213 protein-coding genes, 4 tRNA genes and 1 pseudogene (2 of these 218 running past the window's edge) are annotated in these 226,641 nt (G+C 60.6%); 102 read left to right on the top strand and 116 right to left on the bottom strand.

Annotated features, from left to right (window positions below; all coding sequences use genetic code 11):
* The 5 genes in view from pilB to yacG are tightly spaced (at most 2 nt apart) and all read left to right on the top strand, a layout consistent with a single transcriptional unit that may run on beyond the window.
* Window positions 1–110, top strand: the 3' end of a protein-coding gene (pilB, locus tag FBY12_RS26770; RefSeq protein ID WP_121732755.1) for a type IV-A pilus assembly ATPase PilB. Its footprint begins 1,591 nt before the window's first position; only the last 110 of its 1,701 coding nucleotides appear in the window; the start codon falls outside the window, past its left edge; it ends in the stop codon at window positions 108–110.
* Window positions 111–112: 2 nt separating this feature from the next.
* A complete protein-coding gene (locus FBY12_RS26765) occupies window positions 113–1,330 on the top strand; it encodes a type II secretion system F family protein (protein ID WP_145257362.1) in 1,218 nt (405 codons plus the stop codon).
* 1 nt (window position 1,331) lies between these two features.
* Window positions 1,332–2,204: an A24 family peptidase gene (locus FBY12_RS26760; protein ID WP_145257359.1), complete on the top strand. Its 873-nt coding sequence runs from the start codon at window positions 1,332–1,334 to the stop codon at window positions 2,202–2,204.
* Entirely contained in the window at window positions 2,201–2,824 is a 624-nt protein-coding gene (gene coaE, locus FBY12_RS26755; protein WP_145257357.1) for a dephospho-CoA kinase, read from the top strand. The genes FBY12_RS26760 and coaE overlap by 4 nt, the downstream gene beginning before the upstream one ends.
* A complete protein-coding gene (gene yacG, locus FBY12_RS26750; RefSeq protein WP_121732758.1) occupies window positions 2,821–3,021 on the top strand; it encodes a DNA gyrase inhibitor YacG in 201 nt (66 codons plus the stop codon). The genes coaE and yacG overlap by 4 nt, the downstream gene beginning before the upstream one ends.
* 9 nt (window positions 3,022–3,030) lie before the next feature.
* Here the strand turns inward: yacG and FBY12_RS26745 are convergent, their stop codons facing one another.
* Window positions 3,031–3,246, bottom strand: a complete 216-nt coding sequence (locus FBY12_RS26745) for a hypothetical protein (protein WP_092277875.1) — start codon at window positions 3,244–3,246, stop codon at window positions 3,031–3,033.
* Between the two features lie 63 nt (window positions 3,247–3,309).
* Complete coding sequence (locus FBY12_RS26740) at window positions 3,310–3,999, bottom strand: energy-coupling factor ABC transporter permease (RefSeq protein ID WP_121732759.1); 690 nt, start codon at window positions 3,997–3,999, stop codon at window positions 3,310–3,312.
* A 133-nt stretch (window positions 4,000–4,132) separates the two neighbouring features.
* Here FBY12_RS26740 and FBY12_RS26735 point away from each other — a divergent pair, with 133 nt between their 5' ends.
* From FBY12_RS26735 to FBY12_RS26710, 5 genes are all read left to right on the top strand, one after another.
* Entirely contained in the window at window positions 4,133–4,759 is a 627-nt protein-coding gene (locus tag FBY12_RS26735; protein WP_008154887.1) for a DUF1780 domain-containing protein, read from the top strand.
* Window positions 4,756–5,286 carry an MOSC domain-containing protein gene (locus tag FBY12_RS26730; protein WP_145257354.1) on the top strand — a complete coding sequence of 177 codons (531 nt, stop codon included), beginning with the start codon at window positions 4,756–4,758 and terminating at the stop codon, window positions 5,284–5,286. Before FBY12_RS26735 ends, FBY12_RS26730 begins: the two co-directional genes overlap by 4 nt.
* A gap of 54 nt (window positions 5,287–5,340) precedes the next feature.
* Window positions 5,341–5,514, top strand: a complete 174-nt coding sequence (locus tag FBY12_RS26725) for a DUF3094 family protein (RefSeq protein WP_092277868.1) — start codon at window positions 5,341–5,343, stop codon at window positions 5,512–5,514.
* A gap of 60 nt (window positions 5,515–5,574) precedes the next feature.
* A complete protein-coding gene (locus FBY12_RS26720) occupies window positions 5,575–6,873 on the top strand; it encodes an NAD(P)/FAD-dependent oxidoreductase (protein WP_092277866.1) in 1,299 nt (432 codons plus the stop codon).
* 320 nt (window positions 6,874–7,193) lie between these two features.
* Window positions 7,194–7,652, top strand: coding sequence for an EF-hand domain-containing protein (locus FBY12_RS26710; RefSeq protein WP_145257352.1), 459 nt, complete (start codon window positions 7,194–7,196; stop codon window positions 7,650–7,652).
* A gap of 141 nt (window positions 7,653–7,793) precedes the next feature.
* Here FBY12_RS26710 and FBY12_RS26705 read toward each other — a convergent pair.
* From FBY12_RS26705 to rluD, 7 genes are all read right to left on the bottom strand, one after another.
* Window positions 7,794–7,870, bottom strand: a tRNA-Pro gene (locus FBY12_RS26705).
* A 97-nt stretch (window positions 7,871–7,967) separates the two neighbouring features.
* Window positions 7,968–8,043: transfer RNA gene (locus FBY12_RS26700), tRNA-Lys, on the bottom strand.
* Window positions 8,044–8,048: 5 nt separating this feature from the next.
* Window positions 8,049–8,125, bottom strand: a tRNA-Pro gene (locus tag FBY12_RS26695).
* 9 nt (window positions 8,126–8,134) lie between these two features.
* A tRNA-Asn gene (locus FBY12_RS26690) sits at window positions 8,135–8,210 on the bottom strand.
* Window positions 8,211–8,510: 300 nt separating this feature from the next.
* Window positions 8,511–11,075 carry an ATP-dependent chaperone ClpB gene (gene clpB / locus FBY12_RS26685; RefSeq protein WP_092277862.1) on the bottom strand — a complete coding sequence of 855 codons (2,565 nt, stop codon included), beginning with the start codon at window positions 11,073–11,075 and terminating at the stop codon, window positions 8,511–8,513.
* Between the two features lie 131 nt (window positions 11,076–11,206).
* Window positions 11,207–11,932, bottom strand: a complete 726-nt coding sequence (gene pgeF, locus FBY12_RS26680; protein WP_145257349.1) for a peptidoglycan editing factor PgeF — start codon at window positions 11,930–11,932, stop codon at window positions 11,207–11,209.
* On the bottom strand, window positions 11,929–12,891 hold the full coding sequence (gene rluD / locus FBY12_RS26675; RefSeq protein WP_092277858.1) for a 23S rRNA pseudouridine(1911/1915/1917) synthase RluD: 963 nt from the start codon (window positions 12,889–12,891) through the stop codon (window positions 11,929–11,931). Before rluD ends, pgeF begins: the two co-directional genes overlap by 4 nt.
* A 151-nt stretch (window positions 12,892–13,042) precedes the next feature.
* Here rluD and FBY12_RS26670 point away from each other — a divergent pair, with 151 nt between their 5' ends.
* The 4 genes from FBY12_RS26670 (at window position 13,043) to FBY12_RS26655 (ending at window position 17,338) form a co-directional block, all read left to right on the top strand.
* Complete coding sequence (locus tag FBY12_RS26670) at window positions 13,043–14,059, top strand: outer membrane protein assembly factor BamD (protein WP_092277856.1); 1,017 nt, start codon at window positions 13,043–13,045, stop codon at window positions 14,057–14,059.
* 123 nt (window positions 14,060–14,182) lie between these two features.
* Entirely contained in the window at window positions 14,183–14,416 is a 234-nt protein-coding gene (locus tag FBY12_RS26665; RefSeq protein ID WP_121732763.1) for a PP0621 family protein, read from the top strand.
* Entirely contained in the window at window positions 14,406–15,995 is a 1,590-nt protein-coding gene (locus FBY12_RS26660) for a PAS domain-containing sensor histidine kinase (protein ID WP_145257345.1), read from the top strand. Before FBY12_RS26665 ends, FBY12_RS26660 begins: the two co-directional genes overlap by 11 nt.
* A gap of 2 nt (window positions 15,996–15,997) precedes the next feature.
* Window positions 15,998–17,338 carry a sigma-54 dependent transcriptional regulator gene (locus tag FBY12_RS26655; protein ID WP_145257342.1) on the top strand — a complete coding sequence of 447 codons (1,341 nt, stop codon included), beginning with the start codon at window positions 15,998–16,000 and terminating at the stop codon, window positions 17,336–17,338.
* A 130-nt stretch (window positions 17,339–17,468) separates the two neighbouring features.
* On the opposite strand, the gene thiO is transcribed toward FBY12_RS26655, so the two are convergent.
* From thiO to FBY12_RS26620, 7 genes are read right to left on the bottom strand one after another with little or no spacing between them, the layout of a single operon-like run.
* Window positions 17,469–18,569: a glycine oxidase ThiO gene (gene thiO, locus FBY12_RS26650; protein WP_145257340.1), complete on the bottom strand. Its 1,101-nt coding sequence runs from the start codon at window positions 18,567–18,569 to the stop codon at window positions 17,469–17,471.
* A 56-nt stretch (window positions 18,570–18,625) separates the two neighbouring features.
* Complete coding sequence (locus FBY12_RS26645; RefSeq protein ID WP_145257337.1) at window positions 18,626–19,021, bottom strand: type IV pilin protein; 396 nt, start codon at window positions 19,019–19,021, stop codon at window positions 18,626–18,628.
* Between the two features lie 14 nt (window positions 19,022–19,035).
* Window positions 19,036–22,143, bottom strand: a complete 3,108-nt coding sequence (locus tag FBY12_RS26640) for a pilus assembly protein (RefSeq protein WP_145257334.1) — start codon at window positions 22,141–22,143, stop codon at window positions 19,036–19,038.
* On the bottom strand, window positions 22,130–22,612 hold the full coding sequence (locus FBY12_RS26635; RefSeq protein ID WP_121732769.1) for a PilX N-terminal domain-containing pilus assembly protein: 483 nt from the start codon (window positions 22,610–22,612) through the stop codon (window positions 22,130–22,132). Before FBY12_RS26635 ends, FBY12_RS26640 begins: the two co-directional genes overlap by 14 nt.
* Window positions 22,613–22,637: 25 nt before the next feature.
* Entirely contained in the window at window positions 22,638–23,351 is a 714-nt protein-coding gene (locus FBY12_RS26630; RefSeq protein WP_145257331.1) for a PilW family protein, read from the bottom strand.
* A complete protein-coding gene (pilV, locus tag FBY12_RS26625; RefSeq protein WP_121732771.1) occupies window positions 23,348–23,797 on the bottom strand; it encodes a type IV pilus modification protein PilV in 450 nt (149 codons plus the stop codon). The genes FBY12_RS26630 and pilV overlap by 4 nt, the downstream gene beginning before the upstream one ends.
* Window positions 23,794–24,267 carry a GspH/FimT family pseudopilin gene (locus FBY12_RS26620; protein ID WP_101208657.1) on the bottom strand — a complete coding sequence of 158 codons (474 nt, stop codon included), beginning with the start codon at window positions 24,265–24,267 and terminating at the stop codon, window positions 23,794–23,796. Before FBY12_RS26620 ends, pilV begins: the two co-directional genes overlap by 4 nt.
* Before the next feature lie 129 nt (window positions 24,268–24,396).
* On the opposite strand from FBY12_RS26620, the gene FBY12_RS26615 reads away from it, so the two are divergent.
* Entirely contained in the window at window positions 24,397–24,969 is a 573-nt protein-coding gene (locus FBY12_RS26615) for a GspH/FimT family pseudopilin (RefSeq protein ID WP_101208656.1), read from the top strand.
* On the opposite strand, the gene ispH is transcribed toward FBY12_RS26615, so the two are convergent.
* The 6 genes from ispH to murJ all read right to left on the bottom strand — a co-directional run bounded on the left by ispH (window position 24,923) and on the right by murJ (window position 32,427).
* Window positions 24,923–25,870 carry a 4-hydroxy-3-methylbut-2-enyl diphosphate reductase gene (ispH, locus tag FBY12_RS26610; RefSeq protein ID WP_092277832.1) on the bottom strand — a complete coding sequence of 316 codons (948 nt, stop codon included), beginning with the start codon at window positions 25,868–25,870 and terminating at the stop codon, window positions 24,923–24,925. The two genes, FBY12_RS26615 and ispH, sit on opposite strands and share 47 nt — an antisense overlap.
* Before the next feature lie 156 nt (window positions 25,871–26,026).
* Window positions 26,027–26,464, bottom strand: a complete 438-nt coding sequence (gene fkpB, locus FBY12_RS26605) for an FKBP-type peptidyl-prolyl cis-trans isomerase (protein ID WP_178076596.1) — start codon at window positions 26,462–26,464, stop codon at window positions 26,027–26,029.
* A 7-nt stretch (window positions 26,465–26,471) separates the two neighbouring features.
* Window positions 26,472–26,984, bottom strand: coding sequence for a signal peptidase II (gene lspA / locus FBY12_RS26600; RefSeq protein WP_109503352.1), 513 nt, complete (start codon window positions 26,982–26,984; stop codon window positions 26,472–26,474).
* A complete protein-coding gene (ileS, locus tag FBY12_RS26595; RefSeq protein ID WP_121757341.1) occupies window positions 26,977–29,808 on the bottom strand; it encodes an isoleucine--tRNA ligase in 2,832 nt (943 codons plus the stop codon). Before ileS ends, lspA begins: the two co-directional genes overlap by 8 nt.
* The gene (ribF, locus tag FBY12_RS26590; RefSeq protein ID WP_145257328.1) at window positions 29,809–30,759 is read right to left on the bottom strand and encodes a bifunctional riboflavin kinase/FAD synthetase; all 951 of its coding nucleotides are present in this window, start codon (window positions 30,757–30,759) and stop codon (window positions 29,809–29,811) included. It abuts the gene before it with no gap.
* Between the two features lie 129 nt (window positions 30,760–30,888).
* A complete protein-coding gene (gene murJ, locus FBY12_RS26585; RefSeq protein WP_145257325.1) occupies window positions 30,889–32,427 on the bottom strand; it encodes a murein biosynthesis integral membrane protein MurJ in 1,539 nt (512 codons plus the stop codon).
* A gap of 252 nt (window positions 32,428–32,679) precedes the next feature.
* On the opposite strand from murJ, the gene rpsT reads away from it, so the two are divergent.
* Window positions 32,680–32,958 (top strand): 30S ribosomal protein S20, encoded by a 279-nt coding sequence (gene rpsT / locus FBY12_RS26575; protein WP_008154937.1) that lies wholly within the window; start codon window positions 32,680–32,682, stop codon window positions 32,956–32,958.
* A 186-nt stretch (window positions 32,959–33,144) separates the two neighbouring features.
* Here the strand turns inward: rpsT and FBY12_RS26570 are convergent, their stop codons facing one another.
* From FBY12_RS26570 to rplU, 5 genes are all read right to left on the bottom strand, one after another.
* Window positions 33,145–33,609: a CreA family protein gene (locus FBY12_RS26570; protein WP_145257322.1), complete on the bottom strand. Its 465-nt coding sequence runs from the start codon at window positions 33,607–33,609 to the stop codon at window positions 33,145–33,147.
* A gap of 11 nt (window positions 33,610–33,620) precedes the next feature.
* Window positions 33,621–34,739: a glutamate 5-kinase gene (proB, locus tag FBY12_RS26565; protein WP_109503353.1), complete on the bottom strand. Its 1,119-nt coding sequence runs from the start codon at window positions 34,737–34,739 to the stop codon at window positions 33,621–33,623.
* A 137-nt stretch (window positions 34,740–34,876) separates the two neighbouring features.
* Window positions 34,877–36,100, bottom strand: a complete 1,224-nt coding sequence (gene cgtA, locus FBY12_RS26560) for an Obg family GTPase CgtA (RefSeq protein ID WP_101208652.1) — start codon at window positions 36,098–36,100, stop codon at window positions 34,877–34,879.
* Window positions 36,101–36,293: 193 nt separating this feature from the next.
* On the bottom strand, window positions 36,294–36,551 hold the full coding sequence (rpmA, locus tag FBY12_RS26555) for a 50S ribosomal protein L27 (protein ID WP_003176049.1): 258 nt from the start codon (window positions 36,549–36,551) through the stop codon (window positions 36,294–36,296).
* Window positions 36,552–36,584: 33 nt separating this feature from the next.
* Window positions 36,585–36,899: a 50S ribosomal protein L21 gene (gene rplU / locus FBY12_RS26550; protein ID WP_003176051.1), complete on the bottom strand. Its 315-nt coding sequence runs from the start codon at window positions 36,897–36,899 to the stop codon at window positions 36,585–36,587.
* Window positions 36,900–37,139: 240 nt separating this feature from the next.
* Between rplU and FBY12_RS26545 the strand changes: the two genes are divergently transcribed.
* The 3 genes from FBY12_RS26545 (at window position 37,140) to FBY12_RS26535 (ending at window position 39,088) form a co-directional block, all read left to right on the top strand.
* Window positions 37,140–38,108 carry a polyprenyl synthetase family protein gene (locus FBY12_RS26545; RefSeq protein WP_092277814.1) on the top strand — a complete coding sequence of 323 codons (969 nt, stop codon included), beginning with the start codon at window positions 37,140–37,142 and terminating at the stop codon, window positions 38,106–38,108.
* A 176-nt stretch (window positions 38,109–38,284) separates the two neighbouring features.
* On the top strand, window positions 38,285–38,626 hold the full coding sequence (locus FBY12_RS26540) for a zinc ribbon domain-containing protein YjdM (protein ID WP_145257320.1): 342 nt from the start codon (window positions 38,285–38,287) through the stop codon (window positions 38,624–38,626).
* A gap of 204 nt (window positions 38,627–38,830) precedes the next feature.
* Window positions 38,831–39,088 (top strand): hypothetical protein, encoded by a 258-nt coding sequence (locus FBY12_RS26535; RefSeq protein ID WP_092277812.1) that lies wholly within the window; start codon window positions 38,831–38,833, stop codon window positions 39,086–39,088.
* A 120-nt stretch (window positions 39,089–39,208) separates the two neighbouring features.
* Here FBY12_RS26535 and FBY12_RS26530 read toward each other — a convergent pair whose 3' ends face one another.
* From FBY12_RS26530 to FBY12_RS26520, 3 genes are all read right to left on the bottom strand, one after another.
* A complete protein-coding gene (locus tag FBY12_RS26530; protein ID WP_054051384.1) occupies window positions 39,209–39,826 on the bottom strand; it encodes an FKBP-type peptidyl-prolyl cis-trans isomerase in 618 nt (205 codons plus the stop codon).
* 122 nt (window positions 39,827–39,948) lie between these two features.
* Window positions 39,949–40,260: a DUF6482 family protein gene (locus FBY12_RS26525; protein ID WP_121732781.1), complete on the bottom strand. Its 312-nt coding sequence runs from the start codon at window positions 40,258–40,260 to the stop codon at window positions 39,949–39,951.
* Window positions 40,261–40,491: 231 nt separating this feature from the next.
* Window positions 40,492–40,980, bottom strand: coding sequence for a TIGR00645 family protein (locus FBY12_RS26520; protein WP_092277806.1), 489 nt, complete (start codon window positions 40,978–40,980; stop codon window positions 40,492–40,494).
* Between the two features lie 171 nt (window positions 40,981–41,151).
* Here FBY12_RS26520 and FBY12_RS26515 point away from each other — a divergent pair, with 171 nt between their 5' ends.
* Window positions 41,152–42,981, top strand: coding sequence for a hypothetical protein (locus FBY12_RS26515; RefSeq protein ID WP_145257316.1), 1,830 nt, complete (start codon window positions 41,152–41,154; stop codon window positions 42,979–42,981).
* Between the two features lie 11 nt (window positions 42,982–42,992).
* Here the strand turns inward: FBY12_RS26515 and FBY12_RS26510 are convergent, their stop codons facing one another.
* Entirely contained in the window at window positions 42,993–43,334 is a 342-nt protein-coding gene (locus tag FBY12_RS26510; protein ID WP_145257314.1) for a hypothetical protein, read from the bottom strand.
* Window positions 43,335–43,658: 324 nt separating this feature from the next.
* The gene (locus FBY12_RS26505) at window positions 43,659–46,097 is read right to left on the bottom strand and encodes a Lon protease family protein (RefSeq protein ID WP_121732783.1); all 2,439 of its coding nucleotides are present in this window, start codon (window positions 46,095–46,097) and stop codon (window positions 43,659–43,661) included.
* A gap of 278 nt (window positions 46,098–46,375) precedes the next feature.
* On the opposite strand from FBY12_RS26505, the gene FBY12_RS26500 reads away from it, so the two are divergent.
* The 4 genes from FBY12_RS26500 (at window position 46,376) to FBY12_RS26485 (ending at window position 49,930) form a co-directional block, all read left to right on the top strand.
* Window positions 46,376–46,864, top strand: coding sequence for a DUF3015 domain-containing protein (locus FBY12_RS26500; RefSeq protein ID WP_092277798.1), 489 nt, complete (start codon window positions 46,376–46,378; stop codon window positions 46,862–46,864).
* A 90-nt stretch (window positions 46,865–46,954) separates the two neighbouring features.
* A complete protein-coding gene (locus FBY12_RS26495) occupies window positions 46,955–48,808 on the top strand; it encodes a DUF4105 domain-containing protein (protein WP_145257311.1) in 1,854 nt (617 codons plus the stop codon).
* A 201-nt stretch (window positions 48,809–49,009) separates the two neighbouring features.
* Window positions 49,010–49,366 (top strand): hypothetical protein, encoded by a 357-nt coding sequence (locus FBY12_RS26490; protein WP_092277794.1) that lies wholly within the window; start codon window positions 49,010–49,012, stop codon window positions 49,364–49,366.
* Between the two features lie 69 nt (window positions 49,367–49,435).
* Complete coding sequence (locus FBY12_RS26485) at window positions 49,436–49,930, top strand: GreA/GreB family elongation factor (protein ID WP_145257308.1); 495 nt, start codon at window positions 49,436–49,438, stop codon at window positions 49,928–49,930.
* Here the strand turns inward: FBY12_RS26485 and gdhA are convergent.
* Complete coding sequence (gdhA, locus tag FBY12_RS26480) at window positions 49,927–51,264, bottom strand: NADP-specific glutamate dehydrogenase (RefSeq protein ID WP_145257305.1); 1,338 nt, start codon at window positions 51,262–51,264, stop codon at window positions 49,927–49,929. The two genes, FBY12_RS26485 and gdhA, sit on opposite strands and share 4 nt — an antisense overlap.
* Before the next feature lie 348 nt (window positions 51,265–51,612).
* Window positions 51,613–53,277 (bottom strand): energy-dependent translational throttle protein EttA, encoded by a 1,665-nt coding sequence (gene ettA, locus FBY12_RS26475; protein ID WP_109503359.1) that lies wholly within the window; start codon window positions 53,275–53,277, stop codon window positions 51,613–51,615.
* Between the two features lie 286 nt (window positions 53,278–53,563).
* Between ettA and FBY12_RS26470 the strand changes: the two genes are divergently transcribed.
* From FBY12_RS26470 to FBY12_RS26445, 6 genes are all read left to right on the top strand, one after another.
* Window positions 53,564–57,424, top strand: a complete 3,861-nt coding sequence (locus FBY12_RS26470) for a bifunctional diguanylate cyclase/phosphodiesterase (RefSeq protein WP_145257302.1) — start codon at window positions 53,564–53,566, stop codon at window positions 57,422–57,424.
* Between the two features lie 245 nt (window positions 57,425–57,669).
* A complete protein-coding gene (glyA, locus tag FBY12_RS26465) occupies window positions 57,670–58,923 on the top strand; it encodes a serine hydroxymethyltransferase (RefSeq protein WP_145257299.1) in 1,254 nt (417 codons plus the stop codon).
* Window positions 58,924–59,177: 254 nt separating this feature from the next.
* Window positions 59,178–59,828: a hypothetical protein gene (locus tag FBY12_RS26460; protein ID WP_145257296.1), complete on the top strand. Its 651-nt coding sequence runs from the start codon at window positions 59,178–59,180 to the stop codon at window positions 59,826–59,828.
* Between the two features lie 238 nt (window positions 59,829–60,066).
* On the top strand, window positions 60,067–61,380 hold the full coding sequence (locus FBY12_RS26455) for a C4-dicarboxylate transporter DctA (protein WP_092277783.1): 1,314 nt from the start codon (window positions 60,067–60,069) through the stop codon (window positions 61,378–61,380).
* A gap of 55 nt (window positions 61,381–61,435) precedes the next feature.
* Window positions 61,436–62,140: a FadR/GntR family transcriptional regulator gene (locus FBY12_RS26450; protein WP_121732839.1), complete on the top strand. Its 705-nt coding sequence runs from the start codon at window positions 61,436–61,438 to the stop codon at window positions 62,138–62,140.
* Window positions 62,141–62,165: 25 nt separating this feature from the next.
* Window positions 62,166–62,849: a GntR family transcriptional regulator gene (locus tag FBY12_RS26445; protein ID WP_145257292.1), complete on the top strand. Its 684-nt coding sequence runs from the start codon at window positions 62,166–62,168 to the stop codon at window positions 62,847–62,849.
* A 235-nt stretch (window positions 62,850–63,084) separates the two neighbouring features.
* Here the strand turns inward: FBY12_RS26445 and yjiA are convergent, their stop codons facing one another.
* The 3 genes from yjiA to FBY12_RS26425 all read right to left on the bottom strand — a co-directional run bounded on the left by yjiA (window position 63,085) and on the right by FBY12_RS26425 (window position 66,907).
* Window positions 63,085–64,056, bottom strand: a complete 972-nt coding sequence (gene yjiA, locus FBY12_RS26440; RefSeq protein WP_145257289.1) for a GTPase — start codon at window positions 64,054–64,056, stop codon at window positions 63,085–63,087.
* Window positions 64,057–64,627: 571 nt separating this feature from the next.
* Window positions 64,628–64,825 (bottom strand): YbdD/YjiX family protein, encoded by a 198-nt coding sequence (locus tag FBY12_RS26430; RefSeq protein ID WP_092269411.1) that lies wholly within the window; start codon window positions 64,823–64,825, stop codon window positions 64,628–64,630.
* A gap of 15 nt (window positions 64,826–64,840) precedes the next feature.
* The gene (locus FBY12_RS26425) at window positions 64,841–66,907 is read right to left on the bottom strand and encodes a carbon starvation CstA family protein (protein ID WP_121732792.1); all 2,067 of its coding nucleotides are present in this window, start codon (window positions 66,905–66,907) and stop codon (window positions 64,841–64,843) included.
* A gap of 180 nt (window positions 66,908–67,087) precedes the next feature.
* Here FBY12_RS26425 and FBY12_RS26420 point away from each other — a divergent pair, with 180 nt between their 5' ends.
* Window positions 67,088–67,456, top strand: a complete 369-nt coding sequence (locus FBY12_RS26420) for a PilZ domain-containing protein (RefSeq protein WP_145257286.1) — start codon at window positions 67,088–67,090, stop codon at window positions 67,454–67,456.
* A gap of 173 nt (window positions 67,457–67,629) precedes the next feature.
* Here the strand turns inward: FBY12_RS26420 and radA are convergent, their stop codons facing one another.
* The 3 genes from radA to FBY12_RS26405 form a co-directional block, all read right to left on the bottom strand.
* The gene (radA, locus tag FBY12_RS26415; RefSeq protein ID WP_145257283.1) at window positions 67,630–68,997 is read right to left on the bottom strand and encodes a DNA repair protein RadA; all 1,368 of its coding nucleotides are present in this window, start codon (window positions 68,995–68,997) and stop codon (window positions 67,630–67,632) included.
* A gap of 45 nt (window positions 68,998–69,042) precedes the next feature.
* A complete protein-coding gene (locus FBY12_RS26410; protein ID WP_121732795.1) occupies window positions 69,043–69,597 on the bottom strand; it encodes an ankyrin repeat domain-containing protein in 555 nt (184 codons plus the stop codon).
* A 74-nt stretch (window positions 69,598–69,671) separates the two neighbouring features.
* Window positions 69,672–71,213 carry a catalase gene (locus FBY12_RS26405; protein ID WP_145257281.1) on the bottom strand — a complete coding sequence of 514 codons (1,542 nt, stop codon included), beginning with the start codon at window positions 71,211–71,213 and terminating at the stop codon, window positions 69,672–69,674.
* A gap of 286 nt (window positions 71,214–71,499) precedes the next feature.
* Between FBY12_RS26405 and mscL the strand changes: the two genes are divergently transcribed.
* Window positions 71,500–71,925, top strand: coding sequence for a large-conductance mechanosensitive channel protein MscL (mscL, locus tag FBY12_RS26400; RefSeq protein ID WP_092277765.1), 426 nt, complete (start codon window positions 71,500–71,502; stop codon window positions 71,923–71,925).
* Window positions 71,926–71,998: 73 nt separating this feature from the next.
* Here the strand turns inward: mscL and FBY12_RS26395 are convergent, their stop codons facing one another.
* A complete protein-coding gene (locus FBY12_RS26395) occupies window positions 71,999–72,775 on the bottom strand; it encodes a ferredoxin--NADP reductase (RefSeq protein WP_145257278.1) in 777 nt (258 codons plus the stop codon).
* A 333-nt stretch (window positions 72,776–73,108) separates the two neighbouring features.
* Between FBY12_RS26395 and FBY12_RS26390 the strand changes: the two genes are divergently transcribed.
* Both FBY12_RS26390 and FBY12_RS26385 read left to right on the top strand, forming a co-directional pair.
* Window positions 73,109–73,822, top strand: coding sequence for an autoinducer binding domain-containing protein (locus FBY12_RS26390; RefSeq protein ID WP_145257275.1), 714 nt, complete (start codon window positions 73,109–73,111; stop codon window positions 73,820–73,822).
* Window positions 73,823–73,998: 176 nt separating this feature from the next.
* Window positions 73,999–75,123, top strand: a complete 1,125-nt coding sequence (locus FBY12_RS26385) for a class I SAM-dependent methyltransferase (RefSeq protein WP_145257272.1) — start codon at window positions 73,999–74,001, stop codon at window positions 75,121–75,123.
* Between the two features lie 79 nt (window positions 75,124–75,202).
* Here FBY12_RS26385 and FBY12_RS26380 read toward each other — a convergent pair whose 3' ends face one another.
* From FBY12_RS26380 to FBY12_RS26370, 3 genes are all read right to left on the bottom strand, one after another.
* A complete protein-coding gene (locus tag FBY12_RS26380; RefSeq protein ID WP_092277757.1) occupies window positions 75,203–75,370 on the bottom strand; it encodes a DUF2474 domain-containing protein in 168 nt (55 codons plus the stop codon).
* Between the two features lie 83 nt (window positions 75,371–75,453).
* A complete protein-coding gene (gene cydB / locus FBY12_RS26375) occupies window positions 75,454–76,461 on the bottom strand; it encodes a cytochrome d ubiquinol oxidase subunit II (RefSeq protein WP_121732800.1) in 1,008 nt (335 codons plus the stop codon).
* Between the two features lie 3 nt (window positions 76,462–76,464).
* Window positions 76,465–77,901, bottom strand: coding sequence for a cytochrome ubiquinol oxidase subunit I (locus FBY12_RS26370; protein ID WP_121732801.1), 1,437 nt, complete (start codon window positions 77,899–77,901; stop codon window positions 76,465–76,467).
* 535 nt (window positions 77,902–78,436) lie between these two features.
* Between FBY12_RS26370 and FBY12_RS26365 the strand changes: the two genes are divergently transcribed.
* Entirely contained in the window at window positions 78,437–79,675 is a 1,239-nt protein-coding gene (locus FBY12_RS26365) for an MFS transporter (protein WP_092277751.1), read from the top strand.
* Window positions 79,676–79,695: 20 nt separating this feature from the next.
* On the opposite strand, the gene FBY12_RS26360 is transcribed toward FBY12_RS26365, so the two are convergent.
* From FBY12_RS26360 to FBY12_RS26350, 3 genes are read right to left on the bottom strand one after another with little or no spacing between them, the layout of a single operon-like run.
* On the bottom strand, window positions 79,696–81,897 hold the full coding sequence (locus tag FBY12_RS26360) for a xanthine dehydrogenase family protein molybdopterin-binding subunit (RefSeq protein WP_145257269.1): 2,202 nt from the start codon (window positions 81,895–81,897) through the stop codon (window positions 79,696–79,698).
* Window positions 81,897–82,883, bottom strand: coding sequence for a xanthine dehydrogenase family protein subunit M (locus FBY12_RS26355; protein WP_145257266.1), 987 nt, complete (start codon window positions 82,881–82,883; stop codon window positions 81,897–81,899). The genes FBY12_RS26360 and FBY12_RS26355 overlap by 1 nt, the downstream gene beginning before the upstream one ends.
* Window positions 82,880–83,413 (bottom strand): (2Fe-2S)-binding protein, encoded by a 534-nt coding sequence (locus tag FBY12_RS26350; RefSeq protein ID WP_145257263.1) that lies wholly within the window; start codon window positions 83,411–83,413, stop codon window positions 82,880–82,882. Before FBY12_RS26350 ends, FBY12_RS26355 begins: the two co-directional genes overlap by 4 nt.
* A gap of 194 nt (window positions 83,414–83,607) precedes the next feature.
* Here FBY12_RS26350 and FBY12_RS26345 point away from each other — a divergent pair, with 194 nt between their 5' ends.
* Complete coding sequence (locus FBY12_RS26345; protein ID WP_145257260.1) at window positions 83,608–83,886, top strand: type II toxin-antitoxin system RelE/ParE family toxin; 279 nt, start codon at window positions 83,608–83,610, stop codon at window positions 83,884–83,886.
* Between the two features lie 14 nt (window positions 83,887–83,900).
* Complete coding sequence (locus tag FBY12_RS26340) at window positions 83,901–84,188, top strand: HigA family addiction module antitoxin (RefSeq protein WP_178111816.1); 288 nt, start codon at window positions 83,901–83,903, stop codon at window positions 84,186–84,188.
* A gap of 6 nt (window positions 84,189–84,194) precedes the next feature.
* On the opposite strand, the gene FBY12_RS26335 is transcribed toward FBY12_RS26340, so the two are convergent.
* Together FBY12_RS26335 and FBY12_RS26330 are read right to left on the bottom strand one after the other, a co-directional pair.
* The gene (locus FBY12_RS26335; RefSeq protein WP_145257257.1) at window positions 84,195–84,746 is read right to left on the bottom strand and encodes a DJ-1 family glyoxalase III; all 552 of its coding nucleotides are present in this window, start codon (window positions 84,744–84,746) and stop codon (window positions 84,195–84,197) included.
* Window positions 84,747–84,835: 89 nt separating this feature from the next.
* On the bottom strand, window positions 84,836–85,291 hold the full coding sequence (locus FBY12_RS26330; RefSeq protein WP_145257254.1) for a DUF4879 domain-containing protein: 456 nt from the start codon (window positions 85,289–85,291) through the stop codon (window positions 84,836–84,838).
* A gap of 205 nt (window positions 85,292–85,496) precedes the next feature.
* On the opposite strand from FBY12_RS26330, the gene FBY12_RS26325 reads away from it, so the two are divergent.
* The gene (locus FBY12_RS26325) at window positions 85,497–86,792 is read left to right on the top strand and encodes an NCS2 family permease (RefSeq protein WP_092277738.1); all 1,296 of its coding nucleotides are present in this window, start codon (window positions 85,497–85,499) and stop codon (window positions 86,790–86,792) included.
* Window positions 86,789–87,868: a tRNA (uridine(54)-C5)-methyltransferase TrmA gene (trmA, locus tag FBY12_RS26320; RefSeq protein ID WP_145257251.1), complete on the top strand. Its 1,080-nt coding sequence runs from the start codon at window positions 86,789–86,791 to the stop codon at window positions 87,866–87,868. Before FBY12_RS26325 ends, trmA begins: the two co-directional genes overlap by 4 nt.
* A 19-nt stretch (window positions 87,869–87,887) precedes the next feature.
* Here trmA and FBY12_RS26315 read toward each other — a convergent pair whose 3' ends face one another.
* Window positions 87,888–88,253, bottom strand: a complete 366-nt coding sequence (locus FBY12_RS26315; protein ID WP_145257248.1) for a DUF2442 domain-containing protein — start codon at window positions 88,251–88,253, stop codon at window positions 87,888–87,890.
* 258 nt (window positions 88,254–88,511) lie between these two features.
* Here FBY12_RS26315 and FBY12_RS26310 point away from each other — a divergent pair, with 258 nt between their 5' ends.
* From FBY12_RS26310 to FBY12_RS26300, 3 genes are all read left to right on the top strand, one after another.
* Window positions 88,512–89,423, top strand: a complete 912-nt coding sequence (locus tag FBY12_RS26310; protein WP_145257245.1) for a LysR family transcriptional regulator — start codon at window positions 88,512–88,514, stop codon at window positions 89,421–89,423.
* A 161-nt stretch (window positions 89,424–89,584) separates the two neighbouring features.
* Window positions 89,585–90,034, top strand: coding sequence for a type II 3-dehydroquinate dehydratase (gene aroQ / locus FBY12_RS26305; protein ID WP_145257242.1), 450 nt, complete (start codon window positions 89,585–89,587; stop codon window positions 90,032–90,034).
* The gene (locus FBY12_RS26300) at window positions 90,031–90,885 is read left to right on the top strand and encodes a shikimate dehydrogenase (RefSeq protein ID WP_145257238.1); all 855 of its coding nucleotides are present in this window, start codon (window positions 90,031–90,033) and stop codon (window positions 90,883–90,885) included. Before aroQ ends, FBY12_RS26300 begins: the two co-directional genes overlap by 4 nt.
* A 66-nt stretch (window positions 90,886–90,951) precedes the next feature.
* On the opposite strand, the gene FBY12_RS26295 is transcribed toward FBY12_RS26300, so the two are convergent.
* Together FBY12_RS26295 and quiC are read right to left on the bottom strand one after the other, a co-directional pair.
* Window positions 90,952–91,629 carry a TetR/AcrR family transcriptional regulator gene (locus FBY12_RS26295; protein ID WP_145257236.1) on the bottom strand — a complete coding sequence of 226 codons (678 nt, stop codon included), beginning with the start codon at window positions 91,627–91,629 and terminating at the stop codon, window positions 90,952–90,954.
* Between the two features lie 102 nt (window positions 91,630–91,731).
* Window positions 91,732–93,633, bottom strand: a complete 1,902-nt coding sequence (quiC, locus tag FBY12_RS26290) for a 3-dehydroshikimate dehydratase QuiC (RefSeq protein WP_145257233.1) — start codon at window positions 93,631–93,633, stop codon at window positions 91,732–91,734.
* 352 nt (window positions 93,634–93,985) lie between these two features.
* Here quiC and FBY12_RS26285 point away from each other — a divergent pair, with 352 nt between their 5' ends.
* Entirely contained in the window at window positions 93,986–95,299 is a 1,314-nt protein-coding gene (locus FBY12_RS26285; RefSeq protein WP_256663362.1) for an MFS transporter, read from the top strand.
* 133 nt (window positions 95,300–95,432) lie between these two features.
* Here the strand turns inward: FBY12_RS26285 and FBY12_RS26275 are convergent, their stop codons facing one another.
* A complete protein-coding gene (locus FBY12_RS26275) occupies window positions 95,433–96,311 on the bottom strand; it encodes a DMT family transporter (RefSeq protein ID WP_092277718.1) in 879 nt (292 codons plus the stop codon).
* 237 nt (window positions 96,312–96,548) lie between these two features.
* A complete protein-coding gene (locus tag FBY12_RS26270) occupies window positions 96,549–97,325 on the bottom strand; it encodes an IclR family transcriptional regulator (RefSeq protein WP_145257228.1) in 777 nt (258 codons plus the stop codon).
* Between the two features lie 253 nt (window positions 97,326–97,578).
* Between FBY12_RS26270 and FBY12_RS26265 the strand changes: the two genes are divergently transcribed.
* Together FBY12_RS26265 and FBY12_RS26260 are read left to right on the top strand one after the other, a co-directional pair.
* A complete protein-coding gene (locus FBY12_RS26265; RefSeq protein ID WP_121732819.1) occupies window positions 97,579–98,472 on the top strand; it encodes a neutral zinc metallopeptidase in 894 nt (297 codons plus the stop codon).
* Complete coding sequence (locus tag FBY12_RS26260) at window positions 98,473–99,432, top strand: alpha/beta fold hydrolase (RefSeq protein WP_121732820.1); 960 nt, start codon at window positions 98,473–98,475, stop codon at window positions 99,430–99,432.
* A 118-nt stretch (window positions 99,433–99,550) separates the two neighbouring features.
* On the opposite strand, the gene FBY12_RS26255 is transcribed toward FBY12_RS26260, so the two are convergent.
* The 3 genes from FBY12_RS26255 to FBY12_RS26245 form a co-directional block, all read right to left on the bottom strand.
* On the bottom strand, window positions 99,551–100,144 hold the full coding sequence (locus FBY12_RS26255; protein ID WP_145257225.1) for an HAD family hydrolase: 594 nt from the start codon (window positions 100,142–100,144) through the stop codon (window positions 99,551–99,553).
* Window positions 100,141–101,010, bottom strand: coding sequence for an acyl-CoA thioesterase II (gene tesB / locus FBY12_RS26250; protein WP_121732822.1), 870 nt, complete (start codon window positions 101,008–101,010; stop codon window positions 100,141–100,143). The genes FBY12_RS26255 and tesB overlap by 4 nt, the downstream gene beginning before the upstream one ends.
* A gap of 106 nt (window positions 101,011–101,116) precedes the next feature.
* Window positions 101,117–101,686 (bottom strand): GNAT family N-acetyltransferase, encoded by a 570-nt coding sequence (locus tag FBY12_RS26245; RefSeq protein ID WP_145257222.1) that lies wholly within the window; start codon window positions 101,684–101,686, stop codon window positions 101,117–101,119.
* 87 nt (window positions 101,687–101,773) lie between these two features.
* Here FBY12_RS26245 and FBY12_RS26240 point away from each other — a divergent pair, with 87 nt between their 5' ends.
* Together FBY12_RS26240 and FBY12_RS26235 are read left to right on the top strand one after the other, a co-directional pair.
* Window positions 101,774–102,694, top strand: a complete 921-nt coding sequence (locus tag FBY12_RS26240) for a histone deacetylase (protein WP_145257219.1) — start codon at window positions 101,774–101,776, stop codon at window positions 102,692–102,694.
* 283 nt (window positions 102,695–102,977) lie between these two features.
* Complete coding sequence (locus tag FBY12_RS26235; protein ID WP_178111818.1) at window positions 102,978–104,219, top strand: TIGR03862 family flavoprotein; 1,242 nt, start codon at window positions 102,978–102,980, stop codon at window positions 104,217–104,219.
* A 182-nt stretch (window positions 104,220–104,401) separates the two neighbouring features.
* On the opposite strand, the gene FBY12_RS26225 is transcribed toward FBY12_RS26235, so the two are convergent.
* Together FBY12_RS26225 and yedA are read right to left on the bottom strand one after the other, a co-directional pair.
* On the bottom strand, window positions 104,402–105,736 hold the full coding sequence (locus FBY12_RS26225) for a DEAD/DEAH box helicase (protein WP_145257213.1): 1,335 nt from the start codon (window positions 105,734–105,736) through the stop codon (window positions 104,402–104,404).
* Between the two features lie 65 nt (window positions 105,737–105,801).
* A complete protein-coding gene (yedA, locus tag FBY12_RS26220; protein WP_121732827.1) occupies window positions 105,802–106,728 on the bottom strand; it encodes a drug/metabolite exporter YedA in 927 nt (308 codons plus the stop codon).
* A 162-nt stretch (window positions 106,729–106,890) separates the two neighbouring features.
* Between yedA and FBY12_RS26215 the strand changes: the two genes are divergently transcribed.
* The gene (locus tag FBY12_RS26215; RefSeq protein ID WP_092277696.1) at window positions 106,891–107,337 is read left to right on the top strand and encodes an Lrp/AsnC family transcriptional regulator; all 447 of its coding nucleotides are present in this window, start codon (window positions 106,891–106,893) and stop codon (window positions 107,335–107,337) included.
* Window positions 107,338–107,444: 107 nt separating this feature from the next.
* Here the strand turns inward: FBY12_RS26215 and FBY12_RS26210 are convergent, their stop codons facing one another.
* From FBY12_RS26210 to FBY12_RS26200, 3 genes are all read right to left on the bottom strand, one after another.
* Window positions 107,445–108,056, bottom strand: coding sequence for a PolC-type DNA polymerase III (locus tag FBY12_RS26210; protein WP_145257210.1), 612 nt, complete (start codon window positions 108,054–108,056; stop codon window positions 107,445–107,447).
* Window positions 108,057–108,078: 22 nt separating this feature from the next.
* Window positions 108,079–108,558: an NYN domain-containing protein gene (locus tag FBY12_RS26205; protein ID WP_054616703.1), complete on the bottom strand. Its 480-nt coding sequence runs from the start codon at window positions 108,556–108,558 to the stop codon at window positions 108,079–108,081.
* Between the two features lie 161 nt (window positions 108,559–108,719).
* Window positions 108,720–109,484, bottom strand: a complete 765-nt coding sequence (locus FBY12_RS26200) for a DUF2076 domain-containing protein (protein WP_145257208.1) — start codon at window positions 109,482–109,484, stop codon at window positions 108,720–108,722.
* Between the two features lie 177 nt (window positions 109,485–109,661).
* Between FBY12_RS26200 and FBY12_RS26195 the strand changes: the two genes are divergently transcribed.
* Both FBY12_RS26195 and FBY12_RS26190 read left to right on the top strand, forming a co-directional pair.
* On the top strand, window positions 109,662–110,336 hold the full coding sequence (locus FBY12_RS26195; protein ID WP_145257205.1) for a YciC family protein: 675 nt from the start codon (window positions 109,662–109,664) through the stop codon (window positions 110,334–110,336).
* 74 nt (window positions 110,337–110,410) lie between these two features.
* Window positions 110,411–111,490, top strand: a complete 1,080-nt coding sequence (locus tag FBY12_RS26190) for an endonuclease/exonuclease/phosphatase family protein (RefSeq protein WP_145257202.1) — start codon at window positions 110,411–110,413, stop codon at window positions 111,488–111,490.
* A 47-nt stretch (window positions 111,491–111,537) separates the two neighbouring features.
* Here the strand turns inward: FBY12_RS26190 and hrpB are convergent, their stop codons facing one another.
* A complete protein-coding gene (gene hrpB, locus FBY12_RS26185) occupies window positions 111,538–114,054 on the bottom strand; it encodes an ATP-dependent helicase HrpB (RefSeq protein WP_145257199.1) in 2,517 nt (838 codons plus the stop codon).
* Window positions 114,055–114,309: 255 nt separating this feature from the next.
* On the opposite strand from hrpB, the gene FBY12_RS26180 reads away from it, so the two are divergent.
* Window positions 114,310–114,729: a polyribonucleotide nucleotidyltransferase gene (locus FBY12_RS26180; RefSeq protein ID WP_092277683.1), complete on the top strand. Its 420-nt coding sequence runs from the start codon at window positions 114,310–114,312 to the stop codon at window positions 114,727–114,729.
* A 41-nt stretch (window positions 114,730–114,770) separates the two neighbouring features.
* Entirely contained in the window at window positions 114,771–115,676 is a 906-nt protein-coding gene (locus tag FBY12_RS26175; protein ID WP_121732832.1) for a cation diffusion facilitator family transporter, read from the top strand.
* Here FBY12_RS26175 and FBY12_RS26170 read toward each other — a convergent pair.
* A complete protein-coding gene (locus FBY12_RS26170; RefSeq protein ID WP_145257196.1) occupies window positions 115,661–116,722 on the bottom strand; it encodes a DUF6515 family protein in 1,062 nt (353 codons plus the stop codon). The genes FBY12_RS26175 and FBY12_RS26170 overlap by 16 nt on opposite strands.
* A 452-nt stretch (window positions 116,723–117,174) precedes the next feature.
* On the opposite strand from FBY12_RS26170, the gene FBY12_RS26165 reads away from it, so the two are divergent.
* A complete protein-coding gene (locus FBY12_RS26165) occupies window positions 117,175–117,654 on the top strand; it encodes an Lrp/AsnC family transcriptional regulator (RefSeq protein ID WP_007937367.1) in 480 nt (159 codons plus the stop codon).
* A 147-nt stretch (window positions 117,655–117,801) separates the two neighbouring features.
* Window positions 117,802–118,011 carry a DUF2788 domain-containing protein gene (locus FBY12_RS26160; RefSeq protein ID WP_092277677.1) on the top strand — a complete coding sequence of 70 codons (210 nt, stop codon included), beginning with the start codon at window positions 117,802–117,804 and terminating at the stop codon, window positions 118,009–118,011.
* Here the strand turns inward: FBY12_RS26160 and FBY12_RS26155 are convergent.
* The 4 genes from FBY12_RS26155 to FBY12_RS26140 form a co-directional block, all read right to left on the bottom strand.
* Window positions 118,006–118,641, bottom strand: a complete 636-nt coding sequence (locus FBY12_RS26155; RefSeq protein WP_145257193.1) for a pseudouridine synthase — start codon at window positions 118,639–118,641, stop codon at window positions 118,006–118,008. The genes FBY12_RS26160 and FBY12_RS26155 overlap by 6 nt on opposite strands.
* Window positions 118,642–118,728: 87 nt before the next feature.
* Window positions 118,729–120,228 (bottom strand): AMP nucleosidase, encoded by a 1,500-nt coding sequence (gene amn, locus FBY12_RS26150; protein ID WP_178111815.1) that lies wholly within the window; start codon window positions 120,226–120,228, stop codon window positions 118,729–118,731.
* Between the two features lie 177 nt (window positions 120,229–120,405).
* Entirely contained in the window at window positions 120,406–122,052 is a 1,647-nt protein-coding gene (locus FBY12_RS26145) for an acyl-CoA dehydrogenase family protein (protein ID WP_145257190.1), read from the bottom strand.
* A gap of 88 nt (window positions 122,053–122,140) precedes the next feature.
* Window positions 122,141–124,510 carry a hybrid sensor histidine kinase/response regulator gene (locus tag FBY12_RS26140; RefSeq protein WP_145257187.1) on the bottom strand — a complete coding sequence of 790 codons (2,370 nt, stop codon included), beginning with the start codon at window positions 124,508–124,510 and terminating at the stop codon, window positions 122,141–122,143.
* A 443-nt stretch (window positions 124,511–124,953) separates the two neighbouring features.
* Between FBY12_RS26140 and FBY12_RS26135 the strand changes: the two genes are divergently transcribed.
* The 4 genes from FBY12_RS26135 (at window position 124,954) to FBY12_RS26120 (ending at window position 128,541) form a co-directional block, all read left to right on the top strand.
* A complete protein-coding gene (locus FBY12_RS26135; RefSeq protein ID WP_101208835.1) occupies window positions 124,954–125,751 on the top strand; it encodes a hydroxymethylpyrimidine/phosphomethylpyrimidine kinase in 798 nt (265 codons plus the stop codon).
* A gap of 70 nt (window positions 125,752–125,821) precedes the next feature.
* A complete protein-coding gene (thiE, locus tag FBY12_RS26130) occupies window positions 125,822–126,445 on the top strand; it encodes a thiamine phosphate synthase (RefSeq protein WP_145257184.1) in 624 nt (207 codons plus the stop codon).
* A gap of 33 nt (window positions 126,446–126,478) precedes the next feature.
* Entirely contained in the window at window positions 126,479–127,762 is a 1,284-nt protein-coding gene (hemL, locus tag FBY12_RS26125; RefSeq protein WP_121732644.1) for a glutamate-1-semialdehyde 2,1-aminomutase, read from the top strand.
* A 224-nt stretch (window positions 127,763–127,986) separates the two neighbouring features.
* Window positions 127,987–128,541: a tetratricopeptide repeat protein gene (locus FBY12_RS26120; RefSeq protein WP_109520664.1), complete on the top strand. Its 555-nt coding sequence runs from the start codon at window positions 127,987–127,989 to the stop codon at window positions 128,539–128,541.
* 122 nt (window positions 128,542–128,663) lie between these two features.
* On the opposite strand, the gene FBY12_RS26115 is transcribed toward FBY12_RS26120, so the two are convergent.
* Window positions 128,664–128,993, bottom strand: coding sequence for a DUF1820 family protein (locus FBY12_RS26115; RefSeq protein ID WP_007894425.1), 330 nt, complete (start codon window positions 128,991–128,993; stop codon window positions 128,664–128,666).
* Window positions 128,994–129,127: 134 nt separating this feature from the next.
* Between FBY12_RS26115 and miaB the strand changes: the two genes are divergently transcribed.
* From miaB to lnt, 5 genes are all read left to right on the top strand, one after another.
* A complete protein-coding gene (gene miaB / locus FBY12_RS26110) occupies window positions 129,128–130,456 on the top strand; it encodes a tRNA (N6-isopentenyl adenosine(37)-C2)-methylthiotransferase MiaB (RefSeq protein WP_169372937.1) in 1,329 nt (442 codons plus the stop codon).
* A gap of 205 nt (window positions 130,457–130,661) precedes the next feature.
* Window positions 130,662–131,666 carry a PhoH family protein gene (locus FBY12_RS26105; protein ID WP_109520663.1) on the top strand — a complete coding sequence of 335 codons (1,005 nt, stop codon included), beginning with the start codon at window positions 130,662–130,664 and terminating at the stop codon, window positions 131,664–131,666.
* Complete coding sequence (gene ybeY / locus FBY12_RS26100; RefSeq protein WP_145257178.1) at window positions 131,659–132,153, top strand: rRNA maturation RNase YbeY; 495 nt, start codon at window positions 131,659–131,661, stop codon at window positions 132,151–132,153. Before FBY12_RS26105 ends, ybeY begins: the two co-directional genes overlap by 8 nt.
* A 5-nt stretch (window positions 132,154–132,158) precedes the next feature.
* Window positions 132,159–132,998 (top strand): HlyC/CorC family transporter, encoded by an 840-nt coding sequence (locus tag FBY12_RS26095; protein ID WP_045062079.1) that lies wholly within the window; start codon window positions 132,159–132,161, stop codon window positions 132,996–132,998.
* Window positions 132,999–133,013: 15 nt separating this feature from the next.
* Window positions 133,014–134,537 carry an apolipoprotein N-acyltransferase gene (gene lnt / locus FBY12_RS26090; RefSeq protein ID WP_145257175.1) on the top strand — a complete coding sequence of 508 codons (1,524 nt, stop codon included), beginning with the start codon at window positions 133,014–133,016 and terminating at the stop codon, window positions 134,535–134,537.
* Window positions 134,538–134,678: 141 nt separating this feature from the next.
* On the opposite strand, the gene FBY12_RS26085 is transcribed toward lnt, so the two are convergent.
* The gene (locus tag FBY12_RS26085; protein ID WP_145257173.1) at window positions 134,679–135,440 is read right to left on the bottom strand and encodes a YdcF family protein; all 762 of its coding nucleotides are present in this window, start codon (window positions 135,438–135,440) and stop codon (window positions 134,679–134,681) included.
* 88 nt (window positions 135,441–135,528) lie between these two features.
* Window positions 135,529–135,867: a hypothetical protein gene (locus tag FBY12_RS26080; protein WP_145257171.1), complete on the bottom strand. Its 339-nt coding sequence runs from the start codon at window positions 135,865–135,867 to the stop codon at window positions 135,529–135,531.
* Window positions 135,868–136,148: 281 nt separating this feature from the next.
* On the opposite strand from FBY12_RS26080, the gene leuS reads away from it, so the two are divergent.
* The 5 genes from leuS to FBY12_RS26055 all read left to right on the top strand — a co-directional run bounded on the left by leuS (window position 136,149) and on the right by FBY12_RS26055 (window position 142,284).
* A complete protein-coding gene (gene leuS / locus FBY12_RS26075; RefSeq protein WP_121732649.1) occupies window positions 136,149–138,755 on the top strand; it encodes a leucine--tRNA ligase in 2,607 nt (868 codons plus the stop codon).
* A gap of 87 nt (window positions 138,756–138,842) precedes the next feature.
* Entirely contained in the window at window positions 138,843–139,448 is a 606-nt protein-coding gene (gene lptE, locus FBY12_RS26070; RefSeq protein WP_092277647.1) for an LPS assembly lipoprotein LptE, read from the top strand.
* A 39-nt stretch (window positions 139,449–139,487) separates the two neighbouring features.
* On the top strand, window positions 139,488–140,525 hold the full coding sequence (holA, locus tag FBY12_RS26065; RefSeq protein WP_121732650.1) for a DNA polymerase III subunit delta: 1,038 nt from the start codon (window positions 139,488–139,490) through the stop codon (window positions 140,523–140,525).
* Between the two features lie 210 nt (window positions 140,526–140,735).
* The gene (gene arfA / locus FBY12_RS26060) at window positions 140,736–140,900 is read left to right on the top strand and encodes an alternative ribosome rescue factor ArfA (protein WP_145257168.1); all 165 of its coding nucleotides are present in this window, start codon (window positions 140,736–140,738) and stop codon (window positions 140,898–140,900) included.
* A 61-nt stretch (window positions 140,901–140,961) separates the two neighbouring features.
* Window positions 140,962–142,284 (top strand): lytic murein transglycosylase, encoded by a 1,323-nt coding sequence (locus tag FBY12_RS26055; RefSeq protein ID WP_145257165.1) that lies wholly within the window; start codon window positions 140,962–140,964, stop codon window positions 142,282–142,284.
* 89 nt (window positions 142,285–142,373) lie between these two features.
* Here FBY12_RS26055 and FBY12_RS26050 read toward each other — a convergent pair whose 3' ends face one another.
* From FBY12_RS26050 to FBY12_RS25990, 13 genes are all read right to left on the bottom strand, one after another.
* Window positions 142,374–143,324 (bottom strand): LD-carboxypeptidase, encoded by a 951-nt coding sequence (locus FBY12_RS26050; RefSeq protein ID WP_145257162.1) that lies wholly within the window; start codon window positions 143,322–143,324, stop codon window positions 142,374–142,376.
* 174 nt (window positions 143,325–143,498) lie between these two features.
* Window positions 143,499–144,524 carry a lipoyl synthase gene (gene lipA / locus FBY12_RS26045; protein WP_054052430.1) on the bottom strand — a complete coding sequence of 342 codons (1,026 nt, stop codon included), beginning with the start codon at window positions 144,522–144,524 and terminating at the stop codon, window positions 143,499–143,501.
* 1 nt (window position 144,525) lies between these two features.
* Window positions 144,526–145,173, bottom strand: a complete 648-nt coding sequence (gene lipB, locus FBY12_RS26040; protein WP_145257159.1) for a lipoyl(octanoyl) transferase LipB — start codon at window positions 145,171–145,173, stop codon at window positions 144,526–144,528.
* The gene (locus FBY12_RS26035; RefSeq protein WP_109503374.1) at window positions 145,173–145,448 is read right to left on the bottom strand and encodes a DUF493 domain-containing protein; all 276 of its coding nucleotides are present in this window, start codon (window positions 145,446–145,448) and stop codon (window positions 145,173–145,175) included. Before FBY12_RS26035 ends, lipB begins: the two co-directional genes overlap by 1 nt.
* Window positions 145,449–145,528: 80 nt before the next feature.
* Window positions 145,529–146,686: a D-alanyl-D-alanine carboxypeptidase family protein gene (locus tag FBY12_RS26030; protein WP_101208845.1), complete on the bottom strand. Its 1,158-nt coding sequence runs from the start codon at window positions 146,684–146,686 to the stop codon at window positions 145,529–145,531.
* Window positions 146,687–146,881: 195 nt separating this feature from the next.
* A complete protein-coding gene (locus FBY12_RS26025) occupies window positions 146,882–147,901 on the bottom strand; it encodes a septal ring lytic transglycosylase RlpA family protein (RefSeq protein WP_145257156.1) in 1,020 nt (339 codons plus the stop codon).
* On the bottom strand, window positions 147,901–148,908 hold the full coding sequence (gene mltB, locus FBY12_RS26020) for a lytic murein transglycosylase B (RefSeq protein WP_092277629.1): 1,008 nt from the start codon (window positions 148,906–148,908) through the stop codon (window positions 147,901–147,903). Before mltB ends, FBY12_RS26025 begins: the two co-directional genes overlap by 1 nt.
* Window positions 148,909–148,925: 17 nt before the next feature.
* Window positions 148,926–150,029 carry a rod shape-determining protein RodA gene (gene rodA, locus FBY12_RS26015; RefSeq protein WP_167370477.1) on the bottom strand — a complete coding sequence of 368 codons (1,104 nt, stop codon included), beginning with the start codon at window positions 150,027–150,029 and terminating at the stop codon, window positions 148,926–148,928.
* 31 nt (window positions 150,030–150,060) lie between these two features.
* Window positions 150,061–151,956 (bottom strand): penicillin-binding protein 2, encoded by a 1,896-nt coding sequence (gene mrdA / locus FBY12_RS26010; RefSeq protein ID WP_121732653.1) that lies wholly within the window; start codon window positions 151,954–151,956, stop codon window positions 150,061–150,063.
* A gap of 10 nt (window positions 151,957–151,966) precedes the next feature.
* Window positions 151,967–152,434 (bottom strand): 23S rRNA (pseudouridine(1915)-N(3))-methyltransferase RlmH, encoded by a 468-nt coding sequence (gene rlmH, locus FBY12_RS26005; RefSeq protein WP_003185785.1) that lies wholly within the window; start codon window positions 152,432–152,434, stop codon window positions 151,967–151,969.
* 9 nt (window positions 152,435–152,443) lie between these two features.
* Complete coding sequence (rsfS, locus tag FBY12_RS26000) at window positions 152,444–152,938, bottom strand: ribosome silencing factor (RefSeq protein ID WP_092277623.1); 495 nt, start codon at window positions 152,936–152,938, stop codon at window positions 152,444–152,446.
* 72 nt (window positions 152,939–153,010) lie between these two features.
* The gene (nadD, locus tag FBY12_RS25995; protein ID WP_092277621.1) at window positions 153,011–153,700 is read right to left on the bottom strand and encodes a nicotinate-nucleotide adenylyltransferase; all 690 of its coding nucleotides are present in this window, start codon (window positions 153,698–153,700) and stop codon (window positions 153,011–153,013) included.
* A gap of 1 nt (window position 153,701) precedes the next feature.
* Window positions 153,702–154,973, bottom strand: a complete 1,272-nt coding sequence (locus tag FBY12_RS25990; RefSeq protein WP_121732655.1) for a glutamate-5-semialdehyde dehydrogenase — start codon at window positions 154,971–154,973, stop codon at window positions 153,702–153,704.
* Between the two features lie 177 nt (window positions 154,974–155,150).
* Here FBY12_RS25990 and FBY12_RS25985 point away from each other — a divergent pair, with 177 nt between their 5' ends.
* Window positions 155,151–155,849, top strand: a complete 699-nt coding sequence (locus FBY12_RS25985; RefSeq protein ID WP_145257153.1) for a DNA-3-methyladenine glycosylase — start codon at window positions 155,151–155,153, stop codon at window positions 155,847–155,849.
* 160 nt (window positions 155,850–156,009) lie between these two features.
* Window positions 156,010–157,326, top strand: a complete 1,317-nt coding sequence (locus FBY12_RS25980; RefSeq protein WP_145257150.1) for a bifunctional DedA family/phosphatase PAP2 family protein — start codon at window positions 156,010–156,012, stop codon at window positions 157,324–157,326.
* Window positions 157,327–157,414: 88 nt separating this feature from the next.
* Here FBY12_RS25980 and FBY12_RS25975 read toward each other — a convergent pair whose 3' ends face one another.
* From FBY12_RS25975 to FBY12_RS25965, 3 genes are read right to left on the bottom strand one after another with little or no spacing between them, the layout of a single operon-like run.
* A complete protein-coding gene (locus tag FBY12_RS25975; protein ID WP_121732658.1) occupies window positions 157,415–158,005 on the bottom strand; it encodes an LON peptidase substrate-binding domain-containing protein in 591 nt (196 codons plus the stop codon).
* 10 nt (window positions 158,006–158,015) lie between these two features.
* Window positions 158,016–158,732: an LrgB family protein gene (locus tag FBY12_RS25970; RefSeq protein ID WP_092277607.1), complete on the bottom strand. Its 717-nt coding sequence runs from the start codon at window positions 158,730–158,732 to the stop codon at window positions 158,016–158,018.
* Complete coding sequence (locus tag FBY12_RS25965) at window positions 158,729–159,091, bottom strand: CidA/LrgA family protein (protein ID WP_121732659.1); 363 nt, start codon at window positions 159,089–159,091, stop codon at window positions 158,729–158,731. Before FBY12_RS25965 ends, FBY12_RS25970 begins: the two co-directional genes overlap by 4 nt.
* Before the next feature lie 194 nt (window positions 159,092–159,285).
* Here FBY12_RS25965 and FBY12_RS25960 point away from each other — a divergent pair, with 194 nt between their 5' ends.
* The 3 genes from FBY12_RS25960 to FBY12_RS25950 all read left to right on the top strand — a co-directional run bounded on the left by FBY12_RS25960 (window position 159,286) and on the right by FBY12_RS25950 (window position 162,240).
* Window positions 159,286–159,741 carry a MaoC family dehydratase gene (locus tag FBY12_RS25960; protein WP_145257147.1) on the top strand — a complete coding sequence of 152 codons (456 nt, stop codon included), beginning with the start codon at window positions 159,286–159,288 and terminating at the stop codon, window positions 159,739–159,741.
* A 111-nt stretch (window positions 159,742–159,852) separates the two neighbouring features.
* Complete coding sequence (locus FBY12_RS25955) at window positions 159,853–161,571, top strand: C13 family peptidase (protein WP_145257143.1); 1,719 nt, start codon at window positions 159,853–159,855, stop codon at window positions 161,569–161,571.
* A gap of 27 nt (window positions 161,572–161,598) precedes the next feature.
* On the top strand, window positions 161,599–162,240 hold the full coding sequence (locus FBY12_RS25950) for an oxidoreductase (RefSeq protein WP_092277599.1): 642 nt from the start codon (window positions 161,599–161,601) through the stop codon (window positions 162,238–162,240).
* A 116-nt stretch (window positions 162,241–162,356) separates the two neighbouring features.
* Here the strand turns inward: FBY12_RS25950 and FBY12_RS25945 are convergent, their stop codons facing one another.
* From FBY12_RS25945 to FBY12_RS25930, 4 genes are all read right to left on the bottom strand, one after another.
* Entirely contained in the window at window positions 162,357–162,653 is a 297-nt protein-coding gene (locus FBY12_RS25945) for a YceK/YidQ family lipoprotein (RefSeq protein WP_145257140.1), read from the bottom strand.
* A 6-nt stretch (window positions 162,654–162,659) separates the two neighbouring features.
* Window positions 162,660–163,292, bottom strand: a complete 633-nt coding sequence (gene ubiX, locus FBY12_RS25940) for a flavin prenyltransferase UbiX (protein ID WP_109520683.1) — start codon at window positions 163,290–163,292, stop codon at window positions 162,660–162,662.
* Window positions 163,293–163,303: 11 nt separating this feature from the next.
* Window positions 163,304–164,653 carry a UDP-N-acetylmuramate:L-alanyl-gamma-D-glutamyl-meso-diaminopimelate ligase gene (mpl, locus tag FBY12_RS25935; protein ID WP_145257137.1) on the bottom strand — a complete coding sequence of 450 codons (1,350 nt, stop codon included), beginning with the start codon at window positions 164,651–164,653 and terminating at the stop codon, window positions 163,304–163,306.
* A 263-nt stretch (window positions 164,654–164,916) separates the two neighbouring features.
* The gene (locus FBY12_RS25930; protein ID WP_145257134.1) at window positions 164,917–166,836 is read right to left on the bottom strand and encodes a sigma-54-dependent Fis family transcriptional regulator; all 1,920 of its coding nucleotides are present in this window, start codon (window positions 166,834–166,836) and stop codon (window positions 164,917–164,919) included.
* A gap of 364 nt (window positions 166,837–167,200) precedes the next feature.
* Here FBY12_RS25930 and FBY12_RS25925 point away from each other — a divergent pair, with 364 nt between their 5' ends.
* The 11 genes and pseudogenes from FBY12_RS25925 to FBY12_RS25870 all read left to right on the top strand — a co-directional run bounded on the left by FBY12_RS25925 (window position 167,201) and on the right by FBY12_RS25870 (window position 177,710).
* On the top strand, window positions 167,201–168,721 hold the full coding sequence (locus FBY12_RS25925; RefSeq protein ID WP_121732662.1) for an aldehyde dehydrogenase family protein: 1,521 nt from the start codon (window positions 167,201–167,203) through the stop codon (window positions 168,719–168,721).
* Window positions 168,722–168,899: 178 nt separating this feature from the next.
* Window positions 168,900–170,348, top strand: coding sequence for an ethanolamine permease (eat, locus tag FBY12_RS25920; protein WP_101208855.1), 1,449 nt, complete (start codon window positions 168,900–168,902; stop codon window positions 170,346–170,348).
* A gap of 73 nt (window positions 170,349–170,421) precedes the next feature.
* Window positions 170,422–171,816, top strand: a complete 1,395-nt coding sequence (locus tag FBY12_RS25915; RefSeq protein ID WP_121732664.1) for an ethanolamine ammonia-lyase subunit EutB — start codon at window positions 170,422–170,424, stop codon at window positions 171,814–171,816.
* 8 nt (window positions 171,817–171,824) lie between these two features.
* On the top strand, window positions 171,825–172,649 hold the full coding sequence (eutC, locus tag FBY12_RS25910; protein WP_145257131.1) for an ethanolamine ammonia-lyase subunit EutC: 825 nt from the start codon (window positions 171,825–171,827) through the stop codon (window positions 172,647–172,649).
* Between the two features lie 113 nt (window positions 172,650–172,762).
* A complete protein-coding gene (locus FBY12_RS25905) occupies window positions 172,763–173,224 on the top strand; it encodes an N-acetyltransferase (protein ID WP_145257128.1) in 462 nt (153 codons plus the stop codon).
* Window positions 173,225–173,578: 354 nt separating this feature from the next.
* On the top strand, window positions 173,579–174,235 hold the full coding sequence (locus FBY12_RS25900; RefSeq protein WP_092277581.1) for a DedA family protein: 657 nt from the start codon (window positions 173,579–173,581) through the stop codon (window positions 174,233–174,235).
* Between the two features lie 10 nt (window positions 174,236–174,245).
* Window positions 174,246–175,058 carry a zinc-dependent peptidase gene (locus FBY12_RS25895; RefSeq protein WP_101208856.1) on the top strand — a complete coding sequence of 271 codons (813 nt, stop codon included), beginning with the start codon at window positions 174,246–174,248 and terminating at the stop codon, window positions 175,056–175,058.
* A gap of 113 nt (window positions 175,059–175,171) precedes the next feature.
* A complete protein-coding gene (gene ppa / locus FBY12_RS25890) occupies window positions 175,172–175,699 on the top strand; it encodes an inorganic diphosphatase (RefSeq protein ID WP_028620880.1) in 528 nt (175 codons plus the stop codon).
* 247 nt (window positions 175,700–175,946) lie between these two features.
* Window positions 175,947–176,684, top strand: a complete 738-nt coding sequence (locus FBY12_RS25885; protein WP_145257125.1) for a helix-turn-helix transcriptional regulator — start codon at window positions 175,947–175,949, stop codon at window positions 176,682–176,684.
* A 493-nt stretch (window positions 176,685–177,177) separates the two neighbouring features.
* The gene (locus FBY12_RS25875) at window positions 177,178–177,417 is read left to right on the top strand and encodes a type II toxin-antitoxin system RelB/DinJ family antitoxin (RefSeq protein WP_054616768.1); all 240 of its coding nucleotides are present in this window, start codon (window positions 177,178–177,180) and stop codon (window positions 177,415–177,417) included.
* Window positions 177,407–177,710, top strand: a pseudogene (locus FBY12_RS25870) (type II toxin-antitoxin system RelE/ParE family toxin). The gene FBY12_RS25875 and the pseudogene FBY12_RS25870 overlap by 11 nt, the downstream one beginning before the upstream one ends.
* Before the next feature lie 37 nt (window positions 177,711–177,747).
* Here FBY12_RS25870 and FBY12_RS25865 read toward each other — a convergent pair.
* From FBY12_RS25865 to FBY12_RS25840, 6 genes are read right to left on the bottom strand one after another with little or no spacing between them, the layout of a single operon-like run.
* Entirely contained in the window at window positions 177,748–178,557 is an 810-nt protein-coding gene (locus FBY12_RS25865; RefSeq protein ID WP_145257119.1) for a YfaP family protein, read from the bottom strand.
* 3 nt (window positions 178,558–178,560) lie between these two features.
* A complete protein-coding gene (locus FBY12_RS25860; protein ID WP_145257115.1) occupies window positions 178,561–180,180 on the bottom strand; it encodes a DUF2300 domain-containing protein in 1,620 nt (539 codons plus the stop codon).
* A 1-nt stretch (window position 180,181) separates the two neighbouring features.
* Window positions 180,182–184,747: an alpha-2-macroglobulin gene (locus FBY12_RS25855; RefSeq protein WP_145257112.1), complete on the bottom strand. Its 4,566-nt coding sequence runs from the start codon at window positions 184,745–184,747 to the stop codon at window positions 180,182–180,184.
* Window positions 184,744–185,409, bottom strand: a complete 666-nt coding sequence (locus tag FBY12_RS25850) for a DUF1175 domain-containing protein (RefSeq protein ID WP_371927565.1) — start codon at window positions 185,407–185,409, stop codon at window positions 184,744–184,746. The genes FBY12_RS25855 and FBY12_RS25850 overlap by 4 nt, the downstream gene beginning before the upstream one ends.
* Entirely contained in the window at window positions 185,379–187,103 is a 1,725-nt protein-coding gene (locus FBY12_RS25845) for a DUF2138 domain-containing protein (protein ID WP_145257106.1), read from the bottom strand. The genes FBY12_RS25850 and FBY12_RS25845 overlap by 31 nt, the downstream gene beginning before the upstream one ends.
* Window positions 187,104–187,154: 51 nt before the next feature.
* Complete coding sequence (locus tag FBY12_RS25840; protein WP_145257103.1) at window positions 187,155–187,946, bottom strand: YfaP family protein; 792 nt, start codon at window positions 187,944–187,946, stop codon at window positions 187,155–187,157.
* A gap of 581 nt (window positions 187,947–188,527) precedes the next feature.
* Here FBY12_RS25840 and FBY12_RS25835 point away from each other — a divergent pair.
* The 4 genes from FBY12_RS25835 to FBY12_RS25820 all read left to right on the top strand — a co-directional run bounded on the left by FBY12_RS25835 (window position 188,528) and on the right by FBY12_RS25820 (window position 193,654).
* Window positions 188,528–188,770, top strand: a complete 243-nt coding sequence (locus tag FBY12_RS25835; RefSeq protein WP_056743654.1) for an exodeoxyribonuclease VII small subunit — start codon at window positions 188,528–188,530, stop codon at window positions 188,768–188,770.
* A complete protein-coding gene (gene ispA, locus FBY12_RS25830) occupies window positions 188,767–189,654 on the top strand; it encodes a (2E,6E)-farnesyl diphosphate synthase (protein ID WP_121732677.1) in 888 nt (295 codons plus the stop codon). The genes FBY12_RS25835 and ispA overlap by 4 nt, the downstream gene beginning before the upstream one ends.
* A 91-nt stretch (window positions 189,655–189,745) precedes the next feature.
* Window positions 189,746–191,644 (top strand): 1-deoxy-D-xylulose-5-phosphate synthase, encoded by a 1,899-nt coding sequence (dxs, locus tag FBY12_RS25825; protein WP_121732678.1) that lies wholly within the window; start codon window positions 189,746–189,748, stop codon window positions 191,642–191,644.
* Between the two features lie 129 nt (window positions 191,645–191,773).
* The gene (locus tag FBY12_RS25820; RefSeq protein ID WP_145257101.1) at window positions 191,774–193,654 is read left to right on the top strand and encodes a TonB-dependent receptor domain-containing protein; all 1,881 of its coding nucleotides are present in this window, start codon (window positions 191,774–191,776) and stop codon (window positions 193,652–193,654) included.
* Window positions 193,655–193,821: 167 nt separating this feature from the next.
* Here the strand turns inward: FBY12_RS25820 and FBY12_RS25815 are convergent, their stop codons facing one another.
* From FBY12_RS25815 to nrdR, 11 genes are all read right to left on the bottom strand, one after another.
* A complete protein-coding gene (locus FBY12_RS25815) occupies window positions 193,822–194,622 on the bottom strand; it encodes a cobalamin-binding protein (RefSeq protein WP_145257098.1) in 801 nt (266 codons plus the stop codon).
* Window positions 194,622–195,041, bottom strand: a complete 420-nt coding sequence (locus FBY12_RS25810) for an MFS transporter (protein WP_092277515.1) — start codon at window positions 195,039–195,041, stop codon at window positions 194,622–194,624. Before FBY12_RS25810 ends, FBY12_RS25815 begins: the two co-directional genes overlap by 1 nt.
* Window positions 195,038–195,655 (bottom strand): GTP cyclohydrolase II, encoded by a 618-nt coding sequence (gene ribA / locus FBY12_RS25805; RefSeq protein ID WP_121732681.1) that lies wholly within the window; start codon window positions 195,653–195,655, stop codon window positions 195,038–195,040. Before ribA ends, FBY12_RS25810 begins: the two co-directional genes overlap by 4 nt.
* A 251-nt stretch (window positions 195,656–195,906) precedes the next feature.
* Entirely contained in the window at window positions 195,907–196,653 is a 747-nt protein-coding gene (locus FBY12_RS25800; protein ID WP_145257096.1) for an ABC transporter substrate-binding protein, read from the bottom strand.
* 223 nt (window positions 196,654–196,876) lie between these two features.
* A complete protein-coding gene (gene thiL, locus FBY12_RS25795) occupies window positions 196,877–197,842 on the bottom strand; it encodes a thiamine-phosphate kinase (protein WP_145257093.1) in 966 nt (321 codons plus the stop codon).
* A gap of 18 nt (window positions 197,843–197,860) precedes the next feature.
* Entirely contained in the window at window positions 197,861–198,361 is a 501-nt protein-coding gene (gene nusB, locus FBY12_RS25790; RefSeq protein ID WP_092277503.1) for a transcription antitermination factor NusB, read from the bottom strand.
* On the bottom strand, window positions 198,358–198,834 hold the full coding sequence (ribE, locus tag FBY12_RS25785) for a 6,7-dimethyl-8-ribityllumazine synthase (protein ID WP_003185938.1): 477 nt from the start codon (window positions 198,832–198,834) through the stop codon (window positions 198,358–198,360). The genes nusB and ribE overlap by 4 nt, the downstream gene beginning before the upstream one ends.
* A 91-nt stretch (window positions 198,835–198,925) precedes the next feature.
* Complete coding sequence (gene ribBA / locus FBY12_RS25780) at window positions 198,926–200,017, bottom strand: bifunctional 3,4-dihydroxy-2-butanone-4-phosphate synthase/GTP cyclohydrolase II (protein WP_121732684.1); 1,092 nt, start codon at window positions 200,015–200,017, stop codon at window positions 198,926–198,928.
* A 30-nt stretch (window positions 200,018–200,047) separates the two neighbouring features.
* The gene (locus FBY12_RS25775) at window positions 200,048–200,710 is read right to left on the bottom strand and encodes a riboflavin synthase (RefSeq protein WP_145257090.1); all 663 of its coding nucleotides are present in this window, start codon (window positions 200,708–200,710) and stop codon (window positions 200,048–200,050) included.
* A 46-nt stretch (window positions 200,711–200,756) separates the two neighbouring features.
* A complete protein-coding gene (ribD, locus tag FBY12_RS25770; protein WP_145257087.1) occupies window positions 200,757–201,890 on the bottom strand; it encodes a bifunctional diaminohydroxyphosphoribosylaminopyrimidine deaminase/5-amino-6-(5-phosphoribosylamino)uracil reductase RibD in 1,134 nt (377 codons plus the stop codon).
* A complete protein-coding gene (gene nrdR / locus FBY12_RS25765; RefSeq protein ID WP_003228656.1) occupies window positions 201,887–202,351 on the bottom strand; it encodes a transcriptional regulator NrdR in 465 nt (154 codons plus the stop codon). The genes ribD and nrdR overlap by 4 nt, the downstream gene beginning before the upstream one ends.
* 128 nt (window positions 202,352–202,479) lie before the next feature.
* Between nrdR and FBY12_RS25760 the strand changes: the two genes are divergently transcribed.
* The 3 genes from FBY12_RS25760 (at window position 202,480) to trxA (ending at window position 204,641) form a co-directional block, all read left to right on the top strand.
* Window positions 202,480–202,944 carry a YbaY family lipoprotein gene (locus FBY12_RS25760; RefSeq protein WP_145257084.1) on the top strand — a complete coding sequence of 155 codons (465 nt, stop codon included), beginning with the start codon at window positions 202,480–202,482 and terminating at the stop codon, window positions 202,942–202,944.
* A complete protein-coding gene (locus tag FBY12_RS25755; protein WP_145257081.1) occupies window positions 202,941–203,597 on the top strand; it encodes a methyltransferase in 657 nt (218 codons plus the stop codon). Before FBY12_RS25760 ends, FBY12_RS25755 begins: the two co-directional genes overlap by 4 nt.
* A 171-nt stretch (window positions 203,598–203,768) precedes the next feature.
* The gene (gene trxA / locus FBY12_RS25750) at window positions 203,769–204,641 is read left to right on the top strand and encodes a thioredoxin (RefSeq protein ID WP_109503250.1); all 873 of its coding nucleotides are present in this window, start codon (window positions 203,769–203,771) and stop codon (window positions 204,639–204,641) included.
* A gap of 188 nt (window positions 204,642–204,829) precedes the next feature.
* Here the strand turns inward: trxA and FBY12_RS25745 are convergent, their stop codons facing one another.
* Window positions 204,830–205,183 (bottom strand): hypothetical protein, encoded by a 354-nt coding sequence (locus tag FBY12_RS25745; RefSeq protein WP_145257078.1) that lies wholly within the window; start codon window positions 205,181–205,183, stop codon window positions 204,830–204,832.
* 134 nt (window positions 205,184–205,317) lie between these two features.
* On the opposite strand from FBY12_RS25745, the gene FBY12_RS25740 reads away from it, so the two are divergent.
* The 5 genes from FBY12_RS25740 to FBY12_RS25720 all read left to right on the top strand — a co-directional run bounded on the left by FBY12_RS25740 (window position 205,318) and on the right by FBY12_RS25720 (window position 209,473).
* On the top strand, window positions 205,318–205,908 hold the full coding sequence (locus tag FBY12_RS25740; RefSeq protein WP_121732689.1) for a DUF2796 domain-containing protein: 591 nt from the start codon (window positions 205,318–205,320) through the stop codon (window positions 205,906–205,908).
* 138 nt (window positions 205,909–206,046) lie between these two features.
* Window positions 206,047–206,757: an ABC transporter ATP-binding protein gene (locus FBY12_RS25735; protein WP_145257075.1), complete on the top strand. Its 711-nt coding sequence runs from the start codon at window positions 206,047–206,049 to the stop codon at window positions 206,755–206,757.
* Between the two features lies 1 nt (window position 206,758).
* The gene (locus tag FBY12_RS25730; RefSeq protein WP_121732691.1) at window positions 206,759–208,024 is read left to right on the top strand and encodes an ABC transporter permease; all 1,266 of its coding nucleotides are present in this window, start codon (window positions 206,759–206,761) and stop codon (window positions 208,022–208,024) included.
* A 15-nt stretch (window positions 208,025–208,039) separates the two neighbouring features.
* Window positions 208,040–208,552, top strand: a complete 513-nt coding sequence (locus FBY12_RS25725; RefSeq protein WP_121732692.1) for a DUF3299 domain-containing protein — start codon at window positions 208,040–208,042, stop codon at window positions 208,550–208,552.
* 222 nt (window positions 208,553–208,774) lie between these two features.
* Complete coding sequence (locus FBY12_RS25720; RefSeq protein ID WP_121732693.1) at window positions 208,775–209,473, top strand: OmpW family protein; 699 nt, start codon at window positions 208,775–208,777, stop codon at window positions 209,471–209,473.
* Window positions 209,474–209,586: 113 nt separating this feature from the next.
* Here FBY12_RS25720 and FBY12_RS25715 read toward each other — a convergent pair whose 3' ends face one another.
* Together FBY12_RS25715 and FBY12_RS25710 are read right to left on the bottom strand one after the other, a co-directional pair.
* Complete coding sequence (locus tag FBY12_RS25715) at window positions 209,587–210,516, bottom strand: NAD-dependent epimerase/dehydratase family protein (RefSeq protein ID WP_145257072.1); 930 nt, start codon at window positions 210,514–210,516, stop codon at window positions 209,587–209,589.
* Complete coding sequence (locus FBY12_RS25710; RefSeq protein WP_121732697.1) at window positions 210,509–211,393, bottom strand: sugar nucleotide-binding protein; 885 nt, start codon at window positions 211,391–211,393, stop codon at window positions 210,509–210,511. The genes FBY12_RS25715 and FBY12_RS25710 overlap by 8 nt, the downstream gene beginning before the upstream one ends.
* A gap of 301 nt (window positions 211,394–211,694) precedes the next feature.
* Here FBY12_RS25710 and FBY12_RS25705 point away from each other — a divergent pair, with 301 nt between their 5' ends.
* A complete protein-coding gene (locus FBY12_RS25705; protein ID WP_145257068.1) occupies window positions 211,695–216,011 on the top strand; it encodes a DEAD/DEAH box helicase in 4,317 nt (1,438 codons plus the stop codon).
* A 115-nt stretch (window positions 216,012–216,126) separates the two neighbouring features.
* Here the strand turns inward: FBY12_RS25705 and FBY12_RS25700 are convergent, their stop codons facing one another.
* A complete protein-coding gene (locus tag FBY12_RS25700) occupies window positions 216,127–218,241 on the bottom strand; it encodes a mechanosensitive ion channel family protein (protein ID WP_145257066.1) in 2,115 nt (704 codons plus the stop codon).
* A gap of 588 nt (window positions 218,242–218,829) precedes the next feature.
* Between FBY12_RS25700 and FBY12_RS25695 the strand changes: the two genes are divergently transcribed.
* Genes FBY12_RS25695 through FBY12_RS25680 form a run of 4 tightly spaced genes read left to right on the top strand, consistent with a single transcriptional unit; the run spans window position 218,830 to window position 222,846 of the window.
* Complete coding sequence (locus FBY12_RS25695) at window positions 218,830–219,756, top strand: DUF72 domain-containing protein (protein ID WP_092277452.1); 927 nt, start codon at window positions 218,830–218,832, stop codon at window positions 219,754–219,756.
* Complete coding sequence (locus tag FBY12_RS25690) at window positions 219,753–220,550, top strand: endonuclease/exonuclease/phosphatase family protein (RefSeq protein ID WP_121732701.1); 798 nt, start codon at window positions 219,753–219,755, stop codon at window positions 220,548–220,550. Before FBY12_RS25695 ends, FBY12_RS25690 begins: the two co-directional genes overlap by 4 nt.
* Window positions 220,547–221,863: a cardiolipin synthase ClsB gene (gene clsB, locus FBY12_RS25685; protein ID WP_145257063.1), complete on the top strand. Its 1,317-nt coding sequence runs from the start codon at window positions 220,547–220,549 to the stop codon at window positions 221,861–221,863. The genes FBY12_RS25690 and clsB overlap by 4 nt, the downstream gene beginning before the upstream one ends.
* A complete protein-coding gene (locus FBY12_RS25680) occupies window positions 221,860–222,846 on the top strand; it encodes a lysylphosphatidylglycerol synthase domain-containing protein (protein ID WP_145257060.1) in 987 nt (328 codons plus the stop codon). Before clsB ends, FBY12_RS25680 begins: the two co-directional genes overlap by 4 nt.
* A gap of 105 nt (window positions 222,847–222,951) precedes the next feature.
* On the opposite strand, the gene FBY12_RS25675 is transcribed toward FBY12_RS25680, so the two are convergent.
* From FBY12_RS25675 to FBY12_RS25665, 4 genes are all read right to left on the bottom strand, one after another.
* The gene (locus FBY12_RS25675; RefSeq protein ID WP_121732703.1) at window positions 222,952–223,710 is read right to left on the bottom strand and encodes a S9 family peptidase; all 759 of its coding nucleotides are present in this window, start codon (window positions 223,708–223,710) and stop codon (window positions 222,952–222,954) included.
* Window positions 223,700–224,809 carry a DUF3182 family protein gene (locus FBY12_RS25670; protein WP_145257057.1) on the bottom strand — a complete coding sequence of 370 codons (1,110 nt, stop codon included), beginning with the start codon at window positions 224,807–224,809 and terminating at the stop codon, window positions 223,700–223,702. The genes FBY12_RS25675 and FBY12_RS25670 overlap by 11 nt, the downstream gene beginning before the upstream one ends.
* Before the next feature lie 10 nt (window positions 224,810–224,819).
* On the bottom strand, window positions 224,820–224,957 hold the full coding sequence (locus tag FBY12_RS27725) for a hypothetical protein (protein WP_178111813.1): 138 nt from the start codon (window positions 224,955–224,957) through the stop codon (window positions 224,820–224,822).
* Window positions 224,958–225,231: 274 nt separating this feature from the next.
* Window positions 225,232–226,218 carry a GlxA family transcriptional regulator gene (locus FBY12_RS25665; RefSeq protein ID WP_145257054.1) on the bottom strand — a complete coding sequence of 329 codons (987 nt, stop codon included), beginning with the start codon at window positions 226,216–226,218 and terminating at the stop codon, window positions 225,232–225,234.
* A 100-nt stretch (window positions 226,219–226,318) separates the two neighbouring features.
* Between FBY12_RS25665 and FBY12_RS25660 the strand changes: the two genes are divergently transcribed.
* Window positions 226,319–226,641 carry the 5' portion of a cysteine hydrolase family protein gene (locus FBY12_RS25660; RefSeq protein WP_145257051.1) on the top strand. 232 nt of this gene lie beyond the right edge of the window, so only the first 323 of its 555 coding nucleotides appear in the window; the start codon lies at window positions 226,319–226,321; its stop codon lies beyond the right edge, outside the window.

The raw sequence follows: 226,641 nt of genomic DNA, 5'->3' as shown, positions 1-226,641 counted from the left end.
AGATCCAGATGCGCAAGGACGGCTTCAACGATCTGCGCACTTCGGGTTTGCTCAAAGCCATGCAAGGCATCACCAGCCTTGAAGAAATCAACCGGGTCACCAAGGATTGAACATGGCGGTCAAAGCAGCAAAAGTCAGCGTGTATGCCTGGGAAGGCACGGACAAAAAAGGCACGAAGATGACCGGCGAGCTCAGCGGTCAGAACCCGGCGCTGATCAAGGCACAACTGCGCAAGCAAGGCATCAACCCCGGCAAGGTGCGCAAGAAAAGCGTGTCGATTTTCAACCTCGGCAAGCGCATCAAGGCCCAGGACATTTCCCTGTTCACTCGGCAAATGGCGACGATGATGAAGGCCGGCGTGCCGCTGCTGCAGTCGTTCGACATTATTGGCGAAGGTTTCGATAACCCGGCCATGCGCAAACTGGTGGACGAGGTGAAGCAGGAAGTCGCGGCGGGTAACAGTTTCGCCGCGTCGTTGCGCAAGAAACCGCAGTATTTCGATGAGCTGTACTGCAACCTCGTCGATGCCGGCGAACAGGCCGGCGCCCTCGATACCTTGCTGGATCGGGTGGCGACCTATAAAGAGAAGAGCGAAAAGCTCAAAGCCAAAATCAAGAAAGCCATGACCTACCCGCTGGCCGTGGTGTTTGTCGCGATGATCGTTACCGGGATTCTGCTGGTGAAAGTGGTGCCGCAATTCAAAACGGTTTTCGCCGGGTTCGGCGCCGAGTTGCCGGGCTTCACGCTGATGGTGATCAGCCTTTCGGAATTCATGCAGGAATATTGGTGGATGATGCTCGGCGCATTGATTGCGGCGATTTTCGGTTTCCGCCGTGCCTTCAAAAAGTCGCAAGCCTTTCGCGACAAACTCGACACCTGGCTGCTGAAATTGCCGCTGGTCGGCGCGCTGACCTACAAGTCCGCCGTCGCCCGTTACGCGCGCACGCTCTCGACCACGTTCGCCGCCGGGGTGCCGCTGGTCGATGCCTTGGAATCCGTGGCCGGCGCCACCGGCAATGTCGTGTTCAAACGCGCAGTGCTGCGCATCCGCCAGGACGTGTCGACGGGCATGCAGCTGAATTTCGCCATGCGCACCTCCGGGGTGTTCCCGAACATGGCGATTCAGATGGCGGCGATTGGCGAGGAGTCCGGCGCGCTCGACGATATGCTCGACAAGGTCGCGAGTTTCTACGAGGACGACGTCGACAACATGGTCGACAACCTCACCAGCCTGATGGAGCCGTTCATCATGGTCGTGCTCGGCGTGGTCGTCGGCGGCCTCGTCGTGGCGATGTACCTGCCCATTTTTCAACTTGGCTCTGCGATCTGACATGCCCCTGAATGAATACTTGAGCGTGTATCCGCTGGCGTTCGTCATCACCGCGCTGGTGCTCGGGCTGCTGGTTGGCAGTTTCCTCAATGTGCTGGTCTGGCGCCTGCCGAAAATGCTCGAACGCGAATGGCGCGTGCAGGCCCGCGACGTTTTGGGCCTGCCGATCGAGACGCCGCAGCCAACCTACAACCTGCTGCTGCCGCACTCGCAATGCCCGCACTGCGCCCAGCCGATTCGTGCCTGGGAAAATATTCCGCTGGTCAGTTACTTGCTGCTGCGCGGGCGCTGTTCCAATTGCGCGGCGCCGATCAGCAAACGTTATCCACTGACCGAACTGGCCTGCGGTGTGCTTTCGGCGTTCGTCGCGTGGCATTTCGGTTTCGGCTGGCCAGCGGCAATGTTGCTGTTGCTGACTTGGGGTTTGCTGGCGATGAGCCTGATCGACGCCGAGCATCAACTGTTGCCCGATGTGTTGGTGCTGCCGTTGTTGTGGCTGGGGCTGATCGTCAACAGTTTCGAACTGCTGGTGCCGCTGCTCGACGCGGTGTGGGGCGCGGTGGCGGGTTATCTGTTGCTGTGGTCGGTGTTCTGGTTGTTCAAGTTGATCACCGGCAAGGACGGCATCGGTCATGGTGATTTCAAGCTGCTGGCGCTGCTCGGGGCGTGGGGCGGTTGGCAGATTTTGCCGCTGACGATTCTGTTGTCATCGCTGGTGGGCGCGATTATCGGGGTGATTCTGCTGCGCTTGCGCGACGCAAAAACCTCGACGCCGATCCCGTTTGGGCCGTTCCTGGCAATTGCCGGCTGGATTGCATTGCTCTGGGGTGGTCAAATAACCGGCTTCTATTGGCAGTTTGTCGGTTTGCAATGAATACCCCTGTGGAAAAACCCTGGATTCTCGGCCTCACCGGCGGCATCGGCAGCGGCAAAAGTGCCGCCGCGCAGCACTTCATCGACCTCGGCGTGCACGTGGTCGACGCCGACCATGCGGCGCGCTGGGTAGTGGAGCCGGGGCGTCCGGCGCTGGCGAGGATCGTCGAGCACTTCGGCCCCGACGTGCTGCAAGCCGATGGCGAACTGGATCGCGGCGCGTTGCGCAAATTGATCTTCGAAGTGCCGCAGGAGCGCCGCTGGCTCGAAGCGTTGCTGCATCCGCTGATCGCCGAGGAAATCGTCGCGCACCTGGCCAAGGCACAATCGCCTTACGCGATTCTGGTGTCGCCGCTGTTGATCGAGTCCGGGCAGTACGCCATGACCCAACGCGTGCTGGTGATCGATGCGCCGCAACAACTACAGATCGAACGCACCCTGCAGCGTGACCAGACCAGCGAGCAACAGGTCCAGGCGATTCTCAAGGCCCAGTCCAGCCGCGAAGATCGCGTGAGCCATGCCGACGACGTGGTGGTCAACGACCGCGACCTCGCCTGGCTGCACAGCGAGGTCGAACGCCTGCATCACTTTTATTTAACTTTGCGTGGAGGCCAGTCATGAGCCAGACCCCAACCGTCAATTGCCCAACCTGCGGCGCCCCTGTCGAATGGAGCGCCACCAGCACGTTCCGGCCGTTCTGCTCGGACCGCTGCAAACTGATCGACCTCGGCGCGTGGGCCTCGGAAGAACACAAGATCCCGGTCAGCCCGGACGCCGAAGACGATCTGTTCAGCGATGACTTGGAACCGCGCCACTAAGCCAGACGCTCAGGGCCGCATGAAACCGTAATCCTGCGTGTCATCGAGGTTCTCGGCGAGAAACTGCAACTCGTCCGCCAGATCCTCGACACTGCGCACAGTCTTGCTCTGCTGCACCACCGCGCTGAGCAAGGCGCGCAGGCTCAACCCCGGATCAAACCCGACCTCCTGCGCCGCCTCCAGACTGTGACGCAACTCTTGCCTTGCCCACTCGTAGACACTCATGCCGATGCTCCTGAAGATTTGCCGAAGCATGGAATCGTCAGCGCTTGGCGGGTTTGATGTGGATCAAGACTTGCGATCGTCGTCGTTCCACGGTGCCGAAAGGTAACGGGTGCGATTGAACGTCTCCAGCCATTCCGGGCTGAACACCACCAGCGCGCTGATGATCATGCCGTTGATGAACGCCTCGGGAAAAATGATCAGCCACAGGTAACCGACAAAATCCTCCAGCCAGTAAGGCATGGCGAACAGTTCATCCCACCACAGCAACGTCAGCGCCAGCAGCAGGCACAGCAACGCCGACAGCGCTGCCGCAAAAAAACCGGAAACGAAGATATACACAAAGGGATTTCGCGGTTGCGCGCGCTCGACCAGAATCGCGCAGCATTCGGTGACCAGCACCGGCAACAGGATAAACAACGCGCCGTTCACGCCGACGGCGTCCAGATCCTGGCGACCGAGCAACACCAGCCCCGCTTGCGCGACCAGTCCGCCGACAATCGCCAGCGGCCAATCGAGCAGCAAGGTCACTGCGGTCATGCCGATAAAGTGGTACGACACGCCGGTATCAAAATCGCGCCGCACCAGCCACAACATGAACAGCGCGAACACCGTGCCGAACAGCAAATGCTGGCGACGCCGGTCAGTGAACAGCTCGACCCACGGCGCACGGCAGATCGCCCAGATCACCACGGGCAGGTAAATCAGCCAGCCGAGCGTCAGGCTCTGCGGCGACAACACCTCGGCACCGATCATGACAACGTCCCCTCGAACACCACGACTCTCTCCTTGCTGGCTACGGCTCCCCGCCAGCATACACCGGCGCAAAAGTCGCTCCACTCCAAGCAAAGCTTTCTGCTTGTCGCATTTGAACGCTAAGCTTGGGCCTATGGATGACTCAGATTACTTACGCCTGCTGACCATCGCGGCCGAGCAAGCCAACGCGTTCCTGTCCAATGCCCGCAAATGGGAGCGTGAGCGTTGGGTTTGCCAACGCCTGCTGCAAGGCCTGAACATTCCTTATCGCGCTGATGAATTCGCCCCTGCCGGCGAGCCGCCGGACGTGCTGTTTCGCGACGCCAGTTTCGAGGTGTTCTTCGTGCTCGACGAAGGTCGGCGCCTCAACGACGAATGGCGCGACGAATTGCAGCGGCGGCGCAGCGCGTTTTCCCTGAGTTCGCTGGTGCGGCGTGAAGCCAAGCCACGGCGGATTCCGGCCAATGAATTCCTCCTGAGACTGGCGCCGACCTTGCGCAAAAAAGCCCACAACTACAAAGAACGCGGAATGGACCTCGGCGAGCTGGACATCATTGCCTTCGCCAGCCTCAAGCGCGAAGTGCTCGACCTCAACAGCCATTTTCCGCCGCCCACCGAGTACCTGCGCCAGGGCTGGCGCTCGCTGTCACTGGTCGGGCCAACCTTCGCCCGCGTACTGTTCGCGCACCCGGATGCGCCGGATTTCCTGCGCAGCAACCTCGGGCGCAGCATCGTTTTCGACGTCGGGATCAGCCTGTGAACTCACCCCTGCAAGAATTGATCGCCGAAGTGCCGCAGACCGGCCGCGTGCGCTGGATCGGCGTGCGCCCGGAGCGCCATGTGCCGATGATCGAGCTGGACGCCGTGGAGGCGCGTCTTGAGGCCGGATTGACCGGCGACCGTGCGCGCCCCGGCGTGCGTAACGCGCGGCAAGTGACGCTGATTCAGTGGGAACACCTGGCGGTGATCAGCTCGTTGATGGGCCGCGCCGAGAATAATCCGGTCTTGCCTAACGATTTGCGCCGCAACCTAGTCATCAGCGGTATCAACCTGTTCAGCCTCAAGGGCCGGCGCTTCAGGATTGGCCAGGCGATTTTCGAAACCACTGGCTGGTGCCAACCGTGCGCGCGCCTGCAAAACAACCTCGGGCCGGGGACTTTCCAGGCTGTTCGCGGACATGGCGGAATCACCGCTCGGGTGTTACAAAGTGGAATCATTCGCCTGGACGATACGGTCAGCGTCGAGCCGATTCCCGAGAGCGGCTATGCTCCGTTCAACGTTCGTTAAATCCGCCTGTAGCTTCTACACATTCAGCAACGTCTACTCCTGACGAGGCCCAATATGACCAGCCGCCTGAAACCAGACGACCAGAAGCATGTCGAAGAGTACCTGCACTTGTCCCAGCACCGAGTCGAGCGCCGGCCATTCCGGCCGTGGATGCTCCTTGTGCTGGTGCTGGCAGTGACCATTGGTTTGGGCCTGTTGAGCCGCCTTATCGGTTACCTGACGCTATGAGCTGCCTCGCGCTCGCTTGGGTAACCGCACCGATTTCTTTTAGCCTTGCGAGATATCCCCATGACTCATCGTATTATTATCGTCGGCGGCGGCGCCGGCGGTCTGGAGTTGGCTACCCGTCTGGGTAAGACTCTGGGCAAGCGCGGCACCGCCAGCGTGATGCTGGTCGACGCGAACCTGACGCACATCTGGAAACCGCTGTTGCACGAAGTGGCCGCCGGATCGCTGAACTCTTCCGAAGACGAACTCAATTATGTTGCCCAGGCCAAATGGAACCACTTCGAGTTTCAGCTGGGGCGCATGAGCGGGCTTGATCGCGCCGCGAAGAAAATCCAGTTGGCCGCCACGTATGACGAGGCCGGCGTAGAGCTGGTGCCTGCCCGCGAGCTCGGTTACGACTCGCTGGTGATCGCGGTCGGCAGCACCACCAACGATTTCGGCACTGAAGGCGCGGCGCAGCATTGCCTGTTCCTTGATACGCGCAAACAAGCCGAGCGTTTCCATCAGCAACTGCTCAATCACTATCTGCGCGCCCATGCCGGGCAAACGGATACCGTCGAGCAAATCAGCGTGGCGATCGTCGGCGCTGGCGCCACAGGCGTCGAACTGGCCGCCGAACTGCATAACGCCGCGCACGAACTGGCGGCTTATGGGCTGGACCGAATCAAACCGGAAAACATGCACATCACCCTGATCGAAGCCGGGCCGCGCGTGTTGCCAGCCCTGCCGGAACGGATTGGCGGGCCTGTGCATAAAACTCTGGAGAAACTCGGGGTGAATGTAATGACCAACGCGGCGGTCAGCGAAGTGACGGCGGACAGCCTGATCACGGCCGACGGCAAGGTGATCAACGCCAGCCTGAAAGTCTGGGCGGCGGGGATTCGTGCACCGGGTTTCCTCAAGGACATCGATGGCCTGGAAACCAATCGGATCAATCAACTGCAAGTGCTGCCAACGCTGCAGACCACCCGCGACGAGAACATTTTCGCGTTCGGCGACTGCGCGGCATGTCCGCAACCGGGCACCGACCGCAATGTGCCGCCGCGTGCGCAAGCGGCGCACCAGCAGGCCTCGTTGCTGGCCAAATCGCTGAAACTGCGGATCGAAGGCAAGGCATTGCCGGAGTACAAATACACCGATTACGGCTCGCTGATCTCGCTGTCGCGCTTTTCCGCTGTGGGTAACTTGATGGGCAACCTGACCGGCAGCGTGATGCTCGAGGGCTGGCTGGCGCGGATGTTTTACGTGTCGCTGTATCGCATGCACCAGATGGCGCTGTATGGCGCGTTTCGCACGGCGATGCTGATGCTCGGCAGCAAGATCGGACGCGGGACCGAGCCGCGTCTCAAACTTCACTAACTCTCAAATCCCCCCTGTAGGAGCGAGCCTGCTCGCGATAGCGGTCTGACATTCAGCACATATGTCGAATGTCAGTCCCGCATCGCGAGCAAGCTCGCTCCCACATTTTTCACTCATCAGTTTGTAGATCTGTGTCTCACTGTATCTCCCCGCCGTTTTATCCCTCTCGCTTACAAACTCCCCCTCGCGCGACACAGTAGCGATACACCCGCCCGGCTAAATGGCCACACCCGAGCAAGGCACTGCCTGCTGCGGGGCACGCCGCACTCACGCGGCATCCTTTATCGAGCGGTTGTGTCGTGCAACCCAGGAGAGTTGAAATGTCCCACACCCAAAATACTATTGGTCTGCTCGGCGCTGTGTTGGCCGGTGGCATGATGTTGTCCGGCTCGGTATTCGCTGCACAGCCGCTGACCCAAGGCTACCTGCTGGCCTCGGCTGAGCAAGTGGTGAAAACACCTGAAGGCAAGTGTGGCGAAGGTAAATGCGGTGAAGGCAAAGCCGAGCAAGCGGCGAAGACCCCCGAAGGCAAGTGTGGCGAGGGCAAATGCGGCGACGCCTCGATGGCCAAGACTGATACCGACGGCGACGGCAAGGTCTCACGCGCCGAGTTCAAGGCTGTCGCGCCAAAATCCGATTTCGACAAGATCGACAAAAACCACGATGGCTTCATCGACGAGCAAGAGGCTTACGACAACGTCAAAGCCAACTTCGAAGCCAATGGCAAAAAAATGCCGAAAGGCCTGTTCGAACACCTGAAAGATCAAGACGGCGTCTGATTTTCGAAGCCCGACCCGCAACACATCAATCCAGCCCCGCTTCTCTGAACAGAACCGGGGCTTTTTATTGGCCGTTGATTGCCCAACCTTTCCTGAGGGCAAAAAAAATCCCCGTATCTTTCGATACGAGGATTTTTAATATGGTCGGGGTAAGGGGATTCGAACTCCTGACATCCTGCTCCCAAAGCAGGCGCGCTACCGGACTGCGCTATACCCCGGTAAAAAAAAGGCGACCTCTCAGTCGCCTTCTTCTTCGATCAGGGCTTTTGGCCGCTGATCTTAAGATCTGATCCCAGCGTTAACTGGTTTCAAAAATGGTGGGTCGTGTGGGATTCGAACCTACGACCAATTGGTTAAAAGCCAACTGCTCTACCAACTGAGCTAACGACCCAAAAATGGTCGGGGTAAGGGGATTCGAACTCCTGACATCCTGCTCCCAAAGCAGGCGCGCTACCGGACTGCGCTATACCCCGGTTTGAAATTGGCTCCGTGACCAGGACTCGAACCTGGGACCCAATGATTAACAGTCATTTGCTCTACCGACTGAGCTATCACGGAACTACATATTTCAATTACAACATTTGAAGCTTTGTAGCGTTCTCTTCGACCGGTTCGCATCGCTGCGTTCGTGTGTCTGAGGCGCGCTATTCTACAATCTTAAGCACCTCTGTCAACCCCCTAAATTGCATTCAAGTTAATGATTTGCAACTTAATTCAGATTTCCGCTTGGGGAGCAGAAACCCTTCCGGGTGACTTACTGCGGGGCGCACTTTACAAGCCTTTTCCTTTGAGTTCAACAGCCTGGCGAAAAAAAGGCCTCGCAATGCGAGGCCTTGTTTATTTCCGTGGCGTTACGACTCAGGAGAAAACGATTTCGTCGTTTTCGACTTTGCCCACCGCCGTCTCGCCCGGCATGAATTGCCCGGACAAAATCAGCTGCGCCAACGGGTTCTCGATCCAGCGCTGGATCGCCCGTTTCAGCGGCCGCGCACCGTAGACCGGGTCGTAACCGACGGCGATCAATTTATCCATCGCCTCAGGGCTGAGCTCCAGTTTCAGCTCGCGCTCGGTCAGACGACTGCGCAGACGGCCCAACTGAATCTCGGTAATGCCCGCGATCTGATCCCGCGCCAGTGGCTCGAAGATCACCACTTCGTCGACCCGGTTGATGAACTCCGGCCGGAAGTGCGTGGAAATCGCGTCCATTACTGCCGCGCGCTGCGCTTCACGATCACCGACCAGTTCCTGGATCTGCACCGAGCCGAGGTTGGAAGTCATGACAATCACGGTGTTCTTGAAATCCACCGTACGCCCGTGGCTGTCGGTCAAGCGGCCATCTTCGAGCACTTGCAGCAAGATGTTGAACACATCCGGGTGCGCCTTCTCGACCTCGTCCAGGAGGATCACCGAGTAAGGCTTGCGACGCACCGCCTCAGTCAGGTAACCGCCCTCTTCATAGCCAACGTAGCCTGGTGGCGCGCCGATCAGTCGGGCCACGGAATGTTTCTCCATGAATTCGGACATGTCGATGCGCACCATCGCCTCTTCAGTATCAAAGAGGAATTCGGCCAGCGCCTTGCACAGCTCGGTTTTACCCACGCCGGTCGGGCCGAGGAACATGAACGAACCGCTCGGACGATTCGGGTCGGACAACCCGGCACGCGAACGGCGTACCGCGTTGGAGACGGCGATCACCGCTTCGTTCTGGCCAATCACGCGTTGGTGCAACAGGCTTTCCATTTTCATCAGCTTGTCGCGCTCGCCTTCGAGCATTTTCGACACGGGAATGCCGGTCCACTTCGAAACCACTTCAGCGATTTCTTCCTCAGTCACCTTGCTGCGCAGCAACTGGTTTTCGCTTTTGCCGTGCTGATCGACCATTTGCAGGCTGCGCTCCAGGTCCGGGATCACCCCGTATTGCAGCTCTGCCATGCGGTTGAGGTCACCTTTGCGGCGAGCCGCTTCCAGTTCCTGACGCGACTGTTCGATTTTCTGCTGGATCTGCGCCGAACCCTGAACTTCGGCTTTCTCCGAATTCCAGATTTCTTCGAGGTCCGAATACTCGCGTTCGAGACGGACGATTTCTTCCTGAAGTTTTTCCAGACGTTTCTTCGCCGCGTCGTCGCTTTCTTTTTTCAAGGCCTGGGATTCGACTTTGAGCTGAATCAAGCGGCGCTCAAGACGGTCCAGCACTTCCGGTTTGGAGTCGATTTCCATGCGGATGCGGCTGGCGGCCTCATCGATCAGGTCGATGGCTTTGTCCGGCAACTGCCGGTCTGTGATGTAGCGGTGGCTGAGCTTGGCCGCCGCAATGATCGCGCCGTCGGTAATCGCCACTTTATGGTGAACCTCGTAACGCTCTTTGAGGCCACGCAGGATCGCGATGGTGTCTTCTTCGCTCGGTTCTTCTACCAATACTTTCTGGAAGCGCCGTTCGAGGGCCGCGTCCTTCTCTATATATTGGCGATATTCATTCAGCGTGGTCGCGCCGACGCAGTGCAACTCGCCGCGGGCCAATGCCGGTTTGAGCATATTGCCGGCATCCATCGAGCCCTCGCCCTTGCCGGCGCCGACCATGGTGTGCAGTTCGTCGATGAACAGAATGATCTGCCCTTCCTGTTTCGACAGTTCGTTGAGCAGGGATTTGAGGCGTTCTTCGAACTCGCCACGGTACTTGGCGCCAGCGATCAGCGCGCCCATGTCCAGCGACAACAGGCGTTTGCCTTTTAGGCCGTCCGGCACTTCACCATTAATGATGCGCTGCGCCAAGCCTTCGGCAATCGCGGTTTTCCCGACGCCCGGCTCACCGATCAGTACCGGGTTGTTCTTGGTGCGGCGTTGCAGCACCTGGATCGTCCGGCGAATTTCATCGTCCCGGCCGATCACCGGATCGAGCTTGCCTTCTTCGGCGCGCTTGGTCAGGTCGACGGTGTACTTGTCCAGCGCCTGGCGTGATTCCTCGTGGTTGGCGTCATTTACCGCTTCGCCGCCACGCAGGTTGTTGATCGCGTTTTCCAAAGCTTTTTTGCTGACGCCCTGGCCGAGCAGCAACTTGCCGATCTTGCTGTTCTCGTCCATCGCGGCGAGCAGCACCAGCTCGCTGGAGATGAACTGATCGCCCTTCTGCTGCGCCAGGCGATCGGCCTGGTTGAGCAGACGCGCCAGATCCTGCGACATGTTCACGTCGCCAGTGGGGTTCTGGATTTTTGGGAGTTGGTCGAGCTCTTTGGTCAGCTCTTTGCGCAAACTGTTGACGTCGAAACCGACTTGCATCAACAGGGGTTTGATCGAACCACCCTGTTGTTCAAGCATGGCTTGCATCAAGTGCGCCGGTTCAATGCCCGGATGATCGAGGCCGACGGCCAGAGATTGGGCGTCGGACAGGGCTAACTGTAATTTGCTGGTTAAACGGTCTATACGCATGGGTCACCTTCCTTTTGAGCAGGCCGGACCTAAGAAACCATCCTGAATAAAGAAACCTGCCAGATACCACTGTAGATGCGGTCGATTCTGGGAGTTTCAAGCGCCGTGCAGTTGATGCAGGTCAGGGAAGTCTAGCGTTCCAACCAAACGAGGGAGGCAAACCGACCAGTGCGTGGACTGCGGCGGTAAGAAAAGAAGCGCGGATCGCTTACGGTGCAGAAACCACCGCCATAAACCGCCGTGACACCGCGTGCCGCCAGGAGCAAACGCGCGAGCGCATAGATGTCAGCCATGAACCTGCCGGGATTCTGGCTCGGGACGAAGGCGTTGGCAGCTTCGGGCAGTTGCTGGATGAAGACTTCGCGCACTTCCGCGCCGACTTCAAAGGCTTGCGGGCCAATCGCCGGGCCCAGCCACACCAGCACTTGGTCGGGCGCGACATCGAGACTGTCGAGGGTCGCTTCGAGCACGCCTGCTGCCAATCCGCGCCAACCGGCATGCGCTGCCGCTACGCGCGTGCCGGCACGGTCGCAAAACAGTGCGGGCAGGCAGTCGGCAGTCATCGCTGCGCAGGCAATGCCGGGAGTTTGCGTCCAACTGGCGTCGGCGGTGACCACTCGGCTCGGGTCTGCCTCGGCCACGACGATGCCGTGAACCTGTTGCAACCAGGCCGGTTGAATAGAGAAATGATCGGTGAGACGACGGCGATTTTCGGCGACGGCTTCAGGGCTGTCGTCGACGTGATCGCCGAGGTTGAGGCTGTCGAACGGCGCCAGACTGACGCCGCCCGCACGGGTGGTAACGCAGGCTTTCACCCCGGCAGGCGCAGGCCAGTCGGGAATCAGCCAGTCACTCATCCGATGAACGCCTCGCGGTCCTGCTTGAGCAAGGTCAGCAACCAGACGAAATCGTCCGGCAACGGCGATTCCCAGCTCATGCGTTTACCGGTCGTCGGATGATCCAGCTCAAGGAACCGCGCATGCAGTGCCTGGCGCGGGAACGCCTTCAACGATTCGACCATGGTCACACTGGCCGATGGCGGAATACGGAAACGACCGCCGTAGGCAGGGTCTCCGACCAACGGGAAGTTGATGTGCGCCATGTGTACACGAATCTGGTGTGTACGCCCGGTTTCCAGCTTCACCCGCACGTGCGTGTGGGAGCGGAAACGCTCGAGCACGCGGTAGTGGCTGACGGCTTGCTTGCCACCTTCCATCACCGCCATGCGCTGGCGCTGCTGGCCGTGACGACCGATCGGCGCGTTGATCTTGCCGCCGGCCGTGACCACACCGATAACGATGCATTCATAGATGCGGCTGACGCTGCGGCTCTGCAACTGCGTTACCAGTTGCGTCTGCGCTTGAATGGTCTTGGCGACCACCATCAGGCCAGTGGTGTCCTTGTCGAGGCGATGCACGATACCGGCGCGGGGCACATTGATAATGTCCGGCACGTGGTGCAGCAAGGCGTTGAGCAAGGTGCCATCAGCGTGGCCAGCAGCCGGGTGAACCACCAGACCCGCAGGTTTGTTGATCACCAGGATGTCGTCATCTTCGTAGACGATGTCCAGCTCGATGTCCTGAGCGATCCATTCGCCCTGAGCTTCCTGCTCGGCAGTGAGTTCAAGAATGGCACCACCATGAACGATGTCTCGCGGGCGGATAACCGCCCCATCCACAGTCAGGCGGCCGTCTTTGATCCAGGCGGAAAGGCGCGAGCGCGAGTGCTCAGCGAATAATTGTGCGGCGACTTGATCGAGGCGTTGGCCGCCCAATTCGGACGGCACCTCTGCGCGAAGTTCAATTTTATCGGACATGCTCAGACTAGGCGTCGGCACAGCCTTTGGTTTCGGCTGCGCGCTTGTGGTTAAATACGGCGTCTTTTGCCCCGAGGCTATTCAACGGGGCGCTCATCATAACAGGACGGCCCCGCCCAAGACAGCGGCCGTCATAGGGACGCAAGCCGCCATGCAAGTGAAACACCTGCTGCTGATCGCCATCCTCGCATTGACCGCTGCTTGCTCATCGAAGGAAGTCGTAGACGAAAACCTAAGCGAAGTCGAGCTGTACCAGCAGGCTCAGACCGACCTGGATAACAACAGCTACACCAGCGCCACTTCGAAACTGAAGGCCCTGGAGTCGCGTTATCCGTTCGGCCGCTACGCTGATCAGGCTCAACTCGAGCTTATCTACGCCAACTACAAAAACGCCGAGCCTGAGGCTGCGAAGTCTGCCGCCGAGCGTTTTATTCGTTTGCACCCACAGCATCCGAACGTGGATTACGCGTATTACCTGAAGGGTCTGACTTCCTTCGACCAGGACGTCGGCATTCTCGCGCGCTTCCTGCCGCTGGACATGACCAAGCGTGACCCGGGCGCTGCCCGCGACTCGTACAACGAGTTCGCCCAGCTCACCAGCCGCTTCCCCAACAGCCGCTACTCGCCGGACGCCAAGCAGCGCATGATTTACCTGCGCAACCTGCTGGCGGCCTACGAGATTCACGTTGCCGACTACTATCTGACCCGTCAGGCCTACGTCGCCGCCGCGAACCGTGGTCGTTACGTGGTGGAAAACTTCCAGGAAACCCCTGCGGTCGGTGACGGCCTGGCGGTGATGGTTGAGTCCTACCAGCGTCTGCACCTGGACGAACTGGCGACCACCAGCCTCGAAACCCTGAAGCTGAACTACCCGAACCACCCAAGCCTGGTCGACGGTGAGTTCCGTCCTTCGGTCGACGAAGCGGACAACCGTTCGTGGCTGAGCAAGGCGACTTTGGGCCTGATCGAATCGCGTCCACCGCTGCCGCCGGGCGAAACTCGCGCCAACCAGGACGTGCAGAAGCAGTTCCAGGACGCGAAGGATTCGATCCCGAACGACCTCAAGCCTAAAGATGAAAACGGCGATGTGATCGAGCCGGAAGAACCGGAAACTCCGGAAAACGATCGTTCGTGGTTCAGCTACATGACCTTTGGCATGTTCGACTGACACCTCGGGTGACAGAAAAAGGGAGACTCTCGAGTCTCCCTTTTTTATTGCCGCGATTTTGCGCTGTGCGCCTGTCATGTCCTTGGCTAAACTGCCTGATCATCATTGCCAAAGCAGCCCGCCATGCTTCGTTTATTGTTCTGGATCGCCCTGATCGCCGCCGCCATTTGGTTGTGGCGCAAGTTCAAGGGTCAGGTCGCAGCACCCAAATCCTCCGCTGAACTGGACGCTGCACCCATGGTGCGTTGCGCCCATTGCGGCGTGCACTTGCCGCGCGACCGTGCGCTGAACCTTCAACAACAGTGGTATTGCAGCCAGGCTCACCTCGAGCAAGGCCCGGGTTCCAGTGATCGCTGAGGCGACCAGCCCCGGCAGCAAACAGGCGCAGCGACTGCTGCGTCTCTATCATCTGTACCGTTTAAGCGTCGGCATCACCCTGGTGTTGCTGATCTCCAGCAACATGGACAACCAGTTGCTGACGCTCGCCAACAACGACCTGCTGCGCAGTGGCAGTTGGTTGTATCTGGTGCTGAACATCCTGCTGGTGGTGTTCCTCGAAAACACCCGGCGCCCGGCGCAACTGTTCAGCCTGACCCTCGTTGATGTGTTGCTGCTCTGCGGTCTGTTCTACGCCGCCGGCGGTGTCGCCAGCGCCATCGGCAACTTGCTGATCGTTTCGGTGGCCATCGGCAACACCTTGTTGCGACGACGCATCGGCCTGCTGATCGCAGCGGTCGCCGCCCTCGGCATCGTCGGATTGAGCTTCCTGCTCAGCTTCAGCCACCCCGCTACGCCCAGTGATTACCTGCAAGCAGGCACGCTCGGCGCGCTGTGTTTTGCCGCCGCGTTGCTGGTGCAAGGTTTGATCCAGCGCCTGGAAGTCAGCGAGCACCTTGCCGAGCAGCGCGCCAGCGAAGTCGTCGGCCTCGAAGCCCTCAATGCGCTGATCCTGCAACGCATGCGCACCGGCATTCTGGTGCTCGACGACCAGCGGCGCGTGCAACTGGCCAATCACAGCGCGTTGTCGTTGCTGGGCCAGGAGCGCCTCGTCGGCGAACTGATTGATGATTACTCGCCGTCCCTGGTCGAACGCCTGCAACTGTGGCTCAACAACCCGACCCTGCGCCCGCAGAGCCTGAAAATCGCCAGCTCGGGGCTGGAGTTGCAGCCCAGTTTTATTGCCCTCGACCAAAGCCCACATCACCACACCCTGGTTTTCCTCGAAGACCTCGCGCAGATCGCCCAGCAGGCCCAGCAACTGAAACTGGCCGCCCTCGGACGCCTGACGGCGGGGATCGCCCACGAGATCCGCAACCCGCTGGGCGCCATTAGTCATGCCGCGCAGCTGCTACAGGAATCCGAGGAACTGAATGGCGCGGATCGGCGTCTGACGCAGATTGTTCAAGACCACTCTCAGAGAATGAATCGGGTTATCGAAAACGTCCTGCAATTGTCTCGTCGCCAGCAAACCGCGCCGCAACGCCTGGATCTCAAGCCGTGGCTGACGCAGTTCGTCGCCGACACCCTCGAAGCGGCGACAGAGCGCCAACGCATTCATCTGCAGATCGGCGCGGGTAACTTCACCACGTTGATGGACCCGAATCAGCTCAACCAGATTCTCGACAACCTGTTACGCAATGCCTGGCGCCACAGTGCCTTGCGCCATGACACGGCCGAGGTGTGGCTGCAGTTGTTTGTCGATGCCGACAGCCAGTTGCCGGTCCTCGAAGTGCTCGACAACGGCCCCGGCGTGGCACCGGAGCAGCAGGCGCATCTGTTCGAACCGTTCTTTACCACCAGCACCCAAGGCACAGGCCTGGGGCTTTATCTGTCCCGTGAGCTGTGCGAAAGCAACCAGGCCCGCCTAGACTTCAAACCACGCCAAGGCGGCGGCTGCTTTCGCATCACCTTTGCACACGGACGGAAACAAAGTTGAACATGAGCCCACGGCAAAAAGTCCTGATCGTTGACGACGAACCCGATATTCGCGAACTCCTGGAGATCACTCTGGGACGAATGAAACTCGACACCTTCAGCGCCCGTAATCTCAGCGAAGCCCAGTCTTTGCTCGGTCGGGAGACGTTCGACCTGTGCCTGACCGACATGCGCCTGCCCGATGGCACTGGCCTCGAACTGGTGCAACACATCCAGCAACGTTATCCCTTGCTGCCGGTGGCGATGATCACCGCGTACGGCAGCCTCGAAACCGCGATCAACGCCTTGAAGGCTGGCGCGTTCGACTTCCTGACCAAACCGGTTGACCTCACGCGCCTGCGTGAACTGGTCACCAGCGCCCTGCGCCTGCCCGCGCCGGGTGGCGCCAGCAGCGCCATCGACCGCCGTTTGCTCGGCGATTCGCTGCCGATGCGCGCCTTGCGCAAACAGATCGACAAACTCGCACGCAGCCAGGCGCCGGTGTACATCAGCGGCGAATCCGGCAGCGGCAAAGAGTTGGTCGCGCGCCTGATCCACGAACAAGGCCCGCGCGCCAGCGGCCCGTTTATCCCGGTCAACTGCGGGGCGATTCCTTCAGAGCTGATGGAAAGCGAATTCTTTGGCCATCGCAAAGGCAGTTTCAGCGGCGCCATCGAAGACAACCCCGGACTGTTTCTCGCGGCCCACGGTGGCACGCTGTTCCTCGACGAAGTGGCCGACTTGCCGTTGGCGATGCAGGTCAAACTGCTGCGGGCGATTCAAGAAAAAGCCGTGCGCAGCGTCGGCGGCCAACAGGAAACCGTGGTCGATGTGCGCATCCTCTGCGCGACCCACAAAGACCTCGACGCCGAAGTCAGCGCCGAACGGTTTCGCCAGGATTTGTACTATCGGCTGAACGTCATCGAGCTACGCGTGCCGCCATTGCGCGAACGTCGCGACGACATCGAAACATTGGCGAGCCATGTACTCAAACGGCTGGCGGCGGGCAGTGGGCAACCGGCAGCCAAACTGCATCCGCAAGCGGTTGAAGCGCTGAAGGGTTATCGGTTTCCGGGCAATGTGCGCGAACTGGAGAACATGCTCGAACGCGCTCATACCTTGTGTGAGAACCAGCAGATCGAGGCCGGTGATTTGCGTCTGGCGGAGGGCAATTGCACGGCCGATGCTGGCGTCGCAGACCTGACGCAGATCGATAACCTGGAACACTATCTGGAAAACGTCGAGCGCAAACTTATCCTCCAGGCGCTGGAAGAAACGCGCTGGAACCGCACGGCGGCGGCGCAACGGTTGAGTTTGTCGTTTCGGTCGATGCGTTATCGGTTGAAGAAATTGGGGTTGGATTGAGTGCCCTTTCGCGAGCGAGCTCGCTCCCACAGGGACCTTCTGTTCACACATTATCTGTGTGCGCTAAAGACCCACTGTGGGAGCGAGCTTGCTCGCGATAGCAATCCACCAGACAACCAATACCCAGCAGTCAAATCCGCCCAACCGGCGCATACGGCGCCGGATCAATAATCGGCGCCCGTCCCAGCATCACGTCCGCAAACAACTGGCACGACGCCGGCGCCAGCACCAGCCCATTGCGGTAATGCCCGCAATTGAGCCACAGCCCGGCGAACCCCGGCACCTGCCCAATGTACGGAACCCCTTCCGGCGAACCCGGACGCAACCCCGCCCAATGCCCCACTACCTCGGCATCGGCCAGCGCCGGAATCAGTTCCTCGGCCGAAGCCTTGAGGCTCTCCAGCGCCGATTCGGTAGGCGTCTTGTCGAACCCTTCATGCTCCAGCGTGCTGCCGATCAGGATATGCCCGTCGCGACGCGGAATCGCATAGCGGCCCTTGGCCAAGACCATGCTCGGCAAAAAATCCGCCGCGCATTTGTAGAGAATCATCTGCCCTTTGACCGGCTCGACCGGCAGTTGCAGACCGAGACTTTTCAGCAGATCGCCGCTCCAGGCGCCGGCCGTCAGCACCACCTGATCACCATGAATCGCGCCGCTGGACGTTTGCACGCCGACTACGCTGTCACCGTCGCGGATAAATCCGCTGACTTCGCAATGCTCGTGGATGGTCACGTTGGGCAGCGCCAGCAACGCCGCTTTCAGCGATTTGACCAGTCGCGGATTGCGCACATTGGCCACATCCGCCATGTAGATCGCCCGCGAAAATCCGCCGCCGAGCACCGGCACCGCATCGTGCGCCGCCGAAATATCCACCGCGCGCAACGGCCGGTTTTCCCGTTTGGCCCAGGCCAGCGCCTCAGCTTCGTCATCCAGATCCAGCCAATACAGGCCGGTGGTGTGCACTTCGGGATCGACGCCGGTCGCTGCGAACAGGCGCTCGCCGAGCTGTGGATAAAAGTCCTGCGACCAGTGCGCCAGCGCCGTGACCGCCGGGCTGTAGCGCCACGGGTACAGCGGCGAAACAATTCCGCCACCAGCCCAGGATGATTCCTGGCCGAGGTTGCTGCGATCCAGCAGCACCACACTTTGCACTTCGGACGCGAGATTGAATGCGGTCAGCAGGCCAATCACGCCGCCGCCGACAATCACCACTTGCTGTTGCCTGGTCATGTTCTGATCCAACCGTTAATAGACAGAGGGCGCAAATCGGCGCCCGAAAGAGAAATCTAGCGGCCCCAGCAATCCTTGACGGTGGCGGTGTTGTTGACCAGGCCTCGGGCGCCGGTGTTGCTGATGGTGAAATCGCCACACTTGTCGGTCGACATGCTCGAGCCCGGCTTGCGGATCGCCGTCAGGGTGAACGTCTGATCGGCGATGGTCGGGGTGATGGTGTAGAAATCATTGCCCGTACTCAGGCCCGTCGCGCCGGTGTAAAGGTTGCTCTTGGAGTAGAAGCGCTCAAGGATCTGCGCTTGCTCGGTCAGCAGACCGGCGGCGTCGGCGCGACGGCCCTTTTTCATGTATTCGGTCAGGCTCGGGTAGCCAATGGTGATGACGATCCCGATGATCGCAATCACGATCATGATTTCGATCAGGGTAAAACCTCGGTTGGATCTGCGCATGCCTCAACTCTCACTTACTGTATTTGTCGCCACATGATGCGACGGCTGCCGCCACCGCCGGGTTTTTCCACCAGCGAGCTGATGCCGCCGCTGGAGTCGTTGACGATTTTGCGCGATGCATTGTTGACGATCGCGTTCAGGGTCGGAATCCCCCCGGTGAAAATCACCCCGCTGGAAATCGAGTCGGTGCTGTCGACCAGCCCGTCGCCGTTGGTGTCGAGCACCGCGTAGTTGAGCATCTTACCGCTGAACGCATCGAGTTCGACCAGTTTGCCGGTACCAAAACTGGCACAAGGGTCAGTGGTGTCGACGCTGGCCGTGGTGAAGACGATGCGCCCGGCCACCAGACTGGCCTGATTGATCACCCGTTCACCTGTCAGCACGTTGTTGTACACCAGCGGCAAGTACCAGCCCTTCTCTGCCGGATACGTCGTTTCGTTCTGCGTGGTGGTGATGAATTGTCCGCCGGTGCTGCTACTGGTCACGCCGGTGATGGACTGAGATTGCAAGTTGGCCACAGTCAGTTGGCCCGCGCCGCCGTCGGCATCCCATACCGAGTAGAAACCCTGCAGATCCTTGTTGATCTTGTCCGGGGTCTCGTTGAATTTGCCGGTGCCGAAGAATATCTGTTTGCCCCCCTGGGCATTGTCCGCCAGTAACGGTTGCGCGGTGATTGGCTGGGTGGCGCCGCCCGGCGTGGTGAACAGAGGTCTGCCGGCGAACGCCACGCCCCACGTATCCGGCGCCGTTGCGCTCAAATCAAACTTCCACAGGCGCCCTTTCAAGTCGCCGCCATACGCCGCTTGCACCACGTTCTGCGAATTGACCCTGAGTTTTACCGAGGACAAGCCGTTGGTGGTTTCCGTGCTGTCGATGACGATTTTCTTGATCAGCGAGCCGTCGCGCACATCCACCACGTACAACGCCGCCACCCCGGAATTGCTCCCGTAACCGTTGGAAATGAACGCCGCCCAGCGCCCATCGGCCAAGCGTGCCACTTCGGGGCGCGCGTAGGCGTAACCCAGGTCATTAAAAACGTTGGTCGGGACCGATGTGGCCGGTGCGCTGATTTCCCACAGCGCGCGGAAGGCATTACCCGCCGAGGCGTCGAACAACTGCACCGCATAAAACGTCTTGCCGCCCGCCCCGGTGCCGCCCAGCGCGAGGGTTTTCCAGGCAGTGCCAAGCTGCGCATCAAATATGCCGACCTGCCCGTCGACCAGAAACTTGTGGCTGACGCCGTTGACGTAATTCGGGTCGGCGATGTAGCGCAACGACGGCAGCACACTGGACGGCATGTAGGCATAACGGCGGGTGCCATTGCCGGCATTGATCACGTTGAGAAAACCGTCGTTGGCGTTGACCACCAGGCTGGCGCTCATGTTCGCCGCTTTGGTCGCCAGATAAGTGGTGTAGGCCGAATCGCCGACCAGATCCGCTGCGGTCTGATCGGTTGGCGAGGCCAACGCCAGCGGCGAGTTGATGATGTCGCCGAGCAGAACCGTGCGTGCTTTCAAACCGACTTTGTTGACGCCTTTGCTCCACTCCACCAAATCGTTGCCGACAATCCCGGTCGGCAGGTTCTGGTTAAGCGTCGTTTGCTGAGCCGGGGAAAAGTTGCCGTAGGCCAGGGTGACCGGCGCATTGTTCAGGGTGTTCCACGATTGATAAGTGGGCGCCGCTGCGCCGGGGACGATCACGTTGTCGGTGTTCCATTGCACGACGGCGGTATTCACCGAGCCGCTGGCGGTGACGCCGAACGCCTTGATCGTGCCGCGCCAATCCTTGGGATCGTAAGTGGTCTGGTAATAACTCGAACCGCTGGACAGCGTACTGCTGCTGGTCACGCCGCTGCCGCCGGAGCCGGCCTTGGACGTGATGTTGCTCAGCGCCGAGGACAGCGCCGCGTTCAAACCGGCGGCATCGTTAGCCTGGTAATACAGGCCCTGACCATAAGCGGCGGCGTCGGACAGCATCTGGTTGGCGGCGGTGAAACCGACGGTGTACGTGTTCATGTTCTGTTTGGGGAAATCTGCGGCGTTCCAGGCTTTACCCGCGAGGTCGGTGCCGGTCGAACGCATGTCGATGTCGAAGGCGAACTTGGCGATGTCATCCAGATACAGCGTGTCGCCCTCATCGTCGCCATTCGGGTCGTTGCCGTCGTTGTTGATCCCGTCCCAGTTCGGCAAGCGGCTGCCACCCAACGGATCGGTGGTCGGGAACGTCCGGTCGTAAGTCGGCAAACCGTCGGTGATAACCACGCCGTAGTTTTTCTGGCAGCGGTACTGGATCGGGCTGGTGTAGGCGCTCGGCGTAGTGTTGTAGAACGGCGCCAGACCTCGGAAGTATCGAGTGATTTCGTAATAAGTCTCGGCCAGCGGCGTGTTGGCCACGGCGGACAGGCCATTGATCCCGTTGATCAGGGTGTTGTAGTTGGTATCCGCCTGCGCCTGGGTGACGCTGCCGCTGACCGCCGTCAGATCGGCGACCGAGCGGGCAATGTAGCCGCCATTGCCGGAGTTGTTGCTGGTCGGCGCGTTGAATGAGGCCAGGCCGATGCGCAAGCCGCGATTGCTGGTGACCAATGAAGTCGAGACGTTGCGCGCGACGTTGATCCGGTAGTCAGTGGGAATCGAGCCGTTGGTGAAGTCGCGGTTACTGCCGGCGGCCAATCCCACCAGATACGAGATGTAATCATCGGTGTAACGCGTGTTGCCGTTGCCGACCGGGTCGGGCAGCTTGATGCATTGCGGCGCCAGGCTGTTGTTGTAGAACGCGTAGGCACCGCCGGAACACCCGGACGTCGGCAGGCTGGAGAGGAAAATCGAGCTGCCGACGATGTCCGACGAACCCAGGCACAAACCGAGAAACGCGTTGCACTGCTTCGCCGGTGTGCGATTGGCGGTCGGATCGAACCCCGGCGCAAAGATGATGGTGTTCATGCTTCCCGAGTTGTCGATCAGCAACATGACGTTCGGCGGCACTGCTGCCGCGCTCAACAGCGGTGAGTCCGACGGTGTGAAAGCGTAGACCGGTGCCGTCAGGAACAGGCTCAACAAAAACCCGAAAAGTACCTGCGCCCATCGTCGGCGCATGCCTGCGCGAGCATCAATATTTGGCATAGATGCTCTCCACCACGCTGCGAATGTTGTTGCCGACAATGCCGACGGCGGTGATCCGATACAGCGTCGCTGAGGTGTTGCTGGGGATATTGATCGCGCCTGTGGTCGTGCCGATGTTCTGCACACCGTAAAAACCGCCGTTCACCGCAATCCAGTTGACCCCCGAGGATCCGTTGACCCCGGGCGCGGTCAGCGTTGCCGATTCCGCTGGCGGTGCGCATTGCGCGGTGCTGCCGCAGACCGCCTGGGTATAAGTTGGCAATTGCACCGCGCTTTCGCCGATACGCAACGTCGCCTCAGCCAATTGGAACGACTGATTGCGCAGGCTGACGCTGCCGGCCATTTTTTCCTGCAACGTCGCGTTCTGCATCGATGAAATGCCGATCAGCGTCAGCAACAACAGAAACACCAGACTGACCAGCAAGGCCATTCCGCGCTGGCGTTTCGGTAGGCTCGAACACGCTTTCATAGTGAAAAAACTCTCATGCGTTCACCTACTGCAGCCGGTTGCGCAAAGCGGCAACCACGTTGAAGGTTTGATTGCGCACGCGTTGCTTGGGATCGGCCAGCGTCAGGCTCAGGCGCACACTGCGAATCAGCGCGGGGTTGCTCGGGTTGGTGGTGTAACTGGTCGCCGCCACATCGCTGGTACTGGTGGCCATGCCGAAAGACACGTTGAACGCACTGACGTTATTGATCAGCACCGCTTGGGCCGGCGTGCCGTGCCCGCTGCCCATCAACAGTTGGTTGTTGCTGAAGCTGTAGATCAATCGACGTATCGGAAATGCCATTTGCCCGGAGGCTGGCGCGCGTAAATCGGTGTAGGCGGTGGCGCTGGTTTTACAGTCCGACAACACGGTCCAGGTTGGCGTGCCGCCGCCACTGCCGACATCGGCGGTAACCAATGTCAGCTTGAGATTGGCGTTGTCCCAAATGATCGGCGTGATCTGGCTGGCGTTGAAATCACCGATGGAACTGGCGTCGATCACCGTGCCCAGGCAACCGAACATGCCGACCATGCGAATTTCCTGAATCATCTTGCTCAGCACGAACCGCGCGTCTTCCTGCATCGCCGCAGCGGTGTTCTGGCTGACGTAAGTGTTCTTCGCCGAGATGAACACCTGCGCCACGCCGAGCACCACAATCAGGCTCAACGCCAAGGCAATCAGCAATTCGATCAGGCCGAAACCTTTGCTTGAATGCTTCATGGCGACGTCACCGGATCAACGGCGGCACGGCTGGTCAGGACGAAGCTGCGGCGCGAGTTGGCAACGTTGGCGGCGCGCGAGTCGTCCCAGGTGATGGTGATGGTGTACACGCGTTGATTCAGGGCGACGCTGCCGGTCGCGGTCGGCCCGCCGAAACTGACGATATTGCTGATGAAATCGTAGAGGTCCTGATCCCGCGCGACGCTCAGATTGCCTGAGGTCGGCGGCGCGACGGTGTAATCGGCCCCGGAGTTGGCGCGGATGCGGTCCATCATGTCGTAGGCGATAAAACTCGCCTGGCTGGTCATCCGCGCACTGTCGGTGTACTTCAGCGCATTGACCTGAATCGCCGCCGCCCCCAACAGCCCGACGGTCAAAATCACCAACGCGACCAAGACTTCGATCAGCGTCATGCCTTCCTGTGCGCGCCTGCTCCGTTGCCTCATCCGCAAATTCCACCTGAAAAAATCCGTCCGTTCAAACACACCATCAGCGTCCTGCTTTGTGCGCCCAATACATAACTGATCGGCACCGCCGTGGACGGTGCCGACAAACCACCGAGATTGTTGAAATCAATCGCGGTCACTCCAGAGGGTAGCGTCAGAGTGGCGCCGCTGCTCACCGCTGGAACAACCCGCAATACATTGGCCGGATTGCCAGTACTGTCGTAGACCGAGAGTTCGCCAGTCCAGACGCTGCCACCGGCGGTCGGGCGCAGGCGCGTGGTCACGCCGCGATCAATGGCTTCCAGCCGCGCGAAATTGAGCGCGCGTTGCAGGTCGCCAACCTCGGTGTCGGCACGGGTGCCTTGGATCGAACGGGTAAACATGGGCACCGCCATGGTGATCAGGATCAGAAACACCGCAAGCGCGATCAGCAACTCGACCAGCGTGAAACCTTTTGTACGATGATCCATCGGTGCCCTCCGTTGCCGTCGGCTATACCTGCTTCTACACGCTAGAACATTCAACCGGCACGCGTTCGGTTGTTTCGCCTTTTATCGCGCACGGATTGCGCGAACCGCAGCACTCCAGGGAGGAAAAACATGCATCAGCACGGCTTCAGCCTGATCGAACTGCTTATGGGACTGGCAATTGCCGGGATTGTTCTGCTGCTGGTCAGTCCGGCGTTTGCCGCGCTGACCCAGGCGAATTATCGCGAGGTCGCGGCGCAGTCGCTGATCAGTGGAATTCGCCACGCCAGGACGATTGCCCTGACGCACAATCAGAACACGGTGATCTACGCCATTAACGGCGATTGGGCTCAGGGCTGGCGGATCATTCTGGACGTCAGTGGCCGAGGGCCGCAGGACAGCAGCAACCCGCTGTTGGTCGAGCACGCGAATGGTGATCGGGTGCCGATTGTCGGCAATTGGAGTGTCAGGAGTTTTGTGCGGTTCAGCCATCTCGGCCAACCGTTGATGCCCGGCCGGGCCTTTCAGGCGGGGACGTTGCACCTCTGCGCGGCGCGCGAGCCGGTCAGTCACCTGCAAGTGGTGCTGGCGCCGTCCGGTCGCGTGCGCCTGGACAACCGCAAGGCTGAACAGGCGCTGTGTGCCGAGGAGAAACGACTTAAAGCAGCGACTTCACGCGCAGCTCTTTCGGCATCGAGAACGTGATGTTCTCTTCGCGACCGGCCAATTCGTCGGCGCCGGTAGCGCCCCAGGCCTGCAATTGCTGGATCACGCCACGCACCAGCACTTCCGGTGCGGAGGCGCCAGCGGTGATGCCAATACGCTCGACACCGTCGAACCAGCTCTTTTGCATGTCTTCGGCGCCGTCGATCAGGTAGGCCGGGGTGGCCATGCGCTCGGCGAGTTCGCGCAAGCGATTGGAGTTGGAGCTGTTCGGGCTGCCGACCACCAGTACCACGTCGCACTCGTCGGCCAGTTGCTTGACGGCGTCCTGACGGTTTTGCGTGGCGTAGCAGATGTCGTCCTTGCGCGGACCGCCGATGGCCGGGAAGCGTGACCGCAGCGCATCAATGACGCGACTGGTGTCGTCCATCGACAGCGTGGTCTGGGTCACGAACGCCAGGCGGTCAGGGTTTTGCACTTGCAGCGTGGCGACGTCTTTTTCGTCTTCGACCAGGTAGATCGCGCCACCATTGCTGCCATCGTACTGGCCCATGGTGCCTTCGACTTCCGGGTGCCCGGCGTGGCCGATGAGGATGCACTCACGCCCGTCGCGGCTGTAACGCGCGACTTCGATGTGCACTTTGGTGACCAGTGGGCAGGTCGCGTCGAACACTTTCAAGCCACGGCCCGCCGCTTCGGTGCGCACAGCCTGGGAAACGCCGTGGGCACTGAAGATCACGATGACGTCGTCCGGCACTTGATCGAGTTCTTCAACGAAGATCGCACCGCGCGAACGCAGGTCTTCGACGACGAATTTGTTGTGGACCACTTCGTGGCGCACGTAGATCGGTGGCCCGAAGACTTCCAGGGCGCGGTTGACGATTTCGATCGCCCGGTCCACACCGGCGCAGAAGCCACGGGGGTTGGCGAGTTTGATTTGCATGCTGTGCCTCGTGTCTTGCGCGCAAGAAGTTAGATCATTACAACCTGTAGGAGCGAAGCTTGCTCGCGAAAGCGGTAGGTCAGTCGACATCGATGTTGGATGTGATGACGTCTTCGCGAGCAAGCTTCGCTCCTACAGTTGACCGTATTCGGTCAATTACAGCGATTTGACGCTGATGATTTCGACATCAAAGGTCAGCGTCTTGCCGGCCAGCGGGTGGTTGAAGTCGATGGTGACCTGGTCATCATCGAATTCCTTGACGATACCCGGCAGCTCAGTATTGGCCGCATCGTTGAAGATCACCAGCAAGCCGGGCGACAGGTCCATGTCCTTGAACTGCGAACGCGGGATAACCTGCACGTTCTGCGGGTTAGGCTGGCCGAAAGCTTTTTCCGGAGCAATGCTCAGGGTGCGCTTGTCGCCCGCCTTGAAACCGAACAGCGCGGCTTCGAAACCTGGTAACAGGTTGCCGTCGCCGACCTGAAAGGTCGCCGGGGCTTTGTCGAAGGTGCTGTCGACCGTGTCGCCGTTCTCCAGGCGCAATGCAAAGTGCAGAGTGACTTCCGTGTTCTGGCGGATGCGTTGCTCAGCCAATACCTGTTCAGTCATGAACGGCTTCTCCGGTTTTCTTACTTTTGAACATATCCAGTGCCAGCATTACAGCACCCACCGTAATCGCACTGTCGGCGAAGTTGAACGCCGGGAAGTGCCACTGGTTCTGCCAATGCACCAGAATGAAATCGATCACATGGCCCAGGGCAATGCGGTCATACAGATTGCCCAGCGCGCCACCCAGCACCAGCGCCAAGGCGATGGCCAGCCAGGTTTCGTTGCGCCCGAGGCGCTTGAGCCAGACCACCAGCACCGCACTGACAACAATTGCGATCAGCGCAAACAACCAGCGCTGCCAACCGGAACTGTCGGCCAGAAAGCTGAACGCCGCGCCAGTGTTGTAGGCCAGCGTCCAGCTGAACAGATCGGGGATCACCACGATCTGCTGGAACATTTCGAGCTTGCCTTCAAAGTAAAACTTGCTGGCCTGATCAATGACCAGAACCAGCAAGCTCAACCAGAGCCAGCTCAGCCGTCCGAAACGGCCAGCCGCGTTAGGCATAGTGACGTACCTCGCCGGCGCCGCTGATGTTGTCGACGCAACGACCGCAGATTTCCGGATGCTCCGGGTTCACGCCGACGTCTTCACGGCAGTGCCAGCAACGGGCGCACTTGGCGAAGGCGGACTTGACGATTTTCAGCTTCAAACCGCTGACTTCGGTCACCACCGCATCGGCCGGAGCCTGAACGAATGGAGCGACGCTGGCAGTCGAAGTGATCAGAACGAAGCGCAACTCGTTGCTCAGCTTGGCCAGGTCGGCGCTCAGCGCCTCTTCGGCGAACAGCGTCACTTCGGCTTGCAGGTTGCCACCGACAGCCTTGGCCGCGCGCTGGATTTCCATTTCTTTGTTCACAGCGACCTTCACCGCCATGATCCGCTCCCAGTAGGCGCGGCCCAGTTCAACGTTGTCCGGCAGTTCGCTCAGGCCTTCGTACCAGGTGTTGAGCATCACCGATTCGTTGCGCTCGCCCGGCAGGTATTGCCACAGTTCGTCAGCGGTGAACGCGAGGATCGGCGCGATCCAGCGCACCAGCGCTTCACTGATGTGGTACAGCGCGGTTTGCGCCGAGCGGCGCGCCTTGCTGTTGGCGCCAGTGGTGTACTGACGGTCCTTGATAATGTCGAGGTAGAAACCGCCCAATTCCTGCACGCAGAAATTGTGGATCTTCGAGTAGACGTTCCAGAAGCGGTATTCGCCGTAATGCTCTTGCAACTCGCGTTGCAGCAGCAGGGTACGGTCCACGGCCCAACGATCCAGTGCCAGCATGTCTTCGGCCGGGAGGATGTCGGTGGCCGGGTTGAAACCGGTCAGGTTCGAGAGCAGGAAACGCGCGGTGTTACGGATCCGCCGGTAGGCGTCCGCACTGCGTTGCAGGATCTGCTCGGAAACCGCCATTTCACCCGAGTAATCGGTGGACGCCACCCACAGACGCATGATGTCGGCGCCCAGCGTGTCGTTGACCTTTTGCGGCGCAATCACGTTGCCCAGCGACTTGGACATCTTGCGCCCGGACTCATCGACGGTGAAGCCGTGAGTCAGCAGTTCGCGGTAAGGCGCGTGGTTGTCGATGGCGCAACCGGTCAGCAACGACGAGTGGAACCAGCCACGGTGTTGGTCCGAGCCTTCCAGATACAGGTCGGCGCGCGGGCCGCTGTCGTGGCCCATCGGGTGTGAACCGCGCAGGACGTGCCAGTGCGTGGTGCCCGAATCGAACCAGACGTCGAGGGTGTCGCTGATCTTGTCGTACAGCGGCGCTTCGTCGCCGAGCAACTCGGCTGCGTCCATTTTGAACCAGGCTTCGATGCCTTCGACTTCGACGCGCTTGGCCACTTCTTCCATCAGTTCAGCGGTGCGTGGGTGTAGCTCGCCGCTTTCCTTGTTGAGGAAAAACGGGATCGGCACGCCCCAGTTGCGTTGACGCGAGATGCACCAGTCCGGACGGTTGGCGATCATCGAGTGCAGGCGCGCCTGGCCCCAGGCCGGGACGAACTTGGTTTCTTCGATGGCTTTGATCGCGCGTTTGCGCAGGGTTTCGCCGGTTGCAGGCTCTTTGTCCATGCCGATGAACCACTGCGCGGTGGCGCGATAGATCAGCGGAGTCTTGTGACGCCAGCAGTGCATGTAGCTGTGTTCGATGACGGTGGTGTGCAGTAGCGCACCGACTTCGGTCAGTTTGTCTACGATCGCCGGGTTGGCTTTCCAGATGAACTGGCCGCCAAAAAACTCCAGCGACGGTACGTACACGCCATTGCTTTGCACCGGGTTGATGATGTCGTCGTTGACCATGCCGTATTTCTTGCAGGTCACGAAGTCGTCCACGCCATAGGCTGGCGCGGAGTGAACCACGCCAGTGCCAGCGCCCAGTTCGACGTAGTCAGCCAGGTAAACCGGCGACAGGCGATCGTAGAACGGGTGACGGAAGTTGATCAGTTCGAGTTCTTTACCGGTGGTGGTCGCGATGACCGAGCCTTGCAGGTTGTAGCGAACCAGGCACGACTCGACCAGTTCTTCAGCCAATACCAGCAGTTTGTCGCCGACATCGACCAGCGCGTAGTTGAATTCCGGATGAACGTTCAGCGCCTGGTTGGCCGGGATGGTCCACGGGGTGGTGGTCCAGATCACGATCGAAGCCGGTTTGGCCAGCGACGACAGACCGAACGCAGTCGCCAGTTTGCCCTCGTCGGCAATCGGGAACGCAACGTCGATGGTCGAGGACTTTTTGTTCTCGTACTCGACTTCCGCTTCAGCTAGCGCCGAACCGCAATCGAAGCACCAGTTCACCGGCTTCAGGCCCTTGAAGACGAAACCGCCCTTGACGATTTCGGCCAAGGCGCGGATTTCACCGGCCTCATTTTTGAAGTCCATGGTCTTGTACGGGTTGGCGAAGTCGCCCAACACGCCGAGACGGATGAATTCGGATTTCTGCCCTTCGATCTGCTCGGTGGCGTAGGCACGGCACAGTTCGCGGGTTTTGTCCGCGCCCAGGTTCTTGCCGTGGGTCACTTCGACTTTGTGCTCGATCGGCAGGCCATGGCAGTCCCAGCCCGGAACATAAGGCGCGTCGAAACCCGACAGGGTCTTCGAGCGAATGATCATGTCCTTGAGAATCTTGTTCAGTGCGTGACCGATGTGAATCGTGCCGTTGGCGTACGGAGGGCCGTCGTGCAGGACGAACTTCGGACGATCCTTGCCAATTTCGCGCAACTTACCGTACAGGCCAATACTGTCCCAGCGCTGCAGGATCTGCGGTTCGCGCTGTGGCAGGCCGGCCTTCATTGGGAAGGCGGTGTCCGGAAGGTTTAGCGTGGCTTTATAGTCGGTCATTTAAGGCTCTTCATTAGCGATTGGCGCTAGGTGCGACAGGGCACGGGCGGCGGCGACATCCGCATTGATCGCCGTCTTAAGCGCCTCCAGAGAGGCGAAACGCTGCTCTTCACGCAGCTTTTGGTGGAAAACCACCGTCAAACGCCGGTCATATAGATCGCCGGCAAAATCTAAAAGATGTACTTCGAGGTGGGCCTTGCCATCACCCTGGACCGTTGGCCGCACGCCGATATTGGCGACGCCGGGCCAACGCTTGCCGTCGATATCAACGCTGACCAGATAAACCCCGGACAACGGCACGCGACGACGCTTGAGTTGGATGTTGGCGGTGGGCGTACCCAGTTGCCGCGCCAGTTTCTGGCCGTGCAACACACGCCCGGCGATCCGGTACGGACGGCCGAGCAAACGTTCGGCGAGGGCAAAATCGGCAGCGGCCAGGGCATTACGCACTTGCGTGCTGCTGACGCGAATACCGTCGAGCTCGACGGTTTGCGCCGCTTCCACGGTAAAGCCCTGCATTACGCCGGCCTGCTGCAGGAAATCGAAATCGCCTATCCGATCACAGCCGAAACGGAAGTCGTCACCGACCTCCAGATGCTGCACGCCCAGGCCGTCGACCAAAATCGTATCGACGAATTCGCTGGCGCTGAGTTTGCTCAGCCGCTGATTGAAGGCCAGGCACAAGACCCGGTCAACGCCTTCATCGGCGAGCAATTGAAGTTTGTCGCGCAAGCGCGCCAGACGCGCCGGAGCGGTGTCGGGGGCAAAAAATTCCCGCGGCTGTGGCTCGAAAATCACCACGCAGCTGGGCACGCCCAACTCGAGCGCACGTTCACGCAGCCTGACCAGGATTGCCTGGTGACCACGGTGAACACCGTCAAAGTTGCCAATAGTGGCGACACAGCCCCGATGCTGGGGGCGCAGATTGTGGAGGCCTCGAACCAGCTGCATAACGCGCTTCTTGCTCATAAAGTGGTCGATTATAACCACACCCGGCGGCCGACGACAGGCAACACCGTAACCCAAAGTGATCGAGCCGACAAAACTGCCGGCCCGCCCGTGTCTATCGCGGCGAACGCCTCAGCTCAACGCCTTGCGATTGAAGTCGCGCAAACGGAAACCCATCAACAGCAGCATGCCGAAATAGGCGACCACGCCAGCCGCCACCAACGCGCCCAGGCGCAGGAAGCGCTCAAGCATGTGCCCCTGCTCCCACGCCGGCATGAAATGCATGCCGCACAGCAATACCGCGGACATCACCAACACAGCAATCACCAGTTTGAGTCCAAACTTTGCCCAGCCCGGTTGCGGCTGGTACATCTGCTGTTTGCGCAGTTGATAGAACAGCAGCCCGGCGTTGATGCAGGCGCCAATGCTGATGGCCAGCGCCAGCCCGGCGTGGGCCAGCGGGCCGATCAAGACCAGGTTGAACAGTTGCGTCACGATCAGTGTGAATATCGCGATTTTCACCGGCGTGCGGATGTTTTGTTGCGCATAGAAGCCCGGGGCCAGCACCTTGATCACGATGATTCCGAGCAAACCGACCGAATAAGCGATCAGTGCGCGCTGGGTCATCGATGCATCAAAGCTGCTGAACGCGCCGTACTGGAACAGCGAAACGGTCAGCGGTTCGGCCAGAATCGCCAGCGCCAGTGAGCATGGCAGCACCAGCACAAAGCACAGGCGCAGGCCCCAATCGAGGATGCGCGAATATTCCTGGCGGTCCTTGCTGGCGTAAGTCTTGGCCAGCGTCGGCAGCAGAATGGTGCCCAGGGCCACGCCCAGCACGCCGGACGGCAACTCCATCAGGCGATCGGCGTAATACATCCACGACACCGAGCCGGCCACCAGAAACGAGGCGAAAATCGTGTTGATGATCAGCGAAATCTGGCTGACGGAAACCCCAAGGATCGCCGGCAGCATTTGTTTCAGCACGCGCCAGACGCCGCTGTCACGCAGGTTCAGGCGCGGCAATACCAGCATGCCGATCTTTTTCAGGTGCGGCAGCTGATAGAGCAACTGCGCCAGGCCACCGACCAGTACTGCCCAGCCCAACGCCATGACCGGCGGATCGAAATACGGCGTCAGGAACACCGAAAAGATGATCATGCTGACGTTCAGCAGGGTCGGCACGAACGCCGGCACCGAGAAGCGGTTGTAGGTATTGAGGATTGCCCCGGCCAATGAAGACAGGGAAATCAGCAATATATAGGGGAAGGTCACGCGCAGCAGATCGGACGTGAGCTGGAATTTTTCCGGGGTATCGGTGAAACCCGGCGCGGTCGCCCAGATGACCCAAGGCGCGGCGAGCATACCCAACGCGGTCACCAGCGCCAGGACCAGCGTCAGCAGGCCAGAGACGTAAGCAACGAAGGTTCGCGTCGCCTCTTCGCCCTTCTGGCTCTTGTATTCGGCAAGAATCGGCACGAAGGCCTGGGAAAATGCGCCTTCGGCAAAGATCCGCCGCAGCAGATTGGGCAGTTTGAAGGCGATAAAGAAGGCGTCCGTCGCCATCCCCGCCCCAAATGTACGCGCGATGAGAGTGTCACGAACGAACCCCAGAACCCGGGAAAGCATCGTGATAGAGCTGACGGCGGCCAACGATTTGAGCAGATTCATTGAAAGAGTTTGTGCCTGTCGATAAACAGCAGGCGAACAAAGCGCCTACTTATGCGATACTCCGCGCCGCAGCAGCACAGAGCCAAAGCTCGCGAGTTTACAGGTCAAGCGCCGGAAATAAATATCCCGCCTCTTTATACCTACCACTTAGCGGAACGTCTCAACCGCCCTTGACAAGACATCAACTCATCGGCATGATTCGCGGCCTATTTTGTTTGCTATTTCCTAAAAAGTCTTTCGAGGAGCTCGACGGTGGCCAACACACCTTCCGCCAAAAAACGTGCAAAACAGGCTGAGAAGCGTCGCAGCCACAACGCCAGCCTGCGTTCCATGGTTCGTACCTACATCAAGAATGTAGTTAAAGCCATCGACGCAAAAGACGCTGAAAAAGCTCAAGCTGCTTACGTTCTGGCCGTGCCAGTTATCGACCGTATGGCCGATAAAGGCATCATCCACAAGAACAAGGCTGCTCGTCATAAGAGCCGCCTGAACGGTCACGTCAAGGCTCTGAACCTTGCTGTTGCCGCTTAAGCGATAAGCTTGTTGAAAAACCGACCTCAGGGTCGGTTTTTTATTGCCTGCGATTTGGCAAATTCAACACAAAAAAAATGTAGGAGCGAGCCTGCTCGCGATAGCGGACTTTCAGCCAACAGAGATGTTGAATGTTAGTCAGTCATCGCGAGCAAGCTCGCTCCCACATTTGGTTCTACGTATGACTTATTGCGCGTGCGGCCACGGCAGGATTGGAATCGCCGTTACCGCATTCTGCGGGCTGCCTTCGATCAGACGATCGCTGTACACCAGATACACCAGCGTATTGCGCTTCTTGTCGAGGAAACGCACGACCTGCATCGACTTGAACACCAGCGATGTGCGCTCCTTGAACACCTCATCGCCATCCTTCAGATCGCCTTTAAAGCTGATCGGCCCGACCTGACGACAGGCCAGCGACGCCTCGGCACGATCCTCCGCCAGACCCAAACCACCCTTCACGCCACCAGTCTTGGCGCGCGACAGGTAGCAAGTCACGCCTTCTACTTTGGGATCATCAAACGCTTCGACGACGATCCGATCATTCGGGCCGACGAATTTGAACACCGTCGACACTTGGGCAATCTCTTCTGCCGACGCCAGCAACGGCACCGCCAACAGCAAACCCAACAACCCTTTTGCTACGCGCATTCAATATTCCTTCAGACCAGGATCAGGTTATCGCGGTGAACCAGTTCCGGTTCAGCCATGTAACCCAACAGACCGACAATCGCTTCAGACGACTGACCAATGATTTTTTGTGCTTCGAGCGCGCTGTAATTGGCGAGGCCGCGGGCGATTTCTCGGCCGTCGGGCGCCACGCAAACAACCATCTCGCCACGTCGAAAACTGCCTTGAACCAGTTTGACGCCGACCGGCAGCAAACTTTTATTGCCTTGCGACAACGCCGTCACCGCGCCAGCATCGAGTACCAGCGTGCCGCGCGTTTGCAGATGCCCGGCCAGCCATTGCTTGCGCGCGGCGAGCATGCCGCGCTCCGGCGACAGCAAAGTGCCGATGCGCTCGCCAGCCTTCAAGCGATCAAGCACACGCTCGATCCGCCCACCAACGATGATGGTGTGCGCGCCGGACCGCGCGGCCAGCCGTGCGGCGCGCAATTTGGTTTGCATGCCGCCACGCCCCAACGCACCACCGGTGCCACCCGCCACCGCGTCGAGCGCCGGATCATCGGCGCGCGCTTCGTAAATCAGGCTGGCGTCGGGGTTATTGCGCGGATCGGCGTCGAACATGCCGTCGCGGTCGGTGAGGATCACCAGCAAGTCAGCCTCGACCAGATTCGCCACCAGCGCCGCCAACGTGTCGTTGTCGCCGAAACGGATTTCGTCGGTGACCACGGTGTCGTTCTCGTTGATCACCGGGATGACCTTGAGTTCGACCAACGCGCGCAGGGTGCTGCGGGCGTTAAGGTAGCGTTTGCGGTCGGACAGGTCGTCGTGGGTCAGGAGAATCTGCGCGGTATGCCGGGCGTGCTCGGCAAAGCTCGATTCCCAAGCCTGCACCAGGCCCATCTGACCGATTGCCGCAGCGGCCTGCAATTCGTGCATTGCACTGGGTCGCACGGTCCAGCCCAGACGGCTCATGCCGGCCGCCACCGCCCCGGAGGACACCAGCACCAACTCGACGCCCGCCTCATGCAAGGCCACCATCTGTTCAACCCAGACACCCATTGCCGCGCGATCCAGGCCTTTGCCGTCCGCCGTCAGCAAAGCGCTGCCGATCTTCACGACCCAACGCTGCGCACCTGTCACCTTGCTCCGCATCATCTTCAACCTTAGCTTGAGGACAGCGCGACCCAGCGCTGCCCGTGACGTTATTCGTGGTTATTCGTGACCAACTATCGATTTGCAGATACTAAAACGCCGCTCGATTGAGCGGCGTTCAAGTTTACTGCAACGAATCAGTCACGCACGTAAATGATTTCCGGACCGTCTTCGTCATCCACATCTTCTTCGTCCCAATCATCGTCGCCGATGTCGTGGACCGACTTCACGCCGCTACGGCGCAGGGCACGCTGGTCATCCAGGGCCTGCAACTGGGCACGAGCTTCGTCTTCGATGCGCTGATCGAGGTCGGCCAGTTCTTCCTTGTACGCCGGGTCATTGGCCAGGCGATCGGCACGATCTTCCATGTAACGCATGATGTCGTGGCACAGACGCTCGGTGCCGAGCTTGGAAATGGCCGAGATCACGTAGACCGGACCGGTCCATTCCAGGCGATCAACGATCTCCTTGACGCGCTCTTCGTGCTCTTCTTCGAGGATCTGGTCGCATTTGTTCAGCACCAGCCAACGATCACGCTCAGCCAGAGACGGGCTGAACTTGGTCAGTTCGCTGACGATCACTTCGGCAGCATCCGGGGCGCTGGCGTCGTCGAGCGGCGCCATGTCCACGAGGTGCAACAGCAGACGGGTGCGCGACAAGTGCTTGAGGAAACGAATCCCCAGGCCCGCGCCGTCGGAAGCACCTTCGATCAGACCCGGAATGTCCGCAACGACGAAGCTTTTCCAGCGATCGACGCTGACCACACCGAGGTTCGGCACCAGCGTGGTGAACGGATAATCGGCGACTTTCGGCTTGGCGGCCGACACCGAACGGATGAAGGTACTTTTGCCAGCGTTCGGCAAGCCCAGCAGACCGACGTCGGCGAGGACTTTCATTTCCAGCTTGAGATCACGCGCCTCACCCGGTTTGCCCGGAGTGGTCTGGCGCGGAGCACGGTTGGTACTGGATTTGAAACGGGTATTGCCCAGACCGTGCCAGCCGCCATGCGCAACCAGCAAACGCTGGCCAGCCTTGGTCAGGTCGCCGATGACTTCCTGAGTGGCGGCGTCGATCACGGTAGTGCCGACCGGTACGCGCAGCACCAGCTCTTCACCTTTTTTACCGGTGCAGTCAGTGCTGCCGCCGTTGGAACCGCGCTCGGCATCGAAGTGACGCGTGTAACGGTAGTCAACCAGGGTGTTGAGGTTTTCGTCGGCAAGCATGTACACCGAACCGCCATCACCACCGTCGCCGCCGTTAGGGCCGCCGTTTTCAATAAATTTCTCGCGACGGAAGCTCATGCAACCGTTGCCGCCGTCACCGGCCTTTACTCGAATCGATACTTCATCAACAAACTTCATAACAAAACGCCTCTCGTCATACGGACGAGCCAAGAAAATCCAGACATAAGACTCTTGCAAAAATGAGCGTAGCGACCTCAAGCACGACTGCAAATCCAGCTGCTTTCGCCCATCACAAACAGCTTTGCAAGAGACTCACCCCATAAACGAAAAAGCCCCGTCGCGAGACAGGGCTTTTCCAGCGATCGCGCAATTAAGCGGCGACAACGCTCACGTAACGGCGGTTGAACGCGCCTTTTACTTCAAACTTGATCACGCCTTCGATTTTCGCGAAGAGGGTGTGATCCTTACCCATGCCAACACCGTAACCGGCGTGGAATTGGGTGCCGCGCTGACGCACGATGATGTTGCCCGGAATGATCTTCTGGCCGCCATACATCTTCACGCCAAGGCGTTTGGCTTCTGAGTCGCGACCGTTACGGGTACTACCACCAGCTTTTTTGTGTGCCATGAGTCAATTCTCCTAGTGAGGATTAGGCTGAAATTAAGCCTGAATACCGGTGATTTTGATCTCGGTGTACCACTGGCGGTGGCCCATACGCTTCATGTGGTGCTTACGACGACGGAACTTGATGATGCGGACTTTATCGTGACGACCTTGGGAGATCACTTCAGCCACAACGGTAGCGCCAGCAACAACCGGGGCGCCGATGTTCACGTCATCGCCATTGGCGACCAACAGAACGCGATCAAAAGTAACGGATTCGCCGGTAGCGATTTCCAGTTTTTCGATCTTCAGGTATTCACCTGGGGCGACCTTGTATTGCTTGCCACCAGTAACAATTACTGCGTACGACATGGTATTTCTCCGATAATCCTGCTCACCCAGCTCTTTATAAGAAGAGGTATTGGCTGGCATGGCTGCATTGGGCTGGAAGGCCCGATTGCAATTGCGTAAGGCAGGTGCTGCCCAGGAAGTTCAGGGTGCGCGATTGTACGCAAGCTGCTTGAGCGATGCAAGAGCCCGTCCATCGCGCCTTGACAGGTCCGGACGCGGGTCCTAGCATGCCGCGCAACCCTTCTGGAGCAACTGTCGCTGATGCAACCCCAAGCTTTCTACCGCGCGGTGGCGGACGATTTTAACGCCGTCGACGGCATCATCAAGAAGCAGCTGACTTCCCGAGTGCCGCTGGTATCGAAAATCGGCGACTACATTACTTCGGCCGGCGGTAAACGCCTGCGTCCTCTATTAGTGTTGCTGTGTGGCAAAGCTCTGGGTCGCGAAGGCGATGACTTGCGCCTGCTGGCCGCCACAATCGAGTTCCTGCACACCGCCACCCTGCTGCATGACGACGTCGTCGACATGTCCGGCATGCGCCGTGGCCGCTCGACCGCCAACGCCATGTGGGGCAACGCGCCAAGCGTGCTGGTCGGCGACTTCCTGTATTCGCGTTCTTTCGAAATGATGGTCGAACTGGGCTCGATGCCGGTGATGAAGATCCTTTCGCAAGCTACGCGCATCATCGCTGAAGGCGAAGTGTTGCAGTTGTCGAAGGTGCGCGACGCCAGCACCACCGAAGAGACCTACATGGAAGTCATCCGCGGCAAAACCGCGATGCTGTTCGAGGCCTCGACCCACAGCGCCGCGGCCCTGTGTGAAGCCACTGCGGAGCAAAGCGAAGCGCTGCGCACCTTTGGCGATCACCTCGGCGTAGCCTTCCAGCTGGTCGACGACCTGCTGGACTACAAGGGTGACGCGGAAACCCTGGGCAAGAACGTCGGTGACGATCTGGCCGAAGGCAAACCGACCCTGCCGCTGATCTACACCATGCGCGAAGGCACCCCGGAACAGGCCGCACTGGTACGCCAGGCGATCCAGAAGGGTGGCATCGAAGACCTGGAAAGCATCCGCGAGGCCGTTGAGGCGTCCGGTTCGCTGGAATACACCGCGCAACTGGCCCGCGATTACGTGGCCCGCGCGATCAAGTGCCTCGACGCCCTGCCGGCCAGCGAATATCGCGATGCGCTGGTGGAACTGAGCGAGTTCGCGGTAGCCCGCACGCACTAACCTGCCCTGTGTAGGAGCGAGGCTTGCCCGCAAAGGCATTCTGCCAGTCAACAATCATGTGACTGACACACCGCCTTCGCGGGCAAGCCTCGCTCCTACAAAGTCACACGCTGCCCTCCCCACTAAAACCCTATACAATGTGCGACTTTTAGCGATCCTCATTCCAAGGAGCCTTAGTGAGCACGTTGCCACCCTGCCCGAAATGCAATTCCGAATACACCTACGAAGACGGCGCACAGCTGATCTGCCCGGAGTGCGCCCACGAGTGGTCCGCCAATGGCGAAGCTGAAGTGGCGTCCGATGACGCCGTGAAAAGGGATTCGGTGGGCAACGTCCTGCAGGACGGCGACACCATCACCGTGATCAAAGACCTCAAGGTCAAAGGCACGTCGCTGGTGGTCAAGGTCGGCACCAAGGTCAAGAACATCCGCTTGTGCGATGGCGATCACGACATCGACTGCAAGATCGACGGCATCGGCCCGATGAAGCTCAAATCCGAGTTCGTCAGAAAAGTCTGATTCTGCTGTCTGCCATCCCGCGTCCGGCGTGGGATGGTGCTTCGTCCTCCCCAGCCTCGCTCGCCATCCTCGCAATAGCCAAACGCCAGTCACTTTGACCTGATACAACCTTTACCCTGAAAAAAACACAAACTGCCAATAGTCCCTTGCTATTTATTGAATAAGAATTATTCTCATTGAAACCAATCAATGGAGATGAAACTCATGACTTATTTGATCGATGCCTGGCTGGACCGGCCACACCCTTACCTCAGAATCCTGCATCGGGAAACCGGGGAAGTCTGCGCAGTGCTTGAAGAGGAAGCCTTGAACGAGCTGCAGGATCAGGGAGATCTGGACGTCAGCGGCTTGAGTTCCAGCGAGCCGGTGGTGCTCAAGGAACTGGTGCGCAATCTGTTTCTGTTCTGCTACGCCCGGGCATTGCGCCCGCACGGCGATCTGAATCACAAGATCGAATTATGAAACACCCTGCAAAACCCTGTAGGAGCAAGGCTTGCCCGCGAAGAGGCCATCACATTCAACATCATCGTTGACTGACACGCCGCTTTCGCGAGCAAGCTTCGCTCCTACAAGATCAAGGTATTACAGAACGTCCAGCAGCTCGACGTCGAACACCAGTACGCTGTGCGGCGGAATGCTGCCAACGCCTTGAGCGCCGTAAGCCAGTTCGCTCGGCACGTACAGACGCCATTTGCTACCGGCATTCATCAGTTGCAGGGCTTCGGTCCAGCCAGCGATCACGCCGCCGACCGGGAATTCTGCAGGCTGGCCGCGCTCGTAGGAGCTGTCGAACACAGTGCCGTCGATCAGGGTGCCGTGGTAGTGAGTGCGCACTTGATCTTCACGGGTCGGCTTGGCGCCTTCGCCCTGAGTCAGCACTTCAAATTGCAGGCCGGAAGCCAGGGTAGTGATGCCGTCACGCTTGGCGTTTTCCGCCAGGAAAGCCAGGCCTTCGCCAGCAGCCGCTTCAGCTTTGGCCGCTGCTTCGGCTTGCATGATTTCGCGGATCACTTTGAAGCTCGCGGACATTTCTTCCTGACCCACACGGCTCGGCTTGCCGGCGAATGCGTCGGTCAGGCCAGCCAGGATCGCGTCGAGGTTAACGCCCGGTGGCGGGTTGTCGCGCAGTTGGTCGCCCAACTGACGGCCGATGCCGTAGCTGACGCGGGTTTCGTCGGTGGACAGATTTACTTCGGACATGACACTGCTCCGCTGTGCGGACGGCCCTGGAACATGCCGTGCGTGCACAGCAATTCCCGGAGCGCCCGGAACCAAAAGGGCGAGCAGACTAGCACAGATGCCCTGTCAGGGATGAGCGCGCGTCAGCCCTGCCAGGCAGAACGCCAGGCAATCGGCACTTTCAGGCTTTCTTCGGCACTGGCGCCGAGCCCGCACATCTCGTCATGCACCGAGGTGTGCACCAGATTGAACGGCAATTTGGGAAACGCATGCAGTACTTCGCGGGCATGCTCGACCGAACGCAAATGAAACGCCTTGCCATGCGGATCATCCAGCGGATACGCCATGCCGTGCATGCGCGCCTCCAGCAGGTAAATCCCGCCTTCCAGCGAAATCAGGTTCAGCTCATCGACCTTGCCGGCGATGGCGTAGGCATTCAGCTCTTGCAGGTTCATCAACGCACCTCAAGCAATGGCGGACCCGGACCTCACAGGGATAAGCCCCGACACGAAAAAGCACAACCCTCAAACCGCACCGCTGGTCCGGTCGCCCCTCCCGAAACCTGCTGATTCACCTCAACCCGTAGGAGCGAGGCTTGCCCGCGAAGCCGTCGTCACATTCAACACAAATCGTGACAGACACACCGCCTTCGCGGGCAAGCCTTGCTCCTGCAGGGCCGGAGGTGATCAGTGCTTGGTCAACTTATCCAGATAACCCATCGCAAACGCCGAGACCACGAACGTCATGTGAATGATCACGTACCACTTCAAATGCTCGGGATCGACGTTTTTTGCGTCCATGAAAATCCGCAGCAAGTGGATCGACGAGATCGCCACGATCGACGCCGCCACTTTCATCTTCAGCGAGGACGAGTCCATGGTCCCCAGCCAGTGCAGCTTCTCTTTGTCTTCGTCGATGTCCAGTTGCGAGACGAAGTTCTCGTAACCGGAAATCATCACCATCACCAGCAGGCCGCCGACCAGCGCCATGTCGATCAGCGACAGCAGTACCAGAATCAGGTCCGATTCGGCCATCGAGAAGACGTTGGGGATAACGTGGAAAACTTCCTGGAAAAACTTCAGCGCCAGCGCCAGCAGGCCCAGCGACAGGCCGAAGTAGATCGGCGCGAGCAACCAGCGGGAGGCGTACATTGCATTTTCGATAAAGCGTTCCATCGGATCTCACACAAGGGCTGGAAAATGGCGGCGAGTATACAACGCGCTGCCGGTGCCCAGAAGCATGCGGAAACCATCGATAAATCCGTAACCTGCGCATATGTGACAAAGCTTTTCTGCTAGTGTCCAAACCATTCACAAGTCAGTGACACCGGACAGGAAAAACAGGAAATGGATGTGCGATTGCCTTTTACGAGTGCCGGCGTGTGCCTGGCGTTGCTGCTCAGCGGTTGCTCACCCAGCGATGAAAAACGCCAGGTCAGCCTCGACGAAAAAACCGCACAGTTCGAAACGTCGCTGAATACCATTCAAGACCCGAAACTCAAGAACGCCATCGCCGAGCTGGGCGGCTCGCTGCTGTTGCTCGAACGCGCGCAACTCAAACTCGACACCAAGCCGCTGCAAACCGAATACAGCGAAGACGTGCTGGCAGTGCTCAAGCACTACCCCACTCCGCAGGCGCTGGTCGACACCTACATCAACGGCTTGTTTGTGTTGCACAAAGATTCCAGCTCCGACTACCTGACCGATCTGCAACCGGTGTTCCCGTTCAACTTCAACATTCCCGACACGTTCCTGTTCCCCAATGGCCTGGAATGGCAATCGGTGACCCTGAGCGACAAACGCGTCATCGGTTTTCAACCGGAATGGTCGGAAACCGATCCCGGCATCCAGCTCAGCCCGTCGAGTTCGAACCTGACCAACCCCGAAGATCTGACCATCACCTACCCGTTCATCGACGGCCTGGATGTCGACAACAAACAACAGCCGCAGCCGGTGAGTCTGCAAGGCAAGGTTGAAGTGGTGGCGCCGCGTCGGCTCTACAGTTTTGACCTGACGAAAAAGGATGTCGGCCAGACGCGCAGCAACGACAACCTAAGTGTCACGCTGCTGAAACTGGAGCCGAATTACGCCGAAATCGAGTTCGCCAACAGCCTGCCAACGGCCGCCGAAGTCAGCGAGACGCCGCTCAACCCGCTGATCGTGCAGGCTCGCGACAGCACCGGGCAGTTCCTGTCGCGCTCGGGCTCGATCAATGAAACCGCCGCGCAAATCGCGTTTTATCAGAAACAACTGGCCAGGTTGCAGCAGGAAAAAACCTGGAGCGATTCGCTGGAAATACAGCTGGAAGACGATCAGCGCGCCTTCGAAAAGCAGCAGAAGCGCAATTACTCCAAGGTGTATTTCAACGGCCCGATCGAGACGCTTGAGGTCAGCGTGCTGGATTTCTCCAGCGCCACAGTGACGCGCAAGGATCTCAACCTGCCAGTGCGCCGTTTCGAGCAAAACACCACCGACAAAACCATTCAGCCATTGGATTTGCCAGTGGTGGTGTATGACGACCAGGCCCCGGCGTGGCTCAAAGGCGCGACGCTCGACGAAGAACAGTTGAAGAAGAGCGTGCGCATCAGCCAATCGGTGGACGACACGAGCGCGGCGCAGATCGAATTTGATCGCCCGCGCAGCTTCAACGAAGAAATGCTCGGCAGCGCGTTGAAACCGGTGGACGGCCCGGTGAGTTTTTTCACCGAGGACGGCAGGGGTAAACGGGATGAGCCAATCGAGTTGCCGCTGGAGGCTTATCAGGTCGATCCGCTGCACCGGACCATTACCTACGATTTGAATCTGTTTCCGGAAACTCCGGCGTACGCGGTCGGCTCGATGCCCATGTTCCTGGCGACAATCGACAAGAAAACCCTCGACGCAAAACAGTTACCCGAAGGTCTGGAGCTCAAGGGCAATGCGTTGGTGGTTGATCAGAAACTGTTTCCGGCTGATGAGTGGCGTTTCTACGCCAGGGACGACAGCGGCAATTACCTGAAAGAGATTCTCGCCGTCAGCCACAACGCCAGCGCAGAAGGCCCGGCGCTGTTTGGCGTGCATTACTTTTATGGCCAGCCGACGCGACTGGAAAGCTATCAGCGAACCGACCTCGCCACCGTGCAATACGGGTTTGAAGTCAAACTCGACAAGACCGAACTGCCCAACCCGGTTCAGTGATTCGGGCGGGGCTAATGATCGGGTCGGGTGTCGAAACCACCCAGGCTGCGGCAACGGCCGCCGTTGATTTCCCGTAACTGGGCTTGCAAATGCAGGCACCAGATTTGCGGGTCGTCGGCGAGTTCGTAGCCGTGCAGCGTCAGGCTTTCAACGATGGTGTCGAGGATCGATTCAGCCGCGAACGGGCCGTGAAACGGGCCTTGGGCCTTGATGGCCGAAGGTTGTTCACCGGCCATTCCGGCAGCGAAGAGTAAGGTCCACATGCCCGTATCGCCCGCCAATGGGCGGATGGCGCACTCGATACGGGTCACTAGGCCCAGGCATTGACGGGTGAGGCAGAGGTTGCGCGACATGGCGGCGACCCTCGGTAGATCCGGTATTCAGCCTCGGTGAAAAGGCTGTTTCGATCCTGTGATTGCTGTCCTTATCCTTGAGCTGAGAATAGAAGAAAAGTTCGCTTCGCAAGCAAAGCGAGACCAGAAGGCGCCGAGCGGTCATTGTGTGAATATTGACGCCAGCGTGATGGCACTCTCGCAGCGAAATGTCGATTTTGCCAATGCACAAAAACCTGCAGGAGCGAGGCTTGCCCGCGAAGGCGGCGTGTCAGCCAACCTCAATGTCGGTTGGCAGATAGCCTTCGCGGGCGAGCCTTGCTCCCACAGGAGGCATGGCTCAAATCAGGCTGGTTTGGCTTCGACCAGTGCTTCCAGGGCCATTTCCTTTTCGGCTTCCTTGAGGTCTTCTTCGCTGATCATTTCCGCGATGGCTCGCAGGCGTTCCACCACCCGCGCATTGACGCTGCCCTCAGGGAATTGGCCATCGGCATCCGGTTCACCGGCCGGCTCGCCCACCAACAGGCTCAGCGCTTCATCGGCCTGACGCACGGCGTAGACATGGAACTGCCCCGCGCGCACGGCCGACAGCACTTTTTCATCGAGCATCAGCGTTGCCACGTTGGCCTGAGGAATGATCGCGCCCTGCTCGCCGGTCAGCCCGCGCGCTTCGCAGAGGCGGAAGAAGCCTTCGATCTTCTCGTTGACCCCACCCACCGCTTGCACTTCGCCGAACTGGTTGATCGAGCCGGTGATCGCGAAACACTGCTTGAGCGGCGTCTTCGACAACGCCGAGATCAGCGTGCAGGCCTCGCCCAGCGACGCACTGTCGCCATCGACGTAACCGTAGGATTGCTCCAGCGCGATGCTCGCGGAAATCGCCAGCGGGAATTCCTGCGCATAACGGCTGCCCAGATAACCGGTGAGGATCATCACGCCTTTGGAGTGAATCGGCTGACCGAGGTTGACCTCACGCTCGATGTCGACAATGCCGCTGCCGCCCGGATACACCGTGGCGGAAATCCGCGCCGGCACGCCGAATGCCGAATCACCGACCTCCAGCACCGTCAGCCCGTTGCACTTGCCGACCGCTGCGCCATCGGTGTCGATCAGGATGATCCCGGCCATCATGTCGTCGAGAATCCGCGCCGAAACGCGTCCGGTACGGGTTGCCTTGGCTTTGAGCGCACGCTCGATGTGCCCGGCATCGGTCATTTCATCGCCCGCCAGGTGACGAATGAAATCCGCCTCGCTGACCAGTTGAAACAGATCGCCGATACGCGCCGACAAACGGCCCTGATGCTCGGCCAGCCGCGCGCTGTAAGTCGCCAGACGCGCCACCGCATCCGCCGTCAGCGGCGCCATGCCTTCCTCAGAGGTGCGAGTTTTCAGCAACTGGGCGAACTGCTCCAGGCTTTCGTCGACCATCGGAATGTCTTCGTCGAAGTCGACGAGCACGCGAAACATTTCCTGAAAGTCCGGATCGAGGTCTTGCAGCGTGTAGTACAGCTGCCGCGCGCCGATGATGATGACTTTGACCTGCAACGGAATGTGTTGCGGGGTCAGCGTCACCGTGGCCAGACGACCGAGTTCACCAAGCGGCGATTCCATTTTCAGTTTGCGCGATTGCAGGGCGCGCTTCAGCGCGTCCCACACGAACGGCTCGCTGAGCATTTTTTCCGCTTCAAGGATCAGGAAACCGCCATTGGCGCGATGCAACGCACCTGGACGCAACTGCCGATAGGTCGTGTACAACGCGCCTTGATCGGTGCTGTATTCGATGCGCCCGAACAGGTTTTCGTAGGTCGGGTGCGGCTCGAACACCACCGGCGCACCGCCGCTGGCGGAATGCCCGACCACCAGGCTTGGCGCGTATTGCTCTTCGAGCATTTTGCGCGCGACCGCGTCAGTCTTGCTGTCGTCGACCAGTTGCTCGACCACGGTTTTCAACAGGTAAACCTGCATCGCTTGCAAGTAACCGCAAACTGCCGCGTTCTCGGCGTACTTCTCCGACAACGGTGCCAGCAACGGCTGCAAAGCCAAAGTGATGGTTTCTTCGTTGAGCTGGCGCAGCTGATTGCTCGACTCGCGTTTCCATTGCGGCAGGCTCGCGAGTTCTTCGTTGAGGCGTTCTTCGAGACCGGAAATGTCGTCGTGAAAACGCTCGCGATCGGCTTCCGGCAGTTGCGCGAATTCCGCTTCGTCCAGCGCTTTGCCCTCGCTCATCGGCGTGAACGCGATATTGCTGGCGTCGCGGTACAGCGCGACTTCCTTCTCCAGCGCCAGGCGCTCGATGATGTCCAGGGCCTTGTCGTAGCGCTGATTGAAGGCGCGGTCGATGGCACTTTTCTTTTGCTGGTAGGACGGGTGCTCGAACACCGCTGGAAAAGTCGCCAGCAAGTTGTCGATCAAAGCGTTGATGTCGCCGATAAATGCCCCGGCGGTGCCCGATGGCAGCTCCAGTGCACGCGGCTCGCGCGGTTCATCGAAATTATTGACGTAGACCCAATCGGCCGGGGTCTGCAGGCGTTTGCCCTCGGCTTTGAGGTAGCGTTTGACGAACGAAAACCGGCCGGTGCCGGGCTCGCCCATGACAAACACGTTGTAACCGGGGCGTGGCATGGCCACACCGAACTGCAAGGCTTCGACCGCACGTTCCTGGCCAAGCACACCGCGGAAGGGCTCCAATTCATTGGTGGTAGAGAAGCTGAACTGTTCAGCGGAAAACGGACGGGTCAGCGCTTCGGGCGCTAGACGCAAGCTGGCAGCAACAGGATCAGGCATCGGGCTTCCTTACATCAGGCGGGGCAGATAGCGGCATTCTGGCGCTGCCCATACCCGACTGGCAAGGCGCGCCTCAAGCCAAAGCATAGACAAACCGCCATGCCGACGCGGGGCGGGGGTAAAACTTTGTTTTACAGCGAATGTTCTGTAAAAAATCACGGAACCCTTGGAACGTGCCTAAACTCCAAATTGCGCGGCTGGAACTAATAACCGGCTCACTGGCGTCGCAAGGCGCCAAACCCCTTGTCCATTGGTATGCACATAAAGAGAACAAAGCTATGAAACGGATTCTTCTCGGTACTCTCTTCACCGTTGTTTCCCTCAATGCCATGGCTCAGGCGCCAGGCGGCCCGGATTGTGGTTGGGGCAACATGCTGTTCGAAGGACAGCGCGGCACCCCGGCTCACTTCCTCGCATCCACCACTAACGGCACGTCCGGTAACGCAACATTTGGTATGACTTCCGGTACCAACGGTTGCTCCACCAACGCGTCGCTGACCTATGGCGGCAAATCCTGGATTGCCATGAATGGCATGATGAACGAGCTGTCCGAAGACATGGCTAAAGGTCAGGGCGAAGCGCTGACTACTTACGCCGTGGTACTGGGCGTGGCGCCGGAAGACCGTGCGCATTTCGCCGCTGTGACTCACGAGCACTTCCAGCAGATCTTCAGCAAGGCTGACGTGACCGCGGACGACGTGCATACCAACACTCTGGCTATCCTGAAGAGCGATCCTCGTCTGGCCAAGTACGCCACTCAAGCATAAGCTCGCTGCACCCCGCTCCTTCGGGAGCGGGTTTTGTTTTTTGGACCTGCCCTCATTGGGTCTTTATTACTTCCGACCAAGTTGCCCACTATGCTCAAACGCCTTGCCTGGCTGGCGCTCTGTGTCTGCGCCCCGCTGTCCGCCGCGCCACACATCGACGATCAACGTTTGCAGCAACTGGCCAACGACCCTTTCTGGATTTCCCTGGGTCATTACGAAACCGCCAAGCTCGGCGGCTGGCGCAGCTATGTCAGCGACAAAAAATTCTTCCTCGCCAGCGACGGCAACGAACACCCGGACCGCGAACTGGCGGCCACCGTGCAGGCGCTGTACGCCCCGGCGAGCGCTGGCGAGCAACATGCGCAATGCGTCTACCCCGCGCGTACCCGCTGGCTCAAAGCGCAACTGAACCTGACGGATCTGCCGGCGCCGCAGTGCAGCGAATTCAAGCAATGGTTCAAGGATGTCGCGCCGCACAGCGCGGTGATGATCTTCCCGGCGGCGTACCTCAACAGCCCGTCGTCGATGTTTGGCCACACGCTGCTGCGCATCGATCAGGCCAACGTGCAAAGCGACAAGACCACCCTGCTCAGCTACGCGATCAACTTCGGCGCCTACATCGAAGGTTCGGACAACAGCATTCTCTACGCCTGGAAAGGCTTGATGGGCGGCTATCCGGGGCTGTTCGCGCTGGTGCCCTATCAGGAAAAACTCTCGGAATACCGCAGCCTCGAAAACCGTGACCTGTGGGAATACCGACTGAACCTGACCCAGCAAGAGACCGAGCGCATGGTCGAGCACGTCTGGGAACTCAAGCAGATTCAGTTCGACTACTTTTTCTTCGACGAAAACTGCTCCTATCGCTTGCTTGAATTGCTCCAGGTGGCGCGGCCGAGCCTGCGCCTGACCGAACAATTCCCGCTGACGGCGATCCCGACCGACACCGTAAAAGCGGTGAAAGAGGCCGGTCTGGTCGAGTCGATCGAATATCGGCCGTCCCGCGAGCGCGAACTCCTGAGCCGCGCCGAGCCGTTGTCCAGCGAAGAACAGGATTGGGTGTTGAAGGTCAGCGCCGATCAAAAAGTGCTGCAGGATCCAGCGTTCAAGGCGCAAGCGAAAGATCGCCAGGCGTTGATGATCGATGCCGCGTATCGCCTCGAACGCTATCGCGCCAACGGCCAGGAACGCGATCCGCAACGCGCTCAGCGCAGTTTCGAATTGCTCCGCGCGATCAATCAGAACCCGCCGCCGGAACTCGATATCGAACGCCCGGGCCTGCCCGAGGACGGACACGAATCGCGCACTTGGCAGGCCGGGCTCGGCACCCGTGGCGACAAGGCGTTTGGTGAATACGGCTTGCGCATGGCGTATCACGATCTGAATGACAACGCCGAGAGCTTTCCGCTGGGCGCGCAGATTGAAATCCTGCAAATGAAGCTGCGTCAGTACGAAGGCAATCACTGGCAATTGCAGCAATTGGATCTGGCGACGATTCGCTCGCTGACGCCGCGTAACGAGCTGTTGCAGCCGTTGTCGTGGCAAGTCACTGGCGGCCTTGAGCGCGTGCCGGGCAAACATGACGACGAAACCCTGGTCAGCCACGTCAATGGCGGTGGCGGCGGCACCTGGCAATTGGGCGAGGACGTGCTCGGGTTTGCCTTGGGCACGGTGCGCGTCGAGCACAACAACGATTTCGCCGAGTTCATTTCGCCAGCCGCCGGGTTCAATAGCGGCGTGTTGTGGAAAAACCCGCTGGGCAATTTCAGTCTGGAAACCAAGGGTGATTTCTTCACCAACGGCGAAGTGCGTCGCAGCATCAGCCTGAACCAGCAATGGGAATTGTCGCGCAACCTCGGTCTGCGCCTGAGCGCGCAACGCGAATTCAGCCACCTCGCCTCCCCGGAGAACGAAGTGATGCTCGAAGTGAAGTGGTATCACTACTGATCAGACACACCATCATCCCTGTGGGAGCGAGCCTGCTCGCGATGGCGGCGTAACCGGCAACTTGAATGTTGAATGTTATTGCCTCATCGCGAGCAGGCTCGCTCCCACAAAGTTGCGATCATTTGACCTTTCTTTCACTTCGCGCTGACAAATCCGCTTCTAGACTCTTCACATAGGCCGACCATCGGCCGGGAGTCCAGGATGTGGCGTTTAGCGAGTGTGCTGGGATTGCTGCTGTTGTGCGCGGGTTGTCAGTCGACCCACGAAGATTTGATCGCCAGAGGTTACCCGCCGGCGTTCGCCGATGGTTTCGATGACGGTTGCATCAGTGGCCGTCAGGCCGCCGGGGCGATCACCGGGGAATTTCGCAAGAACGTGCCGCGTTACCTCAAGGACAGCCAATACGCCGAGGGCTGGGGCGACGGCTTCCGGCAGTGTCAGGCAATGCTGCAAAACCAGGATCGCGAGCAATACCGCAGCCGTCATTGGGATGATCGCGAAAAAGCCTGGCAGCAACAGAAAGATCAGGACACCGCGCGGGCCTTGCGCTCGCCGTAGTCGCTGACAGACATCCATCGAAACTAATCAGCCGCGACCATGGACCAAACCCTATACCGGGAGAAAATCATGAGTCGTGCTTTCGTCAATGAAGATAACGCCGCTGCCCAAGCCGATCAGCCAGTCGAACGGCAGGTCAGCGCGCAGCCCAATTACGTCACCCCGGCAGGCCTCGCGCAGTTGCAAGCGAAGGTTGCCGAACTGCAAAAGCTGCACAGCGAACAATCGGCCAAAGGTGAGCAGTCAGACAAGCAGCGTCTGGCCGACCTTGAGCGGGATTTGCGATATTTCAACCAGCGTCTGCTCAGCGCGCAAGTGGTGAGCAGCGCCAGCTCGACGCAGAAAGTGCAGATTGGCAGCCGCGTGACGTTCGCCGATGAACACGACGCCGAGCACACCGTGCAACTGGTCGGCGAAGATCAGGCGGACGCGGCGGCGGGCCTGATCAATTGGGGTTCGCCGCTGGGCCGGGCGTTGCTCGGGGCGCAACTTGGGGATGAGGTGCTGTGGCAACGTCCGGCCGGCGATCAGTCGATTGAAGTGATCCGCATCGAACCGGCTTAAACCACACCTTGGGCGAGCATGGCGTCGGCGACTTTGACGAAACCGGCGATGTTCGCCCCTTTGACGTAATTGACCCGGCCATTCTCTTCGCCGTAATGCACGCACGCGTGGTGGATCGACTGCATGATCGCGTGGAGTTTGCTGTCCACTTCGCCGCCGGTCCACAGCAGGCGCATGGCGTTTTGCGACATCTCCAAACCGCTCACCGCGACTCCGCCCGCATTGGACGCCTTGCCCGGCGCGAAGAGAATGTCGGCCTCGATGAACAGGTCGACGGCGTCCAGCGTGGTCGGCATGTTCGCGCCTTCCGCCACGCAGAGGCAGCCATTGTGCAACAACGTGCGAGCGGCCTCGGCGTCCAGCTCATTCTGAGTCGCGCACGGCAGCGCGATGTCGCAAGGCAGCGACCACGGATGCGCGCCGGCCTTGAACTCCAGCCCGAAGCGCGCGGCCAGCTCACTGATGCGCCCGCGCTGAACGTTTTTCAGTTCCAGCACCGCCAGCCATTGCTCTTCGGTGAGGCCGCTTTCGCAATACAGCGTGCCCTCGGAGTCGGACAACGAAATCACCTTGCCGCCCAAATCCATGACCTTGCGCGCGGCGTATTGCGCGACGTTGCCGGAGCCGGAGATGGCCACGCGCTTGCCTTCAACCGTCTGGCCGCTGCGCTTGAGCATTTCCTCGGCGAAGTAAACGCAACCGAAACCGGTGGCTTCCGGTCGAATCAGGCTGCCGCCATAGCTCGGGCCTTTGCCGGTGAGCACGCTGGTGAACTGGTTGCTCAGGCGTTTGTATTGGCCGAAAAGGAAACCGATCTCGCGCGCGCCGACGCCGATATCGCCCGCCGGGACGTCCACGTCCGCGCCGATGTGGCGGTACAACTCGCTCATGAAGGCTTGGCAGAAACGCATGACTTCGGCGTCACTTTTGCCTTTCGGGTCGAAATCCGCGCCGCCCTTGCCGCCGCCCATTGGCAGTGAAGTCAGCGAGTTCTTGAAGGTCTGTTCGAAGGCGAGAAATTTCAGCACGCCCATGTTCACCGAAGGATGGAAACGCAAACCGCCCTTGTACGGGCCGATGGCGCTGTTCATCTGGATGCGGAAGCCGCGATTGACCTGCACTTTGCCGTGATCATCGACCCACGAAACGCGAAACACGATCGCCCGCTCCGGCTCACAGATACGCTCAAGAATGCCGGACGTCAGGTAATGCGGATTGGCTTCCAGAAACGGCCACAGACTGCGCAGCACTTCTTCAACGGCCTGATGAAATTCAGGCTGGTCCGGGTCACGTTTTTTCAGGCGGGCGAGGAAGGATTCAACGGATTCGATCATGGAAAAGTCTCGGCAAATTTATTGTCGTTGGAGGAGATTGGGCCGGACTGTAACAAACGAGTTGCGCACAGGAACAGCGCAAAGTGTCGCGTTTATGAAATTAAATGGTGCACAGGATATAAATCTTCTGGGGATTTGAGTGTTTTGTGCACCTGAATGGGGACTGCGGGATGGAGATTTGCACCGACCATTAAATTGCTTTCGCGGGCAAGCCTCGCTCCTACAGGGGACCGCGTTGCTCTTGTAGGAGCGAGGCTTGCCCGCGAAGGCCACGGCGCGTTTTATCTGAATAACGCGCAAAAAAAAACGGAACCCGAAGGCTCCGTTTTTTCATCCAACCAACCCGAATCAGGCCAGTTTTTTGTGCCGTACACGATGCGGCTGGGAAGCTGCTTCGCCGAGACGCTTCTTGCGATCGGCTTCGTATTCGGTGTAGTTGCCTTCGAAGAAGATCGCTTGCGAATCGTCTTCGTAGGCCAGGATGTGCGTCGCCACACGGTCAAGGAACCACCGATCGTGAGAGATCACAATGGCGGCGCCAGGGAAGTCCAGCAGGGCTTCTTCGAGGGAACGCAGGGTTTCCACGTCGAGGTCGTTGGACGGTTCGTCGAGCAGCAGGACGTTGCCACCCTCCTTCAACGTCAACGCCAGGTGCAAGCGACCGCGCTCACCACCGGACAGGTCCTTGACGAACTTCTGCTGGTCGCCGCCCTTGAAGTTGAAGCGACCGACGTAAGTGCGCGACGGAATCTCGTAGTTGCCGATGCGGATCTGATCCGAACCGTCGGAGATTTGCTGGAACACGGTTTTGCTGCCGTCGAGGTCGTCGCGGCTCTGGTCAACACAGGCCAGTTGCACGGTTTCGCCGACTTCGATGCTGCCCGAATCCGGTTGTTCCTTGCCCATCAACATGCGGAACAGCGTCGATTTACCCGCGCCGTTACCGCCGATCACGCCGACGATCGCGCCTTTCGGCATGGAGAACGACAGGTTGTCGATCAGCACACGATCGCCGTAACCCTTGGAAACGTTCTTGAACTCGATGACCTTGTCACCCAGGCGCGGACCGGCCGGGATGTAGATTTCGTTGGTTTCGCTGCGCTTCTGGAATTCCTGCGATTGCATTTCTTCGAAGCGTTGCAGACGTGCCTTGGATTTCGACTGGCGGGCCTTCGCGCCTTTGCGCACCCACTCCAGTTCTTCCTTCATGGCTTTTTCGTGAGCCGACTGCTGCTTGGATTCGGCCGCCAGACGATCGGACTTGGCTTCAAGCCAACCCGAATAATTGCCCTCGTAAGGGATACCGGCGCCACGGTCGAGCTCGAGAATCCAGCCCGCGACGTTGTCGAGGAAGTAACGGTCGTGCGTGATCGCAACCACGGTGCCCGGGAAATCGTGCAGGAAGTGCTCAAGCCAGGCGACGGAATCGGCGTCCAAGTGGTTGGTCGGTTCGTCGAGCAGGAGCATGTCCGGAGCGGACAGCAGCAAGCGGCACAGGGCCACGCGACGCTTTTCACCACCGGAAAGGAATTCGACCTTGGCGTCCCACGCCGGCAGACGCAGCGCATCGGCGGCGACTTCCAGTTGGCGATCGAGGTTGTGACCGTCGCTGGCCTGCAGGATCGCTTCGAGCTTGGCTTGTTCAGCGGCCAGTTTGTCGAAGTCGGCATCTTCGTCGGCGTAGGCCGCGTAGACCTCGTCCAGGCGTGCCTGGGCGTTCTTGATCACGCTGACCGCTTCTTCGACCACTTCACGCACCGTTTTCGACGGGTCGAGAATCGGCTCCTGCGGCAGGTAGCCGATGTTCAGCTCCGGCATCGGACGGGCTTCGCCCTCGAACTCGGTGTCGACGCCGGCCATGATTTTCAGCAGCGTGGACTTGCCCGAACCGTTGAGGCCGAGCACGCCAATCTTGGCGCCGGGGAAGAAGGACAGCGAAATGTTTTTCAGGATTTCCCGCTTCGGCGGAACAACTTTGCCCAGCCGATGCATGGTGAAGACGTATTGAGCCATGGAGAACCTTGGGTCAGTGACAGATGAATGATTGGAGCGCAGGCGTTGCCTGGGCCAGACCGTGCGCGGCGTCCGCTTGATAAGGACCAATGCGTGCGCGCTGAAAAAGCCTGAGTTTAGGAGCTGGAACGCTCCCGCGTAACCGGCAAAGCTACCTGAATGACCGATGGCAGTCCAGCCATGCGGGGCTGGCACTTCGCCACAACTCAAGGCATGCTAGCCGCCCTTCGGGCGTCCGGCTTATAGTGCACGTCGCGCCAGTCCAGCCAAACCGCAGGATTCCAGTTTGTCGAACGTCACGCCGCCTCTTTCCACCCGCACACCTGCTGCGGCGCTTGGCCCTCCCCTGCGCGGAACGCTGAAGGGCGCTCTGGCGACCCTCGTGCTATTGCTGCTCGCGTTGCTGTTCTGGCAACTGCTCGATCAATTGCGCGAAACCCAGAAAAACCAGCGCCAGTACACCATCGACTACACCGCCGACCTCGCCGCGCAAGTCAGCCTGAACATGGCGCTGAACGCGCAAATTGCCTTGAACCTGCTGCCGATTGTCGAGCAACCGCAAACCGACGCCGAGCAACAAGCGCTGCTGCGCCGCTTGCAACAGTCGCTGCCGGAACTGCGCAGCCTCGCGTTGCTCAGCCCCTCCGGGAAAATCCTCAGCGACAGCGCCGCCGACAGCCACGACGCCGATTACCTCAGCGAACTGGTGCGGCGCAGCCGCGCGCAAGCGCATTACTTCAGCAACGCCGATGACGGTTCGGTGGTGCATTTGCTGCTGCATCAGGCCAGCGGCAGCAGTCGCGGTTATTGGGCGTTGCGCCTGACGCCGACGTTTTTCTCGTCGCTGACCAAACAGGGCGAATCCGGGATCCGCCCGTTGTGGCTAGTGGAAAACCGCCTCAATCAACAAATCATCAGCCGCGACCAAGCCATGCCCGCCGCCCTGCCGAACGCCAAGCCTGCCGAGTTGAGCGAGGATGATCTGGCCAACAGCGTGTTGACCGTGCCGCTGAGCAGCAGCGACTGGCAATTGCGCGGCTTGTTCGACCGCCAGCAAGTACTCGAACAATTGTTGCCGGCGTTCATCGGCAAATGCCTGCTGGGCCTGGCGTTCTCCTTGCTGCCGTTTATTGCGCTGTTGAGCATGCGTCGGCGCCAGCGCCAATTGCATGAAGGACGCCGCCGCTATCAGGACATTTTCGAAGGCACCGGCGTCGCGTTGTGCGTGCTTGATCTGTCGGGGCTGAGCAGCGTTTTCGACAAACACCAGCTCAACAGCAGCGAACAACTGAACGCCTGGCTCGACGTCCCCGAACAGCGTCGCCAATTGCTCCAGGAACTGCGCATCACCGAGGTCAACCAGGTCGCGCTGCAACTGCTCAACGTCAATTCCTGCGAACAAGCCTGGAAACGCCTGATCGACGGCTGCCCGAGTGACCCCACCGCCATCGGCACGCGGGTGCTGGAAGCGGTTCTGAATCAGCAGAAACAACTCGAACTGGAAATCAAACTGCCGGACACCAACGGTCGCGACCAGCATTTGTGGCTGGTGCTGCGCCTGCCGGAAGAGCAGCACGACTACAAAGCAGTGATCCTCAGCATCAACGACATCACCAGCCGCAAGCTGATCGAACTGTCGTTGCTGGAGCGTGAGGGTTTCTGGTCGGACGTAGTGCGCACCGTGCCGGATCACCTGTATGTGCAGGACGTAATCAGCCAGCGGATGATCTTCAGCAACCACCATTTGGGCCAGACGCTGGGCTACAACCGCAGCGAACTGCAGCAGATGGGCGAGTATTTCTGGGAAATTCTCCTGCACCCGGAAGATGCCGACTATTACCACCGTTCGCGGCAGACTCAGCGCCACGCCGGTTATTCACAACTGCTGCAATGCCAGCTGCGCTTCCGTCATCGCGACGGCAACTGGCGGCGTTTCGACATTCGCGAACAGGCGTTGGCGCGCGACAAGAACGATCAGGTCACGCGAATCATCGGCGTGGCCAAAGACATCACCGAACAGATCGAGGCCAGCGAATCGCTGCGTGACAGCGAACAGCGTTACCGCATGCTCGCCGAAAGCATCAGCGACGTGATTTTCTCCACCGACAGCAAACTCGCGCTCAATTACGTCAGCCCGTCGGTGCACGCGGTGCTCGGTTATAACGCTGAGTGGATTTTCCAGAACGGCTGGCAATCGACCATCGCCAACCCGCAGCAACTGACCGGCATCTACGGCTTGATGGACCGCGTCAGCAAAGCGCTGGATAAACCCGAGCAATTGGCGTTGTTGCGCAGTCAGGTGCAGACCCAACTTTTCCTGTTCGACTGCTTGCGCGCCGACGGCCGCAAGATTCCCATCGAGCTGCGGCTGGTGCTGGTCTGGGACGAACATGGCGCGTTCGAAGGCGTGCTTGGCGTCGGTCGCGACATCAGCCAGCAGCGCCGCGCCGAGAAAGACCTGCGCATGGCGGCCACGGTATTCGAGCATTCGACCTCGGCGATTCTTATCACTGACCCGGCCGGTTACATCGTCCAGGCCAACGAGGCGTTCAGTCGGGTCAGCGGTTACGCGGTGGCGCAGGTGCTCGACCAGTTGCCGAACATGTTGACCGTCGATGATCAGCAGGAAGCGCACCTGCGTTACGTGCTCAAGCAATTGAACTTGCACAGCACGTGGGAAGGTGAAGTCTGGCTCAAGCGCCGCAACGGCGAGCATTACCCGGCGTGGGTCGGCATCACGGCGGTGCTCGACGACGAAGGCGACCTGGCCAGTTACGTGTGTTTCTTCAGCGACATCAGCGAGCGCAAGGCCAGCGAACAGCGGATCCATCGCCTCGCGTATTACGACGCCCTGACGCATTTACCCAACCGCACGTTGTTTCAGGATCGCCTGCACACCGCGCTGCAATCGGCGGAACGGCAGAAGTCGTGGGTGGTGTTGATGTTCCTCGACCTCGACCGCTTCAAACCGATCAACGACTCCCTCGGCCACGCCGCCGGCGACCGCATGCTCAAGGAAATGGCCACGCGCCTGCTCGGTTGCGTCGATGATGACGACACAGTGGCGCGCATGGGCGGCGACGAGTTCACCTTGCTCCTGCAACCGCGCATCAACCGTGAAGTGGCGCTGAACCGGGCGATCCACGTCGCCGAACAGATTCTCGCCAGTCTGGTGAGACCGTTTGTGCTGGAAGGTCGCGAGTTTTTTGTCACCGCGAGTATCGGCATCGCCCTGAGCCCGCAGGATGGCAATGAACTCAGCCAGTTGATGAAGAACGCCGACACCGCGATGTACCACGCCAAGGAGCGCGGCAAAAACAACTTCCAGTTCTATCAGGCCGACATGAACGCCAGTGCGCTGGAGCGTCTGGAGCTGGAAAGCGACTTGCGCCATGCCTTGGAGCAAGACGAATTTGTGCTGTATTACCAGCCGCAATTCAGCGGCGACGGCAAACGCCTGACCGGCGCCGAAGCGTTGCTGCGCTGGCGTCATCCGCGTCGTGGACTGGTGCCGCCGGGGGATTTCATTCCGGTGCTCGAAGAGCTCGGGCTGGTGGTGGATGTCGGCGACTGGGTGATCAGCGAAGCGTGCCGGCAATTGAAGACCTGGCATCAGGCCAAAGTGCGCGTGCCCAAGGTCTCGGTGAACATCTCGGCGCGGCAGTTCTCCGATGGCCAGCTCGGCACGCGGATCGCCAATATCCTCAAGGACACCGGCCTGCCGCCAGCCTGTCTGGAGCTGGAGCTGACCGAAAGTATCCTGATGCGCGAAGTCAGCGAGGCGATGCAGATTCTCGCCGGGCTGAAAAACCTCGGGCTGAGCATCGCGGTGGATGACTTTGGCACGGGTTATTCATCGCTTAACTATTTGAAGCAATTCCCGATCGACGTGCTGAAAATCGACCGCACGTTTGTCGATGGTTTGCCGTCGGGTGAACAGGACGCGCAGATCGCCCGGGCGATTATCGCCATGGCCCACAGCCTGAATCTGGCGGTGATTGCTGAAGGCGTGGAAACCCATGAACAGCTGGACTTCCTGCGTGAGCATGGTTGCGATGAGGTTCAGGGTTATCTGTTCGGCCGGCCGATGCCGGCGAGCCGGTTTGAGGCGCAGTTCAGCAATGATGCGCTGTTCATGTTTGATTGATTGGAGCGCGGCGGATGACGCCTTCGCGGGCAAGCCTCGCTCCTACAGGATTTGTGGGTGTACGCACCGTTTGTGAACACCGCGTCCCTTGTAGGAGCGAGGCTTGCCCGCGAAGAGGCCAGCACGATCACCGCTGATCCCGTCATGAAGCCCACTTGTCTGCGACATGATGTCCTTTCATATGCCATCTAAAACCCATTGGGTTAGAATGCCCCCCTTTTCTGCCCCGATCCTTGAGGACCGCCATGTTCAGCCGTGATTTGACTATTGCCAAGTACGACGCCGATCTTTTTGCCGCCATGGAGCAAGAAGCTCAGCGCCAGGAAGAACACATTGAGCTGATCGCTTCGGAAAACTACACCAGCCCAGCGGTGATGGAAGCTCAAGGCTCGGTACTGACCAACAAGTACGCCGAAGGTTATCCGGGCAAGCGCTACTACGGCGGTTGCGAGTTCGTCGACATCGTTGAACAACTGGCCATCGACCGCGCCAAAGAACTGTTCGGCGCCGATTACGCCAACGTTCAGCCGCACGCCGGTTCGCAAGCCAACAGCGCCGTTTACCTGGCCCTGCTGCAAGCGGGCGACACCATTCTGGGCATGAGCCTGGCCCACGGCGGTCACTTGACCCACGGCGCCAGCGTTTCCTCGTCCGGCAAGCTGTACAACGCCGTGCAGTACGGCATCGAAGCCAATGGCCTGATCGACTACGACGAAGTCGAGCGCCTGGCGGTCGAGCACAAACCAAAAATGATCGTGGCCGGTTTCTCTGCCTACTCGCAGATCCTCGACTTCCCGCGTTTCCGCGAAATCGCTGACAAGGTTGGCGCCTACCTGTTCGTCGACATGGCTCACGTGGCCGGTCTGGTCGCCGCTGGCGTCTACCCGAACCCGGTGCCTTTCGCTGACGTCGTGACCACCACCACGCACAAGACCCTGCGCGGTCCACGTGGCGGTCTGATCCTAGCTCGCGCCAACGCCGACATCGAGAAAAAGCTCAACTCCGCCGTATTCCCTGGCGCCCAGGGCGGCCCGCTGGAGCACGTGATCGCCGCCAAAGCGATCTGCTTCAAGGAAGCGCTGCAGCCTGAGTTCAAGACTTACCAGCAACAAGTGGTGAAAAACGCCAAGGCCATGGCCGGCGTATTCATCGAGCGCGGTTTCGACGTGGTGTCGGGCGGTACTGAAAACCACCTGTTCCTGCTGTCGCTGATCAAGCAGGAAATCTCCGGTAAAGACGCCGACGCCGCTCTGGGCAAGGCTTTCATCACCGTGAACAAAAACTCCGTGCCAAACGATCCACGCTCGCCGTTCGTCACCTCCGGCCTGCGCTTCGGCACCCCGGCTGTGACCACTCGTGGCTTCAAGGAAGCAGAGTGCAAAGAGCTGGCCGGCTGGATCTGCGACATCCTGGCTGACCTGAACAACGAAGCGGTGATCGACGCCGTTCGTGAGAAAGTCAAAGCCATCTGCAAGAAGCTGCCGGTTTACGGCGCTTAACCAGCAGGTCGTCAGCGCTGAAGAAAACCCGGTCCTGACCGGGTTTTTTTTCGCTTCCAACACCGTCACTGGTGTTGGCTGATTGCTCATCAAACTAACTGCCAAGTTTCACACGCAACTTTCCGCCGGCATCTTCTTCCATCTCACCCCTCAACATAAATATCGAAACATATGCGTTCACCTGCGCGCAGGATAAAGAACTTAACATCCAGCCTGGATATTCCAACAACCAGACAGGACGTCAAATCAATATCATGAGCACATTCAGCAATAACACTTTGAACAAAAGCTCTTTAAACAACAGCTCTTTGAACAACAGCTCTTTAAACAACAGCTCCTTTACAAGAAGCTCTTCCAGCAAAAGCGCCTTCATCAATAGCTCGTTCATTGCGCAACTTGGAATCTCTGGGCATTATTTGAACCTGCTGAAAAACCTGCACAGCGACCCGGCCATGGCTACTGAACTCTTGGGCAGCGGGGGATTTTTTGCCGGTCGGCCACAGCTGCGCGATGACTCAAACCTGCTGGGCTACCGCTCTGACACGGAGCTCAGCGCCGTAGAAGCGCCACAATTATTCTTTTCCGGCAGTCGCGATGGTTACAACATTTTCATCCTCGATGCGAAGGGACACTTACAGTCACGCATCAATAAAAACAGGGTCAACCTGCTCGAGGCCGTAGCAATCGACAGTGACCAAAATACTCTGTTCAACATAACTAATGATCAGGGCGAAATTATTACCCTGGACGCCCTCGACGGCGATAATCACCGCACTACCCTCATGACCGAGAATGACAAGTACATTGGCGGAATGACCATAAGAGGTTCCAACTACCGTTATCTCGCGCAAGTAAGCGCCGATTACAAAATGGCGTTTGAACTGAAGATTATCGAGCGCTTATAACGCCCCTCTATTCATTATCAAATTGTGTGCAGGGAGTCGCCGAGTGCGGCGCCTGCACACAGCGGCACCACTGGTCAGACCGGTCATGCCAATTTTGCTTTTCCCTCTTGTCAGCACGAAAAACCCGAGCGTAGACTGCGCCTGCACTGGACATACCGGTAAGACCACAATAATTAAGTCCTGAATCTGATGCGCTCAACGCGCACGGCAGCCAGGACACCGACCAGGATTCCTCCCCATGCTCAGATGGTGCTCGCGTTCAATCTTCCTCCAAGTGGTTCTCGGACTGGTGCTCGGCATCGTCTGCGGGCTGACCCTCCCCGAATACTCCGCTCAACTCAAACCGCTGGGCGACGGCTTTATCAAACTGATCAAGATGCTGATTGGCCTGATCGTGTTCTGCGTCGTGGTCAGCGGCATCAGCGGTGCCGGCGACTTGAAGAAGGTCGGGCGCATCGGCCTCAAGTCGGTGATCTACTTCGAAGTGCTGACCACCATCGCATTGGTGATCGGTCTGGTGTTTGCGTTCAGCACCGGCATCGGCAGCGGCGCGAACATTCATCTCGACCAGCTCTCCGCCGCCGACATGGGCGACATCGCCCAGCGCGGCCAGCACATGCACACCACCACGCAGTTTTTGATGGACCTGATTCCGACCTCGGTCATCGGTGCCTTCGCCGACAACAACATCCTGCAGGTGCTGCTGTTTTCGGTGCTGTTCGGCAGCGCGCTGAACCTGGTGGGCGAAGCGGCCTCGGGCATTTCGCGGCTGATCAATGAACTCAGCCATGTGATCTTCCGCATCATGGGCATGATCGTGCGCCTGGCGCCGATTGGCGTGTTCGGCGCCATCGCCTTCACCACCAGCAAATATGGCCTCGACTCGCTGCAACATCTTGGCAGCCTGGTTGGCCTGTTTTACCTGACGTGCGTGGCGTTCGTGTCGCTGATTCTCGGTCTGGTGATGCGCGTGTCCGGCCTGCGCATGTGGCCGCTGCTCAAATACCTGCGCGAAGAATTGCTGATCGTCATGGGCACCGCGTCGTCCGACGCCGTGTTGCCGCAGATCATGCGCAAACTCGAGCATCTGGGCATCGGCAGCTCGACGGTCGGACTGGTGATTCCAACCGGTTACTCGTTCAACCTCGACGGTTTTTCGATCTACCTGACCCTGGCCATCGTGTTCATCGCCAACGCCACCGGCACGCCGCTGGCCATGACTGATTTGCTGACCATTTTGCTGGTGTCGCTGATCACCTCCAAAGGTGCGCACGGGATTCCCGGTTCGGCGCTGGTGATTCTCGCGGCGACGCTGACGGCGATCCCGGCCATTCCGGTGGTTGGCCTGGTGCTGGTGCTGGCGGTGGATTGGTTCATGGGCATTGGCCGCGCGTTGACCAATCTGATCGGCAACTGCGTGGCCACTGTGGCGATTGCGCGGTGGGAAAAAGACATTGATGTGCAACGGGCAAACAAAGTGCTTTCCGGTCAGGTCGGGTATACCTTCCAGCCGAGAAAACCGGTAGCACCGGCGCATCAGCAGGAATTCTGAGCATGTGCGAGCCTGCCACGCGGCAGGTTCGTTAGCCTTATTCATGGAGCAAAACGTGATTACCACTTCAACGGTCGTCAATTCAGTCGTAGAAAAACTTCGGGCCGCGCTGGCCCGTGGTCAGTGGCGCTCCGGCGAAATGTTGCCGGGCCAGCGTGAACTGGCCGAACAATTGGGCATCAGTCGTCCGAGCCTGCGCGAAGCGGTGATCGTCCTCGAAACCCTCGGGCTGGTGCGTTCGATGCCGGGCAAAGGCGTGGTGGTGCTGGAAGCCACTCTCAGCGACAGCCAAAGCCACGACAGCGCGGTAGCCGGCGCCAGCCTCGAAGATGTGCTGCAACTGCGCTACACCCTCGAGCCATTTATCGTCGGGCTGGTGGCGCAATCGATCAGCAGCAAGGAAGTCGGGCAATTGCGCCTGACCTTGATGGACATGCGCGAAGCCCTTGAGGCCAATGACAGCGAAGCCGGGGTCAACGCCTACATCGCGTTCCACGAGGAGCTGTTCACGCTGACCTCGAATCCGATTTTCCAAAGCGTGGTGCAGCAGACCAGCAACGCCCTCAAGCAAAGCGCCGATGTGCTGCGCAATTCGCCGGAGCACCTGGCCGAACGGCTTGAGGAAAACGAAGCGGTGGTCCGCGCGATCCGCAGCAAGAACAGCGCCCAGGCCAGCGCCGAAATGCGCCGGCATATCCTGCGCGAAGGTCAGCGCATGGGCATTGAACTGAACATTCCGGACGACAACCTCGGCAGTTGAATCCGCTGCCCACTGGAGACAAGCCATGAACAGCTTCGCCTCAACCATCAGCGCCCTGCCCTGTTCCGCGTCGGCGCAGGATCTGTATTCGCGAGTGTTCGACGCCATTCTCGAACAGCGCATCGATGCCCACAGTCGTTTTACCGAAGACAGCCTGGCGCAGATGTTCGGCGTGCGCCGCAGTGACATTCGTGGCGTGCTGACGCGGTTGTCGCACCAGCATGTGATCGTGCTGCGCGCCAACCATCGACCGCGTGTTGCGCTGCTTGAGGGCGAGCAGACTCGGCAAATGTTGCATGCGCGGCGCCTGACCGAGGTCACGCTGGTGCGCCTGGTGTGCCAGCAATCTTGCCCGCAGGATCTGCAGCCGTTGCGCGATCTGCTGGCGAGCGAGCGCGAATGCACGGCGCCGGGCGCGGCGATTCGCTTGGCCGGGGAATTTCATTTGTGTTTGGCGCAGATGGCCGGGAATGCACCGTTGGCGCATTTTCTTGGCAGTCTGGTGCCGCTGAGTTCGCTGGCGATTGCGCAGTCGGGTACGCGTTTGGCTGAGGATTGCGTCTGGTCAGTTCACGCGCAGATGCTGGCGGCGGTTGAGGGTCGGAATGCTGACGTGGCCGCGGGCTTGCTTAATCGGCATCTGGATCACTTGGAAGCGCTGTTGCTGAATCCGCAGCCGACATTGATCCGAAATCGCGTTGCCGGTTAGAGCGTTATCGCGAGCAAGCTCGCTCCCACAGGGGATTTCTGGTGTGTGCAGATTTGTGTTCACTGCAAAACACATGTGGGAGCGAGCCTGCTCGCGATGGCGGTGGGTCAGCAACCGAAATGTTGACTGACAGAATGCTTTCGCGAGCAGGCTCACTCCTACAAAGGGAATGCATTCCAAATGTGGGAGCGAGCTTGCTCGCGATGAGGCCTGACCGTTACCGACGGTTTTGCAATTAATCCGCTGCCACCCGCGCAAACCCTTCGCGAATCTTTTCTTCCGGCAAATCATCGGCAATAAAAACAATCACGCTTTCGCGCGCCTCGCCTTCGGCCCATTCGGTGTCCCAGTCGAAGCCGTATAACTTCAATACGCCTTGAAACACCATGCGCCGCGGCTCGCCGATGATGCTCAGCACGCCTTTGTAGCGCAGCAATTGCTTGCCGTGTTGTTCCAGCAGTTCGTTCATGAACTCGCTGAGTTTGTCGATATCCAGCGGTTTGTCGGTGCGCAGCACCAGGCTGGAGATGCGGTCGATGGACGGCGCTTTACTCACCGGGCGCAGGCTCATGCCACCGCCGAGATCAGCATTGAGGTTGAAGCCGCGCACGTCGAGCAGTTCTGCCAGGTCGATCTGGCCGTGCTCGACAATGCGAATCGGCGCACGGCGGTTGATTCGGGTCAGGCGCTCACTGAGGGCATCGAAAGTCGCTTCGTCGATCAGATCGCGTTTGCTCACCAGCAAGCGATCGGCAAAACCGATCTGCGCCTGCGCGATAGTTTGCGTCAAATGAGTGTCGGCATGCGCGGCGTCGACCAAGGTGATGATGCCGTCGAGGATGTAGCGCTCGCGCAGTTCTTCATCGATGAAAAAGGTCTGCGCCACCGGGGCCGGGTCGGCGAGGCCGGTGCATTCGATCACCAGCCGGTCGAAAGCGATTTCGCCGCTGTCGAGGCGTTCGAGCAGCAGGTACAGGGCTTTGGTCAGGTCGGTGTGAATGGTGCAGCAAACGCAGCCGTTGGACAGCGTCATGACTTGCACCGGCTCAGCGCCCAACAGTTGGGTATCGATGCCGGCGTCGCTGAATTCGTTTTCGATCACGGCGATTTTCAGCCCGTGCTCGGCTTTGAGCAGATGGCGCAACAACGTGGTTTTACCCGCGCCAAGGAAACCGCTGAGGATCGTTACCGGAATGGGAGAGGACAACTGGAATCTCCTGTTGCAAAAAATGAGAGCACACATAAAACAAATGCAGGAGTGAGCCTGCTCGCGATGGCGGTGTTTCAGCAACCACAATGTTGACTGACAGATCGCTATCGCGAGCAAGCTCAGCTCCCACAGGGGATTTCTGTTGTGCGCAGATTTTGTGTGCACCACAAATCAAATTGTAGGAGTGAGCCTGCTCGCGATGGCGGTGGGTCAGCAACCAATGTATTGACTGACAGATTGCTATCGCGAGCAAGCTCAGCTCCCACAGGGGATTTCTGTTGTGCGCAGATTTTGTGTTCACCACAAATCAAATTGTAGGAGTGAGCCTGCTCGCGATGGCCGTGGGTCAGCAACCAATGTATTGACTGAAAGATTGCTATCGCGAGCAGGCTCACTCCTACAAGGGAACTACGTCATGCGCAGATTTTGTGGTCACTGCAAATCAAATGTGGGAGCCGAGCTTGCTCGCGATGGCGGCTGAACATTCAACACAGATGCTGAATGTCAGACCGCTGTCGCGAGCAAGCTCGGCTCCCACAGGGTTTGGCGTTGTTTCAATGACAGCCGTTTAACAACACTTCGGCCCGGATTTGCCGCCGTAACGCGCTTCCTGACGTTCGCGGAAGAACATTTCGTAGGTCATCACCGGTTTGTCCGGGTGGTTGGTTTGCATGTGCTCGACGTAGTTGTCGTAGTCGGGCATGCCGACCATCAGGCGCGCGGCCTGACCGAGGTATTTACCGAGGCGACTCAGGTCATTGAACATCGTTGCAATCCTCGATCAAGCATCCGGCAGCGCCTGGAATGGCGCTTCTTTATCCGTGCGTTCCTTGGTGCCCCAAGCCGCAATCCCGACTTTGAGCGCGTAGAACAGAATGCTGAACACCACAAACAGGAACAGTGCCGTCAGCGTCGCGTTGGTATAGGCGTTGAAGATCACGTGGTTCATCTGCGTAATGTCCTTGGCCGGCGCGAGGATCTGGCCATTGGCCAAGGCATCGCTGTATTTACGCGCCAGCGACAGGAAGCCGATCGCCGGATTGGCGTCGAACAGCTTGATGAAACCGGCCGTGGTGGTGCAGATCAGCAGCCAAACGGCTGGCAGCATGGTCACCCAGATGTAGCGTTGGCGTTTCATTTTGATCAGCACAACCGTGGCAAGCATCAGCGCGATGCCGGCGAGCATCTGGTTGGAGATGCCGAACAGCGGCCACAAGGTATTGATCCCGCCCAGCGGATCTATCACACCCTGATACAACAACCAGCCCCACATTGCCACACAACCGGCGGTGGCGATCAGGTTGGCGGTCCAGGACTCGGTGCGTTTCAGCGCCGGAACGAACGAACCCAGCAAATCCTGCAGCATGAAACGACCGGCACGGGTGCCCGCATCGACCGCCGTCAGGATAAACAACGCCTCGAACAGAATGGCGAAGTGGTACCAGAACGCCATGGTGTTTTCACCCGGCAGCACGCTGTGCAGGATCTGCGCGATCCCGACCGCCAGCGTCGGAGCACCGCCGGCACGCGCCAGAATCGTGGTTTCGCCGATGTCATGCGCGACCGCTTGCAGCGCTTCCGGAGTAATCGCAAAACCCCAACTGCTGACGGTTTGCGCGACCGTTACCACGTCGGCGCCGACCACAGCGGCCGGGCTGTTCATGGCGAAATACACGCCCGGCTCGATCACCGAAGCGGCGACCATGGCCATGATGGCGACGAAGGATTCCATCAACATCGCGCCGTAGCCGATGTAGCGGGAATTGACTTCGTTATCCAACAACTTCGGCGTAGTGCCAGAGGAGATCAGCGCGTGGAACCCGGACACCGCGCCACAGGCAATGGTGATGAACAGGAACGGGAACAGACCGCCCTTCCACACCGGCCCGGTGCCGTCGACGAATTGGGTCAGCGCGGGCATTTTCAGCTCGGGCATGGTCACCAGAATGCCGATCGCCAGAGCGATGATGGTGCCGATCTTGAGGAACGTGGACAGGTAATCGCGCGGCGCCAGGATCAGCCATACCGGCAACGAAGCCGCGACGAAACCGTAACCGACCAGCATCCAGGTAATCTGCACGCCGGTGAAGCTGAACGCCTTGGCCCACACCGGATCGGCGGCAATCTGCCCGCCCAGCCAGATCGAGCCCAACAGCAGCAGCACGCCAACGATGGAAATTTCACCGATGCGGCCCGGGCGGATGTAGCGCATGTAAATGCCCATGAACATCGCGATCGGAATGGTCGCCATCACCGTGAAAATCCCCCACGGGCTCTCGGCCAGGGCTTTGACCACGATCAGCGCCAGCACCGCGAGGATGATGATCATGATCAGGAAGCAGCCAAACAGCGCGATGGTCCCGGGGATACGGCCCATTTCTTCACGGACCATGTCGCCGAGCGACCGGCCGTTACGCCGCGTCGAGAGGAACAGGATCATGAAATCCTGCACCGCACCGGCCAGCACCACGCCGGCAATCAGCCACAGCGTGCCGGGCAGATAACCCATCTGCGCCGCCAGCACTGGACCGACTAAAGGCCCGGCGCCAGCAATGGCCGCGAAGTGGTGGCCGAACAGGATGTGTTTGTTGGTCGGGACGTAGTCCAGGCCATCATTGTTGAGTACGGCGGGGGTGGCCCGACGTGGATCGAGTTGCATCACATGGGTTGCGATGAACAGGCTGTAGTAACGGTATGCAACGAGGTAAATGGCCACTGCGGCGACCACAATCCACAAGGCGTTGATCGCCTCGCCTCGGCGCAATGCCACTACGCCCAGGGCGCACGCTCCTACGATTGCCAGCAGCAGCCAGGGTATGTGGCGTAGCAGGCTATTATTATTTTTCATTTTTATATTCCAGCCAGGGTGGACAAGAAAGACAGCCATCCGGAGTTTAGCTCGCCTGTCGATAAAGACCATACCCAACATTGGTCTAGAGCCATCAGCGTGCGGTCTGGAACCATCAGCGTGCTGGCCGCGCTCGCCAATGCCGGTCTATAGTCACGCAACCTTCACGAGGATTGCGCCATGAGTGACCAGCCTGCCGATCGCCGCCGCTTCAAACGAATCGAGTTCGACGCCCGCACCGAGCTGAGCCAGGGAGCATTGACCTGGCCAGTGAAGCTGATCGACCTGTCACTCAAGGGCTTGCTGATAGAGAAGCCCGAACCCTGGCTGGGTCATCCGGCGCAGCATTTTCTGGTGGATATTCACCTGACCACTGACGTCGAGATCAAAATGGACGTCGAGTTGGCACACGACGACCACGGCCAGCTCGGCTTCGTCTGCAAACACATCAGCCTGGAATCCATCGAGCGCTTGCGGCGGTTGATCGAGTTCAACCTCGGCGACCCGGCAGAACTGGAGCGCGAGTTGGGTGCGTTGATCGAGGTTTAATAACCTGTACCCCTTGTAGCAGCTGGCGAAGCCTGCGTCCGGCTGCGCAGCAGTCGTGGAGTCCGGCGACTCGGTGTTTCAGGAAAATCTCGCACTCAGGTTTTGCGTCTGCTTCGCAGCCGAACGCAGGCTTCGCCAGCTGCTACAGATTATGTTGCAAGCAATGGGGCAAGTTATTCGAAAAGAGCGTCCAGCGCCTGTTCCAGTCGGGTCACCGCGATAATCTGCAAGCCCGGCGGCGCTTCTTTCGGTGCGTTGCCCTTGGGCACGATTGCGCGTTTGAAGCCGTGTTTCGCCGCTTCCTTCAAGCGCTCCTGGCCACTCGGCACCGGGCGCACTTCACCCGACAAGCCGACTTCGCCGAACACCAGCAGATCATGCGGCAGCGGCCGATTGCGCAGGCTCGACATCACCGCCGCCATCAGCGCCAGATCCGAGGCGGTTTCCAGCACTTTGACCCCGCCGACCACGTTGAGGAACACGTCCTGATCGTGGGTCGGAATCCCGCCATGGCGGTGCAATACCGCCAGCAGCATGGCCAGACGGTTCTGATCCAGCCCCAGCGTGACCCGGCGCGGGTTGGCCAAATGACTGTCATCGACCAGCGCCTGCACTTCGACCAGCATCGGTCGCGTGCCTTCCCACGTCGCCATCACCACACTGCCGGGGACTTCTTCCTGCGCGCGCGTAAGAAAAATCGCCGAAGGGTTGGAGACTTCTTTCAAACCCTTGTCGGTCATGCCGAACACGCCGAGTTCGTTGACCGCGCCGAAACGGTTTTTCACCGCCCGCAGCAAACGCAAACGGCCATCGGATTCGCCTTCGAAATACAGCACGGTATCGACCATGTGCTCCAGCACCCGCGGGCCGGCGAGCGCGCCTTCCTTGGTCACGTGGCCGACGAGGAAAATCGCCGTGCCGCTCTGCTTGGCGTAACGCACCAACAGCGCCGCACTCTCGCGCACCTGAGAAACACCGCCGGGCGCCGATTGCAGCTGTTCGGTGAAAATCGTCTGGATCGAGTCGATCACCATGACCTTGGGTTTTTCCTGGCGGGCCGTGGCGATGATTGTTTCGATGCAGGTTTCGGTCATCACCCGCAGCTTGTCCTGGGGCAAACCGAGGCGACGCGCGCGCATCGCCACTTGTTGCTGGGATTCTTCGCCGGTGACATACAGCGCCGGCATGCTCTTGGCGAGGTTGCACAAGGTTTGCAACAGAATCGTCGATTTGCCGATGCCCGGATCACCGCCGATCAACACCACCGAGCCGTCCACCAGACCGCCGCCCAATACCCGATCGAGTTCGCTGGAGGCGGTGGAGAAACGCGGAATTTCTTCGACGCTGACTTCCGCCAGGGTCTTGATCTGCGCCTGCTGGCCGGTCCAACCGGTGCGACCGCTGGGCGCCGCAGCGCCGCCGCTCTCGACCATGGTTTCGGTCAGGGTGTTCCAGGCTCCGCACTCGCCGCACTGGCCGGCCCACTTGGGGAAAGTCGCGCCGCACTCGGTGCAGCCGTACATGCGTTTGGCCTTGGCCATCTGAACCCCCGGGAAAAACCGCGATGATAACGCAGCCGGACTGGATCAGCGCGGCGCGGCGTTGCGGATTTCACCGCTGGCCAGACGCGCGGCGCTATTGCCCAGCGGATCTTCGGCATTCAGGTCGGCGCCCTTGGCTTTCAGCGCATCGAGCAATTCCACGCGATTGAACAGTCCGGCGTACATCGCGGCAGTCTGCCCGGCGCCATTGCGTTGATCGGGGCTGCAATCGCTGGCCAGCAAGGTGCGCGCGATGTGCATTTCACCCTTGAAAATAGCGCCCATCAGCGCCGTGTTGCCACGCTGATCCTGCGCGCAGGCATCGGCGCCGGCGGCGAGCAAGCGGTTCACCGCCTCCGTCTGACCGTGGTACGCCGCCAGAATCAGCGCGGTGTAACCCTTGGCGTCGCGGGTATCGAGGGAATAACCGGCGTCGATAAAAGTCTCGAGCATCGGCACATCGCCACGGCGCGCGGCGTCGAAATAGTAATCCTGCAGTTGCGCTTTCAGCGCGGCCGGATCTTGCGTGACATCGGCCGCAGGCTCGGCAAACGCACTCGACGAGAGCGCTGCCAGAAAAAAGCATAAACACCAACGCATGACTGGCTCCTTCAATGTGGCGCAGAGGGGACGGAGCCTCGAACGAGGCCCCGCGTGTTCAGGCAAAAAAGCGCTCAGTCCGCCAGTTTCGCCGCCAGCGTCTTGACCCGCGCCAGGTCACCCTTGGCCACTTTGGTGACGCCGCTGCCGTACTCCGGATCAGCCTTATAAAGGAAGGACAGCATGATGTGCTTGCTCTCATCGTCGGTGGTCGCCAACGAACCGCCGAAGCTGTCGATCAGGTCCTGACGCTCCTTCGGGCTGAACGAGCGATACAAATCGCCAGCCTGCTTGAAGTTCTGCTCATGCTGGATCTTCGCCTGCTGGGTGCTGCCGCTCAGCGCCGACTGGCTGTAGCGCGCGGTTTGCGCCTCTTCACGCGGCAGCAAACGGCTCGGCTGATAGTTCACGCCAGAGTTGCTGGCGCCACTGTTCATCGCGCCATCCTGATTGCCATTGTTCACTGGCACTTTCGCTGCGTTGATCGGCAATTGCAGGGCGTTGGCGCCGAGACGATACATCTGCGTATCGGCATAAGAGAACACTCGACCTTGCAACAAACGGTCTTCCGAAGGCTCGATACCTGGCACCAGGTTCGCCGGTGCCATGGCAACTTGTTCGGTTTCCTGAAATACATTCGCCGGATTACGGTTCAACACCATTTGTCCAACTTTGCGCTCGGCAATACCCGGCCAGACCTTAGTTGCGTCCAATGGATCAAAATCAAACTTGTACAAGTCTTGAGGGTTGACCACTTGCACGTACAAGTCCCACTTCGGAAAGTTGCCTTTGTTGATGTTGGTGACCAAATCATTCGTCAGATGGCTGTAGTCCTGACCTTGAACTTTGACCACTTCTGCCGGATCGAGATTCTTGATCCCTTGCAAACTCTTCCAGTGAAACTTCACGTAGTGAACTTCACCTTTAGTGTTGATTAACTTGTAGGCATGAACACCGTTACCGTCCATCTGCCGATAACTGGCAGGTGTGCCAGCGTTGGAATACAACTCGGTCAGGGTGCGCGTGGCTTCCGGTACGTGGGAGAAGAAGTCGAAACGGCGCGAATCGTCGTCAAGGTTGGTGCGCGGATCGGGCTTGAAGGCGTGGACCATGTCCGGGAATTTGATCGCGTCGCGGATGAAGAAGGTCGGGAAATTGTTGCCGACCAGGTCCCAGTTGCCGTCAGCGGTGTAGAACTTGGTGGCAAAACCGCGCGGGTCACGCAGGGTTTCCGGGGAGTGGTTGCCATGCACCACCGCCGAGAAACGCACGAACACCGGGGTGCTCTGGCCGGCGGCGAACACTTTGGCTTTGGTCAGATCGCTGAGGTCGTCGGTCACGGTGAAGGTGCCGTGGGCGCCGGTGCCGCGAGCGTGCACCACGCGTTCGGGAATGCGTTCGCGGTCAAAACGCTGGAGTTTCTGGATCAATTGCACGTCTTGCAGGAGTACCGGGCCAGTGGCGCCGGCGGTTTGCGAGTTCTGGTTGTCGCCGACGGCGGCACCGTTATCGCGGGTCAGGGTGGCTGCACTCACAGAAAACGACAGCAGGCCGGCGCTCAAAACGCCGAGGGCGCGGCGATGGGGAAAAGCCCCGGGGCCAAGGGAAATTTGCATTGGAGATTCCTCTGATTTTTTAAGGCGCATCCAGGTGCGCCCGACAGAGGCTAGAGACCGCTGGCGCAAAATCTAAATAGAAATGCCCAACCGCACCGATAGGCAAAACGGGCTGGAAGCCACGGTCTAGACGGGGTAACCGCGCGCGAGTGCTGGCTTTTTGTAAACTTTTCGCAATCAGGCGGGTCGACTGCAGGCAAGCCATGTAAGCAGGTGTTTCGAGCGAGATGCGTTTTGCTGATTTACACTGCGTTCACCAACCTCATCTGTAACAAGGAAATCACCTATGGGCGTGATAAACGAGTTCAAGGCCTTCGCGGTCAAAGGCAATGTGGTCGACATGGCCGTCGGTATCATCATCGGCGCCGCGTTTGGCAAGATCGTTTCGTCGTTCGTCGGCGACGTGATCATGCCACCCCTCGGTCTGCTGATCGGTGGGGTGGATTTCAGTGATCTGGCGATTACGCTCAAGGCTGCCAACGGCGACATCCCGGCGGTTGTGCTGGCGTACGGCAAGTTTATCCAGACCATGATCGACTTCGTGATCGTTGCGTTCGCGATCTTCATGGGCGTCAAACTGATCAATCGTTTGAAGCGTGAAGAGGCCGTGGCGCCGAAACTGCCGCCAGTGCCGACCAAAGAAGAAGAGCTGTTGAGCGAGATCCGCGATCTGCTCAAGGCGCAGAACGAACAACCGAGACGGTTGGAGTGATAAAAAACGGCGCCTGCGGGGCGCCGTTTTTTTTACCAGCGGTTTTTGCCGGCCGTTATTTACCGGTAGATCTCTACCAATAGTTCTCTACCGCGACTTGCCCAGGCCGGCGACTGAGGCTGAGGTTCATGTCGCGTTGTTTGAGCAGCTTGCGGGTGTCGTCGATCATCTGCGGGTTGCCGCAAATCATCACGCGCGAGTGCTCCGGGGTCAGCGCCACGCCTGCCGCGCGCTCCAGTTCGCCATTCTCGATCAGGGTGGTAATGCGCCCATTGAGCGCGCCGTCGAATTGCTCGCGGGAAACGGTCGGGATGAAGTGCAGTTTGTGCGCGTACTCGGCCAGGTAATCGCGCTGTGCCAGCCCTGCGATCAAGTCCCGATAAGCCAGCTCCCGTCCCTCGCGCACGCTATAGACGAGGATGATGCGCTCGAATTTCTCCCAGACTTCGAAGTCCTGCAGGATCGACAGAAACGGTGCCACGCCCGTGCCTGTGGATAACAGCCACAAGTCACGACCATCAATGAAGCGATCAAGCGTCAGGTAACCGGTGGCCATTTTCTCGATCAGCAAGGTGTCGCCGACTTTCAAACGACTCAGCTCACTGGTGAATTCGCCGCCCGGCACGACAATCGAGAAGAATTCGAGAAACTCGTCATGCGGTGAAGAAACCATCGAATAGGCGCGCCACACCGTGCTGCCATCAGCCTTGGTCACGCCCAACCGGGCAAACTGACCCGCGACAAAACGAAAGCCCGAATCCCGCGTGGCGCGCAAGGTAAACAGGCTCGGGGTCAGTGGTTGGACGTCGAGCAGGGTCTGGCGGGTGAATTTTTCTGCACTGGCGGTCATGTGGCACTCCATCGGACAGGTGCGGCCAGTGTCCCGCAAAGCAGGCGGGTTAAACACCGATGGTTTGTAGTGGCATTAGCTGAAATGTTTTAGCGGAAGGCGCGAGCGAAGTTTTTGACGGCGCCGAATCACCGGATAAATGAACTGCAGTACGAAGCTCATATTGATAGTTACAGAAGTGTTACAACCTTAAGAACTCATTATCGAATTGATGAACGTTCCCATCGCGAAATAGTCAGGGCGTTTTCCGAAGATTAGTCCTACACTCCGGACGTACCGGATCATTGGATCCAATCTGCACCCCAACGAAACACGTAAATGGAGATTACGCTAATGGAAAGATGGAAGGAGACACAGCTCAACCAGTTGGCGGGCGCCAAAGAGTTTGATACCGCGTACCAGATTTCGCTTAACTTCATCAAAAATCTGGGCTTCAAGTTTTGCGCGTTCTCAACCACCTCCAAGGCGCCGACCACATCAACCACAGCATTTATACGCAACAACTTCCCCCCAGACTGGAACACCCTCTACGAACAGAACAAGTTTGACGTTATTGACCCTGTCGCCGCCCACTGCGCGCAATCAATGTTGCCGATTCTTTGGTCTGAAGACGCTTTCGCCAAAACCCCATGGATCTGGCAGGCCATGCAAGAGCAAAAGCTGCAGCACGGCTGGTCGCAGTCGATCCACGACGAGGAAAATGACCTGTGCAGCGTTTTGAGCCTGGCTCGAAGCCACTGTGAGGTGACCGCGTATGAGATGTATGAAAACCTCGGATTCACGGTGCTCATCAGTCGCCATTTGCACGCCTTGGCCGCGATGGCGCTGCCCAGGAAAGCCCCTGCGCCGAGCATCCCGCACCTGTCTGCGCGAGAGATCGAGGTGCTGAAATTATCGGCTGACGGCAAGACCGCTTATGAGATTTCGCGGATTCTCAACCTGAGCGAACGCACGGTGAATTTCCACGTGCACCGCTCCATCGAGAAGCTCGGCGTGTGCAACAAGATTTCCGCCGTGATCAAAGCCACCCGGGTCGGCGTCATCTGAGGACGTTCTGTCCGAGGAAAACCTGCGGGTAATCCACCCGAAAAAAACGTACCATTTGCGATCCGTCCAGAGTGATGACGTGGGAACCTCCACGGCGCAGTCCACTCGGCCGTTTCTGCCCGCTACATCGCCCCAGGGCTGCGGGATACCCGTTGATTATCCAGAGCCCCCGCCCCATGCCTTTGCTCGAAACACCCTTCGCCGAACTCGACCTGATTCGCCAGCCCGAACAGCAGAACGAACCGCTGCAAGCCTTCGATGCCGCGGACGAATACCTGCTCAATCATCTGGCCGAACAGCAACCGGGCGCTGACTGCAGAGTGTTGGTGCTCAACGACAGTTTTGGCGCATTGGCTGCGAGCCTCGCGGGCAAGGTCCGGATCACCAGCAGTGGTGACTCGTACTTGGCGTTTCAGGGTCTGGAAAAGAATTTGATTCGCAATGGCCTGAGTTTCGACGCCGTGCCGAGTGTGCCGGCCAACGAAGCCTTGGCCGGGCCGTTTGATCGTGTATTGATCCGCGTGCCGAAAACCCTCGCCCTGCTCGAAGAACAACTGATTCGCCTGCAAAGCCAATTGGCGCCGGGCGCGCAGGTGATTGCTGCGGCGATGGTCAAGCATCTGCCGCGTGCGGCTGGCGATCTGCTCGAACGTTACATCGGCCCGGTTCAGGCGTCGCTGGCGGTGAAAAAAGCGCGTTTGCTGATTGCCACACCCGAAGCGAAAGCGCCGGCCACCTCGCCCTACCCTTCGCGTTACCTGCTCGACGAGCCGGCCATCGAACTGCTCAACCACGCCAACGTGTTCTGCCGCGAAGGCCTGGATATCGGCACGCGCGCGTTCCTGCCGCATCTGCCGAGAAACCTTGGCGCGGCGCGGGTGGCTGATCTCGGTTGCGGCAACGGCGTGTTGGCCATCGCCAGCGCCCTGCAAAACCCTGACGCGCAGTACACGCTGGTGGACGAGTCGTTCATGGCGGTGCAATCGGCCAGCGAAAACTGGCGCGCGGCGCTCGGCGAGCGCGAGGTGATCGTGCGCGCGGATGACGGTCTGGCCGGGCAGGAAGCGCAATCGCTGGACGTGGTTTTGTGCAATCCGCCGTTTCATCAGCAGCAAGTGGTCGGCGATTTTCTGGCGTGGCGCATGTTCCAGCAGGCCCGCGAAGCGCTGGTGGTGGGTGGCGCGCTGTATATCGTCGGCAATCGTCATTTGGGTTATCACAGCAAACTGGCGCGGCTGTTTCGCGGGGTCGAGCAAGTGGCGGCGACGCCGAAATTCGTCATTCTGAAAGCGCGCAAATAATCCCGGGCAAAAAAAACCCTCCATCAGGAGGGTTGAGAAACCGTGTCACAAGGCACGGAACGGGAATAGTTGAATGGCTTCAGTGCGTGCTCAGGCCCGCGGCATTCATGAACATGCGCATCAGGCTGGCGACGATGAACAGCGCCACGACGCTGCCGGTCCAGATCATCGCCAACCATCCAAGCCGCTGCCACAGCGGCTTTTTTTCGGCCTGTTGAATCTCGTGCAGGGACGGTTTGGTGGACATGATTGCAATCCTCATTTGAGGGTGATGGCGTCCGGGAGGACGCCTTCGCGAGCAAGCTCTGCTCCTACGGGTGCGCGGTTCGGCTAGTGGTAGCCATCTTCATGGGTGACTTTGCCGCGGAATACGTAGTAGCTCCAGAAGGTGTAACCCAGGATGAACGGGATGATGAACAGCGTGCCGACCAGCATAAAACCCTGACTTTGCGGCGGTGCGGCGGCGTCCCAGATCGAGATCGACGGCGGCACGATGTTTGGCCACAAGCTGATGCCCAGGCCGCTGTAGCCGAGGAAGATCAGCACCAGCGTCAGCAGGAACGGCGTGTAATGCGCATTGCGAGCGACGGCGCGGATCAGACCGTACATGGTCACCAGAACCAGAATCGGCACTGGCAGGAACCAGAACAGATTCGGCAGCGTGAACCAGCGCGCGGCGATGTCGGCGTGGGTCAACGGCGTCCAGATACTGACGATGCCGATCACCGCCAACACCACGAACGCCAAGGGCCGCGCGAGGTTGTGCATTTGCTCTTGCAACTTGCCTTCGGTCTTCATGATCAGCCAGGTGCAACCGAGCAACGCATAGGCAATCACCAACGCTACGCCGCAGAACATGGTGAACGGCGTCGCCCAGTCGAGCGAGCCGCCGGCGAACTGGCGGTCGACCACCGGCAAGCCGTCGATAAACGCCCCGAGCGCTACGCCCTGGAAGAACGTCGCCGCCACCGAACCACCGATGAACGCCTTGTCCCACAGGTGCCGCTTGTCGTCCTTGGCTTTGAAGCGGAATTCGAACGCAACGCCGCGAAAGATCAGCCCGATGAGCATGAAGATCAGCGGCAGGTACAACGCCGAGAGCACCACCGAATAAGCCAGCGGGAACGCCCCGAACAACGCCGCGCCGCCGAGTACCAGCCAGGTTTCGTTACCGTCCCAGACTGGCGCCACGGTGTTCATCATTACGTCACGGTCGGTTTTGCCGGGGATGAACGGGAAGAGAATCCCGATGCCCAGGTCGAAGCCGTCCATGACCACGTACATCATGATGCCGAAGATGATGATCACGGCCCAGATCAGCGGAAGATCAATACCCATGATTCAAATCTCCTTGGTCACGGTGTGGTCGGCATCTGCGTGATCGTCGTCGGCGGCGGACAACGGACGGGCCGGCGTGCGTTTCTTGCCTGGGCCACCTTCGTTGGTTTCCTTGCCCTCGTCGATCTTCGGACCTTTGCGCACCAGTCGCATCATGTAGCCGAGACCGGCGCCGAACAGTGCGAAATAAACCACCACGAACAACACCAGGGTGATGCTCATCTGCATGAAGCTGTGATTGGAGGACGCATCCGCCGTGCGCATCAAACCGTAAACTACCCACGGCTGACGGCCGATTTCAGTGGTAAACCACCCGGCGAGAATCGCGATCAGGCCGGACGGGCCCATCCACAATGCGAGGTACAGGAACGGCCGCGAGGTGTAGAGACGATCACCCTTGCGCAGCCACAGGCTCCACAAACCGGTGAAGATCATCAGGAAACCGAGGCCGACCATGGTGCGGAACGACCAGAACACGATGGTCGAATTCGGCCGGTCTTCCGGCGGGAAGTCCTTGAGCGCCGGCACTTGTTTGTCCAGCGAGTGCGTCAGGATCAGGCTGCCGAGGTACGGAATCTCCACGGCAAACTTGGTCCGCTCTTCTTTCATATCGGGCCAGCCAAACAGGATCAGCGGCGTCGCCTCATCACCCTTGTTTTCCCAGTGACCTTCAATCGCGGCGATTTTTGCCGGTTGATGCTTGAGCGTGTTGAGGCCGTGGAAGTCGCCGATCACCGCTTGGATCGGGGCGACGATCAACGCCATCCACATCGCCATCGACAGCATCGTGCGGATCGCCGGGTTGTCCTTGCCGCGCAGCAAATGCCAGGCCGCCGAGGAACCGACGAAGAACGCCGTCGCGACGAACGCGGCAGTTGCCATGTGCATCAAGCGGTACGGGAACGACGGGTTGAAGATCACCGCCAGCCAATCCACCGGAATCACGCGGCCGTCGATGATTTCGAAGCCTTGCGGGGTCTGCATCCAGCTGTTGGACGCGAGAATCCAGAACGTCGAGATCAGCGTGCCGACGGCCACCATGACGGTGGAGAAGAAGTGCAAGTTGCGCCCGACCTTGTTCCAGCCGAACAGCATGACGCCGAGGAAACCGGCTTCGAGGAAGAATGCGGTGAGCACTTCATAGGTCAGCAGCGGCCCGGTGACGGCGCCGGCAAAGTCCGAGAAGCGGCTCCAGTTGGTGCCGAACTGATACGCCATGACCAGCCCGGAGACCACGCCCATGCCGAAGTTGACGGCAAAGATCTTCGACCAGAAATGGTAGAGGTCGCGGTAGGTGTCGTTGTTGGTTTTCAGCCACAGGCCTTCGAGCACCGCCAGGTAACTCGCCAGACCAATGGTGATGGCCGGGAACAGGATGTGGAACGAGATGGTGAACGCGAACTGCATCCGGGCGAGATCAAGCGCCTCCAAACCGAACATAAGTCTTCCTCTATCAGGTAATACCGGCTGTAGGGCTTATGGCCCTGCACCCACTCTGCCCCCACGGATATGGAGTGTGGCGAAATTCAATTGGTTCTTTTTATAAGCGTCACAGCGTAGGGAGTCTGGCCATGTGGCCGCCGGATCATTTCCCGCAAGGGTTTTGATCTGGATCAAGCAATGGTGAAAGAGTAGTCGCATTTCGGACGATGGCCGCTGTGGTCGATTGCCGCGTGACAGGTTGCCTCACAGTGCTGGCTACCAAGCCCACCTCGTCCATGTAGCAGCTGGCGACGCCTGCGTCCGGCTGCGAAGCAGTCGTTCTTCCGGTGACCGCGGCTGACCTGATGCACCGTGGTGTCTGGCCTTGCGGCTGCTTCGCAGCCGGACGCAGGCTTCGCCAACTGCTACAGGGGATCTCGTACACCGGAGTGATTTGATCGTTGTCTTGCTAACTAAATTTTCCTCCACCGTAACTTCCGGTTACAGCTTGGTGATAACCTCGACCTTCCCCTCGCCCAAGACATGCCTTCAGATGCCCAGCCAAGCGCCCCTGCTGTTACGTCACCACCGACCTTTTCTCGCGTTCTGGCTGGCTCGGGTGTTTACCGCCAGCGGTTTTCAGATGCTTACCGTGGCGATCGGCTGGAATCTCTACCAACTGACCGGCAACGTGCTGGATCTGGGCCTGGTCGGTCTGGTCGAATTCGCTCCGCGCGTGCTGTTCATGCTGCACACCGGGCATGTCGCCGACCGTTACGACCGGCGCAAAGTCGCGGCAATCTGCCAGTCGCTGCAAGCGTTGATCGCGTTGTCGCTGGCAATCGGCAGCGCCACTGACCACGTCACCCGCGAGATGATCTTCATCCTCGCGTTCCTGCTCGGCGCCGCGCGCTCCTTCGAAATGCCGACCACCCAGGCCCTGCTGCCGAGCATCGTGCCCAGCACCTTGTTCCCGCGCGCCGTCGCCGCCGCGCAATCGGCGCAGCAATCGGCAACCATCGTCGCCCCGGCGCTCGGCGGTTTGCTCTACGCCTTCGGCAGCGTCTGGGTGTATGGCCCGACGGTGATTCTGTACATCATCGCCTGCGGCCTGATGCTCAACCTGCCCGCGCGGCAGACGCCGTTGAACAAGGGCAAAGCGACCATGGATTCGCTGCTGGCGGGGATTCGTTTCATTCGCAGCCGCCCGGACATTCTCGGGGCGATTTCCCTCGACCTGTTCGCCGTGCTGCTCGGCGGCGCCACCGCGCTGCTGCCGGTGTTCGCCAAAGACATCTTGCTCACCGGCCCGTGGGGCTTGGGCCTGCTGCGTTCGGCGCCAGCGGTGGGCGCGTTGCTGATGTCGCTGTACCTCGCGCGATTTGCCGTAGAGCGCAAAGTCGGCCGGGTGATGTTCACGGCGGTCGGGATCTTCGGCGTCGCGACCATTGCGTTCGGCCTGTCGACGTCGTTCTGGTTTTCACTTGCGGTGCTGGTAGTGCTGGGCGCGGCGGACATGATCAGCATGGTCATCCGCGCATCGTTTGTGCAATTGGAAACCCCGGATGAAATGCGCGGCCGGGTCAGCGCCGTGAACGGCTTGTTCATCGGCGCCTCGAATCAGCTGGGCGAATTCGAATCCGGGCTCACCGCCCATTGGTTCGGCACCGTGCCGGCCGTGGTCATGGGCGGCATCGGCACGCTGGTGGTGACTGGCACCTGGATCAAACTGTTCCCGACCTTGGCCAACCGCGACCGCATGAGCGAATTGGTCGAAGAAGCCAAGGTCTAGCGCACGTTGGACGAAGTGCCCTAGAGCACTTTGTCCAGGGTGATCGGGAAGTCCCGCACCCGTTTGCCGGTGGCGTGATAGATCGCATTCGCCACCGCCGCCGCCACCCCGACAATGCCAATCTCGCCGACGCCTTTGGAACCGAGGGCGTTGACGATCTCGTCGTTTTCTTCGACAAACAGCACGTCTATCTCGCCGATGTCAGCGTTTACCGGTATGTGGTACTCGGCCAGGCTGTGGTTCATGTTGCGGCCGAGCGCATGGTCGGTTTGCGTTTCTTCGTGCAACGCCATGCCGATGCCCCAGACCACCCCGCCGAGAATCTGGCTACGGGCCATTTTCGGGTTGACCACACGCCCGGCAGCGATGGCGCTGACCACGCGATTGACCTTGATCGTGCCGAGATCTTCGTCGACCAGCACCTCAACAAACACCGCCGAATGGGTCGCAGTGGCGTAGGCGTCACGTTTTTTGTCCGGCTCGGCGTCGACTTGAACCTCGATCGCGTCTTCGCCACTGTCGCGCGCCAGATCAGCCAGCGACACCCGCTCATCGCCGAACAACAAGTGCCCTTCTTCGAAGGTCGCTTGCTCCAGCGTCACCGCGCCGAATGCCGGATGAGTCTGCCGCGCCACGGCCAAGAGTTTCTCTTTCAGCGCTTCACAGGCCTGCTGCACCGCCGTGCCGACCGAAGACACCGTAAACGAGCCGCCCTGCAATGGCGCCGTCGGCAACGACGAATCGCCGAGGACAAAGACTACGTCCTCATGCGCAACGCCTGACGCCTGCGCGGCAATTTGCGTCATGACCGTGTAGGTCCCGGTGCCGATATCGGTGGTGGCGCTGCTGACCGTGAGCTTGCCGTGGTGATCGAGCGAGGCCTTGGCGCTGGCCTTTTGCTGCATCGCTTCCCATACACCGCCCGCCATGCCCCAACCCACCAACTGTCGGCCCTGACGCATGCTGCGCGGCTCGGGATCGCGCTGCTCCCAGCCAAAACGCTTGGCGCCCTGTGCATAACATTCGCGCAGTTCTTTACTGGAATACGGTTTGTCTTCGTTCTGATTGCGCTCGGCGTAGTTGACCAGACGCAGTTGCACCGGATCGATCGCCAGCGCGCAGGCCAGTTCGTCCATCGCGCATTCGAGGCCGATCAGCCCCAAAGCGGCGCCCGGCGCGCGCATGTCCAGCGGCGTGAACACGTCCAGCGGCACCAGTTTGTAGGTCAGTTGCACGTTGTCGCAGTGGTAAAGCATGCCGCTCCATTCGACCACGTGCTCGGTGAAATCCTCGAACCGCGAGGTCTGGCCGATGGCGGTATGCCCGACCGCGAGCAGGCGCCCGTTGGCTGCAGCGCCCAATTGCAGGCGCTGCAAGGTGCGCGGCCGATAGCCGAACGTGAACATTTGTTGGCGGGTCAACGTCACTCGTACCGAACGCTTGAGGTGCAGCGCCGCCATCACCGCCAATGGCAATTGATATTGCGGCCGCAGGCCCGAACCGAACGCGCCGCCGACGTACGCGGCGAAAATCCGTACCTGCTCTTTTTCCAGACCAAAGACTTTTTGCACGTAGGACTGACAGTTCTGCGGGCCTTGGGTCTTGTCGTGGATGTGCAGACTGCCGTCCGCCTGAAACAACACGGTACTGGCGTGCGGTTCCATCGGATTGTGATGCTCGATCGGCGTGCTGTAGTTGAGGTCGAGGCTCAGCGCCGCTCCGGCAAATTCAGCCTGAAAATTCCCACGCGGCTTGGGAAGTTCGGCCGGCGCCGGATGGGCTTCGTCCTGCAGGCTCAGCAGATCGGTCTGATGCGATTCGCTGGCGTATTCAATCTCGATCAGTGAGCCGGCGTAACGCGCGAGCTCAAGATTGTCCGCTACTACCAAGGCCAGCGGCTGACCGCTGTACATCACCCGGTCGTTGTACAACGGGCGAAACGGCGAGCCTTCGGCGGAATCGGCGTCGTCGTAATCTTCGTCATAACTGGCAATTTTCGGCCGATTGGTGTGGTCGATCACGGCGACGACGCCGGGCAATGCCAGGGCTTTCGAGGCGTCGATGCTGACCACACGACCGTGGGCGATGCTGCTGGAGACCACACTGCCGTGCAGCAGACCTTCTTCAGGAAACTCGCCGGCATAACGCGCCTGACCCGTGACTTTGAGATGGCCGTCGACTCGATCCAATGGCTGGCCCAGCGGTTTGGTAAACGTGTTCATCAGGCTTGCCCTCCCTGCGCGGCATCGCTCAGAGCGCGGATAATCGCGCGGCGCGCCAGTGTGACTTTGAAAGCGTTGTGTTCGAGCGGTTGCGCGTGTTGCAGCAAGGCGTCGGCGGCAGCGGCAAAGGTTTCTGCGTTCGGGGTTTTGCCGATCAGCGAGTTTTCCACCTCGGTGTCACGCCACGGTTTGTGCGCCACACCGCCGAGCGCCAGGCGCGCCTGGCCGATTACGCCATCAGTGATTTCCAGCGCAGCGGCCACCGAAACCAGCGCGAACGCATAAGAGGCACGATCACGAATCTTCAGATAATTGCTGTGTTCGGCGAAACCGGCGGCGGGCAGCTCGATGGCGGTGATCAGCTCATCGTCGGCCAACTGGTTATCGCGCTCCGGCGTGTCGCCGGGCAAACGGTGGAAATCGGCGAATTCGATGGTGCGCTGGCCATTGCGACCTTGCACGTGGACCACCGCTTGCAGCGCTGCGAGCGCCACGCACATGTCCGACGGGTGGGTGGCGACGCACTGCGCGCTGGCGCCGAGAATCGCGTGAATCCGGTTCAGACCATCCTTCGCCGGGCAACCGCTGCCGGGCTCGCGTTTGTTGCACGGCACGTTGGCGTCGTAAAAGTAATAGCAGCGCGTGCGTTGCAGCAGATTGCCGCCAGTGCTGGCCATGTTGCGCAATTGCGGCGACGCCCCGGCGAGAATCGCCTGCGACAGCAGCGGGTAACGCTGCTCGATCAGCGGGTGCCAGGCCAAATCGGCGTTGCTCACCAGCGCACCGATCATCACGCCACCGCTGGCGGTCTCGGTGACTTCACGCAGCGGCAGGCCAGTGATGTCGATCAGGTGCTCGGGGCGCGTGAGGTTTTCTTTCATCAGGTCCAGCAGATTGGTGCCGCCGGCGATGAAGCGCGACGCTGGCCCGGCCAGGTGCACGGCGTTGTCCACTGAATCCGGCTTGCTGTATTGGAACGGATTCATTGGCCACCTCCGTGAGCGGCGCGTGCCTGACAGGCCGGCAACGCTTCTTCGATGGCATCGCGGATGTTGCTGTAGGCGCCGCAGCGGCAGAGGTTGCCGCTCATCAGTTCTTTGATCTGCTCGGTGGTTTGCGCACGACCTTCATTAGCCAACCCGACCGCCGAACAAATCTGCCCCGGCGTGCAATAGCCGCACTGGAACGCGTCGTTCTTGATGAACGCTTGCTGCATCGGGTGCAGCTCATCGCCCTCAGCCAAGCCTTCAATAGTGGTCAACTCGGCGCCATCGCACATCACCGCCAGCGTCAGGCAGGCGTTCACGCGTTTGCCATTGAGCAACACGGTGCAAGCGCCACACTGGCCGTGGTCACAACCCTTTTTGGTACCGACCAGATCCAGCTGTTCGCGCAACAGATCCAGCAGCGTGGTCCAGGGTAAAACTTGCAGTTCACGCGCCTGGCCATTGAGCTTCAGGCTCAACGGATGACGGGTAAACACCGACGGCTCAGCGTCAGAAATAATTGCGCTCATAAACACCTCACGGGTTGATCGTACATTCGCAGCGTTTTGGTAAACCGCCGTCATAAGGGGTACGACTTCGAGGGTGGGACGGGCGTTCAAAGGAATTGATCTGTGGCGAAAACAGACGTGAAGCACAAATTTGCCGATCAGGTGCAATACATAGATACCGCATCGAGTGTAATGTATCGCCTTACACTCGCCGCATGATCAAATCCTTTCGGCACAAAGGCCTTCGTGGCTTCTATGAATCAGGTTCGACGCGCGGGATTCGTGCAAACCATGCGAACCGTTTGTCGCGGATGTTGCAGTTCATGGATCGCGCAGTGATGCCTGGCGATCTGGATCTTCCGGGATGGCGATTGCATCCACTCAAGGGAGAACTGATCGATTACTGGTCTCTCAGCGTTTCAGGAAACTGGCGGATTATTTTTCGATTTATTGGCTCGGATATCGAACTGGTCGACTATCTGGACTATCACTGACAGGAGGCAGGACCATGCCGATGCACAATCCGCCGCACCCCGGTGAAACACTATTGTTGGACGTATTGCCCGAATTGGGGATCAGCGTAACTGAGTTGGCACGCCATCTCGGTTTTGCACGGCCGCATCTTTCGCGAGTGCTGCATGGCCACGCACCGATCAGCCCCGACCTGGCAGTCCGTCTTGAGCGGGCGGGCATCGGTCAGGCCAGAACGTGGTTAGGCGTCCAAACCGATTACGACCTCTGGCAAGCGGAGCATCGCGAGCAACCGATCATCGAGCGCATTGCAGTTCATGCCTGAGCGCTGTCAAACCAACAACTCCCCCGCCACCGCCGCTCTTGCGGCTTTACCGCACAGCGCTTCCACCAGTGCCAGCGCGAATGGCAGTGCGGCGCCGGAGCCTTGGGCGGTGATGCAGTTGCCATCGACCACCACCGGTTGATCGACGAAGTTGCAACCGGACAAGTGGTGACTGGCACTGGGCAGGCAGGTCATGCGCCGTTGACGCAAAACGCCGAAGGTTTGCAGCGCCAGTGCCGGCGCTTCGGCGATGCCGGCGAACAAGCGCCCGGCGGCGGCCTGGTCCTTGAGCAATTGCGCGAGCGGTTGATGCGCCGCCAGATGTTGCGCGCCGACGGCGCCACCGGGCAGGACGATCAAATCGAACGGTTGCGCGAGCAAATCGACGAGCATCGCGTCGGCGGTCAGGCGTGTGCCGCGAGCGCAGGTGAGCATGCGCCGACCTTCGATGCTGGCCAGCACCACTTCGATCCCGGCGCGGCGCAGCACATCGACGAGGGTGATGGATTGCAGGTCATCGATGCCCTCGGCGAGGGTAATCAGGGCTCTGGAAGTCATGGGCAAGGTCCACAGGATAGTCCTTGAAGCGTAGTCAGCTTTATTGACTGCTGTGCGGCTGGCCCGTTACCTGATGTTTTTGCCGGCGGCTACTTGATGTAGAGCTGCGTCGAAATGGTGTTGCCCGGCGCGTTGATCGAGGTGTTGCTGAAGGTGAAGGTGCCTTCCTGTTTGCTGCCCAGATCATAGAGGTACAACGTGCCGACAATCTTCGTCGCGGCACCGCTGCACTCAGTCAGGTTGCCATTGCCGAACGCGCAGACCTTGTCGGCTTTTCCTTTGAGCTCGAACCCGTCAAGCCCGACGCGAGGCGCGCGACCGTAGCCCATTTCCAGCACGTAAACCTTGATGTTGCCGGAGTGATCGCATTGCGTCCGTTCCTGCCCGGCAGAAATATTTTCAATCCCGCAGGCCGCCGATTGCACTTTGAGTACCTGGACGTTGCTCAGCGGCGGCGCCGACGCAGCCATGACCGCCGGCACACAGGCCAGACCGGCGAAAATCCCCCCCAGCACTCGAACAATGTTGCGCTTGATGCCCGCCATGATCACTCCCCCAAAACAGGCGCGCAGTATGGCGCAGTTCGCCGATGCACAAAACATCGCCGACGATCGCAGCCATTGCCCCACGCTGCTGGTATGATGCGCGGCTTTTTCCGACCCACAGAAAATTCCGGGCGCCTTGGGCGGTCTGTGCTTTGCTGTTGAGGTCGATACATTCACGGCGCACTGCGCGCCACGGGGAGCGGACATGCTGGAACGGCTGTTTCAACTCAAGGCACATAACACCAACGTGCGGACCGAGATTCTGGCGGGCATCACGACCTTCCTGGCCATGGCCTACATTCTGTTCGTCAACCCGAGCATTCTCGGCGAGACCGGCATGGACAAAGGCGCGGTGTTTGTCGCCACGTGCCTGGCCGCCGCCATCGGTTCGACAGTGATGGGCCTGATCGCCAACTACCCGATCGCGCTCGCGCCGGGCATGGGCCTCAACGCGTTCTTCACTTACACCGTGGTCCTGCACATGGGCCACACGTGGCAAGTGGCGCTGGGTGCGGTGTTTATCTCGGCGGTGCTGTTCTTTCTGCTGTCGATCTTCCGCATCCGTGAATGGATCATCAACAGCATCCCGCTGCCGCTGCGCTCGGCGATTGCCGCCGGTATCGGCCTGTTCCTCGCGCTGATCGCCCTGCACAACGCCGGCATCGTCGTCAGCAACCCGGCAACCATGGTCGGCCTCGGCGACCTGAAACAACCGGCACCGATCCTCGCGACCCTGGGTTTTGCGCTGATTGTGGCGCTTGAAGCGCTGAAGGTGCGTGGCGCCGTGCTGATCGGCATTCTGGTAGTGACCATTGCCTCCATCGCGCTGGGCTTCACGCCGTTCGGCGGCGTGATGTCGATGCCACCGTCGCTGGCCCCGACCTTCCTGCAACTGGACATCAAAGGCGCACTGGACATCGGTCTGGTCAGCGTGATTTTCGCCTTCCTCTTCGTTGATCTGTTCGACAACTCCGGCACCTTGATCGGCGTCGCCAAGCGCGCCGGCCTGATGGGCAAGGACGGCCACATGCCGAAAATGGGTCGCGCACTGATCGCCGACAGCACCGCGGCCATGGCCGGTTCACTGCTGGGCACCTCGACCACCACCAGCTACATCGAATCCGCCGCTGGCGTGAGTGCCGGTGGCCGCACCGGTTTGACCGCCGTGGTGGTGGCGATTCTGTTTCTGTTGGCGCTGTTCTTCTCGCCACTGGCCGCCAGCGTTCCAGCCTTCGCCACCGCGCCGGCACTGCTGTTCGTCGCCGTGCTGATGACATCCGGCCTGGCCGAAATAGACTGGGACGACATCACCGTCGCCGCGCCAGTGGTGGTCACTACGCTGGCAATGCCGTTCACCTATTCCATCGCCAACGGCATCGCTTTCGGCTTCATTTCCTGGACCGCGATCAAGTTGCTGTCCGGGCGTGCCCGTGAGCTGAACCCGGCACTGGTGATCCTGTCGATTCTGTTTGTGATCAAGTTGGGTTGGTTCAACGCATGACTTTTGATTCCCAGGCTTACGCCGTCCAGCTCGAAGAAAAGGTCACGCGCTTGCGTGACCTGCTCGCCCCGTTCAGTGCGCCAGAACCTGAAGTGTTCGACTCGCCGCTGCAAAACTTTCGCCTGCGTGCCGAATTTCGGCTGTGGCGCGAGGGCGGCGACCGTCACTACGCGATGTTTTCCCCGGAAGACAAACGCACGCCGATCCTTATCGAACAATTCCCGATCGCCAGCCTGCGCATCAATGAACTGATGCCCAAGCTCAAGGCTGCGTGGCAAGCCAGCGCGCCGCTGAGCAACAAGCTGTTTCAGGTGGAGTTCCTCACCACCCTGGCCGGCGACGCGATGATCACCCTGTGCTATCACCGTCCGCTGGACGAGCACTGGCATGCGGCGGCGAGCAAACTGGCGGCAGACCTGAACGTCAGCATCATCGGCCGCTCGAAGGGAAAACGCGAAGTCATCGGCCAGGATTACGTGGTCGAGAAGTTCGACGTCGGCGGCCGCACGTTCAGCTATCGCCAACCGGAAGGCGCGTTCACCCAGCCGAACGGCACGGTCAACCAGAAAATGCTCAACTGGGCCTACGACGCCCTCGGCGAGCGCTCGGACGATTTGCTCGAATTGTATTGTGGCAACGGCAACTTCACCCTGCCGCTCGCCACGCGCACGCGCAAAGCACTGGCCACCGAGATCAGCAAAAGCTCGGTCAACGCGGCGCTGAGCAACCTCAGCGAAAACGCCGTGGATAACGTCACGCTGGTACGCCTGTCTGCCGAAGAACTGACCGAAGCCTTGAACGAAGTCCGCCCGTTCCGCCGCTTGCAAGGCATCGACCTCAAGAGCTACGAATTCGGCAGCGTCTTCGTCGACCCGCCGCGCGCCGGCATGGACCCGGACACCTGCGAACTGACCCGACGCTTCGACAACATCCTCTACATCTCCTGCAACCCGGAAACCTTGGCGGCCAACATCGCCCAACTGCACGACACCCACCGCATCAGCCAATGCGCGATGTTCGACCAGTTCCCGTGGACCCACCACATGGAATCCGGGGTGTTGCTGACTCGGCGTTAACCGATGTTCTGATTACAAATCAGCCGTCGTGATGACGGCTTTTTTGTGGGTGCTTATTGGGTAATTTCGACTCGTGCAGAGAAAGCATTCCAGCGATGGATATGTGCAAATCCAGTTGCTCATTGCAGAGTGCGGCCCCCGAAAAACCAACCTTCAAATTTGCAAAGTCTTTGACTCCAAAACCATCAAATTCTGAATAACACTTCACGGGCAACCGAACGCTACTGCCATCCTTGAAACTGATTGTCAGACAAGAATCCCGATAGTTCACCGCTGTCGCCTGCCGGCTATTCTTCTGACGTAAACGGCCTCGCTCAATCGCCTCGTCCAGCACTGCTTCAGTTATCGGTACATCCATCAGTTCTTGAGCTGTTGTAGTTTTCATTTTGACGTCCTCGCGCCGACTCGAATGAAACCGCCGGCAAGATTGTTGAGGCCGAAGACTCAACATCCCGAGGACGCTGCGCAATCCACAATTCGTAAGCAATCTTTTCATCGTTGCGCCAGCATCGAGCATGCCGACTGCGCCGTGCACCCTTGCAGGATTGAATCACCTGTATTTATGCGGTGACATTTGGTAAACCAAAAGTCCAATCAACCGACCCACCCACCCACCCACCCACCCACCCGGCGAAAACCCATCATGCAACGACACTTCGACGATCTTCAGCTGGGCAGTATCGAGCTGTTCTGCCTGGCGGCCGAGGCGGGTAGTTTTACTGCGGCGGCGTTGGTGGCCGGGGTGACGCCGGCGGCGGTGAGTCGCTCGGTGTCGCGGATGGAGGAGCGGCTGGCGGTGCGCTTGTTTGCGCGGACTACGCGCAGTGTGAAGTTGACCGACAGCGGTCGTCGTTATTACGAGGAATGTCGTCAGGCGTTGGCGCAACTGGTGGAGGCACAACGCGAGGTCATGGGCCAGCAGCAGGAACCGTCCGGCACGTTGCGTATCAGTATTCCTACGACTTACGCCCATCATCGGATCTTGCCGTTGCTGCCAGCGTTCCGCGCGCGTTTTCCGGCGGTGAAGGTCGAGGCGCATATCAGCAATCGCAACATCGATTTTGTCGGCGAAGGTTATGACATGGCGATTCGCGTGCGGGCGATCCCGGATTCGGGTTTGATCGCGCGCCACCTCGAAGACGCAGCGCTGGTGATGATTGCCAGCCCCGAATACCTGAAGCGCGCCGGCACGCCGCAAACCCTCGACGACTTGGCGCAGCACGAATGCATTCAATACGAACTGCCCAGCAGCGGGCGGCGGATTGCCTGGCTGTTTACCGATAACGGTGTGCCACGGGAGATTCTGGCCGAGGGCAGCCTCAGCTGTTCCGATGATGTGCTGGGTGGCGTGACGTTGGCCAAACACGGCGCGGGGTTGTTTCAAACTTATCGTTTCATCGTTGAAAACCAATTGGCCGATGGCTCGTTGGTGGAGGTGTTGAAGCCGTACGCCGGGCGTTCGCGGCCCTTGACGTTGCTGTATCCGCAGAGTCGGCATGTGCCGTTACGGCTGCGGGCGTTTATTGATTTTCTGCTTGAGCATGTGCCGCGTTGATGAGGATGGCCCGCAGCGTGCCATAGAAAAAATGTCCGATCACCGCACAAAAAAACCGTCGCCCTCGCCTGCGCAATTGACCAAATTAACCAGCTAGTACAATTTACCTCCACAGGCTGAAATCACAGCCAATGCCAAAAACAATAAGTGGAGAAACACCCATGCCCCCAATCGTTCTGGTGCTCAACGGCCCGAACCTGAACCTGCTCGGCACCCGCGAACCGGCGACTTACGGCCACGAATCCCTGGCTGATATTTCTGCGTTGTGCGGGCGCGCCGGCGAAGAATTCGGTTTGACGGTAGAGTTTCGCCAGACCAATCACGAAGGCGAATTGCTCGACTGGATTCACGCCGCGCGCGGTCGTTGCGCCGGGATCGTGATCAACCCGGCAGCCTGGACCCACACTTCGGTAGCGATTCGCGACGCCTTGGTCGCCAGCGAATTGCCGGTGATCGAAGTCCATCTGTCCAACGTTCACGCCCGCGAAGCCTTTCGTCATCACTCCTTCGTTTCGGCGATCGCCACGGCGGTCATGGCCGGGTTCGGCAGCCACGGTTATCGCCTGGCGCTGGAGCATTTCAGCCTGCGTTTAAAAGGGTCAGCGGCATGACAGACCATCGCGTTGTTCTGGCCGGGCTGATCGGCGCCGGCATTCAGGCCTCTCGCACCCCGGCGCTGCACGAGCATGAAGGCGATGCGCAAGGGCTGCGTTATCTCTATCGACTGATCGACCTCGACGCGTTGCAGCTCGACGTCAACGCCCTGCCCGATCTGTTGATGGCGGCCGAGCGCATGAACTTCACCGGGCTCAACATCACGTTTCCGTGCAAGCAGGCGATCATTCCGCTGCTTGATGAGTTGTCGCCGGAGGCGCGCGGGATCGGCGCGGTGAACACGGTGGTGCTCAAGGATGGCAAACGCGTTGGCCACAACACCGATTGCCTGGGGTTTGCCGAAGGTTTTCGCCGTGGTTTGCCGGACGTTGCCCGCGAACGTGTAGTCCAGATGGGCGCCGGTGGTGCAGGCGCGGCAGTTGCCCACGCGTTACTGAGCGAAGGCGTACAGCAACTGAGCATTTTTGATGTCGATGACAGCCGCGCACAGGCCCTGGCGAACAACCTCAATCAGCATTTCGGCACCGGCCGCGCCGTGGCCGGGCATGAGCTGGCGAGCACTTTGGCCCGCGCTGACGGCTTGGTGAACACCACGCCGATGGGCATGCAGAAGTTGCCGGGCATGCCGGTGCCGGTGGAGTTGCTGCGAAGCGCGTTGTGGGTGGCGGAGATCGTTTACTTTCCGCTGGAAACCGAGCTGCTGCGTAATGCCCGCGCGCTGGGTTGCCGGACGCTGGATGGCGGCAACATGGCGGTGTTTCAGGCGGTCAAGGCGTTTGAGTTGTTCAGTGGCGTGGCGGCGGATTCGGCGCGGATGCTGGCGGATTTTCAGCGGATGAATGGGTGATTGATTTGTTATGGGAGCCTGGGGGCTGCTGCGCAGCCCAACGGGGGTAAACCCCCTCGCCACGGGTCAGGCTTGCAGGTATCGCAGAACCGACTCGCAAATCATTTCGCGATGACGTTGCTTGATGCTTTCGTCCGGCAGGTCGATCTGGAAAATCTCGCTGAACGTATGGCGGTTCGACACGCGATAAAAACAGAACGAGCTGATCAACAAATGCACATCAATCGGCTGCAGACCTGCGCGGAACACGCCTTCTTCGGCGCCGCGGCGCAGAATTTCGCCGAGTGAATCGAGGATCGTATTGTTCATTGCCTTGATCGCGTCGGAACGCTTCACGTACTCGGCGTTGTGAATGTTCTCGGTGCAGACGATGCGCACGAAATCGACGTTGTGATCATGGTGATCAAAGGTGAACTCCACCAGCCGCCGAATCGCTTCGACCGGCGCCAGTTCCGCCAGGTGCAGGCGGTTTTCGGTGGTCCGAATATCCCCGTAAAGCTTCTCCAGCACCTCGATGTACAGCTGTTCCTTACTGCCGAAGTAGTAATAGATCATGCGTTTGGAGGTGTGGATGCGCTCGGCGATGGCATCCACGCGCGCACCGGAAAGCCCTTGCTGGACGAACTCGACGATCGCCTCTTGCAGAATGTTTCCGCGGGTCTTTTCCGGGTTGTTCTTGCGACTCTTGCGAGGCTCGACAAGCGGTTCGTCGGGGGCAACGGGGAGTTCTGAAGTTATCGTCATTGCGGGCTCACGGCCATCACTGCACAGGTTGGCGATTATGGGCCGCGCCGCACGGTGAAGGAACCCGCGCGGCGTTGTTTTCACAGCGTGTTTACGATTTTGCTACAACTTTGCCTGACGAACGGCGCCACTTCGCGACTTGGCCATCGCCGCCAGACGCACCGCCACGTTGGCCGCGCCGTAACCGGCGTAACCGTTCTTGCGCTGAATGATTTCGAAGAAAAAACGTCCTTCAAACGGCTCGGTGTAGACGTGAAACAGCTCGCCGCCGTTCGCGTCGCGGTCGTACAACACGTTGAAATAGGCCAGTTCACTGAGGAATTCATCATCAAAATCGAAACGCGCGGCGAGGTCGTCGTAGTAGTTGAGCGGAATATCCAGCAGCGGCACGCCCGCCTCTTTCGCGCGGCTGACTTCGGCGAAGATGTCGTCGCAGTCAAACGCGATGTGATGCACCCCGGAGCCGCGATAACTCGACAGCGCGTGTGAGATGGCGGTGTTGCGGTTCTCGGAAATGTTCAGCGGCAAACGGATCGAACTGTCGCGGCTGCGCAACGCGCGGCTCTTCACCAGACCATACGGATCGGGCAGGACCACTTCGTCGTCGGCCTCGAAATCCAAAAGGCTCTTGTAGAACAGCACCCAACTGTCGAGGCTGTCCGCCGGCAGCGCCATCGCCATGTGGTCGATGCGCTTGAGGCCGCCGCTCGCGCCGGCATTCGGTTGCAGATTGAAATCGGTGCCGTAGACATCGGCGTGTTGGTCCACCAGATAAATCAGGCTGCCGTCGGGTGCGCGCACGGCGGCCAATTCCAGTTCGTTGGGGCCGACCAGTCCGCGATACGGCTGACCTTTATAAGCCACGGCGCGGGCCAGCGCACTGGTGCTGTCGTTGACGCGCACGGCGGTGGCACAGAGCGACGGGCCGTGGGCCTCGAAAAAACTATGGGCAAAAGAATACGGTTCGGAGTTGAGGATCAAGTTGATATCGCCCTGGCGCAGCAGGCTCACGCTCTTGGAGCGATGCTGCCCGGCCTTGACGAAACCGAGGCGCTCCAGCCAATGCGAGAGCTTGGCGCCGAGGCTTTCGTCGACGGCAAACTCGAGAAACTCGATGCCGTTGTAGGCGCTGGCCTTGGGCGTTTCGAAGAGGATGTCGAGATTCGTTGCTGGCGTGATTTCCTGCGCCAGACGTTCGCGGGTTTTCTCCTCCAGGTACAGCAACGAACGCAAACCGTCAGCGGCATTGGCCCGTGGCGGCGCGGCGCGGAAGCCGTCGTTGAAGATCTCCAGCGACAGCGGCCCGGTGTAACCGCTCTGGATGATCGGCGCGAGGAAACCCGCCAGATCAAATTCGCCCTGACCGGGGAAGCAGCGGAAATGCCGGCTCCACTCCAGCACGTCCATGGCCAGAATCGGCGCATCGGCCATTTGCACGAAAAAAATCTTGTCACCCGGAATCTGCGCGATGGCGCTCGGGTCACCTTTGAGCGATAACGTGTGAAAACTGTCGAGCAACACGCCGAGGCTCGGGTGATCCGCCTGACGAACGATGTCCCACACCTGTTGATAAGTGTTGACGTGGCGGCCCCACGCCAGCGCTTCGTAACCGATGCGCAAGCCCCGCGCACCGGCGCGTTCGGCGAGCAGGCGCAAGTCGTCGACAAGGATTTGCTGATCACCAATGGAGTCGGCCGCCGAGTTGCTGCACACCAGCACCAGGTCCGTGCCGAGCTCCTGCATCAGGTCGAACTTGCGCTCGGCGCGTTCGAGGTTGCGCGGCAGGCGATCGCGGCGGCAGCCTTCGAAGTCGCGAAACGGCTGGAACAGCGTGATGGCGATGCCCAGATCCGCGCACATCTGCCTGATTTCACGAGGGCTGCCGTCGTAGTACAGGAGGTCATTTTCGAAAATCTCTACCCCGTCGAACCCGGCGGCGGCAATGGCTTCGAGTTTTTCCGGCAGGGTGCCGCTCAAGGAAACGGTGGCAATGGAACGCTGCATATTTCGACTCCCGGTGATGTGCACGCGATCCCTGTAGGAGCAGGGCTTGCCCGCGATGGCGATCTTGGGGACCATCGCGGGCAAGGCTTGCTCCTACGGAAGGGGCATTTTTGTTGGAACAAATTATTCGCCTCAAGATTCCACACAGCAATTCAAAGTGTACTAGCCAGTTAGTTTTATGTGCGATTATCGAACACAATGGCCCGCAGCGAATTGACGATTTTTTGTCCACTGCCCAACATCCACTGCACGTTGAGCCCGGTCATGAACCGCCGCGGCTCGGGTAACCAAGACCCAGAACACCACATAAAAACAATCGGTGGCCTACATGACTCCTTCGCAAAGCTCTCCCATGGAGCGTTCCTCCATGACCTCTGCCCACGGTGGTATCGGCGACAAAATCCGCGGCGCGCTGGCGGTCGGCAAAACCCGTTGGGGCATGCTGGCGCTGGTGTTTTTCGCCACCACCCTGAACTACATCGACCGCGCCGCCCTCGGCGTCATGCAGCCCATTCTCGCCAAGGAAATGAGCTGGACGGCGATGGATTACGCCAACATCAACTTCTGGTTTCAGGTCGGCTACGCCATCGGTTTTGTCCTGCAAGGCCGGTTGATTGACCGCATCGGCGTCAAACGCGTGTTTTTCTGCGCCGTGCTGCTGTGGAGCCTGGCCACCGGCGCGCATGGCTTGGCGACCTCGGCGGTGGGCTTCATGGTGTGCCGGTTCATTCTCGGTTTGACCGAGGCGGCGAATTACCCGGCGTGCGTGAAAACCACGCGGCTGTGGTTCCCGGCCGGCGAGCGTGCGGTGGCCACCGGTATTTTCAACGCCGGGACCAACGTCGGCGCGATGTTCACGCCGATGCTGTTGCCGCTGATCCTGCATGTGTGGGGCTGGCAGTCGGCGTTCCTGTGCATGTCGGCACTCGGCGGGATCTGGTTGCTGTTCTGGGGTTTGAAATACTTCAACCCGGAAGATCACCCGAGCGTCAAACAATCGGAACTGGCCTACATCCAGAGCGAAGTCGAACCGCCACAGACCCGCGTGCCGTTCTCGAAAATCCTGCGTATGCGCGGCACCTGGGCCTTCGCCCTCGCCTACTCGATGACCGCGCCGGTGTTCTGGTTTTACCTCTACTGGCTGCCACCGTTTCTCAATCAGCAATACAACTTGGGCATCAACGTGACCCAGATGGGCATTCCGCTGATCATCATTTACCTGACCGCCGACTTCGGCAGTGTCGGCGGCGGGATTCTTTCTTCGTTCCTGATTGGTCGCGGGGTCAACCCGATCAAGGCGCGGCTGCTGTCGATGTTGTTGTTCGCCTGCTGCATCATCGGCGTGATCATGGCCGCGGGTTCGAGCAATCTGTGGGTGGCGGTCGCGGCGATTTCCCTGGCCATCGGCGCGCACCAGGCCTGGACCGCGAACATCTGGAGCCTGGTGATGGACTACACGCCTAAACACATGATGAGCACGGTGTTTGGTTTCGGCGGCATGTGTGCGGCGATTGGCGGGATGTTCATGACGCAATTGGTCGGGCACATCCTGACGGTGACCAACAACAACTACACGGTGTTGTTCACGCTGATCCCGGCGATGTACTTCATCGCGCTGATCTGGATGTACTTCATGGCACCGCGCAAGATTCCAACCGTCGAATAAAGCCCCTGCCCCTGTAGGAGTGAGCCTGCTCGCGATCGCGTCGTTTCAGTCAACATTATGCTTGCCTGATACACCGCCATCGCGAGCAGGCTCACTCCTACAGGTTTGTGTTTCTACAGGTTGATCGGCATTGTCAGCGGCGGCTCTGCTGCCACGCCGCCGCCAGCCCGCTGCAGCAAATCACCGCGATCCCGACCACGGTGGTCACGGTTGGCGTGTGCGCAAACAGCAACCAGCCGAGCAGCCCGGCGAACACAATCTGGCAATAACCAAACGGCGCCAGCAGCGCCGGGGCCGCGTAGCGGAAGGCTTGGGTCAGGAACAAATGCGCGGTCATCCCGCAACTCCCCAGCGCCAGCATCAACAGACCATGCCCGAGCGTCGGCACCTGCCAGAAGAACGGCACCAGCGCGCTCATCACCAACGTGTTGCACAACCCGGCGAAGAAGTTACTGGTGGTCGGGCTGTCGATCTGGCTGAGCTTGCGCGTGAGCAACTGATAGAAGCAGAAGAACATCGCCGAGCAGAACGGCAGCAACACCGCCGGGGTGAACAGTTCGCCGCCGGGGTGGACGATGATCAGCACGCCGACAAACCCGCAGATCACCGCGATCCATTGGCCACGGGTGACGTGTTCCTTGAGCAGCGGCACCGACAGCGCAGTCACCAAAACCGGCGCGAGAAAGTTGACCGCCGTGGCTTCGGCCAGCGGGATATAGAGAAGGCCGGTGGTGAAAAACAGACTGGTGCCGAGCAGGCACAACGCCCGCGCCAACTGCAGCAATGGCCGTTTGGTACGTAGGACGCGTAACCCGGACTGCGGCAGAAAAATTCCCGCCATCAACAAGGTGTGAACCACGTACCGCGCCCACACCACCATGACGATCGGGTAGAACCCTGAGAGGTATTTCGACAGCGCGTCATGACTGGAAAACAGGAACGTTGCGGCGACGATCAGCAAAATCCCTTTGAAGGGCTGGTTGACACCGGAGAGTGGCGTGCTGATGGTCATGGCAATCCTTTGGAATCTGATTCCAACAATTTAGAACCTGGTTCCAGATTCTTGTAGCGATGAAAGATAAAAGTGTGCGAACAACGCCCGCTTTCTCACCAAAACCTGTAGGAGCAGAGCTTGCTCGCGAAGGGTCCTTCGCATTCAACATAGATGTCGACTGAAACGCCGCCATCGGGAGCAAGCTTTGCTCCCACAGGGCTTTGCGCGCCGACAGTTTTGTGGCGAGCGAGCAATTCAGGTAAACAACTCCGACGCCAGGCTCGCCGCCGACAACTCATCCGCAAACTTCGACAACAGTGGCGCCAGTTCATGCAATCGCGCGCCGGGCATTCTTGCGCTCGGCCCGGCGATGCTCAGCACGCCGATCACCCGGCCATCACTCGGATGGCGCACCACCGCAGCAATTGCCGAGGTGCCGACCGCCGAACTTTCTTCGACCCAGGCATAACCTTGTTCCCGCGCCAGGCGCAGGCGTTCGAGCAATTCAATATTGGAGCGCGGCGCGTTTGGCCCGAGGTCCTTGGGCCGCTCGCCGCCCTGGCGCTCGACCAGCGACAACGCCTCGGCATCGCTCATGCACGCCAGCCACGCGTGGCCCGACGCGGTGTAGAACAACGGCGCATCGCGGCCTATGTCCGGGTCATAACGCAAACCGGAACGGGCGCCCTGGGATTTCGCGATCCAGGTCTGGCGCTCGCCTTCGATCACGCCGAGGCGCACCAGTTCGCCGGTTTCCTCGGCGAGTCGGTCGAGCACCGGTTGCACGATGTCGGCGCCGCTGCTCGACAAATAACGAAAACCCATTGCCACCAGTTTGGTCGACAAGTGATACCGCAGGTTTTCCGGGTTCTGCCGCACATAGCCCAGACGAATCAGCTCGGCGAGTAGCCGATGGGTCGCGCTTTTGGGGATTTCCAGTTGCTCCGCCAGCGTCTGCATCGGCACGCCGCGCGGGTCATTGGTGAGGCTTTCGAGCACACTGAAAACACGTTCGATCTGACTGCCAGCCATGCAAGGCTCCCGACACAATTTGGCCGATTCTAAAAGATCGTGCGATGAATGCAAAATCTGGAACCGGCGCCTACTGCGCCGCCCTGCGACAAATAGCCGAGCACCGACGGAATTCGCCGCTCGATTAAAGCTCAATACATCGCTGCACGTGGCCGGCCCGCCCCAGTCAAAAGATAGACGACCGGACTGGCGCCACACCGGACCACCAACGACACTCAACGCATCTCCCCCAGTAAAGAAAGAGGATTCCCACATGCTATGGAAAAAAGGCCGACGCAGCGACAACGTGGTCGATGCCAGGGGCGATGATGTCGGCGGCGGTGGCGGCGGGATGCGTTTTGGTGGCGGCAAGGGCTTGAGCCTGACCGCCATCGTGTTGATTGTCGGGATTGGCTGGATCACCGGCCAGGACCCGATGCAAATTCTCGGGCAACTGACCGGACAGATGAGCGAACAATCGGCGCCGGCCACCACGCAAACGCGCAAAGCGCCGCCGGCCAACGATCAGCAAGCGGAATTCGTCCGTTCGATCCTCGGCGATACCGAAGACACCTGGGGCCAGGTTTTCCAGCAGGCCGGCAAGCAATACCGCAACCCGACGCTGGTGCTGTTCAGCAATCGAGTGAATTCGGCGTGCGGCCTCGCGACCTCGGCGACTGGGCCGTTTTATTGCCCGGCCGATCAGAAGGTCTACCTGGACATGGCGTTTTTCCAGGAAATGTCGCAACGTTTTTCTGCGGCGGGCGACTTCGCTCAGGCCTACGTGATTGCGCATGAAGTCGGCCACCACGTTCAAACTTTGCTCGGCGTTTCAGCGAAAATTCAGACCGCCCGCCAGCAAGGTCGGCAGATGGAAGGCGATGGTGGTTTACTGGTGCGCCAGGAATTGCAGGCCGATTGCCTGGCCGGCGTCTGGGCCAACCATGCGCAGCAGCGCCTGAACTGGCTGGAACCCGGCGATATCGAGGAAGCCTTGAATGCCGCCAACGCGATTGGCGACGACCGTTTGCAGCAACAAGGTCAGGGCCGCGTGGTTCCGGACTCCTTTACTCACGGTACGTCAGCGCAAAGGGTGCGCTGGTTCAAAACCGGTTTCGCCCAGGGCCAGGTTGGCCAGTGCGACACCTTTGCGGCGAAAAATCTGTAAATGCATAAATGGTGGTTACTGCTGTTGCTCGCCTGCGCCAGTGCGCAGGCCGACGATACCGGGGTCAAGGAAGTCAGCCCCGGCCGATTGCTCTTGAAGGAAGGCGAGATGGCGGTGGGCATTGGCCCGGCGCCGGAAAAAATCGAGCGCGTGCTGATCATCGTGCACGGCCGCTTGCGCAACTCGGAAACCTATCGCCGCAGCGCCGAACAAGCCGCCGCTCTGGCCGGGCAAAGTGCGAACACGCTGGTGATCGCTCCGCAATTTCTCAATGAAAAAGACATCGCGCTGTTCTCGGTCGCCGACACGGTATTGCGCTGGCAGGGCAATGACTGGATGGCCGGCGGCATGGCCACCGCGCCGTTTGCGCTGAGTTCGTACGGCGCGCTTGATCAGATCGTCGAGCGCATCGCTGATCGCCGGCAGTTTCCGGACGTGAAACAAATCGTCATCGCCGGCCATTCCGGCGGCGGCCAAGTGGTCCAGCGCTACGCATTGCTGGCGCACGAGCAACCGGCGCTCAGCGCTGCGGGAGTGAAAATCCGCTACGTGGTGGCCAATCCTTCGTCTTATGCCTACTTCAATGAACAGCGGCCGGTGGCGTTCGATCACGCGCGTTGCAGCGGTTTTAATCGCTGGAAGTACGGTCTGACCGACATGCCGATCTATGCCGGCGGGCAAACGGCGGCGCAGATCGAAGCCGTTTATATCAAGCGTGACGTGACGTATCTGCTCGGTCAGGACGATATCGACCCGCAGCATCCGGCGCTCGACAAGGGTTGCGAGGCTGAGGCGCAAGGGGCTTATCGATTGGTGCGCGGGCGCAATTTCTTCAACTATCTGTTGCGGCGCAACCCGCAAGGGGTGAATCAGCGTCTGGTCGAAGTGCCCGGAGTTGGCCACAGCGGCAAGGGGATTTTTACTTCGCCGGAGGGCCAGAAGGTTTTGTTTGGGCAGTGAGGATTTGGCGTGCCTGAGCAGGCCTCTTCGCGGGCAAGCCTCGCTCCTACAGAGAAACGCATTGCCCGTGTAGGAGCGAGGCTTGCCCGCGAAGGCGATTCCACAGGCAATAAAGCACTTAAGCCAAAAGCATCCGCCGCAACTCGACACAATCCTGCGCATGCCAATCCGTCAGTTCCGGCCACGGATTTTCCGGCAGATTCACCAGCACCGTCCGCGCCCCCGCCGCGCGCCCGCAATCCAGATCAAATCGGTAATCGCCGACCATCACCATCTCGCTCGCCGGCACATTCCACGCTTCGGCCAATTTGAGCAAACCGCCGGGATGCGGTTTTGGCGGCGCTTCATCGCGGCCCAACACATCCTCGACCGCAAAGCAGTCAGCCAGGCCAATGGCCTCCAGCGTCACGTGCGCCAACTCGCGTGCATTACGCGTGAGAATACCCAGGCGATAACCGCGCGCAGCCAGGTCACGCACCAGTTCCACCGCACCCGGCGCCGGTTTCGAGCCCAATGCGAGATCGCGTTCATGCTCCAGCAACCACGCATGTTTGGCGGCCGCTTCGGCGGCTGGCAGTGCTGCGAGGTGAGTCAGAATGTCGTCTTCGGCCGGAATCGACAGCGCCACGCGGATCGCCGCGAAATCATGCACCGCCACCGTCAGCGTGCCGTCCATGTCGAACACCCAATGGCGTACCTCGGTCAGGCTCATGCCCAATCCTTGCGATGGCGAATCAGCCCTTCCTGGGTTACCGACGCCACCAGTTGCCCGGCGCGATTGAACACGCTGCCACGGGAGAACCCACGCGAATTGCCGGCCCACGGACTGTCCATCGCGTAGAGCAACCAGTCATCGGCGCGCAGATCGGAATGGAACCACAAGGCGTGATCGAGGCTGGCGACCTGCATGTCTTTCTGCCACACCGATTTGCCGTGCGGCAGCATCGAGGTGGTCAGCAAACCGAAGTCCGAGGCATAGGCCAGCAGGTATTTGTGCAGCGCCGGCAGGTCGGCAAGATTGCCGTCGGCGCGAAACCACACGTACTTGATCGGGTCCGCCGGTTGCGGGTTGTACGGGTCTTTCTCGGTCACCGGGCGGACTTCGATCGGTTTTGCGCAGAGCAGTTTTTCGCGCATGTGTTCCGGGATCAAATGCGCGCGCTGCTGGAACAGTTCGAGTTCCGACGGCAGGCTTTCCGGGCCGACCACTTGCGGCATTTCGGTCTGATGCTGGAAGCCTTCTTCGTCGTACTGGAAAGATGCGCTGCAGGTGAAAATCGGATGGCCCTTCTGAATCGCCGTGACCCGGCGCGTGCTGAAACTGCCGCCATCGCGCACCCGGTCAACCTGATACACCACCGGCAACTTGGCGTCGCCCGGGCGCAGGAAATAACCGTGCATCGAGTGCACATGCCGCGCCTCTTCGACCGTCTGGCTGGCCGCCGACAACGACTGACCGAGCACCTGACCGCCGAACAACTGACGGAAACCCAGGTCCTGGCTGCGGCCACGGAACAGGTTTTCTTCAATCGGTTCCAGGGTCAGCAGGTCTACCAGGTCTTCCAACACTTGGCTCATTCAGGCTCTCCTCACACAAAGCAATGCCGCGCAGTCTTGGCTGCGGCGGTCGATTCAGTTAATGGCCCAGGCCAACGTGGCGACCATTGTAAACGTCCGCGCAGGCTTATCCATGCAAGGTTTGCAGCCATTGTTCACGGCTGATGCGGTACAACACGTGCTGGCGCAACGGATGATCGGCGGCGAGACGCGGATGCGCGAAGTCGTCGTGCGGATCGTGTTGCATGCCGATTGCCTGCATGACTTTCTGCGATGGCAGATTGGTTTGCGTGGTGAACGACACGATCTCTTTCAGCGCCAAGCGATCAAACCCGCAGCGCAGAGCGGTCCATGCCGCTTCACTGGCGTAACCCAAACCCCAATGTTCACGCGCCAGGCGCCAGCCGATTTCGGTGGCCGGGGTAAAAGGCGCGTCGAAGTTGACCAGCGCCAGCCCGGTCAGCCCGATGAATTGGCCGGTGTCCTTGCGCTCCAGCGCCCAGAAACCGAAACCGTGTTCGGCAAAATGCCCGCGAATCCGCCCGATCAGCGACGCACATTCCAGCCGACTCAACGGCGCCGGGAAATAACGCATCACCTGCGGGTCGGCGCACATTGCCGCAAACTCGGGCAAATCCTCATCGCGCCACTGGCGCAACAGCAGCCGCGCGCTCTCGAGTTGCAGTATTGGCTCCATGGTGCCCTCTCCGTTTCAATCCATTGAGTCTATATCGCTGGTAGGATCGTTCACTTATTCCTACTGCCGCCGTCGATAAATCTGACAATGTCCTTGCCGCTGATCTACCACGAAGACTACAGCCCCGAGTTCCCGGCGGAGCACCGCTTCCCGATGGACAAGTTTCGTTTGCTGCGCGATCACTTGGTCGACAGCGGCCTTGTGCGCGACGCCGACCTGCTGCGCCCGCAGTTGTGCCCGGCAGAGATTCTCGCTCTCGCCCATGACCCGGCGTACATCGAGCGCTACATGAGCGGCGAGTTGTCGCGCGAAGACCAGCGCCGCCTCGGTCTGCCGTGGAACGAAGCGCTGGCGCGGCGCACCGTGCGCGCGGTCGGCGGCTCCTTGCTGGCGGCCGAGCAGGCACTCGAACACGGCTTGGCCTGCCACTTGGCCGGCGGCACCCATCACGCGCATTACGACTATCCGGCCGGGTTCTGCATCTTCAATGACCTGGCGGTGATCAGCCATTACCTGCTGGCAAGCGGTCGGGTCAACCGCGTGTTGATCTTCGATTGCGACGTGCATCAGGGCGACGGGACCGCGCGGATTCTGCACAACACGCCGGACGCGGTGACCGTTTCCCTGCACTGCGAAAAGAACTTTCCTGCACGCAAAGCCGAAAGTGACTGGGACATTCCGTTGCCCAAAGGCATGGGCGATGCCGAATACTTGCAAGTCGTCGACGATGCGCTCAACTATTTGCTGCCGCTGTATCAACCGGACCTGGTGTTGTACGACGCCGGGGTCGATGTGCATAAGGACGACGCTTTGGGTTACCTGAAGCTGACCGACGAAGGCGTCGCCGCGCGCGATGAAAGCGTGATGCGCCATTGCCTGGGCCGCGACATCCCGGTAGTCGGCGTGATTGGCGGCGGCTACAGCAAAGACCGCCACGCTCTGGCGCGCCGCCACGGCATCCTCCATCACAGCGCGCAACGGGTCTGGCAGTCATCAGGTTGTCACTGAGCTGTGGATGCTTTACCCACAATGCCTGTGGAACTGCCTGTGGATAACCTGAGCGAAAGCGCCTGCAGCCCATGCGTTGTATAGCGTGCAGAACACTGGTTGCTTTTTGATCACACTTTTCAACACCATAAATTCCCGTAGGAGCGAGGCTCGCCCGCGAAGGCGCCTGCATATCCGCAATCAAGTTGCCTGACACAGCGCTTTCGCGGGCAAGCCTCGCCCCTACCCCCTGACCGGTGCTGGTAGAATGCGCCGCTTATTCCGCCACGCCGCAGCTCTCGCCATGACGCAATCCCCCGCCGCCCTCCCCCCGCAAGTCGCCATCATCGGCGGAGGCCCCGCTGGCCTGATTGCCGCCGAGGTATTGAGCCAGGCCGGAATCAGAGTCGATCTGTACGACGGCATGCCGTCAGTGGGACGAAAATTCCTCCTGGCCGGCGTCGGCGGCATGAACATCACGCATTCCGAAGCCTACCCGGCCTTCCTCTCGCGCTACGCCGAACGTGCGCCGCACATCGCGCCACTGCTGCGAGCCTTCGGCGCCGAGGCGTTATGCCAGTGGATTCACGACTTGGGCATCGAAACCTTTGTCGGCAGCTCCGGGCGAGTCTTCCCTACTGACATGAAAGCCGCGCCGCTGTTGCGCGCCTGGCTCAAACGCCTGCGCGATGCCGGCGTAGTTATCCACACCCGCCATCGCTGGCTCGGCTGGAATGCCGACGGCAGCCTCAACGTCGCCAGCCCCGACGGTGAAAAATCCTTGAAGCCCGACGCGACGCTGCTCGCCCTCGGCGGCGGCAGTTGGTCGCGCCTCGGCTCGGACGGCGCGTGGATGCTGCCTCTGGAACAACGCGGTGTAGGACTGGCGCCGTTGCAACCGAGCAATTGTGGCTTCGAGGTGCAGGCCTGGAGCGAATTGATGGTCAGCAAATTCGCCGGCGCGCCGCTGAAAAACATCGCAATTGGTTTGAATGACGACGTGCCGCGACTGGGCGAATGCGTGATTACCGCGACTGGCATTGAGGGCAGTTTGATCTACGCGCTCTCGGCGCCGATCCGCGACGCGATCAACCAGCATGGTTCGGCGACGGTGCATATCGATCTGTTGCCGGGCCGGCCTGTGGATAAAGTCATGGCGGCGCTGAGCAAACCGCGCGGCTCGCGGTCGATGGCCAAACATCTGCACAGTCAGTTGGGGATCGATGGGGTGAAAGCGGCGTTATTGCGCGAATTGACTGACGCGCAATGTTTTGCCGACCCGGCATTGCTCGCCCGAGCGATCAAGGCGTTGCCGCTGACATTGGTCAAAACCCGGCCACTGGATGAGGCGATCAGCAGTGCCGGCGGCGTGACGTTTGAGGCGATGGATGAGCGATTGATGCTCAAGCAATTGCCCGGCGTGTTCTGCGCGGGAGAAATGCTCGACTGGGAAGCGCCGACTGGCGGCTATCTGCTGACCGGGTGTTTCGCCAGCGGGCGGGCGGCCGGATTGGGCATTTTGGAGTGGTTGCAGCGTAATAACTGAGGACGGCGGCGCGTCCATCGCGAGCAGGCTCACGCCGACACCGGATCTGCAAACGACACAGATCAAATGTAGGCGTGAACCTGCTCGCGAAGGCGCCCTGGCCGACGCCGATCAAAGCAAACCTTGTCACTGATCGCCCCCACGCTCGGCGTGGGAACGATCCTTGGACGGTCCTCAGGCATTCAAGGCTTTTTCTTGCGCGGCCCAGTGTTGAACACCGGCACTTTGCGCACTGGTTTGATCGAAGGTTCCACCGCCGAAGCGTCGCCACTTTCGACCCACTTGCCGAGGTTACGCTTGCTGCCACCGGAGGTCTTTGGCTTCTTCGGTTTTTTCGGTTTCTTGACCACTTGGCCACTGGAATCGGTATCCGGCACCCGGTGCTCGGGCTCGAAATCCTGCTCGGTCTGGCGGGTCAGTGTCTGACGGGTCAACATCTCGATGGCCGACAGCTGATTCACTTCATCAGCGCACACCAACGAAATCGCCTCACCGGTAGCGCCCGCGCGACCGGTACGGCCAATGCGATGGATGTAGTCCTCAGCCACGATCGGCAGGTCGAAGTTGACCACCAACGGCAAATCTTCGATATCCAGACCGCGGGCCGCAACGTCGGTGGCCACCAGAATCTGAATCTCACTGGCCTTGAACCGATCCAGCGCCCGCTGCCGGGTTGCCTGCGGCTTGTCGCCGTGAATACCGTCGGCATTGACGCCCAGGCCCTGGAGTTTTTCCACCAGCGCGTCGACACCATTGCGGGTCTTGGCGAACACCAGCACCTGTTTCCATTTTCCTTTGCGCAGCAAATGAATGAACAGCTCCGGTTTGCGCTTCTTGTCCACCACCACCACCCACTGCTTGACGGTGTTGGCGGCAACGTTGCGCGGGCTGACTTCGATGCTCAGCGGATCGTTGAGCATTTGCCCGGCGAGCAGGCGGATCGCGTCGGAGAACGTCGCGGAGAACAACAACGTCTGCCGCTGTTTGGGCAGCACGCGGTAAATATTCCCCAGTTCCTCGGAAAAACCGAGGTCGAGCATGCGGTCGGCTTCGTCGAGGATCAGCGTTTGCAGCTGATTGAACTTGAGCGCTTTCTGCCGATACAAGTCGAGTAAACGCCCCGGCGTCGCCACCAGCACGTCGACCCCTTTGCGCAGCTTCATCATTTGCGGGTTGATGCTGACGCCACCGTAGGCAGCGTAAGTGGTCAGCGGCAGGTTTTCGGCGTACTGGCGCACGGCTTCGTGAACCTGCTCGGCCAGCTCGCGGGTCGGCACGAGGATCAGCGCGCGTACCGAGTTGGAGGCCACTTTCGGCCCTTCCATGGCCAGTAACTGCAGCAGCGGCAGCGCGAAACCGGCGGTCTTGCCGGTGCCGGTCTGGGCCGCAGCCATCAGGTCGCGACCGGCCAGCACGGCCGGAATGGCTTGCGCCTGAACCGGCGTAGGCGTCTGGTAGCCGAGCGTCTCAAGAGAGCGCAGCAAGGGTTCGATCAGGCCAAGGGAGGCGAAAGTCATGGGATTACCGTAGGAAAATGCGAAGCGGTTGTGCAAAACGAGTGTGCAATGGCGCGCAGTTTACCCTAATTCACCCGCGATTCTGTCGGCGCCACCGTCGCAGGTCGCACCGGCGCCCGACGCCACTGCGGCAAGCCGATCAACACCACCGCGCTGATGATCACCAGCATTGCCAGCGCTTCTTCAATACCAATGGTTTCGCCGACAAACACGATGCCGAGCAGCACCGCCACCGCCGGGTTGACGTAGGCATAACTGGTGGCCGCCGCCGGACGCACGTTTTTCAGCAAGTACATATAGGCGTTGAACGCGATGATCGAGCCGAAAAATGTCAGATAGGCCAACGCCGCCCAGCCTTCCAGCGGCGGCATTGCTTGCAGATGCTCGCCGCTCAGCGCGCTGCCGATCAGCAGCGCGACGCCGCCGACGAGCATTTCCACGGCACTGGCCATCGCGCCCTGGGGCAGCGGCAAATGTTTGCTCCACACCGAGCCGAACGCCCACGCTGCGGCGGCGAAGATCAACAACGCCGCGCCCAGCGGGCTCGATTGCAGATTGGAGCCGAGGTTGAGCATGCCGATGCCGATCAGCCCCAGGACAATCCCCGCCCACTCGAGCCGCGTATTGCGCGCGCCCCAGAAGTAACCGAACAGCAAGGTGAACAGCGGCACCGTTGCCACCGCCAGTGCGGCAACGCCGGAAGCCACGCCAGTGTGTTCGGCGACACTGACCGCGCCATTGCCGCCCGTCAGCAGCAAGATGCCGATAATGCCCGCCGCTTTCCACTGCGCCCACGTCGGTGCCGGCGCCCCGCGCCAGCGCAGGAAGGCATACATCAACGTGCCGGCGATCACGAAACGAATCCCGGCCAGCAACAGCGGCGGCCAATATTCGACGCCGATGCGGATCACCAGATAGGTCGAACCCCAAATCACGTACAACGCAAAAAAGGCAGCAATCAACGGCAAGGGAAAGCGACGTAAGCCAGGCATGGGCAGCTCGAAGACAGGTCAAATTGAGTCAATAGTTTAGAAAGGCTGACGGGTAAAAATAAGTTACAAAACCTGTTTATCGCAGCAGTACACTTTTCAAAACACGGAGATCAGCGCTATAAACCGTGCATTCGAAAGTCGGGGTATTTTCAGGAATTGTTCATGGACAAGTACGACCGCATGCTGCTCAGCGCCCTGTTGGAAAACGGTCGCGCGTCCTACGCCGATCTGGCGCGCAAAGTGAACCTGTCCGCGCCAGCCGTGGCCGAGCGCGTGGCCAAGCTTGAGGCGTGCGGGGTGATCACCGGTTATCAGGCGAAAGTCGATATGTCGAAGATTGGCCTGCCGATCCAGTGCGTGATCGAGCTGCGCCTGAACCAGCATGGCCAGCAGAAGACCTACGACGACCTGATCAAAATTCCGCAACTGACCGAATGCCATCGGGTGACCGGCGACCCGTGCGTGATCATGCAAGCGGCGGTGGGGTCAATGCCTGAATTGGAAGAGTTGATCAACCGGATCGCCAAATTCGGCTTTAGCAAAACTTCGATTGTGCTGTCGAGCGCGATAGAAAAGCGCGTGCCGTTGGGGCAGTTGGAAGGCAGGTAGTGAGGCGGGTGACGCCTTTGCGGGCGAGCCTCGCTCCTACGCGGAACTCATCGCCCGATAGGAGCGAGGCTTGCCCGCGAAGGGGCGCGCCCACGCACCATCACCCGCTAGAAGCCGCGATGGCGCTTGAGGTGTTCGTTGATCTTCGCCGCCGGGACTTTCTGCAGGCTGACCAGCAGATCATGTGACAAATCGCGCAAGCCATGGGTCTGGCGCAGTTCGGCGGCAAGGTGCGCGGTCAGGTTAGCGGCCATTTCCGCGTCCGCCATCGCCCGATGAGCCTTGCCGGTGTGCGGCAGGCTGGCGAAGGTGGTCAGCGTTCCGAGCTTGTGATTCGGCGCCGCCGGCATCAGGCGTCGGGCCAATAACAGCGAGCAGGCAAAGTTCTGCAACCGCGTGCGTTTGATCCGCCCCAGCTCGAAATCCCAGAACTTCTGGTCGAACGCGGCGTTGTGCGCGAGCAACGGCGTGATGCCGACAAACTCGTTGACCTCGTTCATCACCTGCTCGGCCGAGGGCGCGGTGCGCAGCATGGCGTTGCTGATGCCGGTGAGTTGTTCGATGAAGGCCGGCACGCGCACGCCAGCGTTCATCAGGCTTTGGTAACGCTCGACGATGCGCCCCTGTTCGAGGATCACCACGGCGATTTCCGTGGCCCGGCAGCTGCTGCTCGGGGAGATCCCGGTGGTTTCAAAGTCGATGACTGCTATGCGTTCCAAACCTGTTTCAACTCCGTAAAAATCAATTCTTGAGCAGCAACGCGCCTTCGATCGGCACGTAGCGGCTGGCGGCGCGAATCAGCGAATTCGCGGTCAGCCCGGGCACGCCATACGCCACGGCTTGCACGCCGTGTTTGCTGATGATGCGCTCCAGCAACATGTCGAAATCACCGTCGCCGGAGGCCAGCACCACTTCGTCGACATGGTCGGCGGCGTCCATGATATCGAGCGTAATGCCGACATCCCAATCGCCCTTGGCCGAGCCATCGCTGCGCTGGATGTAGGGTTTGAGTTTCACCACGAAACCCAGATTGCGCAGGATCTGCTGGAACTGCTGCTGCTTGCTGTCGCCGCGATCGATCGCGTAGGCATAAGCCTCGACGATCTCGCCCTGTTTGCTGATATCAGCCCACAGCGCCGCATAGTTGAAGTGGCAACCATAGGCCTGACGCACGGTGTAATAGAGGTTTTGAACGTCGGCAAACACTGCGATTTTTTTCATCGCTGCTTCCTATTGGCACGCAAGCGCCTGAACTCTTGACGCAAACGTGCGCAGGCTGGGATCAGGCACCTGGCCCGAAAAGTCGCCCAGTATGCCAGCCTGAAGGAATGATCCGCGAATAATCAGCCCGGAGCGCGGCCGCGCCCCGGACGAGTGGTGGGTCAGATGAACGAATCGTCGTCACCGCCGAAGAATGACGAGCTGTCATCGCTGAAGTCGGCGTCGCTGAAATTGCCCTGATCGCTGGTGTCGTTGCCGGCCATCTGCTGGTCGTTGCTCCAGTCATTGGCGTTTTGATCAGTGGCGTTTTGATCATTGGCTTGCGCCGGTTCTTCGCGAATGATTTCGACGATTTCCTGCGGTTGATGGCCGCCGTGGAACAGGCTGCTGATGCCTTCCGCCAACATCACCCCACCGGCCACGCCGGCAGCGGTTCTCAGTGCGCCACCGAGGAAACTGGGTGCCTGTGGTTGTGCGGCGTTGCCCTGCTGCGCGGGGAAACTCTGCTGCGGCGCTGGCGAATTGAAGGATGGCCGGGCCGGTTCGCGCCAGCCGCCGCCGGCCGGTGCTGCGCCGGGATTTGGGTTTGGAGGCGGCGCAGGCTGCGAATCGCGCGAGCCGCCGCCGAAGATGCTCGACAAAAATCCACCACCCGACGCCGCCGGGCCCTGCGACTTGGCTTGTTGCAGTTCGGCCTGCAACTGCTGGATCTGTTGTGCCTGTTGCTTGTTCTGCTGATCGAGACTTTTGAGCGCCGCCTCTTGCACCAGAATCGCCTGGGTCATGAAATAGCCCGCAGCGGGCTGCCGCATCAGGTGTTCCTTGATCCGCGCCTCGGCCTGGGCGTCGCGCGGGGCTGCATCCGTTTCGGCCTGTTGCAGCCGTGAAAACAGTCCATCGATCAGGGTTTGTTCTTCGCTGTTCATGGCGACCTCATAGATTGCCGGGAATATCGTCACCCTCATCCACCGTGGATAAGGTGCCTGACAGTTATGGGGCTGATACAAGATGTTTCAACAGCCTTTACCGAACGTTTACGTTTGCGCCCCCCAGCGCATCATCGGTTAAAGTGTGGCACTGCTTTTAACCTGCGATACCAACTGATGAATCCGTTCGAAGTGCTGCGTGACTCCCTGTATTTCTTCAAGCGCAATCTGAGCCAGATCGTGCAACTGTGCTTGCCGCTGGTGATGTTCGAGGCGTTCCTGCAACAAATCGTCGACAACAATACCAGCCCGGAAGGTTTCCCCGGTTACAGCGTGTTGGTCGGGTTGCTGGTGTATCCGCTGTACACCGCCGCGCTGATTCTGTTTCTCGACGCGCGCAGCCGTGGCGAATCGCCGCGCACCCGTGACCTGCTGGCGATGTCCACCACTCTGTGGCCACGCTTTGCACTGCTGACCGCGCTCAATACCTTGCTGATTTTGCTTGGCCTGTCGCTGTATTTCCTGCCGGGCATCTGGCTGATGGTGACACTGGCGTTTGCCGAGTATTTGCTGGTGCTGCGCGGCATGGCGCCACTGGCGGCAATGAAGGAAAGCCTGCGCCTGACGCGCGGCCATTTCCTGCGGATTCTGGTGTGCATCCTGGCGGTGATGGCGCCGTTGTGGCTGCTCAAGGGTCTGAGTCTGGAGTTCTATCCACAACCACAGAATCCCGTGCTCAGCTGGCTGATCGACAGCGCCCACAGCTTTTTGCAACTGTTCACCAGCGTGGTCCTTTTCCGCATGTTCATGCTGGTCGGCGAAGCGCCTGACAAAAATGACCGAATAGTCTGACCGCTCTACCGTTGGGCGCGGGCAGCGCTCTCGGGTATGCTCGGGGCCTCTTTGTAACGCTATAAGCCGAGCCAATGACCCGTCTCCTGCGCTACACCCTGCTGAGCCTGTTGCTGATCGTCGGCCTCGGCGCACTATTGATTTACAGCGTGACCTGGCGCCCCGAAGCCAAGGAAGTGTTGCCGGTCAGTTGCACCGCAAAGGCGCCGACGCTGGTGCCCGGCCAGGCCCTGAAGGTGATGACCTGGAACGTCCAGTACCTGGCAGGCAAACGCTATGTGTTCTGGAATGACCTGGCACAGGGCGACGACGAAAGCCCGACCCAGGAAGACATGGCATTCAGCCTCGATGAAGTGGCGCGGGTGATTCGCGACGAAGAGCCCGACATCGTCCTGTTGCAGGAACTCGATGACGGCGCCAAGGCCAGCGACTATCAGAACCAGTTCAAACTGCTGCAGGAACGCGTCGCCGACCTGTTCCCGTGCAGCGCTCACACCTTCGACTGGAAAGCCGACTTCGTCCCCGAGCCGCATATCTTCGGCAGCGTCGGCCGGCAATTGGCGACGTTGAGCCGCTACCAGATCGGCCATGCCGAACGCGTGCAATTACCGGTGGTGCCAGCCAACTTCATCAGCCGCCAGTTCAAACCGAAAAACGCCTTGCTGGCGACGTACCTGCCGCTGAGCGATGGCGGGCAGATCGCGGTGCTCAACACTCACCTGGAGCGCGTTGTTCAACCGGACGACACCCTGCAAGCGCAAGTGACCGCCGTGGGCAAAGTCCTCGACCGCTACGAAGGCCGGGGCACGCCGTGGTTGATCGGCGGCGATTTCAATCTGCTGCCGCTGGGCCAATACCGACGTTTGCCCGCCGAGCAACGTACACCCTTCTCTGCCGACAGCGCGTTGCATGTGTTGTGGGACAAATACCCGATGATCCCCAGCAACAGCGAGGCCAGCGGAGTCAATCGCGCGCAATGGCTGACCCATTACCCGAACGATCCCGGCCTCAGTGGCCCGGACCGCACGGTGGATTATCTGTTTTACAGCCCGAGGATCAAACGCGTCGAAGCGACGGTGAGACAGGACGACACGTTGCGCATCTCCGATCACCTGCCAGTGATCGCGCGGTTTTTGTTGCCGGCGGCCCCGTAGTCCGAATCAAAGCTTCAAGAGCAGGCACGCGGCGCCGCTCCAGCTGACTATTTGCGCGGTTTGATCCGCGCCGTCGCCTCGGCCACCAACGGGTCATCCGGCCAGTAATGTTTCGGATAACGGCCCTTCAAATCCTTCTTCACTTCGGCATACGTGCTGCGCCAGAAGTTCGCCAGATCCTGCGTCACCTGCACCGGGCGCCGCGCCGGCGACAACAAGTGCAGCTTGACCACTTGCCGGCCACCGGCAATGCGCGGGGTTTCGGCGAGGCCGAACAGTTCCTGCAAACGCACCGCGAGAATCGGCGGTTGCTCACTGTAATCCAGGCGAATCGATGACCCGGACGGCACGCTCAGATGGTGCGGCGCCAGCTCATCAAGGCGTTGCGGCAACGGCCATGGCAGCAGGTTATGGACGATGCTCGACAGGTCCAGATTGGCGAAGTGGCTGAGCCGCGAGACTTTGCCCAGGTACGGCATCAGCCAGTGTTCGAGGTTGTTCAGCAACGCCGCATCACTGACATCCGGCCATTCACTTTCACCCTTGCCGCCGAGGTTCAACTGGCGCAACAAAGCGACGCGCGCCTGCCACTGACGCAGTTCCGGGGTCCACGGCAACAGCTCCAGACCTTTGCGCCGCACCAGATTGACCAACGCCTGACTGCGCGCCGTTTCGTCGAGCCCGGTCAGCGGCTCGCGGCTGAGGATCAGTTCGCCGACCTTGCGCTGGCGCTCGGCACGCAACACGCCTTCGCGCTCGTCCCAATCCAGCTGATCGACGCAGCGCACCTGCTCGGCCAGCACCGAGTCAAACAGCGCCGGATCAAAATCCGCCGCCAGATAAATCCGTTCTTCACGTTGGCCCTGACGGCTGCCGAGGTCGGCAATCACCAGCCACGCCTGCTTCATCAAACTGTCGGCCTCGGCGAACAACGCCGCGCGGCCGTTGGCCAGGCGATATTCCGCCGCCCCGGCGCGGCGTTGTTGCGCGACCCGGTCCGGGTACGCCAGCGCCAGCAAGGCACCGAGCCAGCGTGGATGCTCGGGATCGCTGACCGGCGCCGAGGCTTTACCGCGCAGATAACCGCGATATTGCCGCGCCAATTGCCGAGCCCGTTGCACACCGCCCTGAGCCCCGCGCGCGGCGCGTTCTTCGCCGGACAACAGCACCAGTCGACTGTGCAGATCGGCGCCCGCACCGCGCAAGATATCGCGTTCACCGAGCAGCGCCGCGACGTCGCACGCCATCTCCGCGAGCCCCAGCGCTTGCCCGCGCAGCAGCAAGTGCGCGATGCGTGGATGCGCCGGCAACTGCGCCATTGCCTGGCCATGAGCGGTCAACGCTTCGCCGTCGAGTGCGCCGAGGCGCTCAAGCAAATCCTGCGCTTGGGCATAAGCGGCGGCGGGCGGAATATCGAGCCAGACCAATTGCCCCGGCGCCACGCCCCAACGCCCGAGCTGCAACGCCAGACCGGCAAGGTCCGCCGAGAGTATTTCCGCGCTCGCGTAGGCAGCCAATTGTTCGTGCTGGTCTTGCGACCACAAGCGATAACACACGCCTGGCTCCAGGCGCCCGGCCCGGCCGGCACGTTGCGTGGCGCTGGCGCGGGAGATGCGCTGCGTGTCGAGGCGGGTCATGCCGCTGCCCGGATCGAAACGCGGGACCCGCGCCAATCCGGCGTCGATCACCACGCGCACGCCATCGATAGTCAGGCTGGTCTCGGCGATGTTGGTCGCCAGCACCACTTTGCGTTGGCCGACAGGCGCCGGATCAATCGCCGCACGTTGCGCAGCGAGGTCCAGTTCACCGTGCAAGGGACAGAGCAAAACTGCCGAACTCGCGCCCAGCGCGTCGGCCAATTGCTGATGCACCCGACGAATCTCAGCTTGCCCCGGCAGGAACACCAGGACGCTGCCGGTTTCGTCGTTCAGCGCTTCGAGGATGGTCTGGACCAAACGTGGCTCGATGAATTCACCGGGCTGAAACGGCCGGCCCCAGCGCATCGCCACCGGGTACATCCGGCCTTCGCTGCGCAGGATCGGCGCGTCGTCGAGCAACCCGGCGAGGCGCTCGCCTTCCAGCGTCGCCGACATCAGCAGAATTTTCAGCGGCTGGTCGTCACGAAACAGTTCGCGGCCATTCAGGCTCAGGGCCAGCGCCAGATCGGCGTCGAGGCTGCGTTCGTGAAACTCATCGAAGATCAGCAAACCGACGCCATCCAGCGCCGGATCATCCTGCAAACGCCGGGTAAGAATGCCTTCGGTGACCACTTCGATACGCGTGTTCGGCCCGACTTTGCTGTCCAGGCGAATGCGATAACCGACGGTTTCGCCGACCTTCTCGCCCAGTTCACTGGCCAAGCGCTCCGCCGCCGCCCGCGCCGCCAGCCGTCGTGGTTCAAGCATCAGAATGGTCTGCCCGGCCAGCCACGGCTCATGCAACAAGGCCAACGGCACGCGGGTGGTTTTGCCGGCACCGGGCGGCGCTTCGAGCACCGCTTCGTGGCGCGTCGTCAAGGCTTCACGCAGCGCGGGTAAAACTTCGTCAATCGGCAGAGAATTCATGCTGGCTCCACAGGGCATGCCGACATTTCAGCCCGAAGGGCCGAACCGCCAAAAAATTCATTGGCCTTCACACGTTGTCGATCTGAAAAAAACAACTTCAATCCTCAGCGATTGCACTAGGGGTGAGACGCGGCCGCAATTTACGGTGGGCACGCCCTGCGAGCGCGAGTATAACGGCGAACTGCCAAGTGTTCGTTGCGGTCCTAATTCGTATCGACGACGCTTCGTTTCCAGATGACTCAGGAGATTTTTCCCATGCGTATTCCTTTTCGCCTGATCGGCGGTGTGCTGGTCGCGACTTTGCTGACTCAAGTCACTGCTTGCGGATCGATTTTCTATCCTGACCGGCGTGGCCAGATCGACGGCAAGATTGACCCGGCGATTGCCGTGCTCGATGCCGTCGGCCTGCTGTTTTATGTGATTCCCGGACTGATTGCGTTTGCCGTGGACTTCGCCACTGGCGCGATTTATTTCGAGCCGGGCAAGACTGCGCAAGTGGCGCCGGAGAAACTCAAGGAAGCCATCGGCCCGGACGGTCAGGTGGATAACCGCAAGTTGCAGACCATTCTTGAAACCGAACTGGGCCGTAGCTTCCCGCTCGACGATCCGCGCCTGATTCAGCACAAGGGCAGCACGCAGCAACTGGCGATGTTCGGCCTGCAACCTGCCGCGTAATTGGCGCACTTATTTGCGCACTTAAAGGAACCGCCGCACTTATGACCACCAGCCTCGAACACGCTCGCCTGCTGCGATTGGCGACCCGCGCCTCGGTGGCGGTGGCTTGCACGTTGATAGTTGCGAAAGCCATTGCCTGGTGGCTGAGCGGTTCGGTGAGCATGCTCGCCGGGCTGACCGACTCGGCGCTCGACGGCATTACCTCGTTGCTCAATTTGCTCGCGGTGCATTACGCCTTGCGCCCGGCGGATGACGATCACCGCTATGGCCACGGCAAGGCTGAATCGTTGTCCGGCATGGCGCAGGCATTGTTCATCGGCGGCAGTGCGGTGTTGATCGCGCTCCAGGCGTTTGACCGTTTGCAACATCCGCAGCCGGTGGGCGCGCCGTGGCTGAGCATTGGCGTGATCGTTTTCTCCCTCGCGCTGACCGTGGCGTTGCTGATGTTGCAGCATCGGGTGATCAAGGCCACTGGCTCCAACGCCGTGCGCGCCGACTCGCTGCATTACCGTTCCGACCTGATGCTCAACGGCAGCATTCTGCTGGCGCTGGTGCTCGCCGGGTTTGGTTTCAATCAACTGGATGCGTGGTTTGGTCTGGGGATTGCCGCGTACATTCTCTGGAGCGCGGTGCAGATCGCCCGGGAAAGTTTTGCCGTGCTGATGGACGAGGAGCTGCCGACGGACGTCAGCCAGCACATGCTCGAATTGGCCTGCGCGGTGCCCGGCGTATTGGGCGCGCATGACCTGCGCACGCGGATTTCCGGTAATCACTGGTTTGTGCAGTTGCATCTTGAATTGCCGGGGGAACTGACGCTGTCAGTCGCCCACGGCATCAGCGATCAAGCCGCCGAGGCAATTCACGCCGCTTATCCGCGAGCCGAAGTGCTGGTGCACGCCGACCCGCAGGAAGTGGTGTTGGCCGCCAAGACTCAGAACGTCACCTGATAACCGCGACTGGCCAGGCAGTTGCCCTGCGCCTGTCGATAAGCTTGCACCACCGATGGATCAGGCTGATACGTGGCGGTTTGCGGGTTGAAGCCACTTTGCTGCGTCGCGTATTGCGAGCATTCGTAACCGTCCTGCGCGACTTGCTGCGGCGACTGGCCATTGGCCGGGTACGCCGTCACGTCGATCCCATTGCTGGTCGGTTGCTGTGGCGCAACGCCGACCGGCGGCTCGACCACCACGTAATCCTGAGTGCTTTGTTCGTAGGCGTAATACGAACCGGCGGCGAGGAACAGCAGCGCGCCACCGACCCACACTTCGCGCGCGTAATCGGGCATGTATTGCACGCGAATCCCGCGCGGCGGTTGCACCACCACATAACGCGGACCTTGCGGGCGATACCAGTAGCCGCCGGAATAGTAGTAATCCTGGCCACGATACGGCACGCGGAAATCGCGGTCCGGGAAGCGGTCGACCATCTGTCCGGGACGATACTGCGGGCCCGGCCCCCAACCGTTGCCGTGGCCACTCGGGCGACCTATCCAACGATAGTCGTCGGGACGTGAACCGGGGCCGCCGGTCTGCCAATGCTGGTTGTTATCGTTGCGCCGCGGGATGTCCTGATAGTAGCCACGGCGCGGTTCCTGGGTCTGGCGCACGGCGTCGGGCCGGGGCTGGATCGGCAGGCTGTTGGCCGGCAGTTGCGGCGGTGGCGGCGCCGGGCGAACTTGGGTATTGGCATCACGCGGGCCACGGTTCTGCCATTGGCCGTTCTGGTTTTGATCGTGGTTCTGGTTCTGGTTCTGGTTCTGGTTCTGACCGTTGTGCTCGAACTGGCGGCTGTTGTCGCCACGAATAATCTGGTTATTCTGCGGTCGCGGCTGATTCTGCTGCTCGCCGCCACGGCCCTGATTGTTACCCTGCTGCTCCGGTCCGCGCTGTCCACCCTGCGGGCCGCGACTTTGCGGGTCATCGGCGAGCGTTTGCGCGCTGACACTTACACACAGCAAACCAACACCGGCCAAACGCCAGATGCGCGACTTCATGCTCTTCCTCACTGCGGGTTAGGACCTGTACGTAAGACTGGGAAAGCACAGGCTTGTTCTGCAACAGGTTATCAGTCACGCAACTTATTTATTGAGCGCTGATTGGCTCAACGTCCTGCAATAAATCGCGGGCAAAAGAAAAGGGAGACCCGTCGGCCTCCCTTTGAGAACTTCATCCGTGCTCAACGCTTTTGACGTTGGCTCACCTCACGCCGTCTTCTGGACAGTGTGTAGCTCGGAGGCCGGCGCATCCCCGGTGGGGGCTGGCGGCCGCAGCTGGCCTGATTAGGCGAGCCGCTGTGGACTGTTTGTCCGAGCAGTGATTCTGGTGTTAAGAATAGGCTCGGGGCGCTGGCAGAGGATTGCGAAGATTGCTGAATTAAACATCACTTGCGCAATTTTTAACCCTGGATAGATAATCCGCCGCAATAGTTACGACAAAGGACTGATTGATGAGCAAACTCGACCGATACGACCTGAGCATTTTGGCGGAATTGCAGCGTGACGCGCGCATTTCCAACCAGGAGCTGGCCGAACGCATCGGCCTGTCACCTTCACCCTGCTCGCGCCGCGTCAAACAGCTGGAGGACGACGGTTACATCTCGCGTCAGGTCGCGCTGCTGGACCGCAAGATGCTCGGCCTGAGCCTCACGGCGTATGTGTTGATCGGCATGGACCGGCACACACCCGAGCGTTTCGAGAACTTCGAAGCGGCGATCCGCACCTTGCCGCAAGTGTTGGAATGCAGCCTGGTGACGGGGATGGATGCCGATTACCAGTTGAAAGTGGTAGTGCCGGACATGGATCACTATCAGAAACTGCTATTGGGGCATTTGACCCGGATTGAGGGCGTGACCAGCGTTCGCTCGAGTTTTGTGTTGAACCAGGTGTTGAACAGCACCGAATTGCCGCTGACCCATCTGCGCAGTTAATCGTGGCGAGGGGGCTTGCCCCCGTTGATCGTTCCCAAGCTCTGCATGGGAACGATCAGCTTCCCGACGCAGGTCAATGCCCCGCGATCAGCGCATGGCGTATACTCGCCCCCGCCCTTTTAGCCCTGCCTGCGCTGGAGATGTTCGATGGATCCTGCACTATTCGAAGAGTGGATGATGACCGGCCTGGTCACCATCCTGATCGGTTTCATGGGTTTCATCGTCTGGGACCTGGCGAAGAAGTCCAAGGCCGGCAAGTTCGGCACGTTCATTCTGTTCTTCGTGCTGGGCCTGGGGATTCTCGCGTTCATCATCAAAAGCGTGGTCATCGCCTACATCGAAAACGGCTCGTCATAAGCGCGCCGGTACTTCCTTCCACTGGCCCTGATCGAGCCCATCGATCGACCAGTCACCGATTTTCACCCGCACCAGACGCAACGTCGGCAAACCCACCGCCGCCGTCATGCGCCGCACCTGCCGATTGCGCCCCTCACGAATCACCAGTTCCAGCCAACTGGTCGGCACGCTTTTGCGAAAACGCACGGGCGGGTTGCGCGGCCACAGTTCAGGTTCTTCAAGCTGTCGCGCCTCGGCGGGCAAGGTCATGCCATCGTTCAGCTCGACGCCATCACGCAAGCGCTGCAACTGCTCGGCGCTCGGCTCGCCTTCCACTTGCACCCAATAGGTCTTCGCCAGTTTGTGTTTCGGATCAGCGATGCGCGCCTGCAGTTGGCCGTGATTGGTCAGCAGCAGCAAACCTTCGCTGTCGCGGTCCAGGCGCCCGGCGGGGTAAATCCCCGGAATCTCGATGTAATCCTTGAGCGTCGCCCGCCCTTCGCCGTCGCTGAATTGCGTCAGCACATCGAACGGTTTGTTGAACAGGATCAGCTTCGGCTCGGCCGGCGGCGCTTTGGCAACACGGCGCGCGGCAGATTGCGGAGTATTCGCGCCAGGGCGGCGGGAAACGGGGCGTTGAGGACGGGACATGGCAAAAGGAACATCTAACGGTCAGGGCTGCTAATGCTAGTGCCCCGACCGCCAAATGACCATGACCAACCGTTAGCGGAACGACCGTTAGCGGAACGGCGGCTCGTCGAAGCTGCGCAGTTTGCGTGAGTGCAGGGAGTTGAGCTCGGTGCGCAACAGGTCCACCGCTTCGATGCCGATCTTCAAGTGCTGGCTGACCGCGCGTTCATAGAAAGCGTTGGCCGAACCCGGGAGTTTGATTTCGCTGTGCAACGGTTTATCGGAAACGCACAACAAGGTGCCGTAAGGCACGCGCAAACGATAACCCTGGGCGGCGATGGTCCCACTTTCCATGTCCACGGCAACCGCGCGGGACAGGTTGATCAATGGCCGTTCCTGAGCCCAGCGCAGTTCCCAGTTGCGGTCATCGTAGGTCAGCACGGTGCCGGTGCGCAGGCGTTTCTTCAGCTCGTCGCCCTTCTCGCCGGTGACGTTGGCCGCTGCTTGCTGCAAGGCCATTTGCACTTCGGCCAGCGCCGGGATCGGGATGTTCGGCGGTACCACACGGTCGAGAATCCCGTCGCGGCGCATGTAGGCGTGGGCCAGCACGTAGTCGCCAATGGTCTGCGATTGCCGCAGGCCGCCGCAGTGGCCGATCATCAGCCAGCAATGCGGGCGCAGCACGGCCAGGTGATCGGTGATGTTCTTGGCGTTGGACGGGCCGACGCCGATGTTCACCAGCGTCACGCCGTGGCCATCGTTGGCGATCAGGTGATAGGCCGGCATCTGGTAACGGTGCCAGACCACGCCAGCAGCAATCGCCGACGCCTCGCCGTGGTCCATGGTTTTTTCGATGATCACGTTGCCCGGCAACACCATGCGCACAAAACGCGGATCGCTGCGCAACTGCTCCAGACCGTGGACGATGAACTGGTCGACGTAACGATGGTAGTTGGTCAACAGAATCCACGGCTGCACATGACGCCAGTCGCTGCCGGTGTAGTGCACCAGTCGGCGCAGGGAGAAATCCACCCGCGCCGCATCGAACAGCGCCAGCGGCAGCGGATCGGTGTTTTCCCAATCGTAGAGGCCATCGGCGATGCCATCGGTGGCGGCGGACAGGTCGGTACTCGGGAACACCCGCGCCAGCACCGCAGCGGTGACGCCGGAACCGGCCAGTTCATCGCCCTGCTCGACCACGTACGGATACGGAATGTTCTGCTGGCTGACGCCGACTTCGACCGTGACGGTGAAGTCGTGCATCAACGGCACCAGTTGCTCCAGCAGGTACTTACGAAACGCCGCCGGATGGGTCACGGTGACGCTGTAAGTGCCGGGCAACTGCACTTTGGCGTAGGCGCGAGTGGTTTGTGGGACTTCGCCCTGGCACAGGTAGGTCAGGCGCAATTCGGGATAACGAAACATCGCACGCTGTTCGGCGTCTGGTTCGATACGGTCCTTGAGGTAACGCTTGAGCGCCTGATTCAGCGCAGAGGTTGCCTGCTCATGCAGGGCGGCGAGCCGGTCGACGGCTTGTTCGGCGGTTTGAACAACAATAAACGCTTCGGTCACGATCAGCTTCCTGTGTTCTGACTTGCAGGCGCTCATCTTGCCTGCATCGTCGGCGGACGGGAACAGTGACGTGTTGATACAAATCGCCGCAACACTTGGGACTCAACTGTGGGAGCTAGCCTGCTGGCGATTGCGCTGGGTCAGCCACATTGATGTTGGCAGGTACACCGCTATCGCGAGCAGGCTCACTCCTACAGGGGGATTTTGGGTGGATTAGAGAGGTGGGGTTGAGCGGGCGACGAGCGCTTCGACATCCAGCCCGCGCGGCAACGCGCCATACACGCGCCCTGCCGAGCCGAGGCGGCTGGCGATAAAAGCATCGCTGACCGCCGCGTTCCCCGCCTCCAGCAACAGCTTCGCCTGCAAACCGAGGGCAATGTCTTCGGTCAATTGCCGGGCGCGGTACTGGATGTCGCTGGTGTCCTTGAACGCGCTGTGCAATTGGCTGATGTGCGCGGCCAGACGCTTGTCGCCGTGGCCATCGCCGAGTTCGCTGAACAGCACGTCAAGCACGCCCGGCTCTTTCGACAAGGCGCGCAGCACGTCGAGGCATTGCACGTTGCCGGAACCTTCCCACGTCGAATTGACCGGCGCCTCACGGTACAGGCGCGGCAAGATGCTTTCTTCGACATAACCGGCGCCACCCATGCATTCGGCGGCTTCGTTGATCATTCCCGGCGCGCGTTTGCAGATCCAGTATTTGCCCACCGCCGTCACCAGTCGGGCGAATTTGGCTTCGTGGCTGTCGTGCAGATGATCCAGCGCCTGGCCCATGCGCAAGCTCAATGCCAGCGCGGCTTCGCTTTCCAGCGCGAGGTCGGCCAGCACGTTTTGCATCAATGGCTGTTCGCTGAGCAACTTGCCGCCGACGCTGCGGTGCGCGCAGTGATGGCTGGCCTGGGTCAGCGCTTGGCGCATCAACGCGCTGGAGCCGACCATGCAATCGAAGCGCGTCATCGCGACCATTTCGATAATCGTCGGTACGCCGCGTCCTTCTTCGCCGACCATCCATGCCAGCGCGCCGCGAAATTCGACTTCGCTGGACGCGTTCGAGCAATTGCCGAGTTTGTTTTTCAGGCGCTGGATGTAGAACTGATTGCGCGTGTCGTCCGGGCGATGGCGCGGCAGCAGGAAGCAGGTCAGGCCTTTGTCAGTCTGGGCCAACGTCAGAAACGCATCGCACATCGGCGCCGAGCAGAACCACTTGTGCCCCACCAGTTCATACGCCTGCCCCGGCCCGGCGGCGCCGACCGGAAAGGCCTTGGTGGTGTTGGCGCGGACGTCGGTGCCGCCCTGTTTTTCGGTCATCGCCATGCCGATAGTGACGCCGGCCTTGTGCGCCATGCCGACGTTACGCGGGTCGTACTCGGTGGCGAGAATCTTCGGCAACCACTGCTCGGCGAGGTCCGGTTGCAGGCGCATGGCCGGGACGCTGGCGAACGTCATGGTCAGCGGACAACCGCTGCCCGCCTCGGCCTGACTGTGCAGATAAGTCATGGACGCGCGGGCGACATGTGCGCCGGGCTGCGGCTGGGTCCATGGCAACGAGGTCAAACCGTGCTCGACCGCCGTGCGCATCAACTGGTGATACGCCGGGTGAAATTCCACCAGATCGATGCGATGACCATAACGGTCGTGGCTGACGAACAGCGGTTTGTTCTGATTGGCGAGGAACCCGGCTTCCATCAGCGGCCCGCCGGCCAGCGCGCCATAGGCGTCAATCCGCGACTCGGCCCAACCGGCGCCAAACCGTCGCGACCACTCCTGCAACGGCAGGTCGATGCGATAGAGATTGCTGCCGTCGAGCGACGGTGGCTGGTTGGTGACTTCGTGGGTTTCGGCGAACTGATGCAGGTTCATGACGGGGTTCCTTGGGTCAGCCAGAGCGCCAGTTAAGCACTGCCCCTCGGCTGATCAAAGTGTCATAAGCGCCGAACTGTCGGCGCTTTCACCCTGCCTCGCGACACAACACGCGGCGTTGCAGCGCGGCTTGCAGGTCCTCGAATTTCAGCGGTTTGTTCAGGAAATCAATCAGCGCGCCGCTCTGGCAGTGTTCGCGATCAACGCTTGCGGCAAGCATGAATACTGGCAAGTCGGCGCAACCCGGCACACCGCGAATCTGGCAGCACAGCGACGCGCCGTTCTGCGCCGGCAACTGGCAATCGAGCAGCACCGCGTCGAAGCGTTCGCGTTCCAATAGCTGCAACGCCGTCGCGGCGCTGTCAGCGGTGCGCACGCGAAAGCCGAGCTTGAGCAGCATCCCGCGCATGACCAGTTGATTGACGCCGCTGTCATCGACCAGCAACACCGTGCAGTCTTGCGGCAACCGCGAACGCGGCAGATCGCGGCTCATGCACGGTGCCGGCGCGGACTCGACCACGGGCAATTCGACTTCTATATCCAATTGAAAACGGCTGCCGCTGCCCGGCTCGGAACGATGGGTCAGTCGGCCGCCGAGCAATTCGACCAGTTGCCGACAAATCGCCAGGCCCACGCCGAGGCCGCCATATTCGCGAGTCATCGAACCGTCGAGCTGGAAGAAGCGCTGATACAGGGTCGCCTCGCCCAGATCGGTGAAACCGATGCCGGTGTCGATCACCGCAAAGGACAGCGCCATGCGCCCGGTTTCCAGCGGTTTGCCGCTGACCCGCAGCGCAACGCCGCCGACGCGGGTGAACTTGATCGCGTTGTCGAGCAGGCATTCGAGGCATTGCGCGAGTTTGCTGCTGTCGCCGATCAAACGATCCGGCAGGCCCGGCGTGACGTCGACTTTCAGATCGAGGGATTTGCCCGAGGCATTGCCGTCGAACTGCACGCGCAAGGCTTCGACCACACCGCGCAAACTGAAAGTCGCCGCAGACGCCTTGAGCTTGCCGGCCTGCAATTCGGTGAGCGTGAGAATGCCGTTGACCATGCGCATCATGTCCCGCGCCGAACCGGCGGCGGTTTGCTGGTATTGCTCCAGTTCCGGGTCCATCTCGACGGTTTGCATCAACTCCAGCGAACCGATCACGCCATTCATGGGCGTGCGCAATTCGTGAGTCAGGGTGGCGAGGAATTCGTCTTTGAGCTTATTGCTGCGCGCCAGTTGCTGGTTGAGCACTTCAAGCTTTTGTCCGGCATCGAACAGCGTTTGCGCCTGTTGCTCGCGCATGGCGTTGATGCGGTCGGCCAGCGCCAGCGACAGCAGCGCCACTTCAATGGCCGAGCCGATCTGGCTGGCGTACATGGTCAGGAACACGTTCGGCAAGTAACCCAGGACCATCAGCGTGTTGACGATGCCACCGAGCAGAAACGCCGACCAGGCAATGATGAAATACCGCGCCACCCGCAAACCGCGCAGCCAGACCAGAATACCGGCGGCGAAAATCACCAAGGTAAACAGCAGCGCCAGGGTCGTCGCCAACCGCAGCGCCAGCGCATAACTGGTCATCAGCGACAACCCGACCACCACCGCGCCAAACGCGATCAGCCCCAGCAACAAGCGATCGAGCCAGCGACTGTGCTGGGCGGTTTGCAGGAAGCTGCGGGCAAACTGGCTGCCGAAGAGGCCCGCGCAGCCGATGAAAAACGGCGTCGCGGCGTTGGCCCACCACGGGTTGTTCGGCCAGAAATACTCGACCGCCGCGCCATTCACCGACAGCTGATACAAGCCGAACGAGGCGATATAGAAGATGTAATAGAGGTAACTGGTGTCGCGCACGCTGAGGAAAATGAACAGGTTGTAAACCACCATCCCCAGCAGCACGCCATAGATCAGCCCGAGCACATAGAGGCGCACCGGCTGTTCTTCTAAGTAAGCGGTGCTCGACCACAACGTCACCGGCGCCTGAATCGAGCCTTCGCTTTGCAAACGCAGGTAAACGGTGCGCGCCTGGTCGGGCTGGAAATTCAGATTGAACAGGTAGTTGTTCTGGCGAATTTCGCGGCTGTCGAACGGCAGCGCATCGCCGGTGCGGCGGCTGAGCTGATAGCCGCCTGCGGTATCGGGCAGGTACAGGTCGAGGTGATCGAGCGGCGGATACGCCAGTTCGAGCAACCAGGTGCGACGTGCGTCGTGGTCGGTCGGACGATAACGCAGGTCGATTTTCAGCCAGAACACCGAACGCGAATAACCGGCGTTGAGCGTGGCTTTGTCGTGGGGTTTGAAGTTTCCGGCAGCATCTTGCGCGCGAATATCGGCAATGGTCGCCTGACCGTCCACGTCTTCGAACACCTGCATGTCTCGCCCCAGCGGCAGGCTCTGGGTGAACTCATCAAATTCAACGGCGCTCGCCAGGAGGGGCAAGCACAACAGCAACATCAGCAAATAGCGCATTCAAGCCCCAGCGTGGCCTATCCGGTCCTGTCAGGAAGCCCCCCATTCCTTTTGAGCAGACGTAAAACCGGTATTACCTGTTATTGGTTTGGATCCACTCTAGCATAGCCGTTGATGGCCATTGAGCACCATTGAAATTTTTCCTACAAAGGCTCTAGCACGGGCGTTCCAGCGCTATGCATTGAGATAGAGCTGTCGGCATTCCGCACGGTGCCCGCCTGTGCATGTAGCAGCTGCCGAGGCACGAGGCTGCGTTCGGCTGCGCAGCAGTCGTGAAATCAGGCGATGCGGTGTATCAGGAAGACCGCGTATTCAGGTTTGACGACTGCTTCGCAGCCGAACGCAGCCTCGTGCCTCGGCAGCTGCTACATGAGCCGGGATTCGGCGTTTGTGACAGGGGGCGCTCATGACTCGCCGGTCGTCTGGTGGTAAGCTCGCGCACCATGAATATCTACAGCTCTCGCCCCGTTGTCCTCTGTCTCTCCGGCCACGACCCAAGTGGTGGCGCCGGCTTGCAGGCAGATATCGAAGCCCTGCTCGCTCAGGGTTGTCATGCGGCCCCGGCCGTCACTGCGCTGACTGTGCAAGACACGGTCAACGTCACTGACTTCCGCGTCCTCGACCGCGAGTGGGTGTTGGCTCAGGCCAACGCCGTGCTCAACGACTCCGAAGTCGCGGCAGTGAAACTGGGCATGCTCGGTTCGCTGGCCATGGTCGACACCGTGGTCGAGCTGCTGTCGGCGCATCCGCATTTACCCGTGGTCTGCGACCCGGTGCTGCGGGCCGGTGGCGGCGGACGCCTGGGCAAGGACGAAGTCGGCTACGCCATGCGCGAACGCCTGCTGCCGCTGTCGATCATTGCCACGCCCAACCTGCCCGAAGCGCGGATCCTCGCCGAACTGCCTGAAGGCACCGCCGATGAATGCGCGGAAAAACTCCTGCCGTTCGTCAAACACCTGCTCATCACCGGCGGCCATGGCGATGAGCTGGAAATCCACAATCGTCTGTACAGCCGCGACGGCCGCCGCGAAACCTTCACCTGCCAGCGTTTGCCCGGCAGTTATCACGGTTCCGGTTGCACCTTGGCCAGCGCGTTGGCCGGTCGTCTGGCCCAGGGTGAAAACCTCGCCAGCGCCGTGCAGACCGCGCTTAACTACACGTGGCGGACCCTGCGCGATGCCGAGCAACTGGGCAAAGGCCAGTTCGTGCCGCGCCGCTTGCCGCTGGATTTCTGTTCGTAACGCTGGTTCGCCACTGCGTTCGAAACAGCCTGTTTGACACTTTGATGCGTAAAGCGCAGAGGCTTGCCCGATGAAACTACGTGGCCTGTACGCCATTACCGACAGCCAGTTGCTGGCCGGTAAATTCCTGTCCTACGTCGAGGCGGCGCTGGAAGGTGGCGTGACCCTGTTGCAATATCGCGACAAAAGCAGCGACGACGCCCGCCGCTTGCGTGAGGCCGAAGCGCTGCGCGAGTTGTGTGAGCGCTACAAGACTAAGTTGATCATCAATGACGACGCCGAACTCGCCGCGCGCCTCAACGTCGGCGTGCACCTGGGTCAGACCGACGGCCCACTGACGCCGGCACGCGCGCTGCTCGGACGCCAGGCGATCATCGGCTCGACGTGCCACGCGCAACTCGAACTCGCCGAGCAAGCGGCCAAAGAAGGCGCCAGTTATGTCGCGTTCGGGCGCTTCTTCAATTCCAATACCAAACCCGGCGCGCCCACTTGCAGCCTCGACTTGCTCGACCAGGCGCGCAGCAAACTGCACCTGCCGATCTGCGCGATCGGCGGCATCACCCTCGACAACGCCGCGCCTCTGGTAGCCCACGGCGTCGATCTGCTGGCGGTGGTGCATGGCCTGTTTGGCGCCGAGAGCACGACTGAAGTGACCCGCCGCGCCCGCGCCTTCAACGAACTGCTGTCAATTTAAGTAGCTTAAAAAATTCTGATTAGAGAGCCCATCATGTCTCGTTCCGAAACGCTGTTTGCCAATGCCCAGAAACACATCCCCGGTGGCGTCAACTCGCCGGTCCGCGCGTTCAAGAGCGTGGGCGGCACGCCGCTGTTTTTCAAACACGCTGAAGGCGCCTACGTCACCGACGAAGACGACAAGCGTTATGTCGATTACGTTGGCTCGTGGGGCCCGATGATCCTCGGCCACAGCCATCCGGACGTGCTGGACGCGGTGCGCAAACAACTGGAACACGGTTTGTCCTACGGCGCGCCGACGGCGATGGAAACCGAGATGGCCGACCTGGTCTGCTCGATCGTGCCGTCGATGGAAATGGTGCGCATGGTCAGCTCCGGCACCGAAGCGACCATGAGCGCGATTCGCCTGGCCCGTGGTTTCACCGGCCGCGACGCCATTATCAAATTCGAGGGCTGCTACCACGGCCACTCCGACAGCCTGCTGGTCAAGGCCGGTTCCGGCCTGTTGACCCAAGGCGTACCGAGCTCGGCAGGTGTGCCGGCGGACTTCGCCAAACACACGCTGACCCTGCCGTTCAACGACATCGACGCCGTAGAAACCATGCTCGGCGAAGTCGGCCAGGACGTGGCGTGCATCATCGTCGAGCCCGTTGCTGGCAACATGAACTGCGTTCCGCCGGCGCCGGGTTTCCTCGAAGGCTTGCGGACCCTGTGCGACAAGCACGGCGTGGTGCTGATTTTCGACGAAGTGATGACCGGTTTCCGTGTCGCGCTCGGCGGCGCCCAGGCGCACTTCGGCGTGACGCCGGACCTGAGCACGTTCGGCAAAATCATCGGTGGCGGGATGCCAGTCGGCTGTTTCGGCGGAAAACGCGAAATCATGTCGCACATTGCGCCGCTGGGCCCGGTGTATCAGGCCGGCACCTTGTCGGGTAACCCGCTGGCGATGGCCGCTGGCCTGACCACGCTGCGCCTGATCAGCCGTCCGGGTTTCCATGACGAGCTGACCGACTACACCAGTCGCCTGCTCGACGGCTTGCAGCAACGCGCCGATGCCGCGGGCATTCCGTTCGTGACCACGCAGGCGGGTGGCATGTTCGGTCTGTACTTCAGCGGCGCCGACGACATCGTGACGTTTGATGACGTAATGTCCAGCGACGCCAATCTGTTCAAGCGCTTCTTCCACTTGATGCTGGAAGGTGGCGTGTACCTGGCGCCGAGTGCCTTCGAAGCCGGTTTCACCTCGATTGCCCACGGCGAAACCGAGTTGCAACTGACGCTCGACGCTGCCGAACGCGCCTTCGCCGCATTGAAATAAAGCTGTGCCGCTGACGTTGGCGATTGCCAGCGTCAGCATTTACCTACATTTGCCGGTCTTTTCCTGTGCGCGTGCCGATAATCTTCCACAAACTGGACGATATATTCCCCATGCAGCAGAAAAACGAGTAAAGACTTTGTAAGGTTGGCCCTGCTTATTTCATAATGCGCGCTTATTGGATCCCTCGATGGGTCCGCGCGCCCTTCAGAGGTAAGTCGATTCCCATGAACCGCACCGGCCGCACCCTTGCATTGGGCTGCCTGTTGCTCCTTCAGCCCCTGCTCGCGCACGCACAAGCAGGCGGCAACTCGTTGTTGATCCCAGCGATGGGTCGCTGCACCCTCAATACTCAGCCGCAAGACCTGACGCAAGCGCTTGCCGCCTGCCAGAAAGCGTCGGATGAAGGGGATGCGCAAGCGCAATACGAGTTGGGTGAGTTCTACTACGACGGCCAAAATGCGCCGCGTGACCTCGATAAAGCGCTGAAATTTTTCGAAAAGGCCTCGCTGCAAGGTCACGCCCAGGCGCAATACAAACTCGGCAGCATGTTTTTCCACGGCGAAGGCGTACCGGCCAATAACGTTCAGGCGTATATCGTGCTGAAAATGGCGGCGGTCAATGGCGCCGAAGATGCGCTGGACACGGCTGACGAAGTCGCCGAGAAAATGCCCCGCGAAGATCTGGAAGTTGCCACGCAAGTGCTGGGGCAAATCTTCCGTAAATACCTGATGGAATTGCAAAGCGCGGATGGGCGAACGCCGTTTTCGCCATTGCCTTAAATCTTCTTCGCCTCTTCAGATGCTTTCGCGGGCAAGCCTCGCTCCTACAGGTTTGATGTGCGCCGTGAAAACGATGCGTATGTGTAGGAGCGAGGCTTGCCCGCGAAAGGAGCGACGCGGTCTTACTTCTCAGGCATCGGCATCGGGAACGGCATGACGTTGCCGACCGCACCGCGGGCTTCGCTGATTTTCGGCGTGCCGAGGCGCTCGACTTCATCGATGCGCACAATCGAATGCATCGGTACAAAACTGCGCACCACGCCTTCGAACTGAGCCTTGAGTTTTTCTTCGCTCGGGTCGACGACCACTTGTGTGCGCTCGCCAAAGACGAACTCTTCCACTTCCAGAAAACCCCACAGATCACTTTGATAGATCTGCTTGGCATACATTTCGTACACCTGGCCCTGGTTGAGGAAAATCACCTTATAGATTGGGGCTTCACGTTTGGTCATGGTGGGCGGGCAACACATCGGGGATAAAAATGAGGGCGCGAACTATAGCATAGCCACCGGACGCACAGCGGTAGGAACCTTGGGACATGTTCCCTATAATGCGCGGTTCTTTGAATCACGTGATGACTCTGTCCATGGCCAAGAAGCTTTACATCGAAACCCACGGTTGCCAGATGAACGAGTACGACAGCTCGCGCATGGTCGATCTGCTGGGCGAACATCAGGCCCTGGAAGTCACCGCTCGCGCTGAAGATGCCGACGTGATCCTGCTCAACACCTGCTCCATCCGCGAGCGCGCGCAGGATCGGGTGTACTCGCAGCTTGGCCGCTGGCGCGAACTGAAACTGGCCAACCCGGACATGGTGATCGCCGTCGGCGGTTGCGTGGCCAGCCAGGAAGGCGCGGCGATCCGCGACCGCGCACCGTACGTCGACGTGGTTTTCGGCCCGCAAACCCTGCACCGCTTGCCGGAAATGATCGACGCCGCGCGCGCCACCAAGCTGCCGCAAGTCGACGTCTCGTTCCCGGAAATCGAAAAATTCGACCACTTGCCCGAGCCGCGTATCGACGGCCCGAGCGCTTATGTGTCGGTGATGGAAGGCTGCAGCAAATACTGCACGTTCTGCGTGGTGCCCTATACGCGCGGCGAAGAAGTCAGCCGGCCATTCGACGACGTGATTGCCGAGATCATCCACCTCGCCGAAAACGGCGTGCGCGAAGTGACCCTGCTCGGGCAGAACGTCAACGGCTATCGCGGCACTACTCATGATGGACGCCTGGCGGACCTCGCCGAGCTGATCCGCGTGGTCGCCGCCGTCGATGGCATCGACCGGATTCGGTACACCACCTCGCACCCGCTGGAGTTTTCCGACAGCCTGATTCAGGCGCACGCCGACGTCCCGGAACTGGTGAAACACCTGCATTTGCCGGTGCAATCGGGTTCGGACCGCATTCTGTCAGCGATGAAGCGCAATCACACCGCGCTCGAATACAAGTCGAAACTGCGCAAACTGCGCGCCGCCGTGCCGGGGATTTGCATCAGTTCGGACTTTATCGTCGGGTTCCCCGGCGAAACCGAGAAAGACTTCGAGCAGACCATGAAGCTGATCGAAGACGTCGGTTTCGACTTCTCCTATTCCTTCGTTTATAGCCAGCGCCCGGGTACACCCGCAGCCGACTTGGCCGACGAAACGCCGGAAGCGCTGAAAAAGGAACGCCTGAACGCGCTGCAACATCGCTTGAACCAGCAGGGTTTCGAGATCAGCCGACAAATGGTCGGGTCGATTCAGCGCATTCTGGTCACCGATTATTCGAAAAAAGACCCCGGCGAGTTGCAGGGGCGGACCGAGAATAACCGCATCGTCAACTTCCGCTGCGACAACCCGACGCTGATCGGCCAGTTCGCCGATGTGCACATCGACGCCGCGCAACCGCACTCGCTGCGGGGCTCGTTGATCCAATAACCCCGCACAAACTGTAGGAGCAAAGCTTGCTCGCGAAGGCGTCATCACAGACAACTTATAGGTTGAATGTCAGTCCGCCTTCGCGGGCAAGCCTCGCTCCTACAAGGGGGGTGTCAGCCTTGGGTTATTTAAGAGCTTTCGCACCCAGCCCTCTGGCGTTATCCTTGATTTCATCTTAATTGCCCCAGGGCGGCTAAATACGACCTTGAACGCACCCATCGAACCACATCGTTTTATTCTCGAGCCCTTTGAGGCTCGCCGCTTCGCCAATCTGTGCGGGCAATTCGACGAGCATTTGCGCTTGATCGAACAGCGCCTGACTATCGAGATCCGCAATCGCGGAAACCAGTTCGAGCTGATCGGCGACCCCAAGCACACCACTTCCGCGGAAAATCTGATTCGCCGCTTGTACCGGGAAACCAAAGGTACCGAGCTGTCGCCGGATATGGTCCACCTGTTCCTGCAGGAGTCGGCCGTCGAGGAAATGGACAACGTCTCCCCCGCCGAACCGTCCGTCGCGCTGCGCACCAAAAAAGGCATGATTCGCCCTCGCGGCTTGAATCAGCTGCGCTACGTGAAGGAAATCCTCGGTAACGACATCAATTTCGGCATCGGCCCTGCCGGTACAGGCAAGACCTATCTGGCCGTTGCCTGCGCGGTGGATGCGCTGGAACGCGAGCAGATCCGCCGCATCCTGCTGGTGCGTCCGGCGGTTGAGGCTGGCGAAAAGCTCGGTTTCCTGCCCGGTGATCTGTCGCAGAAGATCGACCCGTACCTGCGCCCGCTCTACGACGCACTCTACGAAATGCTCGGCTTCGAATACGTGGCCAAGCTGATCGAACGTCAGGTCATCGAAGTCGCGCCGCTGGCCTACATGCGCGGTCGCACGCTGAACAACAGCTTCATCATTCTCGACGAAAGCCAGAACACCACCGTCGAGCAAATGAAGATGTTCCTGACCCGGATCGGCTTCGGCTCCACAGCCGTGATCACCGGTGACATTACCCAGGTCGACCTGCCGAAAGGCACCAAGTCCGGGCTGCACCATGTCATCGAAGTGCTCAAAGACGTGCCGGGCATCAGCTTCACCCACTTCATGCCCAAAGACGTCGTGCGCCATCCACTGGTGCAGCGCATCGTCGAAGCCTACGAGCGCTTCGAGAATCGCCTCGACGATCAAGCGCCGAAGGACAAACGCCACGATGCTTGAGCTTGATCTGCAACTGGCCACCGAAGCGCCTGCGCCCAGCGAAGCCGAGTTCCGCCAATGGTGCGAACTGGCGCTGCGCCAGCGCACGGCGGATTCGGAGATGACCATTCGTTTGGTCGATGAAGAAGAGGCGCGCGAGCTCAATTCGACGTGGCGGCAGAAAGACTACGCGACCAATGTGTTGTCGTTCCCGGCCGATGTGCCCGATGAGTTTCTCGACATTCCACTGCTCGGCGATCTGGTGATCTGCGTGGCAGTGGTCGAGCGCGAAGCGGCGGAACAAGGCAAGGAACTAAAGGCGCACTGGGCGCATCTGGTCATTCACGGCTGCTTGCATCTGCTTGGTTACGACCATATAGATGACGACGAAGCCGAGGAAATGGAAGCACTGGAACGCACGTTGCTTGCCGAGTTGGGTTTTCCCGACCCTTATGCCGACGACGAAACCGACACATCCCCTATCGTTACAACAAAGGATTCAGAGTAATCGCTATGAGCGAAGATCGATCGAGCAACGGGCAGAAGTCATGGCTGGGTAAGCTCACCCAGGCTTTTGCCCACGAGCCGAAGAACCGCCAGGAGCTGCTGGAGCTGCTGCGCGACGCACACCAGAACAAACTGTTGGACAGCGAAGCGCTGGCCATCGTCGAAGGCGCCATCCAGGTCGCTGACCTGCAAGTACGGGACATCATGGTCCCGCGCTCGCAGATGATCAGCATCAAGGCGACCCAGACACCTCGCGAGTTCCTGCCCGCCGTGGTCGATTCGGCCCACTCCCGCTACCCGGTGATCGGCGAAAGCCACGATGACGTGATGGGCGTGTTGCTGGCCAAGGACTTGCTGCCGTTGATCCTCAAGGAAAACGGCGACAGCTTCAACATCAAGGACCTGCTGCGCCCGGCTACTTTCGTGCCGGAGTCCAAGCGCCTGAATGTGCTGCTGCGTGAATTCCGCGCCAACCACAATCACATGGCCATCGTCATCGACGAGTACGGCGGTGTGGCCGGTCTGGTGACCATCGAAGACGTGCTGGAACAAATCGTCGGCGACATCGAAGACGAACACGACGTCGAAGAAGACAGCTACATCAAGCCACTGCCCAGCGGTGATTTCCTGATCAAGGCACTGACGCCGATCGAGAACTTCAACGAGTTCTTCGACAGCGAATTCTCCGATGATGAATTCGACACGGTGGGCGGCCTGGTGATGAGCGCGTTCGGGCACTTGCCAAAACGCAACGAAATCACTGAAATCGGGCCGTATCGCTTCCGCATCCTGAACGCCGACAGCCGTCGGATTCACTTGCTACGCCTGACTCCAATTGCCCGGTAACTCCTAAGGATTGAAATGCACCGTCTGACCCGTCCCGGCTGGCCCGGTAATCTGCTGGCCGTGGTGGCCGGTGCAGTCACCACTCTGGCGTTGGCGCCATACGATATCTGGCCGCTGGCGTTGCTCGCGGTCGGTTTCTTCTATGCCGGTTTGCGTGAACTCAGCCCGCGTCAGGCCTTGGGCCGTGGCTGGTGTTTCGGTTTCGGCCTGTTCGGTGCCGGCACCAGTTGGATCTATTACAGCATTCACCATTTCGGCGGCGCTTCGGTGCTGCTGGCCGGTTTCCTGATGCTAATCTTCACCGCCGCGATTGCCTGGTTCTTCGCCCTGCCCGCCTGGCTCTGGGCGCGCTGGTTGCGCCGTAACGAAGCGCCGCTGGCGGATGCCTTGGCGTTTGCCGCGTTGTGGGTCGGCCAGGAAGCGTTTCGCGGCTGGTTCCTCACCGGTTTCCCGTGGCTTTATTCCGGTTACAGCCAACTCGACGGCCCGTTGTCCGGGCTGGCGCCGCTGGGTGGCATGTGGCTGATTTCCTTTGCGCTGGCGCTGACCGCTGCGCTGCTCTGGAATGCTCCACGCCTGCTCCGCACCGGGCGCAAAGGTTTTATTGCTGCTGGCGTATTGCTGCTGGTCGGTCCGTGGATCGCCGGTATCGCGCTCAAAGAACACGCCTGGACCAGCCCGGCCGGTGCGCCGCTGAGTGTCGCGGCGATTCAGGGCAATATCGAACAAAGCATGAAGTGGGACCCGGCGCAGCTCAATTCGCAGTTGGCGCTGTACCGCGACATGAGTTTCAGTTCCAAGCGTGTCGACTTGCTGATCTGGCCGGAAACCGCCGTGCCGGTGCTCAAGGAGTCCGCCGAGGCTTACTTGAGCATGATGGGCACCTTCGCCGCAGAGCGGAAAACTGCGCTGATTACCGGTGTGCCGATTCGTCAGGAAGTGCGCCACGAGCGGCGCTTCTTCAACGGCATTACCGTGGTCGGCGAAGGCGATGGCACCTACCTGAAGCAGAAACTGGTGCCGTTCGGCGAGTACGTGCCGTTGCAGGATGTGTTGCGCGGCTTGATCGCATTCTTCGATCTGCCGATGTCGGACTTCGCGCGCGGCCCGGCCGATCAGGCGATGCTGCAAGCCAAGGGTTATCAGATCGCCCCGTTCATTTGTTACGAAGTGGTTTACCCGGAATTTGCCGCAGGCCTCGCCGCTCGCAGCGATTTGCTCCTGACGATCAGCAATGACACGTGGTTCGGCCGCTCCATCGGGCCGTTGCAGCATTTGCAGATGGCGCAGATGCGTGCGCTGGAAGCAGGTCGCTGGATGATCCGCGCGACCAATAATGGCGTGACGGCGCTGATCAACCCGTTCGGCCAGATCACCACGCAGATTCCGCAGTTCGAGCGCGGGATTTTGTACGGCGAAGTGGTGCCGATGCACAACCTCACGCCTTACCTGCAATGGCGTTCGTGGCCGCTGATCATCGTTTGTGTGCTGCTGTTTGGCTGGGCGCTGGTGGCAAACCGGATGGCCAAAACTGTCTGAAATCTGGCGAGCTTTTGTGGCGAGGGGGCTTGCCCCGGTTGGGGTGCGAAGCTCCCCATCTACCCGATGTTTGGAACACTGCGTCAGTAAGTTTGCGACTGCTTCGCATCCGAGCGGGGGCAAGCCCCCTCGCCACAGTGTTCAGCGGTAGAAAAGCGAATACCCGACCTGCCCCACCGTTTCATTGAGCAGTTGCCCGCTCTGCCAGATCGATTTGAACTCCGGCATCCAGCCGCCCAGCGGCCGGGCGTTGTCCGTGCCGAGGAATCCGACCGGCGCCGCCACCACCTCAAAACCCGCCGCCTCAAAACTCCACACCGCGCGCGGCATGTGCCAGGCCTGCGTCACAACCACCACACGCTTGACCCCTGCCGGCAACAACATCTGTGCGCTGAACTGGGCGTTTTCCCAGGTCGTGCGGCTGCGTTCTTCCTGCCAACGCACGCTCACGCCGAAATCATCGAGCAGCGAATCCGCCATCAATTTCGCCTCACTCGGCGGCGTGCCGTAATGCAGGCCGCCGGTGGTCAGGATCGGCAAACCGGACGCTTTCGCCAGCCGCGCCGCGTAACGCTCGCGCTCCAGGCCAACGCCGGTCGGTTGATCCGCGCCCCACGCGAGGTCGCCGCGCTCGCGCCCCGAACCCAGCACCACAATCGCATCCGCGCGCTGCGCCAGCGTCGCCCACTCTTCGCGCGCCAGCGGCGGCTCGCGCTCCAGCAACTTGGCGCTCCACTGCACCACCACCGGCAAACTCATCAGCAAAAAACCGCCAAAACCCAACGCGAAGCACACCGCCGCCAAGCGCGGTCGCGAGCGGCGAAACCACCACGCAAGCGCCAGCAACAGCAGAAGAATGCCGGGCGGCAATAGAAGTTGTTTGACGAAATAACGAAAAGGCATCGAGCATCTCCAAAAGATGCCCGAAGCCTAAGTGGGTTGATGCAACGCGACAACTGATGTGCAGAACTAAACTGCAAAAAAACCTACGTCACGGTTTCAAGTGCCCTTGCTTGAATGGCAGCGACCGGACCTTTACCGCGTCCCTGTCGGGTGCCTTGTCTTTTAGCCAGATGATCTTGGCCGAACGTGGGGCGTCGAGCTGCTTCACTGCTTCGGACAAGCATCCGTGTGTCTCACGTTCACTGCGGTCCAGATACGCTTTGACCAGTGCAAACTCTGCGGGGCTCAGGCCACGCAACTCCAGCTCCAATGGACGTTCATCACGCAACCGATCAGCAGTTTTCGCCGCGTCCAGGGCCATCCCCAGACGGTCGATCAATCTTTCGTACAGCTCCGGTTTTGTAACTTTACGTTGTGACTCAACCATCCCTCACCTCATTGAAGATATGACTCAATCCCCAAATAGGAGCTTAGCTTCCATCGACAAACCGGCTGAGCGCTGCGACCAACGGCCCTCGCGGCGGGATTTGCGCGAGCGCGTGCCTGTAATCAGGGTTTCCCTCGATAGAGTGCGGTCATGTATGCTACGGCGCTTCCTGTAACTCCACTTCCAGCTCGCCTGGACAGCGAAACGCCGATTTGGCGTGATCAGCGTCCGGCATTGCATCGAAGAGGATTAGGCCACCCCTATTCAGTTCAAAAGTAGCCATGCACGAACAATATCAGCCCCGTGAAATCGAAGCCGCCGCCCAGTCGTTCTGGGACGAGCAAAAGTCCTTTGAAGTCAGTGAACAGCCAGGCAAGGAGACTTTCTACTGCCTGTCGATGTTCCCTTACCCCAGCGGCAAGCTACACATGGGGCACGTGCGCAACTACACCATCGGCGACGTGATCTCGCGCTATCAGCGCATGCTCGGCAAAAACGTCCTGCAACCGATGGGTTGGGACGCGTTCGGCATGCCGGCGGAAAACGCCGCGATGAAAAACAACGTAGCGCCCGCCAAGTGGACCTACGAAAACATCGCCTACATGAAAACCCAGCTGCGCAGCCTGGGCCTGGCGGTGGATTGGTCGCGTGAAGTGACCACCTGCAAGCCCGATTACTACCGCTGGGAACAATGGCTGTTCACGCGCCTGTTCGAAAAAGGCGTGATCTACAAGAAGAGCGGCACCGTGAACTGGGACCCGGTCGACCAGACCGTTCTGGCCAACGAACAAGTGATTGACGGTCGCGGCTGGCGTTCCGGCGCGCTGATCGAAAAGCGCGAAATCCCGATGTACTACTTCAAGATCACTGCGTACGCGGATGAGCTGTTGTCGAGCCTCGACGATCTGCCGGGCTGGCCTGAACAGGTCAAGACCATGCAGCGCAACTGGATCGGCAAGTCGCGCGGGATGGAAGTGCAGTTCCCGTACAACGTCGATTCGATCGGCGAAAGCGGCGTCCTCAAAGTCTTCACCACCCGCCCGGACACATTGATGGGCGCGACTTACGTCGCGGTCGCCGCCGAGCACCCGCTGGCCACCCTGGCCGCGCAGAACAATCCTGAGCTGCAAGCGTTCATCGCTGAATGCAAGGGCGGCAGCGTCGCTGAAGCCGACGTCGCCACTCAAGAGAAAAAAGGCCTGCCGACCTCGCTGTTCGTCGAGCACCCGCTGACCGGCGAGAAGTTGCCGGTGTGGGTCGCCAACTACGTGCTGATGCATTACGGCGACGGCGCAGTGATGGCAGTTCCGGCGCACGACGAACGTGATTTCGAGTTCGCCACCAAGTACAACCTGCCGATCAAATCGGTGGTGCGCACCAGCTCCGGCGACAGCAACCCCGCCCCGTGGCAAGACGCCTACGGCGAGCACGGCACGCTGATCAATTCCGGCGAGTTCGACGGCCTCGACTTCGAAGGCGCTTTCGACGCGATGGAAGTCGCGCTGATCAAGAAAAACCTCGGCGCCTCGCGCACGCAGTTCCGCTTGCGCGACTGGGGCATCAGCCGCCAGCGCTATTGGGGCTGCCCGATCCCGATCATCCACTGCGAAACCTGCGGTGATGTGCCGGTCCCGGAAGATCAACTGCCGGTCGTACTGCCGGAAGACGTAGTGCCGGACGGCGCCGGTTCGCCACTGGCGCGCATGCCCGAGTTCTACGAGTGCAGCTGCCCGAAATGCGGCCAGCCGGCCAAACGTGAAACCGACACGATGGACACCTTCGTCGAGTCCTCGTGGTACTACGCTCGCTACGCCTCGCCGCATTACGAAGGCGGGCTGGTGGAGAAATCCGCTGCCGATCACTGGTTGCCAGTCGATCAGTACATTGGTGGCATCGAGCACGCGATTTTGCACCTGCTGTACGCGCGCTTCTTCCACAAGCTGATGCGTGACGAAGGCCTGGTGAGTTCGGACGAACCATTCAAGAACCTGCTGACACAAGGCATGGTGATCGCCGACACTTATTACCGTCGCGAAGCCAATGGTGCCTACACCTGGTTCAACCCGGCGGACGTCGAACTTGAACGCGACAGCAAAGCCAAGGTGGTCAGCGCCAAACTGATCGCCGACGGTCTGCCGGTAGAAATCGGTGGCACCGAGAAGATGGCCAAGTCGAAAAACAACGGCGTTGACCCGCAGTCGATGATTGACCAGTTCGGCGCCGACACCTGCCGACTGTTCATGATGTTCGCTTCGCCGCCCGACATGAGCGCCGAATGGTCCGACTCCGGCGTCGAAGGCTCGCACCGCTTCCTCAAGCGCGTCTGGCGTCTGGCGCAAGCGCACGTGACTCAAGGTTTGCCGGGCAAACTCGACGTCGCTTCGCTGAACGATGCGCAGAAAGTCATTCGCCGCTCGATCCACCAGGCGATCAAGCAAGCGAGCCACGACGTTGGCCAGAACCACAAATTCAACACCGCCATCGCCCAGGTGATGACGCTGATGAACGTGCTGGAAAAAGCCCCGCAAGGCACCGAACAGGATCGCGCGCTGATTCACCACGGCCTCGAAACCGTGGTCCTGCTGCTGGCGCCAATTACTCCGCACATCAGCCATGAACTGTGGAATCAACTGGGTCACGCCGACCCGGTGATCGACGCAGGCTGGCCAGTGCTGGACGAGAGCGCGCTGGTGCAGGACAGCCTGCAACTGGTTATTCAAGTCAACGGCAAGCTGCGCGGCCAGATCGAAATGCCCGCCAGCGCCAGCCGTGAAGAAGTCGAAGCCGCCGCACGGGCCAATGAAAACGTGCTGCGTTTTGTCGATGGCCTGACTATTCGTAAAGTGATCGTAGTGCCCGGGAAACTGGTCAATATCGTCGCCAGCTAATTGGATCAGGCGCCAGGTGAGCCTGGCGCCGAGTTAAACCTTTCGGGCCGCACGGTCGGCCCACCTGGTTTCAAGGGGAGCAACAAAATGATCAAACGCAATCTGCTGGTGATGGGCCTCGCGGTCCTGTTGAGCGCCTGCGGTTTCCAGCTGCGCGGTACCGGCACCAACGAACTGGCGATCAAGGAACTCGACGTCAGCGCGCGCAATGCCTACGGCGAAACCGTGACGCAACTGCGCCAGGTGCTGCAGAGCAGCGGCGTCAACGTCTACACCGGTGCGCCGTACAAACTGGTGCTGACCGACGAGCAGGAAGGCCAGCGCATCCTCAGCTACGCCGGCGCCGGTCGGACTGGCGAGTACCAGGTGACCACCGTTCTGAGCTACGACATCCGTGGCGAGAACAACCTGAGCCTGATGAGCGACAAGCTTGAGGTGCAGAAGGTGTTCATCCACGACGGCAACAACCTGGTGGGTTCCGATCAGGAAGCCAATACCGCCAAGACTGAAATCCGTCGCGAACTGGTTCAGCGCATGATGCTGCGCCTGCAACAGATCACGCCAACCCAGCTGGATCAGTTGCAACAGACCGCCAACGCACGGGCCAAGGCTGAAGCCGACGCCCTTGAAGCGGCGCAGAAGGCTGAAGCGGAAACGCCGCGCCAGTCGCCGATCGAAGTCCCGCAGCAATAAGACTTACGGGGCGCTCAGGCGCCCCGTTTGCACTCTCTTATGAAACTCGCCCCCGCCCAACTCGCCAAACACCTGCAAGGTGCCCTCGCGCCGGTCTACATCATCAGCGGCGATGACCCGTTGCTGTGTCAGGAAGCGGCGGACGCCATTCGCGCCGCTGCCCGTCAGCAGGGTTTCGATGAACGCCAAGTGTTTGCCGCCGACGCCAGTTTTGACTGGGGAACGCTGCTGCAGGCCGGCGCGAGCATGTCGCTGTTCGCTGAAAAGCGTCTGTTGGAACTGCGTCTGCCTTCCGGCAAGCCCGGTGACAAAGGCGCGGCAGCGTTTATCGAATACTGCTCGCGCCCGGCTGAAGACACCGTGTTGCTGATCAGCCTGCCGAAACTCGACGGCGCCGCGCAGAAAACCAAGTGGGGCAAAGCGCTGGTCGAAGGCGCGCAAACCCAGTTCGTGCAGATCTGGCCGGTGGATGCCAACCAGTTGCCGAGCTGGATTCGTCAGCGCTTGTCGCAGGCCGGTTTGTCGGCGACGCAGGACGCAGTGGAGCTGATCGCGGCGCGGGTCGAGGGCAACTTGTTGGCCGCCGCGCAGGAAATCGAAAAGCTCAAGCTGATGGCCGAGGGCGGGCAGATTACCGTTGAAACCGTGCAAGCGGCCGTTGCCGACAGTGCGCGTTTTGATGTGTTTGGCCTCACCGACGCGATTCTCAATGGCGAAGCCGCTCACGCCTTGCGCATGCTCGAAGGGCTGCGTGGCGAAGGCGTCGAGCCGCCGGTGATCCTCTGGGCGCTGGCCCGCGAGTTGCGGCTGCTGGCCAATCTTTCGCTGCAATACAGTCAGGGTGTGCCACTCGACAAAGCGTTCAGCTCGGCCCGGCCACCGGTCTGGGACAAACGCAAACCGCTGATGAGCAAAGCCCTGCAACGCTACTCGGCGCAACGCTGGGCGCAGTTGTTGCTGGAAGCGCAGCGCATCGACGCGCAGATCAAGGGGCAAGCGCCAGGTTCGGCGTGGATGAGCTTGAGCCGGCTGTCGTTGTTGATGGCCGGACAGCGGCTGTCATTGCCCGCCGAATAAGGCCTTTTGTGGCGAGGGGGCTTGCCCCCGCTGGGGCGCGAAGCGGCCCTGGAATATGCAACCGAGTTTTTCCAGGCACTAAGTGGACGCAGGTTTTGCGACTGCTTCGCAGCCGAACGGGGGCAAGCCCCCTCGCCACAAGGGACTGGACAGACCTCCATCTTCGGCAGATTATTCGCGGCGCAACCCCACTCGGTCGAGAGAATCATCATGAGCAAAAAGCCATCCAAAAATGGCCCGAACAAGGCCAAATCCATCATCGCCCAGCCACTGTTCCGCAGTCGTCAGGAACGCGTCGGCAAGGGCAAAGGCAGCTACCGCCGCGAAGCCTTCCAGTCTAATAGCTGGGAGGCTTCTTACTTTCTGGCTGCTTGAAGCCGAACCCCCCTTCTCCATGTTAAGGTCTGCACCTGATTCGTATTCCCTGGACCTGTGCATGCCCCTTCGTCTTTCCCGTCGTTGGCCCGTTCGCCAATTGATTGCCGCCTCCAGCCTCATTCTGCTTGTCGCCTGCGCCGAAAAACCGACCGCCGCCGACGCCCAACCGCTCAAGACTGCTCCCGTCGCAACCGCGCCTGCGGTGATCCCGCCCGTGGTGCCGACCGGCGAAAACCTCGACCTGCAACCGACGCAGACCTTCGCTGAATGGCAGGCCGGTTTCCGCAAGGACGCCTTGGCCGCCGGCATCCGCGCCGACCTGTTCGACCGCGCGTTCGCCAATATCAGCTTCGACGACAGCGTGATCCGCGCCGACCGCAGCCAACCTGAGTTCTCTCGCCCGGTGTGGGAATACCTCGATGGCGCACTGTCGCCACTGCGGGTGCGCAAAGGTCAGGCGCTGGTCAACCAGTACGCCGACATCCTGCAAAGCATCGAGCAGCGTTACGGCGTCGACCGCCAGGCACTGGTCTCGGTGTGGGGCATGGAAAGTAATTTCGGGCAGTTTCAGGGCAGCAAATCGGTGATCAATTCCCTGGCGACCCTCGCCTATGAGGGCCGCCGCCCCGCGTTCGCTCACGCGCAATTGATCGCCGCGCTGCAGATCCTGCAACAGGGCGACATCACTCCGGAGAAAATGCTCGGCTCGTGGGCCGGCGCCATGGGTCAGACCCAGTTCATTCCGACCACCTACAACACCCACGCGGTGGATTTCGATGGCGACGGTCGCCGCGACATCTGGGGCAGCCCGGCCGATGCCTTGGCCTCGACCGCGCACTATCTGCAAAGCTCCGGTTGGCAGCGTGGCCAGCCGTGGGGTTACGAAGTGCAGCTGCCGGGCAGCTTCGATTACGTGCTGGCTGACGGCACGATTCGCAAGAGCGTCGCCGAATGGCGGCAACTCGGTGTGAACATGCCGAATGGCGGCCAGGTTCCGGCCGGCACCGAGAACCTGTCCGCCGCCCTGCTGCTGCCGGCCGGTTATCGCGGCCCGGCGTTTCTGGTGTTCGATAACTTCCGCGCGATTCTCAAGTACAACAATTCGTCGTCCTATGCGTTGGCAGTGAGCCTGTTGTGTGAGCGTTTCAGCGGTGGTGGCCTGATCAACGGCAGCTGGCCAAAAGATGATTTGCCGCTGAGCCGCAGCGAGCGCATCGAGCTGCAAAACCTGCTGAGCGCGCAGAACTACGACGCCGGCACGGCTGACGGCATTATCGGCGCCAATACGCGCAAAGCGATCCGCAGCGCGCAGCAGTCGTTTGGCTGGCCGGCGGATGGCTATCCGACGCATAAGTTGCTGGAAGGTTTGCGTAGCCGTTAAAGCTTCGCGGGCAAGCCTCGCTCCTACAGGACTGTGTGATCCGTGGGAGCGAACTTGCTCGCGATGACTGACTAACGGGCGACTACGCTCTAACGCTTGACCACCACATCCTGCTCCAACACCAACACTTTATTCCCCGCATCCAGCTTGACCAGCGCGCCCATCGGCAAGGTCAGGTTCGGATCACAATGCCCGCTGCGCCACCCCGCCAGCACCGGAATCCGCAAGGGTTCGAAGGTCTGCTTGAGCAGTCGTGCCAGCGCCGCGCTGTCCACGCCCGCCACATCCCCGACCAGAACCCCGCGCAGCTTGCCCAGCGTGCCGGCCAGGCGCAGATGCGTCAGCAGCCGGTCGATGCGGTACAGCGGCTCGTTGATGTCTTCGATAAACAGAATCGCGCCTTCGGCCTCAATCTCGTAAGGCGTGCCCATCACCGCGGCGATCATCGACAGATTGCCGCCGAGCAAACGCCCATGCGCGATGCCCGGCTCGATCGTCGTCAACGGATAGGCCACCGGGTGCGCCAGCACGTCGCCCGACTTCACTTGCCCGCGCAGCATGTTGAAGAATGACGACTCGGTAGGTTTCTGTTTATCACCCAGCAGATCGGCGTTGAGCAGCGGCCCATGAAAGGTCACGAACCCGGCATGACGGCTGATCGCCAGATGCAGCGCGGTGATGTCGCTGTAGCCAATGAACGGCTTGGGATTGGCGCGCAGCACGTCGAAGTCGATGCCATCCAGCAGGCGCGGCGTGCCGTAACCGCCGCGCAGGCAAATGATCGCGTCGACGTCGCTGTCGGCGAATGCTGCGTGCAGGTCATTCAGTCGCGTCTGGTCGCTGCCGGCCAGGTAACCGTCAGCTTGGTAAACACCGGGAAATACACGCAGGGAATAACCACGGGCGCGCATCCATTGCACGGCTTTGTCGGTGTCCAGCGGCGCAGGCCCGGCGGGCGCGATCACGCCAATCAGGCCTTCCGAAGGCAGCGCCGGGACGGGCGCGTGGGGGAACAGCGTGTGGGTCGGTCGAACGGTCATCCTTGAATCTCCCAGCGGAAAAACGTCTGCACACAGTAGTCAGGAATGCACATAAACAGAAGGCTTGAAATGCGCCACGGCCTGCGGGAAAAACCGCCAATGCCTGTAGGCAAGGCAAAAAAACGCCCGCGTGGCGGTAAAGCCATGCGGGCGATTGTGCACGTCAGCGGCGAATTACAACGCCGAGATCAGCTCGGCTTTAACCAGCTTCGCTTGCTCGTCGGCGTGGTACGAGGAACGTACCAACGGGCCGGACGCGACGTTCTTGAAGCCCATCTTGTAGCCTTCCTCGGCGAACCAGGCAAACACGTCCGGGTGCACGAAACGTTGCACCGGCAAGTGGCTGCGTGATGGTTGCAGGTACTGGCCGAGGGTCAGCATGTCGATGTCGTGTTCGCGCATGCGCTTCATGACTTCGATGACTTCTTCGTCGGTTTCGCCCAGGCCGAGCATCAGGCCGGACTTGGTCGGAATGTGCGGCATCATCTGCTTGAAGCGTTGCAGCAGGGTCAGCGACCACTGGTAATCGGAGCCCGGACGCGCAGCCTTGTACAGACGCGGTACGGTTTCGAGGTTGTGGTTGAACACATCCGGCGGCTCGGCGGCGGTGATTTCCAGTGCCACGTCCATGCGTCCACGGTAATCCGGGACCAGGGTTTCGAGCTGCACGTTCGGCGACAGTTTGCGGATCTCGCGGATGCAGTCGGCGAAGTGCTGGGCACCGCCGTCACGCAAGTCATCGCGGTCAACCGAGGTGATCACCACGTACTTGAGCTTCAGGTCGGCAATGGCAATCGCCAGGCTTTCCGGCTCGTTGACGTCCAGTGGCTTCGGACGACCGTGGCCAACGTCGCAGAACGGGCAGCGACGGGTGCAAATGTCGCCCATGATCATGAACGTCGCGGTGCCGCCGGAGAAGCACTCGCCGAGGTTCGGGCAGGACGCTTCTTCACAAACGCTGTGCAGCTTGTGTTTGCGCAGCAGGGCTTTGATGCGGTCGACTTCCGGAGAAACCGGGATGCGCACGCGAATCCAGTCGGGTTTCTTCGGCAGTTCGGTGGTCGGAATGATCTTTACCGGGATGCGTGCAACCTTCTCGGCGCCGCGCAGCTTGACGCCGGCTTCAACCTTGGCACGTGGGGCCGGGCGCTCGGTAACATCCAGCGTCGGGATCATGGTTTGCACTGCATCAGTAGTCATATCAGTCGATTCCGCCCGTAAGGGTCGTCTGCTCAGCATAGTCGAGGTGTTTGACGAGCTGCGCGCGCAGCCGGGCACTTACCTCGGCAAATACAATCGATCCTGCGTGATCACTCAGCTGGGTCATCGCCAGCCCGGCGTAGCCGCAGGGATTAATTCGTCGAAACGGTTCCAGGTCCATGTCCACGTTCAGGGCCAAGCCGTGAAAGGAACAACCATGGCGGATCCGCAGCCCCAGGGAAGCGATTTTCGCCCCGTCGACGTAGACACCCGGCGCGTCTGGCTTGGCAGCGGCAGTCACGCCGTAGCTGGCCAGCAACTCGATCAGGCAGTGTTCCATGCGGGTGACCAGGTCACGCACGCCGAAACCCAACTTGCGTACATCCAGCAACAGGTAAGCGACCAATTGGCCCGGACCGTGGTAAGTCACCTGACCACCACGGTCGACCTGCACAACCGCAATATCGCCCGGCAATAACAAGTGCTCAGCCTTGCCGGCCTGGCCCTGGGTGAACACCGGTGGGTGTTCGACCAGCCAGATTTCGTCCGCGGCGTCAGTGCCGCGTTCGTTGGTAAAACGTTGCATGGCATGCCAGACCGGCTCGTAAGCCATCTGGCCAAGCTCGCGAAAGCCTACCGCGCCAGACATCACAACACCATGTGCACGAAACCGGTAGCCCGCAACTCGCTGTTGATGTCGTACAGCTGTTCTTGGCCGGTGGCGACGATGTGCAACTGGATAGTGGTGTATTTGCCGTTGGTGCTTTGACGCTCGTCGATGCGCTCATCGTTGATGGTCGCGTGTTTCTTGACGATGTCGATGATCTTGTCTTTGTTACCCGCGCCGGTATCGCTGATCACTTTGACCGGATAATCCTTCACCGGGAATTCGATCTTTGGCGCCTTTACTTCGGTATCTGTCATGGCGTAACGGCCTCGTAAGCCGTGGCAACGGACATGGCCGCGTCCCGGATCGGGGCGCGGCCATGCAAGTCCACACTAAATCAGTTGAACAAGCCGTAGAAGAATAGACGGATGCTATCCCACATGCGGCGGAAGATACCACCCTCCTCGACGCCATCCAGCGCGATCAGGTCAGCGCTGTGCACAACCTTGTCGTCCAGTTTGACTTCGACTTTACCGATCACGTCGCCCTTGGCGATTGGCGCGATCAGTTGCGGGTTCATGGTCATGCTGGCGGCGAGCTTCTTCAGCTGGCCCTTCGGCAGGGTCATGGTCAGGTCTTGGGCCAGGCCGGCCTTGACTTGATTGGTGGTGCCTTTCCAGACAGGAGCCTGGGCCAGCTCGGCGCCTTTCTGATAGAAGGTCTGGGTTTCGAAGAATCGGAAACCGTAGGTCAGCAGTTTTTGCGTTTCGGAAGCGCGAGCGACTTCGCTGTTGGTGCCGAACACCACGGCGATCAGGCGCATGCCATCACGTACAGCCGAAGACACCATGCAGTAGCCGGCTTCGTCGGTGTGACCGGTTTTCAGACCGTCAACGGTCTTGTCGCGCCACAGCAGCAGGTTGCGGTTAGGCTGCTTGATGCCGTTCCAGAAAAACTCTTTCTGCGAGTAGATCGCATAGTGAGCCGGGTCTTCGTGGATGATCGCGCGAGCCAGCACGGCCATGTCGTGAGCCGACGAGTAGTGCTCCGGGTTTGGCAGACCGGTCGGGTTCATGAAGTGGCTGTTGGTCATGCCCAGGTCGGCCACGGTTTTGTTCATCATGTCGGCGAACGCGTCTTCGCTGCCGGCGATGTGCTCGGAGAGCGCAACACTGGCGTCGTTGCCCGACTGAATGATGATGCCGTGCAGCAAGTCGCTGACGGTTACCTGCGAGCCGACCTTGATGAACATCCGCGAACCGCCGGTGCGCCAGGCGTTCTCGCTGACCGTCACCGGGTCATTTTCGCCGATCTGGCCACGACGGATTTCCAGCGTCGCAATGTACGCGGTCATCAGTTTGGTCAGGCTGGCGGGCGGCAGGCGCTGGTCACCGTTGTTCTCGACCAGCACGTTGCCGCTGCTGGCGTCCATGAGCACGTAGGATTTGGCGGCCAGTTGAGGTGGCGACGGCATCATTTCTACCGCAAAAGCGGCAGGCGTGATGAACAGCGGGACTAACAGGCACAGGCGTTTGGCAAAGGTGGTGATGTTCATCCGTCTCTCGAAATCGCTAATGGAAACTGCCCTAGGGCAAAACTAATCAGACGGCTTCTAACAGGCCGTCGCGTGTTCAGTCGTTCACTCACAACCCTTGCCGGGCTTTTGTTCTTGACGAGCCAACAACCAGGTTCCCCCCCCAAACCGCAAGCGAACCTTGAATCAATCAAACCATGAAACAAATAACGCGTATTACTCGGCGGTGACCAGGCTCGGCGAACCGAGATTGGCCAATCGCACGCTGTTCTGCACTTGCTGGATTTCACCCGGTGAGCCCATCGGCCCCAGGCGCACCCGATGCAGTGTCTGCTGGTTGCGCACTATCGAGCTGATGAACACCGGAGCGCTCACCATCCCGCTGAGCTTCGATCTCAGCAGTTCGGCAGCGTCCGGGTTGGCGAACGCGCCCACCTGCAGATACTGGCCAGACGCTGGTACAGAAGCGTTTTTTTTTGCATCGATCTGCACGGGCACTACGGCGGCGGCGTGTTGCTGCGGCGGTGGTGTCCATTGTTCGACCTTGCCCGCCGAAGCGGTAATGGTCGGCGCGGCATTTTGCGCCACTTGCGGCTCGTTGAGCATCAACGGCGCCGGACGGCCCTTCTGTGCCCACCACTGCTGCGGATCGATGCCTTCGACCTTGACCCGCGCGGTGCCGGTTTCGGCATAACCGAGTTTCTTCGCTGCCGCGTAGGACAAATCGATGATGCGGTCGGAGTAGAACGGCCCACGGTCGTTAACCCGCAGAACCACAGTCTTGTGGTTGTCCAGGTTGGTCACCCGAACGTAACTCGGCAGCGGCAAGGTCTTGTGCGCGGCACTCATGCCGTACAAGTCATAGACTTCGCCGTTGGCGGTGTTCTGGCCGTGAAACTTAGTGCCGTACCACGACGCCGTGCCCGAGGCCACGTAGGTCTTGGATTCCTGCAACGGGAAATAGGTCTTGCCCAACACCGTGTACGGGTTGGCTTTATAAGGACCGCTGTGCAGGGTCGGCGTGGCGTCCGGGATGCGCGAAACATCGACGTCCCACCACGGCGCGCCATCTTTGTGGGCGCGGTTGATGTCCAGCCCCGGCGTCGCGCGCACGGCGGTGGAAGTGGATTTCTGCGCCGGTGCGCGAGTGGTGGTGGTCGAACAACTGGCGACCAGCACCGCCAACCCGGCAAATGCCATCAGCTTCAGGGGTTTATTCATAGGCAATGCCCGCATTACTTGACGCCCCGTGCTTGGACCAGCTGTTCAGACAGTTGATGTACGGCCATGGCGTACATCACGCTGCGGTTATAACGCGTAATTGCGTAAAAGTTCTTCAGGCCCATCCAGTACTCGGGGCCCTTGTCACCTTCCAGGCGGAAAGCGGTGACCGGCATATCATCGCGCAGCGCATCATGACTCGACCACCCCAACGCTCGCAACTCCCCGACGGTTTTAGTCGGTTCGATGCCCGTGGTCAAACCCTCATCAATCTGCTCGCCACGCACATCGGCGCGGCTGACTACCGGTTCGCCGGCGACCCAGCCGTGATGCTTGAAATAACTGGCAACGCTGCCAATGGCATCGTCCGGATTGGTCCAGATATTAATGTGGCCGTCGCCGTCGAAGTCCACGGCATAGGCGCGAAAGCTGCTCGGCATGAATTGCGGCAGGCCCATCGCGCCGGCGTACGAGCCTTTCAACGTCAGCGGGTCAACTTGCTCTTCGCGCGCCAGCAGCAGGAATTCACGCAATTCCTTGCGGAAGAATTCGGCACGCGGCGGATAGTCGAAACCCAGGGTCGACAAGGCGTCGATCACTCGGAAGTTGCCGGTGTTGCGCCCGAAGAACGTCTCGACGCCGATGATCGAAACGATCACCTGGGCCGGCACGCCGTATTCCTGCTCGGCACGCGCCAGCACGGCTTCGTGCTGACGCCAGAAGTCCACACCACGGGCGATGCGCGCGTCGGTGATGAACATCGGGCGATATTCGTTCCACTGCTTGACCCGCTCGGCAGGTTTCGAGATCGCGTCCAGAATCGACTGCTTGCGCTCGGCCTCGCGGAACACGCCCATCAACTGTTCACCGGCAAAACCGTAGTCGCGGGTCATTTCACCGACGAATTCGGCCACCTGAGGTGAACCTTCGTAATCGCCGGCCCGCGTTTCCGCAGTACCAAGGATGCCTACCAGGCTGACCCACGGAGCGTATCGAGTCGCCCAGCCACGCATTGCTTGCATTGAAATCTTCACCTTATTCAAACCTGCGCGATCCACTTACGATGGGTATGGATCGACATCAAAACCCCAAACGCTGACAGCAGCGTCACCAGCGAAGTTCCTCCGTAGCTAATGAACGGCAACGGCACCCCCACAACCGGCAACAGGCCACTGACCATACCGATGTTGACGAAAACGTAAACAAAAAACGTCATGGTCAGGCTGCCCGCGAGCAATTTGCCGAACAATGTCTGGGCCTGAGCGGTAATTACCAGCCCGCGACCGATCAACAGCAGGTAAATCAGCAGCAGCGCGCAAATCCCCACCAGACCGAATTCTTCGCCGAGCACCGCAATAATGAAGTCGGTGTGGCTTTCCGGCAGGAAGTCCAAGTGCGACTGGGTGCCGAGCAGCCAGCCCTTGCCGAATACCCCGCCGGAACCGATCGCAGCCTTGGACTGAATGATGTTCCAGCCAGTGCCGAGCGGATCGCTTTCCGGGTCGAGGAAAGTCAGGATTCGCTGCTTCTGGTAGTCGTGCATGATGAAAAACCACATCGCCACCGCCACCGGCACTGCAGCGGCCAGCACGCTGATGATCCAGCGCCAGCGCAGCCCGCCCATGAACAGCACGAACGCGCCGCCAGCAAGAATCAGCAACGAGGTGCCGAGGTCGGGCTGGCGGACGATCAGGATAAATGGCAAACCGATCAGGAACAGGCTGATCCCGACGTGCTTGAGCTGCGGCGGCAAAGTGCGTTTGGACAAGTACCAGGCGATGGTCGCCGGCATCAGGATCTTCATGAATTCCGAAGGCTGGAAGCGAATCACCCCGGGAATGTTGATCCAGCGCGTGGCGCCCATGGCGTTGTGGCCCATGACGTCCACCACCACCAGCAACAGCACGCCGATCACATAACCGACCGGCACCCAGCGCGCCATGAAACGCGGTTCGAACTGGGCGATGACGATCATCGACACCAGACCGATGCCGAAGGACGTGGCTTGCTTGGCCAACAGATCCCAGCTCTTGCCGCTCGCCGAATACAGCACGAACAAGCTGCCGGCGGCGAGGGTCAGCAGCAGGATCAACAACGGGCCATCGATGTGCAAACGTTGCAGCAGCGTCGCGCGGCGACGCATCACATCCTCGCTGGACAGCATGCGATCAAAATTATTCATCACGGGCCGTAGCCTCCGCACTGATAGGGCTGGCGTATTCGGCTTTGAGATGGCCTTCCTGATTGAGCAGCCAGGCGTCCATGATTTGACGTACCACCGGCGCCGCGACGCCGGAACCGGACTCGCCGTTCTCGACCATCACTGACACGACGATTTTCGGGTTGTCGGCCGGCGCGAAACCGACGAACAAGGCGTGGTCGCGGTGGCGTTCCTGAACCTTGGAGCGGTCGTACTTCTCGCCCTGCTTGATCGCGACCACCTGGGCCGTACCACTTTTGCCGGCAATCCGGTATTGCGCACCAATCGCCGCTTTGCGCGCCGTACCACGCGCGCCGTGCATCACCTGCTGCATGCCGTGGTTGACCTTGGCCCAGTCGGACGGGTCGCGCAGGACGATGTCCGGCATGGGGTTGTCATCCTTGGGTTTTTCACCCTCGACGGTTTTCGCCAGATGCGGACGGTTCCACACACCTTTGTTGGCCACCAGCGCCGTGGCTTGGGCCAATTGCAGCGGGGTCGATTGCATGTAGCCCTGACCGATCCCGAGAATCAGCGTTTCGCCCGGGAACCAGGCCTGACGCCGGGTTGCGCGCTTCCATTCACGGGAAGGCATCAGCCCCGGCGACTCTTCGAACATGTCCAGCGAGACTTTTTCGCCGATGCCGAACTTGCCCATGTACGCCGACAACCGATCAATCCCCAGCTTGTGCGCGAGGTCATAGAAATAGGTGTCGTTGGACCGCATGATCGCCGTATCGAGGTCGACGTAGCCGTCGCCGGAACGGTTCCAGTTGCGATATTTGTGATCGTAATTGGGCAGTTGGTAATAACCGGGATCGTAGACGCGGGTCGACGCGGTGACCACGCCGGAATCGAGGCCGGCAATCGCCACCGCCGGTTTGATCGTCGAGCCCGGCGGGTACAGACCGCGCAGTACGCGGTTGAACAGCGGCCGGTCGATGGAATCGCGCAGCTCGGCGTAAGCCTTGAAGCTGATGCCGGTGACGAACAGGTTCGGGTCGAAACTCGGCTGGCTGACCATCGCCAGCACTTCGCCAGTCGCCGGGTCCAGCGCGACTACGGCACCGCGACGCCCGCCGAGTGCGGCTTCGGCGGCTTCCTGCAATTTGATGTCCAGGCTCAGGACGATGTCCTTGCCGGGAATCGGATCGGTACGCTTGAGCACGCGCAAAACGCGGCCCCGAGCGTTGGTCTCGACTTCTTCGTAACCCACCTGGCCGTGCAGCTCGGGCTCATAAAAACGCTCGATGCCGGTCTTGCCGATGTGGTGGGTGCCGCTGTAGTTGACCGGGTCCAGCGACTTCAGCTCTTTCTCGTTGATCCGGCCCATGTAACCCACCGAGTGCGCAAAGTGCGCGCCCTGCGGGTAATGGCGCACCAACTGCGCGACCACTTCCACGCCCGGCAGGCGGAACTGGTTCACCGCGATCCGGGCGATCTGTTCTTCGGTCAGCTCGAACAGGATCGGCACTGGCTCGAATGGCCGGCGCCCCTGTCGCATGCGTTTCTCGAAAATCACCCGGTCCTCGGGCGTCAGTTCCAGCACCTCGACGATCACATCGAGCACTTGCTGCCAGTCGCCGGAGCGCTCGCGGGTCATGCTCAGGCTGAAGCTGGGCCGGTTATCGGCCACCACCACGCCATTACGGTCGAAGATCAGCCCACGGGTGGGCGGAATCGGCTGCACATGCACGCGATTGTTTTCCGACAGGGTCGAGTGGTACTCGTACTGGATCACCTGAAGGAAATACAGCCGCGCGATCAGCACACAAATCAGCGCCACCACCGCAATTGCCCCGAACACGACGCGGCCACGCACCAGACGGGCGTCTTTTTCGTGGTCCTTGATGCGGATCGGCTGAGGCATGAGGGCAGAGCTACTTGTGGTAAGGGTGGCCGGACAGGACTGTCCAGGCACGATACAACTGTTCGCCGATGAGAATCCGCACCAGCGGATGCGGCAACGTCAGCGGCGACAACGACCAGCGCTGGTCAGCCCGCGCACAGACTTCCGGCGCCAGCCCTTCGGGGCCACCCACCATGAAGTTGACCGTGCGCGAATCGAGCCGCCAGCGATCGAGTTCGACCGCCAGTTGCTCGGTGCTCCAGGGCTTGCCGTGGACTTCGAGGGTGACAATCCGCTCGTTCGGCCCGACTTTCGCCAGCATGGCTTCGCCCTCCTGACGGATGAAGCGCGCCACGTCGGCGTTTTTGCCACGGGTGTTGAGCGGAATTTCCACCAGTTCCAGCGCCAGCTCGGACGGAAGACGCTTGGCATATTCATGCCAGCCTTCTTCCACCCATTTCGGCATGCGTGAACCGACGGCGATCAGTCGCAGTCGCACAGCAATCCCTTACAACTGGTCTTTGTTGAGCTTGGTGAAATGCTCGTGGGTGTTTTCCGGGCTGTGGTGAGCAGCGCTGGCAGAACGGCTCTGCTCGGCACCGGCCCACAGACGCTCGAGGTCGTAGAACTGACGCGCCGAGGCGGTCATCATGTGCACGATCACGTCGTCCATATCCAGCAGGACCCAGTCGCTGTCGCCCTTGCCTTCTTCACCCAGTGGCTTGACGCCCAGGGCTTTGACGGCTTCGCGAACCTTGTCGAGCATCGCGCCGATCTGGCGGTTGGACGTACCGGTAGCGATGATCATGTAGTCAGTGATGCTCTGCTTTTCGCGAACGTCGATGACCTGGATGTCCTGGCCCTTGACGTCTTCCAGGGCTGCAACGGCAACCTGGACCAGCGCATCACCCTTCAGCGGCTCGGTAGTCAATACCGGCTCAGGCAGCGGAGCGCTCTTGAACGTGCCTTTGCGTTTTACTTTAGTTACGTCTTTGTTCGTCATATAAAACTCGTTTTGCTCGTATGTTCGGGCGCTTCGGTTCACGCGTTCACGTGTGTTGAAGCGCACCCTTTTTCAGTTCGACGCACGGTACAGACCGTGCGCATCGATGTAGGCCAGGACCGCGTCAGGCACCAGGAAACGTACCGACTTACCGCTGGCCAGCAGTTGACGGATCTGGGTGGCGGATACCGCGAGCGGCGTCTGCCAGACGAATGCAATCTGTCCGCTCGGCCCTTTGAGGGCCAGCGGGTCGCTCACCGAGCGCGCCGCCAACAGATTGCGCAAGGCATCCGGCGGTTCGCTGTCGGCATCCGGGCGTTGCAGCACCAGGATGTGGCAATGCTGGAGCAATTCTTCCCAGCGATGCCAAGTGGGCAGGCCGCAAAATGCGTCCCAGCCCAAAAGTAGAAAAACCTGGGTGTCTGCGGCCATTTCGGCACGCATCAGCTCCAGGGTATCGATGGTGTAGGACGGTTTGTCCCGCTGCAATTCGCGGGCGTCCACCACCAACGGCGCCACACCGGCCACCGCGCACTCGACCATCGCCAGCCGGTCCTGCGCCGACACTTGCGGCGTGCTCCGATGAGGCGGCCTGGCACTGGGTGTCAGTCGCAGCTCATCGAGGCCCAGGTATTCGGCGACTTCCAGCGCACCGCGCAAATGGCCGATGTGCACCGGGTCGAACGTTCCGCCCAGCACGCCAATGCGCCGAGGCCCAGCCTCACCGGGAATGTCCGGGGCTGACGGGTCGAGGTCGGCCAAGTCAGACCGACTCCTGTCCGCGCAACTGGCCGTCACCGACCACGATGTACTTCTCGCAGGTCAACCCTTCGAGGCCGACCGGGCCGCGGGCGTGCAGCTTATCAGTAGAAATGCCAATCTCGGCACCCAATCCGTATTCAAAGCCATCGGCGAAGCAGGTCGGCGTGTTGATCATCACCGACGAGGAGTCCACTTCAGCGACAAAACGCCGGGTCTCGGCGAGGTTTTCGCTGACGATCGAATCGGTGTGATGCGAGCCATGCCGGTTGATGTGCTCGATCGCCTGGTCGAGTCCGTTGACCACGCGGATCGACAGGATCGGCGCCAGGTATTCGGTGTTCCAGTCTTCTTCGGTCGCGGCCAGCACATCGACGATTGCCCGCGTGCGCTCGCAACCGCGCAGCTCGACGCCTTTTTCGCGGAACTGGGCAGCCATCAACGGCAGGAAATCTTTGGCAACGATTTGATCGACGAGCAATGTCTCCATCGCGCCGCAAATGCCATAACGGTAGGTTTTGGCATTAAAGGCGATGCGCTGGGCTTTCGGCAGATCGGCATGGGCACTCACGTAAACGTGGCAAATGCCATCCAGATGCTTGATCACCGGCACACGCGCGTCGCGGCTGACCCGTTCGATCAAGCCTTTGCCACCGCGCGGGACGATCACGTCAACGTACTCGGGCATGGTGATCAGCGCACCGACGGCGGCACGGTCGGTGGTTTCGACCACTTGCACCACGGCGGCCGGCAGCTCGGCTTCGGCGAGACCACGCTGGATGCACGCGGCAATGGCGCGATTGGAGTTGATCGCTTCGGAGCCGCCGCGCAGGATCGTCGCGTTACCCGACTTCAGGCACAGGCTGGCGGCGTCGATGGTCACGTTCGGCCGCGATTCGTAGATGATCCCGATCACGCCCAGCGGCACGCGCATTTTGCCGACCTGAATCCCCGAAGGACGAAAGCTCATGTCGCGGATCGCACCGACCGGGTCCGGCAGCGCCGCCACCTGGCGCAAACCGACGATCATGCTGTCGATGCGCGCCGGGGTCAGCGCCAGACGTTCGAGCAATGCTGCTTCCAGACCATTGGCGCGACCGGCGGCCAGGTCCAGCTCATTGGCCGTCGTCAGTTCGTCGCGCGCAGCATCCAGCGCATTGGCAGCGGCCTGCAAAGCGCGGTTTTTCTGCGCGGTGCTGGCACGGCCGATGATGCGCGAAGCTTCGCGGGCAGCGCGACCCAGGCGGGTCATGTAGTCGAGGACGGACTCAGTCATTGTCGGATGGGGTCTTGGCAAAGATGAAAGCGGCAGATTATAGCTGTCGTGTCCCCTGACTAACAGCGGTGACGGGCGGATGGTCGAAATGGAGCGCAAATTGCCGACGTTCAGCCGTGATTAAGCTGCAAATTGTTATCATCGGCGCTCAATCAGCCTTGATAAACGCCGTTCATCATGTCCAACCTGACTGTTCGCGCTTCTGCATCCCCCCTGCCTACGGGGTTGCCGGACGCTTTTTTCGATCGCGACGCACAAATCCTCGCCCGAGATCTGCTCGGCAAAGTCATCCGCCATCGGGTCGGCGATTTGTGGCTGAGCGCGCGAATTATTGAAACCGAAGCGTATTACTTCGACGAAAAAGGCAGCCATGCCTCGCTCGGCTACACAGAAAAGCGTAAGGCTTTGTTTCTGGATGGCGGGCACATCTATATGTATTACGCGCGTGGCGGCGACTCGCTGAACTTCAGCGCGCACGGGCCGGGCAACGCCGTGCTGATCAAATCCGCGTACCCATGGGTCGATGAGTTGAGCGGCCCGGCGGCGCTCGCGCAAATGCTCTTGAACAACCCCGACGCCAGCGGCCGCCCTCGCCCGTCACAGAAACTCTGCGCCGGCCAGACATTGCTGTGCAAGGCACTGGGATTGAAAGTGCCGATGTGGGACGCCAAGCGGTTTGATCATGAACTGCTGCTGGTGGAGGACGTTGGGGCGACGCCGACAGGCATTATTCAAACCACGCGATTGGGCATTCCGCTCGGGCGAGATGAGCATTTGATGTATCGGTTTGTGGACGCGGCGTATGCGCCGTACTGCACGCGGAACCCGCTGCGACGGGGGCAGGTCGAAGGTCGCGATTATTTTTTATTGTCTTGAATCACAGCTGATCCCTGTGGGAGCGAGCTTGCTCGCGATGGCGGCGTGTCAGACAACATCATTTCGTCTATCAGTCCGCTATCGCGAGCAAGCTCGCTCCCACACGGGTCTGTGGTGTTTTGTAGATCGCATGAATTAAACATTCAATGGAGTGGCAGGTATGGGCCCATGGCTCGATAGCATCACCGGCTGGTTGACAGTCAATCCGCAGTGGCTGGCCGCTGCCGTGTTTATCGTTGCCTGCGTGGAATGCCTGGCGATTGCCGGGCTCATCGTACCGGGCACGGTTTTGCTGTTTGCCGTGGCCGTGCTGGCCGGCAGCGGTGCGCTGTCGTTGGGGGAAACGCTGTTGCTGGGCTTCCTCGGCGGGATCCTCGGGGACGTCGTGTCGTACTTCCTCGGCCGCCACTTCCACCAGAACATCAGGCGCCTGCCGGGTTTGCGCCATCACCCGGAATGGATCGCCGGCGCCGAGGCGTACTTTCAGCGCTACGGCATCGCCAGCCTGCTGGTCGGGCGTTTCATCGGCCCGCTGCGGCCCATGCTGCCGATGGTTGCCGGGATGTTCGACATGCCGTTCCCGCGCTTCGCCGCCGTCAGCCTGCTGGCCGCCGCTGGTTGGAGCATCGCCTATCTGCTGCCCGGCTGGGCCACCGGGGCGGCGCTGCGTTTGCCGTTGCCGGAAGGTTTCTGGCCGCAGGCAGGCATTGTCGCCGGCAGCATCGCGGTGATGATCGGCATCAGCGTCACCAGCAGCCTGCGCCGGCATCGTCACGCCAGCGCTTATATCGCCAGCCTCGGCGTGGCGATTTTGTTCGGATTGTTCATCGGTTATCCATACCTGACCGCGCTCGACCAGGGCCTGATGGCGCTGGTGCAGGAGCACCGCAACCCGATGATCGATGAAATCGCGGTGACGTTCACGCTGATCGGTGAGTTCCGCAACATGCTGATGTTCAGCGCCCTGCTGACCATTTTGCTGGTGCTGACGCGGCAATGGCGCCAGGCGATTTTCGCTGGCGGTGCGCTGTTAACCACGGCGCTGGCCAACACCGGCAGCAAGCTGTTTTTCGCCCGTGTGCGCCCGGAAGTGTTGAGCGAACCGTTGACCAGCTACAGCATGCCCAGCGGCCACGCCTCGGGGGCTTTTGCGCTGTTTCTGGTACTCGCAGTGCTCGCCGGTCGCGGCCAACCACCGCGCATGCGCCTGACCTGGCTGTTCATTGCTTGCCTGCCGGCGCTGTCGATTGCCTTGTCGCGGGTTTATCTGGGCGCGCATTGGCCGACCGATGTACTGGCCGGCGCGATGCTCGCCGCGTGCGTGTGCGCCGCCAGCCTGTGGCTGAGCCAACGGCGTACTTCGCTGAACGCCATGGCTTTCAGGGTCTGGTGGCTGATATTGCCGTCGCTGCTGGCGCTGTTCGCCTTCTTCGCCCTGCGCCATTTGCCGCACGCGATGCTGCGCTACGCCTACTGAAGCTCAAACAATTGCAGCCGATCGCAACCCTGTAGCAGCTGCCGAGCAGCGCGAGGCTGCGTTCGGCTGCGCAGAAGTCGCCACGCCCTCAGGCAAACAACTCGCCTTGCAACTCATCCAGCAACGCTTGAATCGCATCCAGCCTTTGCTGTGGATCATCGAGTTGCAGCAGGTCGATCTTGTCGACCTCGGCAAATGGCAGCAGATAAGCCAGCTGGTTGGCCAATGACTGCTGCCCGGTGGCCTCGGTGCCCATGTTCAGCGCCTCGACCATCGGGTGCTCGGCGAGCGCTTTGAGCAGCGCCACCAAATCGGCGTCTTCGTCCTGCAACGGTTGCTCCGGCTCATCTTCCAGCCATTCGACGTCGGCGACGGTCAGGTTGTCGCGCTGCACTTCGGCGCGCAATACCTGGAAACGCCGGCCGCCCTGCACGCGAATCCCCAGCAGGCCGTTGTCCTGTTGTTTGAAGTCGGTGATCCGCGCTTCGCAGCCGACCAGCGCATAACCGGCTGGGGCGATCCCGACTTCTTCGCCATCCAGAATGCACACCACGCCGAAGCCGCTGCCCTGTTTCATGCAGCGGCCGATCATGTCCAGATAACGTGCCTCGAAAATCTGCAGATCGAGGATACAACCCGGAAACAGCACCGTGTTCAGCGGAAAAAGCGGCAAGCTCATTGACATTTCCTTACACCACCATCGACACCGCCAACGGCAGAAAAACCGCCGTGGCCACTCCCATCAGACTCATCGCCAGCGCCGCGAAGGCGCCGCATTCTTCACTTTCCTGCAGGGCCACCGACGTACCGACGGCGTGGGCAGTCATGCCCAGCGCCATACCCCGCGCCTCTGGGCTATGGACACCAAGGCGGGTCAAAAGACTCGGTCCGAAAATCGCCCCGATCACCCCGGTGATCAGCACAAACACCGCCGCCAGCGCCGCGACGCCGCCGATCTGCTCGGCGACCAGCATGGCAATCGGCGAAGTCACCGACTTCGGCGCCATCGTCATCAGGATCATGTGCTCGGCGCCAAAGCTCCAGCCGAGCAACACGCCCATGCCCGTGGCCACCACGCCGCCTATCACCAGCGTAGTAAATATCGGCCAGAACAACTGCCGAATGCGCCGCAGGTTCAGATACAGCGGCACCGCCAGCGCCACCGTGGCCGGCCCGAGCAGAATACTGAGAATCTCGGTGCTCTTGCGGTACTCGGCGTAGGTCACGCCGCAAAGCAGCAGCACGCCGATCACCAGCAACATCGAGACCAGCACCGGTTGCAGGAACATCCAGCGGGTTTTCTCGAACGCCGCGAGCACCAGTTGATAAGCGCCGAGCGTGATGCCGATGCCGAACAGCGGATGATGAATCACCGAATCCACGGCGCCCTGCCAATCGACAATCATGGGCGCTCCTCGTGGTGCGCGCGGCGCTTGACCATGCGCTGCATCAGCACGCCGACGAAAGCCATCGACAACACCAGCGATAACACCAGCGCACCAGTAATCGCCCAGAAATCCGCGGCAATGTCCTTGGCGTAGACCATCACCCCGACCGCTGGCGGCACCAGCAGCAATGGCAGATAACGCAGCAGACTGCCGGCGGCGAGGTTCAGCGGCTCACCGACTTCGCCACGGCAAATCAGGAACACCAGCAACAGCAGCAGGCCGACAATCGGCCCCGGCAGCACCGGCAAAAACAGGTGGTTGATGGCTGTGCCCAGCAATTGGAACAGCACCAGCCAGGTCAGGCCACGTAGCAACATCCGGCATCTCCCCTCACTCGCCCCTCCCAGCAGGGGCCCGGCATTATAAGCACGCCGAGGCTATAGACCGGCATTCGCCAAAAGCATGGTCGGTTGACCGGAGCAAATCGCCATGGTGATCTAAAGTGGTTCACAGGGAGGCCCGAGCCGCCCACCTCAAAACTATAAAATCGATGAACCCAAGGAGAGTCTCAATGCCCTATGTTCCCGTTGCAGAGCTCAAAGATTATGTCGGCAAGGAACTCGGATGTTCCGAATGGCTCACCATCGATCAGGAGCGTATCAACCTGTTCGCCGAAGCCACCGGGGATTATCAGTTCATTCACGTCGACCCGGTCAAAGCCGCGCAAACGCCATTTGGCGGTACCATCGCCCACGGTTTCCTGTCGCTGTCGCTGATCCCCAAATTGATGGAAGACATCCTGATCCTGCCGGAAGGTTTGAAGATGGTCGTCAACTACGGCTTGGACAGCGTGCGGTTCATCCAGCCGGTCAAGGTCAATTCGAAGGTGCGACTGAAGGTCGAACTGACCGATGTCACCGAGAAAAAACCCGGCCAATGGCTGCTCAAGGCCACCGCGACCCTTGAGATAGAAGGCTCGGATAAACCGGCCTATATCGCCGAACCGCTGTCGCTGTGTTTCGTCTGACGCATCCAGATGCGAAGCAGCTCACGCTGTTTCGCGACTCTGTCGATTCGCTCGCTATATAAGGACGCATAGCTGCGGCATACTCGGTCGCCTAATTGCCCGGATCCCGCTATGCGCTCACTTGCACTCCTCGCTTTGACCCTGTTGCTCACCGCTTGCGGCGATGGTGAATCGCTGTTGTCGCCCGACGCCCGCCTGCCGGACGGCGGACGCTATCGCGGCGATCTGGTCGACGGGTTGTTGCAGGGCCAGGGCCGCATCGACTACCCGAATGGCAGTTGGTACGCCGGCGAATTCGACAAGGGCCAGTGGCACGGTCAGGGCGAATGGCACGGCAGCAACGGCGAGGTCTATCGCGGGCAATTCCAGCAAGGACTTTTCGACGGCCAGGGTGCGCTGACCACCAATGGCAGCAGCTACACCGGCGGTTTCAAGCTCGGCCGGCGCGAGGGCGAAGGTACCCTCAAAGAAAACGGCATGACCTATCGGGGCGAGTTCAAGGCTGATCAATATTCCGGCCTGGGGCGGCTCGAACTCGACGACGGCAGTTCGTATCAGGGCCAGTTCGCCCACGGCAAACCCAACGGCGAAGGCCAGCGCGGCGACGCCAGCGGCAACCAGTTCAGCGGCCATTTCGTCAACGGCCAACTGGAAGGCAACGGCACCTTCAACAGCGCCGATGGCGATATCTACGTCGGCGGTTTCAAGGAAAACCAGCTCAGCGGCAAGGGTCGCTACGAAAACGCCGATGGCGATGTCTGGATCGGCCAGTTCAAGGAAGGCGCGCTCAGCGGCAAAGGCGAGTTGATCGGCGCCGATGGCAGCCATTACGTCGGCCAGTTCAGCGACTGGCGCTTCACCGGGCCGGGCCGCTTGAACCTCGCTGATGGCAGTTTCTACGTCGGCGGTTTCGACGCCGACGCCTATTCCGGCCGTGGCACCCTGGTGCTGACCGACGGCTCGGTGCTCAGCGGCACGTGGATCAACGGCCAGCGCGTGCGCGACGCCGATGGCAAGTTACTGCCCGACACCCTTGAACTCGGTTTGCTGGCCCAGGGCCGCTTGCTCGATGAAGCGCTGGCCAACGTGCCCGCCTCGACGTCGGCGGTCGAGCTGTACACCCTGACACTCGGTGGCGACGGCAAGCAAAGCGTGTTCCTGCGTGAATCCGACTACGTCGCCAACATGCTCGCCAGCCGCTTCGGCGCGCGCGGGCAGATTCGTCTGGTCAACCACCGCGAACACCTCAGCGATCGGCCGATGGCCACCCGCGAAAACCTGCGCCGCGCCGCGCAGACGCTGGCCGAACGCAGTGGCCCGGAGGACTTGCTGTTCATCTACCTGACCAGCCACGGCACCAGCGAACACGAACTGGTGCTCGACCAGCCGCGCATGGAGCTGGCCGACCTGCCCGCCGACGAATTGGCCGCGGTGCTCGCGCCGCTGAAAAATCGCGACAAGATTATCGTCATCTCTGCGTGTTATTCCGGTGGCTTCATTCCGGCACTCAAAGATGAACGAACGCTGATCATGACTGCCTCAAGAGCTGACAGAGTGTCTTTCGGCTGTTCGGAAGAGGCCAACTTCACCTATTTCGGCGACGCCCTGTTCGCGCAGGCCTTGAACCAGACCGATGATCTGGAGCAGGCCTTCAAACTGGCCAAGGCCACCGTTGCCGAGCGTGAGCTGGCGGACAACTTCGAAGCCTCGGAACCACAGATCTGGGCGCCGAAAACCGTGATCTCGCACTGGCAACTCTTGCGCAAGCAACAGGCACGAAAGGCATTACAAAGTGCTGCTATCAGCAGCAAGGATGCGAAGAGCAACTAAGCTGAACAGTATCAAGGGGGAAACACTATGTACTTGACGCCTCAGCATGTATTGCTTGCCGGAGCTACCGGATTAACTGGCGAACACTTGCTTGATCGCCTGCTCAACGAGCCAACGATTACACGGGTATTGGCACCTTCACGCCGGCCATTGGCCGAGCACCCTCACCTGGAAAATCCGGTCGGCGACCCAGCGGTGTTCTTGCCGCAACTCAATGGTCGCGTCGACATCGCCTATTGCTGCCTCGGCACCACAATCAAACAGGCAGGCTCGGAGCAAGCGTTTCGCGCGGTCGATCTGGACATGGTCGTGGCGTTTGCCAAACGTGCGCGGGACATGGGCGCGCGGCATCTGATCGTGATCAGTGCGTTGGGGGCTGATCCGAAATCATCGATTTTCTACAATCGGGTCAAAGGCGAAATGGAACAAGCCTTGCGCGCGCAGGATTGGCCGCAACTGACCATTTGCCGACCTTCGCTGCTGCTCGGTGACCGGGTCGAGCCGCGTCTGGCCGAGCAATTCGCCGGCCCGTTGTCGCGGTTGATCCCCGGCAAATATCACGGCATCGAAGCCTGCCAACTGGCCCGCGCGATGTGGCGCCTGGCGCTGGAAGAACAGGATGGCGTGCGAGTGGTCGAGTCGGATGAATTGCGCAAGCTGGGCAAGTAATTCCGCGGCGTCTGGCAGGACGCCATCGCGAGCAGGCTCGCTCCCACAGGGTTCTGTGTCGCTCACACATCCACTGTGGGAGCTAGCTTGCTGGCGATTGAGCGCGAAGCGCTCTGTTACAACCCGCCAGTCGCCTGAAAACTCACGCCGATCACGGTGAGCAGCGACAACGGCAACAACAGCGTATCGAGCAACGCACTGCCCGGCAGGTCCAGCCCCGGATAACTCGGCGCTTCAGCGCCAAACCGATCCATCGCACAACACCCGCCGTTCATCGCGTACAGATCCAGCCGCGTTCCCGAATACACCACTGGCGCCCCCGGTTTGGCGGCATCGAGCGTGCGCGCCGTGGCGCAACCGGACAATTGCAACACCAGCAGCATCGCCACAACCGCAGCCAGCAGCTTACTCATCACTGCTTACTCATCACTGCTTAAATGATGCTCGCCCCAGCGCGGCAGCATGTCTTGAGGGATGTTCAGCAGGTTGAGAATCCGCGCGACGACGAAGTCGATCAGGTCGTCGATGGTTTGCGGCTGGTGATAAAAACCCGGCGACGCCGGCAGGATCGTCACGCCCATGTTCGACAACTTGAGCATGTGCTCCAGATGAATGCTCGAATACGGCGCCTCACGCGGCACCAGAATCAACTGGCGGCGCTCCTTCAACGTGACGTCGGCGGCGCGTTCGATCAGGTTATTGCAGGCGCCGGTAGCGATCGCCGACAAAGTCCCGGTCGAACACGGCACCACCACCATCGCCGCCGGCGCGCCGGAGCCCGAGGCCACTGGCGACATCCAGTCTTCCTTGCCGTACACCTTGATCTGCCCGGCAGCCGCGCCGGTGTATTCGGTGAGGAAGGCCTGCATCATTTGCGGTTTCGGCGGCAGCGTGACATCGGTTTCGGTGGCCATGACCAACTGTGCAGCCTTGGAAATCAGGAAGTGCACCTCGCGATCTTCACGCACCAGGCAATCGAGCAGGCGCAAACCGTACTGCGCGCCGGACGCGCCGGTCATCGCCAGGGTGATGCGTTCCGGGCCATGGCTCATCACGGCGCCGCTCATTGCAGCGCCTCGGCGAGTTTGCCGTGCAGGCCGCCGAAGCCGCCGTTGCTCATGATCACCACGTGCGTGCCGGGCTGTGCCTGGCTTTTCACCCGTTCGATGATGCCTTCCAGCGAATCGCTGACAATCGACGGCACCGTGCACAGCGCCGCAGTGCCAGCCAGATCCCAGCCGAGGTTGGCCGGCGCGTACCAGATCACTTGATCGGCATCGACCACGCTTTCCGGCAAACCGTCACGGTGCGCGCCGAGCTTCATCGAGTTGGAACGCGGCTCGATGATCGCAATCAACGGCGCATCGCCGATTTTCTTGCGCAAGCCGTCCAGCGTGGTGGCAATGGCGGTCGGGTGGTGGGCGAAGTCGTCGTAAATGGTGATGCCGCGCACTTCGGCGACTTTTTCCATGCGCCGCTTCACGCTTTTGAACGCGCTCAACGCGGCGATGCCCATCGACGGCACAACGCCGACATGCCGCGCCGCCGCCAATGTCGCCAAGGCATTGGCAACGTTGTGCTGGCCGGTCATGTCCCACTCGACCACGCCTTGCGCGACGCCTTCGAACATCACTTCAAACTTCGAACCGTCTTCGCTGAGCAACTTGACCTGCCACTGACCGCCAGCGCCGGTCGTCTGCACCGGGGTCCAGCAGCCCATGTCGATCACGCGTTGCAACGCCGGCTCGGTGGTCGGATGAATCACCAGGCCTTCACTCGGAATGGTGCGCACCAAGTGATGGAATTGCCGCTCGATGGCCGGCAGATCGGGGAAGATGTCAGCGTGATCGAACTCAAGGTTGTTGAGGATCGCGGTGCGCGGGCGGTAGTGAACAAATTTCGAACGCTTGTCGAAGAACGCGCTGTCGTATTCGTCGGCCTCGATGACGAAGAACGGCGTGTCACCTAGACGCGCGGACACCGAGAAATTCTGCGGCACGCCGCCGATCAGGAAACCCGGGCTCATGCCAGCGTGTTCCAGCACCCAGGCGAGCATGCTGCTGGTGGTGGTTTTGCCGTGCGTGCCGGCGACGGCCAGCACCCAGCGATTCTGCAGCACGTGATCGGCCAGCCATTGCGGGCCGGAAACGTAGGGCAGGCCTTTGTTCAGCACGTATTCGACAGCCGGGTTGCCGCGCGACATGGCGTTGCCGATGACCACCAGATCCGGCGCCGGATCAAGCTGCGCCGGGTCATAACCCTGGGTCAGCTCAATGCCTTGCGCCTCGAGTTGAGTGCTCATCGGCGGATAGACGTTGGCATCGGAGCCGGTGACGTGGTGGCCCAGCTCTTTGGCCAGAACCGCCATCGAACCCATGAAAGTGCCGCAGATACCAAGAATATGAATGTGCATAGTCGACCTCGTAAAACATCGCCGCAGGTTAGCGTAGGGTGGCGAAATTCGCACTCTTTAGCTGAGACCGGCTTAGCTGAGATCGGCGCACCCCTCTGTGGCGAGGGGGTTCACCCCCGTTGGGCTGCGCAGCGGCCCCCCGAATCTGCAGCTGCAGTTTGCCAGGCACAGTGCGAATCGAGATTTACGACTGCTGCGCAGCCGAACGGGGGTAAACCCCCTCGCCACAAAAGCCGCTAGCAGACGATGTGGGGTTGAGGTCATCACGCGGAACGGGCGATGTTGTGTTTGCGCAGCTTTCTATAGAGGGTATTGCGGCTGACGCCAAGTTGTTCGGCGGTGTGAGTCATGTGCCAGCGCTGCTGCTCCAGCGCATTGAGCAATGCCAAGCGCTCTGCATCGTCTAGCGGGAATTCGGAAGGCTCTTCCACTACCGTCGCAACCGCCGGCCGTGCCTGACGAATCATCGCCGGCAGATCTTCCAGCCCGACTCGTCCGCCATCACACAGCGCCGCCAAAGTGCGCAGCACATTACGCAACTGCCGCACGTTCCCCGGCCAGGCAAAAGCAAGCAAGGCCTGACGCGCCGGTTCGTCGATCAGCACGGTTTCGCCGCCCGCCTCTTCCGCCAGCAGAAAATCCAGCAACTGCGATTTATCGCTGCGTTCACGCAGCGCCGGCAGCGCCACTTCCAAACCATTCAAGCGGTAATACAAATCCTCGCGGAAGCTGCCATCGTTCACCCGGTCGAGCAAATTGCGGTGGGTCGCGCTGATTATTCTGACGTTGACCGACTCCGGTTCGCCGCCAATCGGCACCACTTGCCGATCCTCCAAAACGCGCAGCAAGCGCGTCTGCAACGCCAGTGGCATGTCGCCGATTTCATCAAGAAACAACGTGCCGCCATCCGCCTGCTGCAACTTGCCGCGCATGCCTTCCTTGCGCGCGCCGGTGAAACTGCCGCCGCGATAACCGAACAATTCGCTTTCGATCAGGCTTTCGGGGATGGCCGCGCAATTCAGCGCGACGAAAGATTTCGGCGCGCGCTGGCTGGCCTGATGCACGGCTTTGGCGAAGGCTTCCTTGCCGGAACCGGTTTCGCCATTGATCAGCAACGGCACGTCACGCTCGAATACGCGCAAGGCTTTGCGGAAGTTCTCTTGCAACGCCGCATCGCCGAGACAGATGCCCGACAAACGTGGACGCTCGGCCAGCAGCGGTTGCCCCGGCGCGGGCGCGGGAATACTGCGTGGCTGGCCGCGCAGCACCGCGAACAGATTGCGCCCGTCGCGCGTGCGCAACGGCCAACTGGCGCTGGCATTGGCGCTGGCGCGGCCGAGCAATTGGTCCAGCGAGCAATCGAAAAACGCTTCCACCGGTTTGCCCAGCAGCCCGCCGCGAATATGCCCGAGCAGGTTCAGCGCACTTTGATTGACCGCGCTGATCCGCCCTTCGCCGTCAAACGCCAGCAGCCCTTCGCTGAACAGTCCGACCGATTCGGCCTGCAAGTGAAAACGCAGCAGCCATTGATTGTCGAAGTAACGCAGGAAATAACAGCTCTCGATCATCTTCGCCGACAGATTGACCAGCGCCATGGTGTGAAACTGGCTCTGGCGCGAAACGTCGTGGCGCGCCGATGACACGTCGAGCACGGCGAGCAGTTCGCCATGCGGGTCGAACACCGGGCTCGCCGAGCAGGTCAGGCCGGTGTGGCGGCCGCGAAAATGTTCGTCCTGATGGATGGTCAGCGCCTGCCGCTCGACCAGGCAGGTGCCGATGCCGTTGGTGCCTTCGCAGGCTTCGCTCCAGTCGGCGCCGAGCCAGAGCCCGGCACGCTCGAAAATCTGCCGCTCGGCGGGGGCGGTAACACAATTGAGGATGACCCCGCGCGCATCGGTCAGCAGCACGGCGTGGCCGGCGCCGGAGAGTTGCTGGTGCAGGCTGGTCATTTCGCTGCCGGCAATCTGCAGCACTTGCTGCAAACGTTCACGGCTTTCGAGCACGCGGCCATGTTCGAGCACGGTCGGCGCCATGGTCAGCGCCGGGTCGAGGTGATAATCCTCAAGGCAGCGCAGCCACGAACGGGCAATCGACGGATCGCTGCCGGGGCCGTGCAGGTGCGATTTGCCCTGGGTGACGGTCAAGACTTGTCGGGCATGGCGACTTAAATGGTTGTCGTGCATTTCTTATTGTTCTCCCCGAGCGGTCACATAACCTGTAGGAGCTGAGCTTGCTCAGCTCCTACAGGTTATGCAGCAGCCATCAAAGTTGCTTTCATTGCAATGACTGGGTTCCGAGCATCCTCCACGTCGGCGTGCATTGCAATGCTGGCAAGACTCATCAGTCACGCGCTGTGCCACAAGCGGTACAAACTGTCACCCACGCTGTACCAAACCCGCGACAGCGCGCTTCCGCCCGTCCGACAAAACCTGGCCAACCCCTTGGTTTCATTGCGCCGCAAGGCAGTGGCCCGACCTTTGCTCTACGCTTATGGCAGGCGCACATGCGCTCTCCCTTATAAGCACAAAAGCCAAGGAGAACTTCACCATGCGTTACGCTCACCCCGGTACTGAAGGCGCTATCGTTTCGTTCAAGAGCAAATACGGTAACTACATCGGCGGCGAGTTCGTCGCGCCTGTCAAAGGTCAGTACTTCACCACCACTTCGCCAGTCAATGGCCAACCGATTGCCGAATTCCCCCGCTCCACGGCTGAAGATATCGACAAAGCCCTCGACGCCGCCCACGCCGCTGCCGATGCCTGGGGCGCCACTTCCGCCCAGGCGCGTTCGCTGGTGCTGCTGAAAATCGCTGATCGTATCGAAGCGAATCTGGAAGTCCTGGCGATCACCGAATCCTGGGACAACGGCAAAGCCGTGCGCGAAACCCTCAACGCCGACATCCCGCTGGCGGCCGATCACTTCCGTTACTTCGCCGGTTGCCTGCGTGCGCAGGAAGGCAGTGCTGCCGAAATCGACGGCAACACCGTGGCGTATCACATTCACGAACCGCTGGGCGTGGTCGGGCAGATCATCCCGTGGAACTTCCCGATCCTGATGGCCGCGTGGAAACTCGCCCCGGCCCTCGCTGCCGGTAACTGCGTGGTGCTCAAGCCTGCCGAGCAAACGCCGCTGGGCATCACCGTGCTGATGGAACTGATCGGCGACTTGCTGCCGGCCGGCGTGCTCAACGTCGTGCAAGGCTTCGGCAAAGAGGCCGGCGAAGCGCTGGCCACCAGCAAACGCATCGCCAAAATCGCCTTCACCGGTTCGACGCCGGTCGGCTCGCACATCATGAAATGCGCCGCCGAAAACATCATTCCGTCCACCGTGGAGCTGGGTGGCAAGTCGCCGAACATCTTCTTCGAAGACATCATGCAAGCCGAGCCGAGCTTTATCGAAAAAGCCGCCGAAGGTCTGGTGCTGGCGTTTTTCAACCAAGGCGAAGTCTGCACCTGCCCTTCCCGCGCGCTGGTTCAGGAATCGATTTACGACGAGTTCATGAAAGTCGTGATGAAAAAAGTCCTGCAAATCAAACGCGGCGATCCGCTGGACACCGACACCATGGTCGGCGCGCAGGCCTCCGAGCAGCAATTCGACAAAATCCTTTCGTACCTGGAAATTGCCAAGGGCGAAGGCGCCGAGCTGCTGACCGGCGGCAAAGTGGAAAAACTCGAGGGCAATCTGGCGACCGGGTATTACATCCAGCCGACCCTGCTCAAGGGCACCAACAAAATGCGCGTGTTCCAGGAAGAAATCTTTGGCCCGGTGGTGAGCATCACCACGTTCAAGGATGAAGCCGAAGCGCTGGCCATCGCCAACGACACCGAGTTCGGCCTCGGCGCCGGGCTGTGGACTCGTGACATCAACCGCGCCTACCGCATGGGCCGCGCGATCAAGGCTGGTCGGGTCTGGACCAACTGCTATCACCTGTACCCGGCGCATGCGGCGTTTGGCGGTTACAAAAAGTCCGGCGTCGGCCGTGAGACGCACAAAATGATGCTCGATCACTATCAGCAGACGAAAAATCTGCTGGTGAGTTACGACATCAATCCGCTGGGCTTCTTCTGATTCGGCGCGGCTCCGCGTAACGGCCATCGCGGGCAAGCCTCGCTCCCACAGGATTGGGTTCCTCCTGTGGGAGCACGGCTTGCCCGCGACGGCAGTCGTCCAGTTGCCGACGTTGCGAGCGTTAACTCTCCCGCCCTCACCACTGCGGGTCAAAAACAATAAGAACAGGTGAACTCTTATGCCTAGCGATCAAACGGGAGTTCCGGCTACCGGCTCCTCCGTCGACTTCGAAAAAGTCGGCTCCGAATACTTCCAGCAACGCGAACTTAAAAAGGGTGCCGCCGGTTGGGTTCTGCTGGTCGGGCTCGGCGTTGCTTACGTCATCTCCGGCGACTACGCCGGGTGGAATTTCGGCCTCGCCCAAGGTGGTTGGGGCGGCATGTTTCTGGCCACGTTGCTGATGGCCACCATGTACCTGTGCATGTGCTTTTCCCTCGCTGAACTGTCCTCAATGATTCCTACCGCCGGCGGTGGCTACGGTTTTGCCCGCAGCGCATTCGGGCCGTGGGGCGGATTTCTCACCGGCACCGCGATCCTCATCGAATACGCCATCGCGCCAGCGGCGATTGCCGTGTTCATCGGCGCCTATTGCGAGTCGCTGTTCGGCATCGGCGGCTGGATGATCTATCTGGCGTTCTACATCATCTTCATCGCCATCCACATATTCGGCGTCGGCGAAGCATTGAAACTGATGTTCGTCATCACCGCCGTCGCCGCACTGGCGCTGGGCGTTTTTCTGGTGGCGATGGTGCCGCACTTCAACGTGGCCAATCTGCTCGACATTCCCGTGACCGACGCCAAGGGCGCCAGCACTTTCCTGCCCTTCGGTTACGTTGGCGTCTGGGCGGCGATCCCCTACGCGATCTGGTTTTTCCTCGCGGTCGAAGGCGTGCCGTTGGCCGCCGAAGAAACCAAAAACCCCAAGCGCGACCTGCCCCGTGGCCTGATCGGCGCGATGCTGGTGCTGGTGAGTTTTGCCCTGTTGATCCTGGTCATCGGCCCGGGCGGCGCGGGTGCCAATGCCTTGTTGACCTCGGGTAATCCGCTGGTCGAAGCGTTGAGCAAAGCCTACGGCGGTTCAACGTGGATGGGTTCTTTCGTCAACCTCGTCGGTCTGGCCGGGCTGATTGCCAGTTTCTTCTCGATCATCTACGCCTACTCGCGGCAGATCTTTGCCCTGTCCCGCGCCGGTTACCTGCCACGCAAACTGTCGGAAACCAATAAAAGCAAAGCGCCGGTGCTGGCGTTGATCATCCCCGGCATTATCGGTTTTGGCCTGTCGTTGACCGGCCAAGGCGATCTGCTGATTCTGGTGGCGGTGTTCGGCGCGACGATTTCCTACGTGCTGATGATGGCGGCGCACATCACCCTGCGCATCCGTCGCCCCAAAATGGACCGTCCGTACCGCACGCCGGGCGGCATTTTCACTTCCGGCGTCGCGCTGGTTCTGGCGTGCATCGCTGTGGTGGCGGGGTTTCTGGTGGATCCACGGGTGGTCATCGGCGCGGCGATCATCTATGGAGTGTTAATTGCTTACTTTGCTTTCTACAGTCGTCATCACTTGGTAGCAGGCACGCCCGAAGAGGAATTCGCGGCAATTCAGCAAGCGGAAGAAGCCTTGCACTGACCGCCGCACCTCTCGGCGCAAACTTCGGCGCAGCCCTGAAATCACAGGGGCTGCGCCGTCACGGAGAATCTGTATGGCTAGTTTTGCTCACACGGTCGGCGCCCAGACTTACCGCTTCGACAGCCTCAAAGACGTCATGGCCAAGGCCAGCCCGGCGCGTTCCGGGGACTTTCTGGCCGGCGTGGCCGCGCTCAACGACGGCGAGCGAGTGGCCGCACAAATGGCCTTGGCCGACATCGCGCTGACGCATTTCCTACAGGAAGCACTGATCCCATACGAGGCCGATGAAGTCACCCGGCTGATCATCGACACCCACGACAAACAGGCTTTCGCCGTGGTCAGCCACCTGACCGTCGGCGGTTTTCGCGACTGGTTGCTCAGCGATGCCGCCGACGAACAGAGCCTGCGCGCCCTCGCCCCCGGCCTGACCCCGGAAATGGTCGCCGCCGTGTCGAAAATCATGCGCGTGCAAGACCTGGTGCTGGTGGCGCAGAAGATCCGCGTGGTCACCCAATTTCGCGGCACCATGGGCCTGCGCGGCCGCTTGTCCACACGCCTGCAGCCCAACCACCCGACCGACGAACCGGCCGGCATCGCCGCGAGCATTCTCGACGGCCTGCTCTACGGCAACGGCGACGCGATGATCGGCATCAACCCGGCCACCGACAGCATCGCCTCGATCTGCGCGATGCTGGAAATGCTCGACGCGATCATCCAGCGCTACGACATTCCGACCCAGGCCTGCGTGCTGACTCACGTCACCACTTCCATCGAAGCGGTGAACCGTGGCGTGCCGCTGGACCTGGTGTTCCAGTCGATTGCCGGCACCGAAGCGGCCAACGCCAGTTTCGGCATCAACCTCAATCTGTTGCAGGAAGGTTACGACGCGGGGCTCAGCCTCAATCGCGGCACCCTCGGGCAAAACCTGATGTATTTCGAAACCGGCCAGGGCAGCGCCTTGTCGGCCAATGCCCACCACGGCGTCGATCAACAGACCTGCGAAACGCGCGCCTACGCCGTGGCGCGACATTTCAGACCGTTTCTGGTGAACACCGTCGTAGGATTTATCGGCCCGGAATACCTCTACAACGGCAAACAGATCATCCGCGCCGGCCTCGAAGATCACTTCTGCGGCAAATTGCTCGGCGTGCCGATGGGCTGCGACATCTGCTACACCAACCACGCCGAAGCCGATCAGGACGACATGGACACCCTGCTGACCCTGCTCGGCGTGGCCGGCATCAACTTCATCATGGGCATCCCCGGCTCCGACGACATCATGCTCAACTACCAGACCACCTCGTTCCACGACGCACTCTACGCGCGCCAAACGCTTGGTTTAAAACCGGCGCCGGAGTTCGAGCAGTGGCTGGAGAAAATGGGCATCTTCACCCAGGCTGACGGCAAGATTCAGTTCGGCAACAGTCTGCCGCCGGCCTTCCGCCACGCCTTGGCGCAATTGGGATGAGTGTTGAAATGGATAAACCACCCGTTGATCCGCAGAACCCGTGGCTGCAATTGCGCAACCTGACGCCGGCGCGGATTGCCCTCGGTCGCACCGGCACCAGCATGCCCACCGGCGCGCAACTGGATTTCCAGTACGCCCACGCGCAGGCCCGCGATGCGGTGCATTTGCCGTTTGACCACGGCGCAATCAGCGCCCAACTGGCCGAACGTGGACGCGAGAGTTTGTTGTTGCACAGCGCCGCCACCGACCGAAACAGCTATTTGCAGCGCCCGGACCTCGGGCGCAAGTTGGATGATCAGTCGGCGCAAACCCTGCGTGATTACGCGGCGGCGCATCCCGGCGGAGTCGATCTGGTAATCGTGGTCGCCGATGGTTTGTCGGCGCTGGCCGTGCACCGGCACACCTTGCCGTTTCTGACGCGCATGGAAGAACAGGCTGGCGCCGACGGCTGGTCGCTGGCGCCGGTGATGTTGGTGGAACAGGGCCGAGTCGCCGTGGCAGACGAGATCGGCGAACTGCTCGGCGCAAAAATGGCGGTGATCCTGATTGGCGAACGCCCCGGCCTCAGCTCGCCGGACAGTCTGGGTTTGTACTTCACCTACAACCCGAAGGTCGGCCTCACCGATGCCTATCGCAATTGCATTTCCAACGTCCGATTAGAAGGCCTCAGCTACGGCATGGCGGCGCACCGTTTGCTGTATCTGATGCGCGAAGCCTGTCGGCGTCAGTTGTCGGGGGTCAATCTGAAGGACGAAGCACAACTTCAGACGCTGGACTCGGAAAACGCCACCGACATGAAGGGAAATTTCCTACTCAGCCCGCCGCAGCCCTGAACCGTTTCCGCATTGCGTTTCTGCTCCGGTTTCAGGCAGGATCGACGCACGGCTGCCCGGGTAGATCGCCGTCAGCGCACGTGAAGACAGCCACTTGAAGACGAGAACAATCAATGCGGATTATTCAAGCGACCCTCGAACATCTGGACCTCCTGACCCCGTTGTTCGTCAAATATCGTGAGTTTTACGGCTCCCTGCCCTATCCGGACTCGTCCCGGGCGTTCCTCGAAAAACGCCTGCGCCGCAAGGAATCGGTGATTTACCTGGCGCTGTCCGATGACGACAACAACAAGCTGATGGGTTTTTGTCAGCTGTACCCGAGCTTTTCCTCGCTGTCGCTGAAACGTGTGTGGATCCTCAATGACATCTACGTCGCCGAAGACGCGCGCCGCCAACTGGTCGCCGATAACCTGATCCGCACCGCAAAGAAAATGGCCAAGGAAACCCACGCCGTGCGCATGCGTGTGTCGACCAGCAGCGACAACGAAGTCGCGCAGAAAACCTATGAGTCGATCGGGTTCAAGGAAGACACCGAATTCAAGAACTACGTGCTGCCGATCAGCGACGAGCTGTAACACTTTCAGCGCGGCGAGCGGCTTGTAGCGAAGGCGCTTTTGTGGCGAGGGGGCTTGCCCCCGTTCGGCTGCAAAGCAGTCGTAAAACGATACAACGCGCTGTAGATGCAGGGGCCGCTTTGCGCCCAACGGGGGCAAGCCCCCTCGCCACATGAGTTCATACCTGCAAAGTCTGGCGTGAGCCATGGGTCGCACCGTGACATCCCCCGCTACAAACTCGACACGCTTTTGAGTGTTCCCACCGTATAATCCCGAGCTTCCCGGCTTGTAAGAAAAACTACACCTGCTTGTAGCCTTACATGAAGTCATACGCACAGGTCTGCCGAGTCGGACCGCCTCAACAGGTGCCCCTCCATGGATTTCAACCCGATCGACCTTATCCTGCATCTCGATGTGTATCTCGACATGCTGGTGACCAATTACGGGCCATGGATCTACGCCATCCTGTTTCTGGTGATCTTCTGCGAGACCGGGCTGGTGGTAATGCCGTTCCTGCCGGGCGATTCCCTGCTGTTTATTGCCGGCGCGGTAGCGGCCGGTGGCGGCATGGACCCGGTGCTGTTGGGTGGCCTGCTGATGTTGGCGGCGATCCTCGGCGACAGCACCAATTACGTGATCGGCCGAACCACCGGAGAGAAGCTCTTCAGCAACCCCAATTCGAAAATCTTCCGCCGCGATTACCTGCAAAAAACCCACGATTTCTACGATAAGCACGGCGGCAAAACCGTCACTCTCGCGCGGTTCCTGCCGATCATCCGCACGTTTGCGCCATTCGTCGCCGGTGTGGCGAAGATGCCTTATCCACGCTTTTTCGGCTTCAGCGTCCTCGGCACGATTCTTTGGGTCGGTGGCCTGGTGACCTTGGGTTACTTCTTCGGCAACGTACCGTTCATCAAGAAAAACCTGTCGCTGCTGGTCGTCGCCATCATCCTGCTATCGCTGGTGCCGATGATCATCGGCCTGGTCCGCAGCCGTTTCGGCGGTTCGAGCTCCAAAGCCGAAACCCGCTAAGCGCCGGTCTATGTGGTCCCTGAGCGCCTGGCGTCGCCGGCGTATTCTGGCCAGACACCCGATTGCCGACGACGTATGGCAGCGGGTGCGCCAGCACTTGAGTTTCCTCGACGGCCTCAGCGCCGCCGAAGACCAATGGCTGCGTGAAGCCTGCGTGCTGTTCCTTGACGCCAAACACCTGACCGCGCTGCCCGGCGTCGAACTGCATCAGGAGCAACGCCTGTTGCTCGCCGCGCAAGCGCAATTGCCGCTGCTCAATCTTGGCGAGCTGAACTGGTATCAGGGTTTCCACGAAATCGTGTTGTATCCCGACGACTTCCTCAGCCCGCAGCGCCATCGGGACGCCAGCGGCGTCGAACACGAATGGGACGGCGAGCACAGCGGCGAGGCCTGGCAGCAAGGCCCGGTGATTCTCGCCTGGCCGGGCGTGATGGCCAGCGGCGGCTGGGAAGGTTACAACCTGGTGATCCACGAACTGGCGCACAAACTCGACATGCTCAACGGCGATGCCAACGGCCTGCCACCGCTGCACCCGAGCATGCGCGTCAGCGACTGGGCGAGCGTGATGCAACAGGCCTTCGACGACCTGAATCGGCAACTCGACCACGACCCCGACGCCGAAACCGCGATCGACCCGTACGCCGCCGAAAACCCCGCCGAATTCTTCGCGGTCACCAGCGAATACTTCTTCAGCGCTCCGGATTTGCTCCACGAGGCTTATCCGCAAGTCTACGAGCAGCTGATGCTTTTCTATCGCCAGGATCCGCTGGCCCGGCTGCGGCAACTTCTCGCCGAGAACCCGGTCTATCAGGCACACGACTAAGATCTCTACGACCTCTGGTACGTGGCGTCGCCGGCAGAATATGCCTATAATCGCCGCCACTTTTTGGTCAATCCGGCCAAGTGTTTTTGGTCAACTAACGGGGGCACCGCCCAATGAGCTACAGCAAGATTCCGGCTGGCAAAGACCTGCCGAACGACATCTACGTCGCGATCGAGATCCCGGCCAACCACGCGCCGATCAAATACGAAATCGACAAAGACAGCGATTGCCTGTTCGTTGACCGTTTCATGGCCACCCCGATGTTCTACCCGGCCAACTACGGTTTCATCCCTAACACTCTGGCTGACGACGGTGATCCCCTCGACGTGCTGGTCGTGACCCCTTACCCGGTTGCTCCAGGCTCGGTGATCCGCGCGCGTCCAGTCGGCATCCTGCATATGACCGACGACGGCGGCGGCGATGCCAAAGTCATCGCAGTGCCACACGACAAGCTGTCCCAGCTGTACGTCGACGTGAAGGAATACACCGATCTGCCGCCACTGCTGCTGGAACAGATCAAGCACTTCTTCGAGAACTACAAAGACCTCGAAAAAGGCAAATGGGTGAAGATTGAAGGTTGGGGCGACGCAGAAGCCGCTCGCACCGAGATCATGAAGTCGGTTGCTGCTTACAAAGGCTGAAAACGGTAGCTGCAGGCTTTGAGCTGCAAGCTGCAAGCTGCAAGCTGCAAGAAGAACCCCGGTGATCCGGGGTTTTTTGTGGGCGTTGATAACAGCGCTGGCAAACGTGGCGTTTAAGGATTTTCTTGTACGGTTTTTGGCTGTGTAGCGTTCCTTAAAACCGGCTTACATCCAGTCGTAAAATTCCCGCGCAATTTGAACAGTTCGTTTATTCAAAGCCCTCGTCAGCGCCCGTAGACTCGCGCTCATGAAAAAAAACACTAGCGGTCCACGGTTTAAAGCGCTGCTCAAAGCAGCGAATATCACGACGACAGGATTCGCCGACTTCCTGGACACCCCTCCGCAAAATGTACACAACTGGTACACCCGCGGAGTGCCCGCCTACTGCATGGAAGAAGTCGCGCGCAAACTGTCAGTCCACAGCACCTGGTTGAAAACCGCCGAAGGGCCGAAAGACCTGTGCCTGATCGACGAGACCGGCAACCTCTACGACGCCCAGGCGATTCGCGGCTCCTACACCGTGGTCGAACCGACCGACGTCGAACTGCCCTTCTATAAAGAAGTGGCCATTTCCCCCGGTTCCAACAAGACTCACGTGATCGAAGACGACAGCCAACCCATGCGCCTGTCGCGCAGCGATCTCGACTCACTGGAAATCAACTACAAGGACGCCATCTGCGCCCACATGATCGGCAACAGCATGGCCGAGAAAATCGAAGACGGCTCGATCATCGCAATCGATCGCGGCTTGACCCAGATCGTCGACGGCGAAATCTACGCGATCGAACACGACGGCATGTTGCGGATCAAATACCTGCACCGCATGCCCGGCAACGGCCTGCGATTACGCAGCCACAACAGCGCGCAATACCCGGACGAAGTGTTCCGCGCGGCGCAGACCGAAGAGCAAAAGATCCACGTGCTGGGCTGGGTGTTCTGGTGGTCGACACTGCACAAACGACGGCCGCCATTGCCATTCCTGTAACACATTGCTCTGTAGCAGCTGGCGAAGCCTGCGTCCGGCTGCGCAGCAGTCGTAAATCCGCTAATCGCGGTCATTCAGTCACACCGGGGGCCATGACCTTACGACTGCTACGCAGCCGGACGCAGCCTTCGGCAGCTGCTACACATCAGCGCAATCGCTCTACCCGGCACTTCCCACTGGGAATCCGCTAAAAAAATCAGTATGCTGCGCCCCACATTTGCGCTCACCCCGCCCCGCGGCGCTGAGCGCACCGACCCGGCAGATGATTTTCTCGCCGAGTCCCACAGCCGGACGCAAGATCCGGGTGTACGTTTTGAAGGCTGGCGCGGTTTACCAAAAATAAACCAAGCCAGTCCCCGAGAAGCCGGCCACAAGCCGGCTTTTTAATGTCTGGAAGAAAGCCTGCCTGTCATCTGAAACCACTGAATGAGGGGTTGTCGGACCAGGAACTCATTGCTACCGTAACGACAAACGTCATTACAGGTATTTCACTATGGCTTCCATCAACATCCGCATCGACGATGATCTGAAGCAGCGTTCATTTGCCGAGCTGGAAAAGCTTGGGGTAACACCCTCCGAACTACTGCGCCAAACTCTTCAATACGTCGCCGAACGCGGAAAACTGCCTTTCAAAGCAGCATTACTCAGCGAAGAGGATGAAGCCCTCATCGCAGTGGTCACCGAACGCCTGGCCGCCCCTCAGCGAGTCAAGGTAAGCCTGGATGACCTATAGCCTCGAATTTGATCGTCGCGCGTTGAAAGAATGGAACAAATTGGGCGACACGTTGCGCCAACAGTTCAAGAGGAAACTTGCTGAAGTACTCGAAAACCCCTCGCATTGAAGCCAATCGGCTTCGCCAACTACCCGACTGCTACAAACTCAAATTGCGTAGCGCCGGATATCGACTGATCTATCAGGTTTTGGATCAGGAGGTCGTAGTCTTTGTGGTTGCGATCGGAAAGCGTGAACGAGAAGCCGCTTACCAAGATGCGCAGGACCGAATCGGTCAGCAGCCTGCTGACTAATTTGAATCAGTCGCAGCACCGCTGCGACATTCCTCTTTCACGGATAACTAAACCCCTTAACCAACGTCAACTCCCCCACCGCCCGCATCGGCACCAAAAAAGTCTCCATCTTCTCGTTCGGCGTCCCTTCTTCAGTAATCACCGTCACCTGCGCAGTCGTCAGCGCTTGCACTGCGTCTTCCTGCCCTTCTTCATCATTCCTGTACCCGCCACCAAAATAATTCACGTACACCAAATACTGGCCTTTGAGCGGTGCCGGCATGGCGAAGATTTCCGGGCCGTAGCCGGTGGTGACGTCGACGTCCAGTGCGGCGCCGTTGGGGGCGGATCGATCGCCGTACCAGATGTGTGCGCCGTCCGGGGTGATCAGGTGCAGGTCGAGGTCGGTGCCGTCGCTGTCCCAAGCCAGCAATACGCGCAATTTGGCTGGGGTGGCGCCGCCGCTGGTGTTGAGGAATTGGGTGCGATGGCGCTGCTGGCCGTCCGGGCTGCGGACTTCGACGCTGTTGCTGCCGTTCGGAAAGGAGAACGGGCGATCAAAACCGCCAGCCTCATCAATCTTCAGCGGCATGCTCACGCCGTTGACGATCAATCGGCCCGGCTCGCTGGATTTCGGCGTGGCGTTGATCTGGCCGCTGATGCGCGCGGTGTTGGCTTGGCCGACCGGGGTGTTCACCGAGGAGGCCGGATAGTTGACCGGCTGACGGAAGTTTTCACCTTCGCCTTCAGCGGCGCCGGTGCGCCAGCCGCCGACCGGGGTGTCGAGGGTGACGGCGGCGGCGAAGGTCGTCGGCAGTACGGCGCAAGTACAGAGGAACAGGAGGACCTGTGGATAACGGAGTTTCATGGCCTATTCCAGCAAGAGGTGGCGGGCGAGCCCTTCGATGTAGTTTTCATCCTGGCCGTTGGGGTGTGCTTCGAAGGCCAGGTGCAGGTATTCGTGGGTCAGGTCGAGGCGGTCTTGCAGCGACAGCACGCCGCGCACGTAGATGCGCTGGCGTTCGCGGTCGACATAGGGGCGGCCGAAGGCGAGGCGGCAAACGGCAAAACTGCTGATTTCGTTGTAGCCGACCTCGCCCTCCAACCGCGCACGCCAGCCGCGCCGCTGTTTCTGCAGCCAGTCTTGCGCGGCGGGCAATGCTTCGCAGGAGGCCACGGGATTGTCCCAGCGGCTGAGGCTGGCGCGCGGGTAGGCGTGCAGCAGAATGGCGTCGTAGCGTTGACCGGCGTTGGCTTGTTCGACGGCTTGCTGCCAAGACAGTTTGTCCGGGCCGGGCTGGTCGGAGTGATAGGTGACCGTGCTGCCGGCCAGAACCAGGTCGCTGGTCCATGCGGCGATGTTGCGCGATTGCGTGGTGGCCGGGCGTGGCGCGACGCGTTGGCGGCTGCTGCTGTCGTCGATGCTCAGGCAGTCGCCGTTGCGCGTGGCGTTTTGCAAAAGGTAGGTTCTGATCGCGACGGCCAGTGCTTTGGCGGCTTCGACAGGTTCGGACTTGGCCTCTCGCTGCAAAACACGGGCGACGTATTCCTCGCGATCCAAGCGGGCGACAAGCTTGTGATCGAGCAGAAACAGTTCGCCCGCGCTGTGGATATCCAGCTGATTACCGTTAGCGAATTCAACGCGGTAATCACCCGACAAGGGGCCTGAAGCAACAACCTGCTCCCCCGCCAATACCCGGCCAATCGGATAACGCGAAAACAGCCCAACCTCGACGCAACGCCCGGCATCAGCAGGCAATGCAACCGGCAACACCGCCGCCAGCGCTTCGCCGTAATGGCGCAGGACCATTTGACTGGTGCCGCGACCACCGGCCCAGATCGGTGTGCCATCCGCCAGCCAACCGGCAAAACCACCTTGGCGCGACGCCGGGTCCTGATCGCCCAGCCAGCTCCAGGTTTTCACCCGCAGGCGGCCGCCGAGTTCACCGACGACATTGCCGTCCGCCGCGCTCAACACCACGTCCAGCAACACGCGCCGCGCTTGATCCTGCGCCGGCATCAGCGCCAGCACTTGCAACAATTCAGCCACGGAAACCCGCGTCGCCGGCTGCAACGACGGCAAGCTGAGCAACCACTCCGGCGCCTGGCGCGACTGCCAATACGTGCGCCAATCCGCAGCATTAATGCCCAACCGCGCGGGCTCAAAGTACAAACCACAGGATTTGACCAACGCCTGATCACGCGCAATTTTGCCGCCAGCCGTGCAGCAATAGACTTCTTCCTTCGACTGGCCGCGACATGCATAAGCGGGTTCATCAGCGCCGGTATCGACCAGCCACGCGTAGACAAACAGCTTCCACAGACTGCCCAGCGGCGTTTGCAGATCCGCTGGCAGCGGTTCCCGCGAGAGCAATTGCGTGCGGTTCAGCGACAGCAGTTCACCGTTGAAGCCCAGTCGCAAGGGTTCGTCCTGCGCTGTCGCCAGCGCAGGGAGCAAACACAGGAGCAACCAGACCAGCCGCCGGGTCATGTCAGTTGACCGTGATCTGGCCGAGCGCCGGTTTCTGTTCCTGGGCCTGATGCTGTGGCGCGTAGACCTGGGTGAAACGCACTGGCGGCAGGTTGAACTGGCCTTTTTGCGAGAAACGCACCAAGTGCCGCACGCGCAATTCGCCGCTCAGCGCGTCCACCGGAATCGCATACGCCAACTGGCCCGGCTCGAAGCGCGCCTTCTCCAGCGCCGTCGGTTGGGTGCCGGCCTTGCCCGACAGTTTGATGCCCCACGTGGTGCGCTCGACATCGGCGCCCGGTGGCAGCGGCACTTCGATCATGCCGTAGCGCAGCGGTTTCGCGGCTTTGCTGGTGATGATCACTTCGTCGAGGTACAGGCTGTCGCTGGACAACGGCTTAGTGCCGACCGCTTCAAGTTTGAACTCGAACGCTTCGTCACCCGGCACCAGACGCGACAGGCGTCGGGTGATGGTCACGGCCATCGGATCAACCGGCGGTTGCTGACTCTGGAAGCTCAACGCCGCGCGCAATGGACGTTCCTGCGTCCCAGCCAGCGACAACACGGTTGGCACTGGCGTAGCGCCCTGCCATGTCCAATACATCTCGCCGGTCGCGCCGTAGTTTTTCTTCCAGCCTTCGCCCGGTGCCAGGGCAATGGTCGGCGACGCCTGCTCGATGCTGCGTTGCAACCAGCTCAGGGCCAAGGCGCGTTCGAGGGTCGATTGCTGCGGCAACAGACGCTGCAACAACTGCTGCGCTTGCACTTGATCGAACGGTTGCAGCGACAGGTTAAGGGCCTCGGCGAACGGCTGCGAACTCAGGGCCAGACGCTGTTGCGCATCAGCGACTTGACGGCTGAATGCGTCAGGCATCGTCACTTTCGACTGCTTCGCCAACGAAGCGGTCAACGCCCGCGCCGCCGCCAGACCGAGCGCAGAATCCGGATCGCTCATCACCAGGCTGTCTTGACCATCGTCCATCAGGTTGGCGCCGTTGCCGTCACCAGCCTTCGCCAGATCCTCCATCAAACCGCTGAGCAGCGTGTTCACCGGCAATTGCATTTGTTTGGCGAACGACAGTATCAGCGCCCGTTGCAGCAACGGCGTGTTCGGCGCTTGCTTGGCGTACACCTCCAACACCCGCTGCCAATGCTCCGGCGGCAAGCTCAGTTCCAGGGCTTTGCTGGCGTACCAGTCGGCGTAATAGGCGTAAGCGGTGAGGAACGCGTCCGGCTCGCCGTCCTGGCCCCACCAAGTGAAACTCGCCGATGGCCCGGCCATTTGCACCAGACGCAGACGGCTGTTTTGCATGATCAGGCGCAAGCGATCGCGGATCTGCGGGTTGCTCGACAACGCCGGATAGGCGATGCCCAGCGGCAACAAACGACTGGCCGTCTGTTCGACGCCGCCATACGGATAGCTGAGCAAATCATCCAGCGCCGAGCGGAACAGCGCTTGCGGACTGTCATCCAGACGCAGGCGAATGTCGGTAGCGTCGGCCGGCAAGGTCAGCGGCGTATCACCGCTGGCCACGTCCAGACTTTGGCTCTGCGTCACCTGCCAGCCTTCACCGGTGGCGGTCAGGCGCACGGCCAGCGCATCCGCGGTTTTGCCGTCCTGCAGCAGCTCTGCGGACCAGTCGCCGGAGGCCAGCGCAAACGCCGGCAGCGCGATGTAGTTGATGCCGTTGTTGAGGTTTACCGGAACCCGTTGTTCGGTGCCGGCGTAATGAATCACCAGCTCGGCTTTGACCGGTTTTTCCGCCTGACTGAAGGCGAATACACCCAGTGCCGGTTTGTCGCCATTGCGGAATTTGCTCGGGCCGCTCCACTTCAGGTACAGCGGTTTTTCCGAACGGACGAATTGCTTTTTCTGCCCGACCTGGCCGTCATCGGCGATGGCGCGGGCGGTGATGCGCCAGCGGGTCAGCGAGTCCGGCATCTTGAAGGTGAAACGGGTTTTGCCGTTGGCATCGGTGATCAATTCCGGCTGCCATGCGGCGGTGTCGACGTCTTCACGACGCGGCCGCTCCAGCACTTTCACCCCGCGCTCGCTGCGGTTGGCTTTGCCCGGCGCCCCGGGGCTGCCCGGCAATGCGACGTCGTAGCTGATGAACGACAGGCTGGCGCTGGTGCGCACGTTATTGCGGCGCGGGTGGTAGAAGAATTGGTCGATGGTCGGCGCGACTTCCGGTTGCAGCGCATAGACCATTTCGTCGACGACGCTGACCGTCAGGTGCGCCGGAATCGGCTTGCCGGCGAACTGCGTTGTCAGGTCAACCGAAACCGTATCGCCCGGCTGATAAGCCTCTTTATCGGTGGCGATCGCCACGTCTATTTGCGGTGCAATCACCTTGATGCCGGCGTTCTGGAAGCTGTATTGACCGCCCTTGGTGTACAGGACCGAGAACGTCAGGTTCGGTGCAAAATTGTCCTTCACCGCAATGCGCGCGCGGTATTGGGTTTCGCTGAGTTTTTCCATCTTCAGCCAGTCGCCGCCCTTGGACAGCAGCGCCGTGGCCTCGACTTTGTCGCGCTCCAGCGACAACAGCGCATCGCTGATCGGCTCGGGGAACGTGATCAAGGCGAGCGCCTCGTCGCCAGCCTTGTACTCGGCTTTGTCGAAGACAATTTCGACGGTGCCCGGCACGGCTTTGACGCCGTCGCCGGTGACCGAATGCCCGGTCGCGCCGATCACGCGGCCGTGTTCATCCTTCAACGTCAGGTTGTAGGTGCCCGGCCGCTCGAACGCGAGGCTGAAGCCTTTGTCCTTGGCCGCGAGTTTGCCTTCGCCAGTGCTCTGGTCTTCCAGACGCACCCAGCTGTAGCTGCTCGGCGTGACCGCTTTGGTTTGCTCGCTGCCGCCCTCGTTGGCGTATTTGAACGCAACCTTGTCGCCCACCGCGCTGAACCGTTGCGGCGCGCGCAGGCTGAAGTTGGCGGCGCCACGGTCGATGAGGATTTCCTTGGTGGTCTTGACCCGATACGCCGCGCCATCGCTGGCGAACACGCTGAGCATGTAGCGGCTCGGTTTGTCGGTGGCCGGCAGGTCGAGGGTCGCGCTGCCCTTGGCGTCGGTAGTGAGTTCGGTGCTGGTCAGCTCGATCGGGAATTGCCCGAGGTATTGCAGCTCGTTATCGACCATCGACAGTTGCTGGGCGCGCAGGCTCAGGGTCAATTTGGCCCCGACCACTGGCTTGCCGTCCGGGTACAGCAGCACCAGATTGCCCTTCACCGGTTCGCCGGTGCGGTAATCCTGCTTGGCCAGATTCAGCGAAATCTCGAAGTGCGGCTTGATGTATTCAGCCACGCGGAAGGCACTGCTGTAGGCCTGATCCTTGTAGCTGAAACGCAATTCGTAACCACCCGCCACCGCGTTATCCGGCAACTGGAAACGCCCTTGCGTGCCGGATTTGGAATCAAGTTTCAGCGCCAACGTTTGCAGGGCGGTGCCGGTGGCATCAAGGACGGTGACGTTGACGTCGGCAGCGCTCGGCGCCACCGAATCGCGGGCGTTCTTGAACTCGCGACCGACGATTTTCAGCGACACCCAATCGCCCGGACGGTACAGCGGCCGGTCGGTGAATGCGTAGAGTTTGGTGTCGTAGATTTCGCTGTCGTAATAGAAGTTTTCCGAGACAAACACCCCGCCCTCTTCGTCTTCACCGATCACGAACGAACGCTCCGGGCTGACGTGTTTGAGACGCAGCAAACCATCGGTGTCAGTCGCGCCGCTGCTCATCACACCCAGGCCGTCGGTCCACAGCACATTGACCTTCGGCACCGAACTGCCTTCGTGTTTGCGCGCGGCCCACACCAGCAGTTCATCGCCGGCAATTTTGCTCACGGCGACGGTGTTGGACACGAAGACCATGGTGGTCGCGCGGTACTTGCCGATCAGCGCTTCGACCAGGTACAGGCCCGGCTTCAGATGACCCAACGGAATGTAGACGTTGCCCGGCGAGACGCTGACGAATTCGCTGGAAGAACCGTCCAGATTGACTCCGGTCGGCGGCTGGATCGGTTTGGCCTCCCACAGCGGATAACGGAATTGGCTGACCACCGGCAGGCCCGGAATCAGCGCGAATTGCGGCTGAGCGTCGTAGGGCGTTGGCGCGGCAATCGCGTTGCCCATCTTCAGTTCGGGCACCTCCTCGGTGACTTGTTTACGCGACTCGTAGGAAAACGCCCGTTGCATCACGCGACGGGACTTGCGGTACCAGTTGTCCCACAGGTACGCGAGGGTGTTCGACAGCCCTTCGCCCTTGAACTGGCCGTCGCTGACCACGCGATGCAGGTTCTTCTGACGCTTGAGGAAATCCAGCGGTTTGTCGATGCGATACACGCGAATATCGGCGCCGCCATAAGGCTCCATGCGGAAGCGGCGATAATCGCGACCCGGTGCTTCGAGGCGCACCATCGCTTGTTCGTCGGCGGCGAAACTGCTGTCCGCCAACAGGAAAAAACTTTCACCGGAGACCGGCGTATAGCCGCTCGGCTCGACGGTGTCTTCGGCATTCACCGCCGAAAACGGCAGCGCTAAAACCAACAGCAGAGGCAGTAAACGCAACATGCGGGCACCGATCATTGGGAGAGAAAGTTCAGTCGATAGACGCCGATGAAGTTGGGGTTGGCTGCGTCGGGTATCCATCGGGTGTCCTTCCATGTCATGAGTTGCTGCAGGCTCGCGGATCGCATGCCGTTGTCAGTGGGGGTAATGGTGCCGGTGTGATAGGCGATGAAGCGACCCATCCAGATCATCAGGTGCTGGTCGTCGCCCTGATCGAAAAACATCAGGTCGCCGGGCCGGGCCTGGGCCACGTCGCGGCCCACCAGATGGCTGTTGAACTGGATCAGTTTGATCGCGTTGACGTAGGGCCCGACTTTGCCGCCGCCCTGCTGCCATTGCTGGGCGAGGCTGCGTTGCGCGTCGCTCAGTTGCAGCTCCGGCGGCAGGTAGCGATTGGACAGACCATTGCTGCGCAGCCATTTGTCGTCATGCACTTTCAGCGCTTCGTTGGCGGCAAAGCGCACCAGTCCCGCGCAATCCTGCTGGAACCAGCGCGGGCTCGGGCCTTGGGTCAGTTGCTCTTGGGCAATGCGCACAAACCAGGCGCGGAACACCTGCGATTGCTGCACATCCAGCGGCGGCGCCTCAGTGGCAAACGCGCGACTGCCGAGCAACATCGCCAGCAGCCCGAGGCCTCGGATAAGGGTGGTCACAGGGCTTTCCACTCCAGCGGCAACCATTGCCAATGGCCGTCCGGCTCGCTGCCTTCGGGAAGGGTCAGGGCGTACTTGCCGTAACCGCCGAGCTTGCGCAGCTTCGGCATCAGGTAAGTTTGCGCGGCGTTGTAGAACACCGGCTCCATGTCCTGCGGCAGGCTGTCGAGGGTTTCCTGTTGCATCAGTTGCGCCATCGAGTCCGGACCGAAATACACCGGCATCAGCAGGTCTTTCGGCACCACGTCGGCCATCGGCGGGAAGCGTTTGTCGAGTGTGCCGAGCGCCTTGTCGACCAGTTTGTCGTCGAGGGAAAACAGCAGCGTCGAACCGTGACGGGCGAGGCTGACTTTCATGAAAGCCTTGCCGGTGATCGCGTCCGGGTTCTCGGCGTCCTTGGCTTTGTACGGGCCGAAATTGGAGCTGACCTGACGCAGCCACTGGCGCGTTTCACCTTGCTGTTTCTCGACCACCGGGAACGCGTGCTCCTCGACGTTGCCTTCGTAGGCGCCGACCATCGAACCGAACAGCTTGCCCAGGTCGCCATCAAGTTTTGCAATGTCGTTGTCGTTGAGGCTGGCCACCAGCAACGGCGTGTACAGCCGCGAATCGGCGTACCAGCACAGGCCCGCAGCGCCGGCCATGTGTTCGGTCAGGGCCTGCGCTACTTGTTCTTCGGCGCCGAGTTTTATCAGCAGCGGTTTCTGTTGTTCGGCGGCGAGCGGCAAGGCTACGCAGGCGCTGGCGCCCATCGGCATGGCTTGCCAGATCGGTTTGAAATCGAAGTCCGGCTGGTTCTCCAGTTCGTCCATCGCCAAAAAGCTGTGCCAGCCTTTGTCGTCCATGTCGAAACGCAGACCGGCGAAATTCGGGATGAAGCGCTGATACCCCATGGCCAGCACGCTGGAATTCACCGACAAACGTTGTTTCACTTCCGGCGCACGCGGCGGCAGACCGAAGGCTTCGGGGAACAGTTTGTCGCCGTTGAGCAGCGCGGCGATGGACTTGGTGGACACCGCGCCCGACTCTTCAGAAACACCACTCTCGGCGTCATAGAGTTTGGCCGGGTTCGACAGCACCACCAATTTGTCGCCATGCGAGGCGAACAGCAGCGCACGGCTGGCGTTGTAGGTCAGTTGATAAAGCGCCACGTCATCGGCGCCGACTTTCACCGTGCCGACCTGGGTCAGTTGCGTGTCATCCAGCGCAACCTTGGCCAGCGGCTCCAGGACTTTCGCCAGACCACCGCGATCCATCACCAGCAAAAAGTCTTTCAGGCGACCATCCGCCCCACGCCACAGCGCTACGTCTGCCGGTTGATCGAAGAGTTGCTCGATCAGGCTGTCCTGCAGCTTCAAGTCATGTTCGTAAATGATCCGCCGCAAGCTGCCGATCAAACCGAGGCGATCGGCGTGCGCTTCGTAATAGAAGACGAAATCTTCGGTGAGGGTTTCCTTGAGGAACGGCACCGCCAGCAGGTCTTTGGGCAATTGGCTCAGGGAATGGGTTTCGAGCAGACCGTCCGGGCGGCTCATACCCAGTTTGTCACTGGCCAGTTCCACCGGCGGCGCTTTGGGTTTTTGCATGAACCAGCCCAACCCCGCCGCCACCCCGGCGACCAGGCACAGCCCGACCAGCACGGCTGGCCAGCGCCGGGAAGGTTTGCCGGCAGGCGTTTCGGCGGCCGGGGCAACTGCTGGTGAAGTAGTGTTATCGCTCATGTTCACGCTCATGTTCCCAAAGCTCAGCAATTCATCCGTGGAGCGGGATGCTTAATAGTTGAAAGTCTTGACCAGCAACAGATCACCGATGGCCCGCAGGGGCACGATGAATGTTTCGCGTTTTTCGTCGACGGTGTTTTCGTTGAGCACCAGGTTGATCTGCGAGGTAATCACCTCGTTCTGGTTGCTGGCCTCGTCAAAGTTATAGCCGCCGTTGCCGAAGTTGCCCCAATAGTTCACGTAAACCAGATAGGTGCCATGCATCGGCGCGGTCATGGTGAACATTTCGGGGCCGGGGCCATCGACGCCATCGGGGTCGAGGCCGCCGCCATTGCTCATCGCCGGGCGCGCCCAGAACGCGTGCTGACCGTCGGGCGTAACGATGTGCAAGTCGAGTTCGGCTTTCGGATCGTCCCAACCCAGCACCACGCGAATCCGCGCCGGGGTGCGCAGATTGTTGGCTTCGTAGAATTGAACGCGTTTGAGTGATTTGCCTTCGGCGCTGCGCACTTCGACGCTGTTGGAACCGGCGCCGAACGCATACGGCCGGGCGAAACGGCCGGCGTCATCGGTGTAGAGATTCAAGGGATTGCCGTTGACCGCCAGGGTGTGCGGCCCGCGCTGGGTGCCGATGGCCTTGAGCTGGCCTTCGATCATCGTGCGGTTGCGCTGCACGCCGCGATCGATCGGCGGTGTCGGGTAGGCCACCTGCGGGTTTTCACTGCGATCGAGCAAGCCGTTGAAACGCCAGCCGCCCACCGGCTCCGACAGCTCAGCCGTTGGCTCGGCCCAAGCCGCGTTGGCCCAGACCGTGATCATCAGCAGTGAAAGAAACCCACGCATGCAACGCCTCCTGCCATGCACAACGAAACCCTGCGCCCGATCCTCGGCGCGTCACAGATAGCAAAACTGTGTTTCGTCAAAATGACCCGTGACGATCGGGTCGTAGAAGCCGCGAAGATTAGCCATTCGGCAGTTTTTTAACAATCGGATCCGTCGTTAATTGCCGTAGGAATCACGGCACCTGACGGACGTGAGCCGAATAGCCGGATTATTCGGCTCACTAAATGAGCCGAATAGGCGAAATAACCACCTATTTCTGTGGCGAGCGAGCTTGCTCGCGTTCGGCTGCGCAGCAGTCGCGAATTGCCGATTGCGCTGATTCAGATAGAACTCGGTGGAGGGTTTGGGGCCGCTGCGCGACCCAGCGCGAGCAAGCTCGCTCGCCACAGGGGATTTGCATGGTATGGCTGGCTTCATTCCCACAGGTGATCTGTGTGGCATGGCTGGCTTCATTCCCAGAGCGGATCGCTTTCAGGTTGTTTCAGTCCTGGTCACCCGTTCAAACGCCCGCGCTCATTTGCCCATAACCCCCATGTCTGCTAGTGTCGCGCCGGTTTAACGTCAACCGGAAATAGCCGCCCATGGCCCGCAAAAAAGCTGCACTGGATTTCGAACAATCCCTCGCTGACCTGCAAACGCTGGTCGAGCGGCTGGAGAATGGCGAGTTGTCGCTGGAAGATTCGCTGACGGCTTTCGAGCAAGGCATCGGTCTGACCCGCGATTGCCAGGCAGCGCTGGCGCAGGCCGAGCAAAAAGTCCAAGTGCTGCTCGAGCGTGATGGCGAGCTGGCCGAGGAACCCTTCGAAGCGGATCAGCCAGAATGATCGCAGCGTATTCGGCGACCAGCCAGGCTCGCGTCAACGCCGCGCTGGAAACCCTGTTCACCCCGCCGAGCGCTGAACTCGCGCGCCTCTATGAAGCCATGCGTTACAGCGTGATGAATGGCGGCAAACGCGTGCGTCCGCTGCTGGCTTACGCGGCGTGCGAAGCGCTTGGCGGCAAGGCTGAACAGGCCAACGGCGCGGCGTGTGCGGTGGAGTTGATCCACGCATATTCGCTGGTGCACGACGACTTGCCGGCGATGGACGACGACGATTTGCGTCGCGGCCAGCCGACTACGCACAAGAAATTCGATGAAGCCTGCGCCATTCTCGCCGGTGACGGTTTGCAGAGCCTGGCGTTCAGCGCCCTGCTCGACCCGCGCCTGAGCGCCCCGGATGCGCAAACTTCGCTGCACATGGTCAGCGCTCTGGCGTTGGCGGCCGGCCCGGCGGGCATGGTCGGCGGGCAAGCCATCGACCTCGGTTCGGTCGGTTTGAAGCTCGATCAGAAAGCCCTCGAATACATGCACCGGCACAAGACCGGCGCGCTGATTGAGGTCAGCGTCAAGCTCGGCGCGCTGGCCAGTGGCCGCGCCGAGAAGGACGAACTGAAGTCGTTGCAGACTTACGCACAGGCGATCGGCCTGGCGTTTCAGGTGCAGGACGACATTCTCGACGTCGAAAGCGATACCGAAACCCTCGGCAAACGCCAGGGCGCCGATATTGCCCGGGACAAGCCGACATACCCGGCATTGCTCGGTCTCGACGCGGCCAAGGCTTATGCCCTGGAACTGCGCGATCAGGCCCTGCATGCGCTGCGACCGTTTGACGCGGCTGCCGAGCCTTTGCGCGATCTGGCGCGTTATATCGTCGAGCGCCGCAGCTGACAGCGCATCCGCCAAAAAAACGCAACGCGTGGGCAGGGGCCGATGCATCAGGTAAACTGCCGCCTCTTCTATACCTATAACGATTCGCCTGATGCCCACGACGTTTCATGAGATTCCCCGCACGCGCCCGACCACGCCCTTGCTCGACCGCGCGAATACGCCGGACGGCCTGCGCCGGTTAGGCGAAGCCGAGCTGGAAACCCTGGCCGATGAATTGCGCCTGGAATTGCTCTACACGGTCGGCCAGACCGGTGGGCATTTCGGTGCTGGCCTGGGCGTCATCGAGCTGACCATCGCGCTGCATTACGTCTTCGACACCCCGGACGACCGGCTGGTGTGGGACGTTGGTCATCAGGCGTATCCGCACAAAATCCTCACTGGCCGTCGCGAGCGCATGGCCACGCTGCGCCAGAAGGACGGCGTCGCCGCTTTCCCGCGGCGCTCCGAGAGCGAGTACGACACCTTTGGCGTCGGCCACTCCAGCACCTCGATCAGCGCTGCGCTGGGCATGGCCATCGCCGCCCGCCTGCAAAACAGTGATCGCAAAGCCATCGCGGTGATCGGCGACGGCGCGTTGACCGCTGGCATGGCGTTCGAAGCACTGAACCACGCGCCGGAAGTCAACGCCAACATGTTGGTGATCCTCAACGACAACGACATGTCGATCTCGCGCAACGTCGGTGGCCTGTCGAATTATCTTGCAAAGATTCTCTCCAGCCGCACTTACGCGAGCATGCGAGAGGGCAGCAAAAAAGTCCTGTCGCGCCTGCCCGGCGCCTGGGAAATTGCCCGGCGTACCGAAGAATACGCCAAGGGTATGCTGGTCCCCGGCACGCTGTTCGAAGAGCTTGGCTGGAACTACATCGGCCCGATCGACGGCCACGACCTGCCGACGCTGATCGCCACGTTGCGCAACATGCGCGACCTCAAAGGCCCGCAATTCCTGCACATCGTCACCAAGAAAGGCAAAGGCTTCGCCCCGGCGGAAGTCGACCCGATCGGTTATCACGCGATCACCAAACTGGAACCCGTGGACGCCCCGCCCGCCTCGCCGAAAAAGGCCAGCGGGCCGAAGTATTCCGGGGTGTTTGGAGAATGGCTGTGCGACATGGCCGAAGCTGATCCGCGCCTGGTCGGGGTCACTCCGGCGATGAAGGAAGGCTCGGATCTGGTGGCGTTCAGCGAGCGTTTCCCGCTGCGCTATTTCGACGTGGCGATAGCCGAGCAACACGCAGTAACGTTCGCGGCCGGCATGGCGTGCGAAGGCGCGAAACCGGTGGTGGCGATTTATTCGACATTCCTCCAGCGCGGCTACGACCAATTGGTGCACGACGTGGCGGTGCAAAACCTCGACGTGTTGTTCGCCATCGACCGCGCAGGTTTAGTGGGCGAAGACGGCCCGACGCACGCCGGCAGTTTTGACCTGTCGTACCTGCGCTGCATCCCCGGCATGCTGGTAATGACCCCGAGCGATGAAAACGAATTACGCAAAATGCTCACCACCGGTCACCTGTACAACGGCCCGGCGGCGGTGCGTTACCCGCGCGGCAACGGCCCGAATGCGGTGATCGAGAAAGACCTGCAACCGATTGAAATCGGCAAAGGTGTGGTGCGCCGCCAAGGCAAAAATGTCGCCCTGCTGGTGTTCGGCGTGCAATTGACCGAAGCGCTGAAAGTCGCGGAAACGCTGGATGCGACCGTGGTCGACATGCGTTTCGTCAAACCGCTGGACGAAGCACTGGTCCGCGAAATCGCCGGCAGTCACACGTTGCTGGTGACCGTCGAGGAGAACGCGATCATGGGCGGCGCCGGTGGCGCAGTCAGCGAGTTCCTGGCGCGGGAAAACATCCTCAAGTCGATGCTGCACCTCGGCTTGCCGGACACCTACGTCGAACACGCCAAACCTGCGCAAATGCTCGCCGAGTGCGGGTTGGATGAAGCCGGGATCGAAGCGTCGGTGCGTGAGCGTTTACAACTGCTTGCCAAGTAATTCCCCCGCCCCTGTAGGAGCGAGGCTTGCCCGCGAAGGCGTTTTAACAGGCAACCTAGATGTTGGATGTTATGGCCTCTTCGCGGGCAAGCCTCGCTCCTACAAGTACCGTGTTTGCTACGGATATCTATGAAACTCTCTCCTCTCGCCCTGACGCTGACACTCCTGCCGGCCGGCCAACTCCTGGCCGACACCTTCGAGCGCGATCAGGCGCTGAAGCTCCCCGACGTGCTAATCAGCGCTAACCGCCAGGTCGAAGCGCGCAACGACAGCAGCGCCGCCAACACAGTGTTCACCCGCGACGACATTGATCGCCTGCAACCGAGCAGCGTCACCGACCTGTTGCGCCGCGTGCCGGGCGTGCAAGTCGGGCAAACCGGGGGGCGCGGCAGCTTGCCGGGGATTTACATTCGCGGGACCAAATCGGCGCAAAGCCTGGTGCTGGTCGACGGCCAGCGCATCGGCAACTCGACGTCCGGCGACAGCAACCTGCAACACATCAACATCGAGCAAGTCGAGCGCGTGGAAGTGTTACGCGGCTCGCGCTCGGTGATTTATGGCAGCGATGCGATTGGCGGGGTCATCCAGATTTTCACCCGACGCGGCACCGAACCGGGCTTGCAGCCGCGCCTGCACGTCGGTTTCGGCAGCAATCAAACGTGGGAACGCAGCCTCGGCGTGTCCGGTGGCGACGACAAAACCCGCTTCAACCTCGGCGCCAGCCTCGATGAAACAGCCGGGATCGACCGCACGACCGAGTCATATCCAAGCGACGGCGATCACGATGAATACCGCAACAAATCGCTGAGCCTGAGCCTCAGCCATGCGCTGACCGACGACATCGAAATCGGCGCCAACCTCCTGGATAACCGCGGCAGAAGCGAATTCGACAACCCGTTCGGGCGCTTCGACCCGAATACCTTCGAATCGCTGCAGCAGCAGCCTTACAGCGATTTCGACGTCAGCAGCCTCAGCAGTTACGTCGATGCGCGCATCAATGACGTGTGGAAAACCCGCCTCGAATTCGGCCACAGCGAAAACCGCGAAAAGACTTTCGACAAACTCAGCGACGAGCGCAGCGTGTTCAACACTTACCGCGACTCGGTGAACTGGCAGAACGACCTGACGCTCGACGCGCGCAACAGTTTGATCGTCGGCGGCGACTGGTACGAGGACCGGGTCAACAGCAGCACGCCGTTCGACGAGGACAGCCGCTGGAACCGTGCCGCGTTTATCCAGCATCGCTACAAGGCCGACAGCTTCTCCACGGAGCTGGGTTTGCGTCGCGACCAGAACCAGCAGTTCGGCGGCCAGAACAGTTGGAGCGGCACCTTCACCCTGCCGCTGAACCCGAACAACGACGTGCTGCTGACCTACAGCGAAGGCTTCCGCGCGCCGACCTTCAATGACCTGTATTACCCGGATTTCAGCAACCCGGACCTCAAACCGGAAACCTCGAAAAGCTACGAAGTGCAGTGGCGCAGTCAGTTGAGCGAGCGCAGCCGACTGGAAGCCTCGCTGCACCGCACCGACCTTGAAGACGCGATTATCTTCGGCGGCAACGGCCCGCAGAACGTCGCTTCAGCGCGGATCAACGGGTTCGAAGCGGCGCTGAAACAGGAATTGTTCGGCTGGCAGAGCAACCTCGGCGTGGCGATCATCGACCCGCGTGATCGCGACAGCGGCCACACCCTGGCGCGGCGGGCGCGGCGCACGTTGAGTCTGGATCTGGATCGACAATTTGATCGGCTGGGTCTGGGCGCCAGTTGGCAGGCGGTCAGCGGCAGTTATGACGACGAGAACAACGCGCAAGCCTTGGGCGGTTACGCGCTGCTCGGTTTGCGCAGCAGTTGGGCGCTGAACCGCGAAGTGCAGCTTGAGCTGAAGGTCGACAACTTGCTCGACAAGGGCTACAGCCGCGCGTTGTACAGCTATGGCAGCAGCCAATATGGCTATCGCGAAGAAGGTCGGGCGTGGATGTTCGGGGTGACCTGGACGCCGGAGCTGTAAAGTCCGGCTCTAAAATCTGGCGCGATCAATTGTGGCGAGGGGGCTTGCCCCCGTTGGGCTGCGCAGCAGCCCCAATGCAGCCACCGCGTTTGCCAAGCCGACCGCGGTGACTGGACTGCGGTCGCTGCGCAACCGAACGGGGGCAAGCCCCCTCGCCACAGGGTTTTCTAACGCTCTGGCGCGATGATTTTGCAGAGCTTCGCAGTCGCTTCGATCATCTGCCCGCTCGGCCGCTCCAGGCCTTTGTCGGTCACCAACAACAATTGTCCGCGCGCCACGGCCGTCACTTGCGGCCAGGCTTTCCACGCATCCAACTGCGCCTGATCACTGGCCAGAATCACTTCGGGGTTGCGCTGCAACACCGCCTCGACGCTGATTTGCGGCGCCGGCAACGTCAGGTCGGCAAACACATTGCGTGCCCCGCACACCTGCAACGCATCGCTGATGATTTGCCCGCCACCGACGGTGTACAGCGGCCGATCCCAGACTTGATAGAACACCTGCAACGGCGTGTCCCGACGGTAGCGCTGGCGCAGGTTATCCAGTTTCTGCCGCAGCTGCGCCGCCAACACCACGCCCCGCTGCGCTCGGCCGAGTTGCTCGGCGATCGCGGCAATTTGTGTGGTGAGTTGTTCGAGGTTGTGCGGTTCGGCGACGTAGGTGGGAATGTTCAAGCGCTTGAGTTGTTCACGCTGCGCCGGGCCGACGCTGCCAGGCCAGAGCAACAGCAAATCAGGTTTGAGGCTGAGCAGCCGCTCCATGTCCAACTGGCCATAGCGGCCCACTGAAGGCAGATCTTTAATCGCCACAGGACGTTCGCCGGCATCCAGCACCCCGACCAGCAAGTCCGCTGAATCCAGCTCGACGACGATTTCCGTCAGGGACGGCGCGAGGCTGACGACACGCTCCACGGCCAATGAAGAGCCGCTGACGGCCAGCAGCAAAACCGCCAGCCAGACGCGAAGCATCAGCCGAGTTGACGCGGGATACGGTAGAGGTAAAACAGCACGGCGGTGGACAGCGCCAGCAACATCAGCGGCACCGCTTCGAGGCCGACGAACACTGCCAATGCGCCGATCCACGCCGGCAGGCTGGCCGCCAGAAACGCCGTGCGGCGCTTGGCCGCGAGGGCAATCCACGCGGCCGGCTCTTCAGGTGTGTCGAGGGCTTTTTGGGTGGCGATCAGCGCATGTTTGTAGCCGCCGAAAAACTTCAGGCTGACAAACATCGAGGCCACGCCGGCAATGAACAACGGCATCGCCAACACCGGCAGAATCGCCTCGGTCTGGCCAAACACGCCGTTGATCACGAACAACGGCACCAACGCCAGCGCCAGGTATTGCCACCAGTTAAAGGACAGTCGCCGCCGCACCTGACCGCGCGTCACGCCCGGTCTGCCTCGCCCTGATGCTCGTTGCCCATCATGTGGTCGAGCTTGCTGGCCTTGGTCGCCAGATACAGTTTGTTATGCGGGTTATGCCCGGTGTGCAGCGGCACGCGCTCGGCGACGACGATGCCCATGTCGGTCATGGCTTTGACCTTGCGCGGGTTGTTGGTCATCAAGCGCAGTGACTTCACGCCCAGATGCTCAAGCATCGGCAGGCACATGGCGTAATCGCGCTGATCGGCGGCGAAGCCCAGACGCTCGTTGGCTTCAACGGTGTCGGCGCCGCCGTCCTGCAATTCATAAGCGCGGATCTTGTTCAACAGGCCAATGCCGCGACCTTCCTGACGCAAGTACAGCAACACGCCGCGACCTTCGCGGGCGATGGCTTGCAGCGCCGCTTCCAGTTGCGAACCGCAGTCGCAACGCTGGCTGAACAAGGCATCGCCGGTCAGGCATTCGGAGTGCAACCGACCGAGTACCGGGGCACCGTCGGCGAACTCACCCAGGCTCAGTACGACGTGCTCGCGCCCGTTCTCTTCATCGAGAAAGCCGTGCATGGTGAATTGCGCAAAAGGCGTTGGCAGCTTCGAAGCGGCAACAAAAACGACAGGCACCGTTGTGCTCCTGATCAATAAGTACTGGAGATTCGCAGAGGCGGCATTGTAACAGCAGGTTCCAACGGGCGCTTAGGCTGAATTATGGGGCATAACAATCAAAATGTTTGATCAACCAGACGCCTCATAGTCCCTGTAGGAGTGAGCCTGCTCGCGATAGCGTTGGCACATTCGACATAAGTGTGACTGACCCACCGCCATCGCGAGCAGGCCCACTCCTACAAGACTTGGTGTCGGCAGGGTGATCGGCGTCAATCCGGGTCAAACGGGTACGGTTGTTTCCACTTGGCGAAGATCGGCTTCAGCTCGCCGCTTTTCACCAGCACTGCCATGCGCTGATCGAACAACGCCATCAACGTGCGCGCCTTGGGGTTGTCGGCGAAGCACAGGTACAGCGGCAATTCGGCAATGTGCGTGCGGCGAAACTGCGCAGGATCCCTGGCGCGGGCGACCAGGTAATCGATTTCGGTCAGGGCATCGATGTAATAGTCGGCGCGGTTGTGGGTCAGCATCGAGAGGATTCCAGTGCGCCGCACCACTTCATTGAAGCGCTGCACGTTGGGCAGGTAATCCTGATATTTATAGCCCCGCACCCAAGCCAGTCGATAGCTGCCGAGAGTGTCCAGGGTCGGTGGCGGATTGCTCGCCAGGCCCAAGGCGTAGATGTGATCGGTGTCGAAGTTCCAGTGCGGGTACAGCAGGTCGCTGGTTTCATCGCGATAAGCGCCGACACACGCGTCCACTTCGCCACGCTGGGCCAGGCCGACGGCGCGGGTATAGGGCTCGGTGCGAATATCCAGTTTGACCCCGGCCGGTTCGAACACGGCGCGCAGCACGTCCCAACCGAGGCCGTGGCCGTCAGCGGCGGTGTATTCTTCCCAGTCTTCGCTGGCCAGATGAATCACCGACGGCGTCGGCAGCGCATCCACCGCTTGTGCAAGCGAGCAGCACAGCGCGAAACCGATGGTTAACCAGCGCCTCAACCAGCGTCGAGCCATCCCTTGTCCCCTGTTTCACTCAGGCGAAAATTCGCAGAAGCCCCAACATCCCCGACCGGGCAACGTCTGCCGCAACGAATAAAGGGTAGCGCAACTATCCAGCCGCAGTTGCCGCCAGCCTTGGGCAACGCACCGAAACAGCCGCCAGATGTGCTGAATCGCCAGCAATTACGCCAGATCACAGCGGTGACAAAGTCTGCCGAAACCCGTTTGAGCAGAGCGCTCACCGGGTTTCCCGAAAATGTTGATAGCCCCGGGTTTGCGGGGTGATGTCCTGTCCATCGGCGTCGAGCAACACCACGCCCTGCCCGCTCACAACGTGACCAACCACATGGACCGGCCAGCCATCGGCGAGCAGTTGCGCCAATTCCACGGGAGGCAAAGTGAACGCCAGGACGTAATCGTCGCCACCGCTGAGGGCCGCGTCCTGCGCGCCTTTTTCACCGAGAAAAGCCACCAGCGCCTCGGACAACGGCAAGCGGTTCAGCTCGATCCGAAGGCCAACCTTCGACGCCAGCGCGATGTGCCCACAATCGGCGAGCAGCCCATCAGAGATATCCAGCGCCGACGTGGCTTTGCCGCGCAACGCCTGACCGAGGGCCAGTTGCGGTTGCGGCGACCAGTAATGTCGCAGCAATGGATCGGCGATCGCCTCGTCGGCGCTGCGCTGGCCAAGCACCAGCGGCAAGGCGCCGACGGCATTGCCCAACTCGCCGCCGACACACAACAAGTCGCCGGGCAACGCGCCGCTGCGGGTCAGCGCCAGCGCGGCGGGCACGCGGCCGAATACGGTCAGGGTCAGGCTCAACGGGCCACGGGTGGTGTCGCCGCCGACCAACGCCACGCCACAGCTCTGCGCCATGACGTTCAAGCCACGGGCGAAAGCGTCCAGCCAATCGGCGGTCACCGTCGGCAAGGTCAGGGCAAGGGTAAAGGCAACGGGGGTTGCGCCCATGGCGGCCAAGTCGCTGACCGCTACAGCCAGCGAGCGCTGACCGAGCAAAAACGGGTCGCAGGGATCTGCGAAATGCACGCCGGCAACCAGCGTGTCGGTGGAAACAGCCAACTGTTCCCCGAGAGGAACAGCGAGCAAGGCGCAATCGTCGCCGATCCCCAGTGCAACGCCCTCGCCGCCCTGCGCACAAGGCGCGGCGGCGAAGAAGTGGCGGATCAGCTCAAACTCGCCCATCACAGTTTCAAGCGCTGGTTAGCGCTTGAACGCCTTCACTTCAGCTTCACGCAGACGCGGGGCGAGCTTGTCGAGGACACCGTTGACGAACTTGTGGCCGTCGGTGGAACCGAAGACCTTCGCCAGCTCGATACCTTCGTTGATCACCACGCGGTACGGCACATCGACGCGTTCCAGCAGTTCCCAGGTCGACAGACGCAGGACGGCCAGTTCAACCGGGTCCAGCTCTTCGATGGTGATGTCCAGGCATGGCGCCAGCGCAGCATCGATCTTGTCAACGCCTGCCGGAACCCCGTGAAGGATTTCGCGGAAGTAGGCGCTGTCGACATCGCTGAAATCGTTATCGACGCGAAACTGCGCTTCGATCTCGTTCAACGATTGCTTGGCCATGTGCCATTGGTACAGCGCCTGAGTCGCGAGCTGACGGGCTTCGCGACGCTTGACGCTTTTCGATGGCTTGCCGGCATCCGCAGGCTTTGGATCGCGCGGGTTGAACTGATCGCTGTCGTCGCTAATCACTTGGCCTCCAACTGTGCCAGCAGGCTGACCATTTCCAGAGCGGACAGGGCAGCTTCGGCACCTTTGTTACCGGCCTTGGTGCCGGAACGTTCGATGGCTTGCTCGATGGAATCAACGGTCAGCACGCCGAAAGCGACTGGCACGCCGAACTCCATGGACACCTGGGCCAGGCCCTTGGTGCATTCGCCGGCGACGTATTCGAAGTGCGGAGTACCGCCACGAATGACCGCGCCCAGGGCGATGATTGCCGCGTATTCGCCCTTCTGGGCTACTTTTTGCGCAACCAGCGGGATTTCGAAGGCGCCAGGCGCGCGGATGATGGTGATGTCGCTTTCGCTCACGCCGTGGCGAACCAGGGCATCAACTGCACCGCTGACCAGACTTTCAACAACGAAGCTGTTGAAACGGCCCACTACCAAAGCGTAGCGGCCTTTAGGGGCGATGAAGGTACCTTCGATGGTCTTCAGGGTCATTCGTTAGATCTCTTAAAGAGCCGGGACGCGTTTTCTACGCATCCCTCAGTGATGTGTTAACCGCGAATCAAGGACTGGAAACAACCGGTCATTATTCGGAGGGCACGTATTCTACAACTTCCAGATCGAAACCGGATATCGCATTAAATTTCATTGGCGCACTCATCAGGCGCATTTTGCGCACACCGAGGTCGCGCAGGATCTGCGAACCGGCACCGACGATGCTGTAGGTGGTCGGTTTTTTCGCCGGAACGTGCTCGGCGGTTTCGCGGATATGCGCCAGCAAAACGTCGCCATCGAGCGGGTGACCGAGCAACAGCACCACGCCGCTACCAGCCTCGGCGACCGCAGACATGGCGGCGCGCAGGCTCCAGCGGCCGGGCTGCTTGACCATCAGCAAGTCGCGCAGCGGGTCCATGTTGTGCACGCGCACCAGCGTCGGTTCGTCGGCGCACACGGTGCCCAAGGTCAGCGCCATGTGCACGTCGCCTTCCACCGAATCACGATAGGTCACCAGGTTGAATTGGCCCAGTTCGCTGTCCAGCGGCTGCTCGGCAATCCGCTGAACGGTACGTTCGTGGATCATCCGGTAGTGGATCAGGTCGGCGATGGTGCCGATCTTGATGTTGTGTTCGGCGGCGAAGGTTTCCAGTTCGGCGCGACGCGACATGGTGCCGTCGTCGTTCATCACTTCGCAGATCACCCCGCTCGGCTCGAAACCGGCCATGCGCGCCAGGTCGCAAGCGGCTTCGGTGTGGCCGGCGCGAGCGAGGGTGCCGCCCGGTTGTGCCATCAGCGGGAAGATGTGGCCGGGGCTGACGATGTCTTCAGCCTTGGCGTCCTTGGCGGCAGCAGCCTGCACGGTGCGCGCGCGGTCGGCGGCGGAGATGCCGGTGGTGACGCCGGTGGTGGCTTCGATCGAGACGGTGAACTTGGTGCCGAACCCGGAACCGTTGCGCGGCGCCATCAGTGGCAGCTTCAACAGTTCGCAGCGTTCGCGGCTCATCGGCATGCAAATCAGGCCACGGGCGTGCTTGGCCATGAAGTTGATGTGTTCAGGCTGGCAGCACTCGGCGGCCATGATCAGGTCGCCTTCGTTCTCGCGGTCTTCGTCATCCATGAGGATGACCATCTTGCCTTGGCGGATGTCTTCAACCAGTTCTTCGATGCTATTGAGCGCCACAAGGCACCCCCTTTTTCGCAATTAAAAGCTTCAGGATTTGAGGTAGCCGTTGGCGGCCAGAAAGCTTTCGGTGATGTTTCCAGAAGTTGGCTCTGCAGCCTTGTCGCCCAACAGCAGGCGCTCCAGATAACGCGCCAGCAAGTCCACTTCCAGATTCACCCGGCGACCTGGCTGGTACGACGCCATGATGGTTTCGCTCAGGGTGTGGGGAATGATCGTCAGCAAGAATTCGGCGCCATCAACGGCGTTCACGGTCAGGCTGGTGCCGTCGACGGTGATCGAGCCTTTATGGGCGATGTATTTGGCGAGGTCTTTCGGCGCGCGGATGCGGAACTCCACGGCGCGCGCATTCTCGGTGCGGCTGACGACTTCGCCGACGCCATCGACGTGACCGCTGACCAAGTGCCCGCCAAGGCGAGTGGTCGGCGTCAGGGCTTTTTCGAGGTTGACCGGGCTGCCGCTTTTCAGGTCATTCATCGCGGTGCAGTCGAGGGTTTCGCGGCTGACGTCGGCGGCAAAGCCGTTGCCTGGCAGTTCAACCGCGGTCAGGCAGACGCCGTTGACCGCAATGCTGTCGCCGAGTTTGACGTCGCTCAGGTCGAGCTTGCCGGTTTCTACGTGAACCCGCACATCGCCGCCCTTTGGGGTCAATGCACGAATACTGCCGATGGATTCGATGATGCCGGTAAACATGGAGTCCTCCTCGAGAACAGGGCCGTCGCTGGGCTGCGGCCGGGAATTATACGCTCGCCGCTGGAGAAGGAATGGCAGTGACTCGCCAGTCATCGCCAACCGCGCGGATTTCGGTGATTTTCAGCTCGGGCGCGTCTTTCATCAGCGCCAGTGGCCAGTCGAGCAATGGTCGGGCGGAGGAACCGAGGAACTTGCCGGCAATGAAGATCGTGAACTCGTCGACCAGTCCCTGTTGGGCAAATGCCCCGGCGAGACGCGGACCGGCCTCGACCAACACCTCGTTGACCCCGCGATTGGCCAGTTCGACCAGCAACTTGCGCAGGTCCACCAAACCATCGTCGCCCGCGACAATGAGGCATTCCGGGCCGTTGGCGTATTGTTCTTCAATCGCCATGCAGGTCGCGACCAGCGCCGGGCCAGCCTTGAAAAACGATGCATCCAGCGGCACACGCAGGCGGCCGTCGATCAGCACGCGCAGCGGCGGCCGGCTCATGGCCAGCGCAGTCTGCTCGGCGTCGAGGCCCAATTCTTCGGCGCGTACGGTCAGCCGTGCGTTGTCTGCCAGCACGGTGTCGGCGCCGGTCAGCACCACGCTGGCCTGGGCGCGCAGGCGTTGCACCGCCGAACGCGCAGCCGGGCCGGTGATCCATTGGCTTTCGCCGCTTTCCATCGCCGTGCGCCCGTCGAGGCTCATGGCCAACTTCACCCGCACGAACGGCAAGCCGTGTTCCATGCGTTTGAGGAAACCTTCATTAAGCTTGCGCGCCTCGCCTTCGAGCACGCCGCTTGCAATGGCAATCCCGGCTTGCGCCAGGCGCTGCATGCCGCGACCGGCCACCGACGGGTTCGGGTCCTGCATCGCCGCGACTACCCGCGCGAGGCCGGCGTTCACCAGCGCATCGGCGCACGGCGGCGTGCGGCCATGGTGGCTGCACGGTTCGAGGGTCACGTAAGCGGTAGCGCCACGAGCCTTGTCGCCGGCGGCGCGCAAGGCGTGCACCTCGGCATGCGGTTCGCCGGTGCGTACGTGCCAGCCTTCGCCGACAATCTGCCCGTCCCGCACGATCACACAACCAACGCGCGGATTCGGGTGCGTCGTGTAGTGACCTTTGCGCGCCAGTTCCAGCGCGCGCGCCATGTAATGGGCGTCGAGTACGGCTTGTTCTGCGGAGGTGGTCATTCTTTCACCGGCTCACGGGCCAGGCGATCGATCTCTTCGCGGAACTCGTTGAGGTCCTGGAAGCGCCGATACACGGAGGCGAAACGAATGTAGGCGACTTCGTCGAGCTTTTGCAGCTCGGCCATCACCAGTTCACCGACCACGAGGGATTTGACCTCGCGCTCGCCGGTGGCGCGCAGTTTGTGTTTGATGTGCACCAGCGACGATTCAAGACGCTCGACACTCACCGGGCGCTTCTCGAGCGCACGCTGCATGCCGGCGCGCAGTTTTTCTTCGTCGAACGGCTGACGGCTGCCGTCGGTTTTGATCAGGCGCGGCAACACCAGTTCGGCGGTCTCGAACGTCGTGAAACGTTCGCCGCAGGCCAGGCATTCACGCCGGCGGCGCACCTGTTCGCCCTCGGCGACCAGACGCGAGTCGATGACCTTGGTGTCGTTGGCACCGCAGAAGGGACAGTGCATGGTGGCAGGCAACAAAAAAAGGGAGGGCCATGGTAGCGCATCCCCGTGGCAAGACAAGCCATGGGGTTTGCGGTATACAGACGAGCTATAAGCTTGATCCATGGATTTGACCCCTGCCGGAGCCCCAAATGTCGCTACGACCGCTCGTCCTGCTCAGTATTTTCAGCCTGCTGGTGGCCTGCAGCAGCGATGCGCCCAAACCCCAGCCGCCGAAACCCGGCCCGGCGCCGCAACAAGCGCAGAAAAAAGCCAAGGAAGCCGCCAACCTCGGCCCGCTGCCGGCGTATCAACGGGAATTGAGCGGCACGTTGCAAGGCGTACCGGCCGGCGCCGAGGTTGAACTGGCGTTGCTGGTGATCGATGCCCAGGACCGCCCGCAACAATTGCTCGCCAGTTCGAGCCTGATCGGCACCAATCAGATCCTGCCGTTCCATCTGCGCTTCAACCCGGAATCGTTCCCGGTCGGCGCACGCGTTGAACTGCGTGGCCGCGCCAGCCAGTCCGGCCAGTTGATCTTGCATCTGCCGTCGCAAGTCATCAGCCAGCCGACCACCCAGGCGATGGGCCAGCTGCAATTCGTCAAAGCCCCATGATTGCACCGCTCGACCTGCAACAGGCGTTGAGTGAACTGCTCGGTGATGCGCAACTGGTGCCGGTGCCGCTGCCCGATACCGAGCTGAAACTTTGGCTGATCGACGGCGACAACATGGACCGCGCCTTCAGCCCGGAAGAAACCCGGCGGATTCTCCACGAACCGCCGTACTGGAGTTTTTGCTGGGCCAGCGGTTTGGCAGTGGCGCGGTATCTCGCGCAGTTTCCCGAGTGGGTCAAAGGCAAACGGGTATTGGATTTTGGCGCGGGCTCGGGTGTGGCGGGGATTGCTGCGGTCAAGGCTGGCGCGCTGGAAGTGGTGGCGTGTGATCTGGACCCGCTGGCAACTGCGGCGTGTCGGGCGAACGCTCAGCTTAATGACGTAGAACTCAATTATTCGACGGATTTCTTTGCCGAGGCGGACCGCTTTGATCTGATCCTGGTCGCCGACGTGTTGTATGACCGGGCGAATCTGCCGCTGCTCGATGAATTCCTCAGTCGCGGCCGGGAAGCGCTGGTGGCCGATTCGCGCGTGAGGGATTTTCGCCATCCGCTGTATCAGCGCATTGAAATGCTGGAAGCGATGACGTTGCCGGATCTGGCCGAGCCTGAAGAGTTTCGGCATGTGAGCCTTTACCATGCTCGGCGCGGCTAAAAGCTTCGCGAGCAAGCCTCGCTCCTACAGGTCCGGCGTCGGTCTTCAAATCGGCGCGGACCTGTAGGAGCTAGGCTTGCCCGCGAAGGCGACCTGTCAGACTGCCCACACTTTCAGCGACACCCTGCCAAGCCGTATAGTTGACCCATTCACGCTTTTACGAGATCCCCCATGAGTCAGGAAACGCCGTACATCTTCGACGCCACGACTGCTGATTTCGACCAGTCGGTGATCGAGAACTCTTTCCACAAACCGGTGCTGGTGGATTTCTGGGCCGAATGGTGTGCGCCGTGCAAAGCCATGATGCCGATGCTGCAAACCGTCGCCGAGAGCTATCAGGGCGAGTTGCTGCTGGCCAAGGTCAATTGCGACGCCGAGCCGGACATCGTCGCGCGTTTCGGCATTCGCAGCCTGCCGACCGTGGTGCTGTTCAAGGACGGCCAACCGGTCGACGGTTTTGCCGGCGCGCAACCGGAATCCGCCGTGCGCACGATGCTCGAACCGCATGTGCAAATGCCGCCGCCGGCCGCTGCCGATCCGTTCGAACAGGCCCAGGCGCTGTTCGACGAAGGCCGATTTGCTGACGCCGAAGCCGTGCTCGCAGTGCTGCTGGGCGAAGACAATACCAACGCCAAAGCTCTGATCCTCTACGCCCGCTGCCTCACCGAACGCGGCGAACTGGGCGAGGCGCAAACCGTGCTCGACGCGGTCAAGACCGATGAACACAAAGCCGCCCTCGCCGGCGCCAAGGCGCAAATTCAGTTTCTCGGCCAGGCCAAGGACTTGCCCGACGCCGCAGATTTGAAAGCACGCCTGGCGAAAAACCCGCAGGACGATGAAGCGGTGTATCAACTGGCGATCCAGCAACTCGCGCGCCAGCAATACGAACCGGCGCTCGACTCGCTGCTGAAACTGTTCATCCGCAACCGCAGCTACAGCGAAGGCCTGCCGCACAAAACGCTGCTGCAAGTGTTCGAACTGCTCGGCAACGATCATCCGCTGGTGACCACATACCGCCGCAAACTGTTCGCCGCGCTGTACTGATCGCCGAAACACGCCTGCTCGGCCGCCGTAGGAGCAGAGCTTGCTCGCGATGGCTTTGCTGCTGATCTTGTGGGAGCAGAGCTTGCTCGCGATAGCTGTGCTGCTGATCTTGTGGGAGCAGAGCTTGCTCGCGATGGCGATCTCAAGGACGCCATCGCAAGCAAGCTTTGCTCCCACAGGTTCCAGTGCTACTTGCCGGGCCCGACCCAACTGTAAATCGGCGTATCCGCCCCGCTCACCACCTTCACTTCCGCGCAATGGCGCAAGCGCACCAGCAGGCGTTTGCCCGACCCGGCATTACCCGTCAGCCCTTCCAGTTGCTCAAGCAAATCCGGCCCACTCAACTGCCCGGCGTTGCGCAGCAAATCCTTGGCGATCTGCCAGGACGTATCGTCCTGACTCGACGCCTTGGCCACCGGCGCACTGACCTCCTCGGTTTTACTCACCTGCAACTGCGCGCCAAGCCTGGCCCAATCGCCGTCATCCATCTCCAGCGTCAAATCCACCGGCCAGTCGCCGATGCTTCCGCGTATACGCAACATGAGTCCGCTCCTGCACATTTCTGACGTGCATGCTCCCATGGCTCTTGTGCAACGCCAAGCAGCCGGGCAAACTCTGCGCACTTTCGTTATAAGATTACATAACAGATTTTTCCCCACTTCCCCGGAGACTCGCCATGCGTCGTCTGCTTATTGCTTTGCCGTTTGCCCTGTTGCCGCTGGCCGCCGCCCATGCTGTGGATGAACATGATCACGACCATGAGCATGGCAGCCTCAGCGCTCACGAACATGGGGTCGGTCGCTTGAACGCGGCGCTGGATGGCCAGACGCTGGAGTTGGAGCTGGAAAGCCCGGCGATGAACCTGGTGGGTTTCGAACACGCGGCTACCACTGATGCCGACAAGGCCAAAGTCGCCGCCGCGCGCGCGAAACTGGAAAATCCGTTGGCGCTGTTCAATCTGCCGAAAGCCGCCGGTTGCAAAGTCGCGACGCAGGAACTGGAAAGTCCGCTGTTCGGCGACAAGCCGGATGCCGATGATGACCACGACGAGGCGGACAAGGACGGTCACGAGCATCATCACGAGCACAGCGAAATCCACGCGCATTACCAATTCAGTTGCTCGGCGCCGGGTGCGCTGAAAACCCTGGATCTGGCGAACATTTTTAACACCTTCCCGGCAACGCAGAAGATTCAGGTACAACTGATCAGCCCGAGCGGCCAGCAAGGCGTTGAAGTGACGGCCAAGGCTGCTGCGCTGAAATTCTGAACCACCACAAATCCCTAGTAGGAGCGAGGCTTACCCGCGAAGGCGTCGTCACATTCAACATCTGTGGCGACTGACACACCGTCTTCGCGGGCAAGCCTCTCTCCTACAAAGGCTAACCATCAACCTGACCGGTTTCACATGACCCAAGCACTCATCGAACTGTCCGACCTGGGCTTCAGTTGGCCCGGTCACCCGCCGCTGCTGGACATCCCGGCGTTTCGCCTCGAACCCGGTGAAACCCTGTTCCTCAAAGGCCCCAGCGGCAGCGGCAAAACCACCTTGCTGGGCTTGCTCGGCGGCGTGCAGAAGCCTGATCGCGGGAGCATTCGTCTGCTCGGCCAGGAACTCACCGAACTCGGTGCCGGTGCGCGCGATCGCTTTCGCGTCGATCACACCGGCTACATTTTTCAGCAGTTCAACTTGCTGCCCTTTCTGTCGGTGCGCGAGAACGTCGAGCTGCCCTGCCACTTCTCCAAATTGCGCGCCAAACGGGCGAAACAGCGCCACGGCAGCGTCGATCAAGCCGCCGCGACGCTGCTCGCGCATTTGGGTTTGAAGGATCAAAGCATCCTCGGCCGCCGCGCCGATTCGTTGTCCATCGGCCAGCAACAACGGGTCGCCGCCGCGCGCGCGCTGATCGGTCAGCCGGAACTGGTGATCGCCGACGAACCGACCTCCGCGCTGGATTACGACGCACGGGAAAACTTCATTCGCCTGTTGTTCGCCGAATGCCGCGAGGCGGGTTCGAGCCTGTTGTTCGTCAGCCATGACCAGAGCCTCGCGCCGCTGTTCGACCGCAACCTGTCGCTGGCCGAGCTCAATCGCGCCGCCACCCCGTTCGAGGTCTGAGATGTATTTGTTTCGTCTAGCGCTGGCCAGCCTGGCTAACCGCCGCTTTACCGCGATTCTCACCGCGTTCGCCATCGCGTTGTCGGTGTGCCTGTTGCTGGCCGTGGAGCGCGTGCGCACCGAGGCCAAAGCCAGTTTTGCCAGCACCATCAGCGGCACCGACCTGATCGTCGGCGCCCGTTCCGGTTCAGTGAATCTGTTGCTGTACTCGGTGTTCCGCATCGGCAACGCCACCAACAACATTCGCTGGGACAGCTTCGAACACTTCGCCAACAACCCCAAAGTGAAGTGGGCGATCCCGATGTCGCTCGGCGATTCACATCGCGGATATCGAGTGATGGGCACCACCGAGGCCTACTTCGAGCATTACCAGTACGGCCGTCAACAACACTTGGCGATCGCCGATGGCCGCGCGTTTGCCAGCGATCCGTTTGAAGTGGTGCTCGGCGCCGAAGTCGCCGATGCGCTGCATTACAAACTCGGCGACAAACTGGTGCTGGCCCACGGCGTGGCGGTGATCAGCCTGGTCAAGCACGATGACAAACCGTTCACCGTGGTCGGCATTCTCAAGCGCACCGGCACCCCGGTGGACCGCACGTTGCACATCAGCCTCGGCGGCATGGAAGCGATTCACGTCGACTGGCACAACGGTGTGCCCGCGCAGGGCAAGGGCCGGATCAGCGCCGATCAGGCGCGCAACATGGACCTCACGCCGCAAGCGATTACTGCGTTCATGCTCGGGCTCAACAGCAAGATTTCGACCTTCGCGCTGCAACGCGAGATCAACGAATTCCGTGGCGAACCGATGTTGGCGATCCTGCCGGGCGTGGCGTTGCAAGAGCTGTGGAGTTTGATGAGCACGGCGGAAAAAGCCTTGTTCGTGGTCTCGTTGTTTGTGGTGTTGACCGGGTTGATCGGCATGCTCACGGCGATTCTCACCAGCCTCAATGAGCGTCGTCGCGAGATGGCGATCCTGCGTTCGGTGGGCGCGCGACCGTGGCACATCGCAACGTTGCTGGTGCTGGAAGCCTTTGCCCTGGCGCTGTCCGGGGTGATTGCCGGCGTTGCGTTGCTGTACGTCGGCATCGCCGCCGCGCAAGGTTACGTGCAAGCCAATTACGGTTTGTATCTGCCGCTGGCGTGGCCGAGCGAATATGAATGGACGCTGCTGGGTGGCATCCTGCTCGCTGCGCTGCTGATGGGCAGCGTGCCGGCCTGGCGCGCGTATCGCCAATCGTTGGCCGATGGCCTGTCGATCCGACTTTAGATGAGGACGTTGAACATGCCCCGCGCTCTACTCGCGCTGTTGTTGCTGGTCGCCCTGCCGCTGTGGGCGGCCGAGCCGAAGGATTTGACCTGGTCGGAAATGATCCCGCCGGACGCGCCACCGGAAGTGCCGAACATGACCCCGCTGCATGACTTGTCGCAGATGAGCAGCACGCTGGAATCGGCGCCCGCCGCCAAGCAGGATTTGCCGAATGCGCCGGTGGTGAAGGGCCTCGACGGCCAGAATATTCGCCTGCCGGGTTACATCGTGCCGCTGGAAGTGGGCGAGGACGGGCGCACCACCGAGTTTTTGCTGGTGCCGTATTTCGGTGCCTGCATCCACGTGCCGCCACCGCCGTCGAACCAGATTGTGCATGTGAAAAGCGAAGTCGGCGTGAAGCTCGATGAGCTGTATCAGCCGTACTGGATCGAAGGCGCGTTGCAGGTGAAAGCGTCGAGCAGCGAGTTGGCGGATGCCGGGTATCAGATGGAGGCGGACAAGATTTATGTGTATGAGCTGCAGGAGTGAATCCGCAGTTCTGTGCTGTTTGTGAAGACGCCTTCGCGGGCAAGCCTCGCTCCTACAAGGGAATGCGTTCACCTGTAGGAGCGAGGCTTGCCCGCGAAGAGGCCATCAAAGGTTCCACTAAAACAGGCCCGATCACTGTTTCATTGAGCTGAGTCAAAAGACCGGATCAGAGCGCTCCGTACCATTGGACATCAAACATTTTTAACGTCCTTTGGAGCCCCCATGAACAAGTCCTTGCTCAGCGCTTCGCTGTTTGCTCTCGCGCTCGCAGCCCCGCTCGCCCACGCCCACGATGCTGGCGACATTATCGTTCGGGCCGGTGCAATCACCGTCAACCCGAAAGCCGACAGCTCCAGCGTCAAGGTCGATCAGGGGCCGTTGTCGGGTGCCGATCTGGGTGGCAAGGCGACCATGAGCAGCGACACGCAGCTGGGTTTGAACTTCGCTTACATGATCGACAGCCACTGGGGGATCGAGCTGCTCGCCGCCTCGCCGTTCGAGCATGACGTGAAAATCAAAGGCACCGCACTCGGCGCCGCCAACGGCAAACTCGGCACCCTGAAACACCTGCCGCCGACCCTCAGCGTTGTCTACTACCCACTGGACGGCAAATCGGCGTTCCAGCCGTATGTCGGCGCTGGCATCAACTACACCTGGATCTATGACGAGCACGTCGGCAGCCAGGCTGAAGCCAACGGTTTCAGCAACTTCAAGGCAAAAAACTCCTGGGGCATGGCGTTCCAGGTCGGCGCGGATTACATGATCACCGACAACATCATGCTCAACGCCCAAGTGCGCTACATCGACATCGACACCCAGGCCACCGTCGAAAACAACGCCGTGGCACCGGGCACCCGGGCCAAGGTCAATGTCGATGTCGACCCGTTCATCTACATGGTCGGGCTGGGTTACAAGTTCTAAACACGTGATTCAGGAATGCAACGAACCCACACGTTCATCACTTGCCATAACGGTGATGTCCGAGCAATAAAAAAGGCGCCCCGAAAGGCGCCTTTTTCATGACTGAGAAAAACTCAGCGACCCAGCAACCGGGCGAGGCCGACGTTCATGGGCGTTTGCTCAGGGTAGGTAAACCGCTCGAGCAGGCGCCGGTTGTTGGCGCGCGAATGGCGGATGTCGCCGGAGCGCGCCGGGCCGTAGGTTATCGGAGGCAATTCACCGACCACCTGCGCCAGCGCTTCGAGCATTTGCTTGAGCGTAGTCGCCTGGTTCCAGCCGACATTCACCGCGCCCACTTCAACCTGCGGCTGCTCGATTGCCTGCACCAGCAAATCCACCAGATCTTCAACATAGACAAAATCGCGGGTCTGCTCGCCGTCACCAAACACGGTGATCGGCAGGCCTTTCTGCGCGCGTTCGCTGAAAATGCTGATCACTCCGGAGTACGGCGAGGACGGATCCTGGCGCGGGCCGAAGATGTTGAAGAAGCGGAACACCACCGGCTCCAGTCCATGCTGGCGACGGTAGAAATCCAAGTAATACTCGCCCGCCAGTTTGTCCGACGCGTAGGGCGTCAGCGGTGCCTTGGCGGTTTCTTCGTCGATCGATTCGCCTTCGCCATTGTTGCCATACACCGCCGCGCTGGAAGCGAACAACACGCGTTTGACTCCGGCCTGGCGCATCGCCTCGCAGACATTCAGCGTGCCGATGAAATTGCTCTGGTGGGTTTTCACCGGGTCGTCCACCGAGGCCTGCACCGACGCCACCGCTGCCAGATGCGCGACGGCGCTGCAACCGAGCATCGAACGCGCAACCAGCGCGGCATCGGCAACGTCGCCGACAATCAGCTCGACCTTGGGATTGTCCATCGGCAGGTTGCTGCGTTTGCCGGTCGACAAGTCATCGAGGATGCGCACCAAATGGCCTTTGGCGAGCAAGGCGTCGGTCAGGTGCGAGCCGATGAAACCGGCGCCGCCGGTGATGAAAACAGGGCCGTCAGCCATGGCGATAGAACCTATCCAGTAAGCCCGGGAGTGCCGCGCGCCAGGCGCGTGGCTTGATCCCGAAGGTGTGCAGAATTTTCTTGCAGGCGAGCACCGCGTGTTGCGGCTCTTCGGCGGCGTCGGGCCGTGCGGCGTGTGCCTGGGCGGTCGGCGCTTCGATGGCCAGTGCGTGCAGGTTGCGTGCTTCGGTGATGATCGCCTGACCCAATGCCAGCGGCGTGGTCGCCTCATGTCCGGCGTAATGATAGGTGCCCCACAGCGGCGCCGCACAATCGAGTTGCTTGAGCACCGAAATGATCACCCGCGCCGCGTCGTCGACCGGCGTCGGATTGCCCCGACGGTCGTCGGCCAGAAGCAATTCTTCCGGGGTTTCGGCGCGTGCGAGGAAACGCCCGAGCGTGCCATCGGCGCTGTCATCGAGCAGCCAGCCGAAACGCAACAACACATGTTGCGGGCACGTGGCGCGCACGCTTTGTTCGATTCGCCACAAGGCTTGCCCGCGCAGACCCAGCGGCACCGGTTCGTCTTTTTCGCTGTAGGCGGTGGCGCGCGAGCCATCGAACACGCGATAGCTCGACGGTTGCAGCAGGACGATGTTGTGGTGCTGGCATAATTCGGCCAGGCGTTCGATGGCGCGTTCCTGGCTGGCGAGACGCTGTTCGCTGACCGTCTCTGCCTGAAACCAGTCGAAGTAATAGGCGAGGTTGATCAGCGCGTCCGGGCGCGTGTCGTCGAGCAGTTGCGTGAGGCTTGCGGCGTCCCAGCCGTCTTGGGGTGGGCGGGGGGCGAGGAAACCGATGTCTTCCTCCGCACCGAGGCGAATCAGCGCCTGCCCAAGGGCATTTCCGCCGCCCAGTAACATAAGGCGCATTCGCATAAAGTCAGCAGGCCCAGTCTGATTGAATCAATGGCTTTATCGACAGCGCACACAGGCGTTGTCGTCGATAGATGCCGGAATCGTTGCATTTTGCGGGTTTAGTGCGCAACCGTCATCCGTAAAGTGTAGATAGCTTGGATCTGCGCTGCCTGTTCTGGCCTCTTCGCGGGCAAGCCTCGCTCCGACAAGGGGAATGCGATCAACTGTGGGAGCGAGGCTTGCTCGCGATGAGGCCTTGGAGATCGACACAGATCCCAAGCGGTACTTGCAACTTCCCCACCCCGCCCGCATAAATTAGCCCATGAACCTGCCCATCCCCGCCGACACTGCGCTGGCCGGCTTTCATCCGGCTGTCAGTGCCTGGTTCCGCAACACCTTCCCGACGGTCACCGCCGCCCAGGCGCAGGCGTGGCCGTTGATTCGCCAGCACCGCAGCGTGTTGATCGCCGCGCCCACCGGCTCCGGCAAAACCCTCACCGCGTTCCTCGCCGTGCTGGATGATCTGGTCCACCGAGGCCTGGAACACGGCGGGCAATTGCCCGACGAAACCCTGGTGGTCTACGTTTCGCCGCTCAAGGCGTTGTCCAACGACATCCAGATCAACCTGCAAAACCCGCTGGCCGGGATCACCGAACAATTGCGGCGCATGGGCCTGCCCGAACTGCAGATCAGCACCGCCGTGCGCACCGGCGACACGCCGCAAAAAGATCGCTCGGCGATGCGCCGCAAGCCGCCGCACATTCTCGTCACCACCCCGGAATCGCTCTACGTGCTGCTCGGCTCCGACTCCGGGCGAACAATGCTCGGCAACACGCGCACGGTGATCGTCGATGAAATCCACGCCATCGCCGCCAGCAAACGCGGCAGCCATCTGGCGTTGAGCCTGGAACGCTTGCAGGCGCTCTGCCCGCAAACGCTGATGCGCATCGGTTTGTCGGCCACGCAGAAACCCATCGAAGCCGTCTCACGCTTCCTCGTCGGCCGCGACCGCGACTGCGACATCATCGACATCGGTCACGCGCGGCCACGGGATCTGGGCATCGAAGTGCCGCCAGTGCCGCTGACCGCAGTGATGGCCAACGACGTCTGGCAACTGGTCTACGACCGCCTCGCCGCCCTCGCCCGCGAACACCGCACCACGCTGATTTTCGTCAACACCCGACGCCTCGCCGAGCGCTTGAGCCGACATTTGAGCGACCGTCTCGGCAAAGACGCGGTCGCCGCGCACCACGGCAGCCTGGCCAAGGAGTTTCGCCTCGACGCCGAGCAACGGCTCAAGCGCGGCGAGCTGCAAGTGCTGATCGCAACAGCATCGCTGGAATTGGGCATCGACATCGGCGACGTCGACCTCGTGTGCCAGATCTCCTCGCCGCGCTCGATTGCAGGATTTCTGCAACGGGTCGGCCGCTCGGGGCACCAGGTCGGCGGCACGCCCAAGGGCCGTTTGTTCGCCACCACCCGCGACGACTTGATCGAATGCACCGCGCTGCTCGATTGCGTGCGCCGTGGCGAACTCGACACCTTATTGATCCCCGAAGCGCCGCTGGATGTGCTCGCCCAGCAAATCATCGCCGAAGTCAGTTGCCAGGAATGGCACGAAGACGCGCTGCTGGCGCTGTTCCGTCAAGCGTCGCCATACGCCAGCCTCGACGAAAAACACTATCAGTCCCTGCTGCACATGCTCGCCGAAGGCTACAACGGGCGCCAAGGCATGCGCAGCGCTTACCTGCATCGCGACGCCGTGACCCGCACCTTGCGCGGGCGCCGTGGCGCCAAACTGACCGCCGTCACCAGCGGTGGGACGATCCCGGATAACGCCGATTACAGCGTGCTGCTCGAACCGCAAGGGCTGAACATCGGCAGCGTCAACGAAGACTTCGCGGTGGAAAGCATTGCCGGCGATATCTTCCAGTTGGGCAATACCTCGTATCGAATCCTGCGCCTCGATGCCGGCAAGGTCCGGGTCGAGGACGCGCAAGGGCAGCCGCCGACCATTCCGTTCTGGCTCGGCGAGGCGCCGGGGCGCAGCGCCGAACTGTCGTTCGCGGTCGCGCGCCTGCAAGCGCAACTCGATGAACTGCTCGGCGCCACGCCGGGCAACCTGCAACCGGCGCTCGACTGGCTGACCGAAACCCTCGGCCTCAACCTCGCCAGCGCCGAACAACTGGTCGATTACCTCGCCCGCGCGCGCCTGACACTCGGCGCCCTGCCGTCGCAGGACACGCTGCTGATGGAGCGTTTTTTCGACGAGTCCGGCGGCACCCAACTGATCATCCACACACCGTTCGGCAGCCGCATCAACCGCGCCTGGGGCCTGGCGTTGCGCAAGCGCTTCTGCCGCACGTTCAACTTCGAATTGCAGGCCGCCGCCAGCGAGGACGCGATTGTCTTGTCGCTGTCCACCGCGCACAGTTTTGAACTGGATGACGTCTGGCGTTATTTGCACAGCAGCAGCGCCGAACATTTGCTGATTCAAGCGGTGCTCGAAGCGCCGCTGTTTGGCGTGCGCTGGCGCTGGAATGCCGGGGTCGCGCTGGCATTGCCGCGTTACACCGGCGGGCGCAAAGTCGCGCCGCAGATCCAGCGAATGAAAAGCGAAGACCTGATCGCCAATGTGTTCCCCGATCAGATCGCCTGCGTGGAAAACCTCGCCGGCGAGCGCGAAGTGCCGGAGCATCCGCTGGTCGAGCAAACCCTCGACGATTGCCTGCACGAAGCGATGGACGCCGAAGGTTGGCTGACGTTGCTGCGGCGCATGGAGCGCGGCGAAGTGCGCTTGATCAGCCGCGACTTGCCGGCGCCCTCACCGCTCGCCGCCGAAATTCTCAGCGCGCGACCCTACACTTTTCTCGACGACGCGCCGCTGGAAGAACGCCGCACGCAAGCGGTGCTCAACCGGCGCTGGACCGATCCGCAGTCCACCGATGACCTCGGCGCACTCGATGGCGAAGCGATTCAAGCGGTGCGCGACGAGGCCTGGCCGGCGCCGACCCGCGTCGATGAAATGCACGAGGCGTTGATGAGCCTCGCGTGCATCACCGAGGCCGAAGCGCAGGTCAATCCACAGTGGCGCGAATGGCTCGATGCCTTGGCCGCGAGTGGCCGCGCCAGCCGTTTGCAGATCAATCAGGAACAATCCGTTTGGCTGGCGCTGGAACGCCTGACGCTGCTGCAGGCGGTTTATCCACAGGCAAAACTGTCGCCGCCGCTGCAAGCGCTGCACGGTTTTGATGAAGTGTGGGAGGCCGATGAAGCGTTGTTGGAAGTGATCCGCGCGCGCCTCAGTGCCTTCGGTCCGCTGCCGCTGCCGGCGATTGCCGAACCGTTGGGGCTGGCGAGCAACGACGTCAGCCAGGCCCTCGCGCGCCTGGAAAGTGAAGGCTATGTGCTGCGCGGGAATTTCACCCCCGGCGCCGAGCAAGACGAATGGTGCGAGCGGCATTTGCTCGCGCGCATTCATCGCTACACGGTCAAGCGTCTGCGCCGGGAAATCGAGCCGGTGGCGTTGCAGGATTTCATGCGGTTTCTGTTCGACTGGCAGCATCTGTCGAGCACCACGCAGGGCCAGGGCAGCGCGGTGTTGCCGTCGATCATCAGCCAATTTGAAGGCTACCCCGCTGCCGCTTCGGCGTGGGACAGCGACATTCTGCCGGCGCGGCTCAAGGACTATTCCGCGAGTTGGCTGGATGACTTGTGCCGCAGCGGCAAACTGGTGTGGACGCGCCTGACCACGCGCAACAAAAGCACGAGCACGGCATTGCGCAGCACGCCGATTCTGTTGTTGCCGCGCAGTCAGGTCGGCTTGTGGAGTGGTTTGACTGACCAGACGCCGGTCAGCGAACTGTCGCCGAAAACCCGGAAAGTCTTCGAGGCGCTGAGCCAACATGGCGCGTTGTTTTTCGACGAGTTGATTCACGAAGCGCACTTGTTGCGCGCGGAACTGGAAATCGCCTTGCAGGAACTGGTCGGCGCCGGGCTGGTGAACGCCGACAGTTTTGCCGGCCTGCGCGCACTGATTACTCCGGCGAGCAAACGCCAGCAGCGCAGCAGTCGTCGCGGGCGCGGCGCGTTTGTCGGCGGCATGGACGACGCCGGGCGCTGGGCCTTGCTGCGCCGTGGCGCGCCGGCGCCGATCGTCGAGAACAAGCGCCCGGCGCCGACGCCGAACGAGACGCTGGAACACATCGCCATGACATTGCTGCGCCGCTATGGCGTGGTGTTCTGGCGTTTGCTCGAGCGAGAAGCGGATTGGCTGCCGAGTTGGCGGGAGTTGCTGCGTACTTTTCATCGACTGGAGGCGCGCGGCGAGATTCGTGGCGGGCGTTTTGTCAGTGGTTTGGCCGGCGAACAATTTGCGCTGCCGGAAGCCATTCCGCTGCTGCGCGAAGTGCGCCGCCGTCCGCATGACGGTAGTTTGGTCGCGGTGTGCGGGGTCGATCCGCTGAACCTCGCCGGCACGTTATTGCCCGGCGCAAAAGTCCCGGCGCTGGCGAGCAATCGGCTGGTGTACCGCGACGGCTTGCCAGCGGCGGCGGTGATTGCCGGCAAGCAAATCAATTGGCTGGAACTGGACTTGCTGGCCTCCGAGGAAATACACCGCAAACTCACCCGACACTGATGTTGGCGGGGCTGGCCCTATCGCGAGCAAGCTCGCTCCCACAGGTTTCGTGATCGCCATCGAGTCAATGTGGGAGCGAGCTTGCTCGCGATGAGGCCGGCAGCGTCAACGCAACTCATTGCGGGCGCGGTTGCTCTGGCAGCAGCACCGGGGAGTTTTCCGTGGCCGGCTCGACCTGTTCGCCAGTCGGCCGATGCGGAATGAACACCTGCTGTGGATAAGTCTGCGCAAAGAACACCGTCGGGCAGTTATCCACAAGCTTTTTCAGCCGCTGGTTAAACGCGCGGCTCACCGCATATTGGCCACCCGACACCGTCCGGAATTGCGCCGTCAGCACCACGCCATTCAGGTCCATCTTGTCGACGCCAAACACATCAAGCGGCCCTTGCAGGTTGTACTTGAGGAACGTGTCGTCGCGGATCGAATCACCAGCCTCGCGGATCAGCTCGATGGCCTTGTCGACGTCAGTGTCATACGTGAACTGCACCGAGAAAAACGCATAGGCAAACTGCCGCGATTGGTTGGTTACAGCCTTGATCTGGCCGAACGGCACCGAATGCACAAAACCCTTGCCGTCGCGCAGGCGCAGGGTGCGAATGGTCAGCCCTTCCACGGTGCCGGCGTGGCCGGAATCAAGCACCACCCAATCGCCAATCGACAGCGTGTCTTCGATGATGATGAACAGGCCAGTGATCACGTCCTGAACCAACTGCTGCGAACCGAAACCGATCGCCAGACCCACCACCCCGGCACCGGCCAGCAGCGGCGCGACGTTGATCCCCAGATTGGCCATGGTGGTGATCGCGCAAATCACCACGAGGATGATTTTGATCGCGTTGCGCAGCAGCGGCAGGATGGTTTTGACCCGCGTACTCGGCTGACGCGCCGAGCGTTTGTTGACCGGCGGTTTCAGCGCTTCCTGGATCGCGGTGTCGAGCACCACCCAGAACAGCCACGTCACCAACAGGATCAAACCGATGCTGCTCAGCGAATTGCTGATCGCCCGGCCAATCGAATTCTGCTCGGCGAATTCAAACAGCGACACGCCCCAGATGCGCCCGAGAATCTCGATAAACGCCACGGCCATGACGATGCGCAGCAAGGCGTGCAGCAAACTGAGAAAACGTTCCTTATAGGCACTGCTGCGCTGCAGCCGTTCGGCTTTTCGCGACTTGAACAGGTGCTGGAAAATCGTGCTGAGGAACACCGTGGCAATCAGCAAAATGGTGGTGAACAACGCGCAGCGCAGGGCTTTCTGGTTGTCTTCGCCGACGCCGATCAGGTTGATCGCCGAGACCATCACCATCAGCAGGATCGGCCAATACCAGAGCCCGGAAAAGATTCGCAGCGATTCCTGCAATGACGGCTGTTTCAGGCGTTGGCTCAACGGGCGGTTGCGGATCAGGTGCGCGACCGGGCGGCGCAGGCGAATCACCAGCAACCCGAAGATGATCGAGGCGAACAGCCCGGTGAACACCGCGACGCTGCTGGTGATGTTGCCGCCCAGTTGCCGGGCGATTTGTGGACTGGTCAAGGCGTCGCTGAGCGCGGCGAGGAAGCCGATCAGGAACAGCGGTTTCGGGCAATAGTCGCGGATGATTCGTACCGCCGGGCGTTTGTGGCCGGTGTTGAACATGACGATGACGCACAACAATATCGACGTCGAAAAGATGCCGCTGCTGGTCGCGTAGGCAAAACACAGCGCCAGCGCGCGGCCTACTGAAGCTGGGAGAAAGTGGCTGACGTACAGCGTCAGCGGCAGGCAGGCGATGGCCGGCAAGGTGTACGGCATCAAGTAGCTGAGCAGATCCTGGCTGCGTTGTCGGGTGCGCAGCCATTTACCCTGGCTCAAGCGGCTGGCCGCGAGCCCGCCGAGTACGGTGAGCAAGGCAAACGTGCCGAGCCAGACACCGGACAACATCATGAAATCGCCAGCCACGCTCCAGCCGGAACGCGCCGAATGCTGGTTGACCAGTTTGTCGACTTCATCGGCAGCGCGATCGGCGCGCAGGCGCCAGGCATCGACCAGACTTTCGTTGAGATCGAGTTTGTCCTGCACGTCATCGATGCTCGAACTGATGGCGCCGAGCAATCCACCCTGCACCAGCGGCTCAGGTTTTTCGGCCTCTTCTGTCGCGGCGGGCACACCCGGCAACGCGGCGGCTTGCAACGCGTTGCTGCCCAGAATCAGCAACGCCCCCAATAAAATCGCAGTCTTGAACTTGAACAAAACACCGAACTCCTCGAAAAGGGTCTGTAAGGAACTGATCGGCAAATGCCCGGCAAGTTCGGTTTGCGCCCGGATATAACCCCCACAGATTCCCCCGTAGGAGCGAGGCTTGCCCGCGAAGGCGTCGGCACACCCAGCATCGCGGTGCCTCACCCACCGCCATCGCGAGCAGGCTCACTCCTACATTTGTCCAAGGTTGAATCGGATAAAAATCAATCACCGCCAACCCCTGTAGGAGCGAGGCTTGCCCGCGAAGGCGTCGGCACACCCAGCATCGCGGAGCCTGACCCGCCGCCATCGCGAGCAAGCTCGGCTCCCACAGGGGCCGGGGTGATTCATTGCTATCTGATTCAACCCTGAGCAAATGTGGGAGCCGAGCTTGCTCGCGATGGCGGTGGGTCAGTCGCATAAATGCTGAATGTGCCGACGCCTTCGCGGGCAAGCCTCGCTCCTACATTTGACGCTTTCGCGGGCAAGTCTTGCTCCTGCAAGGCGATGCGGGTTGTCGCTGACCGTCCGTAGCCCCGTCGAAACTTCTGGTTTGCCCGGCAGTCAGCAAAAGACGGAGGGCACTCGACGGGAGCACACATGGCGGCGATTCATATTGGTATTTCAGGCTGGCGCTACACACCGTGGCGCGGGGGCTTCTACCCGAAGGGGTTGACCCAGAAGCGCGAACTGCAATTCGCTTCACGGGCCGTCAACAGCATCGAAATCAATGGATCGTTCTACGCCCTGCAACGGCCCGAGCGCTATGTGCAGTGGTACAACGAAACCCCGCCGGGCTTCGTTTTCAGCGTCAAGGCGCCGCGCTTCATCACCCACATCAAGCGTCTGCGCGACGTGCACATTCCCATGGCGAATTTCTTTGCCTCCGGCGTGCTGGAACTCAAGGAAAAACTCGGCCCAATCCTCTGGCAGTTCCCGCCGAGTTTCAAATTCGACGCCGAGCTGTTTGAACATTTCCTCGAACAATTGCCCCACACCACTGCCCAGGCCGCCGCCCTCGCCCGCCAACACGATTCACACTTGCACGGCCCCGCCAGCCTCAAGGCCCACGGCAAACGTGCATTGCGCCACGCCGTGGAAATCCGTCACGAAAGCTTCGTCGATCCAGCCTTCGTGCGCCTGCTCAAGCGCCATAACGTTGCACTGGTAATCGCCGACACCGGCGGCAAATGGCCGTATCGCGAAGACGTCACCAGCGATTTCGTTTACCTGCGCCTGCACGGCGCCGAAGAGCTCTACGCCAGCGGCTACACGCCACAAGCGCTGAAACGCTGGGGCGACCGCATCGAGGCGTGGAACCACGGCAGCCAACCCGGCGACCCGCAGCTGATTGCGCCCAAGCAAAAACCCAAGGCGCGCAAGTCTCGCGAAGTGTTCTGCTATTTCGACAACGACATCAAAGTCCGCGCGCCTTTCGACGCGCGCAGCCTGCTGGAACGCTTCGACCTCGATCAGACACTTGCCACCCGCCCCGGCGAACCCGTTGCCGAAGGAGTCCTGGCATGAGCATTACCGAACCGCTCGGCAGCACCGATGAGCAGCAAACAGTGCTCACCGCTGTGCGCCGCTTTACCGTGCTGACCGTCAATACCCACAAAGGCTTCACCGCGCTCAACCGGCGTTTCATCCTCCCGGAATTGCGTGACGCAGTGCGCAGCGTATCGGCCGACGTGGTGTTTTTGCAGGAAGTGCACGGCACTCACGAGCAACATCCGCAGCGCTACAGCAACTGGCCGACGATGCCGCAATACGAATTCCTCGCCGACACCTTGTGGCCGCAGTTCGCCTACGGGCGCAATGCGGTGTACCCGGACGGCGATCATGGCAACGCGTTGCTGTCGAAATTCCAGATCATTCGTCACGACAACCTCGACGTCTCGATCAGCGGCCACGAAAACCGCGGCATCTTGCATTGCGTGCTGCGCCTGCCGGGCGATGGCCTGGAAGTGCACGCGATTTGCGTGCATCTCGGGTTGCACGAAGCCCACCGCACCGAGCAATTACGGCTGTTGGCCGAACGCTTGAAAGAGCTGCCCAGCGATGCCCCGGTGATTATCGCCGGCGACTTCAATGACTGGCGCCAGCGCGCTGATGCTTTGCTCAAACCCTGCGGTTTGCGCGAAGTGTTCGCCGAGCATCATGGCAAACCGGCGCGCAGTTTTCCCGCGCGTTTACCGCTGTTACGCCTGGACAGAATTTACGTACGCAACCTCAAGGCCAGCCGTCCGCAAGTATTGGCGGCACGGCCCTGGTCACACCTTTCCGACCACGCACCGCTTTCGGTGGAGATCGAGTTATGAGCAGTCCATCGATGGAAAAAACCAGCGTGGAGCCCTTATCCACTGCAACAACAGCCACTGCACCAATCGCTACCCCGCCAACCGTGCGCGAGCCCGGCGTGGTGGACGTTGATTACGGCTGGCAGGGCAATAACCTGGTGAAAATGCTCGAGAACGGCGAGGCGTATTTCCCTCGGGTGTTCGAGGCGATGCGCGAAGCCAAGACTGAAATCCTCCTGGAAACCTTTATCGTTTTCGAGGACAAAGTCGGCCACGAGCTGCAACAAGTGCTGATCGAAGCCGCCCAACGCGGCGTGCGCGTCACCGCCAGCCTCGACGGTTTTGGTTGTGGCGAGCTGAGCACCGGTTACCTCACGGCGTTGAGCGAGGCCGGCGTGCGCATCCAAATGTTCGACCCGGCGCCGAAGCATCTGGGTTTTCGCACCAACTGGTTCCGGCGCTTGCACCGCAAGATCGTGGTGGTCGACGGCACCATCGCGTTTATCGGCGGGATCAATTTTTCCGGCGACCATCTGGCCGACTTCGGCCCCGAGGCGAAACAGGATTACTCGGTGGAAATCCAGGGCCCGGCCGTCGCGGACATTCATCACTTCGCGCTGCTGCAAGCCGGTCGTCCGGCGCGCGCCAAATACTGGTGGCAGCGGCGCCGGCAGCGGCGTTCGGAACTGGCGTTCAGCGAACATGACGGCCAGGTGCGGCTGGTCTATCGCGACAACGGCGACCATCGCACCGACATCGAAGAGGTTTATCGCCAGGTGCTGCGCAGCGCCCAGCGCCGCGTGATCATCGCCAATGCCTACTTTTTCCCCGGCTATCGGCTGCTGCGCGAGATCCGCAATTGCGCGCGCCGTGGCGTCGATGTGCGGCTGATTCTGCAAGGTCAACCGGACATGCTGGTGGCGAAACTCGCCGCGCGCATGACCTATGACTATCTGCTCAAGGCTGGCGTGCAGATCTACGAATATTGCGACCGCCCGCTGCACGGCAAAGTCGCGTTGGTCGACGAGGACTGGAGCACTGTCGGTTCGAGCAATCTCGACCCGTTGAGCCTGTCGATGAATCTGGAAGCCAACGTGCTGATCCGTGACCGTGAGTTCAACCGCGACCTGTTCGAGCGTCTCGAAGAACTGAGCAATCACCATTGCAAAGCCATGTCCCCGGAGAAAGCCCCGCGCGGACGGGTCTGGCACATGACCGTGGGTTTTCTGGTGTTCCACTTCCTGCGGCATTTCCCGGCGTGGGCCGGTTGGCTGCCGGCGCACAAACCGCGACTCAAACCTTTCATTCATAAAACCGGGAGCGATCACCCATGAGCCAGTCTGACGCCCCGGCAGCGCATGCCGAAAGCCCTGAAAAGTCGCGTTGGAGCCGCTGGAAAAAACCGCTGACCATGCTGTTTTTCCTCGCGTTGATCGTCTTGTTGACCATGCTCGCGCAACGGCTGGAATGGAACGAAGTGTTCGACACCTTGGCCGATTTCAAGGTGCGCACGCTGATCATTGCCTCGGGCATCACCTTGGTGAGTTTTCTGGTGTACGCCTCGTTTGACCTGATCGGCCGCACCTATATTCGCCAGGACCTGACATGGAAGCAGATCCTCCCGGTGGGCATCATCAGCTACGCGTTCAACCTCAATTTGAGTGCGTGGGTCGGCGGCATTGCCATGCGTTATCGCTTGTATTCGCGACTTGGCGTGAGCAAGGGCAACATCGCGAAAATCCTCGGGTTGAGCCTGGCGACCAACTGGTTTGGCTACATGACGATTTCCGGAGCGGTGTTCGCCAGCGGACTGGTGCGCATGCCGCCGGGCTGGAAGTTGAGCAGCGATGCCTTGCAAATTGTCGGCGTCGTGTTGCTGCTGGTGAGCACCGGTTACCTGTTGGCGTGCCGGTTTGCCAAGCGCCGCGAGTGGTCGATACGCGGCGTCGAAATCGACCTGCCATCGCTGCGCATGGCCGTGCTGCAACTGGCGCTCGGCGCCTTGAACTGGTCGCTGATGGCGGCGGTGATTTTCACTTTATTGCCGAGCAAACTCGACTATCCGCTGGTGCTCGGCGTGCTGTTGATCAGCGCGATTGCCGGGGTCATCACGCACATTCCGGCGGGGCTTGGGGTGTTGGAAGCGGTGTTTGTCGCGCTGCTGCAACACGAGACCTCGCGCGGCAGCCTGGTCGCGGGTTTGCTGGCGTATCGGGCGATTTATTTCATCTTGCCGTTGCTGATTGCGCTGGTGATGTATCTGGCGGTCGAGGCTAAAGCCAAGTCGTTGCGGATCAAGAAGAAACCGGCTGAATAAGGTGCTGGGCCTCTGACGTCTTCGCGGGCAAGCCTCGCTCCTACAGGGATTGCGCAAAACCTGTAGGAGCGAGGCTTGCCCGCGAATCGCCGAAGCACCGCAGATTCAGCTCGACTGAATAATGCTCAACCGCTCGCCCACGACCATTTCGGTAATCCAGTCCACCAGGATCGAGGTGTAGGCCTGCTGCGAAACCGGATCACTCAGCGAATGGTCGGCGCCATCGATGATCCGGTGCGTCAGCGAGTGGGTTTTCTGGCACGCCGCGCGGTAACTCATGATCGTTGCGTGCGGCACGTGATCGTCAGTTTCCGATTCCACCAGCAACACATCGCCAGTGAATTCCGAGCAGGCATGCAGCGCGCGGTTGTTTGCCGAGTGCACCAGCGTGCTGCGGTAATCAAGCAGATCGACCTTGTCCAACTGGCGTTTTGGCGTGTGCCACTGTTCGTCGCGGTACAGCGCCGGTACGCGCAGCGCCAACCAGCGCACCGGGCGCAACGAGGTCAGAATCGCTGCCAGGTAACCGCCATAACTGGTGCCGACCACGGCAATCGCCGAGGTGTCGAGCGCCGGGTGCGCGAGCAGGCGGTCGTACGCCGCCAGCAGGTCGCGCAGGTTGTCTTCACGGGTGACCTGCGACAACGAAATCCCCTTGCCGCCCGTGTGCCCGCGCAGGTCGAAGGTCAGGCAGACACAACCCAGACCGGCGATGCCTTTGGCGCGTTCCAGATCGCGTTCCTGACTGCCGCCCCAGCCGTGCACAAACAGCACGCCCGGGACTTTCGATTTGGGGCTGAGGAAATGCCCGGTCATCTGCTCGCCGTCGATGTCGATTTCAATGGTTTCGCTTCTAGCCGTCATAAGATTTGACCGTTACGTACTTGAGAAGAAAATCACCGTTTTCCGCCGGCCCGCGATACACCTCGATGGCGTCCGCCGGCAGCGCTTGTTCGGTGTAGGTTTCCACCGACGACACGCGAATCGCGCGCATCGCCGGGTCGTTGACGAAGCTCTGCAACGCTGCCACTTCGGCGCTGCTGGCGCCGCCCATGCGCCACGACTGTTCGAGCACGCCGCTGCGTTGCTGGCCGTTGCTGTCGAGCCCTTGGGCGATGTCGTAGTTGCGCCGCGACGCGTAGAAACCCGGATAGGCTTCGTCGGCGGCGCTGTCGAAAACCTGCGCTTGCTGGATTGCCAGACGTACTTCGTCGGGCAGATCGAGTTCGAGCAAGTCCTCGTAATAACCGCGCACCACCAACAGGTTCGAACCGCCGTAGACTTCCTCGCCGTGGCTGTCTTCGGTCAAATATTGATCACCGCAGTAGCTCAAGACGTGGTCGCCGATAAACGCCTGGCCGACGCTGTGGGTCACGACGTTTTCCAGATGTTGCTCCAGCACCACGCCTTCCGCGAACAGTTGTGCGGCGTCGGGGCGCGCGAGGATGGCGCCGAACTGGTTGGGACTTTTGATCAGTTCCTGACCGCGCCCGGCGCAGGCGTGGATCGGCTTGAGGCGAATCGGCCCGTTTTCCAGCAAGCGCTCCGCCGCCTCGCGCGCATCGTCGATGGAAAACACGCTGAAACCGTCGAGCACGACTTTGCTGACGCGTTCGGAAAACAGCGTTGACCAGCCTTCCGGCGCTTGTGCGTAAGGGCCGAGCAAGCCGTGGCTGATGGCTTTGGTGCAGATAAAGTCGTGGTCGACATAGCCGCCCCACAGATCTTCCGGACCTTTGACGCCCAGTTGCCGAGCGGCTGCGACGCCGACCAGAGTTTGAGTCGGCAGCACGTAAAGTTCTCGGCCACTGTGCTGCTCGGCGTCGTAACTGCCGCCAAATTTGAAACCGAGAATCTGCGCCAGCCACCGGGCCAGTGCGCGATTGGTTTCAACTTCGTGCAGCGGCGCTGCGGGCCGCACGGAGTGGGCGACGACCAGTTTCTTGCGGCCTGTTGGGGTCATGCATCCCCCTTCAAATTGCGCTGATGGTTTTAGCCTGAAGTGCAGGGATCAGGCCAATCGTCCATGGAAAACAAATGACTTGCAGATCAGGCATTTGCCAAAACCGTAATGGCGTTGCGCCTGTTTTATTCTGCACGACGTGTTTCATGACTCTAGCACTTTGCACGAAACCGGCTGCTCGCAGGGCGGATGAGGCAACGCGTACCTGTAGGAGCGAGGCTTGCCCGCGAAAGCGGCGGGTCAATAGACGTTGATGTTGGATGTGCCGGCCTCTTCGCGGGCAAGCCTCGCTCCTACATTAATTACGGTCGGACGCCAACGGTGCATCCAGCAAATATCCCCTGTGGGAGCTGAGCTTGCTCGCGATAGCGGTCGGTCAGTTGGCATATTCATCGACTGGACAACCACCATCGCGAACGCCATCAATGGCGAGGCGGCGTCACGCCGAAGCGCGTGCGGTAATCACTTGGCGCCAGCCCGGTGATTTTCTTGAACGTGGCGCGAAATGCGCTGGCGTCGGCATAGCCCACCGTCCAGGCAATGTGGTCGATGGTGCCGTTGGTGAACTCAAGCATTTCCCGCGCCTTGCCAACCCGCAGATGCTGGCAATACTCGGTCGGTTTGAGCCCGGTCGCCGCGCGAAAACGCCGCAGCAATGTGCGTTCTTCCAGGCCGGCGCGCTCGGCCATCGCGTTCAGCGACACATCGGTAGCGCCGGTGCTTTGCAGCCAGTGCTGGACCTTGAGAATCGACGCATCGCCATGGCTGAGGATCGGCGCAAAGTTGCTGCCGCACTGGCTGGCGCTGTCGCTGTGCTCGATCACCAGAAACCGCGCAGTGCTGGCGGCGATGCTCGGGCCGAGCAAGCGATCGACCATGCGCAAACCCAGCTCGGACCACGCCATCAACCCCGCCGTGGTGATCAGGTCGCCGTCATCGACGATCGGCGTATCCGCCAACAGCTTGATCGCCGGGTAGCGTTCGGCAAAGGATTTTGCCGAAGTCCAATGCGTGGTCGCGCTGCGGCCGTCTAGCAAACCACTTTCGGCCAGCAGAATCGAACCGACGCAAACCCCGCCCAGCGTCGCGCCTTGCGCATGTTGCTGACGCAGCCAGCGGATCAGCCCCGACGGCGACTGGCCTTCGGTAAATCCGCCAATCGACGGCGGGATCAGCACCGCAACCAACGCGCGATCCGCGCCGGGGTGGCTGTCGTAGCAGCGTGCGGGCGCCTGAGCATTGTCGACCTGCCAGTGACTGACCCGCAGCAACGGCAATTGCGCCGTTTGATGTTCGGCGGCAATCCGGTTGGCCACGCCGAACAGGTCGGTCAAACCATGCACCGCGGCCATTTGCGCGCCGGGATAGATCAACACACCGAGTTCGGCGACTGCCCTTTCTACCGCCATTGTCAGTTTTCCCCCTTCAATTGTCGGTGCGGCCAATCCCCGAAACGTCGACCAGCGCCAATACTTCACGCCACACCAACCCCAACTCAAGGACACCACCATGGCCAAGCAAGCGCTCATCGTAGTCGATATCCAGAACGACTACTTCCCCCAGGGCAAATGGCCCCTGGTCGGGGCGGAGGCGGCAGCGGACAACGCGGTTCGGCTGCTCGACGCCTTCCGCAAGGCCGGTGATCCGGTCATCCACATCCGCCACGAATTCACCTCCGACGATGCACCGTTCTTCACGCCGAATTCCGAAGGCGCCAAGCTGCATCCCAAAGTGACGAATCGCGCCGACGAGCCGGTGGTGCTCAAACACTTCGTCAACTCGTTTCGCGAAACCGAGCTCAAAGCCATTCTCGATGAGCAAGGCATCAAGAA

Source organism: Pseudomonas sp. SJZ131 (genome assembly GCF_007828705.1).
In the GTDB taxonomy this organism is placed as follows: domain Bacteria; phylum Pseudomonadota; class Gammaproteobacteria; order Pseudomonadales; family Pseudomonadaceae; genus Aquipseudomonas; species Aquipseudomonas prosekii.
Note: the sequence above shows the minus strand (reverse complement) of the source record. Positions and strands in the feature narration are given on the sequence as shown.

Coding starts and splice junctions, on each gene's coding strand:
- FBY12_RS26425 (WP_121732792.1), bottom strand. CDS start 66,907: ATGAAAAATAATAATAGCCTGCTACGCCACATACCCTGGCTGCTGCTG.
- FBY12_RS26080 (WP_145257171.1), bottom strand. CDS start 135,867: ATGGTTGAGTCACAACGTAAAGTTACAAAACCGGAGCTGTACGAAAGA.
- FBY12_RS25690 (WP_121732701.1), top strand. CDS start 219,753: ATGAGCATTACCGAACCGCTCGGCAGCACCGATGAGCAGCAAACAGTG.
- FBY12_RS25980 (WP_145257150.1), top strand. CDS start 156,010: ATGGGCCCATGGCTCGATAGCATCACCGGCTGGTTGACAGTCAATCCG.
- ispH (WP_092277832.1), bottom strand. CDS start 25,870: ATGCAAATCAAACTCGCCAACCCCCGTGGCTTCTGCGCCGGTGTGGAC.
- FBY12_RS26640 (WP_145257334.1), bottom strand. CDS start 22,143: ATGCCAAATATTGATGCTCGCGCAGGCATGCGCCGACGATGGGCGCAG.
- FBY12_RS26330 (WP_145257254.1), bottom strand. CDS start 85,291: ATGGCGGGCATCAAGCGCAACATTGTTCGAGTGCTGGGGGGGATTTTC.
- FBY12_RS26740 (WP_121732759.1), bottom strand. CDS start 3,999: ATGATCGGTGCCGAGGTGTTGTCGCCGCAGAGCCTGACGCTCGGCTGG.
- FBY12_RS26630 (WP_145257331.1), bottom strand. CDS start 23,351: ATGAAGCATTCAAGCAAAGGTTTCGGCCTGATCGAATTGCTGATTGCC.
- FBY12_RS25925 (WP_121732662.1), top strand. CDS start 167,201: ATGCGTTACGCTCACCCCGGTACTGAAGGCGCTATCGTTTCGTTCAAG.
- gdhA (WP_145257305.1), bottom strand. CDS start 51,264: ATGATCGAATCCGTTGAATCCTTCCTCGCCCGCCTGAAAAAACGTGAC.
- FBY12_RS26135 (WP_101208835.1), top strand. CDS start 124,954: ATGAATATCTACAGCTCTCGCCCCGTTGTCCTCTGTCTCTCCGGCCAC.
- FBY12_RS26245 (WP_145257222.1), bottom strand. CDS start 101,686: ATGGAGCCAATACTGCAACTCGAGAGCGCGCGGCTGCTGTTGCGCCAG.
- mscL (WP_092277765.1), top strand. CDS start 71,500: ATGGGCGTGATAAACGAGTTCAAGGCCTTCGCGGTCAAAGGCAATGTG.
- thiO (WP_145257340.1), bottom strand. CDS start 18,569: ATGACCAGGCAACAGCAAGTGGTGATTGTCGGCGGCGGCGTGATTGGC.
- FBY12_RS26765 (WP_145257362.1), top strand. CDS start 113: ATGGCGGTCAAAGCAGCAAAAGTCAGCGTGTATGCCTGGGAAGGCACG.
- rpmA (WP_003176049.1), bottom strand. CDS start 36,551: ATGGCACACAAAAAAGCTGGTGGTAGTACCCGTAACGGTCGCGACTCA.
- FBY12_RS25850 (WP_371927565.1), bottom strand. CDS start 185,409: ATGGTTGCCGCTGGAGTGGAAAGCCCTGTGACCACCCTTATCCGAGGC.
- FBY12_RS25725 (WP_121732692.1), top strand. CDS start 208,040: ATGCCCCGCGCTCTACTCGCGCTGTTGTTGCTGGTCGCCCTGCCGCTG.
- trxA (WP_109503250.1), top strand. CDS start 203,769: ATGAGTCAGGAAACGCCGTACATCTTCGACGCCACGACTGCTGATTTC.
- FBY12_RS26195 (WP_145257205.1), top strand. CDS start 109,662: ATGAATCCGTTCGAAGTGCTGCGTGACTCCCTGTATTTCTTCAAGCGC.
- FBY12_RS26485 (WP_145257308.1), top strand. CDS start 49,436: ATGAGTCGTGCTTTCGTCAATGAAGATAACGCCGCTGCCCAAGCCGAT.
- FBY12_RS26385 (WP_145257272.1), top strand. CDS start 73,999: ATGCCTTTGCTCGAAACACCCTTCGCCGAACTCGACCTGATTCGCCAG.
- FBY12_RS26655 (WP_145257342.1), top strand. CDS start 15,998: ATGAGCCCACGGCAAAAAGTCCTGATCGTTGACGACGAACCCGATATT.
- clpB (WP_092277862.1), bottom strand. CDS start 11,075: ATGCGTATAGACCGTTTAACCAGCAAATTACAGTTAGCCCTGTCCGAC.
- proB (WP_109503353.1), bottom strand. CDS start 34,739: ATGCGGAGCAAGGTGACAGGTGCGCAGCGTTGGGTCGTGAAGATCGGC.
- FBY12_RS26710 (WP_145257352.1), top strand. CDS start 7,194: ATGTCCCACACCCAAAATACTATTGGTCTGCTCGGCGCTGTGTTGGCC.
- FBY12_RS26635 (WP_121732769.1), bottom strand. CDS start 22,612: ATGAAAGCGTGTTCGAGCCTACCGAAACGCCAGCGCGGAATGGCCTTG.
- pilV (WP_121732771.1), bottom strand. CDS start 23,797: ATGAGGCAACGGAGCAGGCGCGCACAGGAAGGCATGACGCTGATCGAA.
- FBY12_RS26085 (WP_145257173.1), bottom strand. CDS start 135,440: ATGCCTTTTCGTTATTTCGTCAAACAACTTCTATTGCCGCCCGGCATT.
- ppa (WP_028620880.1), top strand. CDS start 175,172: ATGAGCTACAGCAAGATTCCGGCTGGCAAAGACCTGCCGAACGACATC.
- holA (WP_121732650.1), top strand. CDS start 139,488: ATGAAACTCGCCCCCGCCCAACTCGCCAAACACCTGCAAGGTGCCCTC.
- FBY12_RS25745 (WP_145257078.1), bottom strand. CDS start 205,183: ATGTTGCGTATACGCGGAAGCATCGGCGACTGGCCGGTGGATTTGACG.
- FBY12_RS25835 (WP_056743654.1), top strand. CDS start 188,528: ATGGCCCGCAAAAAAGCTGCACTGGATTTCGAACAATCCCTCGCTGAC.
- ubiX (WP_109520683.1), bottom strand. CDS start 163,292: ATGAGCCATGGCCCGGAACGCATCACCCTGGCGATGACCGGCGCGTCC.
- thiE (WP_145257184.1), top strand. CDS start 125,822: ATGAAACTACGTGGCCTGTACGCCATTACCGACAGCCAGTTGCTGGCC.
- hrpB (WP_145257199.1), bottom strand. CDS start 114,054: ATGAATTCTCTGCCGATTGACGAAGTTTTACCCGCGCTGCGTGAAGCC.
- FBY12_RS26235 (WP_178111818.1), top strand. CDS start 102,978: ATGACGCAATCCCCCGCCGCCCTCCCCCCGCAAGTCGCCATCATCGGC.
- ribD (WP_145257087.1), bottom strand. CDS start 201,890: ATGACCACCTCCGCAGAACAAGCCGTACTCGACGCCCATTACATGGCG.
- FBY12_RS26350 (WP_145257263.1), bottom strand. CDS start 83,413: ATGAGCGCAATTATTTCTGACGCTGAGCCGTCGGTGTTTACCCGTCAT.
- FBY12_RS26030 (WP_101208845.1), bottom strand. CDS start 146,686: ATGAACATCACCACCTTTGCCAAACGCCTGTGCCTGTTAGTCCCGCTG.
- FBY12_RS26620 (WP_101208657.1), bottom strand. CDS start 24,267: ATGGATCATCGTACAAAAGGTTTCACGCTGGTCGAGTTGCTGATCGCG.
- murJ (WP_145257325.1), bottom strand. CDS start 32,427: ATGAATCTGCTCAAATCGTTGGCCGCCGTCAGCTCTATCACGATGCTT.
- FBY12_RS26545 (WP_092277814.1), top strand. CDS start 37,140: ATGCAACCCCAAGCTTTCTACCGCGCGGTGGCGGACGATTTTAACGCC.
- FBY12_RS26165 (WP_007937367.1), top strand. CDS start 117,175: ATGAGCAAACTCGACCGATACGACCTGAGCATTTTGGCGGAATTGCAG.
- tesB (WP_121732822.1), bottom strand. CDS start 101,010: ATGAGCCAAGTGTTGGAAGACCTGGTAGACCTGCTGACCCTGGAACCG.
- FBY12_RS26255 (WP_145257225.1), bottom strand. CDS start 100,144: ATGAGCCTGACCGAGGTACGCCATTGGGTGTTCGACATGGACGGCACG.
- ettA (WP_109503359.1), bottom strand. CDS start 53,277: ATGGCTCAATACGTCTTCACCATGCATCGGCTGGGCAAAGTTGTTCCG.
- FBY12_RS26115 (WP_007894425.1), bottom strand. CDS start 128,993: ATGACCAAACGTGAAGCCCCAATCTATAAGGTGATTTTCCTCAACCAG.
- FBY12_RS26155 (WP_145257193.1), bottom strand. CDS start 118,641: ATGTCCCGTCCTCAACGCCCCGTTTCCCGCCGCCCTGGCGCGAATACT.
- ybeY (WP_145257178.1), top strand. CDS start 131,659: ATGCTTGAGCTTGATCTGCAACTGGCCACCGAAGCGCCTGCGCCCAGC.
- yacG (WP_121732758.1), top strand. CDS start 2,821: ATGAGCCAGACCCCAACCGTCAATTGCCCAACCTGCGGCGCCCCTGTC.
- FBY12_RS25950 (WP_092277599.1), top strand. CDS start 161,599: ATGTACTTGACGCCTCAGCATGTATTGCTTGCCGGAGCTACCGGATTA.
- FBY12_RS26300 (WP_145257238.1), top strand. CDS start 90,031: ATGACAGACCATCGCGTTGTTCTGGCCGGGCTGATCGGCGCCGGCATT.
- FBY12_RS25705 (WP_145257068.1), top strand. CDS start 211,695: ATGAACCTGCCCATCCCCGCCGACACTGCGCTGGCCGGCTTTCATCCG.
- FBY12_RS26725 (WP_092277868.1), top strand. CDS start 5,341: ATGACCAGCCGCCTGAAACCAGACGACCAGAAGCATGTCGAAGAGTAC.
- FBY12_RS26260 (WP_121732820.1), top strand. CDS start 98,473: ATGCATAAATGGTGGTTACTGCTGTTGCTCGCCTGCGCCAGTGCGCAG.
- FBY12_RS26530 (WP_054051384.1), bottom strand. CDS start 39,826: ATGTCCGAAGTAAATCTGTCCACCGACGAAACCCGCGTCAGCTACGGC.
- FBY12_RS26035 (WP_109503374.1), bottom strand. CDS start 145,448: ATGACAGATACCGAAGTAAAGGCGCCAAAGATCGAATTCCCGGTGAAG.
- rplU (WP_003176051.1), bottom strand. CDS start 36,899: ATGTCGTACGCAGTAATTGTTACTGGTGGCAAGCAATACAAGGTCGCC.
- FBY12_RS26335 (WP_145257257.1), bottom strand. CDS start 84,746: ATGACTTCCAGAGCCCTGATTACCCTCGCCGAGGGCATCGATGACCTG.
- FBY12_RS26050 (WP_145257162.1), bottom strand. CDS start 143,324: ATGACCGTTCGACCGACCCACACGCTGTTCCCCCACGCGCCCGTCCCG.
- FBY12_RS26745 (WP_092277875.1), bottom strand. CDS start 3,246: ATGAGTGTCTACGAGTGGGCAAGGCAAGAGTTGCGTCACAGTCTGGAG.
- FBY12_RS26430 (WP_092269411.1), bottom strand. CDS start 64,825: ATGTTCAATGACCTGAGTCGCCTCGGTAAATACCTCGGTCAGGCCGCG.
- FBY12_RS25855 (WP_145257112.1), bottom strand. CDS start 184,747: ATGATCGGTGCCCGCATGTTGCGTTTACTGCCTCTGCTGTTGGTTTTA.
- FBY12_RS25985 (WP_145257153.1), top strand. CDS start 155,151: ATGTCCAACCTGACTGTTCGCGCTTCTGCATCCCCCCTGCCTACGGGG.
- FBY12_RS25775 (WP_145257090.1), bottom strand. CDS start 200,710: ATGTTTACCGGCATCATCGAATCCATCGGCAGTATTCGTGCATTGACC.
- FBY12_RS25840 (WP_145257103.1), bottom strand. CDS start 187,946: ATGCGTGGGTTTCTTTCACTGCTGATGATCACGGTCTGGGCCAACGCG.
- coaE (WP_145257357.1), top strand. CDS start 2,201: ATGAATACCCCTGTGGAAAAACCCTGGATTCTCGGCCTCACCGGCGGC.
- cydB (WP_121732800.1), bottom strand. CDS start 76,461: ATGGGTATTGATCTTCCGCTGATCTGGGCCGTGATCATCATCTTCGGC.
- dxs (WP_121732678.1), top strand. CDS start 189,746: ATGCCCACGACGTTTCATGAGATTCCCCGCACGCGCCCGACCACGCCC.
- FBY12_RS26390 (WP_145257275.1), top strand. CDS start 73,109: ATGGAAAGATGGAAGGAGACACAGCTCAACCAGTTGGCGGGCGCCAAA.
- FBY12_RS26460 (WP_145257296.1), top strand. CDS start 59,178: ATGAGCACATTCAGCAATAACACTTTGAACAAAAGCTCTTTAAACAAC.
- FBY12_RS26395 (WP_145257278.1), bottom strand. CDS start 72,775: ATGACCGCCAGTGCAGAAAAATTCACCCGCCAGACCCTGCTCGACGTC.
- FBY12_RS25845 (WP_145257106.1), bottom strand. CDS start 187,103: ATGAGCGATAACACTACTTCACCAGCAGTTGCCCCGGCCGCCGAAACG.
- ribE (WP_003185938.1), bottom strand. CDS start 198,834: ATGACCCTGAAGACCATCGAAGGTACCTTCATCGCCCCTAAAGGCCGC.
- lptE (WP_092277647.1), top strand. CDS start 138,843: ATGATCAAACGCAATCTGCTGGTGATGGGCCTCGCGGTCCTGTTGAGC.
- FBY12_RS26315 (WP_145257248.1), bottom strand. CDS start 88,253: ATGAAAACTACAACAGCTCAAGAACTGATGGATGTACCGATAACTGAA.
- glyA (WP_145257299.1), top strand. CDS start 57,670: ATGTTCAGCCGTGATTTGACTATTGCCAAGTACGACGCCGATCTTTTT.
- FBY12_RS25885 (WP_145257125.1), top strand. CDS start 175,947: ATGAAAAAAAACACTAGCGGTCCACGGTTTAAAGCGCTGCTCAAAGCA.
- thiL (WP_145257093.1), bottom strand. CDS start 197,842: ATGGGCGAGTTTGAGCTGATCCGCCACTTCTTCGCCGCCGCGCCTTGT.
- pgeF (WP_145257349.1), bottom strand. CDS start 11,932: ATGAGTGACTGGCTGATTCCCGACTGGCCTGCGCCTGCCGGGGTGAAA.
- yedA (WP_121732827.1), bottom strand. CDS start 106,728: ATGCCTGGCTTACGTCGCTTTCCCTTGCCGTTGATTGCTGCCTTTTTT.
- FBY12_RS26200 (WP_145257208.1), bottom strand. CDS start 109,484: ATGAACAGCGAAGAACAAACCCTGATCGATGGACTGTTTTCACGGCTG.
- miaB (WP_169372937.1), top strand. CDS start 129,128: ATGGCCAAGAAGCTTTACATCGAAACCCACGGTTGCCAGATGAACGAG.
- FBY12_RS26520 (WP_092277806.1), bottom strand. CDS start 40,980: ATGGAACGCTTTATCGAAAATGCAATGTACGCCTCCCGCTGGTTGCTC.
- rodA (WP_167370477.1), bottom strand. CDS start 150,029: ATGCGTCGCCGCGCGACGCTGCTGCAACGTTTGCACATCGATGGCCCG.
- arfA (WP_145257168.1), top strand. CDS start 140,736: ATGAGCAAAAAGCCATCCAAAAATGGCCCGAACAAGGCCAAATCCATC.
- FBY12_RS25930 (WP_145257134.1), bottom strand. CDS start 166,836: ATGCACGACAACCATTTAAGTCGCCATGCCCGACAAGTCTTGACCGTC.
- FBY12_RS25710 (WP_121732697.1), bottom strand. CDS start 211,393: ATGCGAATGCGCCTTATGTTACTGGGCGGCGGAAATGCCCTTGGGCAG.
- FBY12_RS26760 (WP_145257359.1), top strand. CDS start 1,332: ATGCCCCTGAATGAATACTTGAGCGTGTATCCGCTGGCGTTCGTCATC.
- FBY12_RS26055 (WP_145257165.1), top strand. CDS start 140,962: ATGCCCCTTCGTCTTTCCCGTCGTTGGCCCGTTCGCCAATTGATTGCC.
- FBY12_RS26670 (WP_092277856.1), top strand. CDS start 13,043: ATGCAAGTGAAACACCTGCTGCTGATCGCCATCCTCGCATTGACCGCT.
- FBY12_RS26515 (WP_145257316.1), top strand. CDS start 41,152: ATGGATGTGCGATTGCCTTTTACGAGTGCCGGCGTGTGCCTGGCGTTG.
- lipB (WP_145257159.1), bottom strand. CDS start 145,173: ATGTCTGGCGCGGTAGGCTTTCGCGAGCTTGGCCAGATGGCTTACGAG.
- FBY12_RS25905 (WP_145257128.1), top strand. CDS start 172,763: ATGCGGATTATTCAAGCGACCCTCGAACATCTGGACCTCCTGACCCCG.
- FBY12_RS25815 (WP_145257098.1), bottom strand. CDS start 194,622: ATGCTTCGCGTCTGGCTGGCGGTTTTGCTGCTGGCCGTCAGCGGCTCT.
- FBY12_RS26410 (WP_121732795.1), bottom strand. CDS start 69,597: ATGCGTTGGTGTTTATGCTTTTTTCTGGCAGCGCTCTCGTCGAGTGCG.
- eutC (WP_145257131.1), top strand. CDS start 171,825: ATGGATAAACCACCCGTTGATCCGCAGAACCCGTGGCTGCAATTGCGC.
- lspA (WP_109503352.1), bottom strand. CDS start 26,984: ATGCCTAACGCGGCTGGCCGTTTCGGACGGCTGAGCTGGCTCTGGTTG.
- FBY12_RS25990 (WP_121732655.1), bottom strand. CDS start 154,973: ATGACTGAGTCCGTCCTCGACTACATGACCCGCCTGGGTCGCGCTGCC.
- FBY12_RS26270 (WP_145257228.1), bottom strand. CDS start 97,325: ATGGCTGGCAGTCAGATCGAACGTGTTTTCAGTGTGCTCGAAAGCCTC.
- FBY12_RS26735 (WP_008154887.1), top strand. CDS start 4,133: ATGGATGACTCAGATTACTTACGCCTGCTGACCATCGCGGCCGAGCAA.
- FBY12_RS26420 (WP_145257286.1), top strand. CDS start 67,088: ATGAGTGACCAGCCTGCCGATCGCCGCCGCTTCAAACGAATCGAGTTC.
- cgtA (WP_101208652.1), bottom strand. CDS start 36,100: ATGAAGTTTGTTGATGAAGTATCGATTCGAGTAAAGGCCGGTGACGGC.
- FBY12_RS26365 (WP_092277751.1), top strand. CDS start 78,437: ATGCCCAGCCAAGCGCCCCTGCTGTTACGTCACCACCGACCTTTTCTC.
- FBY12_RS26285 (WP_256663362.1), top strand. CDS start 93,986: ATGGAGCGTTCCTCCATGACCTCTGCCCACGGTGGTATCGGCGACAAA.
- FBY12_RS26170 (WP_145257196.1), bottom strand. CDS start 116,722: ATGAAGTCGCGCATCTGGCGTTTGGCCGGTGTTGGTTTGCTGTGTGTA.
- FBY12_RS25800 (WP_145257096.1), bottom strand. CDS start 196,653: ATGGCTCGACGCTGGTTGAGGCGCTGGTTAACCATCGGTTTCGCGCTG.
- FBY12_RS26120 (WP_109520664.1), top strand. CDS start 127,987: ATGAACCGCACCGGCCGCACCCTTGCATTGGGCTGCCTGTTGCTCCTT.
- clsB (WP_145257063.1), top strand. CDS start 220,547: ATGAGCAGTCCATCGATGGAAAAAACCAGCGTGGAGCCCTTATCCACT.
- FBY12_RS25915 (WP_121732664.1), top strand. CDS start 170,422: ATGGCTAGTTTTGCTCACACGGTCGGCGCCCAGACTTACCGCTTCGAC.
- FBY12_RS25665 (WP_145257054.1), bottom strand. CDS start 226,218: ATGGCGGTAGAAAGGGCAGTCGCCGAACTCGGTGTGTTGATCTATCCC.
- FBY12_RS26180 (WP_092277683.1), top strand. CDS start 114,310: ATGCGTATTCCTTTTCGCCTGATCGGCGGTGTGCTGGTCGCGACTTTG.
- FBY12_RS26370 (WP_121732801.1), bottom strand. CDS start 77,901: ATGTTCGGTTTGGAGGCGCTTGATCTCGCCCGGATGCAGTTCGCGTTC.
- FBY12_RS25975 (WP_121732658.1), bottom strand. CDS start 158,005: ATGAGCTTGCCGCTTTTTCCGCTGAACACGGTGCTGTTTCCGGGTTGT.
- mltB (WP_092277629.1), bottom strand. CDS start 148,908: ATGCAAGCAATGCGTGGCTGGGCGACTCGATACGCTCCGTGGGTCAGC.
- FBY12_RS26340 (WP_178111816.1), top strand. CDS start 83,901: ATGCCGATGCACAATCCGCCGCACCCCGGTGAAACACTATTGTTGGAC.
- FBY12_RS26455 (WP_092277783.1), top strand. CDS start 60,067: ATGCTCAGATGGTGCTCGCGTTCAATCTTCCTCCAAGTGGTTCTCGGA.
- ispA (WP_121732677.1), top strand. CDS start 188,767: ATGATCGCAGCGTATTCGGCGACCAGCCAGGCTCGCGTCAACGCCGCG.
- FBY12_RS26570 (WP_145257322.1), bottom strand. CDS start 33,609: ATGCGCGTAGCAAAAGGGTTGTTGGGTTTGCTGTTGGCGGTGCCGTTG.
- FBY12_RS26500 (WP_092277798.1), top strand. CDS start 46,376: ATGAAACGGATTCTTCTCGGTACTCTCTTCACCGTTGTTTCCCTCAAT.
- FBY12_RS26345 (WP_145257260.1), top strand. CDS start 83,608: ATGATCAAATCCTTTCGGCACAAAGGCCTTCGTGGCTTCTATGAATCA.
- nrdR (WP_003228656.1), bottom strand. CDS start 202,351: ATGCACTGTCCCTTCTGCGGTGCCAACGACACCAAGGTCATCGACTCG.
- FBY12_RS26160 (WP_092277677.1), top strand. CDS start 117,802: ATGGATCCTGCACTATTCGAAGAGTGGATGATGACCGGCCTGGTCACC.
- FBY12_RS25900 (WP_092277581.1), top strand. CDS start 173,579: ATGGATTTCAACCCGATCGACCTTATCCTGCATCTCGATGTGTATCTC.
- FBY12_RS26720 (WP_092277866.1), top strand. CDS start 5,575: ATGACTCATCGTATTATTATCGTCGGCGGCGGCGCCGGCGGTCTGGAG.
- FBY12_RS26445 (WP_145257292.1), top strand. CDS start 62,166: ATGAACAGCTTCGCCTCAACCATCAGCGCCCTGCCCTGTTCCGCGTCG.
- FBY12_RS26265 (WP_121732819.1), top strand. CDS start 97,579: ATGCTATGGAAAAAAGGCCGACGCAGCGACAACGTGGTCGATGCCAGG.
- FBY12_RS26140 (WP_145257187.1), bottom strand. CDS start 124,510: ATGCGCTATTTGCTGATGTTGCTGTTGTGCTTGCCCCTCCTGGCGAGC.
- FBY12_RS26325 (WP_092277738.1), top strand. CDS start 85,497: ATGCTGGAACGGCTGTTTCAACTCAAGGCACATAACACCAACGTGCGG.
- FBY12_RS25965 (WP_121732659.1), bottom strand. CDS start 159,091: ATGTTGCTACGTGGCCTGACCTGGCTGGTGCTGTTCCAATTGCTGGGC.
- lnt (WP_145257175.1), top strand. CDS start 133,014: ATGCACCGTCTGACCCGTCCCGGCTGGCCCGGTAATCTGCTGGCCGTG.
- FBY12_RS25730 (WP_121732691.1), top strand. CDS start 206,759: ATGTATTTGTTTCGTCTAGCGCTGGCCAGCCTGGCTAACCGCCGCTTT.
- FBY12_RS26205 (WP_054616703.1), bottom strand. CDS start 108,558: ATGAAAAAAATCGCAGTGTTTGCCGACGTTCAAAACCTCTATTACACC.
- FBY12_RS26405 (WP_145257281.1), bottom strand. CDS start 71,213: ATGCAAATTTCCCTTGGCCCCGGGGCTTTTCCCCATCGCCGCGCCCTC.
- FBY12_RS25670 (WP_145257057.1), bottom strand. CDS start 224,809: ATGACCCCAACAGGCCGCAAGAAACTGGTCGTCGCCCACTCCGTGCGG.
- FBY12_RS25895 (WP_101208856.1), top strand. CDS start 174,246: ATGTGGTCCCTGAGCGCCTGGCGTCGCCGGCGTATTCTGGCCAGACAC.
- FBY12_RS26355 (WP_145257266.1), bottom strand. CDS start 82,883: ATGAATCCGTTCCAATACAGCAAGCCGGATTCAGTGGACAACGCCGTG.
- FBY12_RS25875 (WP_054616768.1), top strand. CDS start 177,178: ATGGCTTCCATCAACATCCGCATCGACGATGATCTGAAGCAGCGTTCA.
- trmA (WP_145257251.1), top strand. CDS start 86,789: ATGACTTTTGATTCCCAGGCTTACGCCGTCCAGCTCGAAGAAAAGGTC.
- amn (WP_178111815.1), bottom strand. CDS start 120,228: ATGAGCGCCTGCAAGTCAGAACACAGGAAGCTGATCGTGACCGAAGCG.
- rsfS (WP_092277623.1), bottom strand. CDS start 152,938: ATGACGAACAAAGACGTAACTAAAGTAAAACGCAAAGGCACGTTCAAG.
- FBY12_RS25740 (WP_121732689.1), top strand. CDS start 205,318: ATGCGTCGTCTGCTTATTGCTTTGCCGTTTGCCCTGTTGCCGCTGGCC.
- FBY12_RS25760 (WP_145257084.1), top strand. CDS start 202,480: ATGTCGCTACGACCGCTCGTCCTGCTCAGTATTTTCAGCCTGCTGGTG.
- FBY12_RS26145 (WP_145257190.1), bottom strand. CDS start 122,052: ATGAACCTGCATCAGTTCGCCGAAACCCACGAAGTCACCAACCAGCCA.
- FBY12_RS26095 (WP_045062079.1), top strand. CDS start 132,159: ATGAGCGAAGATCGATCGAGCAACGGGCAGAAGTCATGGCTGGGTAAG.
- lipA (WP_054052430.1), bottom strand. CDS start 144,524: ATGACTACTGATGCAGTGCAAACCATGATCCCGACGCTGGATGTTACC.
- FBY12_RS26510 (WP_145257314.1), bottom strand. CDS start 43,334: ATGTCGCGCAACCTCTGCCTCACCCGTCAATGCCTGGGCCTAGTGACC.
- FBY12_RS25820 (WP_145257101.1), top strand. CDS start 191,774: ATGAAACTCTCTCCTCTCGCCCTGACGCTGACACTCCTGCCGGCCGGC.
- FBY12_RS26190 (WP_145257202.1), top strand. CDS start 110,411: ATGACCCGTCTCCTGCGCTACACCCTGCTGAGCCTGTTGCTGATCGTC.
- aroQ (WP_145257242.1), top strand. CDS start 89,585: ATGCCCCCAATCGTTCTGGTGCTCAACGGCCCGAACCTGAACCTGCTC.
- FBY12_RS26490 (WP_092277794.1), top strand. CDS start 49,010: ATGTGGCGTTTAGCGAGTGTGCTGGGATTGCTGCTGTTGTGCGCGGGT.
- FBY12_RS26240 (WP_145257219.1), top strand. CDS start 101,774: ATGTCCTTGCCGCTGATCTACCACGAAGACTACAGCCCCGAGTTCCCG.
- FBY12_RS25715 (WP_145257072.1), bottom strand. CDS start 210,516: ATGGCTGACGGCCCTGTTTTCATCACCGGCGGCGCCGGTTTCATCGGC.
- rluD (WP_092277858.1), bottom strand. CDS start 12,891: ATGTCCGATAAAATTGAACTTCGCGCAGAGGTGCCGTCCGAATTGGGC.
- FBY12_RS26215 (WP_092277696.1), top strand. CDS start 106,891: ATGGACAAGTACGACCGCATGCTGCTCAGCGCCCTGTTGGAAAACGGT.
- FBY12_RS25755 (WP_145257081.1), top strand. CDS start 202,941: ATGATTGCACCGCTCGACCTGCAACAGGCGTTGAGTGAACTGCTCGGT.
- FBY12_RS25960 (WP_145257147.1), top strand. CDS start 159,286: ATGCCCTATGTTCCCGTTGCAGAGCTCAAAGATTATGTCGGCAAGGAA.
- FBY12_RS26175 (WP_121732832.1), top strand. CDS start 114,771: ATGACCACCAGCCTCGAACACGCTCGCCTGCTGCGATTGGCGACCCGC.
- FBY12_RS25680 (WP_145257060.1), top strand. CDS start 221,860: ATGAGCCAGTCTGACGCCCCGGCAGCGCATGCCGAAAGCCCTGAAAAG.
- FBY12_RS25945 (WP_145257140.1), bottom strand. CDS start 162,653: ATGAGTAAGCTGCTGGCTGCGGTTGTGGCGATGCTGCTGGTGTTGCAA.
- FBY12_RS26665 (WP_121732763.1), top strand. CDS start 14,183: ATGCTTCGTTTATTGTTCTGGATCGCCCTGATCGCCGCCGCCATTTGG.
- FBY12_RS26615 (WP_101208656.1), top strand. CDS start 24,397: ATGCATCAGCACGGCTTCAGCCTGATCGAACTGCTTATGGGACTGGCA.
- FBY12_RS26380 (WP_092277757.1), bottom strand. CDS start 75,370: ATGTCCACCAAACCGTCCCTGCACGAGATTCAACAGGCCGAAAAAAAG.
- FBY12_RS25675 (WP_121732703.1), bottom strand. CDS start 223,710: ATGACGGCTAGAAGCGAAACCATTGAAATCGACATCGACGGCGAGCAG.
- FBY12_RS25695 (WP_092277452.1), top strand. CDS start 218,830: ATGGCGGCGATTCATATTGGTATTTCAGGCTGGCGCTACACACCGTGG.
- quiC (WP_145257233.1), bottom strand. CDS start 93,633: ATGCAGCGTTCCATTGCCACCGTTTCCTTGAGCGGCACCCTGCCGGAA.
- FBY12_RS25735 (WP_145257075.1), top strand. CDS start 206,047: ATGACCCAAGCACTCATCGAACTGTCCGACCTGGGCTTCAGTTGGCCC.
- FBY12_RS26225 (WP_145257213.1), bottom strand. CDS start 105,736: ATGACTTTCGCCTCCCTTGGCCTGATCGAACCCTTGCTGCGCTCTCTT.
- FBY12_RS25955 (WP_145257143.1), top strand. CDS start 159,853: ATGCGCTCACTTGCACTCCTCGCTTTGACCCTGTTGCTCACCGCTTGC.
- leuS (WP_121732649.1), top strand. CDS start 136,149: ATGCACGAACAATATCAGCCCCGTGAAATCGAAGCCGCCGCCCAGTCG.
- FBY12_RS25865 (WP_145257119.1), bottom strand. CDS start 178,557: ATGAAACTCCGTTATCCACAGGTCCTCCTGTTCCTCTGTACTTGCGCC.
- hemL (WP_121732644.1), top strand. CDS start 126,479: ATGTCTCGTTCCGAAACGCTGTTTGCCAATGCCCAGAAACACATCCCC.
- eat (WP_101208855.1), top strand. CDS start 168,900: ATGCCTAGCGATCAAACGGGAGTTCCGGCTACCGGCTCCTCCGTCGAC.
- FBY12_RS26535 (WP_092277812.1), top strand. CDS start 38,831: ATGACTTATTTGATCGATGCCTGGCTGGACCGGCCACACCCTTACCTC.
- mpl (WP_145257137.1), bottom strand. CDS start 164,653: ATGCACATTCATATTCTTGGTATCTGCGGCACTTTCATGGGTTCGATG.
- mrdA (WP_121732653.1), bottom strand. CDS start 151,956: ATGCCTCAGCCGATCCGCATCAAGGACCACGAAAAAGACGCCCGTCTG.
- FBY12_RS26310 (WP_145257245.1), top strand. CDS start 88,512: ATGCAACGACACTTCGACGATCTTCAGCTGGGCAGTATCGAGCTGTTC.
- FBY12_RS26525 (WP_121732781.1), bottom strand. CDS start 40,260: ATGAACCTGCAAGAGCTGAATGCCTACGCCATCGCCGGCAAGGTCGAT.
- FBY12_RS25860 (WP_145257115.1), bottom strand. CDS start 180,180: ATGACCCGGCGGCTGGTCTGGTTGCTCCTGTGTTTGCTCCCTGCGCTG.
- FBY12_RS26295 (WP_145257236.1), bottom strand. CDS start 91,629: ATGACGATAACTTCAGAACTCCCCGTTGCCCCCGACGAACCGCTTGTC.
- FBY12_RS27725 (WP_178111813.1), bottom strand. CDS start 224,957: ATGAAACACGTCGTGCAGAATAAAACAGGCGCAACGCCATTACGGTTT.
- FBY12_RS26025 (WP_145257156.1), bottom strand. CDS start 147,901: ATGCGGGCATTGCCTATGAATAAACCCCTGAAGCTGATGGCATTTGCC.
- FBY12_RS25720 (WP_121732693.1), top strand. CDS start 208,775: ATGAACAAGTCCTTGCTCAGCGCTTCGCTGTTTGCTCTCGCGCTCGCA.
- ribF (WP_145257328.1), bottom strand. CDS start 30,759: ATGCAGCTGGTTCGAGGCCTCCACAATCTGCGCCCCCAGCATCGGGGC.
- FBY12_RS26505 (WP_121732783.1), bottom strand. CDS start 46,097: ATGCCTGATCCTGTTGCTGCCAGCTTGCGTCTAGCGCCCGAAGCGCTG.
- FBY12_RS25970 (WP_092277607.1), bottom strand. CDS start 158,732: ATGATTGTCGATTGGCAGGGCGCCGTGGATTCGGTGATTCATCATCCG.
- FBY12_RS26360 (WP_145257269.1), bottom strand. CDS start 81,897: ATGAACACGTTTACCAAACCGCTGGGCCAGCCATTGGATCGAGTCGAC.
- ileS (WP_121757341.1), bottom strand. CDS start 29,808: ATGACCGACTATAAAGCCACGCTAAACCTTCCGGACACCGCCTTCCCA.
- FBY12_RS26645 (WP_145257337.1), bottom strand. CDS start 19,021: ATGCGCAGATCCAACCGAGGTTTTACCCTGATCGAAATCATGATCGTG.
- FBY12_RS26495 (WP_145257311.1), top strand. CDS start 46,955: ATGCTCAAACGCCTTGCCTGGCTGGCGCTCTGTGTCTGCGCCCCGCTG.
- radA (WP_145257283.1), bottom strand. CDS start 68,997: ATGGCCAAGGCCAAACGCATGTACGGCTGCACCGAGTGCGGCGCGACT.
- FBY12_RS26275 (WP_092277718.1), bottom strand. CDS start 96,311: ATGACCATCAGCACGCCACTCTCCGGTGTCAACCAGCCCTTCAAAGGG.